Below are 230,686 nucleotides of genomic sequence, written 5' to 3' on the forward strand. Positions count from 1 at the left end.
GGCTCGCCGGTGATTGGCATCGTCATCGGCCTGATGCTGGTTTCGCCGGTTTTACCCAATGCCTATCAGGTGGCGGCCGGCAGCGCGCAGCCGCTCTATTTTCATCTTTTAGGGTTAAATATCCCGGTGCTGGGCTATCAGGGATCGGTTCTGCCGGCGCTGTGCCTGAGCATTATCGCCGCGAAGCTGGAAATCCGCCTGCACCGCATTATTCCTGACGTGCTGGATCTTATCGTCACGCCTTTTCTCACGCTGCTTATCAGCCTGCTGGTGGGACTGTTTATCATCGGCCCGCTGATGCACTACGTTGAAGTCTTCGTGGTGGACAGTGCCAACACCCTGCTGACGCTGCCCTATGGCATTGACGGGCTGGTAATCGGCGGCTTGGATCAGGCGGTGGTCATCACCGGCTTGCACCATACCTTTAAAGCGCTTGAGGTGGAATTACTGGCTAAGACCGGTTCAAACGCCTTCAATGCGCTGGTTTCGATGGCGATAACCAGCCAGGGCGCGGCGGCGCTGGCGGTCTCGTTCAAGACCCGCGATAAAAAGAAACGCGCGCTTTATTTTTCGTCCGTGGTCCCTGCATTCCTTGGTATTACCGAACCGGCTATTTTTGGCATCAATCTGCGCTTAGTTAAACCCTTTATTTTTGGCTGTATCGGCGGCGCTATCGGCGGCATGGTCGCTTCGATCCTGCATCTGCAGGGAACCGGCATGTCGATTACCTCGGTGCCGGGCGCGCTGCTGTATATGAACGGTCAGCTGATTAATTACCTGCTCGCCTCGCTGACCGGCTTTGCCGTGGCATTCATTATGACGCTGCTGTTTTTTAAGTCGGAAGAATAGACCGAAGCCAGAGCAGGCAGGCGGGCTTTGCCAGCGCTCCTGTCGCCGGCGCCTGACAACTGAATACTCCTATAATCGATATCCAGGATCTTTATGAAGCTTTACAACAATCTGGAGACAGCGCAGCCCTGGCCGCCGGCCAACGTGGAAACGACGTTAGATAAGCCGCTGGCGGTGGCTTACCTGGATAACCCGCCGCCGGTGGTGAATATCACCCTCGGCAGACAGCTGTTTGTTGATGATTTTCTTATTGAAAGCAGTACGCTGACGCGCGAGTTTCATCAGCCGAAGCTGTTGCCGCAGCCAGTGTTCGAACCGCAAACGCCGCTGGAAATGAACGATGGCTTCTGCACCTGCGCCTGCCCGTTCAATGACGGGCTGTTTTACGACGACCACGATAATAAATTTAAAATGTGGTACCACGCCGGCTGGTTCGACGGCATTGGCTATGCGGAAAGCGATGACGGTATCCACTGGAAAAGGCTGCATGAAATCTATCCTGACCGCCAGGATGAACGGGTTTTGCCGGCGGTGAAAGGGCGGCTCAGAGACGGCTCGGCGCTATGGCTCGACTACGCGGCGTCCGACCCTGACGAGCGCTACAAGATGATGGTGTTTTTTCGCCAGTTCGATCAGGAGATTAAATATTACCATCGCAAGCCGAAACACGCCCATGACAACCCGGACTCGGTTGCGCCGGATGAAAAGATCCTGCTCTACAAGTCGCCCGATGGCATTAACTGGACGGAGGTTGGTGAGGCCGGAAAAAGCGGCGATAACACCACGTTTTTCTATAATCCGTTTACCAAAAAATGGGTGTTTAGCCTGCGTACCTTTTCAGCACTGGATTCAAGAATCCGCACCCGGGGCTATTTCGAAACGCCCGAATTCTTTACCGGCAGTAACTGGAAAGCGCAGGACATTAAGTTCTGGTCGCGAACCGATATTTTCGACTTCCCCGACCCGCAGCTGGGCTATTACACTCAGATTTATAATCTGGACGCCACGCCCTATGAAAGCCTGATGTTGGGAATGTTCAGCGTATTTATGGGGCCGCCAAATAATATTTGCGAGCTGACCAAAATGCCGAAAATAAACGATCTGAAAATTGCCTTCAGTCGTGATGGTTTTCACTGGCATCGTCCGGTACACAGCAATTTTATTTCGTCCTCGCGCGAAAAGGGCGCTTTTGATTACGGCTACGCCCATTCGCCGAACGGTATCTGCCTGGTGGTTGGCGACGAAATCTATTTCTATGTCTCGTTCTTTTCCGGCCAGTCACCCAATTTCGGCAGCCATAAATACTCTGGCGGTAACCTCGGACTGGCAAAAATGCGGCGTGACGGCTTTTGCTCGCTGAGCGCAAAACAGCAGGACGGCTTTGTGCTCACCAAAGCGCTGGAGTACGAGGGCGATTACCTGTTTGTTAACTGCGATGCCGCGGCGGGAGAGCTCAGCGCTGAACTTATTGACGATAACGGCAACCCCTGGCCTGGCTATGAGCGGCAATCCTGCATTCCTGTCCAGGTTGACGCCACCAAAATGCAGATCCGCTGGAAGGCGCATAACACCATCAGGCAGGCGCCAAATCTACGCATTCGCTTCTGGCTGAATAACGCCCGTCTGTATGCTTTCTGGATTGCCGATGATGAAAACGGCCGCAGCCGTGGTTATATGGCGGCGGGAGGTCCGGGATTTAAGGATGGCAGGGATATATAAGACAATAAACCTGAATGAAAAAATGTAACTGTATGAATTTATTCTATTTGAGCTTATATCGGCCTTAGTGGTTACATTTTGTAATTTCTATATTTTTCTTGACATAATCTTAATTTTATTCAAAAAATGCCTGCTCACATGAATTTGGTCATCATCAGGTAATTAAATTAACTATCCTTAATTAATTTTATTTATAACGATGAATTCGTTTTTGGCTTAACTGACGTCAGTCAATTTTGGCACTGAATTAATATATTGAAGTCGATATACGTAGCAGATGTGAACGTCGTAATCTAAGTGGTTATTTTGACTTAATTAGGTCGCGACAGGCCGGATAAATAACTTCACAGGAGAGGTTACCGCGCTGCATGGTCTGATAAATGATAACGTACGTAAATAGCATGGATGCGCTATGGAAAAACAAACGGATACACAGAACAGTGAATCGCACAAAACCTCTTATGAGCGGGACTCCGGGCTGATTTGTTTGGCAATGTTGGCACGATTTCATAATATATTCGTTTCTGTTGAACAGCTTTCTCATGAGTTTGCCAGCGCTGATAGTGCTGTCGGTTTGCCTGAGTTATTGCTGGCGGCCCGAAAGTCAGGATTAAAAGCGCGGACGGTTTCCACGACATCAGAGCGGCTTGAAAGCACGCCATTACCTGCCATTGCTTGCAACCAGGACGGTACCTTTTTTATTCTTGCTCGTGTCGAAAATAACCGGCTTCTGATCCAGGAACCACATTCAGCGCGCGCCGAAATTATTAATTTTGATACGCTTGAACAGCGTTGGACCGGGCAGTTGGTTCTAATACGATCGGCTAAGTCATTCTCAGGTTCCGCTGCTGGTTTTGACTTTACCTGGTTTATTCCCTCCATCGTTAAATATCGAAAGTTATTAGGAGAGGTGCTACTGGGATCGTTTTTCTTGCAGCTGTTTGCTCTGCTAACTCCGCTATTTTTTCAAGTTGTGATGGATAAGGTGTTAGTTCACCACGGGTTGACAACGCTGGACGTAATAGCCTCCGGACTGTTAGGCATTATGCTGTTTGAATCAGCTCTGAGTGGATTACGTAGTTATGTCTTTTCTCACACTACCAGCCGGATTGATGTAGAGCTGGGGGCCGGGCTATTTCGACACTTGATTAATCTGCCATTGGCTTATTTTCGGGCCAGGCGCGTTGGTGATTCTGTCGCGCGCGTTCGCGAGCTTGAGAATATTCGCAGTTTTCTTACTGGTAACACCATTACCCTGATAATGGATGTACTCTTCTCCGTGGTGTTTATCCTGGTGATGTTCTGCTATAGCGGCTGGTTGACTTTAATCGTCATCTTGTCGCTGCCTCTGTATATTTTGCTTTCGATGTTGGTGACCCCCCTATTGCGTAAGCGTCTTCAGGATAACTTTAACCGCGGTGCTGAAAACCAGGCGTTTCTTGTCGAAACGGTAAATGGCATCGATACCCTAAAAGCAATGGCGGTTGAGCCACAATTTGTACGCAAATGGGACAACCAGATGGCGGAGTATGTCGCTGCGGGATTCAAAACGCAGACCCTTTCTACTTTGGCGAATGAAAGCGTTTCACTGATCGGCAAGCTGGTTACCGTTGCCACGCTATGGCTGGGGGCTCGTCTGGTGATTGACGGGCAGCTTTCTGTCGGTGAACTGATAGCATTTAATATGTTGGCCGGTCGCGTTAGCGGTCCGGTAATGCGACTTGCGCAGCTGTGGACCAGCTTTCAGCAAACCGGCATCTCAATGCAGCGGTTAGGCGATATTCTTAATCATCCTGTTGAATTATCTCAGACAGCACGTAGCAGCCTGCCGCCCCTGCGCGGGAAAATAGATTTTGAACAGATATATTTTCGTTATCGAACCGATGGCAGTGAAGTATTGCGTGACGTCAGCCTGACAATTGGCGCGGGTGAAATTGTTGGCATCGTCGGGCGTTCTGGCTCAGGTAAAAGTACGCTGACGCGTTTACTTCAACGTCTTTATGTTCCTGAACGGGGAAAAGTCATGGTCGATGGATTCGACCTGGCGCTGACCGATGTCTCATCTCTGCGTCGGCAGATTGGCGTGGTATTACAGGATAATATGCTGTTCAACCGCACTGTCCGTGAAAATATTGCCTTGAGTGATGCTGGCGCGCCGCTTGAATTAGTTATGCACGCTGCACGCATGGCTGGCGCACACGAATTTATCCAGGAATTGCCCGAAGGTTATGACACCCTTGTCGGAGAACACGGCGCTTCACTTTCAGGCGGGCAGCGGCAACGGCTGGCTATCGCCCGGGCGCTATTGGGTAACCCGAGGATTTTAATTTTTGATGAAGCAACCAGTGCGCTGGACTACGAGTCTGAACGACTGGTTCAGCAGAATATGCGGCAAATTTGTCAGGGACGAACGGTGATTATCATTGCGCATCGACTATCAGCGGTGCGCAATGCTCATCGTATTTTGGTGATGGACCGTGGGCAGGTTGTTGAGCAGGGCAGCCATCAGGAATTACTTGGGCGCGATGATGGCCTCTATTCCCGTCTGTACCGCATGCAGCAAGGCTGAGATTTTTCATTTGCCCGGATCGGCGGGGGATGTCACTGCATAACGGATAGACTGAGACTGTATCAAGGATGATTATTTTATATGAGCGCAACTTCTTCGCTATTACAGCGTTACCGCGTTGTTTTGTTTCAGGCATGGCGTCAACGTAAGGGTATGGATACACCGCCGCGTCTGCCACATGAGCTACAGTTTTTACCTTCGGCATTAGAATTACAGGAAACGCCGGTTCATCCTGCTCCCCGAGTTTTTATCTGGGGCATTATGGGGTTTGCCTTACTGGCGCTGCTCTGGGCGTGCATTGGTCAGATTGAAATCGTGGCTGTCGCATCAGGTAAGATCGTGCCTGACGGCAAAACTAAGCTGATTCAATCCAGTGAAACCGCAGTAGTCAAAGCCATTCACGTTAACGACGGGCAGGCCGTTAACGTGGGCGATCTGCTGGTTGAACTTGATGCCACGGCGGCGAATGCCGACATTAACCAAATCCGCAGCGAGCTGCTGGCGGCGCGTATCGATATTGCTCGCGGATCCGCCATGCTGGAGGCGATTAATCAGCAGCGGCCGCCTGCAGCATTAATTCCCAGGCTTGATGGTGCCAGCCAAGCGCAAATACTTAGCGCTCAGCGCTGGCTCGACGGGCAATATCAGGAATACCGAAGCAGCCTGGAACTTATCGATGCTGAAATACTGCAGCGCAATGCTGAAATTCAGTCCGCAGAAGCACAGGTCGCCAGCCTGCAGCAAACGCTGCCGATTGCCGTCAGGTTGGCAGAAGACTACCGACGTTTGCTGAAAAAAAACTATATATCACACCATGAATATCTGGAAAAAGAACAGCGCCGTCTGGAGCTTCAGCGCCAGCTAAGCGTGCAACAGGCCAGCGTTTTGCAATATGCCGCCGCCCGGGAAGAGGCCCGCCGCCGCCGCTTGGTGGCAGTGGCGCAGAACCGTCGTTCGATGCTCGACCTGCTACAGGAGGCAAATCAAAAAGCCGATATTAGCCAGCAAAAGCTGGAAAAGGCCCTCTATCAGCAAACGCTTACCCGTCTCATAGCGCCGGTAGCAGGTACGGTGCAACAGCTGGCTATTCATACCGTCGGTGGCGTGGTAACACCAGCACAAGCGTTAATGGTTATCGTTCCTGCCGGTCAACCAGTCGAGGTTGAGGCGATGCTGGAGAATAAGGATGTGGGATTCGTCCACGTCGGACAACCGGTCACAGTAAAAGTGGAAACCTTCACTTTTACCCGTTACGGCACTATTGATGGCGAAGTACTCAGCGTGTCGAACGATGCCATTGAGGATGAAAAACGAGGGCTCATCTACAGCTGTCGTATTCGCCTGAAATCCGACTCTCTGCAAATTAATGGCCGGCGCGTGGCGCTCTCTCCCGGAATGCGGGTGACGGCTGAAGTCAAAACTGACCAGCGGCGGGTGATCGATTACTTCTTGAGCCCACTCCAGCAGTCGTTAAATGAGAGCCTGCGCGAACGATGAAACGCTCGAAATCACTCTGTGAGGCGGTTTATCGGAAGTGAGAATTTGGTAAGAGGATGGGTATTTTTTTACTCCAACCCGAAAATCTGATAACGGGCTGTTACTAAGGAGAAACAAGGATGAAAAGGAATGACTGCGTTACCTGTACCACCGCTCCGCCGGGCGCTGAATATACTGGCCCGACGGTGAGAATATGCTCCGGCACCGAAGTTTTCCCGACAGAGGAGGTCTCGTCATGAAAGCGCTTTATCTGACGGCGCTGGCTGGCGTCCGCCGGCTGCTGCTTCCGCTGTTGCTGTGCTGCGGCCTGGCGGCCTGCGATGATCACGTCAATATCTCGGTGCCCGTCGACGTGACGCAGGCGGGTCAAAGCGTCAGCGTTGATTTTGATGTCATCGCCAGCGGCGGCTACCAGTTCTGTCTGCTGTTTTATACCGGTGAAGAGCTGGAAGAAATGAACCGGCGCTTTGAATTATACGGGAGGATTTATAAACCGGGCGTTGCCACGCCGGTGGCGCTGCGGCTGATAAAAGACGGGCGGATATTTATGGACAAGCAATTTAACGCAGTGGGCAGCCAGGGAACGATGTCGGCGCACTATAACGGCGTAAATATAAACTCAGCAATACGCAATATTATTTCGCCGTGGCTGCCTGCGGGGCACTATTCGGCGCGCCTGACGGTTCTGGAAGCCCGGCCGCAGTTTGCCGGCATTGAGACATATTTTCACGTCAGTAATTACGACCCGAAAATCTGACAAAGGGTAGGTACTAAGGAGAAACAAGGATGAAAAGGAATTACAGCGTTACCTATAAAGTCGCTTCAATGGGAAGCAGATATATTTATCAGGAAGATAAAGCAAAGCATAAAGCCGGCGATGAGCATGCCTCCAGCGGCGGCCATATGTGGTATGTTCTCAGCGATGGGCATCAGCAGCAAAGCTACGGCTTTGAGTCCAGATACGGCGAAATGCGCGGCGATGGTAATGTCACCACCTTTGATGATGCAGCCTATCAGCAGACCGCCGCTGAATTCACCATCAGGCTGACCGAGGAGCAGTACAACAGGCTAAGCAAATTCTCTGAACACCCGGAAATAGCCGGCTTCGATGCCACACGCTATCGTCTGCTGACCAATAGCTGCGTGGACTTTGCGTTTAAATCGCTGGAGGTCATTGGCTACAATCGCAGTGATTATCAGGGGCGACTGGTGCCGGCCAGTAATATCCAGCTGTTACACAATATGCTCAAATATCAGGGCGCGCAGATTATTCGCGATAATCTGACGCGTCACGGTGAATATTATGAAGAGGATGGGCTGCCCGCCTGTCTGTGGCTCTCCCCTGAGGAGCGTCTTTCACCGCCGAATGATAAAAGCAGCCTGATTCATATTGATATCGACCCTTCGCCGCAGCCGCAACGTCATATTCAGGATGAAGACCAGGCCCGGCAGGATGTCGCCAATGGCTATATCCAGAACTCAGCCACCCACAAAATAGTGGCCTCCGGCGATATCCTCAATAAAACCGATTTCGTGGCCAGTCAGATGGCAAGCCTTGCCACCGGTGGCGTGCGTCCGGGGGAAATGCAGCTTGATCCCAACGTGAAGCCCGCCAGCTACCTGGCGGATTACTATCTGACGCCGGATGCTGTGAATCACGATTACAGCCTCCACAATCCTGATTTCAGCCTGCAAAACGCGGCCACCCTCAACGGTCTGTCAGCGATGAGCACCTTTAATACCTATGTCGATCCGCTGCTGCTGGATCTGGACGGTGAGGGGGTGCATATGACGGATATCCGTAACGGCGTACTGTTTGACACCGACCACAGCGGCACCCTGAAGCGCAGCGGCTGGGCGGATCGCCGGACTGGCATGCTGGTGATTGATGACGGCAGCGGGCAGGTAAAAGACATCAGCCGGATGTTTTCTGAATACTACGGCGGTAAGGCCGGCGTCAATGGCATGGCTGGCGAGGCAAAATACCGCAATGTTTTCGCGGCGCTGGCCAGCGAAGATGCTAACCGGGACGGGGTTATCGATCGCGATGACCCGATCTGGAACAAGCTGCGGGTATGGGTCGACAGTTCCCATGACGGGCAGGTTAACGCCGGAGAACTGAAAACCCTTGCTGGCCTGGGGATCGACCAGATTAGCCTGCACTTCAGTGACACCGACGACATACGCGAGGGTAATCGGGTAGTGGCCAGCGGCACTTTCACCATCAACGGGAAAACCCAGCAGGCGCTGGCGGTGGAGTTTCTTGGCGACCCGGTGAGTAACCTGCTGAACGCAGAGGGCAAAGGGACGCGGGTGGTTTCAACCATAGATGGCACCACCACCACCGCCTACGCCAGCCAGAGCGATAGCGGAGAAACGCTGAACGCAGGCATTCTGGGCGTCAACAATCTGTATGGCGGCAGCGGCGATGATACCTTAATCGCCGCTGACAGCGGCAGCTGGCTGGTTGGCGGGGCGGGAAGCAACACCTATATTGGCGGCAGCGGCGATGACGTTTTTGTTATCAGCGCTTCTGATGATGCCGGTAATATTCACGGTAACGGCGGGCACGATACGGCAATCATCGTCGGTAATCGTGGCGTTGAGCTGAACATGGCCGCTGCCGGTTTGACCCTTGCTGAAGGGGGAAGCGGTGATGATATTATTCGCAGTGGCGGCCAGAAGGGGGTCTTTATTAAAGGCGGTGCCGGTAATTCCTTATTGGTTGGCGGCATGGGTAACGACGTATTGGTCGGCGGCAGCGGTCACAACACCATTGTCGGCGGCAGCGGTAACGCGGTCATCTACGCCGGACCACAAGGCGATACCATTTATGCTTCAGAACGCGGCAGCGTGATACACGCCGGCGGTGGCGACGACAAGATCTTTGGCGGCTATGGCGATGATGTTATTGAAGTTGGACATGGCAACGCAATCATTGACGGTGATGGCGGCATTAATCTGGTCACCCTGCACGGCAATCACGGTGAATACTCCATTACCCGGACTGACAGTGGATACCAGATAGCGGATAAGATCGCCGGGCGAGACGGCACCGTTACGCTGAAAAATATTCAGAAGCTGAATTTCGCCGATATCTCGGCGGTTGACCTGCAAACCTCCGCCGCGATGCCGGTATCAGACGTGCTGACCAGGGATAAATCGGGGAACGCTTTCGACCGCAACCGGAGTCATCTGATCGCCGCTGAGAGCCTGCTGGCTAACGATCAGCGTCTGAATAGTCAGGGCGATTTGCATATCGCTGGCGTTGGCGATGCTACCGGCGGAGAGGTGAGCCTTACGGCTCAGGGCGATGTCTTGTTCACGCCGGATGCACAATATACCGGTCTGTTGAGCTTTAAATACGGTGTGGCAGACGCCGTCGGAAATATTTCAGCGTCGGTGATGGACCTGAACAGCGGGCAGACCGCGCCAATGCGTGCAGGCGTCACGCTGTTAACCCCCGAAGTGCCTCTTGACCCGCTGGCGGCGAATCAATGGTATTTAAGCGATGCTAACATCCTGCCGGTATGGAAAGACTTTACCGGTAAAGGCGTGCGAATCGGCCAGTTCGAGCCGGGCGGCCAGTTTGCCACCGCCCCTGAAATCTTCGATATTGCCCATCCCGATCTGGCTGCCAGTGTTGATAAAACCTGGTTGCAGGCCGAACGGGAAAACGGCACTTTGCCGGAGCTGGTCTCCAACCACGCCACGATGGTCGCCGGCGTTATGGTAGCAGCGAAAAATAACAGCGGCAGCGTCGGTGTGGCCTATGATGCCTCGCTGGGGGGCTATTACCTTGCCAATGATGGCGCTGATCTTGCCGGGCTGGGGCATATGGTAAATTTCGACATTGCCAATAACAGCTGGGGATTTACCGAGGATTTTGCGCTTAGTAACTTTCCTGACGGCAGCGTGGATACTGCCGCTTCGCTCGGTCTGAATGCGCAGTATGCGGCGGCTAACGGTCGCGGTGGATTAGGAACCGTGATCGTCGCTGCTGGTGGGAACGCGCGGGCAACCGGTGGCAACGCGCAAGGCTCGCTGACCAGCAACAACCGTTTTTCTGTGCAGGTGGGCGCCATTAACGCCCGGGGCGATTTATCGACGTTACAAATAGGTTCGGCGCCGTTTTCTAATCCCGGGGCCAGCCTGCTGGTCTCCGCGCCGGGTAGCAATGTCGTCTCAACCAGCCATATGCTGGAAACCGACCGTGGGTCGACCTTTGGCAATGATTATTCCACTATGCAGGGGACCAGTTTTGCCGCACCCATCGTTTCCGGCATTGTCGCGCTGATGCTGGAAGCTAATCCCAATCTGGGGTATCGCGACGTGCAGCAGATTCTGGCGCTTTCGGCGCACAAGATTAACGATCCCGGCACGGGCTGGCAGGATAACGGCGGCCGCAACTGGAATGGCGGCGGAATGCATACCAGCAATGATTATGGCTTTGGTGAAGTCGACGCCCGCGCCGCCGTTCGGCTGTCTGAGGCCTGGATGACGCAAAGCACGGCCGATAATGAATACGTCTACAGCGCTTCCGGCGGTCTGTCGGGCAAAAAACTGACGGCGGGCGAAACGCTATCTTCTTCTGTGTTGATGAACGCCGGGCTGAACGTTGAGCATCTTGAAATTGATTTTGATGCCGACGTTGGCTGCCTGGGCGATCTAACCCTTAAACTAATTTCTCCGCAGGGTACGGAGAGTTTATTACTGAACCGGCAGGGTAAAATTCCTGATGGATCGCCGGGAGCGGATGCCAGCGACATGGGCAGCAGCCGTTCAGGAAGCTTTAAATATAGCTTTATGTCAACACACGATTTTGGTGAAAGTTCCGCAGGTAACTGGACGCTGGAACTGAGCGATGCGGCATCGGGCCAGCCGGTGACTTTAAATGGCTGGGCGTTGCGTTTGTATGGCAGTAAAAGTTCGCCGGATGATACTTACTTTTATACCGATGAATACATTGAGGCGGTGGTAGCACAGGCCGGACGTATGGAACTGGATGATGCGGTCAATGGCACGGCGGGCGGGCGAAACACCCTGAATGCCGCTGCGGTGTCGCATGCAACTTCGGTCAATTTACTGAGTGGCGAAGCAACGATTGGCGGCGCGGCGTTAACCATTAAGCACCCGGGCGATATTCAAAATATTATCACCGGAGACGGCGATGATACCCTTATCGCCGGCAGCGAGGATGCATTACTGGACGGCGGCCGGGGCAGCAACAGGCTGACAGGCGGGACGGGGAAAGACTTTTTTATCGTCCATCGGCGTGAAGCCGGCAGCGATGTAATCAGCAACTTTGAGGCCGCTCGTGGGGAAGTTATCGATCTGATTGGTTTTGCCGGAAAAAACTTTGACGATCTTCTGCTGACTCAGCAAGGTCATGATGTAAATGTTGGGTTAGGCAACGGACAAAGCATCACCCTGAAAAACCAGCATGCTGACGGTCTCAGCGCCGATAATTTCCTATTTCAGCAATCGCTGACCGCGCCGATAAGCTATACCAGCAGCGACGCAGAAGCGTTGCGTCCACAGGAAGGATTGGGAACGGTTATTCTTAACGGCGGTGGCAAAGGCGTCATGCTCAGCAGTAACGCGCAGGGACAGCTGACATTCGATTTGAATGGCACCGTCTATCGCCACGATCGGGCACCTTCCGATATTTTTGTGGTGTCGGCCCAGCCCGGCACCAGCAATTATAAAAATGCGCTGCGAGGTTTCCGCCACGGGGTTGATAAGATCGACTTGCGTCAGACGGGGATCACCGATTTTAACCAGTTAAAAATTGAGCAAACCAATCGTGGAACTATCAACGGGCTGTCACAGATTCATGGCTTGGATGTCATACTGAAAAACACCGACGGTGACGGACCAGAAGTGAATTTGCTTTATCTGGATACGCTGGAAATATCGCAAATAGCAGCAACAGATTTTCTCTTTGCGCAACCTTCTCCGGATAAGGTTGCACCCGTTCCGTCGGTAAGTATGCAGGATGACATTAATCCATCCGTTGAACCCGCCGGATGGGAGCCTCAGCCGGTTAACGTCGATCCTTTCGAACGTCACCCTCTGCCTGATATTGACAGTGATATTTTTGACATCGAACCAGTCAAATTTGACCCCATCAAAGTTGAACCGGTCAGGATTCCACATATTGATTTTTCACATCCTATCCCCGAGTGGCGACCGTTAACACCAGATACATCGGAGAAAAAACCAGGCGAAACCATACCGACCCAGCGTGATGATGCCGGAGCGCTGACACTGGATCGTTCATTTGCCAGTACCGATCTCGGTGAAGGGGACAATACTGTTATTGTTTCTGCATTTAGCAATAAAGTAGTGGCGGGCAATGGGAATAACAATATCACCGTCACGGGTAGCTTTTCCGATATTACACTGGGGAATGGAAATAATCAGCTTGATGGTGATTTTAATAAACTGACGGTAGGGGATGGAGATAATTTAGTTCATAATACTGGCTATTCCAGAGAAATTGTTTTTGGAAATGGTGATAATAATATTACCGATAGTCAGTCATCAAAGATAACTGTTGGCGATGGTAATAATGTCATACACTCTGAAGGCTCTTCGACCACAATAACGGGTGGTGATGGTAACAACGCTATCACCGCCAGTGGTACATTTGCGAAAATAAATTCAGGACATGGCGATAACATTATTAGAAGTTCCGGATCGATGGCAAAAATATGTTTGGGAAATGGTGATAATGATATTATCGACAGCGGAACTATGTCGGAGGTCACTACCGGGAATGGTAACAATATCATCACCAGCAGCGGAGACATGTCCACAGTGAGCGTCGGCGATGGTGATAATGATATTACCATCAGCGGCAGCATGTCGGATTTGATGGTTGGTCATGGTGTTAACGATGTCGAGTTCAATGGCGATATGGGAACACTGTATTTCGGTTCAGATATCCGTCCCGATAGCCTGTGGTTCCAACAGCAAGGACCAGATCTGCAAATTTCTGTGACTGGCAGCGGGCAGCAGGTCAATCTGCATAACTGGTATGCCAGTGAACATGAACGACCCAGTCGAATCGTTTCCGGGGATAACAACACGTTATTTGACAGTGATGTCGAAAGGCTTGTGCAGGCTATGGCTTCCTTTGCTGCACCAGCCTCTGCTCATAGTACGTTTTTTGATGCTGCGCGACAAAATCCTGAACCGGTACTAGCTGCTAACTGGCATTAACTGACGGAGGCCCGTGATGGAACATCACGGGTTTTATTCATCAGCCCCAGCGTATATTTTGTATTGTGTTAAATGACTATATAAGCAGCCCGACAGGTTTTATTACGCCGGCATTGCAGCGTCACGCCTGGTGCTTCTGGAATTTAACCCATGCTTTGCTACCGCTTTGCGTCTGACGATTTTCCAGAATAAATTGCGCTCTGTGCAGCTGCGCGATGCGGGTGACGATACTTAGACCCAGACCAATGCCGCCGTAACGGCTATCCATGCGGGTAAAAGCGTTGCTGAGTTCGCCGCTTTTACTTTCATCAATGCCCGGCCCCTGATCTTCAACGATCAGCACCGGCTCGCTTAATGCTTCGCCTCTGATGGTGATTACCGATCCTGTGGGGCTGTAGCGGTGGGCATTTTCAACCAGGTTACGCAGTAGCACCCTAAGAAGGGTTGCGTCGCCACGCACGTTCAATCCGGCATTTGTGATTATATCGAGCCGCTGCTGGCGCGAAGCGAGCATCGAACGCATGTCTTGCGCCATCGGTAAAATGACATCTTGTTTTAATTCCACCTCCTGGTAGTTACCTGAAGCGAACGAGTGGCCGACGCGGGCAAGCTGCAGCAGCTGCAGCAGCTGCGACACGCTGCTGGTCATCTGATCGAGTCTGTGTATCAGCGGGCGCACCGTAACATGCTGCTTTTTTTCCAGCAGCTCAAGGTGCAGCCTCAGTCCGGCCAGCGGCGTGCGCAACTCATGGGCAACGTCGGCGGTAAACAGTCGCTCCCGCTCAAGGCTGGTTGTCAGACGCGCGATAAGGCGGTTAATCGCCTGAGCGACAGCATCGATTTCAATCACCGACTTTTGGTATTTGATTAACGTGAGGTCGTTTTCACTACGACTTTCTAGCTGTGATTGTAGCGCGGACAGCGGGCGGATAATCCATGTTACCGCCTGATAACAAAGCGCCAGCGTCATCACAATCATCATTACGCTGGGCATCGCCAGACTGAAAACCGCTTCTCTGATCTCTTTATCGATATGCTGTTGTTTGTCGACATTATTCAGAGCGGCTTCGACCATAAAGCCAACTTGCTCTTTGCTTTCGTGCCATAACCAGCAGACGCTGATAATCTGGCAAAATAAAATAATAAATCCGATGACCACCATAAGTCTGAAACGCAGCGTATTGTATCGTTGCATAACAAAATTATTTGCTGGCATTGCCTTGCTCCTCTGGCTTAATCAGCGCATAGCCAAAGCCGCGAATGGTTTTAATGGCTGAACGGCCCACTTTGTCACGCAGATTATGAATATGCACTTCCAGCGCATTGATTGAAGGCTCGCTTGCCCAGTTATAGATATCGTTAAATAAAATTTCCCGATGTACTGCCTGTCCGGCTTTGAGCATCAGACGTACCAGAATAGCGTACTCTTTCGGCGTTAACTCCAGCCGCTTTCCCGCATGATTGACCTGTTTCGCAGCGATGTTTAGCGCTAATTCCCCCACCTCAACCCAATCTTCGCCCTGGTTTTCACTACGGCGAATAAGCGCACGGATGCGGGCCATCAGCTCATCAAGGGCAAACGGTTTAACCAGATAATCATCAGCCCCTGAGTCCAGACCGATAATGCGGTCGGCCACGGTATCGCGGGCCGTTAAAATTAATACCGGTAGCCTGTTTTTCTGCCGCCGCAGGCGCAGCAAAAAGCGCAGCCCGTCCTCATCCGGCAGTCCCAGATCGAGTATGATCAGGCTGTAATGACCGCCAGCCAGGCAGGCTTCTGCGTAGCGCACCGTCGAAACGCCATCGCAAATATAGCCTTCACTTTCCAGCGCAGTAACCAGACCCTGTAGCAGCAGCTGATCATCTTCAACCACCAGTATTTTCATTAAAATCACTCCGCTTAAGGTTGGTTACGGCGCTGCCACTGTGACCAGCTATTTTGCCTGCTGGCAGCGCGGGTGGATTGTGTTCACTTTTGGAGTACGCGGTACGCCGATTGGTTGCATTTTCAGCAAAATGAATGCCTCAGATACCGATACCTGCTCCATTTGCCGGTAGCGCGGTTGCCCGGATGCAACCGCTAAAGCGTCCATCATCGACAGGTAAGATTAAGTGAACCTTAAGGTGCTTAAGCTCAGCTTAATATTTGTAGGATAGGGGGCGCTGATTTCTTCACCGCCGGTGGGTTATTCCGTTCGCCTGTGCGGCGGCTGGCTGATTTCTCCACCTTAGGTGGGTTGCTTATTTCACCCATGGTGGACTGTTCCGTTCGCCTGTGCGGCGAGTGCCATCGTTGCCCGCCGCTGCGGGCGACCGGCAAGGGGCCATCAAACGTCATGGTCCCTTGACCCCGGACTTCCGGCAGTTTCTGCGTGGCTGCGCCCTTCCCTCACGCATGTAGCCCGCCGTACGGGCCGTTCGCGATGCGTTCCCGACGCAGCGCTTACTTTCGCCGCATCCCTGCGGCTCACCCTGGCGGGCTTCATTCGTTCGGCGCAGAAAAGCCTGTTGGAGCAGGGTTGTGGGAAACGGCATCCGTTTTTTAATCGATAACGGCGTTGGGCGCAGATTTGCTGGTACCTCAACGTTGTTATCGAGCGGGTGGCTGATTTCTCCACCTTAGGTGGGTTGCTTATTTCACCCATGGTGGACTGTTCCGTTCGCCTGTGCGGCGAGTGCCATCGTTGCCCGCCGCTGCGGGCGACCGGCAAGGGGCCATCAAACGTCATGGCCCCTTGACCCCGGACTTCCGGCAGTTTCTGCGTGGCTGCGTCCTTCCCTCACGCATGTAGCCCGCCGTACGGGCCGTTCGCGATGCGTTCCCGACGCAGCGCTTACTTTCGCCGCATCCGTGCGGCTCACCCTGGCGGGCTTCATTCGTTCGGCGCAGAAAAGCCTGCTGGTGCAGGATTGTGGGAAACGGCATCCGTTTTTAATCGATAACAGCGTTGGGAAGCAGATTTGCTGGCATCTCAACGTTGCTATCGAGCTGGTGGCTGATTTATTCACCTCTGGTGGGTTGTTCCGTTCGCCTGCCAGGCAGGTGACTTATTTGCCCGCCGCTGCGGGCGACCGGCAAGGGGCCATCAAACGTCATGGCCCCTTGACCCCGGACTTCCGGCAGTTTCTGCGTGGCTGCGCCCTTCCCTCACTGCTTCAGCCCGCCGTACGGGCCGTTCGCGATGCGTTCCCGACGCAGCGCTTACTTTCGCCGCATCCCTGCGGCTCATCCTGGCGGGCTTCATTCGTTCGGCGCAGAAAAGCCTGTTGATACAGGTTTGTGGGAAACGGCATCCGTTTTTTATTAAAAAGCAAAAGACAGGTTACCGGTATTCAGTCCGGCGCAGACTTGGTTTTTTTACTAAAGCGATGAAGAAGTTTACGGGGGAGGAGAAGGCCCGGCTGATTTCAGCAGGCTCGCGGCCAGGGATGGCCGTGCGCCAGGCCACACGGACGTGCTTGTGCCGGTGCGGAAAGCAGCCGGGCCTTCTGTGACCTGGGTACCGGGCTTGCAGCAATGAAGGTCTGCCGTTTACGCACCAGGCCACACGGACGTGCTTGTGCCGGTGCGAAAAGCAGCCGGACCTTCTGCGACCTGGGTGCCGGGCTTGCAGCAATGAAGGTCTGCCGTTTGCGCACCAGGCCACATGGACGTGCTTGTGCCGGTGCGGGAAGCAGCCGGGCTTTCTGTGACCTGGGTGCCGGGCTTGCAGCAATGAGGGTCTGCCGTTTGCCAACCGTGCGGGTCGTTCGCGATGCGTTCCCGGCGCAGCGCTTACTTTCGCCGCTTCCCCTGCCAGGCTTCATTTGCCCGGCGCAGAAAAGCCTGCTGGTGAGCCAGTTTGCTGAAAACGGTGCCCGTTTAAAATTGATAACGGCGTTTTTCTGACTCTGCGCAGCTAACGCAGTGCCCGCTGCCGGCGTCGTTCTGTGTCATCCAGATGGTGCTGCATTGCGGCGCTGGCCGCTGCGGCATCGCCGTTGAGAATGTGCTCCAGCAGCGTTTTATGCAGCGGCAGCGACACCGCGTGGTTTTCGTTGGCGTCAGGGTTGGTCTGGCGCAATGACATGATCATTGTCGTGCGAATGGCATTGGCAATCGGCAGTAAAAACTGATTGTGACTGGCTTGCAGAATGGCAGTATGAAATTCAAGGTCGGCACGGATAAACAGCTCAACATTACCTTTGGACGCGTACATTTTTTCATAGGCGGCCTCAATGTGCGCCTTGTCCTCTTTACTACCGCGCGTGGCGGCCAGCGCCGCCGCAGGCGGCTCAACGATGCGGCGAACTTCCATGAGCTGCGCCAGGGTCTCCACGCTGTCGCCCATTTCGTTATGCCAGTCCAGAAACTGCGGGTCGAGCTGCTGCCAGGCGGTTCTTGGCCGCACGGTGGTGCCTTTCCGCTGGCGTGAATCAAGCATTCCTTTCGAGATCAATACCTGAAGCGCTTCGCGCAGCACGGTTCTGCTGACGCCGTAGTGTTCCAGCAGCTGGGTTTCATTGGGCAAAAGTTTGCCGGGCTGCAGTCTGCCGTCAATGATTTGGCGGCCAATATCCTCAACCAGCTGATCGGCCATAGTACGCTTCAATGAGGCGGAAAAAATCATATTTTATGAACTCCGTCAAAAAATCATATTTATCATATTTTATGAGTTAACCATTGCTGTTAACTATATCAGTAAGTTCGGTTTACGTGGCAGATATGAGGTTAAAAGTGAAAATCAAAAAGGTAACAACACACATCCTGTCGGCAAAACTTAGCGCGCCCTTCTCCTATTCCCGCGCCTGGTATGACACCCGTACCGCGATGCTGGTGGAAATTGAAACTGACAACGGCCTGACGGGCTGGGGAGAGTGCTACGGGCCTGCCATCATGACCGAGGCGGTGGTGCGTGGCATTACGCCCTGGCTTATCGGCGCCGATCCGCTGAAAAGTGATTTCCTCTGGGAGGAGATTTACGCCAACCTGCGCGATCACGGCCAGAAAGGGCTGGTGGTTGAAGGTTTGAGCGGCATCGATATCGCCCTGTGGGATATCCGCGGCAAGTATTTCTCCTGCCCGGCGTATCAGCTGCTGGGCGGCAGCCGGCGGGATGACGTGCAGGCGTATGCTACCGGCTTGTATCGCCGTCGCGAGGGCAATCCGCTGGAGTATTTGCCTGCGGAGGCTGCGGGCTACGTCGAGCAGGGATTTGCCGCGGTGAAGCTGAAAGTGGGCTTTGGCGTCAAGCAGGACGTGGCCATCACGGCGGCGGTGCGTGAGGCTATCGGCCCCGACGTTGAGCTGATGGTGGATGCGAACCATGCCTATGACGCGGTAGCCGCCATTCAGCTCGGACGGCAAATCGAGCAGTACGATATCAGCTGGTTTGAAGAGCCGGTGCCGCCGGAGGATCTCGCCGGCTATAAGGCGGTGAAAGCCGCGCTGGCGATACCGCTGGCCGGCGGGGAGTGCGAATACACCCGGCTGGGCTTTCGCGAGGTGCTGACGCAACACGCCATGGACATCATTCAGCCAGATATCTGCGCCGCCGGAGGCCTGTCCGAATGTAAGAAAATCGCTGATATGGCATGGAGCTTTGGCGTGCGTACTAATCCGCACGTCTGGGGCAGCGGTATCGGCATTGCCGCATCCTTGCAGTTCGTGGCGATGGTGCCCAGCCACACCCCGGCGTCGCTGAATCCGCAGCAGCCGATTTTTGAATTTGATCAGACCGAACATCCGGTGCGTATGGACATTCTGCAAACGCCGATTAGCCATCAGCGTGGACGCATCGCTATTCCTCAGGGGCCAGGGCTTGGCATTGAGATTAACCGCCAGGCTTTGCAGGCTTACAAGGTAAACTAATCATGCAACCAAAACATCATACTCCGCAGCAGGCCTCTGACAGCCCATGGCTAAAAATAGGCGGTTCCCTGCTGATCGGGATGTTTGTGTCGTATCTTGATCGTACCAACCTGTCCGTTGCGCTACCCGAACTTTCACAGGATTTAGGCTTCGCCGGCAGCAATTTTGCCCAGGTCTCCAGCTGGGCGCTGACCACATTTCTTATTGGCTACACCATTGCCAACATTCTGGGCGGGTTATTTACCCGCAACGCCGACCCTAAACGGGTGGCGCTCTGGTGTGTGACGTTGTGGTCAATTGCTACCGTAGCGGTCGGCTTTACTCACTCCATCTGGGTACTGCTGATTTGCCGGGTGATTTTAGGCATTACCGAAGGTATCTACTGGCCGCAGCAGTCACGTTTTGCCCGCGCATGGTTTTCGCCGCAGCAGCGCACCCGGGCGAACAGCGTGGTGCAGTTCTACGGTCAGTATCTGGCGCTGGCGCTGGGTTTTATTGTGCTGACGCCGCTTTATGACGCTTTTGGCTGGCGCGTGCTGTTTTTTATTACCGGCGGGCTGGGGCTGGTGGTTATCGTTCCGCTGTACATGAAAAATCTTCGTCCGGAAGCGGAGGCGCCTTATCGCGATGAAAAAGTGCATTCCTCGGTAGCCGTGAAGCTGAGCCTGGCATCCTTTGGCGGTCCGGCATTTTTCCTGCTGATTTTTACCTACATTGCACAGAGTATGTTGTTTTGGGGGATTACCCTGTGGATCCCGCTGGTGGTGCGCTCGCTCGGCTTTACCGGCTTCTCTCAGGCCATTGCCAGCGCGGTACCTTATCTGGCGGCGGTGCTGCTGGCGATCCCTATTGCGCGTATCAGTGATAAAACCAACCGGCGGGTACTGATTGCCTCGCTGGGGCTGCTGATTCCGGGTTGTCTGATTATTACGCTGCCGCTGATCGACAGCGCGGTGTTAAAAATCGCGCTGATTACCGTCGCGATGGGGTACTACGCCAGCAGCTTTACGCCAAACATTTGGTCGCTGATCCAAAATAGCGTAGCGCCGAGTGCTACCGGGCCGGCTGCCGGAATTATCAACGGCATCGGTTCCGGCGGCGGCGGCACCATTGCCGGGCTGCTGGTCGGTATGATGTATATGAAAACCGGCTCGTACCTGGCGGGCTTTGTGGTGATCGGCATTATTGTGGTGTGCGGTGGCTTGTCATTAATGCTATGGGGACGGCTGCAAAGAAAACCGGCGGCCAATCGGCCGCCGCTGGGGGCGGATAGCCAGCAGCTCAACTAGCTGATAATGACCTGCGGCGGCTTAAAACCGCCGCAGGTATTAATTTTACCGTTAATTAAACAAGACTGTATTGGGCTGGCACTTGCGCTAATCCCCCTTTGGCATTGCCGCCAGGACAGGGAAGCGGCTTGCCGGACGTGCAGTAGCGATAACCACCCGCTCTGTCGGCTACGGGGTTGGAGTTGACGCTAACCAGGCTTTAGTAAATTCAATAAAATTTCCCGCCAGCGACCCGGCCAGATAGTCCTCCCAGACCAGGCTGATAGAAAAAGTGGCGTGCGCATCAACAATGGGAATACCGGCCAGATTAGCCGGCAAGGCGCCCCGCAGCGAAGAGCCCAGTACGGTAATTCCCATCCCCATGGAAACCAGGCGCAGCAGAACGGGAATATCGTCGCCTTCGTCGACTATTTTCGGTAAAAAGCCGGTTTTAACACAGGCCCCTTCAAGGAGGGCGCGAAAAGAACGCCATCTGCTAATCGAGCCAACCACCCACGACTCGCCAGCCAGGTCGGCGAGGTGAACGCCTGAGGCGCTCGCCAGCGCATGGCTGCGCGGCAGCACCAACATAAACTGCTCCCGGTCGATAATGATATGACGTTCGGGATCGCTACAGGCGACTGATAGCATAAAGCCCAGATCGATTTCGCCGCGCTTAAGTGCCAGCAGCTGCTCTTCTGAGGACATCAGATAGGTACTGACCCGAACCTGCGGGCATTTTTCTTTAAAGCGAACCACGATTTCTGACATCCGGCTGTGGGTGGAAAGCGCCGAATAACTGGCAACCAGGGTTCCGGCTTCTCCCGTTGCGGCCTGGCGTGCCGAACGCACCGCCAGGTGAAGCTGATCAAAAGCCAGGCTGGCTTTTTCCGCCAGCAGCGCTCCGGCTGCGGTGAGCGAAACCTGGCGGGTGGTGCGCGTCAGCAGGACTAAGCCCAGCTCCTCCTCCAGCGCTTTAACCGCACGGCTTACCGCCGGCTGGGCGATAAACAGTTTCTGCGCGGCGGCTCTGAAGCTGAGCGTTTGCGCCACCACTAAAAACGTTTGCAGGCGCTCCAGATTAGGCAAGCGCGTCATTGATAACCATCCGGCATCAATAGCCCCCTCAATTGATCTTGGACTTTGTTCCTCGCAGACACAAATATCGATCCTGTACCCCACAGTCCGCGATGCACTGGAAAGCCGCGTATATCTGATAAAAAAACAGGAGAAAATGATGTCTGACAACCGCAACTTACCACAAATTCTGGTCACCGCCGCACAGCTGGCCGGCTCGGATAACGTTAAGCGAAACGTTGAATCAATGGCTGAAATGTCAGCCCAGGCGGCGCAAGCAGGCTCGGATATGATCGTATTTCCTGAAGCCGTCATGTTTGATTTTACGCAGCCGGGAGACGTGATCGCTGAGACCGCACGTGAGTATGCCGATTATTTTGAGCACAGCCTGAAAGAAATTGCACAGCGTAACCAGATCGCCATCGTAGCCGGAATGTATGGCAAAGCTGAAGGCAATTTATCGACTAATACTGTGATTGTGATCGATGCCTCAGGCGCCCAAATTGCGCGCTATGACAAGCTGCATAATTACGATGCTTTTAACTTTTGTGAGTCCAGCAAGCATCGTCTGGTTGAACTGCAACCGGAGTTTGCCGAGCTGAGTCTGTTTACCATTAAAGGCATCCGCTTTGGCGTGATCAACTGCTATGACCTGCGTTTTCCGGAAATGGCGCGCGCCTTGATCGATAAGGGCGCCGATATGCTGGTGGTGTCATCCGGATGGGTGGCAGGGCCGCTGAAAGAATCCCAGTGGACAACGCTGCTTAAAGCCCGTGCGCTGGAAAATACCTGCTTTGTGGTGGCATCCTGCCAGCCTGCGCCTGGCTCTGCGGGTCTGAGTATGGTGGTTGATCCGTTGGGGATCCCGATTGCCGCCGTTCCTGAATGCGCCGGATTAGCAACCGCCCTGGTTTCTATGACGCGCCAGAATCAGGTTCGTGAAATATTACCCTGCGTTTCCCAACGTCGTTATGCCGTGGTGCAAAATCACCATAGCCCGCTCGCCGTAGCGCAGCGCGGGGATGCTCGCCATGAATAGTCATTCTTCGGCAATTTCGGAGCCGGCAAGCGCGGCGGCGACGGATAATCAATTCCGAAAAGTGGTGACCTCCGCGGCAATTGGACAGTTCGTCGAATGGTACGATTTTGTTATCTATGCCTATTCGGCGACGGTTATCGCCAACGTTTTTTTTCCCGGCGCGGACCCGGTCGCCGGGCTGCTGGCGGCCTTTGCCGCTTATGCCGTCGGTTTCCTGATGCGGCCCGTCGGCGGGGTGGTATTTGGCATTCTCGGCGATCGCATCGGCAGGCGAAGCGTACTGGCGTTAATCATCCTGCTAATGGGGGCGGCGACCGTTGGGGTGGGGCTGCTGCCCGGCTACAACGATATTGGCCTGATGGCGCCAATACTGCTGGTGGTTTGCCGGCTGGTGCAGGGGCTTTCCGCCGCCGGCGAGTCGACCGGATCAAACTCCTTTGTTGCCGAGCACTCACCGGATGGCAAGCGCGCCCGGTACGTTGCTTTTACCTATTCATTTTCAAATGTCGCGCCGATCTTCGCCGCTGCCTGCGTGCTCTGTACCATTAATTTGCTGGCGCCGGATGAGTATGAAAGCTGGGGATGGCGCATCCCGTTTTTGATTAGCGGTCCGCTGGCGTTTATCGGGCTGTATATTCGCCGTATGGTGGATGAATCCCCCGTGTATCAGGCGACGGTGAGCGCCAAAAAAGTTTCCTCACAGCCGCTGCGCGATGCTTTCAGGCAGCATAAAACCGCCATGATGTTCTGCTTTGCCTTATCGGCGCTCAGCAGCCTGGGTTTTTATACCCTGAGCGGCTATTTCGCGTCTTATCTGCAAAATACCGTTGGGCTTAGCGCAAACAAGGCGCTGATATCAAACGGAATTTCTTTGCTGGTGGCATTTATAATGATGAACATTGGCGGCATCCTGGCTGACCGCTACGGCAGAAAACCGATTCTGATTACCTCGATTGTGCTGTGCACATTGCTCACCATCCCGGCCTATATGATTGCAGCGCAAGGCACCTTCTGGAGCGCGGTTGCCGGGCAGTGTCTGCTGGCGGCGGTATCCGGCCTGTTCTGGGGGCCGCTGCCCATCACGCTGTTAGAACTGTTCCCCACCCGAACGCGCTTCAGTGCGTCATCGGTCAGTCTTAACCTCGCTTATGCGCTGTTTGGCGGCACGGCGCCTTATCTGGGCACCTGGCTGGTTGCCAGCTCCGGCAGCAAAATTGCCCCCGCGGTGTATATGACGGTGGTTACCGTACTGGTATTACTGGTTACCTTAAAAATTCCCGAAACCTTCCGATCATCGCTGTTGCACAAGGAGGACAGCTGACGGTAGAGGGAGGAAGGCGTTCCGGCAACGCGGCGGCTTAAGGCTGGCGTCATGACTAAGGGGCAGGGGCGGCGTCCGACCCTGCTTTCACGCCGAAGTCCGCTGTGGATGGGGCCACGCCGGGCTGGCAGCTAACGGCAACACTATGATCTTTTGAAATAGCCTTGCGGCGTATCGCCCATCGCTTTTTTAAACATGGTAATAAAGGCGCTGGAGCTGCGATAGCCCAGCTCGGCGGCGATAGTGGCGACGGGCATGCCCTTGGCCAGCCGGCTAATGGATTCCACCAGCCGCAGCTGCTGGCGCCACTGGCCAAAGGTATAGCCGGTCTGCTGCAAAAACAGCCGACTTAAGGTTCTGTCGCTGGTGCCAATGCGATCGGCCCATGCTTTGAGCGATTCGCAGTTTGCCGGTGCGGTCATTAAACCTTTGCAGATTTTTTGCAATCTGCGGTCTGCCGGCAGCGGCAGGCAGCCTTCCTGAAGCTCCTGCGCCTCAAATAGCCCTTGCAGCAGCAGCGGCGTAATCATCTCAGTGAGGGTATATTTCTCCAGCTTACGTTCCTTCACCATCTCCAGTGTTAGTTCGCGCAGCAGAGAGGAAACCATCAGCACGCTGCAGTTTTCTTTGTGATTAATCCACCTGTCGGGTTCAATATAGATGCTATGCATCAGGGTTTCGCCGATAGCATGAAGCTCATGGCCGATACGCGGTATTAGCAGTAAGCCGCGATGGGGGCCAAGTGTCCATGTGCCGCCGTTGGTAATAATCCTCAGCACGCCGCGGGTGGTAAAGACAAACTGCAGCTGCTCGTGGGAATGCCAGGCAACTCTTTCGCCATTGCGGTACGCATAAGTATTGGCGATCACCGGGCGCGACTGCGGCTGATAGCGTTCACCGGAAAATAGTTGCCACGTCTCTTCCACAATATCTCCCCGTATCAGGCGCAAATAGCGCCATAGAATGTCGGTTTTGCAAAACTTATTGGCAGTACATCTTAGCACCGCCTTTGGTATCATCAAGAAATGAAAATAGAAATTATTTTCATTCTTATTTATAAACTAAAACCATAGGCCATGCTTTATTCGTATCGGAATTGATGACATGAAATTTTCGCAATTTTATGGGGTTGCTGGTGCGCTTTCTTCACCATCGGGGAAATATCCACTTTTTATTTACGGGGTTCTGTCTTTACTCCCTTCTGCAATGGCATCCGCGGCACCCGCAGCCGCTGCGAATGACCGGCAGAACGTCATGGTTGTCACGGCGCAGCCCGCCGCAGAGACCGGCACCGGACCGGTATATGGCTACGTGGCTAAACGCAGCACGGCCGGGACGAAAACCGACACGCCGCTGATTAAAACGCCGCAGTCGATCTCGGTGGTGACGCGCGATCAAATGACCATGCAGAATGTCCAGAGCGTTGCCCAGGCGCTGCGCTATACCTCCGGCATTGCTTCTGAGCAGCGCGGTGCGAATACCGATTCGCTTGAGTATCTGTATGCCCGGGGATTTCTGGTTGATCAGCTATGGAACGGGCTTTATACCCCCGGGCCAGCGGGCGGTTTTGGCTTTAACGTCACCAGCTTCGATCCCTATATGTTTGAGCGTATCGAAGTATTACACGGCCCGGCCTCGGTGCTTTATGGCCAGGGCTCGCCGGGCGGCGTGGTGAACATGGTCAGCAAGCTGCCCGATAGCCATCAGGTCAATGAGGTTGGAGTACAAACCGGTAGCTACGGTCGCCGACAAGGATTTTTCGATATTGGCGGGGCGCTGGACCAGAACGACAATGTTCTGTTCCGGGTGGTGGCGGATGGTTTTGCCAGCGATACGCAAACCAAATTTGTTGAACAGAAGCGCTTCTCGATTGCACCGAGCCTTGCCTGGCAGCTGAGTGATGATACCCGCTTTACGCTGTACGGTAATTATCAGACCGATCCGGACGCCGGCTATTACAATTCTTTCCCGCTCGGCGGTCAGACGGCGGTATCACGTCGCTTTAACCCCGGCGAGCCTGACTTCGACAGCTTTCGTAAGACGCAGGGGGCAATTGGCGAGACGCTGACGCACAGAATTAACGATGTCTGGTCGGTTAAACAAAGCTACCGTTACCTGCGCAATAACCAGACGGTGCAGTATGTCGGCAATGACGGTTTTAATGCTGATGGCACCACGTTAAAGCGTACGGCTTATCTCAATACCGGCAGCGTCCACGCCCATACGCTCGATAACCAGGCGACGGCCGCTTTCAGCACCGGCGCTTTGTCGCATCAGGCCACCTTTGGCGTCGATTATCAGCATATCGACTACGATCACTGGTTTTACAGCTCGCCAGCGCCCGGCCTGAACGTCAGCAACCCGCAGTACGGGCAGAGCATTCCGGCACCCGACTTTCTCTATGCCACCTCGCTGGCGGTAACACTCAAGCAGCTTGGGGTTTACGGCCAGGATCAGATCGATATCGGAAACTGGTCATTTCTGCTGGGAATGCGCGAAGACTGGGCGGATAACGACACCAAATCCTATAAAACGGGTGAAGTGAAACATCAGGCGGACCGCGCGTTTACCTGGCGTCTGGGCAGCGTTTATCAGTTTGATAACGGCATTGCTCCCTTCGTTAGCTACTCCCAGTCCTTCCAGCCGCAGGTGGGGGCGGATTTTGATGGTCATGCCTTTACCCCCTCGAAGGGCGAGCAATATGAAGCCGGGGTGAAATTCCAGCCTAAGCAGAGCAATAGCTTTATTACCCTGTCGTTGTTCCAATTGACGAAAAGCGATGTGGCGACGTCCGATCCACAGCATCAGGGCTTTAACGTGCTGACCGGCGAGGTAAGGTCGCGCGGCATTGAGGCCGAGGCCCATGCCAGCCTCAGCAACCACCTACAGCTGATTGGCAGTTACACCTATACCGATATCACCAACACCGAAAGCACGACCGCGACGAAAGATAAGGCGCCGGTGGGTATTCCCCGCAACGCCGCTTCGCTGTGGATGGATTATTCGCGCTATTCCGGCCCGCTGGCCGGGTGGCAATTCGGCGCAGGAGCGCGTTATATCGGCGGTTCTTACGGTGACAGCGCCAATAGCTTCACCATCTCGTCAGCAACGCTGGTGGATATTGCGCTGCGTTACGATCTTGGACAGCTGACGCCGAAGCTCGGCGGATGGAGCGCCTCGCTGAACGGTAGCAACCTGTTTGACCGCCATTACGTCGCCAGCTGTTCCGGTACCAGCTATTGCAACTGGGGCCAGGGCAGAATGGTACTGGCCGGGCTTAAATATCAATGGTAAATAGCAGGCCGCCGGGGATCTCCCGGCGCGATTTTCTACGCTTGTCCGCTATGCTGGCGCTGGCGCCGGTCAGCACGGCGGTATATGGCTCGTCTGACGCCGGCGGCGTGGTGGTGCTCGACTGGATGCTGACCGAGTCGCTGCTGCTGCTGGGGATTACGCCGCTGGCGATGGCTAACCCTGCTGGCTTTCGTCAGACGTTTCACAGCGTATCGCTGCCGGCGTCAGTGAAAGATGTTGGCTTGATTTATCAGCCAAACCTGGAACTGCTTACCCTGCTGCGTCCCAGACTAATTATTATCAGTCCGTCTCATGCCGCTATTGCTCCGCTGCTGGAAAAGATTGCGCCCACGCTGAGCGTTGGCGCGGTGCAGGGGGCTTCCGCCTCGCCTTTTACGCAGGTCTGCGCCGCACTGACGCAGCTTGGCGCTTTTTTTCACCGCACTGAGCGGGCGCGGGCGGTGATCTTATCGGCGCAGAAGGCCATCGAAACCGCCCGAAGGCGCGTTGTCGCCTGCCAGACGCAGGTAGCCCGTAAAATATTTATCGTGCAGTTTATCGACGAGGCGTTTATCCGGCTATTTGGTTTGCAGAGCCTTTACGGTGAGATGCTGGAGCGGGTAGGGGCGCATAACGCCTGTACGTTGCCAACCCCGGTCTCTGGTTTTACTACCACCGGCTATGATGCGCTTTACGCGCAACCCGATGCGCTGCTGGTTGGCTTTGCCCCCCTGTCTGCGGCGGTACAAACGATGCTCCGTCAAAATCCAGTATGGCAAGCGCTACCCTTTCGCCAGCCTGGGCGCCATGTACTGATTCCATTGATCCCGCCGAACGGCGGCGTGGCATCGGCTATGGCGTTTGCCGAACGGCTGGCGCAGGGCATCGCTATCATGTCAGGCGCGCCGGATGCTGACCTCGGACAGCGACAGGTATTGCCATGAAGCGCCTGCTAACTCTGGTGCTGATAGCTGCGCTTAGCGTTACGGCGGCCGGTTTATTTTTAAACCGGGTGACTCAATACCTGCCTTTCTCGCTGTGGTCTACGGCGCTATTGACGCCTTCGGCTTATCAGACGGCTGGCTTAATCTTCCTGTATAACGACTTGCCGCGACTGTTAATCGCCTGCGTCTGCGGTGCGGGACTGGCCTTTTCCGGCGTGATAGCCCAGCAGATGCTACGCAATCCGCTGGCAGAACCAATGACGTTGGGTATTGCATCGGGCGCCTGGCTGTCGCTGTCGCTGGCAACGGTGTTTTTTCCCGTGACGCTGACTTTAGGCCGGGCTCCTGTGGCCTTCGTCGGCGGTGGGCTGGCGCTGTGCATGGTATTGCTGATTGCCTTACGGCGGCGCAGTGCCGGGCAGGCGTTAATTCTGGCTGGGATGATTCTGAACCTGTGTTGTAGCGCGGTTGGCGTTATTCTGGCAATGCTGTATTTCCGCCAGCTGAATTTTATGGCGCTCTGGGGCGGGGGATCGCTGGCACAGTATGACTGGCACGGAATAGCGCTGCTTAGCGGGCGTTTACTGCCATGTATCGGCTTTTGCCTGCTGTTTATCCGACCGATGACGATTTACGGAGCAGGGGAAAACCAGGCAAAGCACCTCGGTATCTCATTACCCTGGCTGCTGACGGCGACGATGGCATCCACCCTGCTGATAACGGCATTCATCGTCAGCAGCGTTGGTACGATAGGTTTTATCGGACTGGGAGGACCGCATCTGGCGCGTCTTGCCGGTGCGCGCCGGTTGCGCGATCGCCTGCTCTGGGCGCCGCTTATCGGCATGGTGCTGCTCTGGCTGGCTGACGAAATCGCGCGGAGATTGTCCGGGGGATGGGGGATTGCGATCCCAACCGGCGCGGTGACTACGCTTATCGGCGCACCGGTTATTCTCGGCTATTTATCACGTGCGCGTGCGGCCGGGACGACGTCTGCTGCCGTTACTGAAAGGATGCCGCCAGGGACGCAGCGGCCCTTTCGCATGGCTATTTTTAACCTGATGCTGTTACCGCTATTGAGCCTGCTGTTTCTTACCCTTGGTAAGGGGCTGACTGGCTGGCAGCTGGAGATGCCCGGCTACAGCGATCCGCGTTTTCTGATGCGGATCACGCAACTGAGCGCGGCGATCGCCGTTGGCGTGCTGCTGGCGGTGGCCGGCGGCATCATACAGCGGCTCTCGGCCAACCCGTTGGCCAGTCCCGACCTGCTGGGGATCACCTCCGGCGGCGCGCTGGGCATCACCGGTGCTATTTTCCTGACCCAGGCAACGACCGCTGGCGTGATGCTTGGCTGTGTCGCGGGCTGCGGTGCGGTGCTGCTATTGTTACTCCTGCTGGGGCGCCGTTCCGCCTATGCCCCGGACGTATTACTGCTGGCTGGCGTCTCGCTAACCCTGCTGCTGCAAGCCATTTCCACGGTGGCTATGGCCAGCGGTGATCTGCGCGTGATGCAGCTGTTCAGCCTGCTTATCGGCTCCACTTACAGCGTCACGCCAGGGGCCGCCGCCATTGTGATGCTGGCGGCTGTCGGACTGCTTGCGGCGCTGCCGCTGCTGGCGCGCTGGCTGCTGATCCTGCCGTTGGGAAGCCAGGTGGCTTATGGTCGCGGGATTAATGTGTCGCTGGCTCGCCTGACGCTGTGGTTGATCAGCGCGGCTGCCACTGCCGTCGCCACCATGATTATCGGTCCACTGTCATTTATTGGCCTGATCGCGCCGCACATCGCCAAATCGCACGGTTCCGGCAAGCCGCTGCCATTTCTGCTTACCGCCGCCTCTTTTGGCGCGCTGCTGATGCTCAGTGCCGACTGGATTGGCCGCTGGGTTCGTTTCCCCTATGAAATCGCCACCGGCGCCATCGTTTCACTTATCGGCGGGCTCTATCTGGCGCTGGTGATGCTCAGAGGGCGTTAAAAAACGCGCCAAACGGCGCGTTTTTTTGCCTGCCTTTCCCGTCCCGGTTCGACGCTATTGTGAGTAACCTCTTATTTACATCAATTAATCATTCCATTAACTGGATAAAAATATCGCCCCCTCGCTATAGTAGTTTTGTTTTGTAAAACTTGGTTGTACAGAGTGAAACCTAGCTAATCCTGCGATGGCCGCCGCCAGTCCGAATGCAGTGGCTGACAGACGGCAACGCCGTGGATAAAGCCGCACACCTGAGGGCGAGCATGGAAATCGTAAACGCACCCCATCAGCCAGTCAGAGAGCAATGGCTGGCACTGCACAGAGAAGACGCGCTGTTACCACAGCTGAAGGTTGTGGATGCGCATCATCATCTGTGGGATCGCCAGTCCGGGCGCTATCTGGCACATGAATTCAGTCAGGATATTCAGACATCGGGACACCGCATTGTTTCATCGGTCTACGTCCAGTGCCGGTCAATGCTGCGGCAAGACGGTCCGGATGCGCTGAAGCCGGTTGGCGAGGTGGAGTTCGCCAGCGGCGTGGCGGCGATGTTTGCCAGCGGGCACTACGGCGATGCGCGAGGATGTGAGGCGATTATCGGCGGTGCCAGCCTGCTGGCCGGGGATGGGCTGCAGCAGGTTATCGATGTCATGATGCAGCACTCTGGCGGTCGGCTGCGCGGCATGCGCAATCCGTTGGCCTGGCACCAGGATCCCCGGGTTGCCTCAAGTCCGGCATCGCCGCCGGCCGGATTGTCTGCGGATGCGGATTTTCGACGCGGTGCCGCCTGTCTGGCGCGCAATGGATTACCGCTGGACGTCTGGGTTTATCACACGCAGCTGGAGGAGATCGCCTGCCTGGCGCGTGCGCTGCCCGAACTGCAGATTATCGTTGATCACTGCGGCGGCCCGATAGGCGTCGGGCCTTACGCTGGCCGGCGCGACGAGGTGTTTCAACAATGGCGCGGCAGCATGATGCAGCTGGCGGCGTTGCCTAATATCAGCATCAAAATCAGTGGGTTTGGCATGACGGTGATGGGCTATCCCTTCGCCGAGGCGCCGATGCCGCCTGATTCAGCGACCCTTGCTCAGCAATGGCGCCCGTGGTTTGAAACCATTCTCGCGCTGTTCGGCGCTGAACGCTGCATGTTTGCCAGTAATTTTCCGGTAGACAAAGGCATGTTCAGCTACGGTGCGTTCTGGAATGCCTGCAAACGGCTGGCGCAGCAGGCATCGGACGCCGAACGGGCGCAACTATTCTGGCGCACTGCCGCCACTCGTTACCGCTTAGCTTCTCTGGAGAAGATTAATGAACAGCAAAACGCAGCAGAATAACGTTCAGTCCGTTAGCCCCGGCGCAGCCCCCCAGGCTGTCGCTTATAGCACAGCGGAAAAGCGGACTCTGGCGCTGGGTGGACTGGGATGGGCGTTTGAAAGCTACGACTCCTTTTTGCTGTCGCTGCTGCTGCCGGTGCTTGGCCTCGTTTTTGGCGTCAGTAAAACCGAACTGGGTCTGTTTATCAGCGTCACCGCCGGCGGGCAGATAATCGGCGGTATTCTGTTCGGCTTCGTCGCCGATAAAATCGGACGGGTCAAAACTGCGCTGATCTGCATTGCCATCTATTCACTGTTTTCCGGCCTGCTGGCGTTTACCCATAATCAGCAAATTTTTACCCTGCTGCGCTTTTTTGGCGCGCTGGGAATGGGCGGCATGTGGACGTCCGGCGCGGCGCTGATTGCCGAAACCTGGCGCCCGGAGCGTCGGGCGCGCGGCGGCGCGCTGATGCAAATGGGGTTGCCGATTGGCGCCATCCTGGCTATCGGCCTGACGGCGCTGGTGACCTCGCTGACCGGCGGACTGGAGCAGGGCGGCTGGCGCTACCTGTTCATGATTGGCGCGCTGCCGGTATTTATCATGATGGTGGTGGCCTATATCACGCCTGAATCGCCGGTGTGGCTGGCGCGTCAGCAGGCAAAAACCGCCAGCCGATCCGCGCCGGTCGACATGGGCAAACAGAATTTAAAAGGATTGCTGCTGGCATTCACCTTCATCTTTTTTATCCAGTACCTGTTCTGGGGCGTGTTTACCTGGACACCGACCTATCTGCGCGAAGTTAAGCATCTCGACTTTCTGCACAGCCTCAAATTTGTGCTGGCGCTGCAAACCGGGGCTATTGCTGGTTTTCTGGTGTTTTCGCTGCTGGCGGATAAGTGGGGGCGGCGACCGATGTTTCTTATCTATCTGCTGATCGGCGCGGTGGCGGTGGCGCTTTATCTGATTACCACCCAGCCGCTGGTGCTGATGATGGCTATTTTTATGGCGGGCTTTGGCGTAAACGGCATTTTCGCCGGTAGCGGGCCTTTTCTTGCCGAAATCATCGGCGATACCACCTCGCGCGGCTTTCTGATGGGGCTGGCTTATAACGGCGGTCGGCTGGGAGGATTTATCGCTCCGCTGCTGATTGGCGCCGTCGCCAGCGTCGGCGGGTTTACCGCCGGGCTGGCCACCACCGTGGTTGCCTTTCTGGCGGCGATGGTTGTGGTATGGCGGGCGCCTGAAACCAAAGGCGTCAGGCTTAATTAAGCTGCATCAGCATTAATGCGTGAACCATCAGCACCGTTTTCCTGAAAAACATAATGATACCCTGCGAGGAAAAAATGACTGAGCAAAGCCTGAAGCACGCCGCAGACAGCGCGGCGCTGGAGCAAGAAACCATGCGCCGGGTTATCTGGCGCATCCTGCCTTTTCTGATAGTCAGCTATCTGGTTTCCATTATCGATCGCGGCAACATCGGCATGGCATCGCTGCAGATGAACCAGGATCTCGGATTGAGCAAGGCGGCCTTCGGCTTTGCCAGCAGCCTGTATTTCGTCGCCTACTTCCTGTTCGAAGTGCCCAGTAACCTTGCGATGCAAAAGGTGGGGGCGCGGCTCTGGATCCCGCGCATTATGATCAGCTGGGGCATCGTCTCCATGTGCATGGCGCTGGTGCAAAACAGTACCTCACTCTACATTGTCCGCTTTTTGCTTGGGGCGGCGGAGGCCGGATTTTTCCCCGGCGTGGTGCTTTATCTGACCTGGTGGATCCCCTCACGCTATCGTGCGCGTATTATCGCTTCCTTTATGGTGGCGATCCCGCTGGCAAACTTTATCGGCTCACCGCTCTCCGGCTTGATCCTGACGCTGGATGGCTGGCTGGGGCTGCGCGGCTGGCATCTGCTGTTTATTATCGAAGGGCTGCCGGCGGTGCTGATGGGCATTGCGGCATTTTTTGTGCTCAGCGATCGACCCCATCAGGCCAGATGGCTGAGCAGCGAGCAGAGGAACTGGCTGGAAACCACGCTGCGGGCCGAGCGCGAAAAGCGGAAACATATCGCCAGGGTATCGACCTGGCAGCTGCTAAAACATCGTCATATCTGGCTGATGGCGCTGATTTATACCGGTGCCTCTTCTGCCGGGACCACCCTCAGCGTCTGGTCGCCGCAGCTGCTGAAATCATTCCACCTTGATAATCTGACTACCGGCTTACTGAATGCGATTCCTTACGGTCTGGCATCGGTGCTGATGATCGTCTGGGGACGTAACTCCGATCGCACCAATGAACGTCGCTGGCATACGGCTCTGACGCTGTTTATGATCGCCGCTGGCGTTCTGGCGGCGTTTATCAACCTTTCGCTGCCGGCAACCGTGGTTATCCTCAGTCTGATTCTGGTGGGCGCTTATGCAATGAAGGGACCGTTCTGGGCGCTGGCGGCAGGCTGGATGGACAGCAGTTCAGCCGCAGCAGGCCTGGCGGCCGTGGGGGCGATTGCCAACCTGATTGGCGGCGTGGTGATGGTAAACGCCTACGGTATTATTAACCAGCGAACCGGCAGTCATACGCTGGCACTGCTGCCGCTGGCCGCGCTCTGTCTGGCCGGTGGGATAGCGGTTCTGCTGATGGGGCGTCGATTAAGCGAAGGCCGCGCCAGCGAAACCCAGACCACCCATTAAGCCATTCGACGGCCGGTATATACCGGCCGCTGACCGGGATTAAACGCCATTTTGCAACGTCTGCGCACCGTAAAACTGTTCGCAGAAGTGCTTGCTGGCGCCGAGCTTAACGGACAGCCGGGCGGCGCAGCCGCTCATTAGCTGACTGAGGCCCTGCTCCTTGCGTGACTCGGTCAGGCGCGATGCCGGTCCGGTAAGCGCCAGAGCGGAGATCAGCTTGTCATTCACGCCAAATACCGGCACGGCGAAGGCGGCGGTGTGCGGATCGCGCGCGCCGGAGGTATAAAGCGGAATGGCCGGCTGGTCATCAAATAACGCCTCTCCTAATCCCCAGTAGCGCAGCACCTGACTGATCGCCGAGCTATCCAGCGGAAACATGGTGCCGGGCAGGCGGCTGTGGCGTAAACCTTCGGAGGCTTCAGCGCGAAACAGACACAGGCGCTGCCCGCTATCAATGACGTACCAGCTGGCGCTCTCATGGGAGGCCTGTGCCAAAGCATGTAATTCGGGCTGCACCACGCTCGCCAGGTGGAAAGATTGTTCATAGAGCTTGCCGAGATAAAGCAGGCGCGGGCCTAACGCGTAACTGCCGTTGTCATATCTGACGATATAGTTCATCCGTTCAAGCGAGTTCATCAGACGGTAGACCGTGGTTTTGTGATAACCCGACAGCTGCGCCAGCGCCGTCAGCGTCAGGCTCTCTTCACCGGGACGAAAACAGTCCAGCAGAGCCAGCGCTTTTTCCACAGCAATAACGCCTTCATTACCCATCATTTTCTCCTTTTATGCTCGCAACTGAGTTTACCCGAATTTTGTGAGTTACATCGTGTTTACATCACAAACGCCGAGTTGCCGCTGGCTAAAAGGCAATCATCATCGCTATAGTTATTTTATATTGTACATTCTGGTTGTACTTAGTAAAACTTCAGGAGCCACAGATGTCTGATTCAGTAAAACCGATGATTAACCGCCAGTTTGAGCGCGTTCCGGCGCAAGAGGTTCGCCAGGCTGCTGAGTATCAGGCCGCCATTCTTGCCGATGTGCTAGGACGCAGGGGGACCCTGCACGGCAGAATCAAGCCGCTGGCACCGCAGATGCGGGTTGCCGGACCGGCGATTACCGTGGAAGTTCGCCCCGGAGACAATCTGGCGATACACGCGGCGCTGGCCGTTGCCCAACCGGGCGATGTCATCGTGGTCGACGGTAAAGGCGATTTAAGCTGCGCGCTGCTGGGCGAAATCATGGCGACTCAGGCTGAGGCTACCGGCATTGCCGGCATCATCATCGACGGCGCAGTGCGGGATGCCGATGCGCTGAGTCAGCAAAGCTACCCCGTGTTTTCTGCCGGGCTTAACCCCTGCGGTCCAACGAAGCTGATCCCAGGCAAGGTCAATTATCCTATCTCCCTGGCCGGCGCGCCGGTGCAGGCGGGCGATCTGGTGGTTGGCGATGTGGACGGCGTGGTGGTGATCCCACGTGATGAAGTAAAAAGCATCATTGCGCTGGCGGAGCAAAAGCTGGCGGGTGAAAACCAGCGTATCGCCGCGATTCGCGCCGGCGACACGCGTCCCCATTGGCTGGAAGGCGCGCTGCAAAAGGCTGGCATGCTGGCGCACGGGGAGACGCTGTAATGAATGGCAAAAAAGTGATTCTGATAACCGGCAGCGATCTGGCTGAGGAAGCGCTGGAGATGCTCAGCGATTATGAGCTGGTTTTTGCCGGCCGGCAGGCAACGGAAGCGCAGCTGCTGGCGCTGTGCCAGCAGCACAATCCGCAGGCGATCCTGGTACGCTACGGAAAGATTAGCGCGGCCATTATGGATGCCGCTCCGGCGCTGCGGGTGATTTCCAAACACGGCAGCGGCATTGATGTTATCGACCAGGCGGCGGCGGCGGCGCGCAACATCGCCGTCTGTTCAGCGCCGGGCGCTAACGCCGCGGCGGTAGCCGAACACAGCTGGGCGCTGATACTGGCCTGCGCCAAATCCGTGCTGCCGCTGGATAAGCGGCTGCGTGAGGGATTCTGGGACAAAGCGACCCATAAATCCGTTGAACTGGAAGGGCGTACTCTGGGCCTGGTTGGACTTGGCGCTATCGGCTCGCGCGTTGCGCGCATCGGGCAAGCCTTTGGCATGAAGGTTGTGGCCTTTGACCCCTATGCCCGAACGCTGCCGCCGGAATGTGATGCGGTGGAAACGCTCAGCGCTCTGCTGGAGCAGGCAGACGTGATTTCACTGCACTGCCCGCTGACCGAACAGAATCGCGGCATGATCAATAAAGATATGCTGGCATTGGTAAAACCTGGCGCCATTTTGGTTAACACTGCGCGCGGCGGCCTGATTGACGAAGAGGCGTTAGCCGACGCGCTGCGCAATGGCCCTTTGCGCTGGGCGGCGCTGGATAGCTTTAGCGTGGAACCGCTTAGCGCGCCGCATCCGTGGCAGCATCTCAACAACGTTATCATTTCCCCCCATGTTGGCGGCGTCAGCGATGTTTCTTATATCAAAATGGGCACCACGGCGGCGCGCAATCTGCTGAAGGTGTTGGATGACGCTTTGCAGCAGGAAGGGGTCTCTCCATGATGTTTCTTACCTCTCCGGAGGGGCGTGAGGCCGAGGTGTTTACCCGGCTGCCGGACGCATTCCGGCAGCCGGATCCAACCAATGCCTGGGCGCTGGCAAACCGGGGCGGCCACGCCGTGGATTCCTTTCTTGAAGGCCCGGTCTGGCATCCTTCCGGCTGCCTGTACGTCACTGATATTCCCTATGGTCGAATTTTTCGTGTCGATATGGAGGGCGAATGGCAGCTGGTGGCGCAGTATGACGGCGAACCGAACGGCATGAAGCTGATTGATTCTGACACGCTGCTGATCGCAGATTATCGCCATGGGTTGATCCGGCTTTCGCTGACGGATGGCTCGCTGCGCCCATGGCTGACGCGGCGCAACAGCGAGAGCTTTCGCGGCCTGAACGATCTGACTCTGGATAGCCGGGGAAATCTCTATTTCACCGATCAGGGGCAAACCGGGCTGCACGATCCCAGCGGCCGGGTATACCGGCTGGCACCAGATGGTCGGCTGGATGTGTTGCTGGCTAACTGTCCCAGCCCTAACGGGCTGGTGCTTTCTCCCGATGAAAAGCTGCTTTACGTCGCGATGACGCGCGGCAATTGCATCTGGCGCGTTCCGCTGCAGGCGGATGGTTCCGTCAGTAAAGTGGGGCAGTTCTTTACCTCACATGGCCCCAGCGGGCCGGACGGGCTGGCGATCAACGCCAGCGGCGAACTGCTGATCGCCAATCCCGGGCTGGGACGCGTCTGGTTGCTGAACGATCTGGCGGAGCCGACGACCATCCTGATAAGCCCGCTTGGCCGCTCGACCACCAATCTGTGCTTTGGTGGTGCGTTACATAACCAGCTGTTTATCACTGAATCGGTAAGCGGCACTATCCTGCGCAGCAGCCTGCCGACGCCTGGCGCTGAGCTTCCTTATCTTACGACTCCAGCATTCTAAATATGACCGCGCCGCAGAGCGCTATGGAGATATCCTTGACCCTACAAACCACGACGGACGCCGTGTCCGACAGCCAGACGCATCCACAGCAGGATGAGATGAGCCACAGCGACAAAGCCCTGAGCGAACGGGCGGCGGCAAAAGCCTTTCGTCGCATCCTGCCGTTTATTTTTATTTGCTACGTCGTCAGCTATCTCGATCGCACCAACGTTAGCTTTGCTGCGCTGGGAATGAATGCCGATCTCGGTATTACCGCCGAACAATTCGGTTTTGGCGCCGGCATGTTCTTTATTGGTTATTTCCTGTTTGAAATTCCCAGCAACCTGGCGATGCAGAAGATCGGGGCGCGTATCTGGATCGCCCGTATTATGATTTCCTGGGGGCTGATTTCAATGGCCACCGCTTTTGTGACCGGTCCGACCAGCTTTGCCATTGCGCGCTTTTGCCTTGGCATGGCGGAGGCCGGATTTACACCGGGCATCTATCTGTTTTTTACCTACTGGTTTCCCGGCAGCTGGCGCGCCAAAATTACCGCCGCGTTTCTGGTCGGCATCCCGGTGGCGAATATTATTGGCTCGCCCATTTCCGGCATTCTGATGCAGCTGACGGGCCATGAGCATATCCGTAACTGGCAATGGCTGCTGATGCTTGAAGGATTGCCGGCCGTGCTGCTGGGCCTGCTATGCCTGATTTTTCTCGACGATCGCCCGGCGCAGGCTCGCTGGCTCGATATGCAGGAAAAGCATCTGTTACAGCGGCGGCTGGACGTGGAACAGCGGCAGATTGCGGCGAAGCATGGGGCTGACATGAAGGACGCCTTGCGCAACCCGCTACTCTGGCTACTGGCGTTTATTAATTTTTGCGGCATCGTTGGTTCAATCGGCGTCGGCTTATGGATGCCGCAAATTATTAAACAGCTGGGCGTCAGCCATACCACCACCGGTTTTCTTGCCGCCTTGCCCTATATCTGCGGCGCGCTCAGCATGCTGCTGTGGGCGCGCAGGGCAAATGCTTCAGCGCATCGCATCCGCTGGATCAGCGGCGCGCTGTTGATTGCCGCCGTTTCGCTGGCATGCAGCGCGCTGGTAAGCCTGGCGTTTATTAAGATGGTTGCGCTCTGCCTGACGGTGAGCGGCATTCTGGCCTTTCAGGCCTCCTTCTGGGCGTTGCCAACCGGCTTTTTGACCGGGAACGCCGCGGCGGGCGGCCTGGCGATTATCGTCTCGGTGGGCAATCTCGGCGGTTTTTTTGGCCCGTCACTGATTGGCTATGTGCGCCAGATGTCCGGTGGCTTTATGTGGGCGTTGCTGTCGGTATCCGTGGTGTTACTGATTGGCGCGCTGGCGGTGGCAACGGTGCGCGATCCTTACCGTAGCAGTGAGTGAGCCTGGGCTGCCGCCGGCAAAAGCGGGCGGGTTCGCCGCACAGCGCTGAATATTTCGCTCTGTGGGTGAGCCATTGCCGGCGGCTGGCGACGCTTTTCAGCGATAGTGATGTTTATCGAGGTCGAATTTCTTCATCCGTAAATAAAGCTTTTTACGCGGGATTTGCAGATATTCTGCAACGTCGTTAATCCTGCCCTGATGAATATTCAGCGCTTCGACAATAATCTGGCGCTCGTACTCTTCAACCCGCCTGTCGAGCTGTAGCGGTTCACCGCTGTGCAGCAGCGGAGTGGGGGTGTCGGCCAGCGGCATTACGCCAACGGCAAACAGCCTGGCGGCATTCGCCAGTTCGCGCACGTTATTGGGCCAGTGGCGCTTAAGCAGCTTTTTACAGAGATCCGGCGGCAGTGCCGGCGGCGGATTATTCAGGCGCTGGCTGGCTTGCTGCAAATAATGACGAAATAGCGGCTCGATATCGTCCGGACGCTGCGACAGCGGCGGGCAAAATAGCTGGGTCAGGGCGAAGCAGTAATATAGCTCGGGGATAATACGGTGGGTACCAGCCAGCGCGAGCGGCGGCTGTTGACCGATTGCCACCAGGCGAAACGGCAGCGGATCCTGACTCTGCGAATGTGCCAGCAGATACTGCTGTGCCTGCGTCAGCCGCTCAATATTGCGCAAGACCAGCATGCCGCCTGCGGCCTGTTCAATCCACTGGTTTAGCGGTGCCTCCTGATCTTCAACAACGTCGCCAAAGATAACCGGCTGTTCGCTGCGCGCGCTGAGGCGATGGAGGTAGCAGGCGGCCAGCGTTCGCCCCGATCCGCTTTCGCCATGAAAATAGACCGTGATATCCGTCTCCGCCAGCTGGCGAAGCGTCTGGCGCATCTGGCTGACCCATTCGCTGCGGCCAATCAGATTATCCGCCAGCTGTTCCTGCTGCCACTGACGCCGGACCAGGCGCGCCTGACGCTGTGCCAGCGCTTTATCGACTAAATTCAGCAGCTGCTCCGGGTTGACCGGCTTTTGCAGAAAATCCCATGCGCCTTTTTTTACCGCCTCGACCGCCATCGGTACGTCGCCGTGACCGGTTACCAGCAGCACCGGCAGGGTGGGGTCCTGCTTTAACAGGATTTTCATCAGCTCAATGCCGGAGCAGTAGGGCATGCAAACGTCGCTCAGTACGATCCCCGCCCACGCTTCGCCGATCAGCGTCTGCGCTTGCCGCGGATCGCGACAGGCAAACACCCGATGTCCGGCCTGTGCCAACAGCAGGGTATAGGCATCAAGTACGTCGCTGTCATCGTCAATTAATAGAATATTATGTTGATTAGTCAGCATGGTTTATATCCGTCGCTAAGAATTGCAAAACAACGCAGGCGTTACGAGTAAGCGTTGACGCCAGGTGCAGCTGGCCGCCCATCTGTCTCATCATTGACTCGCTGATCGACAGGCCGATTCCCAGCCCCACCTGCTTACTGGTAATAAAGGGCTTCAGCAGCGAATCGGCCAGCGTCAGCGGCCAGCCGCCGCCATTATCCGCGACGGTTACCGTCCAGCCCTCTGCCGATAGCGCCCATTCAACCTGAATAACGGGAGTATCCTGGGTGGCATCAAGGGCGTTGCTGAACAAATTGACCAGCACCTGCTGAATACGGACTTCATCGCCGAGTATCTGCGGCGCGCCTTGCGCTAACTGTAGCGAAGCATGTCGCGGCTGATGGCGCAGCGCCAGCAAATCCCATGCGGCCAGCAAAGAGCGGCGTAAATCAACCGCGCTGGCGGGGGCGTCAGCGCCTGAGCGTCGGGTGAACTGGCGCAGGCTACGGATGATCGCGTCAATGCGGCCAATCACCCCTTCAGCTTTGCTCAACAGCAGGCTGGCGCTGGCGGTTTGCTGGTTTTTAATGGCGCCGCGCGCGCTGTAGAGATACATCGACAGGGCGTTGAGCGGCTGGTTAATCTCATGGGCGAGGGTGGTCATCGTCTGACCGACTACCGCCAGCTTGGCAGCCTGCACCAGCTCATCCTGGGTGGCACGCAGGTGTTTTTCGACCGATTTTCTCTCAGTTATCTCCTGCACCAGCTGCTGACGCTGTTGATGCAGCTGGCCCAGCGTATGACGCAACAGCCGGGCGATGCGTCCCAGTTCGTCCTCACCGTAAACCGGTATTGCGGCGTTGCTATCGCCGAGGCCAATATGAACGACCGCCTGATTTAACAGGGTAAAACGTCTGACCAGGCGCGAGCGAATGAAATAATGATTAAGTAGCCAGGCGAGCAGCAGCGCCAGCAAGGTTGCCACCAGGATCAGCGCGCCGCTAAAATGCATGGTGTGCTCAATGCGCTGGTTGAAGGTCTGCATTTTGCTATGGCTGTCGTTAAGCTGGGACTCCAGCTGCGCGCGAAAGCGCGCCAGGGTGTGTTCTTTGGCTTGTGTTGCCTGCTCTAGCGCCGCTTGCGCCTGATTATATTCCCGCATCGCCGCCGGCATTTTGTTATCCGCCATGCCAACATCCAGCAGCTCATCAATGGTTTGCCGCAGGGTGACGGTGCTGGGGTGGTTTTCCAGCAGGCGCATGTTTTCATCCGCGGTTTTCTTCAGATAGCTCAGATAGCGGATATGCCCCTCAATATTATCCGCGCCTTCCGCGCCGGACTGAACGTCGGCTAGCCTGTCGCGCAAATCGGCGACTATCTGGTTTTCGATGCGCGCCAGCGTATAAACCTGCTGCTGTTCGTTCTGAACCGCACGCAGGTTGACCTGCAGCCGGTGTGCCGCTGCTCCCGGTTTTTCTTCCATCTGGTCCAGTAGCGCCCCTTGCTGCCAGCTGAAATCCTGTACCAGCGAGCTCATCTCCGAAGTGAAGTCTTCATGCAGCCAGTTGATGCGAGCGGTAATCTCGTTAACTTTCGCGCGGGCGATAAAAGTGTTGTACAGCGACTGGTCAAGCTGAGCGAGCAGCCGGCGGCTGTCGCTGAGCGTGAGCCCGATTTGCTGACGCTCATGAGCGTCGAGACGCTGGCTGAGCGTACCTATTTCATCCAGATGCTGCAGAATCTGGTTGCGCAATTTCAGGCGAAAAGTGGTATTTGCCGCCAGTAAAAACTCGTTGAGCTGATCGACTAAATGATTGAGGTTATTCTCGATCAGAAACGAGGTCTGGATACGCGGGAAGTAATCGCTGAGGGCATAGCGGACCTGAGAGCTTTGCTGATGCCAGGAGTAAAGGCTGACGCTGCTGACGATCAGCGTCAGCAGCGCGCCGATCAGAAATGCGCTGCGCAGGCTGGTGCTGATAGTCAGATTTTTAATGAATTTCAGCAACGTCATTTCAGGTTCTCCAACCGGGTAATCGCCTGGCGCTGGTGTGCCTGAAAAAACAGCTGCCACTCCATCATTAGCTGCTCGGCCCGGGCCTTATTTTCCAGCTGCGCCAGGTAACGCGGGTCAGTGCTTTGCGCTTCGCTCACTGGCAGTGCGGTAAGCAGACTGCGGATTTCCGGCAGCGGGCGTTTGAGTCGCGCTTCGGCATTGTGCAGCGCGCGCCAGGCGTCTTTGAGCTGCGGTAGGCGAAAGCTTATGGCGGTATCAAACAGTTTTTGCACCAGGCGCTGACGCTGCAGGATCAGCCGGTAGTTGAGCGGCGGCGCGTTGAGTAACAGGTGCTGCTGGCGCGCTCGCGGGCTGTCCTCCTGGCTTGGGATGATCGAATATTTTCCGGTGTTGGTATCTGACAGCGCCTTTTGCCCCTCAGGACTGAGCAGAAACAGCACAAAGCGCCGGGCCTCCTGCGGGTACTGACTGCTTTTGAGCTGCGCGACGTAGGTTGGCGAAGCGACGGCGTGCGGGAAATAGCGAAAGGTCAGGTCGGGATCGTCAAGTAGCAGGTTGGCGTAGTTGTCGATAACCGGTCCTACCGAGCCAAGACCGCTTTTAATTTTATCGGCCACCCCGAAGCTGCGGCTGGAGATGGTTATCAGGTTCCCCGCCAGACTCAGAATGGTCTGCCAGCCCTGCTGCCAGCCTTGTTGCTGCAACAGGGACTCCACCATCAGATGGTTGGTATCTGAGCGGGACGGGCTGCTCATCAGCAGCGTTCCCTGATAGCGGGCCTGCATCAGGTCATCCCAGCTGGCCGGCAGCGCCAGGTGACGATCGTTGAGGTTGCGCTGATTGATTAGCAGACCGAAGCTGGAAATAGCCACCGCCACCGCCGTGCTGCGAATGGACTCCGGCACCAGGCGCTGTGATTGCGGCGGCGCATCCGGCCAGTCAGCCAGCCGCTGATGCTGTTGCAGATGCTGCAGCAGCATCGGCGAGGAGGTGAGAACCAGATCGATATTTTCATCGCCAGCGCTATCCAGCAGCTGTTCCAGGGAAGAACTGGTGCGATTTAGCGTGCGGATCACCACCGACTGCGGCTGAGTCTGCCAGCGGCTGATGATATAGGCAGTCGCCTCCGGTGAAAACGTGGTAGCGATGACCAACTCGTTTTTTTTCGCCTGAACGGAAAAGGTTGTCATCAGGCTCAGAAACAGTCCGGCCAGGAACCATCTGGGTTGACTCTTATTTGACCGCCTGAGCATTCTGTTATCCTCGCGCTACAGATAGCTTTGTGATGGTATTCATAAAATAGAAACAAGAATAATAAAATAACTTTTTTCTATTTGAGGCAAAAAGGTCAATTTTAAAAACAGTAAAAAAAAGTGGCATGTGCTCATGGGTTTTTAATTTGACCTTCGTCTGCACAGGTTACACCCTTTGTCGGCGATAAACTGTTAAGGCGATCGGGCTGGCGGAGAAAATCCTGAAAATATAAGGAGAGAGCGCGCTCTTGCCGGGAGAACTTAGTTTTCTTACTCTGAATATTATTTGAGTCAAAAAAGGGGTAGGTTTATTTATATATGAGTCAAATTTGACTCATACAGGGCGGATTGTATTGTCGGATTAATTACCCCACTATCTGTTTCGAAATTCTGATTCCTGAATTTAATATCCTCGTTCTCCTTATTGATAACTATTACAGGTATCGATCATGTTCTCATTATTAAAACCCAAGGTTGCAGCAACAACTATTCCGACCGAACAGATAGAGCCGACTTACAAACGTTACCGTATGCAGGCTTTGCTGAGCGTTTTTCTCGGCTATCTGGCGTATTACATTGTGCGCAATAACTTCACGCTTTCGACGCCCTACCTCAAAGAGCAGCTGGATTTGAGCGCCACTCAGATAGGCATGCTCAGCAGCTGTATGCTGATCGCCTATGGCATCAGTAAAGGGGTGATGAGCAGCCTGGCCGATAAAGCCAGTCCGAAGGTGTTTATGGCCTGCGGCCTGATACTGTGCGCCGTTGTTAACCTTGGGCTGGGTTTCAGCAGTGCGTTCTGGATTTTTGTGGCGCTGGTGGTGCTTAACGGCCTGTTTCAGGGCATGGGGGTGGGGCCGTCGTTTATTACCATCGCCAACTGGTTCCCTCGCCGTGAGCGCGGTCGCGTCGGGGCCTTCTGGAATATTTCGCATAACGTGGGCGGCGGTATTGTCGCGCCGATCGTTGGTACCGCCTTCGCGCTGTTAGGCAGCGAGCACTGGCGGACCGCAGGCTATATCGTTCCGGCAGCAATAGCCGTGCTGTTTGCCGCGGTGGTGTTGCTACTGGGTAAGGGGTCGCCGCGCAGCGAAGGGTTACCGGCGCTGGAAGAAATGCTGCCGGAAGAGAAAGTGGCTCTCAACGCCAGCCATAGCGGACAGGCGCCGGAAAATATGAGCGCATTCCAGATTTTTTGTACCTACGTGCTGAAAAATAAAAATGCCTGGTATGTGTCGATGGTCGATGTCTTCGTCTATATGGTGCGCTTTGGCATGATCAGCTGGTTACCAATCTATCTGTTGTCGGTGAAACACTTTTCTAAAGAGCAGATGAGCGTAGCGTTTCTGTTTTTTGAATGGGCGGCAATCCCCTCAACCCTGCTGGCGGGCTGGCTGTCTGACAAACTGTTTAAAGGCCGCCGTATGCCGCTGGCGATGATCTGCATGACGCTGATCTTTTTCTGTCTGCTTGGCTACTGGGAAAGCGATTCGCTGCTGATGGTGACGATTTATGCCGCCATCGTCGGCTGCCTGATTTACGTGCCGCAGTTTCTCGCCTCGGTGCAGACTATGGAAATCGTCCCCGGCTTTGCGGTCGGCTCAGCCGTCGGCCTGCGCGGCTTTATGAGCTATATATTCGGCGCCTCGCTCGGCACCAGCCTGTTTGGCGTGATGGTCGACCGCGTCGGCTGGCACGGCGGCTTTTATCTGCTGATGGGCGGAGTAATCTGCTGCATTCTGTTCTGCTATCTGTCTCACCGCGGCGCCCTTGAGCTGGAGCGTAAGCGTCAGGAAGGCGCCAGCCAGCAGCGGCTGGAGCCGGCGCAGGCGCAGTAGGCGACGGGTACATGCTTCGCGGTATAGCCAGGGATCATGTTGTGGAATGGCATAAGAGAGGTAATGGGTTATCCTGATGTGCTGAACAGCGTTAAGTCTTGCCTGTACGGCTGACATCCGGGGATCACCCGGGAAATAAGCATCATCGGTTTATATTTATAGCAAAGGCATTATGCCTGATAAAATACGCCTCCTGAGGAGGCGTATTTTTGACTTTATTGTCTTATTAACCGATCCACCGGTAAACTTGTTTCAAAATTGCTTCTGAACGGATTAATGTCCAGTCCCCCTCTGCGGGTGTACCTGGCAAATATAGTCAGTTTTTCCGGGTGGCAATAATGGTTGAGGTCTGTGAATATTCGCTCAACGCATTGTTCGTGGAATTCATTATGGGTTCTAAATGAAATCAGGTAGCGAAGGAGTTTTTCGCGATCAATTTTCTTGCCTTCATATCTGATGATTACACTTCCCCAGTCGGGTTGATTGGTTACAAGACAGTTAGACTTCAACAGGTTTGACGTGAGTGTTTCCGAGACAATCTCTTCAGACGTGGCGTTGATAAGATAATCCGGGTTGAACTCATAATTATCGATATTAATATCCAGATGGTCGATGCATTCATCAGGTATATCTGTAGTAATAGCCGGATAATGGTTGAGGTTGATGTAGAGTTTTACTTGTACTTTACTCCCAGCGGCCTGCGATAAATCTTTTTCGAGCGTGCTATGAACCTTCTCTGGTGTGGCGAACTTTGTCTGATTGAAGCTGTTAAGATAAAGTTTAAAGGATTTTGACTCGATAAGATTATCGCTGCTGGCCGGTATAAAAAACTCGGCAATCGCCACGATAGGTTTTCCCTTCCCGTTCAACCATGAAAGTTCAAAACCTGTCCACAGGTCGAACCCTGAGAAGGGTAAGTTTTCTTGCTTTATGCTGATTTCATCTCTGCCGCGTGAGCGTGGGAGCGACTCAAGTAAATCAGGAGTATAGTCCTGAACGTAACTCGTGTTTTTACCCAGCAGCGTAATTTCTGCAGTTTTCATATGCATTCCTTTGTATGTTTTGAATGAATTTCTTTATTGATATATCGTCTGAAAAGCTCACGGGTAGCATAAATCGGTCCGACACCGATTAGCGCATAGCCCAACTTGATGATAAATTGCGAGACAATCATGATCTTAATTGTATCTACGCTGAGAATGTTGTGGAATGCCAGTGTGCAGAATATGATGCTATCAATCGCTGATGCGATGACATTGCTGGTTATTACACGTATAAAAAGATATCTGGAGTTAGTGAGTTGTTTTATTTTGCAAAGTATCATTGAGTTAATATTTTCAGAGATCAGATATGCTGCTGAAGATGCAAAGAGAACGGCGATGATGCTGTGAACGAATTGACTATACGCCGTGCTTAATTCCCACTCCGGCAGACCTGGTAGCAGGCTGGTTATCCATAATCCTGTTACAAAAACTATGTTCGAAGTGAATGAGATGAATATTGTTCTTCTTGCCATACGTAATCCATAGAATTCGTTTATAATATCAACAAGAATGAATGATAGTGGGTAGAAAAATATAGCGGGAGGTATGACAAAATTGACCACGGGAATAAGAATGGGTTTAACTCCGCTAACCGTGCTGAGAATATAAATTACTGACAATGTGATGCTTATTATCAGATAAGCATACCAAGAGCGCTCATGTCTGTCGCCGAGGTCATAGGACGTTACAATATCCTTATCACCGTAAAGCCGTCGATAAAGTGCTTTTAATTCATTTCGATTGAAATCCTCTGTAATCTCACTATCTTCGAGATCCTGCAAGCGAATATTAATGTGCTTTCCGGTCGAGAGTACCATGACATTTGCTGTAATTATATCTGATCGATTAAATCCCAGTAGTTTATATTTTTTATTCCCTATCATTTTTCACTATCCTTAATATTTCTGTCTATGAGTAACTTACTGAATTCTTTCTTCAATGACAGTGCCCAGCACTGACTCTCCTTGCAGAGGAATATAAGCAATACCGTCATCTTTTTTTCTAAAGAACAGTCCTTTTTCTTCAGAGTAACAAAGTGAAAACTGTTTGTTTTTTGCTGAAGAATTACGTTTTATAATCAGAATATCCCCTGGATAAAACATATTATTCATGCAGTTTTCGACTAACAAAGCAACCATATTTGAGACATCGCCAAAGTACCATGTAACAGGATATTGAGTAACAAGGTTACCGATTCTGCTGTCGGCATTAGAAATAAAATCAGATTGCGGAATTACTGGAATAGCTGCCGGGTTTTTGTTGCCATCAGGTGCAATTGTTTTCTCAATCAATTCAATCGATTCTAAATCGTGGTTTTCAATAACCTCACAGGAGACACCAAAAAAATCAGCAATGCGGGTTATGGTTGAACGATGTACATTGCTAACTTTGCCATCAAGGATCTTGTATAAGGTTGCGCGTGTTACGCCAGTACGATTTGAGAAGGAAACTTTCGTCTCGCCCCGGCTTCTGATTATGTATTCTATGTTATTGATTATATTGTTCTTTCTTTGCGAGCCCGATATCGTCATTGCTTAATATACCTTCTGCTATCACGCTCAAATGGCGGAAACGAGCGGTTTAATGGATTGTGCAAAAGATTACATTAAAAGATGCATTTAGCAAACATTAATGTCTTCATTGTCTTGCGGTTTTATCTATTATTATCAGTGGGATAACGCTTTCCTCATTACAAAATTGTCATTTTTAAATTCAATATGTAAACTTTTTTGTTGACTTTATTATGGTGAAAGTATTAAGTTGTTGTATCAGGACAGTAATTACAACAGCGAAATAACTTTCCATTGCCTGTTTATCTTTCTTCCAGCACCAGGGGCCAACTTAGTTAATAGACGCATAATGATCAATTAGCAAATAGGATGACTAAAATTGAATTTATTTGTGAATGGATATCTTGTGATAAACGAATTTTTCCACCTGAAACGAATAATACGCTCATCTTAAAAATAGATTGCTGACTTAATAAAAGGTGGTATTTGGTTTAATTCCGATCAGTTAAGCCTGAAATGATCGGTTGAATGATCCAGTGGTTGTATAAAAATCCGTAATCTCTCAGGGATCACGGATTTTTTATGTTACTCAGTCAGGCTCTGGATGCCGTTCATAAGTTCTCTCCGCAGGCGTTCGCCGCTCTCTCAGACCTTCTTTCACCGGAACTGATTGACCAGTGTCTGGTTGATACTTGTGTGGTTACGTTCCGTAACTGACGGCTTTCTATGAAAATGATGGTCTGGGCTGTCACAGGTATGGCCCTGTTCCGCTCTCATTCCATGAGCCAGCTCGTCTTGCATCTGGATATCCTTTTGCCGGGAAAAAGACCTTTTGTCGTCCCCGATTCGGTTGTTCAGACGCGTCAGCGGCTCGGGGAAGATGTTATCCGCCTGATGTTTGGGAGAACCCGGCAACGGTGGTTCGAAAAACGCCGGGTCGCTTGCTGACTCTCTTTGATAAAGGTTTTTACGCACCAGGCCTGCTGCATTGCTGGCAGTCATCGAACGGAAAGGCACTGGATGCTTGCGCTGCGTAAATGCACAATATCAGGTCATTAGAAAGCTGGGTGCGGGGCAGGAACTGGTAGAGCTGAAGCGGTCTCCTCAGGCACGGAAAAAATGGCAGAATGCCCCGGAGGTGTTGACAGCAAAGCTGATAAGTAAGGACGTTAAAGGAAAAACAGTGCGGATAAATAGTGGTGCCCGGACGCGGAATCATATTCACGACTAATCTGTTTAGCCCCCTTCGCATTGAACATCTTTCATACTTACATTTGATATGTTGGAACAATGGTTTTTGAAATAATGTTAAACGGTGGGATTTCTAATTATTAGATTTTATTAGTATTTTTGCTATGATTTTGAGATGTCATCATGCACCAGTTGAGATAACTAAACATCATGGCTCAATTTAATCACTTTGAACTCTCGCTTCTGAATCCCAACTCTTAGAGGTTGTCAATTCTTCGGGAGAGTTACATGTCTAATCGGCGCGTTTCAATGCCAGTAGTGCCCGGACGCGGACAAAAACGTCGGGAACGTTTTTGCATGGCGCTTGAGCGCAGGCCCTGGAAGGGCGGGCATCAGGGATGAGGCGAGTAATCGAATGCAGTTCGATGGCGCGTTCCGCGCGTCAGAAAGCAAAAACCCAGCCATAAGGCTGGGTTCTCTAAATAGTGGTGCCCGGACGCGGAATCGAACCACGGACACGGGGATTTTCAATCCCCTGCTCTACCGACTGAGCTATCCGGGCAACGGGGCGCATTAAACCTTAATGACGCTATGGCGTCAACGCGTTTTTCATAAAAACCGCGGCAATCGCGTCTGACTGCCTGCTTTTCAGGCAAAACGGCTTGCCGGCTCAGGCCAGGGCGCCATTTTTACGGCACAGCGCCACCCGCAATACGTCCTCCGCCAGCGTTTTTGCCGTCTCAACGTCGTGCAGCTGACGCTTAACCAGCAGCCGGCTAAGGCAGCCTTCAAGAATCAGCTCCATCTGTTCGGCTACCAGCGTCGGGTTGTCGGTATCTAGCTGGGTCAGCAGCTGGTGAGTATATTGCCACGATGCGCGCTTTTGCCGCTCCGCCAGCTGATGGATGCGGTGGTCCGGGTGTGGATAAAAGCTACAGGCGGCAATGAAAAGACAGCCGGGATAGCGCTGGTTTTTGACCGCTTCCTCCAGCCTTTCATAGCGCGCCAGCAGTTTTTGCTGAGCGCTGATAGTTTCATCCAGCAGCAGCTGTCGGCGCCAGTTGTCTATCTGTTCGCCGTGATAGCGCAAAGCGTCGTATAGCAAGGCTTCGCGATTGGGCCAGAAGCTGACGAGCGTTTGATCGTCAACGTCGACGTCGCCTGCCAGCTGTCGCAGGGAGCGGGTAGCCGCCAGGCCTTCCTGCTCCAGCATACTCAGGGCATGGTCCAGAACCTGTTCACGCTGCAAGGGATGCTCCTCTTTGATCAATAACCTGAAAAGTGTCGTTTACCGGGGCAGTTTCTGCAAATGGTCGTTGAACGCCCGGGCGTCAAGATAACCGGTGACACGCGAGCCGGGAATTTCATTCCCTTTGGCATCAAAAAACAAAATCGTAGGCAAGCCAAGTACCCGGAGCTGTTTTAGCAGCGTAGCATCTTGCGCATCGTTGCGGGTCACGTCGGCCTGAAGCAGCTGAAACTGTTTAAGCTTCTGTGCGACGCCGGGGTCGGGAAAGGTGTATCTGGCGAACTCTTTACAGGCCACGCACCAGTCTGCGTAGAGATCGAGCATGGTGATTTTCCCGCCGCTTTGCGCCAGCGCCGCGTTAAGCTGCTGGGTATTGCTGATGCTGGTGAATGGCAGCTGGGTTTGATTCGCGCTGGCGGACTCAGTGGGGCCGAACGCCCAGTCCTGTAGTGGACGCGCCGCCACCAGCGCAAGGGCCAGCAGCAGCACCTGCATTACCCTGGCCCAGCCGCGTGCTGATTTCAACGCCAGGCTGAAGGCCCAGATGCAAAAGGCAATTGCCAGCGCGCTCCACAGGCGCAGTCCCCAGCTATCGCCAACTACGCGTTCCAGCAGGAACACTGGCAGCGCCAGAATAACAAAGCCAAAGCCTTCTTTGACGGTTTGCATCCAGGGGCCGCTTTTCGGCAGCAGCCGGTTGCCGAACAGGGTTACCAGGATCAGCGGCAGCCCCATGCCAAGCGCGTAAAGATAGAGCGTACCGGCGCCCGCTAACATATTACCGCTCTGGGCAATATAAAGCAGAATAGCGCTTAGCGGCGCGGTGGTGCAGGGCGAGCAAATCAATCCGGCCAGCGCGCCCATAATAAACACGCCCGGCAGCGAACCACCGCGCTGGCGGTTGCTCCACAGGGCGATACGGGTTTGCAAGCGGGCAGGAAGCTGGAGCGAGAAAAGACCGAACATTGACAGCGCCAGCAGGATAAACAGCGCCGACAGGGTAATTAACACCCAGGGCTGCTGCAGCGCCGCCTGAAAACGTAGCCCGGCGGCGGCGACTACTATGCCCAGCAGGGTATAGGTTATCGCCATGCCCTGTACATAGGTGAAGGCCAGCGTGAACAGGCGCACCAGGGAGTACTGTCGATTGCCGCCGAGAATAATACCGGATATCAGCGGGTACATCGGCAGCACGCAGGGGGTAAAAGCGACGCCGATGCCAATCAACAGCGCCCAGAGCGCGGAGAAGGGCAGCGCGTGGTCCGGGGGGGCGTTGGGCGTCGCGTCAGCAGGGGCCGGGGGCGGCGATACCGGAGGATGCGGCGCGGCGCTGACGGCTTCAAGGGGCACGCTGCGGGTTTCCGGCGGATAGCAAAAGCCGGCGGCGGCGCATCCCTGATAGGTGACGTCCAGCGTGGCGCCCTGATTAGCCTGACTGAGGGGCAGCGCTAGCGTCAGGTCCTGAGGAAAGATCGCCGTTTTGCCGTAAAATTCATCTTCATGGGGCTGGCCCTGCGGCAGTGACCATGCGGCCAGGCTGGCGTTGTGGGGCGTAATTTTAATTTGCTGGCGATACAGGTAATAACCCGGTTTTATCTTCCAGCTTAAGGTCAGCTGGTTATGTTGTTGGCTGAAATCAAAGGCAAAAGCTTGATTAACGGTAACGAACTGCGACTGCGGCGTGTTATTAAACAGCGAAGCCTGAGCGCTGAGGCTGCCTGTCAGCAGCAGCAGGATCAGCGTAATGATGCGGTAAGCCATGACAGGTAATCGCTCTCTCCATGTGAAACGGGTATCACCAGTAGCTCTGGCGTGTCATAGGGATGTTGCTTTTTGAGCAAATCAAGCAGCGCCTGCTGGTGATTGAGATCGCTTTTCAACAGCAGCTGCACTTCGCGCGTCTCCGCCAGCTTACCCTGCCAGACATAGAGCGAGGTTGCTCCCGGCAGCATAGTGACGCAGGCTGCCAGCCGGGCCGACAGCGCATCATCAGCCAGCGCGCGGGCGCTGGCTTCATCCGGCGCGGTGCAAAGCACCACCACCGCCTGTGAGCTATTCATCGCTTTTCTCCTGGTTGCAACCCGCAGACTATAGCATGCCAGGCGATGAAAGCCTCAGCCTACAGCATCAGCGAGCCGAACAGGAAGCCAAAGGCCACGGAAAGCGCGATAGCAATAACGCCGGGAATGAGGAACGAGTGGTTGAAGACAAAGCGGCCGATGCGCGTTGAGCCGGTATCGTCCATCTCTACCGCCGCCAGCAGCGTCGGATAGGTCGGCAGCACGAACAGCGCCGATACCGCAGCAAAGGAGGCCACGGCGGTGAGCGGCGAGACGCCCAGCATCAACGCGGCGGGCATCAGCGCCTTGGCGGTCGCCGCCTGAGAATAAAGCAGCGTCGAGGCAAAAAACAGGATCAGCGCCAGCATCCAGGGGTAATTTTGCAGTAGCTGACCGGCCACATTCTGAATATCCCCGATATAGGCTTTAACGAAGGTATCTCCCAGCCAGGCGACGCCCATCACGCAAATGCAGGCGCTCATGCCCGATTTGAAGGTGCTGGCGGAGAGGATTTCGCTGGTGTCTATTTTACAGGTCAGCGCAATCAGGGTAGCGATGGTGAGCATAAACACCACGATGGCTTCGTTGCGCGGGAGCACCGGATGCGGGATCAGACCGACGGCATCGCTGATTGCCGTCGCATAGAAGACTACCGCCGCGATGCCGACTAAAAAAAGCAGCACAGCGCGGCGAGCGCCGGGCTTTTCCTGAAAGACCTGAGCGCCGCGCAGCTTAATTTCGCCCTTCGCCAGGCGTTCCTGATAGATAGGGTCATCCTGCAGGTCCTTGCCGAGGAAGTTGGTGATAAACGCCGTGATAAAGATGCCGCACATTGAGGCGGCAATATTAACTGCCAGCAGGGATACGTAGCTGACGCCGTGCGGCTCCAGGAGTGCGGCGACAAACACCACCGCCGCAGAAATCGGTGAGGCGGTAATGGCGATTTGCGAGGCGACAACGGCAATGGACAGCGGGCGCGAGGGACGGATCCCTTGTTCTTTAGCAACTTCAGCGATGACCGGCAGGGTGGAAAACGCGGTGTGACCGGTGCCGGCCAACAGCGTCATCATGTAGGTGACCAGCGGCGCCAGGAAGGTGATATAGCGTGGCTGGCGGCGCAGCAGGCGTTCGGCCAGATTGACCAGGTAGTCCATTCCTCCGGCAACCTGCATGGCGGCGATCGCGGCAATCACCGCCATGATAATCTCAATCACGTCAAAGGGAATCGCGCCGGGTTTGATGTGAAAAACCAGAGACAGAATCAGCACCCCGGCGCCGCCGGCAAAACCGATGCCAATACCTCCCAGCCGGGCGCCAAGATAAATCGCCAGTAGTACAATTAACAGCTCAACGCCCGCCATAGCTTTCCCCAGAAATAATTATTAATAACTAAGAATAATCGAAGTCATCAGCGACTGAAAAACAAAAAGGGCACGTCATGACGTGCCCTTGATTTACCGCAAACTTGTTGCTTATTGTTCGCTTTCGTCAGTGTAGCGTTTGGCTTTATAAACCGGGTGCATCAGGTTTTGCACTGAGAAAATATCGTCCAGCTCCGCTTCGGTGAGCAGGCCGCGCTCCAGCACGACATCACGCACGCTTTTACCGGTTTCTGCGCAGATCTTACCGACGATATCGCCGTTATGGTGACCGATATAGGGGTTGAGATAGGTGACGATGCCAATTGAGTTAAATACGTACGATTCACATACCGCTTTGTTGGCGGTAATGCCGTTAACGCATTTCTCCAGCAGGTTGTAGCAGCTGTTAGTCAGGATCTGGACCGATTCAAACAGCGCCTGGCCGATAACTGGCTCCATCACGTTCAACTGCAGCTGGCCCGCCTCAGAAGCCATCGTGACCGTAATATCATTGCCAATGACCTTGAAGCACACCTGATTGACCACTTCCGGCACCACCGGGTTAACTTTTGCCGGCATGATTGACGAGCCAGCCTGGAGCTCAGGCAGGTTTATCTCATTGAGGCCGGCACGGGGACCGGACGACAGCAGGCGCAGGTCGTTACAGATTTTCGACAGTTTTACCGCCAGGCGCTTCAGGGAGCTGTGCACCATGACGTAGGCGCCGCAGTCGGAAGTGGCTTCAATCAGATCTTCTGCCGGCACGCAGGGCAGGTTACTGACTTCCGCCAGCTTTTGTACCGCCAGCTGCTGGTAGCCATCCGGCGTGTTCAGGCGAGTGCCGATGGCGGTCGCCCCCAGATTGACTTCAAGCAGCAGCTCCGCCGTGCGCAGAATGCTTTTGATCTCTTCATTTAACAGCACATAGAAGGCGTGAAATTCCTGGCCCAGGGTCATCGGCACGGCATCCTGCAGCTGGGTTCGGCCCATCTTGAGAATGGTGTCAAACTCCAGAGCTTTACGTTCAAAGCCTTCGGCGAGCTGGCCAATGGCGTCCAGCAGCTTCAGGATCGAAGAGTAAACCGCAATGCGAAAGCCGGTCGGGTAGGCATCGTTAGTGGACTGGCATTTATTAACGTGGTCGTTGGGATTCAGATGCTGGTAGTCGCCTTTCTGATGGCCCATCAGTTCAAGGCCAATATTCGCCAGTACCTCATTGGTATTCATGTTAACCGAGGTTCCGGCGCCGCCCTGATAGACGTCCACCGGGAATTGGTCCATGCACTTGCCGTTATTGAGGACTTCATCGCAGGCCTGAATAATGGCATTAGCGACGTTACGCGGAATTGTCTGCAGCTCTTTATTTGCCAGCGCGGCTGCTTTTTTGACCATTACCATACCGCGAACGAATTCAGGTATGTCGCTGATCTTATTATTACTAATATGGAAATTTTCAATCGCACGCAAAGTATGAACGCCATAATAGGCATCCGACGGAACTTCACGCATGCCTAGCAGGTCTTCTTCGATACGAATGTTGTTAGCCATGGAAACCTTCTTGTTATTTCTTATGGTGATTTCAACCACTCAACCGGTGATTGTCTTGTCGTGGAACGTATGCACCGACATATTATTCCTTATCGGCAGGCGTAGGTGATCATATTGTTTTGTTTTAAAAATACCGCTATGGCGATCACTCTAAACAGTTTTTCGTATCACTCTGAACCGGAAAAACAAGATCTGAGTCACACAAAGTTTAAGATAGCCGCTAATGCGTCCATTGGTGAAATAATCTTGCTCACCGCTTGAAATAGTCGATCGCCATGACCATCTCTAGGTTCATTGTCTGACGACAACCACGATTTTCGTCGGGACGCGCGAGCGTCCTGGCCCTGACAGAAGGAGCTTACGGTGCGTTGGTTACCGTTTTTAGTGCTATTTATTCTTGCCTGGATTGAAATCACGCTGTTCATTCAGGTTGCGCACGTACTTGGGGTATTGCTAACCCTGATTCTGGTTATCGCCACTTCCAGCATCGGTATTTCACTGGTGCGTAACCAGGGCATGAAAAACTTTATGCTGATGCAGGAAAAGCTGGCGGCGGGTGAAAGTCCAGCGGTGGAAATGGTGAAAAGCGTTTCGCTGATTATCGCTGGCTTTTTGCTGCTGCTGCCGGGTTTTTTCACCGATTTTCTCGGTCTGCTACTGCTGCTGCCGCCAGTACAAAAGCATCTGACGCTGCGACTGATGCCGCATCTGCGCGTCTGGCGCGGCGGGGCGAATGGTCCGGACAGCGGCTACACGGTGGATGGCGAGTTCGAGCGTAAAGACACCGAACGTTTAGATCACGACGACCGCCAGGATCGTCGTTAGCAGAGAAGCCCTGTTGCTATTCGACGGGGCGTTTGCTCGTGCTGGCGACCTTAACCGAGAAAAGGTTGCAGGCGCCGGGTTCAATGATGAATTGGCTGAATTGCTTATCCTCCGGGTTGGCGCCGGGGATTAAAAAAACCACTGAGCCATCCCGACCGGGCTGCGCTTCGATAACGAAGCTCTGACTGTCTGGCAGTACAACCTTTAATTTTGTGACTGAAATTTCCGTGCCGTCATCGTCGTTGTAAAAGCGAACATGTGGGGCTTTGGTTGGTGATGACATCAAACTCTCCTTAGAAAACCACAAAAAACGCTGCTTTCCTCTTTCCTGATAAAACTGTGCAGCCCGGCAGCGCATGAAAAAGGCCGTTATCCTGAGACGGCGCTCAGCGATGATAAGTTCAGTACGACGACGGGCAGAGCAGAAATATCACGTGCTTTGTGCTTGCAATACGAACAAAAAGCCAGCGGATATCTCTTTCGGTCAAAAAAATTTACCCGCAGCCCTTGAAAGCCAGGCAACCTGTCCTTATCTCTCAGGGCACGAAGCCGAATGCCAGTCAGGCTCGGCATTCAACCCCGAAACTACAGATTGGACTTCTCAGAAGGAGAGTTATCAGATGAACAACATTCGTCCATTGCACGATCGCGTTATCGTCAAGCGTCAAGAAGTTGAATCCAAATCCGCTGGCGGCATCGTTTTGACCGGTTCTGCGGCAGGCAAATCTACTCGCGGTAAAATTGTTGCTGTGGGTAAAGGCCGCATCCTGGAAAACGGCGAAGTGAAGCCGCTGGACGTGAAAGTGGGCGATATTGTGATTTTTAACGACGGCTACGGCGTTAAAGTTGAAAAAATCGACAACGAAGAAGTTCTGATCATGTCCGAGAGCGACATCCTGGCGATCGTTGAAGCGTAATTTCACGTAACTCACTGAACATATAGAATTCAAGGGATATATCAAATGGCAGCTAAAGACGTAAAATTCGGTAACGACGCCCGTGTAAAAATGCTGCGCGGCGTTAACGTACTGGCAGATGCAGTAAAAGTTACCCTGGGCCCGAAAGGCCGTAACGTAGTTCTGGATAAATCTTTTGGCGCACCGGCCATCACTAAAGACGGCGTGTCCGTAGCGCGTGAAATCGAGCTGGAAGACAAGTTCGAAAACATGGGCGCCCAGATGGTGAAAGAAGTCGCTTCTAAAGCTAACGACGCTGCTGGCGACGGCACCACCACCGCGACTGTACTGGCACAGTCCATCGTTAACGAAGGTCTGAAAGCCGTTGCTGCGGGTATGAACCCGATGGACCTGAAGCGCGGGATCGACAAAGCGGTTGCCGCTGCAGTTGAAGAACTGAAAGCGCTGTCCGTGCCTTGCTCTGACTCTAAAGCTATCGCGCAGGTGGGTACCATTTCCGCCAACTCCGATGAAACCGTGGGTACGCTGATCGCTCAGGCGATGGAAAAAGTGGGTAAAGAAGGCGTTATCACCGTTGAAGAAGGTACCGGCCTGCAGGACGAGCTGGACGTGGTTGAAGGTATGCAGTTCGACCGCGGCTACCTGTCTCCTTACTTCATCAACAAGCAAGAAACCGGCGCCGTAGAACTGGACAGCCCGTTCATCCTGCTGGCTGATAAAAAAATCTCCAACATCCGCGAGCTGCTGCCGGTTCTGGAAGCCGTTGCTAAAGCCAGCAAACCGCTGCTGATCGTTGCTGAAGACGTTGAAGGCGAAGCCCTGGCGACGCTGGTTGTTAACACCATGCGCGGCATTGTTAAAGTTGCTGCGGTAAAAGCACCTGGCTTCGGCGATCGCCGTAAAGCGATGCTGCAGGATATCGCTGTACTGACCGGCGGTACCGTCATTTCTGAAGAGATCGGTATGGAGCTGGAAAAAGCGGCTCTGGAAGATCTGGGCCAGGCTAAGCGCGTGGTTATCAACAAAGATACCACCACCATTATCGATGGTGTGGGTGATGAAGGCGCTATCTCTGGCCGCGTAACGCAGATTCGCCAGCAGATTGAAGAAGCGACTTCTGATTACGATAAAGAAAAACTGCAGGAGCGCGTAGCGAAACTGGCAGGCGGCGTTGCCGTTCTGAAAGTCGGCGCGGCCACTGAAGTTGAAATGAAAGAGAAGAAAGCGCGCGTTGAAGATGCCCTGCATGCAACGCGTGCCGCGGTTGAAGAAGGCGTGGTTGCCGGTGGTGGCGTTGCGCTGGTACGCGTAGCCGCTAAGCTCGTTGGCCTGACCGGTCAGAACGAAGACCAGAACGTGGGTATCAAAGTTGCGCTGCGCGCAATGGAAGCCCCGCTGCGTCAGATCGTCTCCAACGCTGGCGAAGAGCCGTCTGTCATTGCTAACAACGTTAAGAACGGTGATGGTAACTACGGTTATAACGCGGCGACCGAAGAGTACGGCAATATGATCGACTTCGGTATCCTTGACCCGACTAAAGTGACCCGTTCAGCACTGCAGTTCGCGGCGTCCGTTGGCGGCCTGATGGTTACCACCGAATGTATGGTGACCGATCTGCCGAAAGACGACAAAGCTGACTTAGGCGCTGCCGGCGGCATGGGCGGCATGGGTGGTATGGGCGGCATGATGTAATCATCCCCCCTGGCATCCGTCAGTCAAAACCCTCTGTCCTTTGGACAGGGGGTTTTTCTTTTGGCGGGGAAAATAGTATAAGTAATGGCGCAGCTGTAAGCTGACATACTTATTACAGAACACGTTGAATGTATAAGAAATGCGGTAAGTTTCTGCTAAGCTGCGGCCTGATTCTGATGATAACAAGATGGGGAATAAAATGCGTATTAAGGCTTTGATGGGACTTACTTTTGCTACGCTGGTGTTGGCGGGCTGTAGCAGCAAAAGCGATCTGACGGCCGCAGGACAGCGCGTCACCTTCGTTGATCAGCAACCCGATAGCAAATGTCAGCTGCTTGGCTCCGTAACCGGCACGCAGAGCAACTTATTCACCGGCGCTGGCGGCAATGAAACCAGCGGTCTGCGCGGCGCGGCGAACGATTTGCGCAACCGGGCGGCGGAAATGGGGGGTAATGTGATTTATGGCGCCACCAGCCCGACACAGAATATCTGGACCGGTTTTGCGCCACTCGACAGCAAGATGAGCGGTCAGGTTTATAAATGCCCGTAATCGCTGCGCCCCTCAAGTCACACTGAGGGGCTGCTGTTGCGGCTCATTGCTGGCGTAGCTGCAAATCCAGCGGCGTTTTGCTCGGCTCGCCGCCAATCTCCCTCGCCAGCTTCGGCACCAGATAACCTGAAACCAACGTCAGCAGCTCGCGCATAATGGCGCGCGCACGCTGGTCATCCACGTAGAAATGCGCCGCGCCCTGAACCTTATCAAGGACGTGCAGATAGTAGGGTAAAATACCGGCGTCAAACAGCGCATTGCTCAGCGCCGCCAGCGTCTGTGCATCATCGTTAACGCCCTGCAAAAGTACGCTCTGATTTAACAGCGTCACGCCAGCCTGACGCAGCGCATTCAGGCCAGTGCGCAGCGCGTCGTCAATTTCCCGGGCGTGATTGATATGGGTAACTAAAATCACCTGCAGAGTGGAGCGATGCAGCCGCTGGCACAGCGCAGGCGTGATGCGCGCCGGAATAACCACCGGCAGGCGGCTGTGGATGCGCAGGCGCTTAATGTGGGGGATGCGCTCCAACTCGCCGATGAGCCAGTCCAGTTCACTGTCTTTAGCCATCAGCGGATCGCCGCCGGAGAAAATAATCTCATCCAGATTTGGCTGCGAACGGATATAATCCAGCGCAACCTGCCAGTTGCGCTTATTGCCCTGGTTATCCTGATAGGGAAAGTGCCGGCGGAAGCAGTAACGGCAGTTCACCGCGCAGCCGCCTTTTACCAGCAGCAGCGCACGATTGCGATATTTATGCAGTAATCCTGGTACTACGCTGCTTTGCTCATCGAGCGGATCGGTACTGTAACCGGGCGTCTGGATGAACTCCTGCTGCGAGGTCAGAACCTGCAGCAGAAGCGGATCTTTAGCATCCCCTGGCTGCATGCGGGCAGCGAAGGACCGGGGAACGCGCAGGGCAAATAGCCGGCGCGCATCATGGCCGGCGCTCAGGTTCGGGTGGCTTTCCAGCGCCAGAAGCTGTAGTAATTCATCGGGATCGGTGATGACGTCTGCAAGTTGAGCTAGCCAGCCTTCTCGCAACGGGGTATTTAGGGTTACAATGTGTGCCATTTTTTTGGCTAAGTACCAGTAATAAAATATAGAGGGCCTTTATGGCGACTTATTCTAGCAACGATTTTCGTAGCGGTCTCAAAATCATGTTCGAAGGCGAGCCTTATTCCATCGAATCCAGTGAATTCGTAAAACCGGGTAAGGGACAGGCGTTTGCACGCGTTAAGATGCGTCGCCTGCTGACCGGCTCACGCGTTGAGAAAACCTTTAAATCCACCGATTCCGCCGAAGGCGCGGATGTCATGGATATGACCCTGAACTACTCCTATACCGACGGTGATTTTTACTACTTCATGCACCCGGAAACCTTTGAGCAGTATCAGGTTGAAGCCAAGGCGCTTGAAGATATCATCAAATGGCTGCAGGACAATGCAGAATGTATCGTTACGCTGTGGAATGGTCGCGCCATTACCGTTCAGCCGCCGAATTTTATCGAAGCTGAAATCACCGAAACCGACCCGGGTCTGAAAGGTGATACCGCAGGCACCGGCGGTAAGCCCGCAACGCTGAGCACCGGCGCAGTGGTGAAAGTACCGCTGTTTGTGCAGATTGGCGAAGTGATCCGCGTGGATACCCGCTCCGGCGAATACGTATCGCGCGTGAAATAATTATGCAGATGGGGCCTGCGCTGCCGGGCCCTGTTGTTTAACGCTGAGAGTTTGCATTGATGATGAGATGGATGAAACTTCTGGCTTTGTCTCTGGTAATGGCCAGCGCGCTCAGCGCCTGTAATACCTTCCACGGCTTTGGCGAAGACGTTCAGCACCTGGGCGGCGCGATTTCTCACGCGGCTGATAAGTAATTTCTTTTGGCGCTAATGTTCCTTTTAGCCATGTTCTTAAAGCACATGGCGTGATTCTGGCTATGCTTAAAAAGCACTTTCTGCCATTAATAAAAAAGGACATTGCCATGTTAAAGAAAAGCGTTATTGCAATCTTATCGGTGTTGGTGCTTTCTTCCGTTCTCTCTGCCTGTAATACCACTCGCGGCGTGGGAGAAGATGTCGAAGCGGGCGGGCAGGCGATTCAAAGAAGCTCACAGTAAGCATGATTACCGGTGTCGTCCGGACACCGGTTCACCCGCCGTATTATCTTCTGGTTCTTTTCCTGGTTACACCCCGGCTAAATAATTTACGCATCTGGATTTGTCTGCCAGCCTGAGTATAGGTAGACTTCATGCCCCTACAGAATGTGGAGTAATGATCATGGCCGAGATGGCAAGCTGGCAACCCAGCGCTTCGATTGCCAATTTATTGAAACGCGCAGCCATTGTGGCGGAGATCCGGCGTTTCTTTGCCGACCGTGGTGTACTTGAGGTTGAGACGCCGGCGATGAGTCAGGCGACTATCACCGACGTTCATCTGGTGCCGTTTCGCACCCACTTTGTTGGACCGGGTGCAGCCCAGGGGCTTAATCTCTGGTTGATGACCAGCCCTGAATTCCATATGAAGCGCTTACTGGCCGCCGGTAGTGGCCCGATTTACCAACTGGGCAAAAGCTTTCGCAACGAAGAAGCGGGGCGTCATCATAATCCGGAATTTACCATGCTGGAGTGGTATCGCCCGCATTATGATATGTATCGGCTGATCAACGAAGTCGACGATCTGCTACAGCAAATTCTCGAGTGCGCGGCAGCAGAGAAGCTCTCTTATCAGCAGGCATTTATTCGTTATCTGGATATTGATCCGCTGTCAGCAGACAAAGACGAACTGCGTGAAGTCGCGGAGAAACTGGGCGCGGGCGACCTGGCGAACCGCGAGGACGATCGCGACACGCTGCTACAGCTGGTGTTTATGCTGGGCGTGGAGCCAGAAATCGGCAAAGACAAGCCGGTGGTCATTTATCATTTCCCGGCCTCGCAGGCCGCGCTGGCGGAAATCAGTACCGAAGACCATCGGGTTGCAGAACGTTTTGAAGTTTATTTCAAAGGTATTGAGCTGGCCAATGGCTTCCGCGAGCTGACCGATGCGCGTGAGCAGCGCCAGCGTTTTGTGCAGGACAACCGTAAACGCGCGGCGCGTGGACTGCCGGAAAATACCATTGATGAAAATTTGCTGGCGGCGCTGGAGCAGGGGATGCCAGAGTGTTCAGGCGTGGCGCTGGGCGTGGATCGTCTGGTGATGCTGGCGCTTAACGCGGAACAGATTGCCGATGTCATCGCTTTTACGGTGGATCGTAGCTGACAGTACCATTTTTAACGATTATTATACTCCTTTAGGTGCTCTGGCTATAAGCCAGAGCCGGGCATTTTTAGCTGGCGTTTCCAAAAAATGGTTAAAATATAAGAAATTTTGAAAAAATGGCACATATCTGAGGTATCTATACGTCGAAATTTCATTATAGATATCTTTTTATTAATTTTAGTATGGACAGTATTGTTAAGAGTTATTATATGATTGAATTTATTGATGTCTCCTATGATGATCTAATGAAAATAAAATCGCATGAGGTGTTCCATCTTAGGAAATTAACTTTTAGCGACAGGCTTCAATGGGATGTTAAATGCTTTAACAATATGGAATTTGATGAATTCGATAATATAAATACACGTTATATACTTGGTTACCATAAAAACAATCTTTTATGCAGTGTGCGATTTAACCCTATAACAAAGCCAAATATGATAAGGGATACATTTGGTTATCTTTTTAATGATGTATCAATTCCTAATGAGGCCATTGAGTCTAGCCGTTTTTTTGTAGATAAAGAAAGAGCCAGAAAGCTACTTGGCGTCAATTTTCCTGTTGGAAATTTTCTTTTTCTTTCAATGATCCATTTTGTTAGAAATATCGAAGGAGACGGAATTTATACGATAGTCAGTCACGCAATGACGCATATCCTTAAGCGAGCTGGCTGGGATGCTACTATCATCAAAATGGCCCATTTAACTCCCACAGAAAGGATCTATCTACTTTTCCTCCCGACTGATAAAGATAGCCAACTCAAGGTCATGGGGAAAATAGAGGAAAAATTACAACCCGCACGAGTTACTATAAGTAATTGGCCTCTAGCTGTGAAGCGAATGGATTAACCCTAATTCCATTCCTAATCTGATTGCTTGCTTGGCGTTATTGACTCCCATTTTTTTTATACTATTACCCATATGGAACTTAACTGTACGAACTGTAATGCCAAGTATCAATGCTGTTTCGGCATAAGTTTTACCCATGCTTGTCCAATACAAAACTTCGTTTTCTCTTGAGGAGAACATCGACTTTTGCCCACGGCTATGAGTAGTTTCGATTGGTGATGTTGTTTGTACCAGCTTGTTCATTTGCTCATTAATATCGATGAGTGTCATCTGTAATTTACTAATGTCATTAATAATTACTTCCTCAAGATCACTTTGGTTTTTTTTATCAATCAATAATGAAAGTAATGAAATGTTGTTAGTGTGGTCATGCAGAACAAATGTAAAACCATTTGCAATATTATATTTTTTTGATAGTGAAAATATCTTTGATGCTTTTACTTTTGTCATCAAAGTTAGATTCTCATCCCATGCGAATGGCGATGTCCGTCTTAAAGCGTAGAGAACTACGGGATCAATGTTCTGAAATTTATTCGCTTTATACAACTCCACCCATTCTTTGGGATAACTGGAAATTATTAGAATCTTTGATGGGTCTTTCTTATTAATTACCGTAAAAGCATAAGAAGGAAGTGAATAGGGTTGCAGTTTCTTTTCTATGTATTCACGAAGAGTATCGGCGATGAATGTATTACTGTGTATAGTAGAAAACATGTTATTATCCAATGGCTTGTTTTATTTTTCTTATCAAAAAACTGACCTTAAGTACAGACCATTTCGGTACCTAAGTACAAGTTATATCACAACCGCTGCCGCGTTATAATTTTTACCGAATAGAAAAAAGTCAAAAAAAAACCTGACTATAAAAGTCAGGGTGCCAATTTGGCCAACACCAGGGAAATTTAAAAAATATTATAGCCGGCGTCCGGATGACATTTAAATACAAATGGCAGATTAATGCAAATCCTGTGTGGCATAATCACACAGGATTTTTATTATTTGTCAAAAAAGTAAATGAAGAAGTATGGAAATTAAACTTAGTATGCTATCTATTAGCCTGTTCTGATGGCCCGATGTCTCCTGGTCGGCGTTAAACAAGCCCGGCGAATCATGATTATTTTCAATTGTTAATCCGATCCTGCAGCAACAGCGCTGGCGCTATTTTTGAGCGCTAGCGGTCGCTAAAAAATGGCCTGAAAGATGGGGGCGTTGTTCTGATTTTTTTACAGTAATAAATGGATCTGATGGCTGGAAGTTGGCACCACTGCCATCCATGGCAAAGTAGCAGAAAAACGAATGCGGTATACCGCCCGAGAGGGTTGCTTCGCCTGTTCAATGGCTTGACGAATGGCGGGGTTATCGCGCTGTCTTGCCCAATCCCGAACCCTGCTTTCAGCTTTACGCGTCGTGCGGATTATCCAGCAGGTCGTGCATTACCCGCCCGTCAAGACTGCTGTGGTCCAGCCCCAGCAGATGGGCGATAGTTGCGGCAGGATCGACCATTTTATAGGGCCCCAGCTGCTGGCGATTGCGATAATAGCCCTGGCGAATGCCGGCACCAAAGGCCAGCAGCGCGCCATAGTTAGAGGCCATCGCGGTTTGCGCGGTTGGTTTTTGCGGGCCGTGGTTAGCGCCGGGGACTTCCACCGGGCAGATATCCTCCCCGCCGCGGCTGACGCCCCAGACAAAGCCGGTGTTGTAAGCAAACACCACGTCGCCAGCGCAGTCGCCCCAGAAACCGATACCGGCAGCATCTTCCCGCGTCAGGGCGATGCTAACCGCGTTACGCAGCCTGTCGCCTTCCATTATGTGCCAGCTGCCCAGCGCATGCAGTACTCTGGCGCATACGGCGTCATACTGCTCAGCGGCAACGATGCCCTGCGCTTCACGCCCGGCGAGGTTAACGAAAATTTCCAGACCGCCGCGTTCGTCTTTCAGAAATACCTGGCTTTGCGCCAGCAGTACGTTCCCGTCATTATCCAGCCGGCACAGGCCCTATTTTTCCAGATAGCGGTAGATATCACACATGTAAGCGTTGGGAACCGCGCCGTGATCGGAAATCATCATCAGCGTGGTATCTTCATCGATTGCTGACATCAGCGCGCCAAGCGTATCATCCAGAACCAGATAACAGTCGCGCATCACGCCTTCATACTGTTCTGCGCGCGCCGCGTCATAAAACGGCGACTGCGGGTCGCACTGGCCGAGGCAGTTATGGTGAGATTCATCGACCAGACGGTGAACGGTGGCCCACAGCGAAAAGTCATGGCGCTGCGTCAGCGTAATGGCGCTCTGCGCCAGCCAGCGCGATTGCTGATCGCCTTCCTGATAAGTGGCCCTCAGATAATCCTCATCCAGCGCCGCTTTCGCTACCCATTTGCTGTACCAGGGGCCATTTTCCAGCAGTGATGCTCCCAGCGTCGCATCCGAGGCGATGCCTGCGCGGTTTGTCACCTGACTTTGCAGAATTTCGACATCGTTATTGTGCGTATCAAAGCGGCCAACGTAGAAACGCACGCTGCCGCTGATGTCCAGATTATCCAGCGTCAGCCAGTCGCTCCAGGCATTCAGCGGCAGTATCTGCTTATCTGCGCCGAGGCAGAGTTGCGGCTGGCCTTGATGGTCTTCTATCCAGAGAGTAAGCGTGCGCTCACTTCCATGCATTTGTAGCTTGTAGCGTCCATTTTCTATTTCTAGAGGCTGCCAGGCGCCTTTATTATGATAGGCGAGACTGGCGCTTGGCGGCCATCCCAGCTTTTGCTGTTTGATCTGCTTGCTGCCAGTGCGCTGCTCAAAACGGGTGGTATGTCCCATCGGTTTAAACAGCTCAGAAGGCCAGCGCGCCGCGCGTCCCCAGTAAGGCGCGAAGGTAAAATGCGGCGCCGGAGCGGCGATTGTTTCCGGAAAATGGACCAGTGCGGCTTTCTTTCCCTGCTTTTCTAAGCTTGCCAGCAGGTTGCCGGTATGCTGATTATCGGCCGGATGGCTTTGACCTATCCAGGCGGTGCCCGGACTTTGCCCGGACATCAGGCTGACAAAATTAACGTCTCCCCAGGCGGAAATAAACGGCAGTAGCTCGGTAGCCGCGCCTTCACGCAGCATTTTAGCCATATGGGGTAGCGCGCCCTGCTGAACGTAGCGCTGCAACAGCGGCATTGACAGGCCATCAACGCCAAAAATAATTACTTTTCTCATCACTGTAAAACTCCTGGTGGCTAGCTGACTGCGCGAGCCAGTTATGGTTTTCCGTGCGGGAACAGGGTGATATCCCGTTGGTACGAAGATGATTTTTTCATCATGCTTTGCAGAATGCTTTGCATGCTGCTGCGGATATGCCGGCGCATAGCTTGTTCCGCGCCTTCCTCATCGCGCGCGATCATCGCCTGCAAAATCTCCTGGTGTTCACGCCACGACTGACGTTTACGTCCGGGCAGACTGCTGGCCAGCACGTGAAACATGCGCAGCCGGTCGAGATAAATCGTCATAATGTTGTTGATAAACTGATTGTCCGCCGCCGAAAAAATCAGATCGTGTAGCGAATCGCCGGGATCCTCCACGGCCGCTTCATCTTCTTCCAGCGCGTGTTCCAGCGAGGCGAGAAAGCGCGCCATCTCGTCAAGCTGCTGGTCGCTCAGCCGACTGGTCGCGTTGCGCGCGGAAATCCCCTCCAGCGCTTCGCGAATTTCAAAAAGTTCCTGAATGTCGCGCAGGCTGATTTCGCTGACGTACCAGCCTTTGCGCGGCGTCAGGGTGACAAAATTCTCTTGTTGCAGGCGATAAAGTGCTTCACGAATTGGCGTGCGGCTCATACTGAGCTTCTCGATCAGCCACATTTCGGTTAACGAACTGCCTGGCTCCAGCTCCATGTTGAGGATCATCGTTTTGATTTTTTCATAGGCTATAAAGCTCAGTGACTGCTTTATCTGTGGCCGGCCGTCAATGCTCACGGGGATCTCCTTTTCATGCCGTTTCATTCAGTTCGAAGCGTTTAATTCTGCCAACCATCAGCAGATACAGCGCGATCACCGCCACGGCGTGGGCGATGACGAAAATAAGCACATCGTTGAACGATCCAGTTTTTTGCAGAATGTAGCCGATGATGATCGGGGTAGTAATGCTGGAAGCGTTGCTAAACGTATTCAGTAAGCTGCCCGATAAACCGGCGATTTGTTTGGGGGCGGTGTCAGCGTTCACCGTCCAGCCGAGTCCGCCAATGCCTTTGCCGAGGAAAGAGAGCGCCATAATAACGATCACCACGGTTTCTGAATCGGTGTAGTTACAGGCCACCATGATGCAGCACAGCAGCATGCCGACGGTGATTGGCAGCTTACGCGCCAGCGACAGCGATACCCCCCGGCGAATAAGGACATCGGACAGAAAGCCGCCCAGCAGCCCGCCGAGGAAACCACAAACCGCCGGAATTGCCGCGACGAAGCCGGCCTTCATAATCGTCATATGCTTTTCCTGCACCAGATAGATAGGAAACCAGGTGATAAAGAAAAAGCCAATGGCGTTCAGGCAATACTGGGCGAGATAGATCCCCATCATCATGCGGCTGGCCAGCAGCTGCTTTACGTAGCCGAGGCGCGGCTTTTCGCTGGCTTCATCAGCGGACTCTTTATCGCGATCGAGATTGACCAACGCGCCGCCCTGCTCGATGTAGCTCAGTTCCGCCTCGTTGGCCATCGGGTGCTGACTGGGGGCATGGACCAGCTTTCTGAATACCGGCAAAAAGCAGATCCCGATCAGTCCCAATACGGTAAAGACCGAATGCCAGCCATAATTATGCGCCAGCCAGCCCATTAGCGGCGCAAAGAACACGGTTGCGCCGTACTGCGCCGAGCTGAATATTGCCGCAGCGGTACCGCGCTCTGCTGCCGGAAACCAGGCCGCAACCAGGCGGCTGTTCGCCGGAAATGAGGGCGCTTCGGCGGCGCCAACCAGAAAGCGCAGTGCGAAAATAACCAATACCGCGGTACCGCCGGTGACAAAACCAGCCAGGCCGGTCATCAGGGTAAACAGTGACCACAGGAAGATGCCGACGCTGTAGATCAGCTTGGAGCCGAAGCGGTCAAGCAGCCAGCCACCAGGCAGCTGAAAAATAACGTAAGCCCAGCCAAAAGCCGAGAAGATAAAGCCCATATCAACGGCGTTCAGCCCCAGTTCTTTCGCCATGCTGGGGCCGGCAAGGGATATTGAGGAGCGGTCGGCGTAGTTAATCAGGGTAACGAGAAACAGAACCACTACCACCATCCAGCGGACATTGGTCTTTTTTACCTGGCTTGCAGCCTGATTGATTGACAGCGTTTTTGGCTCGCCGGATTGATGTTGCATAGCAGGACCTCTGGTCAAATGTCATCAACGATCCGCAGATGTAATCATGCGGTTAAGGCATCCATTTTTATTGAGCAAAGCGCGATGTTTTTCTCTGGCTACGGTGATGGTTTACCAGTGCTCATTGGATATACTTATTGTATACAACGTAAATACAATAAGTTTACAGAGCAATAACAGCAGCGGTTTTCATGCCTGATATGTGAGAGGCTTCGCAATTATGGTCAATAGTGAAGCAGGGGAAGTTACTGCGGCTATTTTCCGTATTATCTGTGGGACTGCTGCGGACTGCGGACTGCGGACTGCGGACTGCGGACTGCGGACTGCGGATTACGGATTGGAAGCGGACTGCGGCCGCCGCAGCGGCGGCCGGGTCTGAGGCAGGTGAACGTTACAAGCCGCCGGAGCGGAAGATTTTTTGGCTCACGCCGGATTTGGCATTTTTGCCATTGGTGCGCCGCAGTGCGCCAACGGTTTCAACTCTGGCCTGGAAGGGCGGGAATGGCATTTCAAGGCCGTGCTCGCGGTAGCCTTCAAGGATCAGGCGGTGCAGCTCATGGCGCAGCGGCATTCGGTGACCCATCTCGGCGGCGTGGATGCGCAGTTCAAACAGCTGGATCCCCTGGTGCAGGTCGACCAGAAATGCTTCCGGTTTAGGCACGTCTAATACGTAACTGCAGCGCTCAGCCGCCGTCAGCAATACCTGGGTTACCTGTTCGGTGCTGGCTTCGGCGGCGGCAGGAATCGTCAGCACCACGCGGGTGACCGAGTCTGACAGCGACCAGTTTATAAATTGCTCGGTTATAAAGGCCTGATTGGGAACGATAATCTCCTTGCGGTCCCAGTCGGTGATGGTGGTGGCGCGCGTATTAATACGCGTAATGCTACCGGTCAAATCGCGTATCGTCACGGTATCGCCGATGCGGATAGGCTTTTCAAACAGGATGATAAGGCCGGAGATGAAGTTGGCAAAAATCTGCTGCAAACCGAACCCAAGCCCCAGACCCATGGCGGCAACCAGCCACTGCAGCTTGGCCCAGTCAACGCCAATCAGTGAAAAGCCCATCAGGCCGCCGACCAGAATCAGCAGATATTTGCTCAGGGTGGTGATGGCGTAGCCCGTACCTGGCGTTAACTCCAGATGTTGAAGCAGCGCCAGCTCCAGCAGCGCGGGCATATTGCGCACCAGCAGGGTGGTGATAATAAACACCAGAATGGCAATCAGTAATGAGCCCAGGGTGATTGGCTCCATACTTTCCACGCCCTGCACCGTGGTGCTGGTATCCCACAGCCGGATATTTTCCAGAAAACCGAACGCTGAATGGATTTCTGACCACAGCACGATGACGGAGACTAGGGCAATCAGTGTCAGTAAAGAACGTACCAGCCGCAGCGACTGCGCGCTGATTGCGTCCAGATCGATAATCGGCTCATCAATTTCATGTTCAGCAGGCGGCACGGCGAGATCTTCGCCCCTGGTGCGTGCGGAAAGCATTTCGGAGCGCCGGTGGCGGGCGCGGTCAAAGGCTATGCGCCGGCGCTGGATCAGCATCCAGCGTCGTATGATGTGATAAATCACCAGCAGCACAAACCAGATCGCAACCGAGGTTTCAAGGCGAGCCAGCAGCGCCTGCGCCGTCGCCATATAGCCAATACAGGAAGCGAGAGCCGCAATCAGCGGCGAGGCGATCAGCAGGTTCCAGAGGATAGTATTGGGCAGATTATCTCCGCTGCCGTCTTTATTGAGATAGAGCGGAATGCCGGCGCGCTTAAGGCTAATGGTGACAAGGCTCAACGCGCCGCAAATCAGAATAAAGCACAGGCGCCCCAGCGTAGCGGAGAACTCGCGATCCTCGAGATTATCGAAGGTAATCACCAGCATAATCAGCGGAACGATAAGGCCGATAGTCAGCAGATAGTAGCGCATGGCGCGCGCTACCCGGTTTTGCGCCCAGCGGAAATGCACCACAAACAGCCCGTTTGGTCGGGCGAAGGCGGCACTGATCATAAAGCACCACAGCAGCGGCAGCGTGGCGGTTACGCCGTCGCCAACGGCTATGGCGATCGGATAGCGCCATGCCTGCTGTAACCCGAAGCCCAGCGCCGCCCACAGTATCGGTAATGGCAGCGCCACCAGAATCGACCAGAATACGGTGCGTAGCGTCAGGCTGAAGTGATCCTGCGTTACTTTGCCAACCCGGCTGGATGCGCGGTCAAGAAACTGTCGGTAGTGGCGGCGGGTGCTGACGCTAAAGCCGACCAGCAGCAGCGCGCCGATAATCGGCAGCAGCGTTTCACGGCTGGTGAACATCATCACCACTGCGCCGCTCAGCTGCCCAAGGGTATCGAGCGACAGCAGCCGATAGAGATCGTGAATGATGTCCAGCGGCGTGCTGAAGTTGACTGAGCGAACGTCCGCCGTCCAGAACAGATAGCGGTGGGTAGCCTCTTTTACCTCGTTTAGCGCATCAATGAGCTGGCCGTTGGCAACCCGTAGCTTGGTCACTTCGAGGATAAGATTATCGCTGCCGGCAATAAGCGAGCTGAGTAATTCACCCTGCGTTTTTAGCTGCGCATCAAGAATGCGCTTTTGCTCGGCGGTCAGCGGTTCGCCATTTTCCTGACGCATCTGGCGCAGCTGCTGCTGGCGCGCCAGCAGATCCTCATAATGCAAGCGCTGTACGCGGTACTGCGCCATTTCGTTATCGCTTTGCTGGGTTTTTGGCATGTCCGGCAGGCGAGCCACCTGCGCGCGCAGCGCCTCGGCTAAGGCGTTCGAGGCGCTCAGCCATTGTGACTGCTCGCGGATGGTGCTTAGCGTCTGGCGAACCTGCAACGTGTCATTGACCGCGGCGCGCTGCTGGGCGGCGAGCAGCTCCATGCGTTTTGCCTGCTGGTTCAGCGCGGCGGAAAGCTCGCGGTTAGCTTTAAACTGCTCGCTGATTGCCTGTGGCAGATTAGGGCTGTTTTCCGCCAGCATTTCGGTGCGCTGCAAGGCGCGCTCCGCTTCCTGCTGGCGCAGGGTGTTTAGTTGATCGCGCAGCGATTGCAGATATTTGTCCAGCTGTTCAGATTTTTTCTGATACAGCTCGGCACGCAAGCGCGCCAGTTCCTGACGGTTATTTGCGGAAAGCTGTGCCAGCTCCAGCTCGTCAACCTGAGCCTTTTTTGCCGCCGCGGCGGCCTGGCCGCTATAGCGCTGGGCCTGAGCCAGTGGCGTGGCCGGCTTATCCATACTTTGCAGGCGATGTTCGGCTTCGCTTAACTGGCGACGAACATCGGTCTGTTGTTGTGGGAGCTGGCCGAGAGAGTCGCTAATTTCACGCGCGCGGTCCTGCTCTTGCTGAGCCTGACGTCCTTCCTCCAGCTGCTGACTGCTGACCTGCAAAATCTCCTGATCCAGCTCAGTGGCGGATAAGCTGCTACGAAGGGATTTACTGTTATCGTCAACGGCGCCGATTTGCTGGCGCAGTTCGCGCGACAGCCGGGGAAAATTATCGATAACCTGCTGATATTGCTTGCTGCGCTCCAGCGAGGCGTGGCGGTCGTCAAGATAATTGAGCGTCGCTTTCAGGGCGGAGATAATTTCCGTCTGAGTCGGCGAGCTTTTAGCGGCTTTGGCTTCCTCAAGCTGCTGTTTAATCTGCGTAGCATCCGGCGCACTGGCAGCCATGGCGGGCTGGATAAGGCTCCAGCCCAAAAGCAGGGCGATAAGCAGACGTTGCATCGGCGGGTTATTCTTGCGCTGTTACGGCCTGAGCAGGCACCGGTTGCAGCGCCACGGCCAGCGGCTGGCCCAGGCGGGTTGCCGTTTCTGGCGTCAGGCTTTCCGCCAGCTTAACTTTGGCCGGCGCGAACAGATTGATTACCGTTGAACCCAGTTTAAAACGTCCCATTTCCTGTCCTTTCAGCAGCACCACCGCGCCTTGCTCATCGGCAGCCGGCCAGGTCCAGCGTTTAATGGCGCCGTCGCGTGGCGGCGTAACCGTGCCGGACCAGACGGTTTCTATACTGCCGACGATGGTGGCGCCAACCAGTATCTGCGCCATCGGGCCAAACTCGGTATCAAACAGGCAGATCACGCGTTCGTTGCGGGCAAACAGGTTAGGGATATTGCGTGCGGTGAGTGGGTTTACCGAATAAAGATCGCCAGGCACATAAATCATCTCACGCAGTATGCCGTTGCAGGGCATATGAACGCGGTGATAGTCGCGCGGAGCGAGGTAAGTGGTCACAAACTCGCCGTCCCGGAAAACTTCGCTCATCTGCGGGCTGCCGGCGACCAGCGCTTCCAGTGAATAGTGGTGGCCTTTCGCCTGAAAAATTTGATTGCCTTCAATGTGGCCGAGCTGACTGACCGCGCCATCGGCCGGCAGCACCAGTAAATTAGGATCGGCGTCAACAGGACGCGCATCGTCGCGCAGAGGACGGACAAAAAAGTCGTTAAAAGTGCGGTAGCGCGCGGTATCCGATTTCTGCGCCTCGGACATGTCGACTTTATAAAACCAGACAAATAAATCGATCGCCGCTTTAGTCAGGCGACCGCCGCGCTTTTCTGCCGCCCATCCAGCCAGTTCCGTCAGGGCTTGTTTGGGTAACACGGCGTTCAGACCTAGTTTAATTTTATCAAACACGTAAGCCTCCTGGCTTATTGAGTTACCGTACGGCGAAGGAGGCCGGATTGTATCAGCGCCCGGCGAATAAGGCGACTGATGTTGCCTGCGTACGGTTATAAATCAGGACCTAGCTGCCGCTATCAGAAAAATGCTTTCTGGTTTTAATTTGCGACATGCTCTCCAGAATCCGATGATAGTTGTCGAAGCGGGACTCGTCGATTTCGCCGCGCTCCACGGCCGCGCGAATAGCACAGCCGGGATCGTTATCATGTTTGCAATCGCGAAATTTACAGCCCCCTAAAAACTCACGAAATTCGACAAAACCTTCGGTAATTTGTTCCGGCTCAAGATGCCACAAACCAAATTCGCGCACCCCGGGCGAGTCGATGACATCGCCGCCGTGAGGGAAATGGTAAAGTCGGGCGGCGGTGGTGGTATGTTGTCCCAGACCGGAGGCATCTGAAACGTCGTTAGTCAGAATGGTTTCTTCGGTCAGCTCAAGGCCTAGCAGCGAGTTAAGCAGGCTCGATTTCCCCACGCCGGATTGGCCGGCAAAAATGCTGGTACGCCCGGCCAGCGCCAGCTCCAGCGCCTGCAGCCCTTCACTCTGGTGGCTGGATGCCATGATGACCCGGTAGCCGATATGGCGATAGATATCCATTTGCTGCTCAACAAATTCCCGCGCTTCTTTATCGAGCAGATCGGTTTTGTTGAGCACCAGTAACGGTTCGATGTCCAGCGTTTCGCTGGCTACCAGGTATCTGTCGATAATATTCAGCGACAGTTCGGGCAGTATGGCGGACACGATCAGAATCTGATCGATATTGGCGGCAATCGGTTTGACGCCATCGTAAAAATCCGGCCTTGTCAGCACGGATTGCCGTTCGTGAACGGCTTCAACGATGCCCTTTACCACCGCGCCATTGCCAAGACCGGGACGCCAGACGACCCGATCGCCGGTCACCAGCGAGCGGATAGTCCGACGGATATTGCAGCGGTGCTGCTCGCCCTGCGCGTCTTCAACGTCGGCATGCATACCAAAGCGGCTGATAACAATGCCGTCACGGGCTTCGCCGAACAGGCTGTCATCGGCTTCTGCTTTCTGCTCGCGCGTTTGCAGGCGGCGCTGATGGTTAGCATTGACCCGACGCTGCTGCCCTTTTGACAGTTTGTTTTTACTCACTTTTCCTCACGCGGTTACAGAGCGTTTCACCCCGGCGGGGCAAAACGTCTATGATACACGCTAATCAGATGCAGTCCCACTGCTGAGCGCCGCTAACAGGCGGTTGAATGTGGGATTCAGCCTGAAATCTATGACGACAATGGCAAACCCGGGAATCAGCATGACACTCAGTGACAATAATCTTATCTGGATCGATCTGGAAATGACGGGGTTAGACCCAAAACGGGATCGCATTATTGAGATTGCGACCATCGTTACCGATGCCAATCTCAACATCCTGGCTGAGGGGCCGGTGATGGCGGTACACCAGTCTGACGCGCAGCTGGCGCTGATGGATGACTGGAATGTGCGTACCCATACTAAGAGCGGCCTGGTGGAGAGAGTGAAAGCCAGCCCGTTTGATGACCGGGCCGCAGAGCAGGCAACCATCGCCTTTTTGCAGCAGTGGATACCGGCCGGTAAATCGCCGATTTGCGGCAATAGCATTGGGCAGGATCGCCGCTTCCTGTTTGAGTACATGCCCGCGTTAGAAGCCTATTTTCATTACCGTTACCTGGACGTCAGCACCCTAAAAGAGCTGGCGCGTCGCTGGAAGCCGGAAATTCTGCCAGGCTTTAAAAAGCGTGGGACGCATCAGGCGCTGGATGATATCCGCGAATCGATTGCCGAGCTGGCTTACTATCGTGAACATTTTATCAATCTGGCCGGATGAAATTTTGCCGCGGCTGTTGAATAAAACATCGGGTCGCCGATAAAATCGGCAGTCGCGCGAAAAGCGCAAAATTTTGCGAGAAGAAGCTTGCGGCTATAAGGATTTCTCGTATAATGCGCTCCCCGTACCGATGCTGATTTTTGTCTGGCATTGTTACGTAAAGCGGGAATAGCTCAGTTGGTAGAGCACGACCTTGCCAAGGTCGGGGTCGCGAGTTCGAGTCTCGTTTCCCGCTCCAAAATCAGGTTTGCAGTAACAGCCGCAAAAATGCGGGAATAGCTCAGTTGGTAGAGCACGACCTTGCCAAGGTCGGGGTCGCGAGTTCGAGTCTCGTTTCCCGCTCCAGCTGTTACAGGCAGCCAGTTTCTATCTGCGGGAATAGCTCAGTTGGTAGAGCACGACCTTGCCAAGGTCGGGGTCGCGAGTTCGAGTCTCGTTTCCCGCTCCAGAATTCTCTTTCTTATTTTTCACAATCTATCCGCTATGCTGTACCGGTGATTCCCTCTGGTTTTTTATCTATTGTAAACAGAGTTATCCACAGAGCTGACGCATGCTACCGAGATGACATAAAAATGATCAGGTTTGTCTTTTTTGCTTTACCTTATGATTTTAAAGACTATTAAAACATTTCAGATTGTTAACTGGATCACTTGTAGTTTTTGTGAAGGTTGAATGACAACGCTTTTTTGTTTTTATTCACAGCTTGTGGAAAAGCGACATGTGTCTCTCAGGCGTCGCGCGTCAGTCCTTTTTCAATCGCTCTGACCAGACGCTGCTTCTGGCTGCGCTGAACCTCAATGCGCACTTCGCTGCGACGCGCTATTTGCTGTTCAATCGCCCAGTTTATATGTTCATCAAGCAGCGGATTCTCCCCCAGACGCGTCTCCAGTGCCAACAGGTTGCCCTGGTCCCAGGGGGCGTTACCCAGTGCGACTGCGATATTGCGCAGCCAGCGCAAATGGCCAATCCGGCGGATCGCCGAACCTTCAGTCACGCGTAAAAAAGTCGCCTCATCCCAGCGGAAAAGTTCTATTAATGCTGGCGCGTGCAGCCTGGCGCGGGGCGAAAAGTCCGCTTCGTCGCTCAACTGGCCGTAACGATTCCACGGACAGATAAGCTGGCAATCATCGCAGCCGTAGATGCGGTTGCCAATCAGCGGGCGCAGCTCGACCGGAATCGCGCCTTCCAGTTCAATGGTCAGGTAGGAGATACAGCGGCGGGCATCGACGGTATAGGGTTCAACAATGGCGCCGGTCGGGCAAATAGTCATACAGGCAATGCAGCGACCGCAGTTTTCTTCCACGGGCTTATCGACCGGCAGCGGTAAGTTAATTAACAGTTCGCCAAGAAAAAACCATGAGCCTGCCTGACGGTTGAGAATCAGGCTGTGTTTCCCCGTCCAGCCCAGCCCGGCCTTCGCAGCCAGCGGACGTTCCAGCAGCGGGGCGGAATCAACAAAGGGGCGAAAGCTGACTTTTTCGCACTGCTGTTGAATCATTTCTCCTAATTTTTTCAGCCGATTGCGCAATACTTTATGATAATCACGCCCGAGGGCATAACGGCTGACGTAGCCAAGCTGGGGATCTTTCAGTACGCGGGCAAAGGCCGCATTGGCAGGCAGGTAATTCATGCGTACGCTGATAACGCGCAGGGTGCCCGGTAGCAATTCCTGCGGACGGGCGCGCATCATACCGTGGCGCGCCATCCACGCCATTTCGCCATGGTACTGCTTATCGAGCCACGCCTGCAGACGCGGCTCTTCTGGCGTCAGGTCGGTGTCACAGATACCCACCTGCTGAAAACCGAGTTCCAGTCCCCAGCGTTTAATCTGTTGGGCAAGCTGAGCAAGATCGAGAGGATGCGACATGACTGACCTGAATAGCGGAGAAAACCCGTATAGCTTACCACATTCCCTGTGGCCCGCCGAGGCGATGGCGGAACTGGAAAAACAAGGCGCGGATGCGTTGGGTCTGACGCTATACGAACTGATGCTGCGGGCGGGAGAGGCCGCATTTAATCTGCTTCGTCAGCGCTGGCCGCAGGCTGAACATCTGCTGATCCTTTGTGGTCACGGCAATAACGGCGGTGATGGTTACGTCGTGGCCCGGCTGGCGCATTCGGCGGGGCTAACGGTCACGCTGCTGGCCTGTGAAGGGAGTAAGCCGCTGCCGGAAGAGGCTGCGCAGGCAAGAAACGCCTGGCTCGCCGCCGGCGGCGTTATACATGCTCCGGACATTCCGTGGCCTGAACGGGTTGAGGTCATTGTTGATGCCTTATTGGGCACCGGTCTGAACCGCCCGGCGCGCGAACCTTATGCTGCGCTTATTGAGCAGGCGAATCGCCATCCGGCGCCGGTACTTGCCGTCGATATTCCCTCCGGATTAGTGGCCGCCAATGGTACCACTCCCGGTCCGACGATATTGGCAGCGGCGACCTTGACGTTCATCGCCCTGAAACCCGGATTATTGACCGGTAAAGCGCGCGATCATGTGGGTCGCCTGCATTACCACGGGCTTAGCCTGGACCGCTGGCTTAGCGGGCAGAATGCGCCCTGGTCGCGCGTTGATGTCGGTTCCCTCAGCAACTGGCTGGCACCGAGGCGCGCCAGCAGTCATAAAGGCGACAATGGCCGGCTGGTGATGATCGGCGGCGATCGCGGCACCGCTGGCGCTATCCGGCTGGCCGCTGAAGCCGCTTTACGCAGCGGCGCCGGTTTAGTGCGCGTGCTTACTCATGCTGACAATATCGGCCCGCTGTTGACTGCCCGACCGGAGCTGATGGTTGATGAGCTGAATGATAAGACTCTGGATAGCGCGCTAGAGTGGGGCGATGTGGTGGTTATCGGTCCGGGGCTTGGCCAGGAAAGCTGGGGTAAAAATGCCTTAAAAAAGGCAGAAAAGTCCCAGAAGCCCATGTTATGGGATGCTGATGCGCTAAACCTGCTGGCAATCAGACCCGATAAACGTCAGAATCGCATCATTACGCCCCATCCCGGTGAGGCGGCCCGGCTGCTTAATGTAAAAACCAGCGAGATTGAAAGCGACCGCTTACTTGCGGCGCAGCGCCTGGTAAAACGTTATGGCGGCGTGGTGGTATTAAAAGGCGCCGGCACCATTATCGCCAGCCAGCAGGGCCAGTTGGCCATCGCCGACGTTGGTAATGCGGGTATGGGAAGCGGTGGGATGGGGGATGTGCTTTCCGGAATTATCGGCGCGCTGACAGGGCAGAAGCTGTCGTTGTATGATGCATCCTGCGCTGGCTGTGTGGCGCACGGAGCCGCGGCGGACCGCGTCGCAAGCCTGAGAGGAACGCGCGGCATGTTGGCGTCCGATCTTTTCTCTCAGCTGTATCTGTATGTTAATCCAGAGATGTCGACTCCAGTAAAATGAAAAGCTGTCTATTTTCGCTGCCAGATGAGGCGGCTACTCTCAATTTAGGGGCGTTACTTGCCCGCGCCTGTCACGGCGCGGCGGTGATCCATTTACAGGGCGAGCTGGGTGCAGGTAAAACCACTTTTAGTCGTGGATTTCTGCAAGCGTTGGGGCATCAGGGCAATGTTAAAAGCCCAACCTATACCCTGGTTGAGCCTTATAAACTGGGTGAACGTACGATTTATCATTTTGATCTTTATCGTCTCGCCGATCCCGAAGAGCTGGAATTTATGGGGATACGTGACTATTTCACGCTAAATACCGTCTGTCTGGTCGAGTGGCCTCAGCAGGGCGCAGGGGTGCTTCCTGAGCCGGACCTCGAACTCAGTTTGATTTATCAAGGACAAGGACGTGAAGCCATATTAAAAGCGCTTAGTGAAACAGGTGAGAAAATGCTGCAGGAAATAGACGGGGAGAAAGGTTGCTGATAATGCGTCATATAAAAACAGGTCTGATTACGCTTTTTTTAGTATTAACTTTTCAAGCCACTGCGGCCAATCTTTCAGATATTAACGTTTCCAATGGCAATAGCCGGGCTACGGTGACGCTGAATTTTACCGGACAGCCGGTCTATGCTTTTTTTCCTTTGCATAATCCGGAACGCGTGGTGCTGGATATTCGCAAAAGCGGCGTGGTAAAAGGGCTTCCGCTCAATTTTAGCGGTGAAAATCTGGTTAAAGTTATTCGTACCAGCCAACCGAAAGACAGTCAGAGTATCCGCCTGGTGTTTGAGCTGACGCAGCCGGGGCGGACGCGCGCCGTTACGCAAAAAGCGGGCAGCGGCTATCGGGTGGTCTTCACGATTCAGGGAAGCCAGCCGGCTACCCGCGCGCGCAGTACCCCACCGCCGGCACCGGCACCGGCACCGGCACGTAACGCGACTCCGGCGCAGAAAAATCCGTTTAATGGCAATCCCGTCACCGCGGTTGCCAGTGAAAATACGCGCGTTTCTCCCGGCACCAGTAGCGCCGGGACGGGCAACGAACGGGTGGTTGTTGCCATTGATGCCGGACACGGCGGTCAGGATCCAGGCGCCATTGGCGCTGGCGGCCTGAAAGAGAAAAACGTGACTATCGCCATTGCGCGCAAACTGCGGGTGCTGCTCAATAACGATCCGATATTTAAGGGTGTGATGACCCGCGACGGCGATTACTTTATCTCGGTGATGGGACGCTCGGACGTGGCGCGCAAACAAAATGCTAACCTGCTGGTTTCTATTCACGCCGACGCCGCGCCGAACCGCACTGCTTCGGGCGCGTCGGTCTGGGTGCTCTCCAATCGCCGCGCCAACAGTGAAATGGCAAACTGGCTGGAGCAGCATGAGAAACAGTCGGAATTACTCGGCGGCGCGGGCGATCTGCTGGCTAACAGCCAGGCCGACCCTTATCTCAGCCAGGCGGTACTCGATTTACAGTTTGGCCATTCGCAACGCGTCGGCTACGACGTTGCGGTGAAAGTGCTGGCACAGTTGCAGCATATTGGCGTGTTACATAAGCGCCGGCCCGAACACGCCAGCCTGGGCGTGTTGCGATCGCCGGATATTCCCTCGCTGCTGGTGGAAACCGGCTTTATCAGCAACCCGGCCGGCGAACGACTGCTGGGTTCCAGCGCTTACCAGCAAAAAGTGGCCGATGCGATTTACCACGGCCTGCGTAATTACTTCCTGACGCATCCGGTGCAATCCGCCCCAAAGGAGGAAAACCGTCCGCTACAAAGCGCAGCGGCGGTTAATGTCTCGGCCAACAATGCCAGCAGCACTACGCAATATACCGGGCCGACCAGCCGCCATGTCGTTAAACGCGGCGAGACGTTATCTGGCATTGCGGCGCACTATGGCGTAAGCATGTCGACGTTGAGCGAGCTCAATAAGCTGAAAAAACAGAGCGTGTGGGTGGGGCAACGACTCAAAGTGCCGGCTAACGCGGCGGCGAACTCTTCAGCCAGTACCGCCCGTCCGGCGGTCGCTAACAGCGTACAGCGTCATAAAGTCGTGAGCGGTGATTCGCTTTCTGCGATTGCCGCTCACTACGGCGTCAGCCCGAAAGCCATCATGCAGGCAAACAATATGAAATCGCAAAACGTGATGCTTGGACAGACGCTAAAAATTCCTGCTTCCTGATCGTGCAATAGCGATCTAAGATCGCGTTACGCATTGTTAATAATGCGTCCGTGCAGAGCGTGCAGGCTGCGGGTAAAGTCGCCTGCTGGCCAGTGCTGATAACACCGGTTAACTGCCGGCGCGGGCGCTTTATTTTCCACCTGTTTTCTCGCTTTTCAGGTTTTCAAAGGGATACCTATGCCAATTCAGGTTTTACCGCCGCAGCTTGCTAACCAGATTGCCGCCGGAGAAGTGGTGGAACGCCCCGCGTCGGTGGTGAAAGAACTGGTTGAAAACAGCCTGGATGCCGGTGCTACCCGGATTGATATCGATATTGAAAAGGGCGGCGCTAAGCTTATCCGCATCCGGGATAACGGCGGTGGCATCGGCAAAGAAGAGCTGACCATGGCGCTGGCACGTCATGCGACCAGTAAAATCAGCTCGCTTGACGATCTTGAAGCGATCCTCAGCCTGGGTTTTCGTGGCGAAGCGCTGGCCAGTATCAGCTCGGTCTCCCGCCTGACCCTCACTTCGCGCCCTGAAGATCAGCGTGAAGCCTGGTCTGCCTACGCTGAGGGCAGGGATATGGTGGTAACGGTTAAGCCGGCGGCGCATCCGCCAGGCACGACGTTAGAAGTGCTGGATTTGTTCTTTAACACCCCGGCCCGGCGCAAATTTATGCGTACTGAGAAAACTGAGTTTGCGCACATCGATGAAGTTGTCCGGCGCATCGCGCTGGCGCGCTTTGATGTTGCCATCTCGCTGACTCATAACGGCAAGCTTGTACGTCAGTATCGCGGCGTAAACGATCCCGGCCAACACGAGCGGCGGCTGGGCGCCATTTGCGGTACCGCTTTTCTTAGCCATGCGCTGGCGGTTGAATGGCAGCACGGCGACCTTAATCTGCGCGGCTGGGTTGCCGATCCTGCTGGCGCGCGCGCGGTGACGGAGATGCAATATTGCTACGTCAACGGCCGCATGATGCGCGATCGCCTGATCAATCACGCAATCCGTCAGGCCTATCAGGACAAGCTCGGCGCCGAGCATCAGCCTGCCTACGTGCTTTATCTGGATATCGACCCTCACCAGGTCGACGTCAACGTTCATCCGGCTAAGCATGAGGTGCGCTTTCATCAGTCGCGCATGGTGCACGATTTCATCTATCAGGGCGTGGTCAGTGTGATTCAGGAAAGCGGTAGCCCGACGCTGCCGATACAGGAACCTGATGATGATGGCGTTTTGCCGGATACCCGCTGGCAGCCCACTAACCGTCCGGCGGCCGGCGGCAATCATTTTGCAACGCCTGCGGCGCCGACGGCGGTTAGCGCCGGTGAGGCGGCTGGCCGCCAGCCAGGCTGGCAGCCGCAGCAAGAGGGATACCGAAAGCGGGAGGGCGCGGTCTATCAAAAGTTATTGCAGGCCGCGCCGCTGCCGGCGCGGGAACCTGTGCCGGCAGTGAATATAACCGCGAACAGCGCGCCGGAGCCTGTCGTTCCGCTACAAGGGCATAACCAAAGCTTTGGTCGCCTGCTGACGGTTCTGTCCGGCGTCTGGGCGCTGCTGGAGCATAATGGCGCGCTGCGCCTGATGAGTCTTGCCGTTGCGGGGCGCTGGTTGAAACAGGCCCAGCTCGACCCGGCGAACGCTGCGCTGAAAGCGCAGCCGCTGCTGATTCCGGTGCGCTTAAAACTGGAAAAGGCGGAACGAAACGTCGTGGTACAGAGGTCGGAGCTGTTACAGCATTTTGGCCTGGACCTGATGAGCGATGGACAACATGTGACTCTGCGCGCTGTGCCTTTACCTTTACGCAACCAAAATTTACAAATCTTGATTCCGGAACTGTTAGGCTATCTTGCCAGTCGGCCAGAGGTAACGGCAGATCAGATAGTGCAATGGCTAGCGCGCCACGCGGCAAACGAATCCCAGCAATGGAATCATTCGCAGGCAATTACGCTGCTGACGGAAGTTGAACGACTCTGCCCGCAATTGGTGAAATCGCCGCCTGCTGGATTAATACAACCGATCGATATTGAAACGGCGGTTAGCGCCCTGAAGCATGACTGAGATAATCCAGGCTAGCCGGCCAAAGGCTATTTTTTTGATGGGGCCAACGGCCTCGGGTAAAACGGCGCTGGCCATCCGGCTGCGTCAGCAACTGCCGGTTGATCTGATTAGCGTCGATTCGGCGTTGATTTACCGGGGAATGGATATTGGCACGGCTAAGCCCCCGGCGGAAGAGTTAGCGCTAGCTCCCCATCGTTTGCTGGATATTCGCGACCCGGCGCAGGCCTATTCTGCGGCAGAGTTTCGCCGCGATGCGCTGGCCGCGATGAACGAGATTACTCAGCAGGGACGTATTCCGCTGCTTGTTGGCGGAACCATGCTCTATTATAAGGCGTTGCTGGAAGGATTATCGCCGCTGCCCCCGGCCGATCCTGAAGTACGCCAGAAAATTGAGCAAACGGCAGACGAGAAGGGATGGGACTATCTGCATCGTCAATTACTGGCCGTGGATCCGGTGGCGGGTAATCGTATTCATCCGAATGATCCCCAGAGACTCTCGCGAGCACTGGAAGTTTTTTTTATTTCGGGTAAAACTTTAACCGAACTGACAAAAACATCCGGAGAAGCGTTACCGTATGATGTGACGCAGTTTGCGATCGCTCCGGCAAATCGTGAATTGTTACATCAACGCATTGCGCAGCGCTTCCAGCAGATGTTAGCGTCAGGATTTGAGGCGGAAGTCCGGGCTCTTTTTGCCCGAGCTGATTTGCATACGGATATGCCTTCCATTCGTTGTGTTGGTTATCGCCAGATGTGGTCATATCTGCAGGGCGAAATTGATTACGATGATATGGTTTATCGGGGAATTTGCGCAACCCGCCAGCTCGCCAAGCGTCAGATGACCTGGCTGCGTGGGTGGGATGGGGTTCACTGGCTGGATAGCGATCGGCCAGCGGATGCACTGGAGCAGGTACTTCAGGTTCTTAGTGCGAAGCCCTGATGATTGTGTAAAATTAGCATGTTAGCTTGCGCAAATTTTTTACGCAGTATTTCAGAGCCTCCGGGCTCCAAAAGTTATAAACAACAAGCATATAAGGAAAAGATAGAATGGCTAAGGGGCAATCATTACAAGACCCGTTTTTGAACGCATTGCGTCGCGAACGTGTTCCGGTTTCTATTTATTTGGTGAATGGTATCAAACTGCAAGGTCAGATTGAGTCGTTTGATCAGTTTGTTATTTTGTTGAAAAACACGGTTAGCCAGATGGTTTATAAGCACGCCATTTCGACCGTGGTTCCGTCCCGTCCGGTTTCCCACCATAGCAATAATGCGGGTGGCGGTAGCAATAACTATCATCATGGCAGCAATAATCAACCGGCTGGAGCTGCACAGCCGCAGCAGGATGGCGACGACGCTGAATAAGCGCACGGAAATTATCCGGCTATCCGTTAGTTTTCAGCAAAGTAAAACCGTGCATATCCCCGGTAATATACGCCGCTGTATATAACCGGGGGATTTTAGCGGCGCGCGATGCTGTGATTTAGACGATCAGGATGCGGCGGGGATCATCAGGCGTTGGGTTCCCCGTTTGGTAAAACGTTTCTGACCTTGCCTTCTGTTACCGCGGGTTAGAAGCGGCTGTCTGTATTAAACGCCTTTTATTCGTGAGGCGTTCCAAATCTGATTTCACGCAGTATGGCCAACGCGTTGCAACTTTAAGTTTCAGAGAGGTTTTTAGTTTGTTCGACCGTTATGATGCCGGTGAGCAGGCCGTACTGGTACACATCTATTTCTCGCAAGATAAGGATATGGAAGATTTGCAGGAGTTTGAAACCCTGGCTTCTTCCGCCGGCGTTGAAGCGCTGCAGGTGGTTACCGGCAGCCGCAAAGCGCCACATCCCAAATATTTTGTTGGTGAAGGTAAAGCCGAAGAAATCGCCGGGGCAGTCAAAGCAACCGGTGCCAGCGTTGTGCTGTTCGATCACGCGCTGACGCCCGCCCAGGAGCGCAACCTGGAGCGACTGTGCGAGTGCCGGGTTATCGATCGCACCGGTTTGATTCTGGATATCTTTGCTCAACGCGCGCGCACCCACGAAGGGAAACTGCAGGTTGAACTGGCGCAGCTACGCCACCTCGCTACGCGTCTGGTACGCGGCTGGACTCACCTTGAGCGCCAGAAAGGGGGGATTGGGCTGCGCGGCCCGGGCGAAACCCAGTTGGAAACCGACCGCCGGCTGCTGCGTAATCGCATCAGTCAGATTATGTCGCGCCTGGAACGCGTTGAGAAGCAGCGCGAGCAAGGACGTCAGTCGCGTAATAAAGCCGATATCGCGACGGTGTCGCTGGTTGGTTATACCAATGCAGGTAAATCGACGCTGTTTAATCGTATTACCGAAGCGGACGTTTATGCGGCAGACCAGCTATTCGCTACCCTTGATCCGACCCTGAGACGCATTGATGTTGCTGATGTAGGCGAAGTGGTGCTGGCGGATACGGTTGGTTTTATACGCCATCTGCCCCACGATCTGGTTGCCGCTTTTAAGGCCACTTTGCAGGAAACGCGTCAGGCAACGCTGCTGTTACACGTTATCGACGCGGCGGACGTGCGAGTCGATGAAAATATTGAAGCCGTAGATATCGTTCTCGATGAAATTGAAGCCAGCGAAATTCCAACGCTGCATGTTATGAATAAGATCGATATGCTCGATGAGTTTGTTCCGCGTATCGATCGTGACGATGAGAACCGCCCGGTTAGAGTCTGGCTTTCGGCACAGTCCGGGCAAGGTATTGAGCTACTTTTCCAGGCGCTTACCGAGCGTCTGGCCGGTGAAGTAGCACAGTTTGATTTACGTTTGCCGCCCAATGAAGGGCGGCTGCGCAGTCGTTTTTATCAGCTTCAGGCTATTGAAAAAGAATGGAATGAAGAGGATGGAAGTATTGGCATACAGATTCGTATGCCCGCTGTGGACTGGCGCCGGCTGTGCAAGCAGGAGCCTTCTTTGGTGACTTATATTGTTAGTTGATTTTGCCTGAATGCGTATTCTGACCTTTGGGATACCACCGCACACACACATAATGGAGTAAAAACATGGCGTGGAATCAGCCCGGTAATAACGGACATGACCGCGACCCGTGGGGAAGCAGCAACAATCAAGGCGGCAACTCTGGGGGAAATAAGGGAGGGCGCAATCAGGGACCTCCTGATTTAGATGATATCTTCCGTAAGCTCAGTAAAAAACTGGGTGGACTGGGCGGTGGTAAAAAAGGCGGAGAAGATAATAACCGCTCATCGGGCAACGGTGGCCGGTTAGTGGGTATTGTCGTGGTGGCCGCCGTGGTTATCTGGGCCGCCAGCGGTTTTTATACCATCAAAGAAGCCGAGCGAGGCGTGGTAACGCGTTTTGGCCATTTTAGCCATATCGTTGGTCCGGGTCTGAACTGGAAGCCGACATTTATCGACCACGTCCGCGCGGTTAACGTTGAAGCGGTGCGTGAGCTGGCCGCATCCGGCTTAATGCTGACTTCAGACGAAAACGTAGTGCGCGTTGAAATGAACGTGCAGTACCGCGTCACCAACCCGGAAGAATATCTGTATTCGGTGGTTAACGCTGATGACAGCCTGCGTCAGGCGACTGATAGCGCGCTGCGTGGTGTTATCGGCCGTTCAACCATGGACCGTATTCTGACGGAAGGCCGTACCGTTATTCGTAGCGAAACCCAGCGCGAGCTGGAAGAGACGATCCGCCCGTATCATATGGGAATCACGCTGCTGGATGTCAACTTCCAGACCGCGCGTCCGCCGGAAGAAGTAAAAGCGGCGTTTGATGATGCTATTGCCGCGCGTGAAAACCGCGAACAGTACGTGCGCGAAGCGGAAGCTTACGCCAATGAAGTTCAGCCGCGCGCCAACGGTCAGGCGCAGCGTATTCTTGAAGAAGCGCGTGCTTACAAGGCCCGAACCGTGCTGGAAGCGCAGGGTGAGGTTGCCCGCTTCGCGAAAATGCTGCCGGAATATAAGGCCGCGCCGGATATTACCCGCGAACGTCTTTATATTGAAACCATGGAGCATGTGCTCAGCCACACTCATAAGATTCTGGTCAGCGACAAAGGCAACAACCTGATGGTGCTGCCCCTCGATCAGCTTATGCGTGGGCAGAACCCTGCTAACGGGAACGGCAAGGGGAGCAGTAACCTGATGCGCATGCCGCCGCTGTCGGACAGCAATGCCCGTAACGGCAGCGGACAGTCATTCAGTCCGGATGACATCATGGATCAGCGTCGTGCTAACGCGCTGCGCAATGATACCCAGCGCGAAGGGAGAGAATAACGATGCGTAAGCCATTAATCGTAGTATTGATTGTTGTGCTGGTGGTGCTGTACGCGTCACTGTTTGTGGTGCAGGAAGGGCAGCGCGGTATTGTGATGCGCTTCGGCAAGGTTCTGCGCGATTCAGATAACAAGCCGCTGATCTACGCGCCGGGACTTCACTTTAAAATTCCGTTTATTGAGTCAGTAAAAACGCTGGATGCACGCATTCAGACCATGGATAACCAGGCCGATCGCTTTGTTACCCGTGAGAAGAAAGACCTTATTGTTGATTCCTATATTAAATGGCGTATCAGCGATTTTGGCCGCTACTATCTGGCAACCGGCGGGGGTGATATTTCGCAGGCAGAGGTGCTGCTGAAGCGTAAATTCAGCGACCGCTTGCGTTCTGAAATGGGGCGGCTGGATGTGAAAGACATCGTAACCGACTCTCGTGGCCGCCTGACTACCGACGTCCGTGATGCCCTGAATAACGGCTCGGCCGGCGCGGATGATGAAGTCAGCACTCCGGCAGCGGATGATGCGATTGCCTCAGCGGCTAAGCGGGTTGAGCGTGAAACCTCAGGCCATGTTCAGGCGATTAATCCGAACAGTATGGCGGCGCTGGGTATTCAGGTGGTCGATGTGCGCATTAAGCAGATCAACCTGCCAACGGAAGTCTCAGAAGCTATCTATAACCGTATGCGTGCGGAACGTGAAGCGGTGGCGCGTAGCCAGCGTTCACAGGGTCAGGAAGAGGCTGAAAAAGTACGCGCCCAGGCGGATTACGAGGTAACCCGTACGCTGGCCGAGGCGCAGCGTGAGGCCTTAATCATACGCGGTGATGGGGATGCGGCGGCGGCTAAGCTGTTTGCGGACGCCTTCAGCCAGGATCCGGATTTCTACGCCTTTATCCGCAGCCTGCGCGCTTATGAAAACAGCTTCAAGAGTAATCAGGATATTATGGTATTAAGCCCGGATAGCGATTTCTTCCGCTATATGCGGCCACCTACTAACGCTAAGCGCTAGGTTTCTGATATAACTGCGGCGGGCCGGATATAATCCGGCCCGTTTTTTTGTCTGTGGGAGCGTAGAACAAGCGATGAATATCACTATCTGGCTTGCGCTGGCATTAGTGCTGGTTTTGGAAGGTATTGGCCCGATGCTGCTGCCGCGGATATGGCGGCGTATGATACTGAGCATGGCGCAGTTGCCCGATCGGCTGCTACGGCGTTTCGGCGGCGGGCTGGTGGTCGCGGGCGTGGTGATTTATTACATGCTCAGCGCCCATGCCGGCAGCGGCGGTTGAGGTATAAATTGTGTCTGCTGCGGTTAGAATATCCATATATTGTTATTGCGCGATAAAGCGGCAGAAATATGGCATAGCATGAGCTAAAAGTGCTGAAAATGCGGAAAGCTGATGGTAAAATCCATTTTTAAGCAATCGGTGGTTTTGAGAAATGGGTAAGAACGTCGTCGTACTGGGCACCCAATGGGGTGATGAAGGTAAAGGTAAGATCGTAGACCTTCTGACTGAGCGCGCTAAGTATGTTGTGCGTTATCAAGGTGGCCACAACGCTGGTCATACACTGGTTATCAACGGTGAAAAGACCGTCCTTCATTTGATCCCCTCTGGCATTTTGCGTGAAAACGTCATCAGCATTATTGGTAATGGCGTGGTGCTTTCGCCTGCCGCGCTGATGAAAGAAATGAAAGGGCTTGAAGAGCGTGGTGTACCGGTACGCAATCGTTTACTGCTCTCAGAAGCCTGCCCGCTTATCCTTGATTATCATGTCGCGATGGACCTGGCGCGTGAAAAAGCGCGCGGCGACAAAGCGATTGGCACCACGGGACGTGGTATCGGACCGGCTTACGAAGACAAAGTTGCTCGCCGCGGCCTGCGCGTCGGCGACCTGTTTAACAAAGACAGCTTTGCCGGCAAGCTTAAAGAGATCGTCGACTATTACAACTTCCAGCTGGTTAATTACTACAAAGCGGAAGCCGTTGACTACGAAAAAGTACTGAAAGACGTGCTGGATATTGCCGATATCCTGACCGCGATGGTGGTGGACGTTTCCGAACTGCTCGATCAGGCGCACAAGCGCGGCGACCTGATTATGTTTGAAGGGGCGCAGGGAACGCTGCTGGATATCGATCACGGCACCTATCCCTACGTGACTTCCTCAAATACCACTGCTGGCGGCGTGGCGACCGGTTCCGGCATTGGCCCGCGCCATGTCGATTACGTGCTGGGTATCGTCAAAGCCTATTCCACGCGCGTTGGCGGCGGCCCCTTTCCGACGGAGCTGTTTGATGAAACCGGCGAGTTCCTGAGCGTTAAAGGCCAGGAGTTCGGGGCTACCACCGGCCGTCGTCGTCGCACCGGCTGGCTGGATGCCGTTGCGGTGCGTCGCGCGGTGCAAATTAACTCGCTTTCTGGCTTTTGTCTGACTAAGCTCGACGTGCTGGACGGCCTGCAGGAAGTGAAGATATGCGTGGCTTATCGCCTGCCGGACGGACGCGAAGTCACAACGACGCCGCTGGCGGCGGAGCGCTGGGAAGGTATAGAGCCGATCTATGAGACGCTGCCGGGCTGGAGTGAAAGCACTTTTGGCGTTAAGTCAGTAGAGGGCTTGCCGCAAAACGCCCGTGATTACATTAAACGTATTGAAGAAGTGACAGGCGTTCCGGTTGATATTATTTCAACCGGCCCTGACCGCAGCGAAACCATGATTTTGCGCGATCCGTTCGACGCTTAATTATGCCAGGCCGGTCTTCAGACCGGCCTTTTGTTCTTTCAGGGGCGCCTTCCTTTTCTTTCGTCTGTCGACTATCCAGAAATAGCCTGCCTGACTGGCTTGGTTTATTATCAAAGTAAACGTAAATTCAAACGGATACTCAGTATGCAGGGACGGTCTGGCATCACTGTGAGGTACATGTGCAGCTGACAAGTTTTACCGATTATGGCTTGCGAGCACTGATTTTTATGGCGACCTTGCCAGCAGGTCAATTGACCAGTATTAGCGAGGTTACTGATATTTATGGTGTTTCAAGAAACCATATGGTCAAAATTATTAATCAGCTCAGCCGGACTGGCTACGTCGACGCGGTGCGCGGTAAAAATGGCGGTATCCGTTTAGGCAAGCCAGCCAGTCAGATTGTTGTCGGCCATGTGGTACGCCAGATGGAGCCGCTGCAGCTGGTAGATTGCACCGAATGCCTGATAACGCCGTCCTGCCGGCTTAAAAAAGCGCTCAATGAAGCCGTTAAGCGCTTTATTGAAGAGCTTGATAATTACACCCTGGCTGATCTGGTCGATACTAATCAGCCGCTATACAAGCTCCTGCTGACGGAGCGGCCGCAGATCAGCAGTTGAGCGACAACGGAGAACCGATATGTCAAAGGATCCTTTTCAGGAACGAGAAGCGGAAAAATATGAAAACCCGATCCCCAGTCGCGAATTTATTCTCGCGCATTTAGATAAGCGCGAAAAACCCGCCAGCCGCGAAGAGCTGGCGCAGGAACTCAATATTACAGGCGACGAACAGCTCGAAGCCTTGCGCCGCCGTCTGCGCGCGATGGAGCGCGACGGGCAGCTGGTGTTTACGCGTCGGCAGTGCTATGCCCTGCCGGAACGCCTTGATTTGCTCCGTGGTAACGTCATCGGCCATCGCGATGGCTTTGGTTTTTTACGCATTGAAGGCAGTAAAGACGATCTTTATCTCTCCGCCGAGCAAATGAAAATGTGTATGCACGGCGATATTATTCTGGCGCAGGCAATGGTTGCCGATCGTAAAGGGCGGCGCGAGGCCCGCGTCGTGCGCGTGCTGGAGCCGCGTAACAGCCAGATTGTTGGCCGCTATTTTACCGATGCCGGCGTAGGTTTTGTCGTACCGGATGATAGCCGTTTGAGCTTCGACATCCTGATCCCGCCTGAAGCGATAATGGGCGCGCGTATGGGGGCGGTGGTGGTGGTTGAGCTTGAAAAGCGGCCAACCCGTCGAACCAAAGCGATTGGCCGCATTATTGAGATCCTCGGTGAAAACATGGGGACCGGGCTGGCGGTTGATATGGCGCTGCGCACCCATGAAATCCCTCACTCCTGGCCGGAAGCGGTTGAGCAGGCGGTTTCCAGCCTTAGCGAACAGGTGCCTGAGTCGGCTAAAAAAGGCCGCGTTGACCTGCGTAATTTGCCATTGGTTACCATTGATGGCGAAGATGCCCGCGATTTTGACGACGCTGTTTTTTGCGAGAAAAAGCGCGGTGGCGGCTGGCGCCTGTGGGTGGCAATTGCCGACGTTAGCTATTACGTGCGCCCAGGCAATGCGCTGGATGAGGAAGCTCACAGCCGTGGCACTTCGGTTTACTTTCCCTCTCAGGTAGTGCCAATGCTACCTGAAGTGCTATCAAACGGCCTGTGCTCGATCAACCCGGACGTTGACCGCCTGTGCATGGTGTGCGAAATGACCATTTCCGCCAGCGGTAAGCTGACGGGCTATAAGCATTATGAAGCGGTCATGCGCTCTCATGCGCGCCTGACCTACACCAAGGTATGGCATATTCTGCAAGGGGATGCCGAGCTACGCGAGCAGTATCAGCCGCTGGTTAAGCATCTGGAAGAACTGCATCGCATGTATCAGGTGCTGGAAACCGCGCGTGAACAGCGCGGGGGTATCTCTTTCGAAACGGAAGAGGCCAAGTTCATCTTCAACGCGGAGCGTCGTATCGAGCGCGTGGAGAGGGTGGTGCGCAACGATGCGCACAAGCTGATCGAAGAGTGCATGATTCTGGCGAACATCGCTTCCGCTCGCTTTGTCGAAAAGCATGATGAACCGGCATTATTCCGCGATCACGATCGGCCGAGCGATGACAGTATTACCGGCTTCCGCACGGTGCTGAATGAACTGGGGCTGACGCTTCCCGGCGGCAGTAAGCCGCAGCCGATTGATTATGCCGCGCTGCTGGAACAGATAGCCGATCGTCCCGATCGGGAGATGCTGCAAACCATGCTGCTGCGCTCAATGAAGCAGGCCGTTTACGATCCGGAAAATCGTGGGCATTTTGGCCTGGCTCTGACCTCTTATGCGCACTTTACCTCGCCGATCCGTCGCTATCCCGATCTGCTTTTGCATCGGGCGATTAAATATCAGCTGGCGAAGCAAAGCGGTGAGTTGCAGGGTAACACTACGCCTACGGGCGGCTATCACTACAGCTTCGAAGAGATGCTGCAGCTGGGTCAGCACTGCTCAATGACGGAACGACGCGCCGATGAAGCGACGCGTGATGTCGCTGACTGGTTAAAATGCGATTTCATGCAAGACCAGGTTGGCGAAGTGTTTGAGGGCGTCATTGCCAGCGTTACCGGATTCGGCTTCTTTGTACGGCTGAACGACCTGTTTATTGATGGTCTGGTACACGTGTCGACGCTGGATAACGATTATTATCGTTTTGACGCCGTCGGACAGCGCCTGATCGGTGAGTCGGGAGGGCGTACCTATCGCCTTGGCGATAGCGTGGAAGTGCGGGTTGAGGCGGTGCACATGGATGAGCGTAAAATTGATTTTGCCCTGATCTCCAGTAGCCGCAAGGTGCGTGGCGCCGGTAAAACAGCGCGCACCCGCGAAAAGAAAGCAGGCTCGAACAGCGCGCCAGCACGGCGTAAGCAGATGCGTAGCGGAGTAAATTTTGAGCCTGACAACGCTTTTCGTGGCGAGAAAAAGCCGGGGAAAAGCGCGAAAAATAGTCCCGGCAAGAAAGAGAAAAAAGCGCCTAAAAACGCGGCAAAAACCCGTAAAATAGCCGCTGCTACCAAAGCAAAGCGTGCGGCAAAGAAAAATAAAGCCCCGGAGTGAATCACCGGCTTGCTTCGCAGCCCGTCATTACCCGGCGTTATCGTGCAGGATTGAAATGAGTGAAATAATTTTTGGTATTCATGCCGTTCAGGCACTGCTGGAGAACGATCCCCAGCGTTTTCAGGAAGTTTTCGTGCTGAAAGGCCGCGATGATCGTCGCTTACAGCCGCTGATTTCGGCGCTTGAAGTCCAGGGGATCGTGGTGCAACTGGCTAACCGCCAGTGGCTGGATAAAAAAGTAGAAGGCGCGGTTCATCAAGGGATAGTCGCGCGCGTGAAACCCGGTCGTCAGTATCAGGAAGGCGATCTGTTGGATCTGATTGCCACCCTTGATACGCCTTTTTTATTGATTCTCGATGGCGTAACCGACCCGCATAATCTGGGCGCCTGCCTGCGTAGCGCCGACGCGGCCGGTGTGCATGCGGTGATCGTGCCGAAAGATCGCTCGGCGCAGCTGAATGCAACGGCAAAAAAAGTGGCCAGCGGCGCGGCGGAGAACGTGCCGCTCATTCGCGTGACCAATCTGGCCAGAACGATGCGCCTGCTGCAGGAGGCCAATATCTGGATCGTCGGTACCGCCGGCGAAGCGAGCCACGACCTCTATCAGAGTAAAATGACGGGGCCGATGGCGTTGGTGATGGGCGCGGAGGGTGAGGGAATGCGCCGTCTTACCCGCGAACATTGCGATGCATTAATGCGTATTCCTATGGCCGGCAGCGTCTCGTCGCTGAACGTATCGGTCGCCACGGGGATTTGCCTGTTTGAAGCCGTGCGCCAGCGTAGCGCGCGCTGATACCCGCCCGTCGGGATAACCATCCCGACGGCTCACTGTGCTTTTTCCTTTTCTCCTGCGTTATCTCCTCCGGCAGCCTGTATAGCGGCCAACTACACTTACTTCAGGCATCTGTGAGAAGGGAGATGACGATGACCTGGAATACCCATAGCGTTTTTAATCAGCCGCGCCCGCTGAATAACAGTAATTTGTTCGTGTCCGACGTTCCGCTGCGCGAGGCGCTGGCGCGTGAGGGCGCCGGCTGGGATGGCGATTTGCTGGCATCCGTCGGACAGCAGCTCGGCAGTACGGAGTCGCTGGAATTGGGACGGCTGGCAAACGCGAATCCGCCGGAGCTGCTTCGGTTTACCCCTCAGGGGGAGCGTCTGGATGACGTTCGCTTCCATCCCGCCTGGCATCTGCTGATGCAGGGGCTATGCGCCAACCGGCTGCATAACCTGCCCTGGCATTGCGATGCGGTTCCTGGAGCCATGGTGGCGCGCGCCGCGCGCTTAATTTTGCATGCGCAGGTTGAGGCTGGCACCCTGTGTCCGGTTACCATGACCTTTGCGGCTATTCCGCTGCTGTTTGAACATTTGCCCAGCGACTTTAGCGCCTGGCGCGAGGGATTGCTGTCAGATCGTTACGATCCGCACCTGTTGCCGGGCGATCGAAAAAGCGGTCTGCTGATCGGCATGGGAATGACCGAAAAGCAAGGCGGCACGGACGTGTTAAGCAACAGCAGTCGGGCGGAGCCGCTTGCCGGGCGTGGGAGCGGCGAGCGCTATCTGCTGACCGGCCACAAATGGTTTTTCTCCGTCCCGCAAAGTGATGCGCATCTGGTGCTGGCACAGGCGAAAGGGGGGCTTTCCTGCTTCTTTATGCCGCGTCTGCTGCCGGATGGCAGCCGTAATGCGCTGCATATTGAGAGGCTGAAAGAGAAGCTGGGTAATCACTCCAATGCCAGCAGTGAAGTCGAGTTTTGCAATGCCAGCGCCTGGCTCATCGGTGAGGAAGGGGAAGGCGTTCGACAGATACTGAAAATGGCTGGCCGTACCCGTCTCGACTGCGCGTTGAGCAGCCATGGTTTAATGCGGCGCGCCTTCTCTGTCGCGCTTTATCACGCCCATCAGCGTCAGATTATGGGTAAAAATCTGCTCGACCAACCGCTAATGACGCAAGTGCTGAGTCGACAGGCGCTGGTGCTGGAAGGCCAGACGGCGCTGCTATTACGTCTGGCGCGGGCCTGGGAGAATATGCAGGATGCGAATTCTGCGCTGCTGGCACGCCTGCTGACGCCCGCGGCAAAATTTGTTATTTGCCAGCGAGGAATCGCCTTCGTCGCGGAGTCGATGGAAGTGCTGGGCGGCATTGGTTACTGTGAGGACAACGAGCTGCCGCGCCTGTACCGTGAGATGCCGGTCAACAGCATCTGGGAAGGCTCTGGCAACGTTATGTGCCTTGACGTGCTAAGAGTGCTGAAAAAGCAGCACGGACTGGATGAGTTACTGGCGCAGCAGCTGGCAGAGGTCAAGGGCGTGAATCGCCATCTTGATCGCTTTGGCCGGCGGATGCTCGCCATGACGACAAAGGCTGATGAGCGCTATGCGCGTGAGCTTACGCGGGATTTACTGGCGCTGGCTAGCGGTATTCAGGTCGTAAAAGATCTTGAGCCTCCGCTGGCCGATGCCTGGTGTCGGCAGCACCTGACCGCGCGGGGCGGCGAGGTGCTGCCGGAAGCGGTTTGCCGTCGTTTACTGAGCAGAGCTTGCGGAGGCTGATGCTGGTGGTGGGCCGTAAAGATTCGCAGTGGCGTACCAGAAGCCTGGCCGGATAGTTTCCTCGAGCGCCAGAATCAGGTAATAAGCAGCATGAACTGAATCAGCCCGGGCTTTTATCGCCCGCAGTGCATCGTCCGGCGAGCCGGGAAGCGTTACGCTATAGGTGCCGAGCTCTGGCAGGTTAAACCGCTGCGCTTTAGTAATTTCCTGCGCGTGGTCGGTTGGCGGCGGCGGTGGCTGGGGCGTGGTTTTAAAAGCACTACAGCCGCTCAGCAACAGCAGCAGACAAAAAAGCGTGGCGCGCATGACGTTGTTCTCTGTGGTCAGGATAAGGGTCAGTGTACGCTAATTTTATTTAGCTGTTGATGAAACCGCTTCAGAGCACCGGGGTTTATTGACCCACCGGTAAAATAATAACGACAGCAGCGCGAAAGGCGCCAGATTGCACGACGGACAGTGGCCGCTTTGTGAGTTTTCCGCTTAATTTTTACTAAGGAATGTCCATGATTGAATTAAACGTAGAAAACTTCGCTGGCATTGAGTGCCTGCACGCTACGCCTGCGGGTAAGCAGCAAACGGCGTTGCCGACGGTGCTTTTCTGGCATGGTTTTACCTCCTCAAAAGAAGTTTATGCCTACTTTGCGGTTGCGCTGGCGCAAGCCGGATTTCGTGCTCTGTTGCCGGATGCTCAAATGCATGGCAGCCGTTACAACGGCGATACCGAAGCGCGGCTAAGTCATTTCTGGTCGATCCTGAAAAATAATATTGATGAGGTGCCGGTTCTGCTTCAGGCGCTGAACGAACGCGGGCTGATTGACCAGCAGCGGGTTGCCGTTGGCGGCGCTTCACAGGGCGGGATGACGGCGCTGGCCGCGCTGGCTCGTTATCCTGAACTGCGCTGCGCCGCCAGTATGATGGGATCCGGTTATTTTCTCTCGTTGAGTCACCAGCTCTTCCCGCCGCTTGCCGTGCGCTCGCCGCAGGAAAAACAGCGCTTTGAGCAAATTATGGCGCCGCTGGCGGAATATGAAGTGGGCCACCAGCTGGATAAGCTGGCCGATCGGCCCCTGCTTGTCTGGCACGGCGATGCCGATGAAGTGGTGCCGGTAGCGGAAAGCGTCAGGCTGGAAAAAGCGTTGCGCGAAGCCGGTTCAGACCATAATCTCACCTGGCTGACGGAAACCGGGGTGGGACACCGCATCACGCCATCAGCGCTGACGGCCTTTACGGCTTTCTTCGGCCATCATCTCTGACGCTATCGGCGCAGCGCCGCCGCCATCCTCAGCGTAAAACATGGCAGGCCAGTTATGGCGCGCGCCGGCCGCAGGTAAATAACGCGATATTATGACTATTTTACCTTGAGTTTCGCTGGCCGTGTCAGTATGATTACGCGTCAATTTTTTCAGTCGCATTTACAGGTTGTGCCGCCGGGCCGTTTGTTAACGCAAAAAACTTCGGGACACAGCCTACAACGTTCCTTGCTTCCATGGGCCGCGACTGACCCTGACAGGAGGCTGAATAATCCGTAAGGAGCAAATTTGATGCGTCATTACGAAATCGTATTTATGGTTCATCCTGACCAGAGCGAACAGGTTCCTGGCATGATCGAGCGCTACACTGGTGCTATTACCGGTGCGCAGGGCACGATCCACCGTCTGGAAGACTGGGGCCGCCGTCAGCTGGCTTATCCGATCAACAAACTGCACAAAGCCCACTACGTTCTGCTGAACGTTGAAGCGCCGCAGGAAGTTATCGACGAGCTGGAAAACAACTTCCGCTTCAACGACGCCGTTATCCGCAGCATGATTATGCGCGTTAAGCACGCGGTAACTGAAGCATCTCCGATGGTTAAAGCGAAAGACGAGCGCCGTGAGCGTCGTGAAGATTTCGCTAACGAAACCTCTGATGATGCAGATGCTGGGGATTCTGAAGAGTAATTCCCGTGGCGACTAACCGACTGCAGCTGTCTGGCACCGTTTGCAAGACGCCGGTTCGTAAAGTCAGTCCTTCAGGGATTCCACACTGCCAGCTGGTGCTTGAGCACCGCTCAATGCAGGTGGAAGCCGGTTTTAACCGGCAGGCATGGTGCAGAATGCCCGTTGTTATCAGCGGCAGCGCTCACCAGGCCATTACTCACAGTATAACGGTCGGCACGCAGCTTACGGTGTCAGGTTTCCTTAGCTCCCATCAGGGAAGCAACGGCCTGAACAAACTGGTACTGCATGCCGAGCAGATTGAATTGATAGATTCTGGAGACTAGCCAAATGGCACGTTATTTCCGTCGTCGCAAGTTCTGCCGTTTCACCGCGGAAGGCGTTCAAGAGATCGACTATAAAGATATCGCTACGCTGAAAAACTACATCACCGAAAGCGGTAAGATTGTACCGAGCCGTATCACCGGTACTCGCGCTAAATACCAGCGTCAGCTGGCTCGTGCTATCAAGCGCGCGCGTTACCTGTCCCTGCTGCCGTACACTGATCGTCATCAGTAATCGGTTGCTGTCCATTAACGACTTTAAGAGGATAAGGTAATGCAAGTTATTCTGCTTGATAAAGTAGCCAACCTGGGCAGCCTCGGCGATCAGGTAAATGTTAAAGCGGGCTATGCTCGTAACTACCTGGTACCGCAGGGCAAAGCTGTTCCGGCTACCAAGAAAAACGTTGAGTTCTTCGAAACTCGCCGTGCTGAACTGGAAGCTAAACAGGCTGAAACTCTGACTGCTGCCAACGCTCGCGCTGAGAAAATCAACGCGCTGGGCAACGTCACCATCGCTTCTAAAGCGGGTGACGAAGGTAAACTGTTCGGTTCTATCGGTACCCGCGACATCGCTGACGCAGTAACTGCGGCCGGTGTTGAAGTGGCGAAGAGCGAAGTTCGCCTGCCGGAAGGTGTTCTGCGTAACACTGGCGAGCACGAAGTAAGCTTCCAGGTACACAGCGACGTTTTTGCAAAGCTGACTGTGAACGTTGTTGCCGAGTAAGTTTTTACTTATGCGGTAATGTGAAAAACGCTGGCCCAGGCCAGCGTTTTTTTATGCCTGTGTGGTGGCTTCGCCGGCTAACTTATTCATACCGTCCGCCCGGCAGCGGCCTTTCACGCGTTTTATTATTGCAATAGCATGTTTATATTTTCTATATAGCTTTATCTGTCATTTTTAGGCAATAAAAAAATAATTATTTTTATTGATAATAATTTGCTGGCGAATGATTGGCTGGCAGGTAAATAATTGCAAATCAGTTGAGTCGTCTCTGCCGGTGTGCTCTAATGCCCTGGTGTCAGGCTACCGAGGACAATTTTAATCCGCAACGACGAGAAGCAATACCGCGGATATATTGGAAATATTATGAACAAGGCGTTCAATTCATTCAGTATTACCGTAGTTGATTCAATTCCAATCCTTTCCTCTCCTTGCAGCGAGAAACTCTGGACGGCCGCGCTTTAGCCCACTCCTTCTGCGTATGCGTTACCTGTCGAGCCGTTATCTGCCGACCGGTAAGCTTTCACTAATACCTCTATTTTTTATTACCTGATAAATAAGTCAGGTTTTCCTGGTATGCAGGAGGATATATGCGTTACTGGATATTATTAGGGCTGGCAATTTTTGCCGAAGTTATCGGAACCTTATGTTTGAAATGGGCAAATCATAATGAAAGCCCGGCAGGCTATGGTGTGATGATGGTGATGATTTCTCTGTCCTATATTTTGCTCACGTTTTCAGTGAAGAAAATAGCGCTGGGTGTTGCTTATGCGATGTGGGAAGGGATTGGAATTGTGCTGATTACGCTATTTAGCGTTTGGTTATTTAAGGAAAGCTTGTCGCCGGCGAAAGTGATTGGCTTACTTACCTTGATAACCGGCATTGTGCTTATCAAGTTTGGTACCACCCGATCGGTAAAAGCAGAAGAGGTGCCACATGCAGCACGCTGATTGGGTTTCAATGGGCTGGCTGATGCTGGCCATCGTACTGGAGATTGCAGCGAACATTTCGCTAAAATACGCCGATGGTTTTCGCCGGCCGTTGTATGGAATTATCTCTTTAGTTGGGGTGCTGGCCGCTTTTAGTGCTCTGGGGCAGGCGGTAAAAGAAATCGAACTGTCGGTGGCTTATGCTATCTGGGGTGGTTTTGGCATCGCGGCAACCGTGGCAGCAGGCTGGGTTTTATTTGGTCAGCGGTTGAATAAAAAAGGCTGGCTGGGTGTAGGCGTACTGCTGGCGGGAATGATCATTCTCAAGCTGGCGTAGCGGCGTCGCCGCCAGCCAGTGCGGGAAAATCCCCCTCCCGATTTACTTCACGCGGATAAAACTGCCGTCTGGCTGACGGGTAAACAGCGCCGGGCCGTCATTGCCTTCCACGGTCAGCCCGGTAACCACGCCCTGCGCATCAATGCGCACTTTTACCGTCTGGCCGCGTTGCAAGTTACTCAACGGTTTACCGTCGCCTTCGACCCGGGCCATCGCGAATACATCACTGACTTGTAGATTGTTATCGCGAAAAAGCTGTGCCAGGGTCTGTCCGTTGGCCACTTTGTAATCGTGCCAGCTGCCCTGTGCGTTATTTTCCGGCGGTGTATTATTTTCCGCCGGGACAGTTTGCGCAGGCGCGCTGTTATCGCTTTTAGGCGGTTGCTGCTCCCCATTATCAACCATATTGGCCTGCAGCGCGGCGTCATTATTGTGCTGTGCGGAGCTGGCAGGCGGCGCGTTAACCTGCTGCCGTGATGCCGGCGAAGGCCAAAGAAATGCAATCAATATCAGTGCAATGCCGGCAATGATGCCCCGGCGGTGTGCCAGCGGCAGCGGGTCCATCCAGCGCAGATCGGCGGGCAGCAGCCACAGCCGGTGAAACATTTCGGTCAGGCCTTTGCGGGGCATGGCATCCTCCTGTTGGCATTGTTCACGCACATCTGTATGATTCCCGCTTTTTGTCGCCGGGTAAATGCGGGCGCTGGGTAGCGTTTTGCGCCGCCTGGCTACGCGTCTTACTTTTACCCTGAAACTTGATGGTCAACGTATTAAAATTTAGGACATTATTGTTTCCTTTTCTCTGCTAAATGTCATCTTTCGCTGCTGAGATTTTACGGCTGACTCACGCACTGTTATGCTTCGCCTTCGATTTGATTATTGATAAAGGTAAATTCATGACGACCCCTTCTTTTGACAGCACAGAAGCACAGGCAAGCTACGGTATCGGCTTACAAGTAGGACAGCAGCTGCTGGAGTCCGGATTACAAGGGCTGCAGCCGGAAGCGCTGCTGGCCGGTTTACGTGATGCGCTTGAGGGAAATGCTCCGGCGGTGCCTGTCGATGTGGTCCATCGTGCATTGCGTGAAGTACATGAACGCGCTGATGCCGTGCGGCGTGAGCAGCAGCAGTCGATGGCGGCAGAAGGGCAGAAATTCCTTGAAGAAAATATCAAGCGCGAAGGCGTCAGCAGCACCGAGTCTGGCCTGCAGTTTAGCGTCATTACCCAGGGCGAAGGCCCAATCCCTTCGCGCCAGGACCGCGTTCGCGTTCACTATACTGGCAAGCTGATCGACGGCAGCGTATTTGACAGCTCGGTGGCGCGCGGCGAACCGGCCGAATTCCCGGTTAGCGGTGTGATTGCCGGCTGGATTGAGGCGCTGACGCTGATGCCTGTTGGTTCAAAATGGCAGTTGGTGATCCCGCATAACCTCGCCTATGGCGAGCGCGGCGCCGGCGCTTCTATTCCGCCGTTCAGCACGCTGGTCTTTGAAGTCGAACTGCTGGAAATTCTGTAAGATTCCCGCCAGTACGGGCGACATTGCTGTCGCCCGTTGATCGCTATTTCTGCAGGTTAACGCGATAAATCGCAAACCCTATTTCATCGTTTTCCAGTCGCTTCATCGGATACTGCGCATGGCTTTTGATAAAGGCGCTGGCTTTATCGCCGGGCGAGGTTTCAACGCGCACGTCGAGCTGTGTGTTGCTGTTAACCGGAGCCAGGCGCCAGTTACCATCAGCCTGAGGCTTAACTTCACCGTGCTGTTGGGTTTGCTGGCGAATATAGTTAGCCAGCACCGAGCGATTTTCATCCGGTGAAGAGAAGGCGACATGCCCATCGCCGGTGCCGGCGAATTCTCCTCCCCAGGCGCGGTAATTATTGGTTGCCACCAGGAAAATCTGCTCCGGGTTTACCGCTTTACCTTCAAAGGTTAGCTGCTTGATACGCGAGGCGTTGGCGTTAATCAGCTTGCAGTGGCTGTCGTAGCGCGCGGGTTGGGTGACATCGATCTGATAGTTTACGCCGTCAATAACGTCGAAATTATAGGTCGGGAACTGCCAGTTAATTAGCGATTGAGGCTGGCTGCTGTCAGGATCGATGCGGTTAAATTGTACCGCCGCGCATTCCAGCCACTCCTTCAGCTCACGACCGCTGACTTTTAACGCCACCAGCGTATTGGGATAAAGGTAAAGATCGGCGGCGTTACGGAATGTCATCACCCCTTTTTCAACTTCGACATAGCCTGCGGGATCGTTTTTTCGTCCGCCGGCTTTAAAAGGCGCCGCAGCGGAAAGGACCGGATATTTTTCCAGATCCGGATCACCCTGAATGTAGTGTTTAACGTAGTCGCGCTGGGCATTGTTGACTATCTGCACCGTGGGATCGTCCTGAATCAACGCCAGGTAGCTATACATTACGTCAGCTGACTTGCCGAGCGGTTGACTGACAAATTTACGCGTCGCATTGTGATCGTCCGCCATCACTTTCACCAGCGCCGGATCTTCCGTTGCCAGCGATTTTTTGGCGATCGGATCGTAAATCGGCCGCGCCTGCGCTTTGCCGGAGGTTACCCGCCACTTGCCATCGTTAAGCTCAAGTACCAGATCAACCACGCCAAGATGATCTCCCCACATGCCGGGCATAACCGCAGGCACGCCATTCAGCGTACCCTGAGTGATATCCGCGCCCTTAATGTCGGCAAATTCTTTGCCGGGAAACACTTTGTGCGCATGACCAAACATGATTGCATCAATGCCCGGCACCTGGCTGAGATAGTAAACGGAATTTTCCGCCAGCGCATGCCACGGATCGCTTGATAATCCTGAGTGAGCAACGGCGATCACCACATCCGCACCGGCTGCCCGCATTTTTGGCACCCATTGCTTTGCGGTTTCAGTAATATCGTTGACCGTGACCCGTCCTTGCAGATTAGCCTTATCCCACACCATAATCTGCGGCGGCACGAAACCAATATAGCCGACCTTCAGCGCATGGGGTTGCCCCTGCCGATCTTTGACCTTCAGCGTTTCAATCAGATAGGGAGTGAACTTAGGCTTATTGCTGTGAGCGTCGATAATATTGGCGTTTATATAGGGAAAACGCGCCCCGGAGATGGCTTTTTGAAGGAAATCAAGGCCATAGTTGAATTCATGGTTGCCGAGGTTACCGACGTTGTAATGTAGCCGGTTCAATGCCTTATAAACCGGATGCGTCTCTCCCTGCTTTAATCCCCTGGCTGCCGCATAGTCGCCGAGCGGGCTGCCCTGGATGATATCACCGTTATCCACCAGCACGCTGTTAGTCGCTTGCTTTCGTGCCTGCTCGATCAGCGTTGCAGTACGGACCAGACCGAATTTCTCACTGCCTTTGTCCTTGTAATAGTCAAAATCCATCATATTGCTATGCAGGTCGGTGGTTTCCAGAATGCGGAAATCAACTGTTGCGGCATGAACGGTTGCGCTGATTAGCAGTGCGGCCAGCGTTATCCCTTGTTTAAACATCAGGCTATCTCACGGTGGTTTTCAATATGTAATAAACATCGCAAAATACAGTGAAATTGTTACATGTATTCTTACGAAACTGTGAAGGCGATCGTGAATTTATCGCAGTTGATTGCTGGATTCAGGTGAGGCGATTGCCGTTCAGTATGAGGTTTTTCTGGTTTATCCCATTAGCGTCAAGCAAGCCAGCAGAAATTCGCTGCTCTGCCCTTCGCTATTGCGCGCCCGCTAGCGATATTTCCACCGGCCCCTGGCCCTGATGTATTCGCCTCCGGCGACCGACGGGGGGATGAATCCAGCAGGGACACAATGCGGATAACTCAGCGCTGAACTCTGGAATTGGTAACCACAACGCCACCTCCAGCCACTATCGCCTTCAGGTTGCGCAATTAATATCACATAAGATGTTGCTATTAATAAAATGAAAGGTTAAAAATCATTCTGCAATATTTAGTAAAATATTTCGCTGACGTAACCTCTTCTTTAAATTTTTGGGAAAAAAATCATGAAAAATAGGGTCCTTGTTATCTTATCCCTGCTTGTTTTGAGTGGATGCAGCACAATGTCTTCTAATGAAGCGATTCCTCCACTGCAGGCTGAAACGGCAAAAATGCTGGGGCTTGGTTCTTCTGATGAGATAACGGTTACAAACGTATCGGCCACCAATCCGGATACGCTGGGGTCTCAGATGTTGTCTTACCGTGCAACCACCGATAAAGGCCGTATTTTTGACTGTAAGTCCCAGATGATTCCAGGAATCCTTGGCCAGGAACCGGTCGTTACCGTGCCAAAATGCACCCCGGTTACCGTGCATAAGTAAAAGTTTTTCCCGTCTGCATGCCAGGCGGGAAAAATGGTTATGCTCCATTAGCGGCGCAAAGTCAGCAGAAGTGGCCTTGCTGATTATGTCGTCGGTCAACAGATAACCTTGTTCTGCAGATGGCGATTCATCATTTTGCGGATGTTGATATTACCCTCTACATATCATCTGAACCCGTCCAATACAGGGAAAGCTCGTCCGAGTACGCCTGAATAATTAGAATCCCGCTATCGGTCTTACCCTGCATTTGATGTTACGTTTATCCTGCTCAACCCGGTTATCAAGATATTTCCAGCGACGCCTGCCTCGATGTTCGTTTCAGCCATTCGCCAGCGGCGACCGACAGTTTATTTGGCAGCTACATGCGACAGAACCCTTTACGCTTGTGGTCCGGTGATGATTATGTTAATAAAATCAACAAATAAAAACGAATATTTACCGTCACGCCCCCACAGAAGCCAGGCGCGAACAGCGTGTAATGCTATGATCATAGGTATTCGCGTACTGCAGCAGGTAAGGATGACGGAAACGCAATATTAACGAGGTGGAATATGTTAGAGCAGATTTGCCAGCTGGCATACAAAGCAGGTGATGCCATTATGGAGGTCTATCAGGGGAACGCGCCGATGGCGGTCAGCCAGAAGTCTGACGATTCGCCGGTCACCGCAGCAGACATCGCTGCCCATCGCGTGATTCTGGCGGGTCTGAACGCACTGACGCCCGACATTCCGGTATTATCTGAAGAGGCGCCCCCGGCCTGGGAAGTACGTCAGCACTGGCAGCAATACTGGTTGGTCGATCCACTGGATGGCACCAAAGAGTTTATCAAACGCAACGGTGAGTTTACGGTAAATATCGCGCTGATTGAGGCGGGTAAACCGGTGATGGGCGTCGTCTATGCTCCGGCCTCCGGCGTGATGTATCTGGCAGCGCAGGGGAAAGCATGGAAAGAAGAGAAGGGAAGTCGCGCGCAGATACGCGTTTGCGACGCCGTTCCGCCTTTAGTGGTGGTTAGCCGCTCGCATCGCGATGATAAAGAACTGAACGAGTACCTCAAACAGCTTGGCGAACATCAGACCGTGTCGATTGGCTCATCGCTGAAGTTCTGTCTGGTCGCGGAAGGTAAAGCCCAGCTTTATCCGCGTTTCGGACCGACTAATATCTGGGATACCGGCGCCGGGCACGCAGTTGCCGTTGCGGCCGGCGCCCACGTTCACGACTGGACCGGGCAAACGCTGGATTACACGCCGCGTGAGTCGTTTCTCAATCCGGGCTTTCGCGTTTCACTATTCTGAGCCGGTAGACCCCGGCTGAACGGGCCATCGGGCGGCCCGTTTTACCCTGGATGGCGGTCTTTATTCCTTCAGTAAGGATTTAATCAGCACTATTACCTGATGCGTTTCATCCTGCGTCAGAGCGCCATCTTTTGCAAAGCGTACCCGTCCCTGCTTATCGAGTACCGCGATAGCCGAACCGCCGCTTTTCAGCTGCCAGGCTTTTTTGGCGACGCCGTTGCTATCAACAATAAACTGCGACCAGGGATACTGCTTTTTATTACTTTCAATGCTGCTACGAACAAACATTCCGGTGCCGGGGATGGCGTCATCGGTGTTGACGATAGTGGTGGTCTGATAGCGATCGTGCGGAAAACTCGCCGCCTTTATAGCTTCAACCAGTGCCGCATTCATCTCTTTCGCCGAGGAGCGGCCAGCAATGTGCTGAATGACGCGTACTTTTCCCGCCAGCCTGGCGCTGTTCCAGCTTTGGTAACTAAATTTATCTGCGGTAAGCATGAGCTCACCTTTGTCACTAATACCGATAGCCGGAACGCGCTGATCTTCAACGAGATTATGAGCAAAGGCTGTGAAAGGTAAGGCTAATGAGAGCAGCAGGGCAGGTAAATAAGTAATTTTCATAATATTTCCTTTCACAAAGTGATCCGACCAGATGTTCGTATTTTTGCAATAATAAACGTGAATACTGACTCTGTCGCGTCGACTTGTCGGCTTTGCGGCAATTAGCACAATTTTGCAACATCATATCGGTCTATACTGCTGACGCGGTGTCTCGCGAGAGATTCATCGGTAATGAAATGTAAAAACAGTAAATTTAATGGTTTTTCGGAACATTGGAAGTCCTGGATGTTCTATAGTTATGCTGCTTTCGTCTCCATGGTGCATACCAATTTGACTATGCCGGAGCGAGCTTGAATCTGGAGTAAGGCATAATGAAAATATTTAAGAAATATAATCCACTGCAAATCGCTAAGTACGTAAAAACGTTGTTCCGCGGCCGCCTTTACATCCACAATGTCGGGGCTTTTGAGTTTGATAAAGGTAAAATCCTTATCCCGCGAGTAAAGGACAAGCAGCACCTGTCTGTGATGTCGGAAATTAACCGTCAGGTTCTGCGGCTACAGCTGGAGTGTTAACAACGCTTTAATATTCCCACCTGCACGCTTTAGTATTACCCGCACCCTCCGTTCTGTATCCTGGGCTGCAACAGCCCCGGATACATGAAACCTCAAGTGAACTTCCTCTGAAAACAGACAAACCAAAGGCAGGACCTCTGGCTCACGGGCGTTTGTAAGCCAGAAGCAGCAAAGGATGAAGGGTTTGGCGGTATTTTTACTCTTCCAGCACTTTTGGCAGCACGGTGCCGGTTACCGTCCGGGGATTTAGTCTGGTCACCAACAGCTGATCGATACGGTAGCTGTCAATATCGACCACCTCAAACTTGTAGCCATGAAATTTGACGAAGTCGGTGCGTTTGGGGATCTTGCGCAGCATAAACATCATGAAGCCGCCGATGGTTTCGTAATTGCCCGACTGCGGGAATTCATCAATATCCAACACGCGCATCACGTCATCAATCGGTGTGCCGCCCTCAATCAGCCAGGAGTTCTCATCGCGGGCGACAATCTGCTCTTCCATTCCCTGACCGACCAAATCTCCCATCAGCGTGGTCATCACGTCGTTAAGCGTAATAATACCGACCACCAGCGCGTATTCGTTCATGATGACGGCAAAATCCTCGCCGGCAGCTTTGAAGCTTTCCAGCGCCTCGGACAGCGTCAGGGTATCGGGGACGATTAGCGCGTTGCGGATCTGTACGCCGCTATTCAGCGTCAGACTCTGGCTTCCCAGTACCCGTAAAAGCAGTTCTTTGGAGTCAACGTAGCCGACGACGCTATCAATATTTTCGTTGCACACCAGGAACTTTGAATGGGGGTAGGAGGCGATTTTATCTTTCAGGCTGGACTCATCTTCATGCAAATCGAACCAAATAATATTTTCACGTGAGGTCATCGACGAGGGGACGGTGCGCGACTCCAGCTCAAATACGTTTTCAATTAGCTCATGTTCCTGTTTGCGCAATACGCCGGCCAGCGCGCCCGCTTCCACCACCGCATAGATATCATCGGAGGTGATGTCATCTTTGCGCACCATCGGGATTTTAAACAGGCGGAAGATCATATTTGCCAGGCCGTTAAACAACCAGACCATCGGGCTGAAGATCATCAGGCAAAAGCGCATTGGGTTAATAATTCTTAGCGCAATAGCTTCAGGCGAAATCATCCCGATGCGCTTGGGCGTCAGGTCGGCCAGCAGAATAAACAGGCTGGTTACCAACACAAAGGAGCTGATAAAGCTTAGCTGCTCCGCCAGCTCCGGCGACATGACCCGGATATACAATGAGCGAAACGCCGGTGAGAATGCGGCATCACCCACGATACCGCCGAGGATCGCTACCGCATTCAGGCCTATCTGCACGACGGTAAAGAAGGTGCCCGGCGTTTCCTGCATTTTCAGCACCCGCTGGGCATTAATGTTGCCTTCATCGGCCAGTAGTTTGAGCTTAATTTTACGCGCGGCGGCCAAAGAGATTTCTGAAAGCGCGAAAAAGGCACTCACTACGATTAATAGCAGTATGACAAGAAAGCTATCTAACATATCCATTCCATATTTCATAAACTTGTCATCTTTGGCCTGGGCAACTGGAGGTTTATATCCGGGTGTCTGGAGCTATCCGTGCCAAAAACGTCTGCGCCGATACGACGAGCGTTTGCTGTCGGGCAGAAAAGATTGACAGGCCGCAGCTGCGGCCCGTGTGCAGATTATAGCCTTGCCTGAGGCGCCTTACAATTGCGGCGGCAGGCAGATACCGGTGCCGGCAAGTCCGCAATATCCCTCCGGGTTTTTATGCAGATACTGCTGGTGATCGTCCTCTGCATAATAAAATAGCGCAGCGGGCGCGATTTCCGTGCTGATAGCCCGATTATCACCGGCTTCGTCCATTGCCTGGCGAAAACGCGTCAGACTGGCCTGGGCGGCGTTGGCTTGCGCCTCGTCCAGCGGATAAATCGCCGAGCGGTACTGCGTGCCGATATCACCGCCCTGACGCATACCCTGAGCCGGATCGTGGTTTTGCCAAAACAATTGCAGCAGCTGCAGGTAGCTGATGATGGCAGGATCAAAAACAATACGCACCGCTTCGGCATGGCCGGTCTGGCCGCTGCAAACCTCAGGGTAGGTCGGATTGGGCGTAAAGCCGCCGCTGTAGCCTGCCGCGGTGCTCCATACGCCAGGCTGCTGCCAGAATAAACGCTCCACGCCCCAGAAACAGCCCATCGCCAGCAACGCGATCGCCATGTTTTCCGGCACGTGCGTCATGGAGTGTCCGGTGACCGCGTGCGTGGCGGCCACCGGCATTGGCGTATTACGTCCTGGCAGCGCATCGGCCTGAGTAATGAGCTGGGTTTTATTGATTTCAGACTTCACGCTAAACTCCTGAGGTTAAGAATTGTCTATCACTGATTAAGAATCGTCTATCGCTGGTTGTTTCACGCCTTCACTTTGACCACAATAGAGAGCAAATTTGACTTTATTGCATCACTGGATATTGTCTCAACTGCTGAAATTTAATTTAATTTACCACCTGTTGGGGCAGTTATCATTGCCGCACGCCGCTGTAAATTGCGAGTAAATATAAGATTTATCCCCGAACGGGGCTGGCGACGATAACAGGAGTAAGCGTGCCACGAATTTATGTGTATTGCATGTGCTGTCTGGTGCTGGCGGCAGCGTCCCCTGTGCAGGCGGCGCCTGTCCGTTTGCAGGTTGAAGGGTTATCCGGGGAATTAGAAAAAAACGTCAGAGCGCGTCTTTCCACCATCGGTAATGATGAGGTGGCGCCAGACGGTCGCTTCCGCGCTCGCGTTAGCGAGGCGATTAAGCAGGGGCTGAAAGCGTTGGGCTACTACGAACCCGACATTAGTTTTCAGCTTAGCCCTCCACCGGCAGGCGGTAAGCGCCAGGTTCTGCATGCCAGGGTTAATCCTGGCACGCCGGTTCGTATTGCCGGAACGACGGTTATTATACGCGGCGGCGCCCGCCAGGATGAAGATTTTCAGAAACTGGTCAGTACAGGGCAGCCGAAAAAAGGCACGATTCTTAATCACGGCACTTACGACAATTTCAAATCGTCACTCAATAATTTATCGCTACGAAAGGGCTATTTCGATGCCCAATATCTGAAAAGCGAGCTGGGCGTTTCGGTGCCGCGTGAAGAGGCGTTTTGGGATATTGATTACGACAGCGGCCAGCGCTATCGCTTTGGCGATGTGACCTTTGAAGGTTCGCAAATTGATAACCGCTATTTGCAGAACCTGGTGCCGTTTCACAAAGGTGACTATTACAACTCTGCGGATCTCGCCGAGCTGAACCGTCGGCTTTCGGCAACCGGCTGGTTTAATTCCGTGGTGGTTGCACCTGATTTTGACAAATCCCGCGAGAGTAAAATATTGCCGCTTGACGGCGTTCTCACGCCGCGCACCGAAAATACTATCGAAACCGGGGTCGGCTACTCAACCGACGTCGGGCCTCGGGTTAAGGCGACATGGAAGCGTCCGTGGGTTAACTCGCGGGGCCATAGCTTTACTACCAGCGCCAATATTTCCGCGCCGGAGCAGCAGCTCGATTTCAGCTATAAAATTCCGCTGCTGAAAAGCCCGTTGGAGCAATACTACCTGCTGCAGGGCGGCCTGAAGCGTACCGATCTGAACGACACCCGTGCCGATTCGTCAACGCTGGCCGCCTCGCGCTATTGGGAATCCTCCAGCGGCTGGCAGCGGGCTATCAACCTGCGCTGGAGCCTCGATCACTTTACCCAGGGTAACGTCACCAACACCACCATGCTGATTTATCCCGGCGTTAGCGTTAACCGCACCCGCTCGCGCGGCGGGCTGATGCCAACCTGGGGTGATTCCCAGCGTTACTCGGTCGATGTTTCCAACACCAGCTGGGCGTCGGATATAAACTTCCTTGTGCTGCAAGCATCAAACGTATGGATCCGTACTCTCGGTGAGAAAAATCGCTTTGTGGTACGCGGCAATCTCGGCTGGATCGAAACCAGCGATTTCGATCGGGTGCCGCCGGATCTGCGCTTCTTCGCCGGCGGCGATCGCAGCATCCGTGGTTACAAATATAAAGGCATCTCTCCGCGCGATGCCGATGGCAAGCTCACCGGTGCGTCTAAACTGGCGACCGGCTCCCTTGAATATCAATACAATGTGACCGGCAAGTGGTGGGGCGCGGTATTTATTGACTCCGGTGAAGCGGTAAGTGATATCAAGCAGAGCAATTTCAAAACCGGCGCCGGTGTTGGCGTGCGCTGGCAATCCCCGGTAGGGCCGATAAAACTCGATATCGCCCGGCCGATTGGCGATGATGATAACCATAACCTGCAATTTTATATTGGTCTGGGGCCTGAGCTATGAGTTGGTGGAAAAAGGTCCTGATCGGCATGGTGATTTTGCTGGTGCTACTGCTGGGCAGCGTGGCGTTTTTGATTGGTACGACGCCAGGGCTGCATATGCTGTTTAATGCCGCCAATCGCTGGGTTCCCGGCCTCTCGGTGCAGAAGGTAGAGGGGGGATGGCGCGATCTGACCGTCAGCAACCTGCGTTATGACATGCCCGGCGTTAGCGCCTCCGTTGGTCGTTTTCATCTGGCGGTAAACCTGAGCTGCCTGAAGCACAGCGCATTTTGCATCAATGACTTATCGTTAAGCGATGTTGACGTCACCGTTGATAGCAAAAAGCTGGCACCGGCCGCGCCGGCGCCAGAAGATAAGCAGGAAAGCAGCGGTGAAATTCGCACGCCCTGGCCATTAACCCTCACCCGGCTGGCGCTGCATAACGTCAATGTAAAGGTGGATGATACAGCGATTTCACTGGCGGACTTTAGCTCCGGCATGGCCTGGCAGGAGCGCGCGCTGACGCTGACGCCTACACATATTCAAAGCCTGCTGGTGGCGCTGCCAAAAACGCCGGCGCCCGCACCGGCGCCGCCAACAAAGCCTGACGCTGAAGCGCCGCTGGGCGAGCAGCTGAACGCGCTGTTCGCGAAGCCGCTGCTGCCCGATCTGCCCGATTTCCGTTTGCCGTTGGATATCAACGTTCAGCAAATTCTGGGCGAGCAGCTGCGGGTTACCGGCGGTAGCGACCTGACGATAAACCGGGTAGAGATCAAAGCGCAAACCACCGACCGCCACTTGCAGTTGACCACGCTGGACGTGGATTCTTCTATGGGGCTGGTAAACGCCAGCGGTCAGGCGCAGCTGAGCGGCGACTGGCCGCTGGATATGACCCTGAACGGCACGGTCAATATCGCGCCGCTGAAAGGCGAAAAGCTGAAGATGACCCTGGGCGGCGCGATGCGCAAGCAGCTGAAGCTGGCGCTGAACCTCTCCGGCCCGCTGGACGCGCAGCTGCAAGGACAAACGGAGCTGGCCACGCCCGGACTGCCGCTGAAGCTGGCGATCGCAAGTCCACGCTTGCGCTGGCCGCTGACTGGGAAGACGCAATATCAGGTTGATAACTTTGCTTTCAACGTTGACGGCAAGGCCACCGATTACAAAACAACACTGAAAGCGGCGATAAGCGGCGCTGACATTCCCCCTGCGACCGTTAACCTGAATGGTAAAGGCAACCTGAGTCAGTTTAATCTGGACAAGCTGCACGTTGCCGCTTTGCAGGGGAACGTCGATCTTAACGCGCTGGTCGACTGGAGTAAGTCCATCAGCTGGCGTAGCGAGCTCACCGTACAGGGTATAAACACCGCGAAGCAGTATCCCGACTGGCCGGCCAGGCTGGATGGAAAAATCACCACTCGCGGCAGCCTGTATGGCGGCAGCTGGCAGGTTCGGGTGCCGGAGCTGGCCCTTAACGGCAACGTGAAGCAAAACGCGGTGAAGGTGCAGGGCTCCCTGTACGGCAACAGCTACAATCAGTGGGAGATCCCCGGCATTAAGATTGCCCTGGGGCCGAACCACATTGATGTGAAAGGGGCGTTGAAAGACAAGCTGGCGCTGGACGCCACTATTGATGCGCCTCGTCTGGATAATGCGCTGCCGGGTCTTGGCGGCACGGCTGAGGGCAGCATTAAAGCACGTGGCGATCTGAAAAAACCGCAGCTGCTGGCTAATCTGACCGCGCGTAATCTGCGCTGGCAGCAGCTGCACATCGCCCGCGTTAAGCTCGACGGCGACGTCATGTCCAGCGATCAGATTCAGGGCAAGCTGGCGCTCCAGGTCGAACAAATCAAGCAGGATGCGCTGGATATCAGTAATCTGACGCTAAACGCCGAGGGCAATGAAAAACAGCATCAGCTGAAGCTGGTAATAAAAGGGAAACCGGTCTCTGGCCAGCTGGCACTTAACGGCAGCTTCGATCGCGCCGCCGAGCGCTGGACCGGCACGCTGAACAATACCCGCTTTGACACGCCGGTGGGTGAATGGCGTCTGACGCGGGCGATCGCACTGGATTATCTCAATAAAAAACAGACCATAAGTATTGGACCGCACTGCTGGCAGAATCCGGATGCCGAGCTTTGCGTGCCGCAAACTATCGAAGCGGGCCCCGCCGGCCATGCCCGTATCGACCTGAAGCGCTTCGACCTGGCGATGTTAAAGCCCTTCCTGGGCGATGACACTCAGCTTTCCGGCGTGTTCAACGGCAACGCTGAAGTTAGCTGGAAGCCCGGCGGCGGGCTGCCGGAAGGGCAGGTTTCGCTGAAAGGTAACGGTGTTAAGGTTGCGCAAAACGTGCAGGGCAATGTGCTGCCGATCGCTTTTGATACGCTGAACCTGAACGCCGGATTGCACAAAAATCATGCGCAGCTCGACTGGCTGATACGCATTGCTAAAAACGGTCAGCTGGACGGAAACGTACAGATTGACGATCCGCAGGGCAGGCGCAACCTCGCCGGCAACGTCAACATCAAGAATCTGTCGCTGGCGATGTTTAATCCGGCGTTGATGCAGGGTGAATCGGTCAGCGGCGTGGTCAATAGCCAGCTTCGGCTGGGGGGTAACCTTCAGCGTCCGCAGGTGTTTGGCCAGCTGGGACTGCGCGATGGGCGGGTCGATGCCAGCTTTATGCCGGTCGATCTGAAAGCCGCCAACCTTAACGTGCAGTTCAACGGCATGGATTCGACGCTGGAAGGGCTGCTGCGTACCGCGAAAGGGCAGCTTAATCTGAACGGCAGCGCCGACTGGAGCAATCTTAACGCCTGGCGTGCGCGCGTTGCCGCTAAAGGCGACAGGATCCGCGTAACGGTGCCGCCAATGGTGCGCATGGATGTCTCGCCGGACCTGGTATTTGAAGCCACGCCGGAGTTACTGAATCTGAACGGCAGGGTGGATATTCCCTGGGCGCGGATTACCGTGCAGGATGTGCCGCCGAGCGCCGTAGGCGTCTCGCCCGATGAGGTGATGCTGGACAAAAATCTGCAGCCGATCGCGCCGAAAACCACCTCGATTCCGATCAACAGCAACCTGGTTATCCACGTCGGCAAAGATGTGCGCCTGAACGCTTTTGGCCTGAAGGCTAAGCTCAACGGCGACCTGAAGTTGGTACAGGATCGCCAGGGGCTGGGTCTGAACGGTCAGATCAATATTCCGGAAGGGCGTTTCCACGCCTACGGTCAGGATTTGATTATTCGAAAAGGTGAATTGCAATTTGCCGGGCCGCCCGATCAGCCTTACCTGAACATTGAAGCTATCCGCAATCCGGAGGCGACAGAAAACGATGTCACCGCCGGACTGCGGGTAACCGGCCCTGCGGACCAGCCGAAAGCCGAAGTTTTCTCGGACCCGGCGATGTCGCAGCAGGAGGCGCTTTCTTACCTGCTGCGCGGGCAGGGACTTGACAGCAGCGGTGGGGATAGCGCCGTTACCTCCGCGCTGATCGGGTTAGGGGTTGCGCAGAGTGGGCAGGTTATGGGTAAAATTGGTGAAACATTTGGCGTCAGCAATCTGGCGCTGGATACCACCGGCGTCGGGGATAGTCAGCAGGTTCAGGTGAGCGGTTATGTACTTCCGGGCTTGCAGGTTAAATACGGTGTTGGCATATTTGATTCTCTGGCAACGCTGACATTACGTTATCGGCTGATGCCTAAACTTTATCTGGAAGCGGTCTCTGGCCTTGACCAGGCACTTGATGTGCTCTATCAGTTCGAGTTCTAGCAATGCGAATTATTGTCTACGGCAGTTTACGGCGTGAGCAGGGGAACAGCCACTGGATGACTAACGGGCAATGGCTTGGCGATCACGTTATCGACGGCTATGAACTCTATAGTCTTGGCCATTATCCGGGGGTGATTAAAGGGACGGGTAAAGTCTACTGCGAGGTGTATCGCATCGATGCGACAACGCTGGCGGAGCTTGATGCGCTGCGCAGTAAAGGGGGGGAATATAAGCGCGAGCTGACAGCAACCCCTTACGGGTCCGCCTGGCTTTATGTTTATCAGCGTCCGGTGGCGGGGCGTAAGCGCATCGTCAGCGGCAACTGGGTGCAGCGTGATAAAGAAGATTAACCTGTAGCGCGACAAGAAAAAGCCGCTGTTCTGAATATCCGTCAACGTTGAATGTACTCAACCTGAGGGGGCCAGAGAGCGGCTTTTTTATTGCCGTTTTAGCTACCTTGTTTTCACAGCGGGCAGCTGACATCGCCCTCAGGGCAGTTGAGCATGCTTTTCAGCTCTTTGGTTCGCTGCTGCGTTTTATCTTGCAGGCAGGCAGAGACGTTCATTGGCCAGACCGTTCCGTCCTTCGATTTGAAGGTCTGGAAATTACAGTCGGCATCACGATACTCAATCCATTTTTTCTGGGCCGCCTGCAGTAGCGATTTTTGCTTACCCGACGTTGCCTTGAGCGCTTGTTTATAGGTTGTGTTCAGCTCGCCATCGGCTTTTTTATAGTCCTCGTTGGCGCATTGATTCATATCTGCCTGGGTGGTGGCATTAGCGCAATCCACCGCCAGCGCCGGCGCTACGGGCAGAAAAAGCAAGGACGCAATAATCAGTTTTTGCATAATCAGTCCCTCAGTTTTAGCAAAAAGATGCGTGATTATTATAGGCGTAGATGTAGAGACCTGGGGTATTTATCTCTCTCGTCAGGCACCTGCATGAAGCGCTGTGCCGATAATCAGGCAATAAAAAAGCCGCGTCGTAGCGCGGCTTTTTTACTCAGCGGGCAGGCTTATTTTTTTGCCGCGCGCTCAAAAGAAGAAACGATTTCTGCTTTTGCCGCTTCTACGTTATCCCAGCCATCAACTTTGACCCATTTACCTTTTTCCAGGTCTTTGTAATGTTCAAAGAAGTGGGTGATCTGCGCACGCAGCAGCTCTGGCAGGTCGTTAACGTCTTTAATGTGATCGTACTCTTTAGAGAGCTTGGTGTGCGGAACGGCAACCAGCTTGGCGTCTTCGCCGGACTCGTCGGTCATTTTTAACACGCCAACCGGACGGCAGCGGATCACTGAGCCTGGCTGCAGTGGATACGGGGTGGGGACCAGCACATCAACCGGGTCGCCATCCAGCGAAAGGGTGTGATTGATATAGCCGTAGTTGCACGGGTAGAACATGGCGGTAGACATGAAACGGTCAACGAACAGGGCGCCGGACTCTTTATCCACTTCGTATTTAATCGGATCCGCGTTTGCCGGGATTTCAATAACAACGTAGATATCTTCTGGCAGGTCTTTACCCGCGGGTACCTGGTTCAAGCTCATGATAAATTCCTTTACGCAGTCTCAAAAGTGACGCTCATTATAGCCAACCAGTAGTGAAAGTATCTCCCCTTTTTGCGCTTTCAGATTGCTCCATGATCGCGAGCATTAACCTGATAAGTCATGGCGGTATCTCCTGTCGGGTCGCCGGCGGATTTTCGTCGCTGTGCAAACATCAGCGGATCAGGCGCCGGCGCATTTTCAAAATTTCAGCATCAAACATAAATTTGGCGAAACTATTGCCGATAACCTGAGAGCTTATTTTGTGTGTCTTGCGTCGCCGCATCGGAGAAAAGAATAATTATGCTAAACAAAATATCACTAAGGTCAGGATTGTTGGTGCTATTGACCATCATGACGCTGCTGCTGTTGAGCGTCAGCGTGCTGGGAATTATGGCAATACAGCAAAGCAACGCCTCGTTAAATGTTTTAAACCGTATCCAGGGCGTTGAGTTAAACAGTCTTTACCAGAGTAATATCGCTATGCTGCGCGCCCGTACTGCGGCGGCATTGTCCATTCACCGTCTGGAGATGGGGCTGGTTGATGAGGCGCTGGAGGATGCTAAACGCGCAGGGGCTTATATCGATGAAGCGGACAAGCAGCACAAAAATTTTATTGCGGCAGGCGCGGTAACTGCGCAGGGCAGCAAGCTGGCCCGGGATATCGACAGAAGCTATCAGGCCTATGTTGCCAATGGCATTCAGCCGATGCTTAAAGCCGCGCTGGATCAGCACACCGATGAATATTATCAGGTACTGGAAAGCAAGCTTACCCCGCTCAATGCCGCCTACGCCAAAGCAGTGAACAGCTTTGGCGACTATGCCAATCAGGTTTCTAATGACGGGCTTGAGCGTGCGCACAGCAATCAGCGGCAAATGACGCTGCTTATCGGCGTTAGCCTGGCGCTCAGCATTGTGCTGGTGGTGATGGCCTGGCTGGCGCTGCGCGTTATGCTGCTTAAGCCGCTGAATCGGGCAATTGTGCATCTGGAGCACGTGGCTGCCGGCGACCTGACTCAGCCGAACCCCGAGGCTGGTAACAACGAGCTTGGGCGCCTTAACAGCGCGCTGGCCGGCATGCAGCAGGCACTGGAGCAATCTGTCAGCCGGGTGCGCGACGCCAGTATGCAAATCGATGTCGGCAGCCGTGAGCTGGCGGCGGGGAACCTGAATTTGTCGCAGCGTACCGAAGAGTCTGCCGCCTCGCTGGAACAGACCGCTGCCAGCATGGAGCAACTGACCGCCACCGTTAAGCAGAACGCCTCCAACGCTCAGCAAGCGGACATGCTGGCGTCTAACGTCTCGGTTACCGCCGAGCGGGGCGCCGACGTGGTCAGTTCAGTTATCGATAAGATGCGCGAGATTACCGATAGCGCCAACCGGATTGGTAATATTCTGGAGGTTATCGACGGCATTGCTTTCCAGACTAATATTCTGGCGCTGAATGCCTCCGTTGAAGCGGCTCGCGCTGGCGAGCAGGGGCGCGGGTTTGCCGTGGTCGCTAATGAAGTTCGCACTCTGGCGCAGCGCAGCGCGACCGCCGCCAAAGAGATTCGCACGCTTATCAGCGAGTCGCAGACGCGCGTCAGCGAGGGGGCGGATATGGCCGGTAAAGCAGGTCAGACGATGGGGGATATAGCCAGTGAAGTTTCTATGGTAACGCGTCTGATGAAAGAGATTTCCAGCGCCTCGCAGGAACAAAGTCGCGGTATTGAGCAGATCAACCTGGCGGTAACCCAGATGGATGAAGCCGCGCAGCAAAATGCGTCGCTGGTTGAAGAGGCCGCGTCAGCTACCCAGTCGCTGGAAGAACAATCGCAGCAGCTGGTGACCACCATGGCGGTCTTTAAGCTGAATACAGTTGGCTGACGGGAAATAGATCCGGTACGGGCTTAGTCCCGTACCGGAAGGCGCTTAGTTGTCCGGAAACTCGCGCAGGAAGCGTTCGACGTCATCAACCATATGCTGATTGCCAACGAAGAACGGGCAGCGTTCGTGCAGCTCCTGCGGTTGCAGATCCAGAATACGGCGTGCGCCATCGCTGGCTTTACCGCCCGCCTGTTCTGCGAGGAAAGCCATCGGGTTGCATTCATACAGCAGGCGCAGCTTACCGGTGGGGTGGCTGGCGGTGCTGGGATAAAGATAAATGCCGCCCTTTAACAGGTTGCGATGGAAATCCGCTACCAGCGAGCCGATATAGCGCGTGGTATAGGGGCGATCGGTGCTTTTATCCTCTTCCTGACAGAATTTCAGATACTTTTTCACGCCCTGCGGGAAACGGATGTAGTTGCCTTCGTTAATCGAGTAGGTTTTACCCTTCGCCGGATAGCGCATTTGCTCCTGGCTGAGGCAGAACACCCCGAGTGACGGATCATAGGTAAAGGCGTGTACGCCGCAGCCGGTGGTATAAACCAGCATGGTTGAGGATCCGTAAACCACATAGCCTGCTGCGACCTGGGCGCTGCCGGGTTGCAGGAAATCCTCTTTGGTAACCGGGGTGCCCGGCGGGGTAATCCGGCGATAGATGGAAAAGATTGTGCCGACTGAGACGTTAACATCGATATTGGAAGAGCCATCCAGCGGATCCATCAGCACCACATACTTGCCGTTTTCAACGCCTTCAAAAATAACAATCTCATCTTCTTCTTCAGAGGCGATGCCAGCGACGATACCGCGTGCTTTCAAGGCGGCTTTGAGCTTCTCATTAGCAAACAGGTCCAGCTTCATCTGCTGTTCGCCCTGAATGTTCTCCTCACCATTAGCACCAAGGATATCAACCAATCCTGCTTTATTGATGTCGCGATGGATAATTTTGGCGCCCAGCTTGATAGCGGAAATCAACGCGGTCAGTTCGCCGGTGGCGTGAGGAAAGTCGTGTTGCTTCTCGACGATAAATTCGCCTAACGTTTTCATAACACAATCCCTGAATCTATGTTTGAGGGGCAGCATTTACAATATGCTTCAACATACCCGGGCAGTTTAGCGGATTGAATGGCAAAGGCTATAGGCTAAATCCGTTTCTTCATCGTCACGGGGACGCTACACTATGCGCGTACTTATTTTGAGAATGGATCTTCTATGCGTATTCATATCCTTGGCATCTGTGGCACCTTCATGGGCGGGCTGGCGATGCTGGCACGGGCGCAGGGCCATGAAGTGGTAGGCTCAGATGCAAATGTTTATCCGCCTATGAGCACGCTGCTGGAAAAGCAAGGCATTGATTTAATCCAGGGCTACGAGGCAAGCCAGCTCGATCCCGCGCCGGACCTGGTGATCATCGGCAATGCGATGACGCGCGGTAATCCCTGCGTCGAAGCAGTGCTGGAGCGCAATATTCCGTATATGTCCGGTCCCCAGTGGCTGCATGATTTTGTGCTGCGCGATCGTTGGGTGCTTGCGGTGGCCGGAACCCACGGTAAAACCACCACTGCGGGCATGGCGGCCTGGATTTTACAGGCCTGTGGTTACGAGCCCGGATTTATTATCGGCGGGGTGCCGGGTAATTTTGAGGTGTCGGCCACTTTAGGAAAAAGCCCATTCTTTGTGATTGAGGCGGACGAATACGACAGCGCCTTTTTCGATAAGCGTTCCAAATTTGTGCATTACTGCCCGCGTACGCTGATTCTGAATAACCTGGAATTCGATCACGCGGATATCTTTGACGATCTGAAAGCTATTCAGAAACAGTTTCATCATCTGGTGCGTATTGTACCGGGCCAGGGCCGCATTTTGCTGCCGGAGAATGACGCTAACATCAAGCAGGTCATCGCCATGGGCTGCTGGAGCGAGCAGGAGATGGTCGGCGGCGAGCACGGCCACTGGCAGGCGGAAAAACTGACGGCGGATGCCTCAGCCTGGCAGGTAAAGCTGGACGGTGAATGGGTAGCCGAAGTTAACTGGGATCTGGTGGGCGAGCATAATATGCACAATGGCCTGATGGCGATTGCGGCTGCCCGCCATGTCGGCGTGAAGCCGGAAGATGCCGGTCGCGCGCTCGGAAGCTTTATTAACGCCCGCCGTCGTCTTGAATTGCGCGGCAGCGTCAATGAGATCAACGTGTACGATGATTTCGCCCATCATCCCACCGCGATCCTCGCCACCCTGGCGGCTCTGCGCAGCAAAGTCGGCGGTACGGCGCGCATTCTGGCGGTACTGGAACCGCGCTCCAATACCATGAAAATGGGCGTCAGCAAAGACGACCTGGCGCCTTCGCTGGGACGTGCTGATGAGGTCTTTTTGTTTCAGCCGCACCATATTCCCTGGCAGGTTTCTGAGGTTGCTGAAGATTGCGTTCAGCCAGCCCACTGGAGCGCCGACGTTGATACGCTGGTTGAAATGATCGCTAAGACCGCGCAGCCGGGAGACAATATTCTGGTAATGAGCAACGGCGGCTTTGGCGGCATTCACCAGAAGCTGCTGGCGCGTCTGGCGAAATAGCCATAAAGCGTCATGGCGGGCGGCGTGCCGCCCGGCCTGTCAGGCTTCCGCCAGCTCGCGTAGATACTGAAAAATCTGGCGCGCCGCTTTCGGCGGCTTGTTGCTGGTTTTCTCTTTCTGCGCATTGCGGATCAGCGCGCGCAGCTGCTGGCGGTCAGCGTCGGGATAGAGTGCCAGCACGTCCGGCAGCGCATCGTCACCCTGTTCGATCAGGCGGTCGCGTAGCGCTTCCAGCTTGTGAAACAGCGCCACCTGCTGATTATGGCGATTTTTCAGCTTGTCCAGCGCCTGACGAATCGGCTCCACATCGCGCTGGCGCAGCATCTTACCAATCAGCTGCACCTGGCGGCGGCGGCCTTCTTTCTTGATACGCTGAGCCAGTTCAATAGCGCTGCGCAGCTCTTCATCCAGCGGCAGCTTTTCCAGGCTATTTTTGCCCAGTTCAACCATCTCCACACCAAGGTGCTTTAGCTCCTCGGCGTCGCGTTTAATCTCGCTTTTGCTGACCCAGATGATTTCATCATCCTCATCTTCCGGGCCGTCATCCGGCAGCTCGTCGAGCCATTCTTCAGTCTGTTTATTCATTTTTGCGGCTCCCTAAAAAAGAGGCACATGCTAACAGGTTAGCGCGCTACTGCGAAATTGTTCTCTGACTCTGTTAGACTCAGCATTAAGTTTCCGTCTCATTATATGGCAGGCCGATGAAAGTACTCTCACAAGTTACAGAACAGCGTAAAATTCTGGAACAGGCGGTCGCTCAGGCCCTGGAATTTGCGAAATCCCATACTGACGCCGCAGAAGTCGCGGTGACCAAAAGTACCGGCATTGGCGTCAGCACCCGCTATGGCGAGGTTGAAAACGTTGAATTCAACAGCGACGGCGCGCTCGGCATTACGGTTTACCAGCAAAATCGGAAGGGTAGCGCTTCGTCTACCGACTTAACGCCGGAGGCTATCCAGCGCACGGTACAGGCGGCAATCGATATTGCGCGCTATACCTCAGCAGATCCTTTTTCCGGCCCGGCCGATCCGCAGCTACTGGCCTATGATGCGCCGGATCTCGATCTGTTCCATCCCTGGGAGATCGATCCGGATAAAGCCATTGCCCTCGCCGCCGAGGCCGAGCAGGCGGCACTGCAAGCGGATAAACGTATCAGTAATACCGAAGGCGGCAGCTTTAACAGCCACGTCGGCGTCAAAGTATTCGGCAACAGCCACGGTATGCTGCAGGGCTATGCTTCCAGTCGCCATTCGCTCTCCAGCTGCGTTATTGCCGAACAGGATGGCAATATGGAGCGTGATTACGCCTACACCATTGGCCGTGCTATTGACGATTTAAAATCAGCGGAATGGGTCGGTGCGGAGTGCGCGCGTCGCACGTTGTCGCGCCTGGCGCCGCGTAAGCTGCCAACGATGAAAGCGCCGGTTATCTTCGCCGCCGAGGCGGCAACCGGCTTGTTTGGCCACCTGGTGGGTGCCATCAGCGGCAGCAGCGTTTACCGCAAAGCAACCTTCCTGCTTGATGACCTTGGGCAGCAAATTCTGCCGGAATGGCTGACGATTGAAGAGCAGCCCCACCTGTTAAAAGGGCTGGCTTCGACCCCTTTCGACAGCGAAGGCGTGCGCACCCAGCGTCGTAATATCGTGGAAAACGGCATCCTGCAAACCTGGCTGCTGACCTCCTATTCAGCGCGCAAGCTGGGGCTGACCAGTACCGGACATGCAGGCGGTATCCATAACTGGCGTATCGCCGGTCATGGCGAGAGCTTTGATGATTTGCTGAAAAGAATGGGCAAAGGGCTGGTCGTTACCGAGCTGATGGGGCAGGGCGTAAGCGGCATCACCGGCGACTATTCGCGCGGCGCCGCCGGATTTTGGGTAGAGAATGGCGAGATTCAGTATCCGGTCAGTGAGATAACCATTGCCGGTAATCTGAAAGATATGTGGCGCAATATCGTCACCGTCGGCGATGACATTGAAACCCGCAGCAATATCCAGTGCGGTTCCGTACTCCTGCCGGAGATGAAGATCGCCGGACAATGACTGTTCTTTACACAAAGTCGTTATAAGATTAAAGGGGCGGCCTGTGGGTCGCCCCTTGTTGTTCTGACTCAAAAATTAAAAGGATAACGTTATGCGTAAGCATGTAATTGCAATGTTGAGTGCCTCCCTGCTGTTTACCAGCGTCTCCGCGCTGGCCGACCTGGAAAAGGATATGGACACCCTGAAAGAGAATCTTTCAACGGTGAAAAAAACCAGCGATGCCGGTGAGCTTAAGCAGGCGCTGACCGCTATGCGCCAGGCGGCGCAGGATGCGAAAGGCCAGACTCCAGAAACGCTGGAAGGCAAAGCCGAAGACAGTGCTGAAGTGAAGGACTATCACGCCCATCTGGATAAGCTGATTAGCCAGATTGATCTCAGCCTGAAAAAAGTTGAGGCGGGCGATGTTGCCGGCGCTAAGGCTGAAGCTGCCAACTTTGAGCAGACCCGCAACGAAAGCCATAAAAAATTCCGCTAATTGCGTTCCCGTTTCCCGGGCGGTGTTCGCCGTCCGTTATCCCCTCCGCTATCGTTTGTATGTTTTGCGCTGCGATAAACCGGCATCCGGTCCGCTCTTTTTTGTGACATCCATCCGTTTTTCTTATTTTCCCCGGCGTAAGCGCAGGGCGAAATGACCTGAACAGTCTGCTGCGCAAGCCGTGCCTCCTACGCTGAGTGAGCACGTAATGCTGCCCCGACGGGCTTCTTCAACGCACGTCCTGCGTTTTCTGTGGTCCTGATCGCCCCACTCCAGATGATTTCCACTTTGAAGTGGAAAAAGTGCGTCTACACAGGTCGCCCTCCCGGCGGTACTTTACTTCCATTGCGAATGAACATGGCTGGTACGGCGCCAGCGCTGGATTAAGAGGTGATAGCGTGAATAACGGAGCAGTATCGGTAGATACGGCAGCGGAGCAGGATATCCAGGCTCTGGCCGACCGGGTAATGGGACAGATCGCCCAGCTGTTTACCCGTCAGGGTATTCAGCCTGATGCGGTTCAGCAGCAGATGCTGGCTTCGCACGTACGGGCGATGGCGCTGCGTTCGGTAACCGGTGAACCGTTGCCGGAAGTCGAAGCCGATCTGTTCGAGGATATCTCGCAGGATTCCATGCAGCTGGCTCAGCAGGTGGTTGATCTGTTTGGCAATCTGCCGGTCGAAGAGGCTTGGCTGCTATCAGTACATTTTGAAGTGGCGAAAAACGCCTAGCCTTCATCCGGCGCTATGAGCCGCCTGATAAAACAACATTCAGACAGAAATTTTAAGGAGCATTCCATGGTAACGGTAGTCATCGGCGATCGGTTAGGTAAAGGACAGAAAGTGGCGGCGGGCGTTGAAAAGGCCGGCGGCAAAGCCATCGTAGTGCCGGGTGTGGCGGCAGACATGAAGCTGGGTGACGTAATGAAAGCGGAAAATGCCGACTTCGGCATCTCCTTTTGCGGCAGCGGCGGGGCCGGCGCTATCACCGCGCAGAACAAATATGGCTACAAAGCCAAACACGGTATGCGCTCGATCGATGAAGGGGTAACCGCGATCAACGAAGGCGCCAACGTTCTTGGCTTTGGTTTTATGGATAAAGAAGAGCTGGGCGAGCGGCTGGTGCAGGCCTGGAATAAAAAACACCCATGAAAGAGCAATTCACCACGACGGTGAGCGTCAGCGGGCGCGGCGACAGTAAAGCAAAAGCGTTCGCCGACGCGCTGAGCCGGGTACAGAACAGCGTGCTGAAGTCGAGCAATAAAGTTCTGCTGCGCATTGAGCCTCAGGAGGTCAAGGTTCTGCGCGCACAGGAACGCGTCACGACGGAGAAGTTTCTGTTTCTCTTTCTGGCGCGGCAGCGACGTCATTACAGCGTAGAGCTGGACGTGACCGTCAACGTGAGCGCAATTGATACCGATAAGGTTGACTTCGCCACGCAATGACCGTTCTCGGTTGGTCAACGGGAACTATAACCACAACTTAAAAACGTTGGCGCAAGCCTGAAAGGATAGACTGATGTTTTTAATTATTTTGCTTAAGTCGCTCATTATCGGCGGCCTGGTCGGTGTTGGCGTGGGTGCAGGCGCTGCACGCATGTTTCATGCACCGACTACGCAGGGAATGGGTGCGTTTCGTACGCTGGGCGAGCTGAACTCCTGTGAAGGCGATCCTGCCTCTCACTTCTCTTTTGGTCTGGGCTTTTTCTTCAACGCCTGGGCGTCTTCCGTTGCGGCGGGTTCCTTCACGCAGGACGTGGACCATCGCATCATCCCAAACTGGGGCGCCGCTGCGTTGATGGTGAAAAACCGCAACGTTGCTGAAACCCTGCACGACCCGAAAAAAATGGCCATTGCTTGCGGACTGATCGGCATGGTGGTGGTGGCGTTTCTTAACAGCACCGCCTCGGCCGTACCGGCAGCGCTGCAGGTTACCGCCGTCAAGGTGCTGGTACCGGCGGCCAACCTGCTGGTGAATACCGTGATGCCGGTTATTTTCTGGCTGGCAGCGATCGATGCCGGTAAGAAATCAGGCTTCTGGGCCACTATTTTCGGCGGTCTGGCGCAGCTGATTATGGGCAATGCCGTACCGGGACTGGTGCTTGGCATCCTGATCGGTAAAGGCGTTGAGGAAAGCGGCTGGCACAAGGTGACCAAAATCATGATGTTCGCCATCGTGCTGCTGTTCGTGCTGAGCGGCTTCTTCCGTGGTTTTGATATGAAAGCGTTGCAATCCTTCCAGCTGGGTGTCCCGGGCTGGCTGGAGATGATCCACAACACGTTAAGCGGCAAATAACGAGGATAACGAGAATGGAAGAGTCGAAAAGCGGATTCTGGTATGCCGACTGGTCTTTCCCGATCTTCGTCGGTTTGCTGTCGGCGGGCGTATTCGCCGGTACTCACATGTATTACACCTATGGCATCGGCGCTTTTAACGAAGTGGCTTTTGTCTCCATGCTGCGCGCGGGTATTGATACCGGCGTGTACGGCGCGGTAGCCGCCTTCGGCGCCAGCTTTCTGTTTGCCCGCATTATTGAAGGATCGCTGGTTGGTATCCTGGATATCGGCGGCGCCATTCAGACCGGTGTCGGCCTTGGCGTTCCGGCACTGCTGCTGGGCTCGGGGATCATCTTCCCGGTGTCTAACTTCGCCGCTTCGCTGGTGACCGGCCTGGTTATTGGTCTGGCGATCGGCTACGTCATCATTCTGGCACGCAAGTTCACTATCGGACAGAGTGATTCCACCTACGGCGCTGACGTCATGATGGGCGCGGGCAACGCATCCGGACGTTTCCTTGGTCCGTTGATTATCCTGTCTGCGATGGCGGCATCGATTCCTATCGGACTGGGATCGCTGGCTGGCGCGCTGCTGTTTTATCTGTGGGGTAAACCTATCACCGGCGGCGCGATCCTTGGCGCCATGGTACTGGGCGCTATCTTCCCGGTGGCGCTGTAAGACTAACCGGCCTGACTGACGTAGACAGGCCGGTTTTGACGGCTGCAACGCCGTCAACAATTTCAGGAGTAACCCATGTTTGATCTGATTATTCGCCGCGCACGCCTGCCGGATGAGACACTAACCGATATTGCTGTCAGCGCGGGAAAAATCGCCGCAATCGGCAACGTCAGCGGCGAAGCGAAAGATGAGCGCGACCTGGGTGGCCGCTGGTATCTCAGCGCAGGATGGATCGATTCACACGTACACTGCTATGCCAAATCGCCTATCTATCACGACCAACCCGATAATATCGGCGTAGCGCAAGGAGTGACCACCGTCGTTGATGCCGGCAGTACCGGTGCTGACGATGTCGATGATTTCTATCAGATTACCCGCAGCGCCGCCACCCAGGTGTACGCGCTGCTGAATATTTCGCGTACCGGACTGGTGGTGCAGCACGAGCTGGCCGATATGAGCGACATCGACAAAGTGGGCGTGCGCGACGCGGTGCAGCGCCTGCCCGGCTTTATTCTTGGCATTAAAGCGCGTATGAGCAGCAGCGTTGTGGGCCAGAACGGCATTAAGCCACTGGTACGCGCTAAAGAGATCCAGCGCGAGATCGGCGGGCTGCCGCTGATGGTGCATATTGGCAATAATCCGCCGGATCTTGATGAAATAGCCGACCTGCTTACCTCTGGCGATATTATTACTCACTGCTATAACGGCAAGCCGAATCGCATCCTCACGCCGGGCGGTGAGCTGCGAGCTGCGGTTAAAAGCGCCATTCAGCGCGGCGTGCGGCTGGACGTCGGCCACGGCAGCGCCAGCTTCAGCTTTGAGGTCGCGCGCGTTGCCATCGCTCAGGGAATTTTACCCGACAGCATCAGCTCAGATATTTACTGTCGCAACCGCATCAGCGGTCCGGTCTATGGCCTGGCGCACGTCATGTCGAAATTCTTTAATGTCGGTATGACCCTGACGCAAATAGTTGACTGCGTCACCCGCAATGCCGCTGAAGGATTGCGTTTAGCGGATAAAGGCCGGCTGGAGGTGGGCGCCGATGCCGACTTCACCATTTTTACCCTCAGCGAAGAATCACGCCCGCTGGTAGATGCCGACGGCATCAGTGAAACCGGCGCTAAACATTTCACCCCGCTGGCCGCCGTGGTTGCAGGTAAGTGGGTGATGACCGACGAAGGGAAAGCTAATCATGTCTTCGATTTATGAAAAATACGACCTGAAACAGGTTATTAACGCCTCGGGTCGGATGACTATTCTTGGGGTTTCTACGCCTTCTGCGGAGGTAGTGGAAACCGTTAACTATGGTCTTAATCACTACTTTGAAATGAAAGATCTGGTCAATAAGACCGGTGCTTATATCGCGCAGCTGCTGGGCGCGGAGGATGCGGTGGTGGTTTCCTGCGCTTCGGCCGGTATCGCCCAGTCGGTGGCGGCGGTGATCGTTCAGGATAACGACTGGCTGTTGGAGAACCTGCACGCGGCGCCGCTAACCGTGGCCCATGATATCGTGGTCCCGCGCGGTCATAATGTTAACTTTGGCGCGCCGGTCGGCACCATGGTAGCGCTGGGCGGCGGGCGGCTGGTAGAAGCTGGCTATGCCAATGAGTGTTCCCCTGAGCAGCTGGCGGCCGCGATTACGCCACAGACCGCCGCGATCCTGTATATCAAATCCCATCACTGCGTGCAGAAAAGCCACCTGAGCGTTGAGCAGGCGGCGGTGGTTGCGCGTAAGCACAAGGTGCCGCTGATTGTAGACGCTGCCGCCGAAGAGGATTTGCAGTGCTATTACCAGTTCGGCGCCGACCTGGTGATTTACAGCGGGGCGAAGGCGATTGAAGGGCCAACCAGCGGGCTGGTATTGGGGCGCCAGCCTTACGTTAACTGGGTAAAACGTCAGAGCGGCGGCATCGGCCGCGCAATGAAGGTTGGTAAAGAGGGCATTCTCGGCCTGACGCAGGCGATTGAAAACTATCTGGTGCAGGAAAAAGTTACCGGCGCGCAGATGGTGGAGAAAATGACGCCCTTTATCGACAGTTTAAATACCCTTAGCGGGGTTAAAGCCCGCGTGGTGTGGGACGCCGCCGGGCGCGATATCGCCCGCAGCGAAATTCATTTTGACGAAGCGATCGTCGGTATGACCACCGGCGAGCTGGTGCAGCGCCTGAAAACCGGCGATATCGCCATCTATTTTCGCGGTTACAAAGCCAACGAGGGCATCGTCGAGGTCGACGTGCGCAGCGTCACCGCAGAACAACTGAACGTTATCTATCGCTGTATTCGCGCATTGCTTGAAGGAGAAAAGAAAGCATGAAGCTGATGCCAAAATTTTATCAGGACCGGGTTTGCCTCAACGTGCTGGCCGGTAGCAAAGACAACGCCCGCGACATCTGGCAGGCCGCCGAAGGCTATGTACTGGTTGGCGTTCTGTCGAAAAACTATAGCAGCATCGACAGCGCCGTCAGCGATATGCGCGAATACGCCGCGCTGATTGATAATGCGCTTTCCGTCGGGCTGGGCGCCGGCGATCCGCGCCAGTCTGAGATGGTCAGCGCCATTTCCGCGCAGGTACAGCCGCAGCACGTTAATCAGGTTTTTACCGGCGTTGGCGCCAGCCGGGCGCTGCTCGGACAAAATGAAACCGTGGTTAATGGCCTGATTTCGCCGACCGGCAAGGCCGGGCTGGTGAAAATCTCCACCGGGCCGCTGAGCAGCGCAGCCAGCGACGGTATCGTTCCGGTTGAGACGGCCATTGCCCTGCTAAAAGATATGGGCGGCAGTTCGGTAAAATACTTCCCGATGGGCGGCCTTAAAGCCGAAGCTGAGTTCCGCGCTGTAGCGCAGGCCTGCGCCGAAAACGACTTCTGGCTGGAACCAACCGGCGGCATCGACCTGGACAACTACGCCGCAATCCTCTCCATTGCGCTTGAGGCCGGTGTCAGCAAAATCATTCCGCACATTTACAGCTCGATTATCGACAAAGCCAGCGGTAATACCCGGCCTGAAGACGTGGCGACGCTGTTGGCAATAACCAAAAAATTAGTGGCATAACGCGTTCCCGGCGGGCGTCAGCCCGCTTTTTCCTTTAAACCAAAGGCGAGGTAAAGATGCGCAAAGCAACACTGATGGTAACCCTTGGGGCGGCGATGCTGGCCAGCGCTCCGTTTCTGGCGCAGGCAAAGTATGCCTATGTGGGGAGCTATAATCCGAACGGCGAAGGCGTGTACCGTTTTCAGGTCGACGCGCAAAGCGGCGCGCTGAGTGGGAAAACGCTGGTCAGCAAGCTGGCAAATCCGGCGCAGCTGGTGGCCTCGTCCGACGGTAAGCATCTCTACGTCGCCAGCGAAAGCGAACAGGGTAGCGTGGTGGCCTATGCCGTCGACGCCGCTGGCAACCTGACCCAGCTCAGCCAGGTCAGCAGCAAAGGGGCTGGCCCGGTTTACCTCTCTTTGACCCCGGATAACCACTTTTTGCTGGTGGCGAACTACGTCAGCGGCAGCATTACGGTTTTACCGGTCGATGCAGACGGTAAGCTCGGCGAAGCCGTTGATCACCATCAGGACAGCGGCGCACCGGGCGCCGGCAAACCGGCGGCGGCGGTTGAAGGCAGCTTCGCCGTCAGCGACCATAACGGCCCGCACGCGCATATGATCGCCAGCGATCCGCAGGGTAAGTTTGTCTACTCCACTGATTTAGGACTCGATCGCATATACCAGTATCGCCTGGGGCGCGATGGTCAGCTAACCGCAGGTAAGCCCGCGTGGATCAACGCTTCCTCGCCGGGCGCCGGGCCGCGTCATTTTGTTTTCCTGCCCGGCGGTAAAGGGCTATGGCTGGTTAATGAAGAAGCGTCTACCCTGACTCATTACGCCATCGATGCGCGCAGCGGCAGCCTGCATGAAGGCGCCAGCGTTTCAACCCTGCCGGCCGGCTACAAGGGCACCAGCTTTGCCGCGGGTCTGGTTATCGACGGCAGTGGGAAAAATCTTTACGTTGCCAACCGCCTGCATAACAGCATCGCGCACTTTGCCATTAACGCGAACGGCACGCTGAGTCATAAAGATGATATCTGGACCCGGGGCGATTACCCGCGCACCCTGACGCTCTCCGCCGATGGCCGCACGCTCTATGCGATGAATCAGCGCAGCGATAACATTACGCGTTTTAGCGTTGAACAGGGCAGCGGCGCGCTGCACTTTAGCGATGATTACACGGCGGTCGGCGCGCCTTCACAAATGGTTATCCTGCCCTGACGCCTCTTCCCCTGGCCGACGCGGAAAAGGTAGGATGAAATAAATTTAATTAAAGGTAACTTTTCTGGTGAGATTTCCTAACCAGCGGCTGGCCCAACTGTTTGAAATGCTACAAAGCGAAACGCTGCCCCAGGATGAACTGGCGCGGCGTTTCGCCGTTTCAACGCGCACGGTGCGTACTGATATCAGCGCGCTCAATATGCTGCTGGCCGATCATGGCGTTCAGCTGGTACTTAGCCGTGGCGCAGGCTATCAGCTGGTGATTGAGGACCCGGAGCGCTACCATCGACTCCAGGCCGAGCAGCCTGCGCACTTACGCGTGCCGCGTACTTCGGGCGAGCGTGTTCACTACCTGCTGACCCGTTTTCTCACCTCGGCTTTTTCACTCAAGCTCGAAGATCTGGCCGACGAATGGTTCGTCAGCCGGGCGACGTTGCAGAACGATATGGCCGAGGTGAGAGAATATCTGGCGCGCTACCAGTTGGCGATCGAAACCAAACCCCGCTATGGCATGAAGCTGTTCGGTAGCGAAATGGCGATCCGCACCTGTCTGACCGATCTGCTGTATGAAATCGCGCTGGAGGATGTGGAGAATCCGCTGCTAAATCTGGAAGCGCTCAACAGCGGGATGCTGGGGACGCTGGAGCCCTTATTACAGGGTTGTTTCAGCCGCTTTGGCATCCGGCTGAGCGACGACAGCGAACGCTATCTGCGGCTTTATTGCGCCGTCGCCGTGCGCCGTATCAGCGAAGGTTACCCGCTCAATGACTTTTTCGCTGACGATGTCGATGACGACGTGCGCGACGCTGCCCGCCACATCATCAACCTGATGCGGCCAATCTGCGGTAAAGCGGTATCGCCAGCGGAGGAAGCTTACTTGCGGGTGAATATCGCCGCCCGACGCGTCGAGGCGCTGGCGCCGAGCGCCATCAATGCTGATGATGGCGAACAGCTGGTTGAGTACATCCTTAATTACATCAACCTTCACTACAATTACAGCCTGCAAAACGATACCCAGCTGCGCGCCGACCTGCTGACGCATATTAAAACCATGATTACCCGGGTGCGCTACCAGATTAATATCCCGAATCCGCTACTCAGCAATATCAAACAACATTATCCGATGGCGTGGGACGTCACCCTGGCGGCGGTCAGCAACTGGGGCAAATACAGCCCCTATGTCATCAATGAAAACGAGATTGGTTTTCTGGTACTGCATATTGGCGTCGGTCTTGAGCGCCACTACAACGTTGGTTACCAGCGTCATCCCCAGGTGCTGCTGGTGTGTGATACCGGCAATTCTACGGCGCGCATGATCCAGGCGATGCTGCTGCGTAAATATCCGCAGATCGTGGTCGAGGGTATTGTTTCGCAGCGCGACTATGAACAGATGGACGACGTCGCCGCCGATTTTGTTATCTCCACGGTGCGGGTAAGCGAAAAAGAGAAGCCGGTGGTGCTGATGTCGCCATTTCCCACCGATTACCAGCTGGAGCAAATTGGCAAGCTGGTGCTGGTTGATCGTACCCGTCCTTATATGCTGTCGCGCTATTTCTCTGCCAGCCACTTTTGCATCATTGACCGGCCCATCGATCGTACTGAGCTGTTTCAGCAACTTTGTCAGCAGCTGGAGCAGGAGGGCATCGTCGACGAAACCTTTTACGCGTCGGTGGAGGAGCGCGAAGCGATAGTCAGCACCATGCTAGGCGATGGCATCGCGCTGCCGCACTCGCTGGGGCTACAGGCGCGTAAAACGGCGGTCTATACGGTATTGGCGCCGCAGGGTATTGCCTGGGGCGATGAGGTGGCTTACGTGATTTTTCTGCTGGCGATCAGCAAAGACGATTACGAGGAAGCGATGGCGATTTACGACCTGTTCGTCACCTTTCTGCGCGAACGCGCCATGCCGCGTCTGCGGGCCAGCAGCGATTTCAGCAGCTTTAAAGCGGTGGCGATCGACTGCCTGAGTCGACTATAGAAGAACGGCCTCCCCATCGGGAGGCCGGTAGCATTACTTGATATAGGTAAACGCGGTGGTTACGTGCTTCACGCCGCTAACCTTGCTGGCAATTTCTGCCGCCGCCTGGCCTTCCTGCTGCGTCACCAGACCCATCAGGAATACCTCGCCGTTTTCCGTCGTCACCTTCACATCAGACACTTTCACCAGGTCGCTGGTCAGCAACTGCGAACGCACCTTGGTGGAGATCCAGGTATCGGAGGACATGGTGCCCAGCGACGCTTTCGGCCCCTGGCGAATTTCGTTATAAACTTCGGTCGCCCCTTCAACGCCCATGGCGATTTGTTTCGCCCGGCTGGCGAGCGCAGGATCCGGCGACTGGCCGGTCAGCAGCACTTTGCCCTGATAGGCGGTAACATCGATGTGTGCATCATTTTTGATTTGTTTGTCCTTCGCCAGCGCATTATTAACGCGCAGCTCCAGCGTGCCATCGTCAACCTGTGTCCCCATGGTGCGCGGGTCGGTCGCCGTCTTAGTCGCAACCGCTGCGCTGCCGATCACGACGGCTGCACAGCCCTGTAAAAGCAGCGCAGATAGCGCAATGGCAAAAACAGATAAGGCCTTCATTTTAGCTCCTTTAAACATCCTGGTGAGGAAATAAGGTGTTATCCATTAAGTCACACAGGCAATTCACCGTTAGCATGTGCATCTCCTGAATGCGAGAACTGCGATGCGATGGAATGCGGATTTCCACATCCTGTGGTCCCAACAGGCCGGCAAGTTCACCGCCATCGTGGCCGGTCAGCGCAATAATTGTCATATCCCGCGTTACGGCCGCCTCCACCGCCTTTACAATATCACGACTGTTGCCGCGCGTTGAAATGGCGAGAAGAATATCGCCGTTGCTGCCTAATGCCCGCACCTGCTTGGCATATATTTCATCATGCAGACGATCGTTGCCAATAGCCGTTAACAGCACGTTATCGGCGCTAAGCGCAATGGCGGGCAGGCTTGGCCGCTCGGTCTCAAAGCGGTTAATCATGCTGGCGGCAAAATGCTGGGCATTCGCGCAGGAAGTACCGTTGCCGCAGCTCAGAATCTTATTACCGTTAAGCAGCGCCTGCACCATAGCGACGGCTGCCCGCGAAATTGCATCTGGCAGCGCTTCCGCCGCCGCGATTTGTGTTTGAATACTCTCAGTAAAGCAGACTTTAATTCTTTCCAGCACTTCACTCACCTGGTTTATCTGGCGCGGTATTACTCATCCGCGTAAAAAGCATTGCGCAGCCACTGAACCTGATTGCCGGTAACGGCAACGACATCAAACCGGCAGGGCGCGTTGCGAAAGCGAGCGCCCTTGCCAGCCAGCCAGCAGGCCGCAGCCTGCTTCAGTCGGTGTTGCTTGCTCCGGGTGACGCTGGCGGCGGCACCACCGAAACGATCGTCACGGCGATAGCGTACCTCGACAAACACCAGCGTACAGCCGTCGCGCATAATCAGGTCCAGTTCGCCGCCGCGAAAGCGGGCATTAGCCGCAATAAAGCGCAAGCCCGCCTTTTCCAGCCAGCGGCGAGCCTGCTGCTCACACTGCTGGCCTCGCTGCTGCCGGCTTAGTTGACCGGGACGATTTTCCCCTGACGGTACTGGCTCCACGTTAACTTCCTGTTAATGACGCAATCCTGGTTGGCGCTCAGCACGCCGGTATCACCTTTAATCTGATAGCCCGGCATCTGGCGCATCTCGTTGAAATGATTCGCCAGCGTCCAGGTATCAATACCCATCGCATACAGACGGACCAACGAGTAATCATTATTAAAATTACGCGCTGCCTGCGCCATCAGTGCCGGATTAGCACCGGTTAGCAGCGGCGCATCGCTGAACTGCAGCCCGTCCATTTCAAAACGGAAGTCGGCGCCGCCCCCTGCCTGATAGCTGCGCGAGCTGGCGTATATAGCAACGTTATCGCGGCTGCTGGTACGCATCGCAATCATCGGTTTAATCAGCTGCATCTCATTTTGCGTGGCAACCACGTAAACCGAGTCCGGATTACCGCCCGAGGCCGCTGGCGGCGGCGTATCAGACGCCGGCGCCGGAATTGTCAGACCGGCGATACTCACCTGCTGAGGTTGCTGCTGCTGTTCCGTTTGCACTGGCGTTCCGCTAAGACGAATGCCCGCGCCGCTATTAATACCCTGTTTCAATTCGGCAACCGAGCCAAAACGCTGTTGCAGTACGGTTGAACCGCCCAGCTTCTGCCACTCTTCAGCAAAGGCTTTGCTTACCCGGTCCCCCAGCGCGCTGCGGGGCAGCAGCAGCAGAGGCTGGCGTTTTCCCTGGTCCCACATATGATGGGCGGCATCACGCGCTTCGTCTTCAGGAGAAAGTGCAAAGTAGCAAATATTCGGACGGTTCTGCACCTGTTCCGGCTCATTCAGCGCCAGTATGTTCACCGAGGAAGGCAGATTCGCCAGCTTTTCCACATTGTCTTTCAACAGTGGGCCGACGATCAGCGTTGCGCCATCCTGCTGCGCTTTGGCAATGACCTGGTCGATAGGCTGATTGCTGGTGTCATACACCTGAACCTGCGCGGCAGAGGAGGGCGGAGCGGTGTCGGTAACCTGCGGTGAGGCCGCCGTACTATTGGCCGCCGGGGCGGGATTATCTTCGTTATCGGGCTGGAAAGCCGCATCGCTCGGCGCGACTACCGGGTTATTCTCGCTGCCTTCCGGCGCCTGATCTGCGGGCTGCGCGGCATTTTGCTGGGAAGCATCGGCTTGAGCTTGCCCGGCAGGCTGTGACGCATCCTGACCCGCTGCGGGTTGAGCCTGGGCCTGCTGCAGCGGTTCGGCGCTATCGGTCGTCGGCGCCTGAGGTGCAGTTGCAGGTGCAGGCTGCGCGGCGTTCAGCGTACCGTTGCGCGCATCATCAAAGCCTTTTTGAATGGCGTTGGCAAAAACTTTTGCCTGGCCGTTCAGCGGCAGTAACAGGGCAATTTTACCGGTGGAAGCCTGCTTATAATTTTGGATACCGCTCAGGGCGGTGGGCAGCATTTTTGCCGCCGGATTATCCGGATAGCGGATCTGCCAGTCGCTGATGCCTGACTTGAGCATATCCGGCGTATTCTGATTGGCCCGGTAGGTATCCAGCAGGTCCAGCCAGCCCTGCAGCACGTTCTCATTGGCGTTAATCACCAGGCTGTCGCGCTGCTGTTTGCTTAACCCGGTCAGCGCCTGCCAGGTGGCATCGATGTTTTTCTGCTTATCCTGCGGACTGCTCAGCAGCGCTTGCTGAGCGATATAAGCGCGAATCAGCTGTAGGGAAGGGGCGTCATGCTGAGCGCTAATCACCAGCTGGTAATAGCGTGCCTGCTGGTCCTTCGACAGCCGGTCGTTTTCAATTTGCTTGAGCAGCGCGCTGGCGCCGGCATTATCTTTGGTCAATACGTAATATTGCGCGCTGAGCAGGATAATTTCCTGCTGCTGATCGGCATCGCGCTCATGGGGAAGCTTATCCAACAGCTGCTTCGCCTGGCTGGCTTTACCCTCGTTCAGCAGCGCCCGAATTGCGAGTAATTGCCAGCTAAGCTTGCTATTATCCCCGCTTTGCTGCATTTGTTGCAGATAGTAGTCCGAGGTGCCGGTTGCCGGACTCTTAATATCTGCACCATTTCCTGTTGGCCCCTGGCCGGAGCAGCCGGCAAAAATCAGCGCGGCAAGAAGAAGCGGAACGGCGCGTCCTGCTTTATTACGAACGACTTTTGAAGGAAGCATACTGTATCCAGTGATGTTTTTTTCAAGATGCTCAATATTAAATCGGCAATGCGGATCAAACAATGAAACAACACGATCGGGCAGAGATTTCTGCCAGCACGCTCTATATCGTCCCGACGCCCATCGGTAACCTGGGCGACATAACGCAGCGTGCGTTGACGGTGTTGGGGCAGGTTGATCTGATTGCAGCGGAAGATACACGTCATACCGGGCTGTTGCTACAACATTTCGCCATCAATGCGCGCTTGTTCGCATTGCATGACCACAACGAACAGCAAAAAGCGGAGGTGCTGCTGGCAAAATTGCAGGAAGGCCAAAGCCTTGCCTTGGTATCTGATGCCGGCACCCCCTTAATCAACGACCCGGGTTACCACCTGGTGCGACGCTGCCGCGAAGCGGGTATCAGAGTGGTGCCTCTACCCGGTCCCTGTGCGGCGGTTACAGCATTAAGCGCCGCCGGACTACCGTCCGATCGATTCTGTTACGAAGGATTTCTACCTGCAAAGAGCAAGGGACGCAAAGATGCGCTGCGCGCGCTGGCGCAGGAGCCGCGGACGCTGATTTTTTATGAATCCACCCACCGCTTACTGGAAACCCTGCAGGATATGGTGCTGGAGCTGGGGGCTGAGCGTTACGTGGTGCTGGCGCGCGAAATTACTAAGACCTGGGAGTCGATTCACGGTGCGCCGGTGGCTGAGCTACTTGCCTGGGTTCAGGATGATGAAAATCGGCGCAAAGGCGAAATGGTGCTGATCGTTGAAGGACATCAGGCCGATGAGCAGGCTCTGCCGGTGGAGGCGCTGCGCACTCTGGCGCTGCTGCAGGCCGAACTGCCGTTAAAAAAAGCGGCCGCGTTGACGGCGGAAATTCATGGGGTTAAAAAAAATGCCCTGTATAAGTTCGCGCTGGCGCAGCAAGAAGAGTGACAACGCGGCTGAAATCCCCTATTATCTCGCGCCGAAGCTGACCAGACAGTCGCCGCTTTATCGCCTTCGGGTGATATTGGGGAGGAAAGTCCGGGCTCCACAGGGCAGGGTGCCAGGTAACGCCTGGGAGGCGCAAGCCTACGACCAGTGCAACAGAGAGCAAACCGCCGATGGCCCGCAAGGGATCAGGTAAGGGTGAAAGGGTGCGGTAAGAGCGCACCGCGCGGCTGGTAACAGTTCGCGGCACGGTAAACTCCACCCGGAGCAAGGCCAAATAGGGGTTCACATGGTACGGCCCGTACTGAACCCGGGTAGGCTGCTTGAGCCAGTGAGCGATTGCTGGCCTAGATGAATGACTGTCCACGACAGAACCCGGCTTATCGGTCAGCTTCGCACTACATCAAAACCCCGCAGAAGAGATTCTGCGGGGTTTTACTTTATGGGGGGAGGGAATGACTGTCCACTCCGCTCTCTATGAAAGAACGCGGCTTACCGGTCAGCTTCGACCTTTCCATGTAAACGCCCGCAGAAGTGATTCTGTGGGCGTTCTACTTTATGGGCAGGGAATGACTGTCCACTCCGCTCTTTATGAAAGAACGCGGCTTACCGGTCAGCTTCAACTTTTCCATGTAAACGCCCGCAGAAATGATTCTGTGGGCGTTTTACTTTATGGGCAGAGAATGACGGTCCACTCCGCTCTCTATGAAAGAACGCGGCTTACCGGTCAGCTTCGCACTACATCAAAACCCCGCAGAAGAGATTCTGCGAGGTTTTACTTTATGGGGGAGGGAATGACTGTCCACTCCGCTCTCTATGAAAGAATGAGGTTTAGCGATCCTACTGACTACATTTGGATGGCTGTCAGGTCTACTATGGGCAAGGCGCAGACTCTACCTGCTAACACCGGATCTTAGCGCTGTTGATTTAGAAATAGGATGAATCGACATTTTTATACAAACTCCCCTAAGTAGCGTTAAGCTGATGCCTGCCACGCTGGTGTCATGGTGATGTCAGGTTGCTGTCGGGTTCTGATCGTGGTGATGTGGGCTGGCTTCGGTAACCCTGTCCACTGAAAACCCATTACACGGAGATGAACCATGAATGACACGAATAAGCTCAGAGCGCTTCGCCTTGAACGAGCCTGGTCACAGGAGCAGCTTGCCGAGTTATCTGGCCTGAGCACCCGTACTGTGCAGCGAATAGAGAATGGCGAACGGCCAAGTCTGGAGACCCTGAGCGCCTTAGCTGCTGTGTTTGAGGTGAGCGTTTCAACGTTTTCCGTTCAGGAAAATGCTGAAGACAACGCGCTGGATGAGCGAATCAGCGAAACGAGAAGCAGGATTGTCGAGGAGGGACGGTTTTACCGCTCAGTCATTACAGCGCTCGTCGTCTGCATATTGCTTTTCATGCTGAACCGCTACACGTCTTCTGATAGCTTCTGGTCTTTATGGGTGGCCGCTATCTGGTTTGCGTTGCTTGCAGTGCGTGGCCTGAGGACATTTTTGTTTAGCGGTTTGATTAGCAAATGGCAGCAGAAGAGACTTCAACACTTGCTGCGCAGGTAATATATGGACGAGAAGTCAGGATTCACAGGTCTGTTTCTGAACAGCAGACAATACGAAACTGACACAGCTAGTCGCCCCGGCTTATTTACTGGCTGTTTCTTTGAGGCAGGAAATATACTTTTCGCCTGAGCGGCGCACGATTTCATCGGCATGTTGCGTAATATCTTTTCCTTCAAACGCGCCGTAGAGTTTGTTAAATTTCACCGTACTCAGCCGTTGGGTTATGTCACTGACCGTTGCTGCTGGCAACGGCAGCATATTCGGGTAGCTCCACATAAAGGAGACGGCATGCGCGCCAGGGCTGACCTGAACGATGTCGCCGGAAAGCACCACGCCTTCATCTCGCGCCCAGTGCAGAACACAGCCGCCGGCAAAGTGTCCGCCGAGACGTATCACACGGACGTCTCGGGTCAGCTCAAGAATGTCGCCTTGCCAAAAGGTAATCCAGGGACTGTCGCGCATAACCCACTTGCTGTCGCTGGCGTGAAGATAAATTGGGGCGTTAAATGCTTCGGCCCAATCCTGCATGGTGGTGTAGTAATGAGGATGCGATATCGCGATGGCCTTGAGCCCGCCCAGGGAAGCTATTAGCATTTTTGTGGCGTCATCGAGCGTGGCAATACAGTCCCACAGAATATTGCCCTGCGGGGTACGCAGAATAAACGCGCGCTGACCAATCGCAAAATCAGGTACGGTGCGGATGCTGAGAAGATCGCTGTCGTGTTGTTTCCACTTATTTGTATGCGAAGCACAATGGGCGTCAAAATTGCACCATTCCTGCCCGGTTGAGGGAACATACTGGCGTTCATCTTCGCAGATAATGCAATGCTCCGGATGGGAATCGGTTATCTCATAGGATGTGCCGCAGGTTTTGCATAAAGTGATCATTGAGTCTTCCTTATTTATCCGCTTAAGCCAGTAGCAAAGCCGTGGTGTGCTCCGCTTTTATGGCAAGGTATCTGACAAAAAGCACAGTCAGCATGGCACACGGAGAGACAAGGATGTGCCTGGGAGTGCTGCCCGCCGCTTGCTTGCAGTGGGGAAAAAGCGAGTTTTTCTTATTTTCAATAACAGCAACGGCATCGACGCTTTCACTTTGTTAAGCCATGCCAGCTTATAGCAACGCCCGCTGTGAGCGAAAACGGACGTTCTGTCTACAGTTGCTAAGCTGACCGATCCCGGCATAAAGGACTGCTATACCTCGCGGTCTCTTTTTTAGCAGGTTGCAGTATTCTTCTTTATATATTCAAATATATAGCGAAAGGCTGACTAAAAGAGGATCTCAATGAATCTATATTTATCCGCTTAAGCCAGTAGCAAAGCCGTGGTGTGCTCCGCTTTTATGGCAAGGTATCTGACAAAAAGCACAGTCAGCATGGCACACGGAGAGACAAGGATGTGCCTGGGAGTGCTGCCCGCCGCTTGCTTGCAGTGGGGAAAAAGCGAGTTTTTCTTATTTTCAATAACAGCAACGGCATCGACGCTTTCACTTTGTTAAGCCATGCCAGCTTATAGCAACGCCCGCTGTGAGCGAAAACGGACGTTCTGTCTACAGTTGCTAAGCTGACCGATCCCGGCATAAAGGACTGCTATACCTCGCGGTCTCTTTTTTAGCAGGTTGCAGTATTCTTCTTTATATATTCAAATATATAGCGAAAGGCTGACTAAAAGAGGATCTCAATGAATCTATACATGTTTTACCTCGGTGGAAATGCCGGTAAATCTAACATTGAAGTGCATGACATTCAGTTCGTTGCCGCCAACCACCCCAAAGAAGCCTAGCCTGCTCTGCGCGAGGCATGGTTTGGCGATAGCGACAAAATCCATATTGACGGCTACAGCCGGGTTACCTGGGCTGATGGATATTCTGTCATGCTCTCTGCTGAGCCATCTCAATCGGCGGAAAAGTTGTTTTTCGTCAACGCTGGCGGTTACCGACCGGACACGCTGGCAGAGTTACATGAATTTGACTTGTTGGTCGCTGAAGATGCCCAACAGGCCAAAAATAAAGCGCTAAAAACATTACTTTGTGGCATCGATCAGCAACATAAGGATAATTTGAAGGATGTTGACGATTGTCTGTTACTTGAAAAGGTTGGCGATCTCTTTATTCATCTGACCCCCTGCGCATCAGGTCGTCGTGATCAACCAGAATGGCAGGGCTATCAACCGATAGGTATCTGACATGACAAGGACAGGCTTACCAGACCCGCGTGTAGCCTGTCGCGTAATCATGGGGCCATTTACCGTCACGGTGCTGGAGCCAGGTTCAGACGCGCAAGAAACCCCGGCCAGGCGTCTGGATCGGCCATAATGATGCGCTGTTCAATCAACGCTTGCTCTGCGGCAGCGCGAGCGGCCTCCAGAACAAAATCCGTACGGTTCTTCCCTTTAGCTTTCGCAGCGCGATCAATGAGATCACGCTCAGCGGGTTTAATGCGTAAATGTAAAGTTTCTCGCTTGGGGGAAATGACGGGCCTTAACAACCCGTCTCAGCAACGTCCTCCAGGCTCAAAGCGGAGCTGCGAGCAGGGCAAGATCCGCTTTAGATGAAGCCTGGAGTGTCGCTAATTTATAAACAGGAATTAACAGCTTTCGGGCGTACAAGTAATCGTACCTGCTTACCACGGTAGTTAACATAATTTTGAAACTGAAAACCAAACGCTCAGGGCCTGACCAAATCCCCGACCTCCGCCGCTAATAATGGCTCTTTTGCCACTCAGCATAAGCACGCTTCCTTTTAGTGATGAGTATAGGTTGAGGGAGATATAGCATAAGGAGGCGGAGTGGCATCTTTCCGTTAGTGCCATTTTTACAGCAGGAATATAGATAAGCTGCATAGTTAATGACAAACGGCTACCGGTATAAACCGGTAGCCGTTTATCTTGATGCGCGCTGAGATTAATCGCCGCCCACTCGACTGTATATAAAAGAACGCCGCTTAGCGGCCAGCTTCTCCGACAGTCTGAAAACGGCCACGAAGCTAACCTTCGTGATCGTTTGGCGTTATTTCGCGCCGCTCAGCAATTTCTGACGATGGCTTAATCCCATACGACAGGCGAGGTCGAAAGCGTTCTCCATCGCAGTGGTGCGGGCCACGCCTTTACCGACGATTTCATAGGCGGTGCCGTGGGCCGGCGTGGTGACCGGGATCGGCAAACCGCCCTGTACGGTGACGCCGATATCAAAGCCCATCATCTTGGTGGCGATCTGCCCCTGGTCATGATACATCGAGACAATACCGTCGAACTGCCCGTCTCTGGCGCGCAGAAAAATGGTATCGGCCGGGTAAGGCCCGTCGGCAGGATGCCCCTGGCTGGCGGCCAGCTGGATGCCGGGAGTAATGATCCGCCCCTCTTCATCGCCATAGTTGCCGTTATCGCCGTTATGCGGGTTGAGGCCGCAAACGCCGATTCTGGGCTGGGCCACGCCGGAGTCCTTCAGCGCCTGGGTTAGCATACCGATGGCTCTGGCGACTTTCTCCGCGCTAAGCTGGCTGGAAACCGCTGATAGCGGGATATGAGATGTCACGCGCGCCGTCCAGAGCTTGTCCAGCACGTTGAATTCACCGCAGACGCCGTCATAGTTAAGTTCATTCGCCAGCCAGCGCATTTCATCCTGCTGCTGCATTCCGCCGAGCCGCATAGCCCCTTTGTTCAGCGGACCAAAGCACAGCGCATCAGCCTGCCCTGAAGCCACCATCCGGGTGCCGATTTCCAGCGATTCCAGAATAAAGCGGCCATTCTCTGCCGCCACCTGCGCTGGCGCAATATGGCGGTTTAATCCTGGCCATTGAGGAATAGCCAGCCAGTCAGATTCGACGGGCAGCGCGACGCCCCGGCTGGCGGCGGCGGCTTCCAGCGCCGGCATGTTGGCAATCAGGGTGATATTCGCTTTGTCAGCGGTTCGCGGATTGGCGAGCAGGCTAACAATGATTTCGGGGCCAATACCTGCGGGGTCGCCTACGGCCAGCACGATGTGTGGTTTCTCAGCGGCTGCGAAAGGGGTACGGACTACTTCGCTCGTCATAATCTGATGCTCCTCTTAGCGGGCAGAGGCGAACCCCTGCCGATAATGTTGGGATAAATGCGTAAGGTTTTTTCAGCCCGCCAGCGAATGCCGGGTGGGTTTTTGCTGTTCAATCTGCTCGACGCTGATGTCCGGGCGAATCCACTGGGTGAAGATAATACCGAGGATCAAAAAGCCAATTGCGCCGGCGAAGGGCAGCGTCCAGCTACCGGTCATATCGATCATCAGGCCGAAAATAATCGGTGAAATGATGGTGGCCATTGCGGCGCCGAAATTAAGCATGCCGCTGGCAGTGCCGGCTGTTTTCGGCGCCACATCCATCGGAACTGCCCAGATAGGGCCAATGGTCAGTTCGAGGAAGAAAAACGCCGCGCTCAGGCACAGGGCGATGGTGACCACGTCATGGCTAATCAGCACCGGGATAAAGAAAATCAGGCCGCCGAGCAGGCTGATGGTTATCACGCTCTGACGCGCCAGCGCCAGGCGGCCGGTACGGCGTAAAATCCAGTCGCTAATCACCCCGCCGGTGAGGTCGCCGACCACGCCGGCGAAGAAGACGCCGGACGAATACAGCGCCGAGCTTTTAATGTCGAGGTTCAGTGATTGCATAAAGAAGATCGGCATCCAGCTGAAAAACAGCGTATTTGACCAGACCATGCAGAAATAGACCGCGACGGTGGCGCGCATGCGGCGCAGGATGGCCCACCATGAATGAGGCATCGCCGTACCGTCCTCCTGTACGCTTTCCCGGCGCGGCAACAGCGCCAGCTCTTCAGGTGATACGCCGGCGTGCTCTTCCGGCATTTCGCGGAAGTAGACCAGCCAGACCACCAGCCACAACGCGGAGAGAATACCAACGACGATGAAGGATGCCCGCCATGAATGCCACGCAATCAACACCGCGACCAGCGGCGGCGCGACGGCATTGCCAAGACGGGAGAAGGAGTGCGTCAGCCCCTGAGCCATACCGCGCTTCGGTTTAGGCACCCAGTTGGTGATTGCTCTGGCCTGGGCGGGGAGCGCCGCGCCTTCGCCGATGCCCAGCAGCAGACGTGCCAGACAGAGTGATACCAGGCCGCCAATCAGTCCGGTACAGACGGTGGCAACAGCCCAGATCAGACCGCAGGCAATAATGGTCCGCCGCGCGCCGAAGCGGTCAGCCACCCAGCCGCCGACCAGCTGAAAGATGGCATAGGTATAGCCGAAGGCGGAAAATGCGATGCCAAGCTCGGTGTTGGTTAGCCCCAGCTCGGCTTTTAACGGTCCTGCGGCGGCAGCGAGGTTAACCCGATCCAGGTAGAGGATAAACGACATAGCACAGAAGATAATCAGCATATTTCTGCTGATATGGGATTGTTTTTGCAAGATTGCCTCCCGGTTTTTTTTAATTGGGGCAGTTGTAGGGTATTTCGCCCTGACAACTATGAGGCAATCAATGAGGCGGCGGCTATTAGCTATTTAGATATACAGCGTTAACAATACGTCAACACGCCGCCGGATCGCTGCTTAACAGCGTGAGGATTGAGTCTGCCGCCATGGCTAATTTGCTCTGAGGCTGGTAGCACAGAACAAACTGGCGGCTGGCGGCAGAATCGGTTAACGGCAGATGGGCAAAGTCCGGGGAGGGGATTATCTGGCGGGCGACCGCTTCCGGCATCAGGCCGATACCGATGCCGCAGGTGATCATCGCGGCCATGCTATCAAAGCTACCGACCCGGATGCGCATTTTCAGCGGCATTTCCAGCCGTCGCGCCAGGCTGCTTAGCATAATGGAGATCGATGCGCCTTCCGTCAGGCCAATCAGATCGTGCTCAAGCAGCGTGGCTGCGGTTAGCGGCTGGCCGCTGGCAACCAGCTTAGCCAGCGGATGCCCGACCGGCGTGACGACGCACAGCCGATCTTTGCGGTAGGGCACCACCGACAGTGACACATGGCTGACCGTTTGCTCGTAAATGCCAATATCGGCCACGCCGCGCTGCACGGCCTGAATAACGCTTTCGCTGTTCATTTCATGCAAATCGATATGAATATCGGGATAGCGCTGGTGGCTTTTGCGCAGGTCGTCAGTGAGAAATTGCAGTACTGCCGAGGTGCAGGCGGCGATACGCACCACGCCGCGATTCCCCTGTAAAAAGGCCTGCATATCGTCCTGCATCCGCTCCGCCGAGTGCAGGATGGCGCGCGCATGCGCCAGCACGGCGCGCCCGGCATCGTTCAGTGCCATTCCGTGCGGCAGACGCACGAACAGCGCGATGCCCAGCTGATCCTCCAGCTCACGAATGCGGCGGGAGGCGGCGGCTGGCACCAGGTGCAATCTTGCCGCGCCGTGCGTGATGCCGCCCAGCTCCGCCGTCGCCACAAACAGCTTAAGCGTTACCAGATCGCAACGGATACCGGAAGCGATGCGATAGACATTGCGCTCCTCAGACAAGAGGGAAACGGAAGCCAGATTTTTACTCATACTTTTACCCTGCCAGTCATTGCCCGTGAAGGCGTCATCGTGAGCCAACGCGCTTTCACTCCGGCGCGGTCTGTTACAGCGGCACCATGACCACCCTGGCGCCGCTTTGCTGTAGCGCATCCCGCCCGTGGTCAGCAAGATGCTCATCAGTGATGATTTCGTCAAAGTCACTTAGCGCCAAAGCCCGCCAGGTGGCGACTTTGCCGTATTTCGAGCTGTCACTGAGTAAAATACATTTGCCGCTCGCCTCCCGTGCGGCGCGCTTGACCGCCACCTTATTCTCATCCGGCGTACAAAGCCCGCCGGTGTTCCAGCATGATGCTGAAACGAAGGCGATATCGATGCAAATATTGCGCAGCGCCTGCGCAGTGGCTTCCCCGACGCAGGACCGGTTTTCCCGGCATAGCATGCCGCCGGTGTGCAGCATCCGGCATTCCCCGTTGCTGATAAGGAAATCGCTGATCGCGAAATCATTGGTAACCACCAGCAGGTCGTGACGCTGACCCAGCTGGCGTGCCAGCGCCAGCGTAGTGGTGCCTGCATCAAGATAAATGCAGCTGTGCAGGGGGATTTGCAGCGCGGCATAGCTGCCGATCGCCTGCTTCTCCGGGCTGTGCATCTGCGTTTTATCCAGATGGGAAGGTTCGCTTTGCAAACGCTGCATGGAACGCACGCCGCCGGAAACCGCCAGCAGCCGACCTTCACCCTCAAGCTTTCTGATATCGCGTCTCACCGTCATGTGAGATACCTGTAGCCGCCGGGCTAATTCAGTGATGCTGATCGCATCCATATCCGCCACCAGCGCTAAAATCTTGTCCTGTCGCTCAAGAGGTATCATTCAGTCCTCATTCCTGATGCTGTAAGCCAGTTGCCGTATCTTGCAGCATTATCACATAACCCGGTTTCAGCTGTGGCGTTCACGTGCGCCCTCATTGTTACACCGGAAAGCCTGTAACAGGATGCTGCTTGTTAATAATTGTGAAGTTGGTGCTAATTCAGTTCTTATCTGTGAAATATTAACAATATTTTGGTGAGAATTGATATTTTTTCACATATGATGACGTGATATCAGTACAGGTGCTTAATGGCAGGAGGATAAATGTTCTATCTGGGCGTCATTGCCGATGATTTTACCGGGGCTACCGATATTGCCAGCTTTCTGGCGCAAAACGGGATGTCAGTTATTCAGTACAACGGCGTGCCGGCAGCAAACAACCTGCCGCCAGACGTCGATGCCGTGGTCATCAGCCTGAAATCTCGCTCCTGCCCGTCAGAAGAAGCGGTGAATGACTCGCTATCCGCGCTGCGCTGGCTGAGGGCGCACGATTGCCAGCGCTTTTACTTCAAATATTGCTCCACCTTTGACAGCACCGCCGACGGCAATATCGGCCCGGTTACCGACGCGTTGCTCACTGAGCTTGGCGAAAGTCAGACCGTGATTTCACCGGCGCTGCCGGTAAACGGCAGGACGGTGTATCAGGGCTATCTGTTTGTTCATCAGCAGTTGCTGTCTGAATCCGGCATGCGTCATCATCCGGTGACGCCGATGCGCGATAGCCAGCTGCTGCGGCTGATGGAGCAACAGGCTTCGGGCCGGGCCGGGTTGATCCCGCTGGCTACCTTGCAGCAGGGAAGCGAGGCGGTCAGGCAGCAGCTGGCGCAGCTGCGTCAGCAGGCGGTGCGCTACGTGGTGATGGATGCCGTTAGCGAAGATGACCTGCTGATTCAGGCGGCGGCAACCGAAGATATGCGGCTGCTGACCGGCGGCTCCGGGCTGGGATTTGGTGTCGCACGCCATTTTGCCGCCACCCATGGCACAAAGTCGGATGCGCAGCGGGGCAGGCCGGTAGCTGGCCCGGCGGTGGTTATTTCCGGGTCCTGTTCGACGATGACCAACGCCCAGGTTGCTCGCTATAAGCCGCAGGCGCCGCACTTTGCGCTGGATATTGTGCGCTGCCTGCAGGACCGCGCCGGCTATGCTGCGGAAATCTGCCGTTGGGTGGTTGAACAAGGCAACTCAACGCTGGCGCCGATGGTCTATGCCACCTCCGATGCCGATAAACTGCAGCAAATCCAGCAGCAATACGGCGCCGCCGAAAGCAGCCAGGCGATCGAGCAGCTGTTTGCCCGACTGGTCCCGCTGCTGGCGGAGAACGGCATTCAGCGATTTATCGTCGCCGGCGGTGAAACGTCCGGGGTGGTCACTCAGTCGCTGAACATCACCGGGTTGCATATCGGACCGACGATTTCCCCCGGTATTCCCTGGGTCAGAGCCAGCGATCGGCCGGTTTCACTGGCGTTGAAGTCAGGCAATTTTGGTGATGAAAACTTTTTTGCCCGCGCCCAACTGGAGTTTATGCCATGAATGAACAACAGATGCGCGAGGCAATGGTCAGGCTGGGGCGCTCCTTCTTTCAGCGCGGTTACGCCACCGGCTCGGCCGGTAACCTGTCGCTGCTGCTGGATGATAATACCCTCCTGGCGACGCCTACCGGTTCCTGCCTCGGCGAACTACAGGCGGAAAGCCTGTCAAAAGTAACCATGGACGGCGAGCTGATATCCGGCGATAAGCCCTCGAAAGAGGTCAGCTTTCACCGCGCGCTTTACCTGAATAATCCTCGCTGTAAAGCGGTTGTACACCTTCATTGTTTGTACCTGACGGCGCTTTCCTGCCTGGAAAATCTCGATCGTGACAACTGCATCCGTCCTTTTACGCCCTATGTGGTGATGAAGATCGGTGAAGTGCCGGTAGTCCCCTATTTTCGCCCCGGCGATGGGCGTCTTGGCGAACATCTCGCCAGACTGGCGCCTGATTACCGGGCGTTTTTGCTCGCCAATCACGGGCCGGTAGTAACCGGTAACAGCCTGCAGGAAGCGGCGGACAATCTTGAAGAGCTGGAAGAGACCGCGCGCCTGATGTTTATACTTGGCGATCGGCCTGTTCGCTATCTGACACCAGAAGAAATCGCAGAGTTGAGGAACTAAGGATGCCGAAGTTTGCCGCTAACTTATCGATGATGTTCAACGAAGTGCCGTTTATTGAACGCTTTGCCGCTGCGGCGCGCGCCGGGTTTGAGGCGGTAGAATTTCTGTTTCCTTATGACTACGCGGTTGATGATCTTAAGACCGCGCTGCGGCAAAGCGGTCTGAAAGTGGTGTTGTTCAATACGCCGCCCGGCGCGGTTGATAAAGGCGAATGGGGGCTGGCCGCGCTGCCTGGCCGTGAGGAGGAAGCGCGACGCGATATTGACCGGGCGCTGGTGTATGCCCGGGCGCTGAACCTGCCTTCGCTGCACGTCATGGCCGGCGTGGTGCCCGCTGGTTGCCCGGCGGCATCCTGCGCTGAAACCTTTGTTGAAAACCTGCGCTATGCCGAAGCGCAGTGCGCTGGAGAAAATATTCAGCTGCTGGTGGAGGCTCTCAGCCCGAAAACCCGGGCTGGCTATCTGCTTTCCAGTCAGTATCAGGCGCTGGATATTGTCGACAAAGTCGATCGGGCTAATGTGAAAGTGCAACTGGATCTGTTTCACGCCCAGCAGGTAGACGGCAATCTGAGCCATTTGCTGCGCCACTATGCCGGAAAATACGGTCATATCCAGATAGCCTCGGTGCCCGACCGGCATGAGCCGGACGAAGGCGAGATCAATTATCCATGGCTGTTTGAGCAGCTCGACACACTCGGTTATCGCGGCTGGGTGGGCTGCGAATATCATCCACGCGCGCAGACCGAAGCAGGGCTTGGCTGGCTGGCGCGCTGGCGCAACCCGTAGCCTGAAGGCCAGCGCTTTTCGCTATCCGGGTGCGGGCAATATCTGCTAACTGCGGCTTCTGTTACCGACGCACCGGCGTGAAATCCATCTAAGCGCCCGGATTGCTGGCCGCAGAGTGATAGGGCACCCTTCCTGCATTAACTTATCCCGCAGCCCTACGTTCTCAGCAGGGCAGGAACCTGATGCGCAGCGTACTGGCGGCGTTCATCCGCTGAAAATTTGAACTTTTCCCCAGCGGTGTCGATAACAGACATAACAGCGCGCCAGTAACAGAGTAGAAGGGATAAAAATGATCGGTTCAATTAAAGCAGCGGTTATGTCGTGTCTTGCCCATTCGCCGCTCCGCCATTCGCGCCAGACTGTCAGCTCGCTGCATAACGCCATTGCGATGATTGAATTTACGGCGGGTGGCGAAATCATTACGGCGAATTCGCTGTTTCTGGACATGATGGGCTACCAGGCAGGCGAGATTATGGGTCAGCATCACCGGATGTTTTGTCCCGATAGCTACGTTAATTCACCTGACTATTCGGCATTCTGGGCGCGCCTTAACCGCGGTGAAAGCTTCAGTAATAAATTCCTGCGCCTTGCCAGAAACAGCCGCCCCGTCTGGCTGGAGGCTAATTACGTGCCGGTTCAGGATCGCAGCGGCAGGGTGATTAAGGTTGTCAAACTGGCAACGGATATCACCGGGCATATCGTTGATGCCCAGGAACAGCGCGCCATGACCAACGCTATCGACCGTTCAATGGCGGTTATTGCCTTTGGTTTGGATGGAAAAGTTCTGCGCGCCAATGCTAACTTTCTCAAGGCCATGGGCTATGAGGAAAGCGAAGTGATTGGTCAGCATCACAGTATCTTTTGCGCCCCGGAGCTGTATAAGAGCGAGCGCTATGAGGCATTCTGGAAGCAGCTGCGTAGCGGACAATTTGAGTCTGGCCTGTATCCCCGGCTTGATAAAAAAGGCAATACGGTATGGCTGCGTGCCACCTACAATCCCGTGTTTGATGAAAATAAGCGACTGTATGAGGTGGTCAAGTTCGCAACGGATGTCAGCGAGCAGGTAAAAAGGAATCAGCAGGAGCACGAGGCCGCTGAGTATGCTTATAACGCTGCGCTGCAGACCAATAAGAATACCCGGCAGGGCGTTATTGTGATTGAAAATAGCGTGCAGAAAATGGATGAGATCGCCAGCGAGCTACGTAAGGTTTCCGATGACATAAACGGTTTAAGTAGCCAGTCGGCTCAAATTGGGATGCTGGTCGATACCATCCGGTCGATCGCCAATCAAACCAACCTGCTGGCGCTCAACGCCGCTATTGAGGCGGCAAGAGCCGGAGCCCACGGGCGCACTTTTGCCGTTGTGGCTAATGAAGTGCGTACTCTGGCGACCAATATCAACAACACCAGTCAGCAAATAGCCAGCGTGGTGAACAGCAACCAGACGCTGGCAAGCGCCGCACAGAAAAACATTACTGATAACTTGACCAGAGCCGATCAGGGCGTCTCAATGATAAAAGAAGCCGGTGAAATGATCGTTGGCATCCAGACGTATTCGACGGAAGTGGTTGAGGCCATTGAGAACGTTGCGCAGAAGTTGAAAAAAGACTGATAGCAGCAAAAATGCCTGATGCTGGCCGTGGGTCAGACCAGCTGCATCAGGCGGTGGCGCTAAAATGTCCAGGTTACGCCGGAGGAGAGTACCCAGTAATAGTTCTGGTCGGTCATTGGACTGTCCCGTAGCGCGCCGGTGAGGAAGGTCAGTTTTGGCTGCAGATAAATGTGCAGCGGTTTAACCGGGTGCCAGTCAAAGGCGACCGCCAGCCACGGCGTTACGCCCTGGTGAGCCCAGCCGGGCAAACCGCTACGGACCGACTCACGTTCAGTGACGCCATAGTAATAGCTCGCCTGTTGTTTATTTAGCCAGTCAACGCCGGCTTGCGGGTAAATATCAACCTGGGTCAACGAGACCTGACCAAGCCAGGCCACCGTTCCCAGCAGACCTCTGCTGTTATCCAGCGTATCAGCGGAAAATTCGGCGCGAAAAGCACCGACCGGAGTGATTTTCTGGTAGCTTAACCCCCCCATCATTGTACTGTGGCGGGAGCGCAGCTGGCGCAGTGCCGAATCGGATGATTTACCCGGATCGAATTCATTATCCAGATACCACCAGCGGGCTTTTAACTGGTCGGTATCGTTATTGATGAAATAAGCACCAACCTCTGTACCGTCAATATAAACATGAGAATTATCGTAGCCAATATAGGGTATACCTGAGTACTGGGTTTTATACTGGCGGTAAGGCGTAAAATTTGCTTCGCCCTGGGCGCCAAGGGTAATCCCGTCAGCCAGTGCCAGAGAAGTATGACAAAGCAATATGCAACAAAGCGCGTTTTTGAAGAGTGATTGCATGATAATTATCATTCCTGATTTTATTCAGCAGCCGGGGGCATCGGCTACCAGATCATCATTGCCTGCATGAGGTTATAAACGTGAATGACAAAAAAGGTATTATTTCCGTCATTGTTTGCGTAGCCATTTTTGGCCTGACATACGGCCTGAGCGCGCCGCTGATTGCAACTCAATTGCAGGAGAGCGGATATAGCGAAAGATATATCGGACTCAATGCCGCAATGCAAGCAATTGGCGTTTTTGCCGTGGCGCCGTTCATTCCCTGGCTATTTCGCCGCTTCAGTCCCAGGACCCTGATGGGGGTGTCGCTTGCGGCGATAACCCTCATTATGCTGCTATTTGCCTGGGTGCCATTTATCCTGTGGTTTGCTCTGCGCCTGGTGCTCGGCATTTTCAGCGAAATCATCATGGTACTCACCGAAACCTGGATTAACGATGCCACCGTTGAACAGGCGCGAGCAAGAACCATGGCATGGTACACCGCGGGCATCTCGGTTGGATTTGCCTGCGGGCCGCTGATCCTCGCCTGTACCGGCAGCCAGGGCAATCTGCCATTTTTTATCGGTATGGCGATAACGCTGCTGGCGCTGGTACTGATTATGCTATTGGGAATGGCGCGTAAGAACCATTTTGATCAGCCGCCGCTGAGCTTTCTGAAAAGTATTCGCCTGGCATTTTTAGTGATCGTCGCCACCGGACTGAATGCCGCCGTTGAGGTCGCCGGGCTGAATTTTCTGTCGATTTACGCCATGTCTCACGGCTGGAGTGAACGCAACGCGATTATTTTGATCTCGGTGCTGATGCTGGGCGCCATTGTGTTGCAGCCAGTGATTGGCATCATCGCCGATAAAGTTGATCGTCGGAAGCTGATCGTTGTGCTGGCGTTTCTCTCCGCCGTAGGCGCTGCCGCCTGGCCGTGGCTGTTGCGCTGGCCGGATGCCACTTATCTGCTGCTGTTCCTTTGGGGCGGTGTGTTTGTCGGTATTTATACTGTCGCGATTACCTGGGCCGGTTCGGTCTTCAGCGGGGCGGAACTGGCGGGCGTATATGCGGCGTCTTCGGTGTCATGGGGCGTCGGTGCGCTGTTGGGGCCGCTGCTGGGGGGCTTTGCCATGTCGCTAACCCAGCACGGGTTGCCGCTGTTAGTGGTGATTCTTTGCGCTGCGTTCTGCCTGCTGGCCGCCAGCAAGCAAAATGCCATGCCGGGGCCGGCGTAAAAAGCGGTTACCGTCAGTCAGGCTGTGTCAGCCTGACCGAATGGCCTTAACAGCTGCGGTTAAGGATGCTGGTCTTTGGTGCTCTCATTTTGAATGATGACGCTGTCTTCTGCGTCTTTAAGCGCAATATTGGCTTCGTAGTATTTATTTTGTTTTAGCAGATCAATGGCTTTGGTGACGTCCTGCCGGGATTTTTTCAGCGGCATAAATACCTGGGTGTCGGTGGTATCAATGCCCGCCAGATGTAATTCATCCAGCGCACCTTTACGGTCGCCTTTAGCCAGCTTGACGTTAGCACGGGCGATGGCGGCTTTTTTCTCCGGCGTTATGGTGAAGTTCTCGCTCTGAGAAATCGAGGAGTTAATTAGCACATAGCTGTCGCCGTTGTTGGGCAGCTGTTTGCCGGTATGAACATATTTTTTCCAGTCAGTTTTGTCGTCATTTAATAAATTTTTGGCCTGATAAGTAACTTTCAGCGCGTCTTTGGGATGCCCGTTAAACAGCGCCAGCCGTGCATAATGCACGTCATACATAGCCTTCAGACCCTGGACGGCAATATGGTCGACGGCTTTCATCTGTGACTGATAAGCCGTACTGCTGCTATTATTTCCGCTGGTTTTATTTTCTGCCGCACTGGCGTTAGTCATAACGGCCATGGTAGTTAACGCCAACAGAGAAAATCCAATAATGCTCTTCTTCATAACAGTCGCTCCGTGTTGATGAGTGAGTTAACCTGGCTTGGTTATTTGGCTTGATGTGAAATATATGCCGGTTAACAACGAACATAACAATCAACAGAGCATTGCTGAACTTGTGATATGTTTTCTTTTGTAAGCCTGAATCACAAGTTAAAAAATGGCGATGATAATTAAGAATGTTTGTAATTAAATAATAAAAAATGGTCGCAATGGAATAATATTATTTTAAATTAATATGGTTTTGGCATGCTTTTAAATAAAATATTAATAATATCCTGGTGATTAATGTGCGATAAAATCATTTTCACTTAACCGATCAAATAACGCCTGACAGCTGCCGTCGGGCGTTATTTTTTTCGGGCTGACGACCAGGGTAAACGTCGGTACCAGGGTCGGGGAAGGGGATGGACCAGCGCATACAGCGCCCGGCTGTAATCCATCACCAGACCGGGGGTCCATGCCATCATCTGCGCGCGCTTGCGTACCTGAGCCGCAATCCACAGCTCCGGCACCAGCAGGATTTTAAGCAGATAGCCAAACTTTTTATTTTGCGCCAGCACCCCGTCAAGAGCGGCTTCAAGCGCATAGGCAACGCTGCTTGAACAGTTCCGATAGGTCAGATTGTAGGTCTCATTCTGGCGGTAGGTCTCCCAGAAGTTATTCAGCTTGTGCGCACTGAAGTTGTCAAAGACAATTTTACGAACTGAGTCGCACCACTCGCGTGATTCCGTCGCGTAATCGGGCAGAAAGCGTCCGCTCACGTCATTTTCATGGGTTGCTTTCAGCGTGCGGAGAAATTCTGAAGGCGAACGGTCAATATCTTCGGCAGGATAAAGGCTTATGTATAAATGACCGGGAACTTCAAGGGCGGCATGGCCGGTAGAAATGACGCCGTTTTCATCAACAGCCGCAATGTAGCGGTTGATCACCGGCCGTGAGATTGGCCGCGCCTCCGCCGATTCCTCCGGGGTCCAGACGTGCACCACCAGCGACGCGGGCGGTGCGGACTTGGCGTCAGCGGGTTTCGCTACCGGTTTCGCATCATGCTTTAACGGTACGCTGCTCAGCAGAACGTCCCCTGGCTGTATCAGTTGGAAAATAGAGGTGCCGCTCTTCATTCGCATCGCTTTTCGGGCGATGCCGATGCTGCTCAGCCCGCTGCTTATCATCTGAAAGCCAATGAAGAAGGAGACCGTAGCGGCATGGTGAAGCAATAAAAAGAATGAAAAAGCAATGAGCACCAGCCCGTAAGCCAGGGTTAGCTTCCAGCGTGGAAAGCGTACGATGAAAGAGGAAAAGCTGGTAAAAAAACCGATGATAAAGAAGGTAAAGCCAAAGATGATAGCCAGCAACACGTTACTGTATTTCTGGTTGACCAGAATAATCAGCGCCACGAACAGAAATATTCCGCCTTTAAAAAACAGAATGCTCTTTTTGGTGCCAACGCCGTTCGAGGCAACGCTGAGCGTAATCACGCTCTCCACCATCAGGATGTAGCCAAAAATCTTTAACGGAAAGTATGAGTGTTGATCGAGGCCATCAATAAAAAGCAGCACGCCAGCCACGAACCACAGGCCGCCAGCAATCGAAAGATATCGGGCGTTTCGCTTAATATATTTGGTGCCGAGTAGCAGCATCGCTATCTGTATCACTTTAATCCCTCCCTCTGAATCAACAGGCCGCTCATGCCGAAACTGACCAGTTTCCCAGAATAATTAGCGTTCCCTGATGCTCAAGTAACACCGCACCGCTGTCCGTTACGCGCAGCCAGCGCCCCTGGTCGTCCTGTAGACGGAAGCTGATGGTCGCCAGTTTCTGCTGGTGCTGCTCGGATTGCCAGTGGTCGGCCAGCCTGTGCTGATCTTCCGGATGCAACTGCATCAGCAGCCTTCTTTTATCGTTAAGGATTTGTGGATTAATGGCGGCAAGGCTTTGCGGTAGGTTATCCCAGCGCAGTTTGCCATTGCTAAGGTCGAGTTGATAGATGGCCTGCTGCTTGAGCTGTAAACCATTCTGCGTACTGTAGTGACCGATATTGTGTGTTACCACGCGCAGAAAGACCAGCAGCAAGGCGGTGGCGGTCAGATAGCTCTGCACCAGCAGCAGCGGCTCGCCGCTGTGCATTCCGCGAAGAAAGAATGGACCTATGCCCTTATCGGTATAGTAGATGACGATCCCCGCGACCGTCAGCAGCGCAATGGACCCGCCCTGATTGCCCCAAAACAGCGTCAGAAACGCGGCAAGGATGATTGGAATGCCGGTGAAGGCGAAAATCAGGCTGTCATCATGGGTAATCATGTAGGAAATGCTAAATGCCCTTGCGCCGCCGTTGAAAACCCACAGCGTTAGCGCCGCCAGCAAAACCCAGATCGCGGCCCCCAGCGTCAGATTCTTCCATGAGGCCAGCAGCGTCGTACGCAGCTGGCTATTAAGAAAGCCCAGGATCACCGTGGTTGCGAGGAAGATACCGGTGATATCCGCGACAAAACCGGTCCAGAAAACATCAGAAAAGGTATTCTTTCCTGCCAGCGAAAAGCCGATGCCAAACAGCAGCGCATCAAGAAAACTGATAATAATGGTGGCGCCAAACCACAGAGTAATAATATTAAGGTCATCGCCCGGTCGGGCGAAGCGCCTGACGATCCAGGCAATTAACAGCGAAGAAGGAAGCGCGAGAATGGCATACAACGTCTTGACGGGCAGGTCTTGCAGCGTTGGCTTATCCATCAGCAAGTTGAGTAGAATGAATAATACCGTCAGCACTGGCCACAAGCCCCAGCGGGCACGTAAAAAGGCAGCGGTAGCAACCCCTGCCGGGAACCAGACGATAGAAATATGCATCTCGGGATCGTCAAACCTTAGCGACAGCACGCCGGAGAGGTAATAAATTAACATCCATACCGCTAGCGTCAGCAGACTGGGTATAAAGGTGGTTGCGGAGGGTCTCATGGCGTCATCTCAACGAATGTTGTCAAAAGCTGTCTGCGTTGCCTGAAACCAAAGTCACTTACAGCCGACCGGTTTTTAAAATTCCAGGCGAATGGCGCAAGTATAACAACTTTTATCTGAAAACCGACAGTTGTCATCGTATCGCTGACTGCCAGTATTTACCTACCTCCCCAATAAAAAAACGGCCGATTTGCGGCGCAGATCGCACGCTTCGACTGAATGTCATAAGTTTATGGTCAAAAGTTAACCACCGGGCATAAATTAAATCAACTATCAATGAATCCTGAATTGCGCGGATTTATCCCACATAAAGATTGTGGCTTTAAATGGGGGTGGTTAATATAATTGCTATTAAATAGCAGATTAATAAGTTTCCAGCTGGGTTTATGTTTTAACTTGCTGTTGCTCAACACGAAATAGCGCATGACGTTACGTGATGAAATCGTGTGGCTTTTATTTCTTTTTTAATCTCATCTTGTTTATTTTATTTTCTCACAAGGCAGTAAAAGATCTTGAGCGTAATCTTTGCTCAAATACTTCTGGTTGGTAGCGATTTTATTTACAGCGTTAACATGTTTTTACCAGTATTTATTTTTTTGATTCAGGATAATCCTATGAAAAAACTAGCTATTTCCGGGTTGTTTATCTCCCTGTTGGCCGGCGCTTTCCCTGCCCTAGCCAGTAATACCTTCTCCATTGGTTACGCGCAAAGCAAAGTGGCGAACTTTAAAAACATGCCGGGGGTTAATTTACAATACCGTTATGAGTGGGATTCGCCGCTGAGCATGCTGGCCTCTTTTACCGCCCTCGAAAATGATGGCGACAGCCAAACCAACTGGGGAAACTACCATTCAACCGACCGGGTGAAAGCGGAATACTATTCGCTGATGGCTGGCCCGGCATACCGTCTTAATGACTATGTCAGCCTTTATGGGCTTGCGGGTATGTCACATGCGAATATGGCGCGTCATAACCATGACAATTACAGTAATTTATCGCTGCAACAAATTGATTTTTCAGATAGCACCAATGCGTTCGCATATGGCGCCGGTATCATTATTAATCCGGTCAATTATCTGTCAGTCACTCTGGGGTACGAAGGTTCTCAGACGCGGGTTGAAGGGCAGCATCGTGGAGTAAACGGCGTTAATCTCGGCATTGGTTATCGTTTCTGATTCGCGCATTTATGCCGGCAGCGGCGGGGTGAACGTCAGCCATCACCGGAGGGCGCTTTTGTTTTCCGGCAACTGAATGGCTAATCGCCCTGACGGATGGCCATGGGCAGGCGGTTATCTGACAGAAAAGACAGAAAAAAGCAGCCTCGTAAAGGTTATGTTTATCTTCACTCGCGCATACTATTCGCGCAAATATCCATCCATCGAGAGGAACACGTATGTTCAGTGCTACATCTGACGAGCCTCCATCGGGAAACGTCATTAAAGGCTGATTATTCCGAACACCCGGTAATGTGTAGGTAAGAATAATCGGCGCTAAGTCGGTGCTCGTCTGCGAGCATGGGCAAATACCATTATTTAAACTTATACGCTTAATCGAGGTGTAGAATGTTCTGTATCGATTATTTCTTCTCCTGCTATGTCGGGTCTCTGGTCATAAATCGCTCATCAAATGCACAGCCATTTGATAGTTCATATTACCGTAAACCCCAGGCTCCTAAGGGTTATCCTACTTCAGCAAAAAAACGTAAGCTGTCTGTCATTTTCAACGCTTTCCTGAAAAGAATGGCGGAGAAACGTCATCAGCTTATTCTTGACGAAGTGGATTCATTAATTCCCTGAAAATCATTACGAACGGTTCGTCATCGTTTTTTTGATGGCGGACTGATTCGTTTTTATGCATCAGGCATTTATTCAGTTCTATTACTGATGATAGTTCCTGCGCGCTGTATATTTTAATCTGGAGAGCGCCTTCAATGCAGTCTATGCGCACAGAAAAAACAAATGTCAGGTTTAACCTGAATGATATTATCGTTGCACTGATTCTCGGTTCAGCCATTGTTCTTTTTATTTATGGCTGGATGGGAATGCACGGTAATTTTAATGGCAGTACGCTCGCGCCGATAAGTCTCGATTATCACAATCTGCCTTATTATGCTTTACGAACCAGTATGCGTCTGGTGGTCGGCCTGTTTTTCTCCATGGTCTTCAGTATCGTATTTGGCGTGTTGGCCGCTAAGTTTGCTCCCATGCGGCGCGTTATTTTGCCGTTCGTAAACTTTATGGAATCCGTTCCTCTGGTTGGCTTTTTAACCTTTACTACCGCCTTCTTCCTCGGTCTCTATCCGCATAGCGTGATGGGGCTTGAAGGGCTGGCAATATTCGCCGTCTTCACCGGACAGGCCTGGAACATGATGCTGACGCTGTTTCAGACCATGCGCGTGGTACCTGCCGATCTGACCGAAGCCACCTATGCGTTTCGCTATAACGGCTGGCAGCGTTTCTGGCGGCTGGAGTTTATCTTCTCTTTTCCGGGATTGCTGTGGAATACCATGGTATCGCAGTCGGCGGCCTGGTTTGCTCTGATTGCTTCGGAGATGCTGACGATTGGCAATAACAGCGTTAATCTGCCGGGCGTCGGCGCTTACATGGGACTGGCTCTGAATGAAGGCAACTCGCGGGCGGTGTTATACAGCATTGCCGCGCTGATCGTCACCATCGTGCTGTTTGACCAGCTGCTGTTCCGTCCGCTGGTGCGCTACGCCCATCAGTTTAAATATGAAGATATCTCAGAAAACCGCGAGCCAACTTCATGGTTTTACAACTGCATGCAGCGTTCACTTATCGGCTGCTTGCTGGGTCAGGTGGCCTCCGGGTTCGCACATTTCTGGCTGTTTGTCCTGCCGCGCGGCTGGTACAAGCTACGCTTGCACCGCCTGTTTGCCAGTCTGAGCGTGATGAACTGGCTGTGGTCAGGCATCTGGTATCTCGCACTGGCGGTCGTTTGTACTTACTACGCCCATGAACTATGGCTGTTCGTTCCTAAGCAATATATGCCGAATTTACCTGAATGGATGGGGCTGACCGCCGCGCGGGTGATCGGCGCCATGCTGCTTAGCGTGATTATCTTTACCCCGCTTGGCGTATGGATCGGTCTGCGTCCGAAGCTGGTCCGTTTTTTCCAGCCGATTATTCAGGTTATGGCAGCGGTGCCGGCAAATGTGTTCTATCCGCTGGTGGCTATGATGATCATTACCTTCCATCAGAGCCTTGATGACTGGACGCTGCCAATGATCATGCTGGGTACCCAGTGGTACGTACTGTTTAACGTCATTGCCGGTACCTCAATGATCCCAAGTCAGCTAACGGAAGCCAGCAAGGTTTTCCACGTTCGCGGGCTTATGTGGTGGACAAAATTTATTCTGCCAGCGGTTTTTCCTTCCATCGTAACCGGGGTTATCTCCGCGGCGGGCGGCGCCTGGAACACGGCTATTGCCGCCGAAGTGCTGAGCTGGGGCAGCGTGACGCTGCATACCACCGGGCTGGGGGCATTTATCTCTGAGGCAACCTCTGCCGGTAAGAATCCGGAGCAGGCGCTGGGCTGCGTCGCCATGTGCTTCATGGTTGCCCTGTGCATCATTTTCGTCTGGACTCCGCTTTATCGCTTCGCGGAAAACCGCTACAGATTCGGCTGATTCGCCCGCTAAACCTATTTATTTGGAAAGATTATGAAAAAACGTCATCCGCTCGTCGAAATGAAGAATGTCTCTAAATCCTTTTGCAAAGGAAGCAAACAGAGCATTCCGGTGCTGGAACATATTAACTTTGAGGTGTACGACAATGAGGTCGTCTCTCTGCTGGGCCGCTCTGGTTCCGGTAAATCAACGCTGATCCGCATGATTTCGGGGCTGATCGATCCAGATTTTGGCTCGATAGTCTGTAATGATCTGCCGGTTAACGGTCCGTGCCGTGATACCAGCATGGTATTTCAAAGTTTTGCCCTGTTTCCCTGGCTGACGGTATTCAACAACGTCGCTTTTGGCCTGCAGGCGGCCGGGCTTAACCGCGAAGAAATCGAACGCCGCACTATGCGCATGATCGAACTGATCGGCCTGACTGAGTATGCTAATGCCTACCCGAAAGAACTTTCCGGCGGTATGCGTCAGCGCGTCGGTTTTGCCCGTGCGCTGGCGATCGAACCAAAGTTGATGCTGCTGGATGAGCCATTTTCAGCGCTGGATGTCTTTACCGGTCAGAAACTGCGTCAGGATCTGATGGATCTCTGGGAGCAGCGTAAAATTGCTACCCGCTCGATGATTCTGGTCACCCACTCGGTGGAAGAGGCGGTCATGCTTTCCGACCGCGTCTGCCTGCTGACTAGCGATCCCGGCACTATTACGGATATCTTCACTATTGATATCCCGCGTGCAGAGCGTACTCGCGATAATACCCAGGCCTGGGTTAACCGCATCCGCGACACGCTTAACGAAAAAATCGCCATGACGGCCTGAGTCTGGAAAAAGCGAGCCGCATATCACTGCGGCTCACCGATCCCCATAGCGCCCTGCGACAGTCATGTCGTGGGGCGCTTTGTCTTATGCTTTTTGCACATTTTTAAATCAAAAATTTAACAATGCACTTTAATGGGGCTTCATTATGGTGCGCTTACGATTGGCGGATTATTAACCTAAACGATAAATCAATGAGTTACATAATGGCATTAATCTTGCAGTCTCATTAAACAGAACTTTGTCCCATTATTTGAGACTAACTGATGTCAATTTTGCAAACAACCGCCAGTATCCTGCAACTTATGGTCGAACTGCGCAGAGGGATCCGCATCAGCGACGTTATCAGCCATCTTGGTATGCCAAAAAGCACTGCCTCACGGGTAATGGGACAGCTCGAAACTTACGGTTACCTGGAAAAAGATGAAGTTCAGGGCACCTTTCTCCCCGGCCCGCTACTTCTTTCCGCATCGCATCTGGTAAGTCGTCAGCTTACCCTCAGTGACCACGTTGATGTGGCATTGCGTAGCCTGTGCGAACGCACCGGCTATACCGGGTATATCTCAATGCTGGATAACCAGGAAATTCTGGTGCTGCGCGTTATTCATGGTCGCCATGCTCTGCCGGCGGTGACCTGGCCCGGCTCGCGTTCTCCCGCGTGGGGCACCTCGACCGGCCGGGCGCTGCTGGCCCGCTTCAGCGATAGCCAGCTGCATGATTTTTTTGCCAGCCCACGCGTCCTTTCTCAGCTCAGCGGCAGCCAGCAGAACGTCAGCGCGCTGGTGGCCGCGGTTGCGCTGGCGCGCGATACCGGCTATGCCTCGGCGGTCAATGAATCTGTTACCGATACGGCTTCGGTCAGCTGTGCGGTTGGCGATGCTTCGAATAGCGAAGCGGTGGCGTTTTGTCTCTCCTTTCCGCAAACGCTTGCTACGGCGGAAGAATTGCAGCGCATCGCGCTGCTGCTAAAAGAAACAGCGATAAACATAGCCCGTAAAACGGGCGATACCTTAATAAACCATCAATTTTAAATTTTAAGCGCCAATACCAGGAGAATAACCGTGAGCCAGATTGAACCTTCAGCAACGCCGCCCGATGCGGGCGAATCGCATCCGCGCGCTTTTGCTCCCGCCACGCTGTTAATGCTGCTGGCGCTAAGCGTTTTTGGCGCCATTATCGGCGTTCAGCTGCTGACCACCCTGGGGGTCACGCCGAACACGGCGATTATTGGTGCGATGGTGGCAATGATCATCGCCCGCATTCCGCTGCAAAGCTTTGCCCGCTTTCGCTCCATTCATATTCAGAACCTGGCGCAGAGCGCCACCTCGGCGGCGACCTTTGGCGCGGCGAACTCCCTGTTACTGCCGATCGCCATTCCCTGGTTATTTGGCCGCCAGGACATGGTGATGCCCATGTTTATCGGCGTTTCGCTGGCGATGCTGCTGGATGGCTGGCTGCTTTACCGTTTATTTAACACACGCATTTTTCCCGCCGAAGGGGCCTGGCCTCCGGGTATCGCCGCCGCCGAATCAATCAAAGCGGGCGACCAGGGCGGTCAGCAGGCGGCGCTGTTAGGCACCGGCATTGTGATTGGCGCGATCGGCTCATGGTTTAAATTCCCGATGGCGGCGCTGGGAACCGCTTTTATCGGCAATATCTGGGCGCTGGGAATGCTAGGGGTTGGTTTTTTACTCCGCGGTTATTCGCAGCCGCTGTTCGGCATCGACATTAACAAGCTGTTTATTCCGCACGGCGTCATGGCCGGTGCTGGCGTCGTGGCGCTGTTTCAAATCATCAGGCTGATCCGTCAGAGCAATAAACAGCAGCCTGCCGATGGGGCGTCATCTGAGGCTCTGGGCGCTGAGCAAAATGAGCAAATTGGTAAAACGATTCGCTTTGGCGCCTTCGGTTTTATCCTGATATCGATCTTCATTGCGCTTGCCAGCGGCCTGTATGCCCATCTTTCACTGCCATGGCTGATAGCCTTTATGTTTTACGCCGCCTTTGCCGCTTTCCTGCATGAAATGATCGTTGGCCTGGCGGCCATGCACTCCGGCTGGTTTCCGGCGTTCGCCGTCGCCCTGATTACCCTGCTTATTGGCCTGCTGATTGGTTTTCCACCGGAGGCGCTGGCCATGCTGTGCGGCTTCTCCGCCGCCACCGGGCCGGCATTCGCCGATATGGGGTATGACCTGAAAGCCGGCTGGATCCTGCGCGGTAAAGGTGAATATCAGCGTTTTGAACTGGAAGGCCGCCGTCAGCAGCTGCTTGCCGCCATGCTGGCTTTTGTGGTTGCCATGCCGGTGGTGCTGTTTATCTTCCGCGACTACTTTTCGCAGGGGCTGGTGCCGCCGGTCGCGAAAGTATATGTCGCCGCGATTAACGCCGGAGTCTCAATGGATATTGCCAAATCGCTGCTGATCTGGGCAATTCCGGGGGCCATTATTCAGCTGATCGGCGGTCCGGGCCGCCAGATGGGCGTGCTGCTGGCCACCGGCCTGCTGATCAATAACCCGCTGGCCGGTTGGGCGGTAATGATCGGTATCGCCATTCGCGCCACGGCGCTGCGCTTTGGTGGCGATCGGGTGCGCAACAAACTCGAAGTGCTGGCGGCAGGACTTATTGCCGGCGATGCGCTATTCAGCTTTTTCAGTTCCGTCCTGCCGGGCGGCAAAAAGTAATCCAACACCAGGGAAATTAGTATGAGCTTACAACAAACATTACAGGTCTTTGAGTTACTCGACAGCGCTTATGCCAGCGGCGATAAAGTGAAAGCCCTGCTGGCCGAATACCGCGGACTTGAGGTCACGGTTAAGACAGTCACCGGCGCCAAAGGCAGTACCGATTTCATCAAAATCGTCATCCCCGGCACGCACGGCAAGCGCAGCGGCGGCAGCGCGCCGACTCTTGGCATCGTTGGTCGCCTTGGCGGCATCGGCGCTCGCCCCGGCCGTATTGGATTAGTATCCGACGCCGATGGCGCGATCGCGGCGGTCGCCAGCGCGCTGAAACTGGCGGAAATGCAGCGCCAGGGCGACAGCCTGCCAGGTGATGTGATTGTCACCACCCACATCTGCCCGGACGCGCCGACGCGCCCCCATGAGCCGGTCGACTTTATGGATTCGCCGGTTGAAACCGAAGACATGAACGAGCAGGAAGTCTCTGATGAAATGGATGCGGTGCTGTCGATCGATACCACTAAAGGCAATCGCATCATCAACCATAAAGGCTTTGCCATCTCCCCGACCGTCAAGCAGGGCTACATCCTGCGAGTTTCGGAAGATTTGCTGCGGGTGATGGAAATGACCACCGGCCAGCTGCCGGTTACCTTCCCTATTACCACTCAGGATATTACCCCTTACGGTAACGGCGTTTATCATCTGAACAGCATTCTGCAACCGTCGATCGCCACTGGCGCACCGGTGGTCGGCGTGGCGATTACTGCCGTCGGCGTAGTACCCGGCTGCGGCACTGGCGCCAGCCATGAAACCGATATCGCGCTGGCCTGCAAATATGCGGTCGAAGTGGCGAAAGAGTTTACCCGTGGCACCGTTCAGTTCTACAACAAAGACGAATTCCAGCGTTTGCAGGATCTGTACGGTTCGCTGGCGCATCTGCAAAAACGCCAACCGGGAGTCTGACATGGCTATCAGTAAAATTGGCACGCTGACCATCGGTCAGGCCCCCAGAGCAGATATCACGCCGATCCTTGATGCCGCGCTGCCAGGGCACGTTGACTGCCTGCATGCCGGGGTGCTGGATGGCCTTGATGATGCCGCTATCGCTGAGCGTTTTACCCCGCAGCCCGGTGACGCGCTGTTAACCTCGCGCCTGCTGGATGGACGCGCGGTGGTGATGGGAAAACCGGCGGTAGCGCCGGCCGTGCAGCAGAAAATCGACTGGCTGGAAGCCCAGGGCTGCGAAATCATCGTTATCCTTTGCACCGGCGAGTTTCACGGTCTGAGCAGCAAAAATGCCTGGTTGATTGAACCGGATCAGATCCTGCCGCCCACCCTTAACGCGCTGGTGGGTGAACGCCGCGCCGGCATTCTGGTGCCGCTTGAAGCCCAGATAGCCAGCGAGCTGGAGAAGTGGAAAGGCGCGAAACAGACGCCGGTATTTGCCGTGGCGTCGCCGTACACCGCCAGCGAAGCGGAAATCGCCGCCGCCGCCCGCTCACTGGATGAGCAGGGCGCAGAGGTGATCCTCACCGACTGCATGGGCTATACCGGCTGGCATCAGGATATTTGTGCGCGTCAGGTAAAGCAGCCGGTCGTACTATCTAATAAGCTGCTGGCGGACCTGGTGCGCAATCTGCTGTAAAGGAGAATGAGATGGATTTATTGTTGCTGAGCAACTCGGTACTGCCGGGGAGTGGCTACCTTGAGTACGCGCTGCCCGCGCTGAAAGCGCAGCTGGCAAATCGTCGCAAGGTGGTATTTATTCCCTTCGCCGGCGTAACTCAAAGCTGGGATGCCTATAGCGATAAGGTCAGCGCCGCGCTGGCCGGTCTGAAGCTGGAAATCACCGGCATTCATACGCTTGATGATGCAAAAGGCGCTATCGCCGACGCCGATGTGATTATGGTCGGCGGTGGCAACACCTTTAATCTGCTGAAATGCTGTCGCGAGCGTGGGCTGCTGGAGCCGATCCGCGCGGCGATAAAAAAAGGCGCGCTGTACGTTGGCTGGAGCGCGGGGGCTAACCTCGCCTGCCCGACAATCCGTACCACAAACGACATGCCGATTACCGATCCCGGCGGCTTTGATGCATTAAATCTGGTGCCGCTGCAAATCAATCCGCATTTCACCAACGCCCTGCCGGTTGGCCACCAGGGAGAAACCCGTGAGCAGCGTATCCGTGAGCTGCTGGTGCTGGAACCGGCGCTGGAGGTGATCGGCTTACCGGAAGGCTGCTGGATTAGCGTACAAAACGGTAGCGCCCAGCTGGCTGGTGACAAGCCGGCGCTGCTATTTAAGGCCGGTCAGGAGGCGATTACGCTCGCCTGCGGCCACCAATTTTTCTGACGGGGTGCAAACATGCTGGGAATTATTCGGGTATTGACCCACGACGATCGGCAATTTGTTGAAGAGCACGGGCGGCTTATCAAGCAGCAATATGGGATCTCCTCCATCAGCCGCTGTATTGACGATCAGCGCAGCGGGATTTTTGATGCCCAGAGCGAAGCGATTGCGGTGCCAAAAATCGTCGCACTTGGAAAGAGCCTGGAAGCCGAAGGCTGTACCATGCTGTTTCTTAGCTGTGCTGCCGATCCGGGACTGGCGCAGCTGCGCGCAGCGGTATCGGTACCGGTGGTCAGCGCCGGCAGCGCTTCGGCCAGCATCGCCGCCATGCTTAAGCGGCCGGTGGCCGTTATGGGCATCGGCGCCGGCGCGCCGCAGCCGTTCCGAACCCTGTTGGGTGAGCAGGTTCGCTATGCGCGTCCGGAAGGCGTCAGCAAAACTACCGACCTGCTGACGCCGCAGGGCAAAGCCAGCGCGCTGGCCTGCGCCGAGATGCTGTATAAAGAAGGCGCAGAAATTATCGCGTTCTCCTGCACTGGCTTTTCCACCATCGCACTGGCGGATGCCATTCGTGAGCAGTTGGGGAAAATTGCGGTTGATGCTGTGAGCGCGGCGGGGTTGTTTGCCAGTCAGCTGACAAAATAAACCTGGCTTACTTGCCATTTGGACCCCGTCGGGCGCCCAGATTCCGGTCACATACTGGTGTATGCTCCCGGATATCTGGGCTGCTCCGTGACCCAACTGACGGCGACGCCGACGGTTTATTGGCTGCATTGATTTAAATCTGGCCTCAGGGTATTTTTCACTTTCGGTGGATTGTTTCGTTCACCTTTGGTGGATTGTTCTGTTCACCGTCGGTGGGTTATTCCGTTCGCGATGCGTTCCCGACGCAGCGCTTACTTTCGCCGCCTCCCTGCGGCTCACCCTGGCGGGCTTCATTCGCTCGGCGCAGAAAAGCCTGTTGATACAGGTTTGCGGGAAACGGCATCCGTTTTTTATTAAAAAGCCAAAACCAGGTTGCCGGCATTCAGCCCGGCGCAGACTTGGTTTTTTTACTAAAGCGATGAGGAAGTTTACGGGGGAGGAGAAGGCCCGGCTGATTTCAGCAGGCTCGCGGCCATGGATGGCCGTGCGCCAGGCCACACGGACGTGCTTGTGCCGGTGCGGAAAGCAGCCGGGCCTTCTGTGACCTGGGTGCCGGGCATGCAGCAATGAGGGGCAGCCGCTTGCATAGTTTCGCCACACGGACGTGCTTGTGCCGGTGCGGAAAGCAGCCGGGCCTCTGTGACCTGGGTGCCGGGCATGCAGCAATGAGGGGCAGCCGCTTGCATAGTCAGGCCACACGGACGTGCTTGTGCCGGTGCGGAAAGCAGCCGGGCCTTCTGTGACCTGAGTGCCGGGCATGCAGCAATGAGGGGCAGCCGCTTGCATAGTTTCGCCACACGGACGTGCTTGTGCCGGTGCGGAAAGCAGCCGGGCCCTCTGTGACCTGGGTGCCGAGCTTGCAGCAATGAGGGGCTGCTGTTTGCATAGTCTCGCCACACGGACGTGCTTGTGCCGGTGCGGAAAGCAGTCGGGCCCTCTGTGACCTGGATACCGGGCTTACAGCAATGAAGGTATTCCGTTTGCCTGTCAGGCAGGTAACGAAGGCCAGGCTATGTCTCCCTGACTACGGATGCGTGAGGCGTAAGGGGAGGGGCGGTAAAGGGGGCTGGCTGAGCGGTTCGGCCTGCGTCTTCGCTTTCTCCGCGGTCGATATAGAGCGTCCGGCTGGGGAAGGCGAAATCAGCATGATGCTTTTTAACCACGCCAATAATCGCTAAAAAAACGCTTTGCTGAACCTTCAGCCACTCTTCCCAGAGTTTCGTTTTAGTGAAGCAATAAACCATGATATTAAGCGAAGACTCGCCGAAGCCATTGAAGTAAACCAGAATGGTCCTCCCCTGGTCGATATCCGGATGCTTTTTCAAAAAAATGCGGATCTCTTCAGCTACGTCGCCAATCTTATCCGCATCTTCATAGCGCAATCCGATGGTAGTGCTGATTCGGCGGTTGCTCATCCGCCCGGGGTTTTCGACGCTGATGGTGGTGAACAGTGAATTAGGTACATAAAGCGGTCGCATATCAAAGGTCACGATTTTAGTGGTGCGCCAGCCAATTTCTTTTACCGTGCCTTCAATATTTCTGTCCGGTGAGCGGATCCAGTCGCCTATTTTAAACGGCCGTTCAAAGTAGAGCACGATGCCGGAAAAAAAGTTGCTCAGGATGTCTTTGCCAGCCATACCGATGGCCAGCCCGCCAATGCCGCCGAAGGTTAGCAGGCCTGACAGACTCATGCCAAAATGTTTGCCGAACAGCAGAATAATAATTAATACCAGCGTTATTTTTAAACCGCGCGCGAAGATTCTGGCGTTGGTAATATCGTTACCTTTTCTGACATGTTTACTTTCTATACGGTCAATGAATAAAAATGACTTGCCAAGGAACAGTATCGCAATAAGTGATATGCAGATAAGATTGACGAACGCGCCGGTAATAAGATCGGAGTGAACGCCCCGCGCCAGGTCATCAACGTAGTTTCCAATGATGATGATAATAACGGACTGGGTTAAAAACTTGCTGGCCTGCCTGACAAGGTAATATTTTGTATCATGGTGTTCATTTTTATATCTTCGAAGGAACATTGATATACCAAAGCAAATCACCAAAATCGTCAGGCGTAAAATATTATCGCTGGTTAATAAAATATCCATATTTCTCTGTCCCTGTTTTTATTGGTTATCCTTGCCGCGTATTGGTTCTCTCCCGATAGCGAATGAAAATTTTGACGAAATAACTGGCGGCGTGCAATGAAAATAACTCAACAAAATATTATTTACCGATGAACTTATTGACGAATAAATATTAATAAAGCGCTGGTCGTTGCCCGAGGGCCGCCTGCATGCTGTCATTCACTGGCCGTCATTTTGCTGTGCTATATTTTCTGGCATACCAACCAGCCGGGAAAGCCAGCCATGAGCACCTTTAAAACGCAGGATAACATCGAAATTTATTACAAAGACTGGGGCAGCGGTAAGCCGGTGCTTTTCAGCCATGGCTGGCCGTTGGACGCCGATATGTGGGACGTCCAGCTAAATTTTCTTGCCGAGTCAGGCTACCGAGCCATCGCCTTTGACCGCCGGGGGTTCGGACGCTCAGAGCAACCCTGGCAGGGCTACGATTATGATACTTTCGCCGCAGATATTAAGGCGCTGATCGACCATCTCGATCTTGACGATATCACCCTGGTGGGGTTTTCAATGGGCGGCGGAGACGTCTCGCGTTACCTCGCTAATTACGGCAGCGATCGCGTCAGGGGGCTGGTGCTGTTGGCATCGGTAACGCCGTATTTTCTCAAAACGGCGGATAACCCAAACGGCGTTGAAAACGCGGTATTCAACGGCATAAAAGAGGGATTATGCGACGATCGTGCGCAGTTTGTTCGTGAGTTTGTTAACGCCTTCTACGGCGCTAACGTCGGTCAACGGGTGTCCGATGGCGTTCTGGAGCAGTCCTTCAATATTGCGATGCTCGCCTCCTTAAAGGCCACTATTGCGTGCGTGACGGCTTTTTCGCAAACCGATTTTCGTGGCGATATGGCAAAAATTACCGTGCCGACGCTGATTTTGCATGGTGATAACGATCAGATAGTCCCCTTTGAAGTCAGCAGTAAAATTGCCGCTGGGATGATTAAAGATGCCAGCCTGAAAAGCTATGCCAACGGTCCCCATGGCTTTGTCGTCACCCATAAAACGGCGCTGAATCAGGATCTGCTGGCATTTTTGCAGCGTATTTACTGATTGATTTTTACTGATGGCGGGTTATTATCCCGCCACGCCGCTGTTATTCCCCCCTCCGCCTGTTTGTTAGTCTTCGCTTATTGATTTGATAACTGAAACGGATTAGATCCAGGTCACGCTTTTGGTTAATTTGTGGGGCAACGCAAAACGGAGGAAACCTTATGTCCCTGATTAACACCAAAATTAAACCTTTCAAAAATAACGCATTCAAAAACGGCCAGTTCATTGAAGTGAGCGAGAAAGATACTGAAGGACGCTGGAGCGTGTTCTTCTTCTATCCGGCTGACTTCACCTTCGTATGCCCGACCGAGCTGGGCGACGTTGCCGACCATTACGAAGAATTCCAGAAGCTGGGCGTGGACATCTACTCTGTTTCCACCGATACCCATTTCACGCACAAAGCGTGGCATAGCAGCTCTGAAACTATCGCCAAAATCAAGTATGCAATGATCGGCGACCCTACCGCTGCTCTGACCCGCAACTTTGAAAACCTGCGCGAAGCTGAAGGCCTGGCCGACCGTGGTACCTTCATCGTTGACCCGCAGGGCATCATCCAGGCGATCGAAGTGACCGCGGAAGGTATTGGCCGCGATGCTTCTGACCTGCTGCGCAAAGTGAAAGCCGCTCAGTACGTTGCTTCCCACCCTGGCGAAGTGTGCCCGGCTAAGTGGAAAGAAGGCGATGCGACCTTGGCGCCGTCACTGGATCTGGTTGGCAAAATCTAATTGAGTCACGCTTTGGGGCTGCGATCCTCGCACAGCGCCGGATCACAACCTGATATTTGATAAATCGGGTGCCTGGCACCCGATTTTTTTCTGCCGGGAGGGAACATCATGCTCGACGCCAATATGAAAAATCAGCTTAAGGCTTACCTTGAGCGTTTAACCAAACCTGTTGAGTTAGTTGCGACACTGGACGACAGCGACAAGTCGGCAGAAATTCGTAGTTTGCTGGCTGATATAGCCGAACTTTCTGACCAGGTCAGCTTTACAGAACAGAACGATTTACCGGTGCGTAAACCTTCTTTTCTGATTACCAATCCGGGCTCACACCAGGGGCCACGCTTTGCCGGTTCACCGATGGGCCACGAGTTTACCTCGCTGGTGCTGGCGCTGCTGCAAACCGGCGGCCATCCCTCAAAAGAAGCGGAAGCGCTGCTGGATCAGATCCGTGAACTGGATGTCGATCTGGCGTTTGAAACCTATTATTCGCTCTCCTGCCATAACTGTCCCGACGTGGTGCAGGCGCTGAACTTAATGGCGGTGCTCAACCCGCGCATTTCCCACACGGCCATCGACGGCGGCATGTTCCAGAATGAAATTCAGCAACGTAACGTGATGGGGGTTCCGGCGGTATTTCTTAACGGTGAGGAATTCGGCCAGGGACGCATGACGCTGACTGATATTGTCAGCAAGGTAGACGTTAATGCCGATCAGCGCGCGGCTGAAGCGCTGAATAAACGTGACGCTTATGACGTGCTGATCGTCGGCAGCGGCCCGGCGGGCGCGGCGGCGGCTATCTACTCGGCGCGTAAAGGCATTCGCACCGGCCTGATGGGCGAGCGCTTTGGCGGTCAGGTACTGGATACCGTTGATATTGAAAACTATATTTCAGTACCGAAAACCGAAGGTGCCAAGCTGGCGGGATCGCTGAAGGCGCACGTGGATGACTATCAGGTTGATGTCATTGATAGCCAGAGCGCCAGTAAGCTGACGCCGGCAGCGGTGGAAGGTGGCCTGCATCAAGTACATACGGCTTCCGGAGCGGTACTTAAAGCGCGCAGCGTCATCATTGCTACCGGTGCCCGCTGGCGCAATATGAACGTGCCGGGGGAAGACCAATATCGTACGCGCGGTGTTACCTATTGCCCGCACTGCGACGGCCCGCTGTTTAAAGGCAAACGCGTAGCCGTCATCGGCGGCGGCAACTCCGGCGTGGAAGCGGCAATCGACCTTGCTGGTATCGTTGACCACGTCACGCTGCTGGAATTTGCCTCGGAAATGAAGGCCGATCAGGTGCTGCAAAATAAGGTGCAGAGCCTGAAAAACGTCGATATCGTGCTGAACGCACAGACCACGGAAGTGAAGGGTGACGGCGCGAAGCTAACCGGGCTGGATTATCTCGACCGCATCAGCGGCGCAGCGCACCACCTTGAGGTTGCGGGTATCTTTGTCCAGATCGGACTGTTGCCTAATACTCACTGGCTGGAGGGCTCCGTTGAACGTAATCGCATGGGTGAGGTCATTGTCGATGCGAAATGTGAAACCAGCGTGAAAGGCATCTTTGCTGCGGGTGACTGCACCACGGTGCCTTACAAGCAGATTATCATTGCTACCGGCGAAGGGGCGAAAGCGTCATTAAGCGCTTTTGATTATCTGATTCGTACGCCAACAGCGTGATCAATATGCCGTGAAAAAAGCGCCTGCTGAGGCGCTTTTTTTATAGCTGTGCAAAAATTTATGCAACTTTGGCAGGGTATCGTTCGCCGCTCAGGGCGGTATTTTATTGCCGCCCGCTATGGCAATTTGCCTCACTGCGTTATGGATCCGAAAGCCCGGCAGTGTGGTCAGCGATAACCCGCATCGGCAAGCCGCTCTGTCGCCTGTGCATCTGCGCCAGGGCGGAAAGGCTGCGCCGGCGAGTTTTCCGCCATAAAAAAAGCTGCTCCTGAGAGCAGCTTGAAGGCACATAGCAAAATTTTGATCGTTATTATTTGAACAGCTCAGCGGTCATATAAGCACCGTTGTCAACGCGGGCGCTGGTAATTTTATAAGACTCAGCGCCAGCGGCTTTGGCTTTAGCCGCGATATGCGCTTCTGCGCTATCGAGGGTGCTGCCGTGGGCAGACACGCTTTCGGCAGCAAAGCTAGTGAAAGAAACCAGTGACAGAGCGGCGACAGCTGCGATTGACATTGCACGAATATTTTTCATTTCTTACTTCTCCAGTTAATTTTTGCGGCTGCGAAAGATTGCCTGCCGTCGATGGGGTTAATAATAACCATGGTTACTATTAGCTAATTAACCAAAAGTGCGATCTGCATCACATTATTTCAGCGATCAGCTTCATATCGGCCTTTCCATCTGGCGTTCAGGTCAGTTGCGATAAATAAAATCGCTAATATTAGATTTTTTAGTTCAATATTTTGAAAAATGGCGATTAAGGCGCCACTTTCATCTACACAATCGCGCTCAAAGTTAATAATCTTTACCTTTCAATCAATTAGCGAAAACGTGCCAGCGGGAGGCCGTTGGTTCCGTGATCTTCGCCTGCAAATGCAATAAAAACGTTTTTATTAAAAACGTTTTTATGCAAAGGTGACGGTAAGTTAATCATTGGTTAATCAACTGTTGCGACCGGCCGTAACAACGGGTGAATAACGTCGTCATTTATTACAACGGGAGTCATCATGAGCGCTGAACAACGCCAGCAGCAGGGTAAGACCGGAGCACATATCGTCGCTGCCGCCCTGAAACGTCACGGAGTTGAAGTCATTTTCGGCCAGAGCATTCCGGCCGCCCTGTTTTTGGTTACGCCGCAGTACGGTATTCGCCAGGTTGGCTATCGCGCGGAAAATGCGGGCAGCTATATGGCCGACGCCTATGCTCGCCTGTCACATAAAGTTGGCGTGGTAACCGCGCAGAACGGGCCGGCGGCGACGCTGCTAGTCGCGGGTCTGGCGGAATGCTTTAAAGCATCGATTCCGGTGGTGGCTATCGTTCAGGATGTTCACCGAAAAATGGTGGATAAGAATGCCTTTCAGGAGCTTGACCATCTGGAACTGTTCAAAGGCGTCGCCAAATGGACCCGCCGCGTCAGCGAAATCGATCGGCTGGATGATTATGTCGACGTGGCTTTTACCGCTGCCGCATCCGGGCGCGCGGGGCCGGCGGTGCTGGTCATCCCCATTGATTTATTTAACGAAGAAGCGGAACAGCAACCCGTGCGCCGCCATAGCTCATCCCTCGGTCATTTCCCGTTGGATCGCAGCGTCGCCGCGCCGGATGCCGTTGCCGAGGCGGCAAAACTGCTGGCCAGCGCGCGCGCGCCGCTGGTGATTGCCGGTGGTGGGGTGCATCTTTCGGATGCCTCCGCCGCGCTGGCGCAGCTGCAGGAAAGCGCCAGTCTGCCGGTGGCGACTACGGCGATGGGCAAAGGCAGCGTGGATGAAACTCATCCGCTTTCCGTTGGCATCGTTGGCTATTTTATGGGTGAGCGCGGCCGCACCCGCCATCTGCGCGAGCTGGTAACCGATGCGGATGTGATCCTGATGATCGGCAATCGCACTAATCAGAACGGTACCGACAGCTGGTCGCTTTATCCGCAGAACGCGCGCTATATCCACCTGGATATCGACGGCCAGGAGGTTGGTCGTAATTACGATGCGCTGCGGCTGGTCGGCGATGCCCGCCTGACGCTGGAAGCGTTAAGCAGCGCTTTGCAGCAGCAGGATCTCAGCCAGCGCCATCAGCAGCGCGCCGGGCTGAGCCAGCGAATTGCCACCGGTCATGAGCGCTGGCAGGCTGAGATCAACAGTACCCTGAATCTTGATGCGTCACCGCTACGCCCTGAGCGCCTGATGCGCGACCTCGATAGCATTTTAACCCCGGAAACTATCGTGGTGGCCGACGCCAGTTACTCCTCCATCTGGGTGGCAAACTTCCTTACTGCTCGCGCCGCTGGCTGTCGTTTTGTCACGCCACGCGGGCTGGCCGGACTTGGCTGGGGTTTTCCCTACGCTCTGGGGGCGAAAGTCGCCCGCCCGGAAGCGCCGGTTTTCGCGCTGGTTGGCGACGGCGGCTTTGCTCACGTCTGGTCGGAACTGGAAACCGCACGGCGTATGGGGATCAACGTGGTACTGGTGGTACTGAATAACCAGATTCTGGGCTATGAAAAACATGCGGAAAAAGCGCTGTTTGGCGGCTATTCCGACGCCTGTGATTTCCATGCGGTTGATCATGCCGCCGTGGCCCGCGCCTGTGGCTGCAATGGGGTCCGCATTGATAAGGCCGCCGATTTCCTGCCGGCGCTGAATGCGGCGTTTAGCGCTGATGTCACCACCGTCATTGACGTTATCACCGATGAGCGCGCTTATCCGCCGGTGACGATGTTCGATGATAAAGACGGCCTGAATTACTGATTGCCGGGAGAAAATGATGAAAAAGATCCTGAATGCCCCGCAAGACTATGCCGACCAGGCTTTGCAAGGGATGTGCCTGGCCTTTCCGCACCTTTACGCTCAGTCCGGCGAGGCCGGGCGGGTAATTACCCGCGCCGCGCCGGCAAAAGACAAGCCGGGTATCGTGTCCGGCGGCGGCAGTGGACATCTGCCGACCTTTGCCGGCTATGTTGGCGCAGGCCTGCTGGACGCCTGCGCGGTGGGCAACGTGTTTGCCGGCCCGGCGGTAATGGATTGCATTGATGCGATCCGGGCGGCCGATAACGGCAAAGGCGTACTGCTGCTGTTTGGTAATTACGGCGGCGACAAGATGAATTTCGCCATGGCGGCGGAGATGCTGGAAGCCGAAGGCATTGAAACGCGCACCGTGCTGGCCAGCGACGACGTTGGCAGCGCATCGCGTGATGAGCGTGTTAAGCGACGCGGCGTCGCGGGGCTGATTTACGCCTATAAGGTTGCCGGTGCCAGGGCAGAGCAGCAGGGCGCCACCCTGGAGGCGGTCGCCGGGGTCGCGCAGCGCGCGTTGGATAATACCGTCACCATTGGCGTCGCGCTGTCACCCTGCACCGTGCCGGAAGCGGGTAAACCGACGTTCAGCCTGGCAGAGAACGAGATGGAAATGGGGATGGGTATCCACGGCGAACCGGGGATTCGTCGCGGGCCGCTGCTGGCCGCCGATACTCTGGCCGATGAAATGCTTAGCACGCTGCTGAAAGACGGCGGGTTGAAAGCGGGCGACCGGGTCGCCGTGATGCTCAATTCACTCGGCGCCACGCCGCTGGAGGAGCTGTTTATTCTCTGGCGCCGCGTTCAGAGCGGGTTAGCGGCGCAAAATATTAGCTGGTTCCCGCCGCAGATTGGCCGCTATGCCACCTCAATGGAGATGGCGGGCGCTTCGCTGACGCTAATGAAGCTGGATAAGGAACTGGAACAACTGCTGGCAGCGCCGGTGGCTTCCCCCTGGTGGAGTAACGCGCAATGAGTCTCGATGCACAACAGCTGAGCGCGCTATTTTTGCGCTGTTGCGACGAAATCAACCGCTCGGCGGCTGAACTGAACGCGCTGGACGGCCAGCTGGGCGATGGCGACCTCGGCGCGACGCTGGAAAAATGCGCCCGGCTGACACAGCAGGCGCTGGTGGAAACGCCGCAGGATATCGCGGCGGTATTTCAGGCCGCCTCGATGGCCTGCGTGCGGGCTTCCGGCTCCAGCTTCGGCACATTGCTTGGCGTGGCGCTGTTAACTTCGTCAAAGCAGAGCGCTGGCAAGCAGACGCTGGAGGCGGAGGATATTCCACCGCTGCTGGAAGCGGTGCTGGCGGCGTTAATGGCTCGCGGCGGCGCCAGCCTCGGCGATAAAACCGTACTGGACGCCATCGACGCGCTGAATAAAGCCCTGCGCAGTCAGCCAGCGCAAAACTGGTCACAAATCGCACCGCAGGCGGTGGCGGCGGCGCTGGACGCTTTTCGCCAGCAGCCGAACAAAATAGGGCGGGCGCGGATGTTTGCTGAACGCTCCGTCGGCCTTGACGACCCCGGCATGGTGGCATTCGCTCATCTGGTTGACGCCGCTGTCGGGCACGCCCGGCATTCACAGGAGGCACGCTGATGTCAGGATCGCTGGAAGGATTAAAAGTTCTCGATTTATCCCGCTTTATTGCCGGGCCGATGTGCGCCATGCAGCTAGCTGATATGGGCGCCGACGTGGTGAAAGTTGAGCGAAAAGGCAAGGGTGAAGATACCCGGCAGAACAAGCCGCAGCTCAATGACCAGAGCCTGTACTTTATGTCGTTTAACCGCAATAAGCGCAGCCTGGAACTCGATTTTCGCTCAGAAGAGGGTCAGGCCCAACTGCGTGAGCTGATAAGTAAAGCCGATGTGCTGATCGAAAACTTCCGGCCCGGCACCATGGAAAAGATGGGCTGTAGTTGGGAGACGCTGCATCAGCTTAATCCGCGCCTGATTATGGTGCGTATTTCCGGTTTCGGTCAGGATGGACCTCTTGCCCAGCGGCCATGCTTTGACGCCATTGCGCAGGCGATGAGCGGCATTATGAGTATTACCGGGCAGCAGGATGGACCGCCGACCATGGCCGGCACTTTTATGGTCGATTACGCCTCGGCGCTGTACGCCACCATCGGCACGCTGGGCGCGCTCAACGTGCGCCACGCGACCGGCCGCGGCCAGCTGGTTGAAGCTTCGCTGCTGGAAAGCGCCATCAGCATGCTGATTTCAGCCATTCCGGAGCAGGCACAGCTGGGACGCACCATGGATCGCGTTGGCAACCTCGACCGCTATTCCGCGCCGGTAAACTGCTATCAGGCGGCAGATGGGCGCTGGGTTTATCTCTCCGCTGGCACCGACGCGCTGTTTCAACGTCTGATTGGCGCTATGGCGCGCCAGGATCTGCTGGAAGACGCCCGTTTTAATAACTACCACGCCCGCTTGAGCAACAATGCCGCCATCGATGCGGTGGTGGCTGAGTGGGTGGCACAGCGCGATGCCGATGAGGTGGTGAACCTGATGGATAAAGCGGGCGTGCCTTGCTCTGCCGTGGCGAATATTGCCGACGTGCTGGAAAACCCACAGCTGAAAGCGCGTAACCAGCTGGTGGATATTGAGCATCCCACGGCTGGAACCTATACCACGCACGGCATTACCGTCAGGCTCTCAGACACGCCGGGGGCGATACGTCGTGCGCCGCCGGTGCTCGGAGCCCATACCGAAGAAGTGCTGGCCGAGTGGTGTGGCAGCAAAGCCCATCCCCGGTCGCAGTAAAAGGAGCTCAGCATGGCCCTTATCAATCCTGAATTGCGCGATCCTACCTTTGACAATGTGGTTGTCGATGAGCCGATTGGCCCGCTGACTATCACCGCTGACGAAGCGTACCGCCGACGCGCCTGCTTTGCGCTCGACGATTTCAGCCCGGAGTATGTCGGCGAGCAGGCCCCCTGGGTGCCGGCAGCAATGTTAGGCCGCGATCTGGTGGCGCTGTTTTGCAGCGTCTACGACCCCAGTCGCACCGTTGGCCTGCACCAGAAAGAGGAAGTCTGGTTTATCAATCCGGTGCCGGTTAACGCGCGTATTAACTACAGCGGAAAATATACCGACAAATACATGAAGCGCGGCAAGGGCTACACGGTATTTGATACCGAAGCGCGCGATGCCGATAGCGGCACGCCCTACGTGCGCCAGATTAGTACCGAGATCATGCGTATTCCTGATGATATTCAGTTGGCCACCGGCGGCGCGGGAAAAAGCGCCGGGGCGGATCATATCGATCCGGTATGGCCGACAGCGATCGTACCGTTAACCCACGCCAGGGCGGGTATGACGCCAGGCACGCCGGTACAGCCGCTGACCAAGCGCCCTGAACAGGGGCAGATGACGGTTTTTTCCGGGGGCAACACCCAGTGGTACAACATCCATACCGATATTGAAGTGGCGCTCAAGGCCGGTTTTCGCGATACCCTGGCGCAGGGAATGATGGAAACCTGCTGGATTGCCGAAATGCTGGCGCGCTTTATCGGCCCCGGCTGGCACACCTCCGGCTGGATAAAAATGGCGTATATCCGGCCAGTGTATCGGGGAGATGAAATCACCTGCCGGGCGCTGGTTGAGGACGTTGAGGACAACGTCGTGAAATTCCATGTCTGGGCAGAGAACCAGCATGGCGAACGCACCGCTGTTGGCTGGGCCAGCGGCAGAATGCAACCTTAGAACCAAACTTCGCCGCTGTCAGACGTTTGGGCAGTGGCCGAACACCAGGCTGCCTGTTTGCGGTTGTTGCAGGCCTTTATCTTACTTTTAACACAACGTAGCGGGGGCGTGCGGGCGACCGCGTACCCTGACGTTACCCTACAAGCCAACTCCCGAGGGAGGTTATATGAATAACATCGCAACCCCGGCCGCCAGCGAAAAAGTCGATAAAAAACAGCTGCGTCGCGTCGCCTTTGCCAGCCTTATCGGCACCTTTATCGAGTTTTATGACTACTTTATCTATGGCGCCGCCGCCGCGCTGGTCTTCCCACACCTGTTTTTTACCGAACTGACACCGACGGTGGCGACCATCGTTTCCTTCGCCACGCTGGGCGTCGCTTTCTTAACCCGGCCGATCGGCGCCATTATCTTTGGCCACTATGGCGATACCGTAGGCCGCAAGGCGATGCTGATTGCTTCAGTGAGCATTATGGGGATCGCAACCGTGGTGATCGGTCTGCTGCCTACCTATGAAACCATCGGCCTGGCGGCGCCGATACTGCTGATTATCATTCGTCTGATCCAGGGGCTGGCGGTCGGCGGCGAATGGGGCGGCGCCACCACGATGATGATCGAATATGCGCCGAAAAATAAACGCGGTTTTTACGGCACTTTCGTGCAGCTTGGCAACGTGCTCGGCGTGCTGTGCGCCACCGGCTCCTTTGCCCTGGCATCGGCGTTGCCAAAAGAGATCTTTCTCGACTGGGGCTGGCGCGTACCGTTCATCGCCAGCATTATCCTGATGCTGATTGGTATTTTCATTCGCATGAAAATTCAGGAACCGCCGATGTTTAAAAAGATGCTGGCGGAGCGCGAGAAAACCAGCTTGCCGATTGTACAGGTGTTTAAAAAATTTCCGCGTCAGATCTTCCTTGCTGCCGGTTTGCGCATCAGCGAAAGCGTGGTGGGCTACCTGATTATTAGCTACGTATTGCAGTACACCACGTCAAAATTCAACATGCCGAGCAGTACCGTGCTAATGGGCGTGATGGTCGCGGCCGCCAGCGGGCTTATTGCCTTCCCGCTGTGGGGCATACTTTCAGATAAAATCGGCCGCCGGGCGGTATTCCTGATCGGTTCTTTCGGCTCCTGCCTGCTGGCCTATCCGTTCTACTGGCTGGTAGACAGCGGCACCATGTGGGGCGTCTATCTGGCGCTGATCCTCGGCTACAGCTTTGTTATCGGTTCAATGTATAGCATCGAACCCTGCTACCTTTCGGAAATGTTCAGCACCGAGGTGCGTTATACCGGCGTGTCGGTGGGTTCGCAGCTGGCCGGGGTGTTTGGCGGCTTTACGCCGATGGTGGCAACGGCGCTGGTTGCCTGGGCGGGCGGCGGTTTCTGGCCGATCACCTGGATGATCATTGTTTCCGGCGTGGTTACCGGCTTCTGTGCGCTCGGCACCGGCGAAACGATGCACCGCGATCTCAACGACGATATGCTTGGCTCGTCGGCGCAAGCGCCGCACAGCGATGCCGTACTGGCAAAAAGTCGTTAACTTTCACCGGGGAGGCTGATGCCTCCCCGGTGGGGCGCTGTGTACGCCCGTCTAAAAACGTTTTTTTCATTATTGACGATTGTGTAATAATCATCTCATTCTTTGGGCCATTTCTCCTCAGCAGGTACCGCAGGATGACCAGAAAACCCCCGCAAAGCAAAGCCAGCGCTGGCGGCAAAGTGTCTATTTTCGACGTTGCGCGTGAAGCCGGCGTGGCGGTTTCAACGGTTTCTAACGCGCTGACCGGTAAGACCATCGTTAAAGAGTCTACCCGCGAGCGGGTGCAGGCCGCAGCGGATAAGCTGGGCTACCGGGTTTCAGTGGTTGCCCGCTCTTTACGCATGCAACGCACCTTTACCCTCGGGGTGCTGCTGGCGGACGTGGCGAACCCCTCGTCGCCGGATTTTCTGCGCGGTATTGAGGATATTGCCGACAGTGAGCAGTGCAGCCTGCTGGTATGTAATACCGACGGGCAGCTGGATAAACAGCTGGCGCAGATGCGGGTGCTGCTCGACAGGCGCGTCGATGGTTTGGTGATGCTATCGCAGCATTGCGATCAGCCGGAGGTACGCGCGCTGCTTAACGGCGATACTCCCTATGTGATGATCCAGCGGCGCTCGCTCAGCCATGATGACAACTACGTGGGTGCCAATAATGAGGAAGGGATCGGCGCGGCGGTCAGGCATCTGGTCGGGCTGGGACATCGTCGCATTGGACTGATACGCGGGCCTTTGGATTCCTCTACCGCCGACGAGCGTTATGAAGCCTATCTTAGCGCGCTGCGCGCCCATCAACTGCCGCTGGTGGCAGAATATGTGGTGCAGGGCGATTACCACGTCAGCGGTGGTTATCAGGCGGCAAAGCGGTTTTTCGCTATGCAGCCGCCGCCTACCGCGATCCTTGCCGCCAATGACATGAGCGCCATCGGCGTGATGAACGCTGCGCACGACGCGGGGCTGAATATTCCCGCAGACTTCTCGCTGATTGGCCTTGATGATATTGAAATGGCCTCTTTCTCGCCGATTAATCTCACCACTATTGCGCTGCAGCGGCGCGAGATGGGCGCAGCGGCCACTGAGCTGGTAATGAAAATGGTGCGCCAGAAGGGGTTATCATCGAAGCCCAAAAAGAAAATCTTCCCGATGAAGCTGGTGGTGCGCGGCTCCACCGGCGGCGTCAGCGAGTCCTGATACCCTCGCAAGGCCGTTACAGACCTCAATAGCCTGTTGCGGGGCGTCAGTGGTTGCTGACGCCCCGCCGCTTCAGGCGTTGAGCTGATAAAGGGTGCTTTGCGGATCGATAACCTCACGAATGAGCTGCACTTCCTGCGCTGTCGGCGTCGGCGTATAGGGCGGCTCCCCTTCAATCACCGGTTCGAAGCTCATGGCGGCCAGCACGCTTTGCAAGGTCTCGCCCGGATGGAGCGAACGCAGGCGCATACGTTTTGACTGCGGATGGAAATCGAAAATCGCTTTGTTGGTTACGCACAGCGCCGGACCCGGTCCCGGCAGGCCAAGCCTGGCGCGGCTTTCGCCGCCATCCAGATAACCCACGCTGGTAATAAAGTCCACTTTGGGTACAAAGGCGCGGGTAGTTAAATCGGTGACGATTATCGGCCGTTTAATAAACGCCAGATGCTCGGTTTGCGCCAGGCAGCCGACCAGCCGGGTTTTCGGCGGCTGGCTGGCGCCAATCTCGGTGATATTCAGGTTGCCATACTGGTCAACCTGAGGCGCGGATTCAAAGGAAACGTCAAAGCGCCCGCGCGTGACCATATCAATTTTGTAGCCGACGTCGGCCGGCGAGGCGGCGGCGGGCCAGTGGGTGTAGGCGTCCTGCAGCAGCGCGTCGGGAATATTATCCAGCGCTGGCGTTAGCAGGTTGCCCCAGTAAATGGAAAAGCCCGGCGCGTGACGTAGCTGCGCCAGGCGCGCCGCGGCGATTGGAATACCTACCGCCAGGGTAAACGCGCGGGCGGCGGTGCCGAGGCCGACAAATCCCAGCTCGTCATCGCGCAGCTCGCGGGCAATCGCGCAAATCATCAACTCTTCGGTGGTGTAATCAGGCTGGCTCATGGTTAAAACTCCCTGGCAACGTCAAAAGCTTTCAGGGCCGACATGGCGCCCACTTTTTCGATATAGTCTTCACGCTGCGGGCAGCTGAAAACGTATTCCTCCAGCCAGGCCTGCGCGCCCTGCGGCGTCGCTGAGGCCGCCAGCCAGACTTTTAATGCCGCTTCGTCTTCGTCATAGAAGCCGTCGGTGGCGGTTGGGTGGGCGGCATAGGGGACTTCAATCAGCGCTTCCACCAGGGTATGGGGAATGTAGGTTAGCGCCGGGCGCTGGCGTACCTGCTGGTGGGGAATGATCTTTTCTACGGTCACGATGAGCCGCTTTGACGCTGAGGCCATCATCTGATCGATATCATCGCTGTCGCGTACCACCGGCCACTGCACGTTGCCGTATTCATCGGCGGCGTAGCCATGCAGGAGCGTAAAGTCGCTATCGGCGGCCTTCAGCGCCAGCAGCGGTTGGCCGCTGAACGGGCAGTCGATAGGCTTTATTTCGTCGGGACTTTTACCCACCATACCGGTGCCAAGCAGCGCCTTTGACGGCAGAAACGGCAGTCCCATCGCCGCCGCGCGAAAGCGGGCAACGAAGGCGGATTCGGAATAATCATGGGTTTCGATCTGGCCGTTTTGCACCGCCCGGCGAAAATTGGGGGCCAGGCCGTGGCGAAAAAAGCCGGCGTAAATACCTTCCCAGCGGCGAATGGCATCACTGGCGGCCAGCATGTCGCTGGCCAGGGTGGTCGCCCAGGTCAGCAGGGTCAGATTCTGCTTACGCTGGCGGATCATCTCGTGTACCAGCGCCATCGGCTGACGCCGCAGTAGCGAGCCGCCCAGCGCAATGCTGGCGCCGTCAGGGATGCGCGTCACGGCATCCTGCAGCGTAGTGAGTTTGCTTTTCATGGCGTTATACCTCTTCGGGATGGGGGATCAGCGCGCCGTAGGGGTTGACTACCCGGCGCAGCAGTGAAAGTTCTTCGGCGGTTGGCCAGGGCGTGGCAGGCACCTCATCGGTGTCCACGCTAAAACCGGTGCTGCTGCGCACCTCTTCCGGCGTTACGCCGGGATGAATGGAGTGCAGCTGCGCATGGCCCTGCTGGCGGTTAAAAGAAAAAATCGCCTTCGGCGTCACGATCCATTGCGGTCCGCCGTGATGCAGGCCGAGCGCGGCCCGGCCCGCTTCGCCGCCCGGCCAGCCGACGCCGGAGATGTAGTCCACCTGTTCGACGAAGGTGCGCGTTTCGTGGCTCGGCATCATCAGATATTCGCGGCCAAAACAGGTCATATGCTCCGGCAGCAAAATCGAGCCGACCAGCCGTACGCGCGGCTGCTGATAGTCGCCGATGCAGGTGCTGTTGATATTGCCCTGGCGGTCAACCTGCACGCCGGAACCAAAGCCAAAATCCACATCGCCGCGTCGCACCGCGTAGTGGCCGGGATAAGCCTGCATTTGCGCCTCACAGGGCAGCTGTTGCAGGGCGTTATCAAATTCGGCGCCGGGCAGGGCGCGTAGCTGGCTAAGGTCGGGATTAATACACCAGCCCGCCAGCAGAATCGTCAGGTCCGGCGCGTGCGTATGCTGAGCGAATGACATCGCCGCCAGCGGGATGCCGGTGATATACAGCGCTGCCGCGCTACCGGTAGCCAGGCCGGTGAAGCCCACCTCGCCGTTACGCATCTGCTTAGCCAGCAGGATAGTAATTAACTCTTCGCGACTACAGGCTGGCCGTTTCATTGCGGCACCTCCGTATTGCGCAGCGCCAGCAGGCGGCTGACGCCGAGCCGATCGAGATAGGCCTGGTGGTCCGATGGCTGATAAATATGTTCCTGAAGCCAGTGCCCGAACTGCTGCGGCGTGGCGCTGGCGCTGACGTAGTGATTAAAAAAAGGCTCATCGCAATCGTACAGGCCGGGAACCGAGGTCGGGTGGGCGCCGAAGGGCGCCTCAACGATATGAGTGGTGCGGAAAGCGGGAATTTCCACCAGATGAGGCTGGCGGCTCAGTTCACGTGAACTGACGATCTTCTCCACGCTGACGATCACCCGATCGCAGCTGCGGGTGAGGGTGATATCAGCGCTTTGCGGCAGCATTTTGCGTGCGTGAAAGGCCACGTTACCGAACTCATCGCCCAGCGGAGCATGAACCAGCACTACGTCCGGGCTGGCTGGCGGCACAGCCCACATCTGGCGGCCGCTAACCGGGCAGGTAAAGGGGACTATCGCAGTATTGTTCGCCGCTACGCCGCTGCCGCCGAGAAAGGTACAAGGCCAGAACGGCAAGCCTTCCTGCGAAGCACGAAAGCGATCCCAGGCGATTAGCTCCGGGTAATCAACGGCCTGTAGCTCGCCCTGTTCCGCCGCCCGGCGAAAGTTGCGCGCCAGGCCAAAGCGCTCCAGCCCGACGTAAGACGTTTCAATGCGATCGACGACGCCGGCGCCGATCAGCAGATCGGCTTCAATGGCGTTCACAATGCCGACCAGCGTCAGGCGACGCTTTTGCTGGCGTATCAGTTCGGCGCTCAGCGCCATTGGCCGCTGATAGATGGCAAAGCCGCCCAGCGCGATGCGTTCGCCATCTTCCACGCTTTGAATCGCCTCAGTCATGCTGGTAAGTTTTATTGTTCTCTTCATGTTACCTACTGATAACTAAGTTTTTAAATATGGGAACGATCCCATAAACAGAGAAAAAGAAACGCCGTTGTTAACGGCGCGACCTGGGATGACGCATTACGCTATTTAACTTATCCGGCTTCAGGTTGCTTGTATGTGAGATCGATCCCAGTTTAATTTTTCAACGCAATCAGGTATAACCGCCTTATCTAAACAAGGAGACTGGCGATGAAACCCCTTCCCCCTGCGGCGCAAGGTAGCCGAGCCACACTGGCAGATATCGCTCGCGAACTGGGTATGTCGCGCTCGACAGTAGGGCGCGCGTTGGCGGGTAATGGCTACGTCAGCCCGGAAAAGAAGCAGCTGATTCTGGCTACCGCCGAACGTCTCGGCTACCGCGTTTCAACGATTGCCCGCGCGCTGCGTACCCAGCAATCCATGACGCTTGGCGTGCTGATGGCGGATATTACTAACCCGCTGTTTCCGGCCATCGTCAAAGGTATTGACGAGGTGGTCAGCGCGGCGGGCTATACCCTGTTTCTTTGCAATACTGATGAAAATCCTCAGCGCCAGCAGACGCTGATCCGCTCGCTGCTCGACCGCCAGGTGGATGGCTTGATTATGCTGTCGCAAACCCTGAGTGACGCCTCGCGGGCGCTGCTGCGTAACGGCCCCCCTTGCGTATTCGTTAACCGGATGCCCGCCCGCTTCAAGGCTGATTATATTGGCCCGGATAACCAGCAGGCGATCGACCTGCTGCTCAACCACCTGTATACGCTGGGGCATCGCCACATCGCCTGCATAACCGGCCCGGCGCAGTCGTCCACCGTGCTTGAGCGCACAGCGGCGTGGCGAGCAGGTATGGCCCGGCTGGGCTGCGCGGCGCCGCAGGACTATTTGATTGAAGGGGACTATCGCGGCAGCAGCGGGCGGCGGGCGGTTGAAGCCCTGCTGCGCTGCCAGCCGCGTCCCAGCGCGGTGCTGGCGGCCAATGATTTCGTCGCTATGGAAGTGATAAACGGCTTGGCTGAACGCGGCCTTGCGGTGCCGGGAGACATTTCAGTATGTGGGTTTGATGATATCTTCGGCGATCACTTTACCGCGCTGGCTGGCTTGCAGCAGAAGGGCCTGACCACCGTCGACCAACCTAAGCGGAACCTCGGTCAGGCGGCGGCGCAGGCGATGCTGGCCCGGCTGGCGCAGCCACGTGCGCCAGCCTCGACAAACATTCTGCCGGTGAGTTTGCAGGCGAGAGATACCAGCGCGGCGCCCGCCGCTCCGGTGATTGCTGACTAAGCGGTCAGCGTATCGTCAGGCGGCACGACCAGCATCATCAGCAGGGCGAGGGCGGCAAAGGCGCTGAGCGCTGGCAGCGCCCCCGCTGCGGCGTAGAACTGACCGAACGCCAGCGAACCGCCTATCTGCCCGGCGGCAAACATGAAGAAGGCCACGCCGACACCGGAGGCCGGCGATGCCGGCGTTGATGCCGCGCCGCATACCAGCAGTACGCCGGACAGGGTGACGTAGCCCGCCCCGCCAAGAGCGACCGCCGGAAACAGCCACCATGAGAAGTGCGGCATCAGCGCTAGCAGCAGCAGCGGCGTCGCCATGCACAGCTGCGATAAGCGGTAGACCTGCCTGAGGCTGATAAACGCCGCCAGCGGCCCGGTCAGCGCGCCGAGGATACCCGCGCCACCGCTGACCAGCCACAGCATGCTGGTCGTCTGTTTACTCAGTCCGGCGTAATGACGCAGGATATCGGGGCCGAAGCTCCACCAGGCCGCGCTGGCGATACCGCTGATAAAGGCGATAAACGCCAGACGGGTCACCATCCTGCATCTCATCATGCCACGCCAGCTGCCCTGGTTTTGTTGCGGCGCTTGCTGGCGGCAGGCGGGCAGGTAGCGCAGGGTCGGGAGCAGGCAAAGCAGCGCCAGCGCCGCAAAAACTTCGCAGGCCAGGCGCCAGCTGCCCGCCAGCAAAAATATCACCGGCACGCAGAGAATGATGCCGGCGCTGGTGCCAGCGTTGATGACGGTGTTGACCAGCGTCTGATGGCGTCCGGTAACGCTGAGGCTGACCGCCGCCGCCAGTGCCGGTGACGCCAGCCCGGCGCTCAGCCCGGCGATAAACAGGCTGACTGCCAGCATGGCCGGAGAAGCGGCGCAGGCCAGCAGCCCCAGTCCTGTGGCCGCGCACAGCGCCGCCGCAATCGCCGTCATGCGCGCGCCAAAGCGGCGGGTGAGCAGCGAGGCGGCGGAAGTGGACAGGCAGTAAGACAGGTAGCTGCTGGCGGCGATAATTCCGGCGATGGCCGGGCTGAACGGAATATCGCTTGCCACCGAGGGCATCATCAGCCCCCAGGAAAAGCGCGCCATGCCGTAGGTAACGGCAATCAGCGCAAAGCCGGTAGCGCCCAGCGCGACCGCCGACCTCATAGCGAGGCGCCTGCTTTCATCAGCTGCTGTGCGGCGTCACCGGCGCTGGCCGCCGCCGCAGGGCCGATTATCATCGCCGCCGTGGTCGCGCCCTCAAACAGCATCCAGATAGCGTTTGCCAGCGCCGCGCTGTCGGCGCCGTGCGAATGACGCAGGCAGCTGACTATATAGTCGCGGGCGGCGTAGCGATAATCCAGCGCCTGCGCCGCCAGCATCAGATCCCGCCCGGCGTACTCTCCCCAGGCCTTAACGAAAAAGCAGCCGCCGGTGCCGTGCTGTTGCATCCACTCTTCCATAGCGCTGAACAGCTTTGCTATCGCCTGCGGGTGATGACTGGGATGCCGCGGGGCGAAGAAGCGTTTTTTTCGCGCTTCCAGCACGCAGACGGTAAGCACTTCGCGCGTCGGAAAATAGCGGTAAAGCGTGCGCGTTGATACCCCGGCATCGTTGCAGATGCGGTCGGTGCTGGTGGCATGAAAACCGTTGTTGTAAAACAGCCGCTCGGCGGTCTGCATAATGTCCTGGCGTTTATTCATACTGTTAAAAGTAAACCGATCGTTTTACTTTTGCAAAATTAATTGCCACCTGATGTGACCCACTATCGACATCGGGCAGGTTTCTGCTGGCGCAACGTCAAAGCTGGACGCAGCCAGACGCCAGGCTATAAACTCAGGCAATATCATGGCGATAGTTTCAGAATAGGGTGGTGAAGGCGGGATGCGACGATCGGTACCTTGCCCTACACCAGGGTTATACTTCGCTTAAAAAAAGAGGATGCAAATGGATATAACGCTGCGCGGCGTCGAACCTGATGATGCCACTGCTTATCACCGTATTCACAGCCATCCGGACAATTTTTGCTGGACGCTGCAGCTGCCGATGGCAAGCGTTGCCATGTGGCGCACTAAGCTGGAACAGAACGTACAGAATGGCAATATCGGCTTCGTTGCTGAAATGGCTGGCGAAGTGGTAGGCGAAATGACGCTGTTCACTAATCTACGCCCGCGTACCCGGCACACCGTCAGCTTTGGCATCAGCGTCGATCGTGGTTATGTGCGGCGTGGAATCGCCAGCCAACTGATGAAAGCAGGTATTGATTACGCTTTTAACTGGCTGGGCGCCCGGCGGCTTGAGCTTGAGGTATTCGTCGACAACCAAAGCGCCATCGGCTTGTACCGTAAGTTCGGCTTTCAGTCGGAAGGCGTACAGCGCCAGGCGGCGCTGAAAAACGGCGAATATTGCGATGTGATGATAATGTCACTGCTGCGCGATGAGCGTCCGGCGGGCGGCTGACAATATCGCCCGTGACGCAAGCTGCGCCAGCCATGAGCAGGTCAGCGGCAGAACTGGTTTCCTGCCGCTGGCGCTTTCAGCTCAGGCCGATAAACAAACCGGCGATAGTGGCGCTCATCAGGTTGGAAAGCGTCGCGGCGGCCAGCGCCCTGAGCCCCAGCTGGGCTATTTCGGGCGCGCGCTGCGGGGCGATAGCGGAAAATGCGCCTACCACCACGCCGATTGAACCAAAATTGGCGAAGCCGCACAGTGCGAATGAAATGATCGCCAGGGTTTTTGCTTCCAGCATATTGGGCGACTGCAAATAAGGCGAAAGATGGATATAAGCGAAGAATTCGTTGATAGCCAGCTTCTGACCAATCAGGCTGCCAGCCAGGGTAGCATCCTGCCAGTCAACGCCCATCAGCCAGGCCAGCGGCGCTAACGCATAGCCAAAAATGCCTTCCAGTGAGGCATGCTGAAAACCGGCCAGGCCACCGATAGCGCCAATCAGACCGTTTATCATGGCGATTATCGCTACAAATGCCATAACCACGGTGGCGACCCCGGCGGCGATTTTCAGTCCGGCCATTGCCCCGGCGGCTGCGGCTTCAATAAAGCTTTTCGGCGGGATTTCGCTGAACGAGAGATTGTTAAACGCGATCTGCGAACTCTCCGTCGCCGGACTGATAACCCTGGCGAACAGGATCCCGCCAGGAATAGCCATAAACGAGGCGGCCAGCAGATAATCTATCGGTACACCTAAGCTGGCATAGCCAATCATCGTAGAGCCGGCAATCGAAGCCATTCCGCTGCAAATCGCGGTGAACAGCTCATTACGGTTCAGCCGTTGAATAAATGGTTTGACGATGGCCGGGATCTCATTCTGACCGAGGAATATGGTGGTAACGGCCACAAAGGATTCAATTTTGCTGATGTTCAGCGCTTTTTGAAAGATAGCACCGAGCGCCTGAATAAGAAAACCCATAATACCAATGTAATAAAGTAAACTCACCAGCGCGGTAATGAAAATAATGGCCGGTAAAACGTGAAAGGCGAAAATAAAACCGGCGCCATTAAAGAGTGTGTCCATTTTAGGGCTCACCAGTGGGCCGAAAATAAAGGCGCTGCCGGCATCGCTGTAGGTAATGATTTTTGCTATGCCATGAGCTGCTTTCTCAGCCAGCCATTTTCCCGGCGGGAAATAGAGCATAATGCCGCCGATAGCAATTTGTAGCAGCAGCGCAGATCCCACAGTGCGCAGGCTGATGCGTTTTTTATTCACCGATAATAAAAAAGCAATTACCAGTAATACAATCATTCCCACAACACTTCGTATTATGTCCATGGTGATTATCTCTGTATGTTCTATCTTGCTATGTTTTTATTACTGCGGGAAAGGGTGAACTGCCCGCAGTTATTTTTCTGACGGTAAGTTAACGTCGTAGGGTGCTTAAACTTGCCAGGTTTTAAAATGGCGTTGAAAGATTAATTATATTTTTTCACACATTCCTCAACCACATCCCAAAACCATGCGGTATCGATGGTCATGCCGACTTTAACGTTGGCGGGTTTTCCCGTGACGCCAAGCTCATCACAGACGGTACGGCCATAGCAGGGGCCGCTATTAACATCGACTTCAACATACATCTCCTGCATCTTAAAACCGTCGGGATTAATCAGATAGCCAATGCAGGTTGCGTCATGTACCGGACCACCGGCCAGGCCGTAGTTTTCAAACTGCGTTTTCAGCGTGAAGTTCATCATATCGCTGAATAGCTTCCCTGCCGGTCCGCCTGCTTGCGCCATTCTGGCGATGATATCCCGGGTGCAGACGGTTTGATTAGTTAAATCCAGCCCCATCATAACTAAAGGAACCCCGGCGCTGAATACTACGCGGGCCGCTTCGGGATCGGCAAAAATATTAAACTCAGCCGACGGGGTAAAGTTGCCGGTGCCATAGGCGCCCCCCATCAGTACAATCTCACGAATTTTGGGTACGATCGCAGGCTGCATGCGCAGCGCCACGGCGATATTGCTTAACGGACCGACCGGCACCAGCGTAATATCACCGTCGCTCGCCATCAGGGTGTCAATAATATATTGAACGGCATTGGTTTTTTCTGCCTTGCGGGTTAATGGCTCAAATACCGGGCCATCCAGTCCCGTCTCGCCGTGAATATTATCGGCAACGATCTGCTGCCGCATAATCGGTCCTGGCATTCCGGCATAAACCGGCACGTTGATATTTAATGTCTGGCAAACGTTTAAGCCATTTACTAGGGTTTTATCCAATGTCTGGTTACCGGCAACGATGGTTATCGCCAGTAGATCTATTGCCGGATGTTTGGCCGCCATCATTATCGCAATGGCATCATCATGACCGGGATCACAATCTAAGATTATTTTTCTCTTTTCCATTGTTATATTTCCTCACTTGATATTGGGGTGCTAATCTGAGCCATTAAAAAATGGCGTGGTTACGTTTTTTCACCCTATCAGTTAAAATTTAGTGTGGGATATGAGAAATCTCATATAGGAAAACTATTATGAAAGATATCCAGGATGAAAATTTAAGACGGCAATTGATAAATGATTCTGGCTATAAAGACATGTTCTCAATTGCGGTGATAAACGAAACCAGATTGCTGTATATCGCGGCCGGTGATTATATTGTGAAAGAGGGAAGTCAGCCTCAGCACCTTTTTTATCTTGCTCGCGGCCGGGCCAGGCTGCATGCCACCTTATCTAACGGTCGCGTTTCACTGATTGATTTTTTTGGCGCCCCTTGTTTCATTGGTGAAATGGAATTAATTAATGAACGTCATGACCCGCGTGCGGTGCAGGCGATTGAGGCGTGCTGGTGCCTTGCGCTGCCGATGAAAAAATTTCGCGCTATGTTGTTAAACGATGCAACCTTTTTGCATAGCCTGTGCGTGGCGCTCATCAGAAAAAATGAGCGTAATATCGTCTCTTTAACGCAAAACCAGTCATTTCCATTAACTCATCGCCTGGCGGCATTTATTTTGCTTTCGCAGCATGATGATGTTTATCGCGAAAAGCATACGCAAGTTTCAGAGTATATGGGCGTCACCTATCGTCATCTGCTCTATGTTTTTGCCCGATTTACGCGTGAGGGCTATCTGCAAAAAGCGGGGGCGAGCTATGTTATTAAAAATAAGCAGGCGCTGGCGGCGCTGGCCTCTGAGATGAACCCCGGCGACCCGCATCAGTTTACCGACGATATCCTGTCTGCCCGCAAATAGTCCGCGTCCCGGCGGACGGGCGACATCAGGCTTTCCGCCGTGCTGCCACGGGCGGAAAGCCGACCCGGTTATTCCACCAGCGTAATCCAGTTGGCGCCTTTATCGGTCGGTACCTGCTGCAACAGGCTCAGCTTGCCGCTGTGCTTGTCTATGCTGTAGAGCGATAGCTGCTGCGATTTCTCCCCTGAGGCAATCAAAAACTTCCCGCTGTTATCGATCGCAAAACCGCGCGGCTGCGTTTCGGTTTTCACGCTATTGATGAAGCTCAGGCTGCCATCCTGCGGCGAGACGGCAAACACGTTGAGCGTGCTGCTGGTGCGCTCAGAGGCATAGAGAAAGCGCCCGTCGGGCGTCATGTGAATATCCGCCTGCCAGATACGCGGCCTGGCTGAAGGCGGCAGCTCGCCGACCGTCGGCCGCGCCTCACCCCGCTGCATATTACGGGCTATAGCCGGGTCCAGCGACGGCGTGCTGGCGCTTTGAATCAACGTGCCGTCCTGCCGGCGCACAAAGGTGGTGATGGTGCCGCTCATTTCATTAAGAACATACAGATACTTTTTGCCGTTCTGGCTGGCATGGGGAGAAAAAACAAAGTGACGCGGCCCGGTAGCGGCCTCTTTTTCAACGTTAACAAACGCTGGCGAATTAGGTTGCGCACGGCCATCCGCCGGATTGAAACGGTATTGTAAAAGCTGATCGCTGCCCAGCTGGCTGACATACAGATATTTATTATCCGGGTCGGTCTGAATGGCATGGGCGCGCTTGCCGGTATGGCTGACCTGCACCGGCGCGCGTTCAACATCACCATTTGCCGCGATGTGATTGATACTGAACAGATCGCCGCCATAAGATGCGCCCAGCAAATAATGCCCCTGCTTATCTAAAGAGAGATAGGCCATGCTGTCTGCCAGCGGTGTTTCACTTTGTTTGATTAACTGGCCGTCGCTGGCAATTTTAAAGGTCGCCACGCGAAAGGGCTTACTGCGCAGCATCAGGTACAGATGCTGCTTGTCCGGAGACAGTACCGATGACATCGCCGAAGGCAACCCGTCCACTTTGCCCTGCGGCAGCAACTTTTGCTGCCCTTTATGCAGTTGATAGCGCGTCAGGGTACCGCTGTCGGCATTAGAGACATACACCCAGCTGGTGCTCTGCGCCGCCATTGCGCTGATTGATATCAGAGACAGCAGGGAAGCAAGCAGCGTTTTCTTACTCATGGCAGGTCCTTTTAGTTAAATGGTTCGCCTGCTTAGTATGTCGGCTCACCAATCATCAGGACCAGTGATGGGTTAAAAACGTGATGTCACGCAGAAAGGCACGACAAATGCCCGGTCAAATATGCAAAACTCCGCCTCCCGGCGAACGGCAGACCCCCATTGCTGTAAGCCCGGTACCCAGATCACAGAGGGCCCGGCTGCTTTCCGCACCGACACAAGCACATCCGTGTGGCCTGCCAGCGGATGGCAGACCTTGATTGCTGTAAGCCCGGCACCCAGGTCACAGAAGGCCCGGCTGCTTTCCGCACCGGCACAAGCACGTCCGTGTGGCCTGGCGCACGGCCATCCCTGGCCGCGAGCCTGCTGAAATCAGCCGGGCCTTCTCCTCCCCCGCAAGCTTCTTCATCGCTTTAAGTAAAAAGATAAAAGCAGGTCTGCGCCGGATTGAATATCGGCAACCTGGTTTTGCTTTTTAATAAAAAACGAATGCCGTTTTCAACAAGCGCAGCCCTAACGCCGTTATCGATTAAAAACGGATGCCGTTTCAGCAAACCTGCACCAACAGGCTTTTCTGCGCCGAGCGAATGAAGCCCGCCAGGGTGAGCCGCAGGGAGGCGGCGAAAGTAAGCGCTGCGTCGGGAACGCATCGCGAACGGCCCGTCAGGCGGGCTGAAGCAGTGAGGGCATGGCGCAGCCACGCAGAAACCGCCGGAAGTCCGGGGTCAAGGGGCCATGACGTTTGATGGCCCCTTGGCGGTCGCCCGCAGCGGCGGGCAACGATGGCACTGGCCGCGCAGGCGAACGGAACAACCCACCGGCGGTGAGCGAAGCATCCACCGCAGCTGAAAGCAGCCTGCCAGGCGAACGGAATACTCCACCGTTGGTGAACAGCAACAAACCAGCCCTAACGCCGTTATCGATTAAAAACGGATGCCGTTTCCCACAAACCTGTACCAACAGGCTTTTCTGCGCCGAGCGAATGAAGCCCGCCAGGGTGAGCCGCAGGGAGGCGGCGAAAGTAAGCGCTGCGTCGGGAACGCATCGCGAACGGCCCGTACGGCGGGCTACATGCGTGAGGGTAGGACGCAGCCACGCAGAAACTGCCGGAAGTCCGGGGTCAAGGGGCCATGACGTTTGATGGCCCCTTGCCGGTCGCCCGCAGCGGCGGGCAAACGGAGTGCCTGGCGCAAAGGCGAACGGAACCCCCCACCCAAGGTGGAGAAATCAGCCAGCCGCTGCCAGGGCGAACGGAACCCCCGCCGTAGGTGAAATAAACATCCGCCTGGCAGGCAAACAGCCCCCCACCGCTGGTGAAAAAACCAACCCCGTGCGGGTCCAAAGGGCCGTAACGAAACGGCCCATCACCAACCTACCACCCCATACGTCGTAATAACGCCTTCCCCTGTAACTGATGCTTAATTACCGCCAGTATATGACCAATAACTAACAGGGCCAGGGTTGTGCATGAAATCATATGTATAAAATTAAACAATGAGGTTAACTGTAAGTTGGTTAACGGCTGCGGCAAAGTAAACCAGTTAAACACGTTAATTGGCCGTTCCATCATCAGTACGCCGGTCACCATGACTACGGTGATATTTACATAGAGCAGAAAATGGCCAATAAAGGCGAGGATTTCTTCTTTATGCGTTAATAGGTCATCGTTCGGCTTAGCGGAGAAGAATGCATAAAATAGCCGGATGATAAAAAAGGGAATAAAAAGCGTTGTCAGTGAAACGTTAAAAAAGCCAATCCAGTCCTTGCTGGCCGGAGAGAGGTCGCCAAACGCCGCCCAGAAGCCGCTAATCGTTGCCCAGATGATAATGATAGCTGACAGCCAGTGCAGAAAAACCTGGGGTTTTGAATATTTGGATTTCATTAAAATTCTCTGATAATTAAATTGGATTAAAAATCTGGCTTCGATAATTAGTTATAAACTTCACATAAGTCGGAAATTTAAACTTTAGGTGTAATTATTTTTTATTTACCACGGCTGAGCTGTTTGTTTTGTCAGTTTGACCTGCTGCGAAAAACAGGCGGGCTTTATAATAAGACGCTGTTATCCATATGTAGCGAATGGTGATGATACCTCTATATAACAGTCGCCAGGATGTCACGCCACGGGAGGGAATATTGCCTTTTTCTATCACCGAGGGGTATTTGACAAGTACGAAATTTATTTTTCAGGCGCAATAACTACCGTGCGGATATTTTTATATGACGCAGGAATCAGAGCGTCTGCCTCTGATCTGCAAATGAACAACAGCTAATGACGGCGCGCGGACTATCGTTGCCGACAGACTACCGAAGGAACCGGTAGCCGCTTAGGCGGCTCCGGTATGCGTGATGTTTTCGCTAATGCGTCCCGCCACCATGCGTACTGCGCGATCGCACATGTGATCGATAACGTCCGGATCATGGCTGACCAGCACCATCGTCAGGCGATCGGTGCGTTTCAGATCGTTAAGCAGGTTAAGGATCTCCGCCTGCACTGACATATCCAGCGCCGAGGTCGGTTCATCAAGCAGCAGAATTTTTGGCTGCAGCATCAGGGCGCGGACAATCGCCACCCGCTGGCGCTGGCCGCCGGAAAGCTGATGCGGGTAACGATCCGCCAGCGCCGGATCCAGCCCAACGTGGCGAAACCCCTGGCTGATGCGATCGTCAGGGTTATCCAGCCGCCAGAGCTTTAGCGGTTCTGCCAGCGTACGGCGCAGGCGATGGCGTGGATGCAGCGAGGCGTAAGGATCCTGAAAAACCATCTGGACCTCGCGTCGCAGCGCACCGCTGAATACTTTGCCCGACTGCGCCCGGTGCCCGGCCAGCTGCATCTCGCCCTGCCAGTGCGGGTTGAGGCCGGCCATTGCCCAGAGCAGCGATGATTTACCGCAGCCGGACGGCCCGACCAGGCCAAAGCATTCACCGGTGTCGACGCTGAGAGACACTTCTTCTACCACGGTGCGCAGCTCATAGCCCTGGCGATGCGCCACGTTCAAATTCTGTAATTCAATGGCCGCCATCGACTGCCTCCAGCGCCGCACGGTCCAGTACCGGCAGCGGTTGTCCACGGGTTGCGCGATTTGGGCGGCAGGCCCAGAGTGTGCGGGTATAGGGATGACTGGCGTTAGCCAGCTCGCTGGCGGGCAGCCGGTCAATCAGGCGGCCTTTATACATTACCAGCACCTGCTGGCAATGCTCCGCCACCTGTTGCAGGTCATGGCTTATCAGCAGCAGCCCCATGTTACGTTCGTCTACCAGCCGGCGGATCAGGGTCAGCACCTGGTCACGCATGGCATGATCCAGCGCTGAGGTCGGCTCGTCGGCAATCAGCAGTTGCGGATCGGCGATCAGCGCAATGGCCAGCATCACGCGCTGGCCCATGCCGCCGGAGAGCTGATGCGGATAGCGATCCATTAGCTGTCGCGGCTGCGGCAGGCCGACGGCGTTGAGCATTTCGCACACCTTGTCGCGACGCGCCCGGCGTGACAGCGATTGATGAAGCCTGAGCGGCTCCTCCACCTGCCAGCCGATGGTGCGCACCGGATTGAGAGCGTATTTCGGGTCCTGCATAACCATCGCCAGGCGACTGCCGCGTAGCCGGCTCCAGCGCGCTTCGCTGAGAGTCAGCGCATCGCTGTCCGCGACGCGCAGACGTGAAGCCTGCATGTGCAACCCCGGCGCTAGCAGTCCCATTAGTGAACGGGCGGTCAGGGATTTACCCGAACCGGATTCGCCAACCAGCGCCACGCGTTCGCGTCCGATAGCAAAAGAAATGTGGTCCACCAGCGTTTGCCCGGCACTGGTAATGTGCAGATCCTGCGCCTCTATCAGGTTAGTTTCCATGGCGGGTATCCAGTCGATCACGCAGGCCGTCGCCCGTCAGGTTAAATGCCAGGCTGGCGAGCAGAATCGCGCCGCCTGGAGCGGCGGCGACCCACCACTGATCGAAGATCACCTTACTGCCTTCGGCCACCATCGACCCCCATTCTGCGGTTGGCGGCTGTACGCCCATACCGAGAAAGCCCAGCCCGGCGGCGGAGAGGATGATGCCACCGAGGCTGAGAGCGGCGCGTACCACTGCGCCCGGCAGGCAGAGCGGCAAAATGTGGCCCGCCATTAAGCGTAAGCCGGTGATGCCCTGCATGCGCGCCGCGGCCAGATAATCGCTGCGCCGCAGCGCCAGGGTTTCGGCGCGCGCCTGGCGGGCAAACGGCGGCCAGCTGGTCAGCGCCAGCGCCAGCGCGCCGTTCAGCAGGCCCGGCCCCAGAATGGCGACCAGCGCCAGCGCAATCACCAGGTTCGGCAGCGACAGAAAAATATCGGTTATGCGCATCAGCACGCGCTCAACCCAGCCGCCGAGATAGCCGGCGGCGATGCCGACCAGCAGGCCAACCGGGATGGTCAGCACCAGGATCAGCGTCACCAGCAGCAGCGTAGGCCGGGTGCCATAAATCACCCGCGAAAGCAGGTCGCGGCCAAAGCCGTCGGTGCCGAACCAGTGGGCGGCCGAAGGCGGCAGCAGGCGAGCGGAAATCAGCTGGGCGTTGGGATCGGACGGGGCTAACAGCGGTGCCAGCAGCGCGGTGAGCAACAAAATGGCGAGCAGCGTTAGCCCTGGCATCAGGGTGGTATAGCGTCTGCGCGCAGCGCGGGCAGGGGCCCGTTGCAGGTCGGTGAGATGTTGCGTCATCGGGTCCTCGGATCGGTCAGTGCTGTCAGCGCGTCCGCCAGCGCATTGAGCAAAATAAAGCTGCCGCCAATTAGCAGCGTTGAGCCGAGTATGGCCGGAACGTCAGAGGCGAACAGCGCGTTGGTCATATAACGCCCAACGCCGGGCCATGCAAATACGGTCTCCGTCAACACTGAGCCTTCCAGCAAGGTGGCATACGAGAGCGTCAGCACGGTAATTAAGGTGCCGCGAACGTTGGGCAGCAGGTGCCACAGCAGAATGCGCGTCCGGCCGGCGCCTTTGGCGCGCGCCAGTACCACATACTCTTTATTGCTCTCTTCCAGCAGCGCGGCGCGCATTAAGCGGGTGATGCCCGCCATCGACAGCATGCCAAGGATCACCACCGGCAGCCACAGGTGGGCGATAGCGTTGAAAAGCATCTCCCGGTCGCCTGAGAGCCAGCTGTCTATCAGCACGAAGCCGGTTTTCGGCTCCAGGGTGTAAACCCATATATCATCAAGCTGGCCCGGCCCTGCCGACCAGTGCAGCACGGCATAGAACAGCAGCAGCCCCAGCAGCCCCAGCCAGAAAACCGGCACCGAATAGCCGAGCAGCGATATCAGCCGCACCGTGTTATCCAGCAGGCTGCCGGGCTTCCAGGCCGCCAGCAGCGCCAGCAGGGTGCCGAGTACGCCGCCAAAAATCATTGCGCAGGTCGCCAGCTCAAGGGTGGCTGGAAAGGTACGCTTCAGGTCATCGATAACCGGGCCGTTGGTCAGATGCGAGTGGCCGAGATTGCCCTGCGCCAGATTGGCGATATAGCGGCCAAACTGTACCGGCAGCGGCTTATCGAGACCGAGATCGTGGCGCACCTGGGCATAGGTGGATGGGCTGGCGTGATCGCCGGCTATCTGCATGACCGGATCGACCGGCGACAGATGGGAAAGCATAAAGGTAAAGGCCAGCAGGCCGAACAGGGTAACCAGCAGCGACAGCAGGTTAGTTAACAGCCGCCCGCTGCGCTGACGAAGACGCCGGGCGAACCCGGCGTTGGCTGGCAGAGTTGCCATTACTTGCTGACCTGCGCGTAGTAGACCATATCCGGGTTGATACCCTGCTGATAGCCTTTCAGATTATCGCGCATTGCCACCAGGTTACGCGCTTGCAGGCCGATAACGTACGGTGAGTTTTTCAGCACCTCTTTTTGCATTGCCTGATAAAGGGCTACGCGCTTAGTCGGATCGCTTTCTGCCGTGGCGGCCAGCGTTTGCTTGTTTAGCTGCGGAATATGCCAGTTGGAGCGCCAGGCAAGGGTGGTGCTGCCATCTTCAGGATTATAAGCAAAGGCTGCGGCGTTGGTGTTCGGGTCAAAGTAATCGGCGCCCCAGGCGTTCAGGTTGGCATCATATTTGTGCGCTTTAACCCGGCTGGAAACTTCCGCCGACAGCCCCGGCGTCAGCTCCACTTTGACGCCGCCGCGGGCAAAGCTGGCCTGCAACGCCTGGGCGATATCCAGATAAGGGGGCTGGTTACTGGTGGAAAGCTTAAATTTGATGTTGTTCAGCCCGGCTTTTTTCAGGATCGCTTTGGCTTTTTCCGGGTCGTAGTGATACGGGTTGTCATTCAGCGCGCCGGGGAAGCCTTTGGGCAGGAAGGTTTGATGAACTTCAAACTGACCTTTCAGCAGGTCATCGGCGATGCCTTTATAGTCAAACAGGTAGCGCGCCGCTTCCCAGAAGGCCGGATTTTTCAGCGCTGGTTGGGCATCAATATTGAACTGGATAAAGTAAAGCGAGGCCATCGGCACCGCCAGGGTGGTAACGCCCGGCTTACCTTTCAGGGCGGCTATCTGGTCGGCGCCGAGGTTACGGGCAATGTCGGCATCGCCCTGCTCAAGCAGCAGGCGGCGCGCTGCTGGCTCCGGCACGTTTTTAATCAGAATGTTTTTCAGCTTAGGCGCGCCGTCCGGGGAGAGGGGATTTGCGCTCATCAGCACCACTTCATGGGGCACCACTTTGCGGATCTGAAACGGGCCGCTGCCAGCGGAATGGGTCGCCAGCCAGCCGTTACCGAAATCGCCATTTTGCTGGTTGGCCATGACGGTTTTTTCATCGACTATCGATGAAACCGGCGCCGAAAGCAGGCTGAGCACGTAGGTCGGGCTAACGTTTGCCGTCCAGCTTATTTGCACGTGCTGGTCATCGATTTTTTTCAACTGACCGTCGACGTTATCTTTATTCCAGCCCAGCTGGGTGAGAATAAACGATGGGTCGAGATTGAGTTTTACTACCCGCGACAGCGAGAAAATCACGTCTTCCGGGCGCAGCGGGTTGCCTGAAGCGAATTTCGCGCCGTCGAGCAGGGTAAAGGTCAAACTGTGGTTATCGTCGCCGGCCTTCCAGCTGCTGGCCAGGGTTGGCTTCAGCGCGGTGGGGTTTTGCGGGTCGGACTGAACCAGCCGTTGATACAGATTGGTAAAAGCCTGCACCGAGGTCAGCTCAAACCCTTTGGCCGGGTCAAAGCTATCGGCATCGTCGGTTGACTGGGCGATAACCAGCGTATCTTTTGGCGTCGCGGCCTGCACGCCGCAGGCGGCAATGACCGAAAAGGTTAACAGGGAGAGCGCAATTTTTTTCATGGGGAGTTTTCCTTGCCTGACTATTTTTTCACGCGAGTGTACGGGATGCGCGTCGTGGGTAAATAGTTGAATACTGGATAAAGTTATTCTTTTTAGTTCTAAATCGCCCGATTACGTTATAACGGGCGGAAGATATAACCATAGCCGCTTTTACGCGGCGTGCCGTCAGGATTAGCGCAAAGGCTAACCATGGCTGCCGGTTGCCTGATGATAATTTTTTATATTGCGCCGGCTTAGCGCTAAATTATTTTAATTATTGCGGCCCCCATGGCTAAAGATTTGCCTTAAAAAGTCCGATAGTGATAGCCAATACGACAACGCATGTCGCTTCAGGCAGGGCAATATGATTATCTGGCAACTGAGCCTTTTTATACTCGCTCCCGGACTGGTGGTGTTGATCGCCATCCTGATGGAGCGTCTGCTGCGCGTGCTGCATCTGCGCTGGCTGGCTGGCGTGCTACTGGGCCTGACGGTAATCACCCTGACGGTGCGCTGGCATTTCTCTGCCGTTGACCATCTGCGCCAGACGCTTAATTTTGAACTGATAAAAATTCTGCTGCCTGGCCTTCTGACGGCGGTGATGCTGAGCTATCCGTGGTGGCTGAAAGCGATTATCCGCCAGGGATTATCGGCAACGGTTCTGCGCCCGCAGGGGCTGCGCTTTTGGCGTGATTTTTATATCAGCCAGCTGCTGCTGGCGCTAACGGCGCTGCTACCACTGCTGCCCCATCTTGAGGGCTTCTCGCCCACCCTGAGCTGGTTTGGCGCGATGAGCTACTGGCTGAGCGCGGTCGTTCTTCAGCTGGCAACGCTGAATCGGCTGCGGGAAATCCGCCGGCTTTGCCACAAAATAAACGCCGCGCTCAGCAGCGCGCGGAATCTCAATATCCGCCACTGGCTGGAGTGGCTGCAGCAGGAATTTAGCTTACCGCCCGTTTTTATGCAGCAGGTGTTTGACGATTTTAGCGCCCGTAAGCAGGCGGGGGGCGAGGTCGTGGCTTTAGAGCTGGATGGCGTGCAGTGGCTGTTTTCACGTCGCTTCTACGACGAGCGCATGGCGCATTTTTCCTCACTGACCAGTCAGCGCCTTTATCATAATGAGCACGAGCTACAGCTGGCGTTTCGTCAGTGCTTCAGCCTGCCGGAGCGCAACGGCTTGCTTTGCAGCGAACATTACGGCGAGTTAGTCCGCCTGGCGATGCAGCAGTAGCAATTTCCTTACATCTGATTCTAAAATAGCCTCTTTTAAGGAAACGCAGGAGAAGGGAATGACCACCAGGCTGGTAGCGGGTATCGATCTTGGCACAACTAACAGCGCGATAAGCTACTGGCATCAGGGGCAATCGGTGTTGATACCTAACCGCCAGGGCAAGCTGTTAACTCCCTCGGTGGTTGGTCTGGACGATGTGGGTAATATTATCACCGGCATCCCGGCGCGCGATCGCCTCAGCAGTCATCCGCATCTGACCCAGGCTAGCTTTAAACGCTATATGGGCACCCAGGTCACCCTGAAGCTCGGTGAACGTTCTTTCCGCCCGGAAGAACTTTCCGCGCTGCTGCTGCGTCAGTTGAAAGAGGATGCCCAGGCCTGGCTTGGGGCGCCGGTTAACGATGCGGTGATTACCGTTCCGGCCTATTTTAACGATGTACAGCGTCGGGCGGTGAAAACCGCCGGACAGCTGGCCGGTTTGAACGTTCAGCGCCTGCTCAATGAACCGACCGCCGCCTCGCTTGCTTTTGGCCTGCTGGAGAACAGAGAGCAGAAATACCTGACTTTTGACCTTGGTGGCGGCACCTTCGACGTGTCGATCATCGATATGTTCGAAGGTGTCGTTGAAGTGCGTGCCAGCAGCGGTGATGTGATGCTGGGCGGCGACGATTTTACCGATGCCGTTTTACAGTGGATGCTCAGCCAGCAGCCCGACCTCAAGCCTGAGCTCAATCAGATGCAAGCTGCGCTGTGGCAACAGGCGGAGCAGCTTAAGCGAGCGGTCGGTGATGGCGCAGAGGCCCGCGTTGAGTGGCCGTGGAACGGCAGGATATGGCGCTGGACGCTTGATGAAGCCGCATTAGCGCAGTGCAGCCAGCCGCTGCTGGCGCGCCTGCAAAAGCCAATTACCCAGGCGCTGCACGACGCGCGCTTTTCACCGGACGACCTCGACCATATATTGCTGGTGGGCGGCGCGACGCGTATGCCGTTGATCCGCCAGACGGTATCACGGCTGTTTGGACGCTTTCCCCGCTACGATCTTAATCCCGATGAGGCAGTGGCTTCCGGCGCCGGTATTCAGGCTGGCATGGTAATGGCTGACGCGGCGGTTGACGATATCATCCTTACCGATGTGATGCCGTTTTCGCTCGGCGTTGAGATCGTCAAGCAGCAATACGGGCGGCTGGAAGAGGGCTTCTTTCTGCCGATTATTGAGCGCAACACCTTCCTACCGGTCAGCAAAGTGGAAACGGTTAATACCGTGAGCGACAACCAGACCCGTATTCTGCTGCATATCTATCAGGGGGAGAGCCGGCGGGTAAGCGATAATATCGCGCTGGGCGAAATGACGATTGAAGTCCCGGCGCGCAAAGCCGGCGAGGTAACGCTGGATGTCCGCTTTACCTACACGCTGGATGGCCTGCTGGAGGTGGAGTGCCGCCATGCCGGTATGGCGCAGGCCGCGCGGCTGGTGATTGAAAAAGTACCGGGGCAGATGAGCGCAGAACAGATAGCGCAAAGCCTTGATAAATTAAGCGAGCTGAAACAGCATCCGCGCGATCGCCCGGAAAACCGCGCGCTGCTGGTGCGCTGCGCCCGGCTTTATCAGTTTCTGCTCGGTGAAGAACGTGCGGCGATTGACCAACTGACGACGGCGTTTGAGCAGGCGCTGGATAGCCAGGACGCGCAGCGCATCGCCGGGGCGCGTCGCAGCGTGTCTCAGGCGCTGGCCGCTTACGATGGAGATATTTCGCCATGAGCATCTGGCAGATTCTGGACATTGAACCAACCGACGACCAGGCCGCTATCCGACGGGCCTATGCCCGCCGTTTAAAGCAGTTTCGCCCCGATGCCGATCCTGAGGGTTATCAGCGCCTGCGTGAGGCCTTCGAGCAGGCGAAAAGCGGCGTTTCGCACGATTTTACCTCGTTTATATCGCTGGACGATCGGCTAGCCTGGCCGCAGGCGCCGGAGCAAACTGAAGCCGCCGACGGCGCGCTGGTACAGCCTGCCGCCTTCTCTGATGGCGTTCCGGTTTACCACCCGGAGCGCATCGCCCAGCTTGCCGCTCAGCTAGTAGAGACGGAAATGGTGGGATTTGCCGAACTGGATGCGCTATGGCAATCGGTGTGCGGTGAGGGCAATTTGTTACAGCAGCAGCTGTTTCACCGCCAGCTAGCCGCAGCGCTGGCGCAGCAGCCGGAGCTGAATGACGCGATACTTCATCGCATCTCGCTGCACCTGGGCTGGCAGCTGGAGGAGTACGGCGCCAACCACGTCATTCCGGACGATATTCAGCAAGCGCTCGACCAGCGGATCCGTCAGACCGAGGTCGATCGCGGCTGGAAGCTGCTGCAGCTTGATGCGGGCCAGGGGAAGGTGGTGGACCGCCTGGCGCTGAAACTGCTCACCGGCAGTCGCAGCGAGGTGTCGTTCTGGATAAGACTGGTGCCCGGCCTGATTGAAAAAATCGTCGTCAGAGTGAATGATGTTCAGCGCGACTATCCTGAGCTGCGTGAGCGGCTGAATCCGGCTTTTCTGCATTTTGTCCGCACCCAGCGTATGGGCCTTAATCCTGCCGGGCTTTTCCTGATGGTTTTCTGGGGTTTTCTGCTTAGCGTTGCGGTGCCGATGTCGGATGCCGCGCCGCTGCCGGCAACTCTCGTCTGCGTATTGGTGGCTTTCTACCTGTTTATCCACGGCGCGCTGCTGCTGGGCCTGAGCCGCTGGAAAACGCTGCAGGCCTGCTATCTGCTGCTGGAGTTTGTGCTGTCGATTGCGGCAGCGCTGGCGCTGTTTGGCGGCTTGTCTTTTATTCTGGTCGTCGAAGCACCGGACCGTAGCCGGCCGACCTTTTTACTGTCGCTGGGCGGTGGGCTGCTGCTGCTGGCGCTTCTCTGGCACAGCTGGCCCGGACATCAGCCGTGGCTGATGCGTCCCGGAATGATGATGGCACGGGTGGCCGCTACCCCCTGGACGTTGATTAAGACGCTGGCGTTTTCCTACCCGGCGATCATCTGCAGCGTTATCTACTTTGTGCTGTGCTTCGCGTCCATTTTTCAGCTGCTCAGGCTGCCTCTTCACTGGCGCTAAACGGTTTGATGCGGGCTCACTTCATTATGGCAGGAGGAATATGCTGAATTTTACCGTCGCCACCTCGCAAGACGCGGCGCTACTTTCACAGCTTGGTGAGGAAAGCTATCGTCATCATTTTAGCGCTTACTGGCAGGAGCCAGCGGAGCTTGAGGCGTTTATTCACCGCGAGTATGCCCGGCCGGTGATTACCCAAAGCCTGGCTGGCGGAGACTGCTGGCTAATCGCCGCCGCCGACCGGCCGGTTGGCTTTATTAAGCTTAGCTGGTCGCAGTCGCTACCGGATAGCAGCGCCAGCGGCGCTTATCTGCATAAGCTGTATCTGCTGGCGCAGCAAACCGGCCAGGGATGGGGGCAACAGATGTTTGCTGAAGCCTGCCGCCAGGCGCGCGAGCGTCAGGAATGTTGGCTGTGGCTGGAGGTGCTGGCAAACAATACGGGCGCCCGGCGCTTTTATCAGCGCCAGGGGATGCATGAAGTGGGGAGCTGCTGGTTTGGCAGTGACAGCCAGCGCAGCGAGCTGATTCAGATGCAAATGGCGCTCTAGCCTGCGCTACGTTGCCCGCAGAATTACGCCACTGAACGCCGCCGTCGGCCGATATCATGCCGACGGAGGGCGGCAGCGGCGGCTGGTTCAGCTCTGATTATTCACCAGCTCAGTCAGCAGGTCGTTTACACCGTCGCTCATGGCGGTAAAGCGCGTCAGGTCTGAACGGGTGACCACCACGAATACGCCGATATTGTATTTGGGCACCATGGCGATGTAGGTGATAAAGCCGCCGCCGCCGCCGGTTTTCTCTATGATGCCCGGGCGTCCGTCACGCGGCGCCATATATACCCACGCCATACCCAGCGCATCCGCCTTGCCCGGCACGTCCATCCCTTCCACTTTAGACAGCTGCCCGCGCTTATAAATCAGCGTTTGCAAACGGTCCACCTGCGCTGAGCGCGCATGCACGTCCGATGAAAGGAACTGCTGCATCCAGCGGCCCATATCGTCCGGGGTTGAATAAACGCCGCCGCTGCCAATAGCCGCCAGCGTGTTATCACAAGGGCTGGCGCCTTTAGCGGGGATCATCAGGCGGGAGCACTGCTCTGGCGATGGTGTAAAGGTGGTGTCTTTCATGCCCAGCGGGCGAGTGACCTGGTTTTTCAGCAGCGCGGGGTAGGGCTGGCCGCTGGCGCGGGTCAGCGCATCCGCCAGCAGGTCGAAAGCCAGGTTAGAGTATCCGGCCCGCGCGCCGGGCGGGATTTTTAGCCTGGCGTTGTTCAGCCAGTTCCAGCGCTGATCGCGCGTCGGCCAGACGAATACCGGGCGTGGCCAGTGGCCGCCGGGCTGTTCGCGCGGTAGGCCGCTGGTGTGCGTTGCCAGATTAATCAGGCGAATAGTCTGCCCGCCGTAAGAGGGGACGCGGTAACCCTGCGGAGCGTATTTGCTGAGCGGATCGTCAAGACGCAGCACGCCCTGTTCCGCCAGTTTGACCATCACTTCGCTGGTCATCAGCTTGCTTAACGAAGCAATGCGCACCAGCGAATCTTTTTGCGGGCGGGTATCGTTGCCCGGGCGCGTCTCGCCGTGGCTGGCAAACACCTTCTGATTGCCATCGATAGCGATCAGGGCCATGCCGGTTGCGCCACTGGCGTAAAAAATGTGTTCAGCATAGCGATCGACGATTTGCGAGGCCAGTAGCGGATCGGGCGTGTTAGCGGCCGGTTTAGCCAGCCCGGTAGCGGGCAGTGCAGCGGCAACCAGCGACAGTAATAAGCAAAGGCGTGATTTCAAGGTGGCTAAATCCTTGTTGTTAACCTGAAAAATTGTCTTCAGTGTAATGGGTTTGCCAGTGAGGCAAAGAGGTAAACAGGGCTATTTTTATGCTGTTTGACGATAAAATGTGATGGAGGACACCTTCTGGCCCGGAATCCTCCTCGCGGATTGCTATTGCGCCGCTGCGCTTTCTTCCAGTGCGCTCACCTGTAGACTTACCAGTCCAATGCCCAGCTTACGAGCAGGGGAACCGTCGCTGAAGCCTTCATTGGTATAGGTTGGCGATGGCGGCGTAAAGACGATTTCGCTGGCGCCATCCGGGTTATCCAGCGTCAGGGTCACACTCTCGACGTCATCGGAGAGCATTACGGTTTTACTGGCGCTGCCGACGCTGATGGTCACTGGCTTACGTATGTTTTCGCCAAAAGCGCGCGCTTCTATCGTCAGGGAGAAGCGCGGCGGCAGCGGCTGCTGAAAGCGGATGCGCACGTCGGGCTGCAGGTTAGCATCTGACCAGCGGCCCCAGCTTTCAGTCGGCGACAGCCCGCTGACGCTGGCAACCGCATCCGGCAGGCCGGGCAGCCAGAACAGAATTTTATCACCGGGATATTTCAGGTCGCTGTCGGCAATACGCAACTGCTGCTGCACTTTCTGGTAGCGAGCGTTATCGGCGTCGTTTGCCGCTGGCATGCTGACGCGGCCCTGGCTGACGCCCTCGGCGATCGGTGATATCTGCACCCCGGCGTTCAGCTGGCCGTTGGCGATACAGTAGCGGGTATCGGTTGCCAGCTGGCGGTTCCAGATGTTGCCCATTTTGTAACAGCGGTCAATCCAGACGAATTTTTCATCGGCAGGGAAGTTCGAAAGCTGTTTTTTCAGCGAGTCCGACAGATAAACATCAAAATGCGGCTCAATTTTATCTTTCTTCACCGCCAGTAGCAGCGGCAGCCGGAAGTTTACGCCAGCGAAGCTAAGGGTATTCTGCTCGGTATCAATCTGATAGTCGCTGATGGTTTTGGGCAGATTCCACAGCTTAATGACGTTAGGCTTCCACTGGGTGATTTTTTCCCGCAGGTTGAGATAGCTGGTGCTGAGCGAGGTTGCCGACAGGCTGCTGCGTCCGAGGCCGATAAAGTTATCACCGCCCATGGCATCCAGCACCGTGGCGCCGTTATCGAGAGTGCTGCGCTTCGCCGCCATGATTTTGCTGTCTGGTTGATCGCCGCGCAGCATAAAAAACAGATCGCGACGATCGTGCTGATTAAGATATTTGTAGGCGGTGTTGTTCATTGCCAGATGGTCGGATGACACCACAATAATGGTATTTTTAAAGCCCGGCGTACGTTTGATTTTTTCAATCAGCGCCGCGATAAGCTGCTGGCTGCAGCTGACGGCGGCAAATGATTTATTGGGCTTACCGTCAAAGTCATATGAGCGACGGCTGCAGCCGCGGGAAATAAAACCGTCCGGGTGATGAGTATCGACGGTAAGGGCAAACAGCGAGAACGGCTCACCTTTGGCCGTAAGTTCGACATATTTGTCATACACCAGCTCGAGAAGCGTATCATCGTACCAGCCCCAGTCATTGCGGTAGGACGGCTCTTTCACCAGTGATTTCAGTTCATCAAAACCGTACAGATGCTGGAAACCATGTGAAGAGAGGAAGGTATCTTTGCCGGCAAAGCGCAGGCTGGCCCCCTGCAGGAAATAGTTTTGATAGCCGGCCGCTTTCAGGATATCGCCAAGGCAGATGTTATGGGGATAAAAAGTCGACAGCGCGCTGGAAGCATTGCCGTCAAACGGCGCAAACAGCGGTATTCCACACTGTGACGCTACCATTCCGGCGATGGTGTAATCGGTGCCTGGCAGCTGTTCGGTATTGCTGAAATCAAGGCTGTGGTCTTTGATGGCGTTCAGCTCTGGCGCCAGATCGGGAAAGGCCTCGCGGTCGAAGTAGGTGCGCTCCAGGCTTTCGGCATAAATATAAATCAGATTTGGCCGCTTACCCGGACGCAGGGTTTTGGTCGGCTCTTTATAATGGGTATAAAAGTCGCTGTCGCCGCTTGCCAGCTGGGATTTAACCAGTCCGCTTACCTGCTGATACGCCGGGGTGGTGCCTATCGACGCCACCGCCAGCACCAGCGCGGCCAGGCTCCATAGCGGGCTGTAATGCCGCAATTTGCGCAGGCGCAGCAGCCAGGCCAGAAACAGAAAAATAGCCACCAGTGCCAGCAGCAGGCCGCCAGCCGGTAACAGGTATTTGCTGATACCGGCGCCGCTCAGGCTGCTGGTGACGGTATAGAGCACGGCGTCCGTAATGCCTTCGCCGGTGAAATAGTTGCAGGCAAGCAGGATGGCATTGAGCAGAACATAAATACCGCACAGCGTCAGTATGACGCTGAACCAACCTTTATGACTGCCAGCTTTACTGGCATAAAGAAAGACTGAAGCTACAAACAGCCCCAAAGACAGCCATTCAGATTGCATCGCGTTGAGTTACTCCCGAAAAGATGAACTGACGCACCGCCCTGTGCGCCGGATAAGGTCATGCTAAGAGCGAAGTAATTTACCCGATGCATAATATGATGACAATATAATGAATGGGTGGTTATTAGCCCCCTGAGAATGGTTAAATCGCCACCCCCGGTGAACCTGGTTAATTTATTGATTAGCAAGCTGATTTTATGATGTGTATTGGTGGTTTATCCTGCATTCCCTGCCGTTTTTCGCCTTATTAACTGCTATCAGGTTGGCGCTGGCAGAAAATAAACTTCCCATTTCCCGGCCGCCGTCACATTTTTATTTCAGCCCCTTGAGGCGTCCGTCTGCCCGCGCACGCTTTTTGAACATCTTCGGTTTGCATCAGCAGTGCGGCGAACGCCGCTGATTGGTCATTCTGCGGGGTCTGCGTTTGCGCGTCGTGGACCTGGCCCGGGCGTTACTTGCCTTTGTTGCGCGGGGCCGGGCGATGTTGGCTTATTAATCCGCCGGCGGGGCCGGGTTGACGTGGGTGGGCTTCCTGTCGGGGGTAGCGCTCAACAGCGATGCCAAACCGTGCTGGTGTGCCAGACGATGTAGGGTTTGTGTCAGCTGCTGCTGCTTTTCCGTGGCGCTCCAGCCGCTTTCGACGGCCATTATATCGACGATCTCTTCAAGTAACGGGCGGGTTAGCAGGCCGCTCATCGCCAGCGGCGTGCGGCGGATGACCAGATCGTCAGGCAGGCAAACCTGTTCATGACGCATCAGCCAGATGAGTTCGCGCTGCGTCCAGTCGGGCTGGTGATGCAGCGAATGGTCCGGCGCCTGAATGATAAACTTCATCATCTGCTGCGCGCGGGTGCCGTAACGGCTGACCAGCCTGCTGACGCGGGCCGGAGAAAGCTGATATTGCTGGCTGAGCTGCTTTTGCCAGCTTGCCTTACGCTGCTCGCTGGGATAGTTATGGCCGCCGCCGATTGGCAGGTCGCCGGTACTGACTTTACGGCGCTCTCCCAGCAGGTTTAGCACCTTGTCCGCCGCCTGCTCGCCAAATTTACGAAAGGTCGTCCATTTACCGCCGACCAGGCACAGCGTGGTGAAATCACGGCGGGCATCCGGCGCGATGATCACCAGTGAGTGATTACGGGAAATGCGGCCGCTGATGGCGGCCTCGCTGGCTGGTAGCGGGCGCACGCCGCAGAAGGTATAGAGTACATTTTCATCTTTAACGCTGATGCGCGGAAAAACAAAGCGTAACGAGTCAAGAATGTATTGCTTCTCGTCCGCTTCGCAGACCACCGTTTCCGGATCGTCAACGCGAATGTCGGTAGAGCCAATCAGCACGTTGCCATACCAGGGGAACATGATGCAGACGCGGCCCTCGGCATTTTCGAAATAGATCATATCGCCATTCAGTGCCTGTAACAGTTCCGGGCAGCGAACGATCAGATGGGAACCCTTGGTCCCGCCGATAAGCGTCCTGTCGCCGCTGGCAAGGGTGGCGTTTAGCTGGTCGATCCAGGCGCCGCTGGCATTGACCACCACGTGAGGCTGCAAGCTGAATGTTTCGCCGCTCAGGCTGTCGCGTAGCGTCAGGCGTTCACCGTCGCTCTCCTCGAGCTGCATATAGTTAATCGCCAGAGCATCAGCGTTGGCGCGCTCGCTGTCTTCAATCAACTCATAGCCCAGCCGCTCTGGTGCGGCGATCTGCGCATCATAATAGGTGGCGCTACAGCGCACCCAGTCGGCCAGTTCCGGCCAGCGCTGGCGCGTTTGCTGCTGATTATAAAGCTGATGTTTAGGCATGCTGCCGTAGCGCCGGGTATAGGCGTCATAGAGTGACAGGCCGGTTTTTACCAGCAGCGCCCCACGTCGCGATGGGGTTTCGCTCAGGCGGAAAAAACGCTTACCGGCGTTAATTATCCCGCCTCCCCAGCTGTCCAGCGGGACGGTGGTGCGCAGAGGCGCAACATAGTGCGGCGCGTTTTTCAGCAGGCGGTCACGCTCTTCCACGGACTCGCGCACCAGACCGAATTCGCCGGTTTCCAGATAGCGCAAACCGCCGTGGATCATGCGCGACAGCGCGCCGCTGGCGCCCTGGCACCAGTCACCCTTTTCAATCATAACCACCGGAATGCCCTGCAGCGCCAGTTCGCGAAAGGTGCTGATACCGTTAATTCCACCGCCGACGATCAGTACCGGTACGCGCTGAAGCTGCCGCAGGCGCTCCAGCCGCAGCGAGCGATTGTCGGATGGCCGGGAAGCTGCTTCTGTCACGGCTGCTCCTTGCAGAAAAGTGAAGATGACTCAGTGAGGTATAGAAAGCCTGGCGGGGAAATTCAATGCGCTGTGGAAAAAATGTTAAGTCGCGCAGGCCGGTCCGCCATCGGTGATGCTGAATGCTAATGGCGGACTGGCGTTGCTGGCTATCCCCGATGCGCGGTTAAATCGAGGTTATCGTAACCGCGCAGGCGATAGTTTATGACGGATATCAACCAGCAGAAAACAAAAATACCCACCACCCAGAAGCCGAGGTTGCCCAACTGGTCGTTGAGGGCGGCGGTCAGACGCCAGAAGGTGCCCTGTGCGTTAAGCCTGTCGCCTATCAGCCCCAGCGCTTCGATGCCGCCGATAAACAGCGCGACGACAACCGAGGCAAAAGTAATGGTCATATTGTAGTAAAGCTTGCGCGCCGGGCGGGCAAATGCCCAGCCATAGGCGCCGACCATAACCAGATTATCGACGGAATCAATCAGCATCATGCCTGAGGTAAACAGGGCGGGAAATAGCATCAGCGCCCAGAGGTCCATGCCCTGCTGGGCGCTGGCGGCGGCGATACCGAGCAGGCCAACTTCGGTGGCGGTATCAAAGCCCAGTCCGAACAGAAATCCCACCAGATACATCTGCCAGCTGTGGTTGACCATATTAAACAGTGGCTTAAGCAGGCGCGTCAGAATGCCGCCGCTGGCGAGGACTTCCAGCGAGGTTCCGTTGTCGAGCTTGCCCTGTTTGAGCTGACGGAATTTTTGCCAGACGTCAAAAAGAATGGCGAGGTTGACCAGGCCGATAACCAGCAAAAACAGCGCTGAAACCAGCGTGCCTATGACGCTGCCGATAGCATGAAAGGTTTCCAGCTGCTGGCGAAACAGCATGGTCGTGGCGGCAATCGCGGCCGTTGCCAGAATCACAATGGTTGAATGGCCGAGGGAAAACCAGGCGCCGACGGCGACCGGGGTGCGGCCCTGTTGCATTAGCTTGCGGGTCACGTTATCAATGGCGGCAATGTGGTCGGCATCCAGCGCGTGACGCAGGCCGAAGCTCCATGCCAGCAGCGCGGTACCCATCAGCGCTGCGTTCTGGCCGAAGACGGCGGCGCTCAGCAGCCAGACCAGCAGGTTAAGGATCATCAGGCCGGCCAGTAGCCAGGCCGCGCGCCGGCGTGCCGATGCGGACAAATGGGCAAAATGTGTGGTCATAATATTCTTCCTGAAAATGGTTATGTCCCTTTGGGGGGAGGAGGCAAGGGCGTGTGTTCGCCCTGATTTGCCAGTAGAAACAACCAGGAGACGATGACAAATGGCATCGTCAGCGTTGGGATGCCGAGGGGCTTGAGCAGCGTATTAAACGCCCCCTGCATCAGCACGGTAAACACCACGCCGGTAAGCGTATAGCACAGCGTTTTAACGCCGGGGCGATTAAAGACCGAGCCGAGCGCAATGGCGGTGAGCACCGGGCTGAATGCGTACATACCGGACACAATTGGCTGCCTGCCAGCGCCCGCCAGCATGGCAATCAGCACCGCGACCAGCGAGCCAGCCAGCGCCAGCGTCATCGCCCAGCGCGAGCAGACAGCCAGACCCAGCAGTAACAGAATGCCACCGGCCGGACTATTGCATAAGAACACCTGCGAAATACCGTCCAGCGTTGCCAGGGTAATCTGCCAGAGCGGTAGCGTGGTGCCGGACGGAGGGAGCGATGCCAGCAGCGGCTGCGGCAGTGGTTCTAAGCGCAGAAACGCATGGCTTGCCAACAGCACCGTCCAGCTCGTGAAGACAAAAGGCGCAGTCAGCGCGGCAATATGCCAGGTTTTCAGCAGGCGGTTTACGCCAACCGTGACGATCACCGACATCAGGGCGCTAAAGATAATGCACAGCCATAGCCACGCTGAAGGCGCCAGGAAGCCCGGCAGCGCCGCGCCGACCAGGCAGCCGTTATAGCCCAGCATGCCGCTGGTGAGCGTCGTTTTGTCCTCCGCCACTAAGTGCGCCGTCAGGGTGGTGACCAGGGTTGCCAGCACGCATCCCCAGGCAACCTGCAGCGCGTTAGCCTGCCAGGCGCTGACAAACACCGCCGCGAAAAAAAACAGCCCGGTCAGCGGATTATTCTGGAACATCACCTGGCTGCAGCCGCGCAGCATCCAGTCAAGCCAGCTCAGAGCCGGATAGCGCTCACTGCAGGTTAGCCTGCGAGTTTTCCTTTCCATAAATGGCCTCCTGCATCAGGGCTAACGCCATAAAAAAGGCGACGGAATGCGGGCGCCGGTAATGGTTTCCCGCGCCGCTTGCCAGAAAAGCTGGATGGCGGATTTCACCTGATGCGCTTCGTTACCAAGCGCCTTAAAAATTAATCCGCTTTGGTTCGGTAGCAGGCTGGCGCCATAGGCGATGCCCGCAGCCGCGTCGTAGCAGGGGCTGAGGCGTGAGAGGATTGCCTGATGATATTTTTCCGGTGTGAGCAGCATGATGTTGCCAGCGACGTGAAACCCGCCCATGATGCCGGCGCCGTTCAGCGGCTGACGCTTTGGCTGCAGCAGGTAATGTTCGCTGAACTGCGCGCCGCCGCTCAGATTCTGCGCCTCGGTGCGCGCGGAATAAACATCAAACTGGAAACCGCCATCCAGCGGATGATGCTTACGCCCGCAGGTCAGCACTTCGCTATAAAGCAGAGTGGCGCTGGGGTGCAGGCTCAGCCGGGTCGATGAGATAAAACGCGCATTATTGTGCAGGATCGTCGGCTCCGGCATCATCTCCAGGTAGCTGTCTTCGTCCAGCGTTATCTGCTGTATCTGGGCGGCGTAATTATGGGTCATTGACTGGATCTTCGTCGCCGACTGGGTTGTGATATGGGCCGATGACCCTGGCTGCATATCCACCTTCAGCGCCAGCCTGTCCCCTTGCAATATGCCTCCCGAGGTCGTTATCAGAAACAGGCAGGGCATCTGCGGCAGCTCCTCATCCCAGTAAAGGGGGCGCTGGACCAGAAACGGCGAACGATGTGCCATGCCTGCCAGGGTGCTGCGCTCGCCCCGCCGGGCGAAGCGTAACGCGAGGTAGCCATTTTTCCCCGGCGATCCTACGGCCATTTGCGGCGGTTGCTGCTGATATGGCGCTAACGCAGGCTCCGCGGCGCCCAGTTCGCTGAGCTGCTGTAATGCCTGGCCAATGTTGTTCATAAGGCCGCCTGCTGTGGGTGGGTGAACAGCAGGTTGTGCATGATCAGCGCCAGCAATTGATCAATACCTTCACCGGTTTTGCAGTTTGTCAGCACCCAGGGGCGCGCGCCGCGTACCTGCCGGGTATCACTCTCCATCACCGCCAGGCTGGCGCCGACATAGGGCGCAAGGTCAATTTTATTGATCACCAGGATATCCGCCTGCACCAGTCCCGGCCCGTTTTTTCGCGGGATTTTTTCGCCTTCGGCGACGTCAATGACGTAGATATAAAAGTCCGCCAGCGCCGGGCTGAAGGTCAGCGTCAGATTGTCGCCGCCGCTTTCAATCAGCATCAGGTCGCTATCGGGAAAGCGCGCTTCCAGTTCCTCTGCGGCGGCAATATTCATACTGGGATCTTCACGCACGGCGGTGTGAGGGCAGGCGCCGGTTTCAACCCCGACGATTTTCTCTTCGTCGAGAATGCCTTTCAGCGTGCGTTTAACCTGTTTGGCATCTTCAGTGGTGACGATGTCATTGGTAATAATCAGCGGCTTAATGCCTTGTTCGAGTAATTTTGGCGTAATCACTTCAATAATTGCCGTCTTACCGCAGCCGACCGGGCCGCCAATACCAATGCGGGTTATTCTTTTCACTGTCGTTTCTCCTTAAACCATCGTTAGCTGCTGAATAGTCGGGTCCAGGCCGCAACGTGCATGGCGGCCAGCACATCGGTTGCCGGCGCCCAGCTTGCCATCTGCTCAATCCCCCCCTGTTCGGCGCTGTTGCACAGACTTTCCATTTCGCCGAGCACCTCAAACAGAATGCGCTGGGTCTCCAGATGAGTGACGCGCATCAGGCGCAGTGCGGCGCTCAACAGGGTGACGGCGACGCCATACAGGCTGATAACGGCGACATCGCGTGGGGTCGCCTGCATCGCGCTCATCACCACCGCCTGGCTGATGGGATAGCTGCCCGGCGTTTTTCCCTCTTTGATTTGCGCCAGCCACCAGGCAAGCAGCGGATCGTCGCAGGTCAATACCGCGATCTCCGCTAGCTTTTTGCCCATGCGCGTGACCATCACCCGACTTTCGGCGTTAAGCTTGCGGTTAAACAGGAGATGGTCGTAAGTCAGCACGGCCTGACGGTCGCCGGCGCTGAGCGCCCGGCAGCAGCAGACTGTGGCGCGGACGTCGCCGCTGGCCGCCTGCTGTAGCGCCTGACGGGTGAAGTCGCGTAGCGAATCGAGGTTATTGACTACGCCGCACTGAATGGCGGACTCGATGCCATTGGAGAAGGCAAAAGCGCCGACCGGCAGCACCGAATCGCCAAACTGCATAATTCTGATTAACCGCAGCGCATTCATGACCGCGGCGCCGCAACCGCAACATGATGGGCGGCATCTTCCGCACCGGCGAACAGCAGGCGCGCTTGTGCCTGGGTTAACTCCTCCTGTAGCATTTCACCCCGTACGCAGGCGCAGGGAAGCTTGTCGAAGCCGTGACTTTTGATGACCGATTCCACCATCCGTCGCGAGACGGTCAGCGGAATCAGCACCCGGTTATCTTTTAGCATCGCTTTCCAGTGCTGATTGCCCAGCGCATGTCCCAGCTCAAAGCAGGCGGTCATCAGCTGCGGAATATCCCCTTGCTGCAGGCCGAGATAAAGCACCATCACATCCGGTAGTTTTAGCTCAACGATTACCATCAGCTGCTGAGCGGCGTCCCACAGCAGCACGTCGCCATCTTTCAGTTGCAGATTGCGATCCAGCATGATCCCCAATTCCAGCCCGCCCTCGGTATATTTACGATAGCGACTTTTCTGCGCCTCCCACTGTGACAGCACCAGCCTGTCCGGCGTCAGGCGCTGCATCTGCTGTTCCCAGCCGCTCTCTTTTTTGACGTTACCCAGCACGCGTTCAACGATCCGCATGGTTGCCTCCTTAGCTGAAAAAATAGCGTTGGTTAAGCGCCACGGATTTAGCGGCAGGAACCGTCACGTTCTGTCCGTTAACCGCGACGGCAAAGGTTTCCGGGTTAACGTCAATCTCCGGCGTCTGGTTGTTGCGTACCATCTCTTTTTTGCCGATCGCCCGGCAGTTTTGCACTGCGCTTAGCTGGCGCGCCAGATCCAGTCGCTCGCCCAGCCGGTCATCCTGCGCCGCGCGGGAAACGAAGGTGATACAGGTGTCCTGTAGCGTTTTACCGCAGGCGCCGAACATTGGCCGGTAGAACACCGGCTGGGGCGTTGGCAGCGAAGCGTTAGGGTCGCCCATCGCTGCCCAGTTGATCATTCCGCCTTTGATAATCATTTTTGGTTTGGCGCCGAAAAAGGCCGGTTCCCACAGCACCAGATCGGCGAATTTTCCCACCTCGACCGAGCCAACCCGGTGGCTGATGCCCTGAGTAATTGCAGGATTGATGGTTATTTTGGCGACGTAGCGCAGTACGCGGAAGTTATCGTTGCCCGGGCTATCTTCAGGCAGCTTGCCGCGCGCCTGCTTCATTGCATGGGCGGTTTGCACCACCCGCAGCCAGTTTTCACCCACCCGGCCCATTGCCTGCGAATCGCTGGAGAACATCGAAATGACCCCCATGTCGTGCAGGACGTTTTCAGCCGCGATGGTTTCCGGGCGTACGCGGCTTTCGGCAAAAGCGACGTCCGCCGGCACGTTGGGATTGAGGTTATGGCAAACCATAATCATGTCGAACAGCTCGGCCTGGCTGTTAATGCCGAAGGGCAGGGTAGGATTGGTAGAGCTGGGCAGTACGTTGCTCAGCGAGGCGACCTTGATAATATCCGGCGCGTGCCCGCCGCCGGCGCCTTCAGTATGGAAGGTATGAATGGTGCGACCTTCAAAGGCATCGAGGGTGTTTTCTACGTAGCCGCCTTCATTCAGACTGTCGGTATGCACCGCAACCTGAATGTCCATATCGTCGGCACAACGTAACGCCTGGCGCAGGGCTGAACCGGTGGCGCCCCAGTCTTCATGAACTTTCAGGCCCGCCGCGCCGGCCCGGATTTGCTCCTCAAGCGGCGCGCTGCGAGCGGCATGGCCTTTACCTAACAGGCCGATATTAATGGGCAGTCCTTCAATGGCGCGCAGCATGCGATAGAGGTTCGCCGGGCCGGCGGTAATGGTGGTGCCGTTGGTGCCGTCGGTAGGGCCAATGCCGCCGCCAAAGAAGGTGGTGACACCGTTTGACAGGGCATGTTCGACTTGCTGCGGCGAGATCAGGTGGATGTGGCTGTCGATGCCGCCGGCGGTCAGCAGCAGGTGTTCGCCGGAGATCGCGTCCGTACTGACGCCGACCACCATCCCCGGCGTTACGCCGGTCATGACGTTCGGGTTGCCGCTTTTACCGATGCCAACGATGTTGCCGTTTTTGATACCCACATCGGCTTTCACTACCCCCTGAAGGGCATCAACAATGGTGACATTGGTGATCACCAGATCGAGGACGTTCTCACTGGTCATCAGGTTGTTGGCACCCATGCCATCGCGCAGCGATTTTCCGCCGCCGTAGACTGACTCATCGCCGTAACCGCGCAGATCTTTTTCAATTTCAATAAACAGATCGCTGTCGCCAAGGCGGATTTTGTCGCCGGTAGTGGGGCCAAATAAGCTGCTATATTCCTGCCGGGAAATTACAGGCATAATTTATCCTTAAAAACGCCAGGTTTTATTCAATAGTTTGATAATTAAGCGCGATAGCGGCGGCCAGCGCGCGCTTTTTTTCCGCTCGCTCACCGACGGCGACCGGGCTGCATCCTACCCAACCGTCAACCAGGTTGTTAAAACCGTAGACGGTTTGTTTACCGCCAAACTCGATGAGCGCCACGTCGACTTCATCCCCTGGCTCAAAGCGAATTGCCGTCGTGGCGGTGATATTCAGACGCTTGCCCCAGGCGGCGCTTCTGTCAAATTTCAGTGCCTTATTGGCTTCGAAAAAATGAAAATGGGCGCCCACTTGAATCGGACGATCTCCGGTATTGCGCACTTTCAGTCGGGTTTCTGTTTTATCCTGATTAAAGCTGACTGGCGTTTCTGCCAGCACGTAGCCGCCTGGCGCAATCTGCGTCAGGTCTTTTTTACTGTTCATATTTCTATTCCTTCAGATTTATTCAGCCGTGTGCGGCGCTATTATTTCCGGACTTATAACTTATTGAATGGGACTGTGTACGGTAATCAGGCGGCTGCCATCGCTGAATATGGCTTCAACCTGAACGTTAGGAATTAAATCAGCGACGCCGTCCATAACGTCATCATGGGTTAATACCAGACGGGCACCATCCATCACTTCCTCTACCGTTTTACCCTGCCGTGCGCCTTCCAGTGCAGAGGCGGTTATCATTGCGACTGCTTCCGGATAATTAAGCTTCAGCCCATCCTTTCTGCGTCTGGCGGCAATGTCCGCCACCGTATATATCAATACTTTTTCCATTTCACGCGGTGTGAGTTTCATAGCGTTCCTCATTAAATCAATAATGTCGTTTCAGATGGCTATTTATTTGTCATGTAATTAAATAAGCGTAAATATATAGTTATAGCTAATCGTTATTCATAGGCACTTTCGCCAAGAAGCTGCTGGTCGAGATCATCGCCAACGATATCCTTGTTTATTTTTACCGGCGTAATCGTATCCGCCAGTTTTAAAATAATTAGCGTTGCCACAAAGGACCAGCCCGCCGCTGCCAGCACCGCGCAGGTTTGCTTCATCACTTGCATTACGCCGCTGTCAATCGGCTTAACGGATCCCGACTGGCTCCAGGTCAGCGAGGCGAAAACCCCTACCAGAATTGAACCGGCGATCCCCCCCATGCCGTGTACCGCGAACACGTCCAGCGCATCGTCGATATGGCGTCGCACCAGCAGGACGCTGTAGTAACACACCAGGCTGCCAATCGCGCCGATGAGCGCCGCCGAGCCAATGGAAACATAGCCTGCCGCAGGGGTGATCGTGGCCAGCCCGGCCACTGCGCCGGTCAGGAAGGCTGATAGTTTGATGGTTCCGCTGTGTGCTCTGTCAAGGATCAGCCAGACCACGGCGGCAAAGGCTGCTGAGATGTCGGTGGCGACAAAGGCGGATACGGTGATGGTGTTAATTTGAAATTCGGAGCCAGCATTAAAACCATACCAGCCAAACCACAGTAGCCCGGCGCCGAGCGCAACGAAGGGAATATTGTGATCCTGCCGGGTGTTGACCATCCTTTTGCCGACGTAAATAGCTGAGGCCAGCGCCGCCAGTCCGGCAGTGGCATGAACGACGATGCCGCCAGCAAAATCCGCCACGCCCCATCTGGCAAATACGCCATCGGGGCTCCAGATCATATGCACGAAAGGGCAGTATACCAGTAGCGTCCACAGGGTTATGAAGATCATATAGGCGCTGAAATTAACCCGATGTGCAAACGCGCCGGTAATTAATGCCGGAGTGATGATGGCAAACATCATCTGGTAAACAAAATGAACCAGCAGCGGCACGCCTCCCTGATTACCGGCGTACAGCGTTTCCGGGCTAATATTGTTCAAAAATGCATAATAAAACGGGTCGCCTATTATGCCGTTCGATGATGGCGCGAAGCTGAGAGAATAACCAACGGCAAACCATAAAACCGCAGTCCAGCTCATGGATATAAAGCATTGCAGCATGATGGTGACGATACTTTTCCGTGAAACCAGTCCACCGTAAAAAAAAGCCAGGCCCGGCGTCATTAGCATCACAAGGCTGCTACACAATAAAATAAATGAGACGTTAGGGGCGTCAAAAATCATCGGTATTTCCGTGAAATTATTCATATACCTTCCTTGTATAAGATCCAGTGCTTATTCTTTAATTGATTAATTGTTTATGGTCAGGCAGTCGTTGTCCGATCTGCGCGATCAGAGTTATCCCATTCTTTGAGGAAATGTTTCATTTTTCATTTTTAAATTTTTTTGTTTGACATCTTTTCACGCGTGTTATGTCAACAAAAAAATAAGTTATTGCTTACCGTTAAGCTTTATTTTTTGGGGAGGTCAATTTCTCTGACTAATTTCATGAAGACGATACGACAATATAATGTGTTCAGGCTAATGTGAAATACATTATATCGATCAATTTTTTAACAAGATAAGTTTGCGCCTATCGAACAATTGATTTTGATCGATATGGCCGATCAGGAAGCGGTGCTATTTTTGCCGTATTTTCGACTAACTCTTCCTTTTTCCTGTATTTTTACCAGCAACAATACCTGTTAATGGCAAACTGAAAATATACGTTTGATAAACCGACGTTGAGCGTCGTATTGTGCGGAGAGAATTTTTTCCGCCGTTATCGTCCCGCTATAATTACGCCGATGCTTGTTGAGCCAAAAGTGCATTATCTGTATGTTAATAAACAACTTTACATGCTTTTTTGTCCAAGTTTAGCCAATAAAATCGTTGCCATAAGCTACCCTTAAAAGATAGCGCACAGGGGGAGCAATGATGCAGAGGGTGAGTCAACGCCATGGGCTGATAGCGGTCGATAAGCAGGGTAATAATATTTTTTTTCTTAATCCGGATAGTTTTGCCATAGAGCAAGAGATTAATGGCTTACCGCCACGCCCACATGAACTGCTGATTTTGCCGGATCAGGGTAAAGCCTGGGTGTCGGTATTTGGTGATGGCGTGCATGGTGATAATCCGTACCCGGGCCATAAAATCGCCGTCATTGATTTACGCCAACGCACGCTAAGCAATTTTATCGATATCAGCCCGTTAAAAGCGCCGCACACCGCGCGCATCGGCCATGATGGTAAGGTCTATATTTGCTGCGAAGACAGCAGTGCGATCGCCATACTTGACCCCCTTGAGGAGTGCGTTACCGGTAAAATTGCCATCCCTTCCCATAATGCCCACCGCCTTACCTTGCTGCCCGGCGGGCGCAAGCTATTTACCGATAACGAAGAGGATGCCACCATTACCGTGGTGGATTTATGCCAGTCGCCGGGAGAGGTGGTGGATACCATTCTGATGCCAGGACCGCTGGCGGGCATTGATGCTTCGCCGCAGTATCCCTATCTGGTCGCCAGCGATGCCACCCGACCGGTAATTTATGAAATAGATGCTAATAGTCACCGCGTACGCCACACCCTGCCGCTGGACGGACACCATCGGCCTGCGCAGGTCGTTCGCTTCAGCGCCGACGGTACGTTGCTGGCGGTTATTGGTGACAATGAGCCGCTGGTCAGCCTGTTTGATGCTCTGTTAACGCCGCTGGCCACTATTAAGGTGGGGGAGAGGCCGATGGATGGCTGCTTTAGCCCGGATAATAGCCGGCTGCTGATTGCCAATGAAGGCGACGGTACGCTCAGCGTTATCGAGCTGGCTACCAGGAAAGTGGTGGCGACGCCGCGTGTCGGGCGCGGCTGTGAAATACTGAGTTATTTCTCTGTCGATTAAATTACGGGAGCTATCTTGAGCGAAAATGATGTTAACAACCATGGCATTCAGGACATTATTGAGCCCGGTCTGCGCGTGCTGTTTTGCGGTATCAATCCGGGCAAGTCTTCGGCGCACACCGGCTATCATTTTGCCCATCCGGGGAATCGTTTCTGGAAAGTTATCTGGCAGGCAGGTTTTACCGAACGCCAGCTAAAGCCGGAGCAGGAGCAGTCGCTGCTGGATACCGGTTGCGGCATTACCATGCTGGTGGAGCGGCCAACGGTTCAGGCCGGAGAAGTGAAAAGCGGTGAGCTGAGGGAAGGGGGGCGCCAGCTGGTGGAGAAAATTCAGCACTATCAGCCGCTGGTGCTGGCGGTACTGGGTAAAGAGGCTTACAAAAAAGCCTTCCGTCAGAGTCGGGTTGAATGGGGCCGTCAGCCGGTAACCATTGGCGACAGCGAAATCTGGGTGTTGCCTAATCCCAGCGGCCTGAACCGCGCATCGCTGGAGAAGCTGGTGCAGTCATATCGCGAACTTGAGCGGGCGCTGGCAGCGCGCGGCTGGTAGCCATCTGGCGGTTTGCAGGCAATAAAAAACCCCGGCAAGCCGGGGTTAGATTTAATGTTACGCAGTGCGTTTAATCATCGAGGAAGCTACGCAATACTTCTGAACGACTTGGATGGCGTAGTTTACGCAGCGCTTTAGCTTCAATCTGACGGATACGCTCGCGGGTAACGTCAAACTGTTTGCCAACTTCTTCCAGCGTGTGGTCGGTATTCATATCGATACCAAAACGCATACGCAGTACCTTCGCTTCACGCGCGGTCAGCCCGGCCAGTACATCATGAGTCGCGGAACGCAGGCTCTCCGAGGTCGCAGAATCCAGCGGCAGTTCGAGGGTGGTATCCTCGATAAAATCACCCAGATGCGAATCTTCATCGTCGCCGATCGGCGTTTCCATCGAGATAGGCTCTTTGGCGATTTTCAGCACTTTGCGGATTTTGTCTTCCGGCATCAGCATACGCTCGGCCAGCTCTTCGGGCGTCGGCTCGCGACCCATTTCCTGTAACATCTGACGGGAGATACGATTGAGCTTGTTGATGGTTTCAATCATATGTACCGGAATACGGATGGTACGGGCCTGGTCGGCGATAGAGCGGGTGATCGCCTGACGTATCCACCAGGTGGCATAAGTTGAGAACTTATAACCACGGCGGTATTCAAACTTATCGACGGCTTTCATCAGGCCGATGTTGCCTTCCTGGATCAGGTCGAGGAACTGCAAACCACGGTTGGTATACTTTTTGGCAATTGAGATAACCAGACGCAGGTTGGCTTCCACCATCTCTTTCTTGGCGCGACGCGCTTTAGCTTCGCCGATCGACATGCGACGGTTGATGTCTTTTACCTGCTCGATGGTCAGGCCGGTTTCTTCTTCAATCTGCGACAGTTTATGCAGGCTGCGCTGTACGTCATCAGCCACTTCCAGCAGCTTCTCCGACCAGGGCTTGTTCATCGCCTTTGCGGCCTGGAACCAGGTCTCACTGGTTTCGTTGCCGGTAAACAGGGTGATGAAGTTTTTCTTCGGCATTTTGCACTGCTCAACGCAGAGCTTCATGATGATGCGTTCCTGAGTACGGACGCGCTCCATCATTTCACGCATGTTGTTGACCAGGTAATCAAACTGCTTCGGAACCAGGCGGAACTGCTTGAAAACTTCTGAAAGCTTCTGAATTTCTTCAACCGCTTCAGCGTGGCTGCGGCCTTTAGCTTTGATCTTCAGGCGGGTGGCTTCATACTGCGTATGCAGCTCGCCAAATTTTGCCCGCGCCAGTTCAGGATCAATGCTGTTATCGTCATCGCTGCTGTCGTCGTCGTCCTCATCTTCGTCATCGTCATCGCGCTCTTCTTCAGAGAGTTCAGAGCCAACGTGAGTCGCGGTAGGGGCCAGATCTTCCTCCGCGTTAGGATCGACAAAGCCGGTGATCAGATCGGAAAGGCGCGCTTCTCCAGCTTCAACGCGATCGTACTGATCCAACAGATAGGTGATAGCTTCGGGATATTCGGCGACGGAACATTGAACCTGGTTAATCCCGTCTTCAATGCGTTTGGCGATGTCAATTTCGCCTTCGCGGGTTAACAGTTCAACCGTGCCCATTTCGCGCATGTACATGCGTACCGGGTCGGTGGTGCGGCCGATTTCCGATTCCACACTGGATAGCACCTGAGCCGCCGCTTCCGCAGCGTCTTCGTCGGTATCAGAGCTATTTTCATTGAGCATCAGATCATCGGCATCCGGGGCTTCTTCCACCACCTGAATACCCATGTCGTTGATCATCTGGATGATGTCTTCGATCTGATCGGAGTCGACGATATCTTCCGGCAGATGGTCATTGACCTCAGCATAGGTCAGATAGCCCTGCTCCTTACCACGGGTGACAAGCAGCTTAAGCTGTGACTGCGGGTTTTGCTCCATAAGACGGTATCCACACTTCTGTTATAAGGTTGGTGTCGGTCGGCTAAACTGCCAACAAATACAGTGCGGGCTTTTGGTTATTGCCGCTGCCCGCATGGCGGCTACCAGGTTATCCCTGGTGGATAATCGGCACTTAAGCCGCTTGGATTCTGTGCTGCCTGACCCCGATTACTTTATTGCCAGGAGGGTACGGCCAATTCCGCGCCGAACGCTGCCTGTAGTAAGTGAGTCATCGCTATTTTTTCATCCGGACCTGATTAAGCACCCGGACCTCTTCGCGCTCTTGCGGCGTAAGGCCCTGCGTACGCGCGCGCGCAATCAATTCGTTTAATCGTAGTTCAAGTGCGGAATCAAGGAGGTGATTCAACGCGTCCGTGAACGTTTTTTCAGCAATTTCCTTATCTGCTATATCGTCCCACATTGACAACTTTTCAAGGGTTGGCGCATATTTTGTTCCGCGATAGCGTTCCAACAGCTGCCCCGTGGTGATCCCAGGATGCCCGATACAGGCACCGATCAGCTCATTAAATAGCTCAAGCCCCGGCTGCTTTTCTTCATCCAGCCCGGCCAGCGAAGGCACCTGTGTCGCCAACGCAGGATTTTGTACCAGCAGACCAATAAGTATACGCATGGTCGTACGTTTTAGCTGAGCAGGCGGCGCCGGTTTGGCATTTTCTGCCTGTTTAGGCATCAGTTTTTCCAGCTGATTATCATCCAGGATGCCCAGCTTACTGCCCAGCTGCTGGCGCAGATAAATGCGCAGCGTTTCGCCGGGGACCTGACTTATCAGCGGCAGCGCCAGCGTGCTAAGTCGCGCCCGGCCATCCGGCGTTGCCAAATCAACCTGCGGCAACAGCGAGTCAAATAAAAATCCCGACAGCGGTAATGCGCTGTCCATGCGTGCTTCAAATGCTTCTTTGCCTTCTTTGCGCACCAGCGAATCTGGATCTTCGCCGTCAGGCAGAAACATAAAGCGCAGCTGGCGGCCATCCATCATAAACGGCAGCGCCGTTTCCAGCGCGCGCCATGCCGCTTCACGTCCCGCCCGGTCGCCATCGTAGCAGCAGACCACGCTGTCAGTCTGGCGAAACAGCAGCTGGATATGCTCGGCGGTGGTCGAGGTGCCGAGAGACGCCACGGCGTAATCAATACCGAACTGCGCCAGCGCCACCACATCCATATAGCCTTCAACTACCAGTAGCTTAGCGGGCTCCGGATGGTTTTGCTGCGCTTCATACAGGCCATACAGCTGGCGGCCTTTATGAAAAACATCCGTTTCCGGCGAGTTCAGGTATTTAGGCATCCCATCGCCCAATACCCGTCCGCCAAAGCCGATAACCCGACCGCGCTTATCGCGGATTGGAAACATCACCCGTTCACGAAAGCGATCGTAGCTGCGGCCCTGATCGTTGGTGACCAGCATGCCGGCATCGCTCAGCGAGCGGCGATTTTCCTGATCCCGGCCAAAACGCTTCAGCACATTATCCCAACCTGCCGGGGCGAAACCGATAGCAAATTGCTTAATGATTTCGTCGCTCAGCCCGCGCTGAGTCAGGTAATTACGCGCTGCGCTGGCAGCAGGTTGGGATAATGATTGCTGGTAAAACTCGCTCAGCCCATCCATCAGCTGATATAAACTCTGGCGCTGATGGCGTTCAATCTGGCTTGGGCCGCTACCGGCTTCATAGGGCACTTCCAGTCCATAAAGCGTTGCCAGCTCTTCAATACTTTCGACAAACTCCAGACGATCAAAATTCATCAGGAAGTCGATGGCATTACCGTGTGCGCCGCAGCCAAAGCAATGATAAAACTGCTTTTCGCCGTTTACGGTGAAGGATGGCGTTTTTTCATTATGGAAAGGACAGCACGCGTGATAATTTTTGCCCTGCTTTTTCAGCTTTACGCGCGCATCAATTAAGTCGACGATGTCAGTGCGAGCGAGCAGGTCGTTGATGAATATGCGTGGTATTCTTCCAGCCATTTTTCCCCTTCATCTTTCAATCGCTGGCTGCGTTGGCTGCCTCTTCTCACCCCGGTCACATACAGGTGTATGCTCCCGGGGATGCGCTTCGTTGCCGCCTTGCCAGCGACTGAAATCTATCGGGGAAATCCCCTTTTTTACCGCTGGCTGCGTTGGCTGCCTCTTCTCACCCCGGTCACATACAGGTGTATGCTCCCGGGGATGCGCTTCGTTGCCGCCTTGCCCTGGTTACATACTGCTATATGCTTCCATGGATTCGTCAGGTTGCTGGATTTTACGGCTGCTATAAACGACAACAAGCCGCGCATTCCTTCCGGAAGCACGGCTCGTTAACGACTGCGCGTCTGTGGTTTCCGGAGACAAGCTCCGGTAGCAAAATTAGTACAGACGAGTGCGGCGTGCGTTTTCGCGAGCCAGTTTCTTGGCATGACGCTTAACAGCAGACGCTTTAGCGCGCTTACGTTCAGTCGTCGGTTTTTCATAAAACTCACGACGACGAACTTCAGCCAGAACGCCTGCTTTTTCACAGGAACGCTTAAAGCGACGCAGTGCTACGTCGAACGGCTCGTTTTCACGTACTTTAATTACCGGCATGTAACTCTCACCTCGATAAATTCGGTTTTGCCGCTGGCCTTCTGCCAGCTTGTTTCAAAATGGTGCGGAATTTTACTTCAACACAGGCTGCGTTGTAAAGCACCAAAGCAATACGAAACCAACAAAGTCGCCTGTGCGGCTGCCGGTTTTTGCAGGTCGCTGAGTATACCGCATCGCGATAGAAACAAAAAGTCATCCGGCAAAATCGCTCGCGCTGCGGGTTCGTGCTACACTTCGCGCCGCAAAAACGAGGTAATTAACCATGCGTGTTCTGGGTATTGAGACTTCCTGTGATGAAACCGGCGTCGCCATTTATGACGATGCGCAAGGCCTGCTGGCAAACCAACTTTACAGCCAGGTAAAGCTGCACGCTGATTACGGCGGCGTGGTGCCGGAGCTGGCGTCGCGCGACCATGTGCGCAAAACCGTTCCGCTGATCAATGCAGCACTGAAAGAGGCCGGTTTGCAACCCCAGGACATAGATGCGGTGGCCTATACCGCAGGCCCGGGGCTGGTCGGCGCGCTGCTTGTCGGTGCGACAATCGGCCGCTCGCTGGCATTTGCCTGGAACGTGCCGGCGGTGGCGGTGCATCACATGGAGGGACATCTGCTGGCACCGATGCTGGAAGATAATCCGCCCGCGTTTCCTTTTGTCGCCCTGCTGGTTTCGGGTGGCCACACCCAGCTGATTAGCGTTACCGCACCGGGCGAATATCAACTACTGGGCGAATCGGTGGATGATGCGGCCGGTGAAGCTTTTGATAAAACCGCCAAGCTGTTGGGGCTGGATTATCCCGGCGGCGCCCAGCTCTCGCGCATGGCGCAACGTGGTACGCCAGGGCGTTTTCGTTTTCCGCGACCGATGACCGATCGTCCGGGGCTGGATTTTAGCTTCTCAGGTTTGAAAACCTTTGCGGCTAATACCATCCGTGAAAACCCGGTGGACGCACAGACCCATGCTGATATTGCCCGCGCTTTTGAAGATGCGGTCGTCGATACTCTGGCAATTAAATGTAAGCGCGCGCTGGAGAAAACGGGTTTTAAAAGGCTGGTTATCGCTGGCGGCGTTAGCGCCAACAGTACGCTGCGCGCGCATCTGGATACCATGATGAAAGCGCGGGGCGGGGCGGTTTTCTATGCGCGGCCGGAGTTTTGCACCGACAATGGCGCGATGATTGCCTATGCGGGAATGGTGCGGTTAAAAAGCGGCGCGCACGCGCCTTTAGCGTTAAGCGTCAATCCACGCTGGCCGCTGACTGAGCTGAGCGCAATATAAGCCTGGCGAAAGGTTCTGCTTCAGGGTTTGTTGCGGTTTTTGCGCTTCCACAGGCGATTTTCCTGCCCGCGCCAGAGGCGCTGAATATTGTCATGATGACGTAACAGAATCAGGCATGAAAGCAGGGAGACCGGGAAAGTAAACTGCGGTTTAAACCACCAGACATAGAACGGTGCGATTAGCGCGCTGATAATCGCGCCCAGCGACGAATAGCCGCTCAGCAGCACCGTTAACAGCCAGGTGCCGACCATCAAACCGGTGAGGTCCCAGCCAATCGGCGCAATAGCGCCAAACGCCGTAGCAACGCCTTTACCGCCCTGAAAGTGGAAAAAAATCGGGTAGATATGCCCAAGACAGGCGGCGATTGCGATAAGCCCCAGCCAGAGCGGCGACAGTCCGAGATAATAAGCCAGCCAGACCGGCACCATTCCTTTTAATACATCGCATACCAGTACGGTTGCAGCGGCTGCTTTGCCGCCGATCCGCAGCACGTTGGTGGCGCCAGGGTTACCGGAGCCATTCTCCCGCGGGTCAGGCAAGCGCGCCAGGCGGCACACCAGAATAGCGCTGGAGATGGAACCACACAGGTACGCGAAAATGATCATGCCAGGCGCGATTACACTCATAACACCGTTCCGTCTAATTCAGGTCGTTTTATTCTCAGCATCTGTGGATAATACGCATAATTCCCGGCAAGTGGTATCCGGCCAGCACAAAAACAGAGATGTCTATCATGGATATTGTATTTATTGAACAACTTGAAGTCGTTACGACTATTGGCGTCTACGACTGGGAACAGACCATCCAGCAAAAGTTGGTGTTCGATATCGAAATGGCCTGGGATAATCGCCCTGCCGCCCATAGCGACGATGTGAAAGATTGCCTGAGCTATGCTGATGTTGCCGAAATGATTATCGGACATGTCTCAACGGGCCGCTTTGCGCTAGTAGAACGTGTCGCAGAAGAGCTGGCTCAGCGCTTAATTCACGAATTTAATACCCCCTGGGTGCGGATCCGCGTCAGTAAACCCGGCGCCGTTGTCCAGGCGCGCAGCGTCGGGGTGGTTATTGAGCGCGGGACAATTCCGAAACTGCCCTGATGTGATTGCCATCACAATGAAACCAAACCACATTATGCTTTGTCTTAAGCTCAGCCTAAAGATTCACGGGCATATTTTAATGGCGGTTGCATCGTAGCACCGCCTTTTTAGTGGTTTTAATAAGGAAAGGGGTAGATTTGATGGCAGATATTCACCAGCTCTGGGTGGCATGCATCCTCGGCATAGTGGAGGGGTTGACGGAGTTTCTCCCCGTCTCGTCAACCGGTCATATGATTATCGTTGGTCACCTGCTAGGTTTTGAAGGGCCAACCGCAGATACCTTCGAAGTGGTGATTCAGCTGGGTTCAATTCTGGCCGTGGTGGTGATGTTCTGGCGCCGCCTGTTTGGCTTGATCGGCATCCACTTCGGCCGCGTTCCGCACGAAGGCACTGGAACCGGGCATCTGAATCTGCTGCATATTTTGTTAGGCATGATCCCCGCCGTGGTACTGGGATTGCTGCTGCATGATGTGATTAAATCGCTGTTCAATCCGATAAACGTAATGTATGCCCTGATTGTCGGCGGTTTTCTGCTGCTGGCGGGGGAGTACCTGAAGCCTAAACAGCCAAAGGCTGTCGGTATTGATGACCTGACCTATCGCCAGTGCTTTGTTATCGGCTGCTTCCAGTGTCTGGCGCTCTGGCCGGGCTTTTCACGCTCAGGTGCGACCATCTCCGGTGGTATGCTGATGGGCGTTAGCCGCTACGCAGCCTCCGAGTTTTCCTTTATTCTTGCGGTGCCGATGATGATGGGCGCGACGGTGCTTGATCTCTATAAGAGCCTGCCGTTTCTTAAAATGGCCGATTTTCCCCTGTTCGCCACCGGTTTTATTACCGCATTCATCGTTGCGTTGATTGCTATCAAGGTCTTTTTGAAGCTGATTAAGAACATTTCATTCGTGCCCTTCGCTATCTATCGCTTCATTATTGCGGCGGTGGTCTATCTGGTATTCGTGTAACGGCCCTTCGGCAAGGGGCGGGCTTCTGCCCCTTGTTTTATTTCATCTGCTGCTGCCATTCCGCCAGCCTGGCGATACGGCGCCGCGTTAGCTCTGCACGTACTTCAGCGCCGCTAAATCCCGCGTCTATCACCTCCTGGCTTTCGACGGTGGAAGCTACCTGCCAGGCGGTGCGCAGATAGTGTCCTTGTGGGTAGGGGCGGCTTTCAAGACCCGCGCGACCGCGGGCATCCGCTTCGCTGGTCAGGGCGATTTGCTCGACGCGATAGGGTTTGCGCCAGGCGTCAATGCTATCGAACAGGGAAACCAGAACCGCCGCCGGCTGTCGCTCAATGGTATGCACCAGATCGTGAAACTCGGC

201 protein-coding genes, 4 tRNA genes, 1 other RNA gene and 2 pseudogenes (2 of these 208 running past the window's edge) are annotated in these 230,686 nt (G+C 55.0%); 119 read left to right on the plus strand and 89 right to left on the minus strand.

Annotated features, from left to right (window positions below):
• The 6 genes from BTJ39_RS00770 to BTJ39_RS00795 form a co-directional block, all read left to right on the plus strand.
• Positions 1-849, plus strand: partial view of a PTS transporter subunit EIIC gene (locus BTJ39_RS00770; RefSeq protein WP_078000757.1) — the 3' portion only. Its footprint begins 513 nt before the window's first position; the window shows 849 of its 1,362 coding nt (coding positions 514-1,362); its start codon lies off the left edge, out of view; the stop codon is at positions 847-849.
• A 93-nt stretch (positions 850-942) separates the two neighbouring features.
• Positions 943-2,568, plus strand: a complete 1,626-nt coding sequence (locus BTJ39_RS00775) for a glycoside hydrolase family protein (RefSeq protein WP_078000758.1) — start codon at positions 943-945, stop codon at positions 2,566-2,568.
• Between the two features lie 412 nt (positions 2,569-2,980).
• A complete protein-coding gene (locus tag BTJ39_RS00780) occupies positions 2,981-5,137 on the plus strand; it encodes a type I secretion system permease/ATPase (RefSeq protein WP_078000759.1) in 2,157 nt (718 codons plus the stop codon).
• An 81-nt stretch (positions 5,138-5,218) separates the two neighbouring features.
• Positions 5,219-6,634, plus strand: coding sequence for an HlyD family type I secretion periplasmic adaptor subunit (locus tag BTJ39_RS00785; protein ID WP_078000760.1), 1,416 nt, complete (start codon positions 5,219-5,221; stop codon positions 6,632-6,634).
• Positions 6,635-6,869: 235 nt separating this feature from the next.
• On the plus strand, positions 6,870-7,391 hold the full coding sequence (locus BTJ39_RS00790; protein WP_078000761.1) for a DUF5625 family protein: 522 nt from the start codon (positions 6,870-6,872) through the stop codon (positions 7,389-7,391).
• 29 nt (positions 7,392-7,420) lie between these two features.
• Positions 7,421-13,861 carry a S8 family serine peptidase gene (locus BTJ39_RS00795; protein ID WP_078000762.1) on the plus strand — a complete coding sequence of 2,147 codons (6,441 nt, stop codon included), beginning with the start codon at positions 7,421-7,423 and terminating at the stop codon, positions 13,859-13,861.
• A 121-nt stretch (positions 13,862-13,982) separates the two neighbouring features.
• Here the strand turns inward: BTJ39_RS00795 and pmrB are convergent, their stop codons facing one another.
• Positions 13,983-15,077 (minus strand): two-component system sensor histidine kinase PmrB, encoded by a 1,095-nt coding sequence (gene pmrB, locus BTJ39_RS00800; protein ID WP_096777665.1) that lies wholly within the window; start codon positions 15,075-15,077, stop codon positions 13,983-13,985.
• On the minus strand, positions 15,064-15,747 hold the full coding sequence (gene pmrA / locus BTJ39_RS00805) for a two-component system response regulator PmrA (protein WP_078000763.1): 684 nt from the start codon (positions 15,745-15,747) through the stop codon (positions 15,064-15,066). The genes pmrB and pmrA overlap by 14 nt, the downstream gene beginning before the upstream one ends.
• Positions 15,748-16,712: 965 nt before the next feature.
• On the opposite strand from pmrA, the gene BTJ39_RS00810 reads away from it, so the two are divergent.
• Positions 16,713-17,132 carry a hypothetical protein gene (locus BTJ39_RS00810; protein ID WP_078000764.1) on the plus strand — a complete coding sequence of 140 codons (420 nt, stop codon included), beginning with the start codon at positions 16,713-16,715 and terminating at the stop codon, positions 17,130-17,132.
• Positions 17,133-17,760: 628 nt separating this feature from the next.
• On the opposite strand, the gene BTJ39_RS00815 is transcribed toward BTJ39_RS00810, so the two are convergent.
• Positions 17,761-18,471 (minus strand): FadR/GntR family transcriptional regulator, encoded by a 711-nt coding sequence (locus BTJ39_RS00815; protein WP_078000765.1) that lies wholly within the window; start codon positions 18,469-18,471, stop codon positions 17,761-17,763.
• 107 nt (positions 18,472-18,578) lie between these two features.
• On the opposite strand from BTJ39_RS00815, the gene BTJ39_RS00820 reads away from it, so the two are divergent.
• Together BTJ39_RS00820 and BTJ39_RS00825 are read left to right on the plus strand one after the other, a co-directional pair.
• On the plus strand, positions 18,579-19,712 hold the full coding sequence (locus tag BTJ39_RS00820) for a mandelate racemase/muconate lactonizing enzyme family protein (RefSeq protein WP_078001233.1): 1,134 nt from the start codon (positions 18,579-18,581) through the stop codon (positions 19,710-19,712).
• A 2-nt stretch (positions 19,713-19,714) separates the two neighbouring features.
• Positions 19,715-21,001, plus strand: a complete 1,287-nt coding sequence (locus BTJ39_RS00825) for an MFS transporter (protein WP_078000766.1) — start codon at positions 19,715-19,717, stop codon at positions 20,999-21,001.
• Between the two features lie 168 nt (positions 21,002-21,169).
• On the opposite strand, the gene BTJ39_RS00830 is transcribed toward BTJ39_RS00825, so the two are convergent.
• On the minus strand, positions 21,170-22,078 hold the full coding sequence (locus BTJ39_RS00830) for a LysR family transcriptional regulator (RefSeq protein WP_078000767.1): 909 nt from the start codon (positions 22,076-22,078) through the stop codon (positions 21,170-21,172).
• Positions 22,079-22,217: 139 nt separating this feature from the next.
• Here BTJ39_RS00830 and BTJ39_RS00835 point away from each other — a divergent pair, with 139 nt between their 5' ends.
• Together BTJ39_RS00835 and BTJ39_RS00840 are read left to right on the plus strand one after the other, a co-directional pair.
• Entirely contained in the window at positions 22,218-23,096 is an 879-nt protein-coding gene (locus BTJ39_RS00835; RefSeq protein WP_176110158.1) for a nitrilase-related carbon-nitrogen hydrolase, read from the plus strand.
• On the plus strand, positions 23,089-24,417 hold the full coding sequence (locus BTJ39_RS00840) for an MFS transporter (protein ID WP_176110160.1): 1,329 nt from the start codon (positions 23,089-23,091) through the stop codon (positions 24,415-24,417). The genes BTJ39_RS00835 and BTJ39_RS00840 overlap by 8 nt, the downstream gene beginning before the upstream one ends.
• 143 nt (positions 24,418-24,560) lie before the next feature.
• Here BTJ39_RS00840 and BTJ39_RS00845 read toward each other — a convergent pair whose 3' ends face one another.
• Positions 24,561-25,343: a helix-turn-helix domain-containing protein gene (locus BTJ39_RS00845; RefSeq protein WP_176110163.1), complete on the minus strand. Its 783-nt coding sequence runs from the start codon at positions 25,341-25,343 to the stop codon at positions 24,561-24,563.
• A 178-nt stretch (positions 25,344-25,521) separates the two neighbouring features.
• Here BTJ39_RS00845 and BTJ39_RS00850 point away from each other — a divergent pair, with 178 nt between their 5' ends.
• The 6 genes from BTJ39_RS00850 to BTJ39_RS00875 all read left to right on the plus strand — a co-directional run bounded on the left by BTJ39_RS00850 (position 25,522) and on the right by BTJ39_RS00875 (position 34,614).
• Positions 25,522-27,711 carry a TonB-dependent siderophore receptor gene (locus BTJ39_RS00850; protein ID WP_078000771.1) on the plus strand — a complete coding sequence of 730 codons (2,190 nt, stop codon included), beginning with the start codon at positions 25,522-25,524 and terminating at the stop codon, positions 27,709-27,711.
• On the plus strand, positions 27,705-28,655 hold the full coding sequence (locus BTJ39_RS00855) for an ABC transporter substrate-binding protein (protein ID WP_078000772.1): 951 nt from the start codon (positions 27,705-27,707) through the stop codon (positions 28,653-28,655). The genes BTJ39_RS00850 and BTJ39_RS00855 overlap by 7 nt, the downstream gene beginning before the upstream one ends.
• Complete coding sequence (gene fhuB, locus BTJ39_RS00860; protein ID WP_078000773.1) at positions 28,652-30,625, plus strand: Fe(3+)-hydroxamate ABC transporter permease FhuB; 1,974 nt, start codon at positions 28,652-28,654, stop codon at positions 30,623-30,625. The genes BTJ39_RS00855 and fhuB overlap by 4 nt, the downstream gene beginning before the upstream one ends.
• Before the next feature lie 260 nt (positions 30,626-30,885).
• On the plus strand, positions 30,886-31,956 hold the full coding sequence (locus BTJ39_RS00865) for an amidohydrolase family protein (protein WP_078001234.1): 1,071 nt from the start codon (positions 30,886-30,888) through the stop codon (positions 31,954-31,956).
• A complete protein-coding gene (locus tag BTJ39_RS00870) occupies positions 31,931-33,205 on the plus strand; it encodes an MFS transporter (RefSeq protein WP_078000774.1) in 1,275 nt (424 codons plus the stop codon). The genes BTJ39_RS00865 and BTJ39_RS00870 overlap by 26 nt, the downstream gene beginning before the upstream one ends.
• A 74-nt stretch (positions 33,206-33,279) precedes the next feature.
• Complete coding sequence (locus BTJ39_RS00875; RefSeq protein ID WP_078001235.1) at positions 33,280-34,614, plus strand: MFS transporter; 1,335 nt, start codon at positions 33,280-33,282, stop codon at positions 34,612-34,614.
• 39 nt (positions 34,615-34,653) lie between these two features.
• On the opposite strand, the gene BTJ39_RS00880 is transcribed toward BTJ39_RS00875, so the two are convergent.
• On the minus strand, positions 34,654-35,385 hold the full coding sequence (locus BTJ39_RS00880) for an IclR family transcriptional regulator (protein ID WP_078000775.1): 732 nt from the start codon (positions 35,383-35,385) through the stop codon (positions 34,654-34,656).
• A 167-nt stretch (positions 35,386-35,552) separates the two neighbouring features.
• On the opposite strand from BTJ39_RS00880, the gene BTJ39_RS00885 reads away from it, so the two are divergent.
• The 4 genes from BTJ39_RS00885 (at position 35,553) to BTJ39_RS00900 (ending at position 39,509) form a co-directional block, all read left to right on the plus strand.
• Positions 35,553-36,245: an RraA family protein gene (locus BTJ39_RS00885; protein ID WP_078000776.1), complete on the plus strand. Its 693-nt coding sequence runs from the start codon at positions 35,553-35,555 to the stop codon at positions 36,243-36,245.
• The gene (locus tag BTJ39_RS00890; protein WP_078000777.1) at positions 36,245-37,195 is read left to right on the plus strand and encodes a hydroxyacid dehydrogenase; all 951 of its coding nucleotides are present in this window, start codon (positions 36,245-36,247) and stop codon (positions 37,193-37,195) included. Before BTJ39_RS00885 ends, BTJ39_RS00890 begins: the two co-directional genes overlap by 1 nt.
• Positions 37,192-38,124 (plus strand): SMP-30/gluconolactonase/LRE family protein, encoded by a 933-nt coding sequence (locus tag BTJ39_RS00895; RefSeq protein ID WP_078000778.1) that lies wholly within the window; start codon positions 37,192-37,194, stop codon positions 38,122-38,124. Before BTJ39_RS00890 ends, BTJ39_RS00895 begins: the two co-directional genes overlap by 4 nt.
• A 98-nt stretch (positions 38,125-38,222) precedes the next feature.
• Entirely contained in the window at positions 38,223-39,509 is a 1,287-nt protein-coding gene (locus BTJ39_RS00900; RefSeq protein ID WP_096777672.1) for an MFS transporter, read from the plus strand.
• Between the two features lie 96 nt (positions 39,510-39,605).
• Here the strand turns inward: BTJ39_RS00900 and pgtA are convergent, their stop codons facing one another.
• The 3 genes from pgtA to BTJ39_RS00915 are packed head-to-tail and all read right to left on the minus strand — an operon-like array spanning position 39,606 to position 44,036.
• Positions 39,606-40,850: a two-component system response regulator PgtA gene (pgtA, locus tag BTJ39_RS00905; RefSeq protein WP_078000779.1), complete on the minus strand. Its 1,245-nt coding sequence runs from the start codon at positions 40,848-40,850 to the stop codon at positions 39,606-39,608.
• Positions 40,840-42,843 carry a two-component system sensor histidine kinase PgtB gene (gene pgtB / locus BTJ39_RS00910; protein ID WP_078000780.1) on the minus strand — a complete coding sequence of 668 codons (2,004 nt, stop codon included), beginning with the start codon at positions 42,841-42,843 and terminating at the stop codon, positions 40,840-40,842. Before pgtB ends, pgtA begins: the two co-directional genes overlap by 11 nt.
• The gene (locus tag BTJ39_RS00915) at positions 42,840-44,036 is read right to left on the minus strand and encodes an ABC transporter substrate-binding protein (RefSeq protein WP_176110165.1); all 1,197 of its coding nucleotides are present in this window, start codon (positions 44,034-44,036) and stop codon (positions 42,840-42,842) included. The genes pgtB and BTJ39_RS00915 overlap by 4 nt, the downstream gene beginning before the upstream one ends.
• A gap of 512 nt (positions 44,037-44,548) precedes the next feature.
• On the opposite strand from BTJ39_RS00915, the gene pgtP reads away from it, so the two are divergent.
• Positions 44,549-45,937, plus strand: coding sequence for a phosphoglycerate transporter PgtP (gene pgtP / locus BTJ39_RS00920; RefSeq protein WP_078000782.1), 1,389 nt, complete (start codon positions 44,549-44,551; stop codon positions 45,935-45,937).
• A 215-nt stretch (positions 45,938-46,152) separates the two neighbouring features.
• On the opposite strand, the gene queF is transcribed toward pgtP, so the two are convergent.
• The 10 genes from queF to aspA form a co-directional block, all read right to left on the minus strand.
• Positions 46,153-46,986 (minus strand): NADPH-dependent 7-cyano-7-deazaguanine reductase QueF, encoded by an 834-nt coding sequence (queF, locus tag BTJ39_RS00925; protein WP_078000783.1) that lies wholly within the window; start codon positions 46,984-46,986, stop codon positions 46,153-46,155.
• Positions 46,977-47,864, minus strand: coding sequence for a queuosine precursor transporter (locus BTJ39_RS00930; RefSeq protein WP_078000784.1), 888 nt, complete (start codon positions 47,862-47,864; stop codon positions 46,977-46,979). The genes queF and BTJ39_RS00930 overlap by 10 nt, the downstream gene beginning before the upstream one ends.
• Before the next feature lie 36 nt (positions 47,865-47,900).
• Entirely contained in the window at positions 47,901-48,512 is a 612-nt protein-coding gene (locus BTJ39_RS00935) for a helix-turn-helix domain-containing protein (protein WP_078000785.1), read from the minus strand.
• Between the two features lie 636 nt (positions 48,513-49,148).
• Positions 49,149-49,493, minus strand: a complete 345-nt coding sequence (locus BTJ39_RS25055; protein ID WP_241825843.1) for a hypothetical protein — start codon at positions 49,491-49,493, stop codon at positions 49,149-49,151.
• A gap of 675 nt (positions 49,494-50,168) precedes the next feature.
• Positions 50,169-50,244 (minus strand) — tRNA-Phe (locus BTJ39_RS00945).
• A 108-nt stretch (positions 50,245-50,352) separates the two neighbouring features.
• Complete coding sequence (dicD, locus tag BTJ39_RS00950) at positions 50,353-50,931, minus strand: division control transcriptional repressor DicD (protein WP_078000787.1); 579 nt, start codon at positions 50,929-50,931, stop codon at positions 50,353-50,355.
• 39 nt (positions 50,932-50,970) lie between these two features.
• Entirely contained in the window at positions 50,971-52,692 is a 1,722-nt protein-coding gene (locus tag BTJ39_RS00955; RefSeq protein ID WP_078000788.1) for a protein-disulfide reductase DsbD, read from the minus strand.
• On the minus strand, positions 52,668-52,991 hold the full coding sequence (gene cutA / locus BTJ39_RS00960; RefSeq protein WP_078000789.1) for a divalent cation tolerance protein CutA: 324 nt from the start codon (positions 52,989-52,991) through the stop codon (positions 52,668-52,670). Before cutA ends, BTJ39_RS00955 begins: the two co-directional genes overlap by 25 nt.
• Before the next feature lie 59 nt (positions 52,992-53,050).
• Entirely contained in the window at positions 53,051-54,352 is a 1,302-nt protein-coding gene (locus tag BTJ39_RS00965) for an anaerobic C4-dicarboxylate transporter (RefSeq protein WP_078000790.1), read from the minus strand.
• A gap of 111 nt (positions 54,353-54,463) precedes the next feature.
• Positions 54,464-55,900, minus strand: coding sequence for an aspartate ammonia-lyase (gene aspA, locus BTJ39_RS00970; protein ID WP_078000791.1), 1,437 nt, complete (start codon positions 55,898-55,900; stop codon positions 54,464-54,466).
• Positions 55,901-56,263: 363 nt separating this feature from the next.
• Here aspA and BTJ39_RS00975 point away from each other — a divergent pair, with 363 nt between their 5' ends.
• Entirely contained in the window at positions 56,264-56,725 is a 462-nt protein-coding gene (locus BTJ39_RS00975; RefSeq protein WP_078000792.1) for an FxsA family protein, read from the plus strand.
• Between the two features lie 16 nt (positions 56,726-56,741).
• On the opposite strand, the gene BTJ39_RS00980 is transcribed toward BTJ39_RS00975, so the two are convergent.
• Complete coding sequence (locus tag BTJ39_RS00980; protein ID WP_078000793.1) at positions 56,742-57,008, minus strand: hypothetical protein; 267 nt, start codon at positions 57,006-57,008, stop codon at positions 56,742-56,744.
• 337 nt (positions 57,009-57,345) lie between these two features.
• Here BTJ39_RS00980 and BTJ39_RS00985 point away from each other — a divergent pair, with 337 nt between their 5' ends.
• The 3 genes from BTJ39_RS00985 (at position 57,346) to BTJ39_RS00995 (ending at position 59,884) form a co-directional block, all read left to right on the plus strand.
• Entirely contained in the window at positions 57,346-57,642 is a 297-nt protein-coding gene (locus BTJ39_RS00985) for a co-chaperone GroES (RefSeq protein WP_078000794.1), read from the plus strand.
• Between the two features lie 45 nt (positions 57,643-57,687).
• Positions 57,688-59,334 carry a chaperonin GroEL gene (gene groL / locus BTJ39_RS00990; RefSeq protein WP_078000795.1) on the plus strand — a complete coding sequence of 549 codons (1,647 nt, stop codon included), beginning with the start codon at positions 57,688-57,690 and terminating at the stop codon, positions 59,332-59,334.
• A 199-nt stretch (positions 59,335-59,533) separates the two neighbouring features.
• Positions 59,534-59,884, plus strand: a complete 351-nt coding sequence (locus BTJ39_RS00995) for a DUF4156 domain-containing protein (protein WP_078000796.1) — start codon at positions 59,534-59,536, stop codon at positions 59,882-59,884.
• Positions 59,885-59,927: 43 nt separating this feature from the next.
• On the opposite strand, the gene epmB is transcribed toward BTJ39_RS00995, so the two are convergent.
• The gene (gene epmB, locus BTJ39_RS01000) at positions 59,928-60,956 is read right to left on the minus strand and encodes an EF-P beta-lysylation protein EpmB (protein WP_078000797.1); all 1,029 of its coding nucleotides are present in this window, start codon (positions 60,954-60,956) and stop codon (positions 59,928-59,930) included.
• A 41-nt stretch (positions 60,957-60,997) separates the two neighbouring features.
• Here epmB and efp point away from each other — a divergent pair, with 41 nt between their 5' ends.
• From efp to BTJ39_RS01025, 5 genes are all read left to right on the plus strand, one after another.
• The gene (gene efp / locus BTJ39_RS01005) at positions 60,998-61,564 is read left to right on the plus strand and encodes an elongation factor P (RefSeq protein WP_078000798.1); all 567 of its coding nucleotides are present in this window, start codon (positions 60,998-61,000) and stop codon (positions 61,562-61,564) included.
• A 71-nt stretch (positions 61,565-61,635) separates the two neighbouring features.
• Positions 61,636-61,758, plus strand: coding sequence for an entericidin A/B family lipoprotein (locus tag BTJ39_RS01010; protein WP_422385990.1), 123 nt, complete (start codon positions 61,636-61,638; stop codon positions 61,756-61,758).
• Between the two features lie 107 nt (positions 61,759-61,865).
• Entirely contained in the window at positions 61,866-62,000 is a 135-nt protein-coding gene (locus BTJ39_RS01015; RefSeq protein ID WP_078001237.1) for an entericidin A/B family lipoprotein, read from the plus strand.
• A gap of 160 nt (positions 62,001-62,160) precedes the next feature.
• Positions 62,161-63,138, plus strand: coding sequence for an elongation factor P--(R)-beta-lysine ligase (epmA, locus tag BTJ39_RS01020; RefSeq protein WP_078001238.1), 978 nt, complete (start codon positions 62,161-62,163; stop codon positions 63,136-63,138).
• 209 nt (positions 63,139-63,347) lie between these two features.
• Positions 63,348-63,986, plus strand: a complete 639-nt coding sequence (locus tag BTJ39_RS01025) for an acyl-homoserine-lactone synthase (RefSeq protein ID WP_078000800.1) — start codon at positions 63,348-63,350, stop codon at positions 63,984-63,986.
• Here the strand turns inward: BTJ39_RS01025 and BTJ39_RS01030 are convergent.
• The 8 genes from BTJ39_RS01030 to rsgA form a co-directional block, all read right to left on the minus strand.
• A complete protein-coding gene (locus tag BTJ39_RS01030) occupies positions 63,963-64,700 on the minus strand; it encodes a helix-turn-helix transcriptional regulator (RefSeq protein WP_078000801.1) in 738 nt (245 codons plus the stop codon). The two genes, BTJ39_RS01025 and BTJ39_RS01030, sit on opposite strands and share 24 nt — an antisense overlap.
• A 684-nt stretch (positions 64,701-65,384) precedes the next feature.
• On the minus strand, positions 65,385-65,792 hold the full coding sequence (locus tag BTJ39_RS01035; protein ID WP_078000802.1) for a hypothetical protein: 408 nt from the start codon (positions 65,790-65,792) through the stop codon (positions 65,385-65,387).
• 189 nt (positions 65,793-65,981) lie between these two features.
• The gene (locus BTJ39_RS01040) at positions 65,982-67,181 is read right to left on the minus strand and encodes an alkaline phosphatase family protein (RefSeq protein WP_078000803.1); all 1,200 of its coding nucleotides are present in this window, start codon (positions 67,179-67,181) and stop codon (positions 65,982-65,984) included.
• A gap of 41 nt (positions 67,182-67,222) precedes the next feature.
• On the minus strand, positions 67,223-67,933 hold the full coding sequence (locus BTJ39_RS01045) for a GntR family transcriptional regulator (RefSeq protein WP_176110167.1): 711 nt from the start codon (positions 67,931-67,933) through the stop codon (positions 67,223-67,225).
• Positions 67,934-67,946: 13 nt separating this feature from the next.
• A complete protein-coding gene (locus tag BTJ39_RS01050; protein WP_078000805.1) occupies positions 67,947-69,320 on the minus strand; it encodes an MFS transporter in 1,374 nt (457 codons plus the stop codon).
• Between the two features lie 391 nt (positions 69,321-69,711).
• On the minus strand, positions 69,712-73,047 hold the full coding sequence (gene mscM, locus BTJ39_RS01055; protein ID WP_078000806.1) for a miniconductance mechanosensitive channel MscM: 3,336 nt from the start codon (positions 73,045-73,047) through the stop codon (positions 69,712-69,714).
• Between the two features lie 7 nt (positions 73,048-73,054).
• Complete coding sequence (gene asd, locus BTJ39_RS01060) at positions 73,055-73,954, minus strand: archaetidylserine decarboxylase (RefSeq protein ID WP_078000807.1); 900 nt, start codon at positions 73,952-73,954, stop codon at positions 73,055-73,057.
• Positions 73,955-74,063: 109 nt separating this feature from the next.
• On the minus strand, positions 74,064-75,119 hold the full coding sequence (rsgA, locus tag BTJ39_RS01065; RefSeq protein ID WP_078000808.1) for a small ribosomal subunit biogenesis GTPase RsgA: 1,056 nt from the start codon (positions 75,117-75,119) through the stop codon (positions 74,064-74,066).
• 160 nt (positions 75,120-75,279) lie between these two features.
• On the opposite strand from rsgA, the gene orn reads away from it, so the two are divergent.
• The 4 genes from orn to BTJ39_RS01085 all read left to right on the plus strand — a co-directional run bounded on the left by orn (position 75,280) and on the right by BTJ39_RS01085 (position 76,279).
• A complete protein-coding gene (gene orn / locus BTJ39_RS01070; RefSeq protein WP_078000809.1) occupies positions 75,280-75,831 on the plus strand; it encodes an oligoribonuclease in 552 nt (183 codons plus the stop codon).
• 162 nt (positions 75,832-75,993) lie between these two features.
• Positions 75,994-76,069, plus strand: a tRNA-Gly gene (locus BTJ39_RS01075).
• Positions 76,070-76,100: 31 nt separating this feature from the next.
• Positions 76,101-76,176 (plus strand) — tRNA-Gly (locus tag BTJ39_RS01080).
• 27 nt (positions 76,177-76,203) lie between these two features.
• Positions 76,204-76,279: transfer RNA gene (locus tag BTJ39_RS01085), tRNA-Gly, on the plus strand.
• A gap of 279 nt (positions 76,280-76,558) precedes the next feature.
• Here BTJ39_RS01085 and queG read toward each other — a convergent pair.
• Positions 76,559-77,698, minus strand: a complete 1,140-nt coding sequence (queG, locus tag BTJ39_RS01090; protein WP_078000810.1) for a tRNA epoxyqueuosine(34) reductase QueG — start codon at positions 77,696-77,698, stop codon at positions 76,559-76,561.
• Between queG and nnr the strand changes: the two genes are divergently transcribed.
• From nnr to BTJ39_RS01165, 15 genes are all read left to right on the plus strand, one after another.
• The gene (gene nnr / locus BTJ39_RS01095) at positions 77,697-79,220 is read left to right on the plus strand and encodes a bifunctional ADP-dependent NAD(P)H-hydrate dehydratase/NAD(P)H-hydrate epimerase (protein ID WP_078000811.1); all 1,524 of its coding nucleotides are present in this window, start codon (positions 77,697-77,699) and stop codon (positions 79,218-79,220) included. The two genes, queG and nnr, sit on opposite strands and share 2 nt — an antisense overlap.
• On the plus strand, positions 79,217-79,690 hold the full coding sequence (gene tsaE / locus BTJ39_RS01100) for a tRNA (adenosine(37)-N6)-threonylcarbamoyltransferase complex ATPase subunit type 1 TsaE (protein WP_078000812.1): 474 nt from the start codon (positions 79,217-79,219) through the stop codon (positions 79,688-79,690). Before nnr ends, tsaE begins: the two co-directional genes overlap by 4 nt.
• Positions 79,690-81,381 carry an N-acetylmuramoyl-L-alanine amidase AmiB gene (gene amiB / locus BTJ39_RS01105; RefSeq protein ID WP_422385998.1) on the plus strand — a complete coding sequence of 564 codons (1,692 nt, stop codon included), beginning with the start codon at positions 79,690-79,692 and terminating at the stop codon, positions 81,379-81,381. Before tsaE ends, amiB begins: the two co-directional genes overlap by 1 nt.
• 177 nt (positions 81,382-81,558) lie before the next feature.
• Entirely contained in the window at positions 81,559-83,424 is a 1,866-nt protein-coding gene (gene mutL, locus BTJ39_RS01110; protein WP_078000814.1) for a DNA mismatch repair endonuclease MutL, read from the plus strand.
• Entirely contained in the window at positions 83,417-84,364 is a 948-nt protein-coding gene (gene miaA, locus BTJ39_RS01115) for a tRNA (adenosine(37)-N6)-dimethylallyltransferase MiaA (protein ID WP_078000815.1), read from the plus strand. The genes mutL and miaA overlap by 8 nt, the downstream gene beginning before the upstream one ends.
• 107 nt (positions 84,365-84,471) lie before the next feature.
• Entirely contained in the window at positions 84,472-84,786 is a 315-nt protein-coding gene (gene hfq / locus BTJ39_RS01120; protein ID WP_078000816.1) for an RNA chaperone Hfq, read from the plus strand.
• A gap of 317 nt (positions 84,787-85,103) precedes the next feature.
• The gene (hflX, locus tag BTJ39_RS01125; protein ID WP_078000817.1) at positions 85,104-86,387 is read left to right on the plus strand and encodes a ribosome rescue GTPase HflX; all 1,284 of its coding nucleotides are present in this window, start codon (positions 85,104-85,106) and stop codon (positions 86,385-86,387) included.
• A 65-nt stretch (positions 86,388-86,452) separates the two neighbouring features.
• Positions 86,453-87,691: an FtsH protease activity modulator HflK gene (gene hflK / locus BTJ39_RS01130; protein WP_078000818.1), complete on the plus strand. Its 1,239-nt coding sequence runs from the start codon at positions 86,453-86,455 to the stop codon at positions 87,689-87,691.
• Positions 87,692-87,693: 2 nt separating this feature from the next.
• Entirely contained in the window at positions 87,694-88,698 is a 1,005-nt protein-coding gene (gene hflC, locus BTJ39_RS01135; protein ID WP_078000819.1) for a protease modulator HflC, read from the plus strand.
• Between the two features lie 73 nt (positions 88,699-88,771).
• Positions 88,772-88,978, plus strand: a complete 207-nt coding sequence (locus BTJ39_RS01140) for a DUF2065 family protein (protein ID WP_078000820.1) — start codon at positions 88,772-88,774, stop codon at positions 88,976-88,978.
• A gap of 151 nt (positions 88,979-89,129) precedes the next feature.
• Entirely contained in the window at positions 89,130-90,428 is a 1,299-nt protein-coding gene (locus tag BTJ39_RS01145; protein WP_078000821.1) for an adenylosuccinate synthase, read from the plus strand.
• Positions 90,429-90,607: 179 nt separating this feature from the next.
• Positions 90,608-91,045 (plus strand): nitric oxide-sensing transcriptional repressor NsrR, encoded by a 438-nt coding sequence (gene nsrR / locus BTJ39_RS01150; protein ID WP_078000822.1) that lies wholly within the window; start codon positions 90,608-90,610, stop codon positions 91,043-91,045.
• A gap of 19 nt (positions 91,046-91,064) precedes the next feature.
• Positions 91,065-93,521, plus strand: coding sequence for a ribonuclease R (gene rnr / locus BTJ39_RS01155; RefSeq protein WP_078000823.1), 2,457 nt, complete (start codon positions 91,065-91,067; stop codon positions 93,519-93,521).
• A gap of 55 nt (positions 93,522-93,576) precedes the next feature.
• Positions 93,577-94,314, plus strand: coding sequence for a 23S rRNA (guanosine(2251)-2'-O)-methyltransferase RlmB (gene rlmB, locus BTJ39_RS01160; RefSeq protein ID WP_078000824.1), 738 nt, complete (start codon positions 93,577-93,579; stop codon positions 94,312-94,314).
• Between the two features lie 131 nt (positions 94,315-94,445).
• The gene (locus BTJ39_RS01165; RefSeq protein ID WP_078000825.1) at positions 94,446-96,074 is read left to right on the plus strand and encodes an isovaleryl-CoA dehydrogenase; all 1,629 of its coding nucleotides are present in this window, start codon (positions 94,446-94,448) and stop codon (positions 96,072-96,074) included.
• On the opposite strand, the gene bsmA is transcribed toward BTJ39_RS01165, so the two are convergent.
• Positions 96,048-96,380: a biofilm peroxide resistance protein BsmA gene (bsmA, locus tag BTJ39_RS01170; RefSeq protein ID WP_078000826.1), complete on the minus strand. Its 333-nt coding sequence runs from the start codon at positions 96,378-96,380 to the stop codon at positions 96,048-96,050. The genes BTJ39_RS01165 and bsmA overlap by 27 nt on opposite strands.
• A gap of 197 nt (positions 96,381-96,577) precedes the next feature.
• Between bsmA and yjfP the strand changes: the two genes are divergently transcribed.
• The 7 genes from yjfP to mdtI all read left to right on the plus strand — a co-directional run bounded on the left by yjfP (position 96,578) and on the right by mdtI (position 100,318).
• Positions 96,578-97,327: an esterase gene (gene yjfP / locus BTJ39_RS01175; RefSeq protein WP_078000827.1), complete on the plus strand. Its 750-nt coding sequence runs from the start codon at positions 96,578-96,580 to the stop codon at positions 97,325-97,327.
• A 288-nt stretch (positions 97,328-97,615) separates the two neighbouring features.
• Positions 97,616-98,011 carry a 30S ribosomal protein S6 gene (gene rpsF, locus BTJ39_RS01180; protein WP_078000828.1) on the plus strand — a complete coding sequence of 132 codons (396 nt, stop codon included), beginning with the start codon at positions 97,616-97,618 and terminating at the stop codon, positions 98,009-98,011.
• A 5-nt stretch (positions 98,012-98,016) separates the two neighbouring features.
• On the plus strand, positions 98,017-98,334 hold the full coding sequence (priB, locus tag BTJ39_RS01185; RefSeq protein WP_078000829.1) for a primosomal replication protein N: 318 nt from the start codon (positions 98,017-98,019) through the stop codon (positions 98,332-98,334).
• A 4-nt stretch (positions 98,335-98,338) separates the two neighbouring features.
• Complete coding sequence (gene rpsR, locus BTJ39_RS01190) at positions 98,339-98,566, plus strand: 30S ribosomal protein S18 (protein WP_000135199.1); 228 nt, start codon at positions 98,339-98,341, stop codon at positions 98,564-98,566.
• Positions 98,567-98,605: 39 nt separating this feature from the next.
• Positions 98,606-99,055: a 50S ribosomal protein L9 gene (gene rplI, locus BTJ39_RS01195; protein WP_078000830.1), complete on the plus strand. Its 450-nt coding sequence runs from the start codon at positions 98,606-98,608 to the stop codon at positions 99,053-99,055.
• Between the two features lie 587 nt (positions 99,056-99,642).
• Positions 99,643-100,002, plus strand: coding sequence for a multidrug/spermidine efflux SMR transporter subunit MdtJ (gene mdtJ / locus BTJ39_RS01200; protein WP_078000831.1), 360 nt, complete (start codon positions 99,643-99,645; stop codon positions 100,000-100,002).
• Positions 99,989-100,318: a multidrug/spermidine efflux SMR transporter subunit MdtI gene (gene mdtI / locus BTJ39_RS01205; RefSeq protein WP_078000832.1), complete on the plus strand. Its 330-nt coding sequence runs from the start codon at positions 99,989-99,991 to the stop codon at positions 100,316-100,318. Before mdtJ ends, mdtI begins: the two co-directional genes overlap by 14 nt.
• A 42-nt stretch (positions 100,319-100,360) precedes the next feature.
• Here mdtI and BTJ39_RS01210 read toward each other — a convergent pair whose 3' ends face one another.
• Complete coding sequence (locus BTJ39_RS01210; protein WP_078000833.1) at positions 100,361-100,948, minus strand: LysM-like peptidoglycan-binding domain-containing protein; 588 nt, start codon at positions 100,946-100,948, stop codon at positions 100,361-100,363.
• Positions 100,949-101,214: 266 nt separating this feature from the next.
• Here BTJ39_RS01210 and fklB point away from each other — a divergent pair, with 266 nt between their 5' ends.
• Entirely contained in the window at positions 101,215-101,835 is a 621-nt protein-coding gene (gene fklB, locus BTJ39_RS01215; RefSeq protein ID WP_078001239.1) for a BamJ family beta-barrel-assembly machinery protein, read from the plus strand.
• A gap of 43 nt (positions 101,836-101,878) precedes the next feature.
• On the opposite strand, the gene BTJ39_RS01220 is transcribed toward fklB, so the two are convergent.
• Entirely contained in the window at positions 101,879-103,819 is a 1,941-nt protein-coding gene (locus tag BTJ39_RS01220; RefSeq protein WP_078000834.1) for a bifunctional 2',3'-cyclic-nucleotide 2'-phosphodiesterase/3'-nucleotidase, read from the minus strand.
• A gap of 505 nt (positions 103,820-104,324) precedes the next feature.
• On the opposite strand from BTJ39_RS01220, the gene BTJ39_RS01225 reads away from it, so the two are divergent.
• The gene (locus tag BTJ39_RS01225; protein ID WP_078000835.1) at positions 104,325-104,639 is read left to right on the plus strand and encodes a hypothetical protein; all 315 of its coding nucleotides are present in this window, start codon (positions 104,325-104,327) and stop codon (positions 104,637-104,639) included.
• 551 nt (positions 104,640-105,190) lie between these two features.
• A complete protein-coding gene (cysQ, locus tag BTJ39_RS01230) occupies positions 105,191-105,934 on the plus strand; it encodes a 3'(2'),5'-bisphosphate nucleotidase CysQ (RefSeq protein ID WP_078000836.1) in 744 nt (247 codons plus the stop codon).
• Between the two features lie 60 nt (positions 105,935-105,994).
• On the opposite strand, the gene BTJ39_RS01235 is transcribed toward cysQ, so the two are convergent.
• Positions 105,995-106,555 carry a YtfJ family protein gene (locus tag BTJ39_RS01235; RefSeq protein ID WP_078000837.1) on the minus strand — a complete coding sequence of 187 codons (561 nt, stop codon included), beginning with the start codon at positions 106,553-106,555 and terminating at the stop codon, positions 105,995-105,997.
• A gap of 311 nt (positions 106,556-106,866) precedes the next feature.
• Between BTJ39_RS01235 and BTJ39_RS01240 the strand changes: the two genes are divergently transcribed.
• Complete coding sequence (locus BTJ39_RS01240; RefSeq protein ID WP_078000838.1) at positions 106,867-107,070, plus strand: DUF1107 domain-containing protein; 204 nt, start codon at positions 106,867-106,869, stop codon at positions 107,068-107,070.
• A gap of 196 nt (positions 107,071-107,266) precedes the next feature.
• Here BTJ39_RS01240 and paeA read toward each other — a convergent pair whose 3' ends face one another.
• A complete protein-coding gene (paeA, locus tag BTJ39_RS01245; protein ID WP_078000839.1) occupies positions 107,267-108,592 on the minus strand; it encodes a polyamine export protein PaeA in 1,326 nt (441 codons plus the stop codon).
• 186 nt (positions 108,593-108,778) lie between these two features.
• A complete protein-coding gene (msrA, locus tag BTJ39_RS01250; protein ID WP_078000840.1) occupies positions 108,779-109,420 on the minus strand; it encodes a peptide-methionine (S)-S-oxide reductase MsrA in 642 nt (213 codons plus the stop codon).
• 278 nt (positions 109,421-109,698) lie between these two features.
• Between msrA and tamA the strand changes: the two genes are divergently transcribed.
• The 3 genes from tamA to BTJ39_RS01265 are packed head-to-tail and all read left to right on the plus strand — an operon-like array spanning position 109,699 to position 115,516.
• Positions 109,699-111,417 carry an autotransporter assembly complex protein TamA gene (gene tamA, locus BTJ39_RS01255; protein WP_176110192.1) on the plus strand — a complete coding sequence of 573 codons (1,719 nt, stop codon included), beginning with the start codon at positions 109,699-109,701 and terminating at the stop codon, positions 111,415-111,417.
• A complete protein-coding gene (gene tamB / locus BTJ39_RS01260) occupies positions 111,414-115,166 on the plus strand; it encodes an autotransporter assembly complex protein TamB (RefSeq protein WP_078000842.1) in 3,753 nt (1,250 codons plus the stop codon). Before tamA ends, tamB begins: the two co-directional genes overlap by 4 nt.
• Positions 115,167-115,168: 2 nt before the next feature.
• Positions 115,169-115,516, plus strand: a complete 348-nt coding sequence (locus BTJ39_RS01265; RefSeq protein WP_078000843.1) for a gamma-glutamylcyclotransferase family protein — start codon at positions 115,169-115,171, stop codon at positions 115,514-115,516.
• A gap of 113 nt (positions 115,517-115,629) precedes the next feature.
• Here BTJ39_RS01265 and BTJ39_RS01270 read toward each other — a convergent pair whose 3' ends face one another.
• Positions 115,630-116,013: a lysozyme inhibitor LprI family protein gene (locus tag BTJ39_RS01270; protein WP_078000844.1), complete on the minus strand. Its 384-nt coding sequence runs from the start codon at positions 116,011-116,013 to the stop codon at positions 115,630-115,632.
• A 167-nt stretch (positions 116,014-116,180) separates the two neighbouring features.
• The gene (ppa, locus tag BTJ39_RS01275) at positions 116,181-116,711 is read right to left on the minus strand and encodes an inorganic diphosphatase (RefSeq protein ID WP_078000845.1); all 531 of its coding nucleotides are present in this window, start codon (positions 116,709-116,711) and stop codon (positions 116,181-116,183) included.
• Between the two features lie 300 nt (positions 116,712-117,011).
• Between ppa and BTJ39_RS01280 the strand changes: the two genes are divergently transcribed.
• Positions 117,012-118,577, plus strand: coding sequence for a methyl-accepting chemotaxis protein (locus BTJ39_RS01280; RefSeq protein ID WP_078000846.1), 1,566 nt, complete (start codon positions 117,012-117,014; stop codon positions 118,575-118,577).
• 45 nt (positions 118,578-118,622) lie between these two features.
• Here BTJ39_RS01280 and fbp read toward each other — a convergent pair whose 3' ends face one another.
• Positions 118,623-119,621: a class 1 fructose-bisphosphatase gene (gene fbp / locus BTJ39_RS01285; RefSeq protein ID WP_078000847.1), complete on the minus strand. Its 999-nt coding sequence runs from the start codon at positions 119,619-119,621 to the stop codon at positions 118,623-118,625.
• Positions 119,622-119,786: 165 nt separating this feature from the next.
• Here fbp and mpl point away from each other — a divergent pair, with 165 nt between their 5' ends.
• Positions 119,787-121,145, plus strand: coding sequence for a UDP-N-acetylmuramate:L-alanyl-gamma-D-glutamyl-meso-diaminopimelate ligase (gene mpl / locus BTJ39_RS01290; RefSeq protein ID WP_078000848.1), 1,359 nt, complete (start codon positions 119,787-119,789; stop codon positions 121,143-121,145).
• Positions 121,146-121,184: 39 nt separating this feature from the next.
• Here the strand turns inward: mpl and yjgA are convergent, their stop codons facing one another.
• The gene (gene yjgA / locus BTJ39_RS01295) at positions 121,185-121,730 is read right to left on the minus strand and encodes a ribosome biogenesis factor YjgA (protein ID WP_078000849.1); all 546 of its coding nucleotides are present in this window, start codon (positions 121,728-121,730) and stop codon (positions 121,185-121,187) included.
• A 116-nt stretch (positions 121,731-121,846) separates the two neighbouring features.
• Here yjgA and pmbA point away from each other — a divergent pair, with 116 nt between their 5' ends.
• The 12 genes from pmbA to BTJ39_RS01355 all read left to right on the plus strand — a co-directional run bounded on the left by pmbA (position 121,847) and on the right by BTJ39_RS01355 (position 132,846).
• Positions 121,847-123,187 (plus strand): metalloprotease PmbA, encoded by a 1,341-nt coding sequence (gene pmbA, locus BTJ39_RS01300; RefSeq protein ID WP_078000850.1) that lies wholly within the window; start codon positions 121,847-121,849, stop codon positions 123,185-123,187.
• Between the two features lie 91 nt (positions 123,188-123,278).
• Positions 123,279-123,662, plus strand: coding sequence for a cytochrome b562 (gene cybC, locus BTJ39_RS01305; protein WP_078000851.1), 384 nt, complete (start codon positions 123,279-123,281; stop codon positions 123,660-123,662).
• Between the two features lie 398 nt (positions 123,663-124,060).
• Positions 124,061-124,393: a glycine dehydrogenase gene (locus BTJ39_RS01310; RefSeq protein ID WP_078000852.1), complete on the plus strand. Its 333-nt coding sequence runs from the start codon at positions 124,061-124,063 to the stop codon at positions 124,391-124,393.
• A gap of 66 nt (positions 124,394-124,459) precedes the next feature.
• The gene (locus BTJ39_RS01315; RefSeq protein ID WP_078000853.1) at positions 124,460-124,813 is read left to right on the plus strand and encodes a glycine-rich SFCGS family protein; all 354 of its coding nucleotides are present in this window, start codon (positions 124,460-124,462) and stop codon (positions 124,811-124,813) included.
• Positions 124,810-125,106 carry a DUF4312 family protein gene (locus BTJ39_RS01320; protein ID WP_078000854.1) on the plus strand — a complete coding sequence of 99 codons (297 nt, stop codon included), beginning with the start codon at positions 124,810-124,812 and terminating at the stop codon, positions 125,104-125,106. The genes BTJ39_RS01315 and BTJ39_RS01320 overlap by 4 nt, the downstream gene beginning before the upstream one ends.
• Positions 125,107-125,179: 73 nt before the next feature.
• Positions 125,180-125,956 carry a DUF4311 domain-containing protein gene (locus BTJ39_RS01325; protein WP_078000855.1) on the plus strand — a complete coding sequence of 259 codons (777 nt, stop codon included), beginning with the start codon at positions 125,180-125,182 and terminating at the stop codon, positions 125,954-125,956.
• A gap of 14 nt (positions 125,957-125,970) precedes the next feature.
• Positions 125,971-126,615 (plus strand): DUF4310 family protein, encoded by a 645-nt coding sequence (locus BTJ39_RS01330; RefSeq protein WP_078000856.1) that lies wholly within the window; start codon positions 125,971-125,973, stop codon positions 126,613-126,615.
• Positions 126,616-126,690: 75 nt separating this feature from the next.
• Positions 126,691-127,824, plus strand: coding sequence for an amidohydrolase/deacetylase family metallohydrolase (locus BTJ39_RS01335; protein WP_078000857.1), 1,134 nt, complete (start codon positions 126,691-126,693; stop codon positions 127,822-127,824).
• Positions 127,808-128,929, plus strand: a complete 1,122-nt coding sequence (locus BTJ39_RS01340) for a DgaE family pyridoxal phosphate-dependent ammonia lyase (protein ID WP_078000858.1) — start codon at positions 127,808-127,810, stop codon at positions 128,927-128,929. Before BTJ39_RS01335 ends, BTJ39_RS01340 begins: the two co-directional genes overlap by 17 nt.
• Positions 128,926-129,666, plus strand: a complete 741-nt coding sequence (dagF, locus tag BTJ39_RS01345) for a 2-dehydro-3-deoxy-phosphogluconate aldolase (protein ID WP_078000859.1) — start codon at positions 128,926-128,928, stop codon at positions 129,664-129,666. The genes BTJ39_RS01340 and dagF overlap by 4 nt, the downstream gene beginning before the upstream one ends.
• Positions 129,667-129,722: 56 nt before the next feature.
• On the plus strand, positions 129,723-130,868 hold the full coding sequence (locus tag BTJ39_RS01350; protein WP_078000860.1) for a lactonase family protein: 1,146 nt from the start codon (positions 129,723-129,725) through the stop codon (positions 130,866-130,868).
• A 67-nt stretch (positions 130,869-130,935) separates the two neighbouring features.
• Complete coding sequence (locus BTJ39_RS01355; RefSeq protein ID WP_078000861.1) at positions 130,936-132,846, plus strand: BglG family transcription antiterminator; 1,911 nt, start codon at positions 130,936-130,938, stop codon at positions 132,844-132,846.
• 33 nt (positions 132,847-132,879) lie between these two features.
• Here BTJ39_RS01355 and dolP read toward each other — a convergent pair whose 3' ends face one another.
• From dolP to BTJ39_RS01375, 4 genes are read right to left on the minus strand one after another with little or no spacing between them, the layout of a single operon-like run.
• Positions 132,880-133,452 (minus strand): division/outer membrane stress-associated lipid-binding lipoprotein, encoded by a 573-nt coding sequence (gene dolP / locus BTJ39_RS01360; RefSeq protein ID WP_078000862.1) that lies wholly within the window; start codon positions 133,450-133,452, stop codon positions 132,880-132,882.
• A 10-nt stretch (positions 133,453-133,462) separates the two neighbouring features.
• Complete coding sequence (diaA, locus tag BTJ39_RS01365; protein ID WP_078000863.1) at positions 133,463-134,053, minus strand: DnaA initiator-associating protein DiaA; 591 nt, start codon at positions 134,051-134,053, stop codon at positions 133,463-133,465.
• 29 nt (positions 134,054-134,082) lie between these two features.
• Positions 134,083-134,478: a YraN family protein gene (locus BTJ39_RS01370; protein WP_078000864.1), complete on the minus strand. Its 396-nt coding sequence runs from the start codon at positions 134,476-134,478 to the stop codon at positions 134,083-134,085.
• Positions 134,436-136,595, minus strand: coding sequence for a penicillin-binding protein activator (locus tag BTJ39_RS01375; RefSeq protein WP_078001240.1), 2,160 nt, complete (start codon positions 136,593-136,595; stop codon positions 134,436-134,438). Before BTJ39_RS01375 ends, BTJ39_RS01370 begins: the two co-directional genes overlap by 43 nt.
• Before the next feature lie 62 nt (positions 136,596-136,657).
• Here BTJ39_RS01375 and rsmI point away from each other — a divergent pair, with 62 nt between their 5' ends.
• The 3 genes from rsmI (at position 136,658) to BTJ39_RS01390 (ending at position 139,086) form a co-directional block, all read left to right on the plus strand.
• A complete protein-coding gene (gene rsmI, locus BTJ39_RS01380; RefSeq protein ID WP_078000865.1) occupies positions 136,658-137,521 on the plus strand; it encodes a 16S rRNA (cytidine(1402)-2'-O)-methyltransferase in 864 nt (287 codons plus the stop codon).
• A gap of 33 nt (positions 137,522-137,554) precedes the next feature.
• An RNA gene (gene rnpB, locus BTJ39_RS01385) (RNase P RNA component class A) lies at positions 137,555-137,917 on the plus strand.
• 701 nt (positions 137,918-138,618) lie between these two features.
• Complete coding sequence (locus BTJ39_RS01390; protein ID WP_078000866.1) at positions 138,619-139,086, plus strand: helix-turn-helix domain-containing protein; 468 nt, start codon at positions 138,619-138,621, stop codon at positions 139,084-139,086.
• Positions 139,087-139,167: 81 nt separating this feature from the next.
• Here the strand turns inward: BTJ39_RS01390 and BTJ39_RS01395 are convergent, their stop codons facing one another.
• Positions 139,168-139,974, minus strand: a complete 807-nt coding sequence (locus tag BTJ39_RS01395) for an MBL fold metallo-hydrolase (RefSeq protein ID WP_078000867.1) — start codon at positions 139,972-139,974, stop codon at positions 139,168-139,170.
• A 792-nt stretch (positions 139,975-140,766) separates the two neighbouring features.
• Between BTJ39_RS01395 and BTJ39_RS01400 the strand changes: the two are divergent.
• Positions 140,767-141,270: pseudogene (locus BTJ39_RS01400) on the plus strand (DUF1543 domain-containing protein).
• A gap of 65 nt (positions 141,271-141,335) precedes the next feature.
• Here BTJ39_RS01400 and BTJ39_RS01405 read toward each other — a convergent pair.
• From BTJ39_RS01405 to BTJ39_RS01425, 5 genes are all read right to left on the minus strand, one after another.
• On the minus strand, positions 141,336-141,572 hold the full coding sequence (locus tag BTJ39_RS01405) for a type II toxin-antitoxin system TacA family antitoxin (protein WP_078000868.1): 237 nt from the start codon (positions 141,570-141,572) through the stop codon (positions 141,336-141,338).
• Between the two features lie 520 nt (positions 141,573-142,092).
• On the minus strand, positions 142,093-143,115 hold the full coding sequence (locus BTJ39_RS01410) for a 4-hydroxythreonine-4-phosphate dehydrogenase PdxA (RefSeq protein WP_078000869.1): 1,023 nt from the start codon (positions 143,113-143,115) through the stop codon (positions 142,093-142,095).
• Positions 143,116-143,187: 72 nt separating this feature from the next.
• Entirely contained in the window at positions 143,188-144,480 is a 1,293-nt protein-coding gene (locus BTJ39_RS01415; protein ID WP_241825845.1) for an MFS transporter, read from the minus strand.
• A gap of 118 nt (positions 144,481-144,598) precedes the next feature.
• The gene (locus tag BTJ39_RS01420; RefSeq protein WP_078000871.1) at positions 144,599-145,576 is read right to left on the minus strand and encodes a LysR family transcriptional regulator; all 978 of its coding nucleotides are present in this window, start codon (positions 145,574-145,576) and stop codon (positions 144,599-144,601) included.
• Between the two features lie 73 nt (positions 145,577-145,649).
• Complete coding sequence (locus BTJ39_RS01425) at positions 145,650-146,414, minus strand: DeoR/GlpR family DNA-binding transcription regulator (RefSeq protein WP_078000872.1); 765 nt, start codon at positions 146,412-146,414, stop codon at positions 145,650-145,652.
• Between the two features lie 261 nt (positions 146,415-146,675).
• Between BTJ39_RS01425 and otnK the strand changes: the two genes are divergently transcribed.
• The 4 genes from otnK to BTJ39_RS01445 all read left to right on the plus strand — a co-directional run bounded on the left by otnK (position 146,676) and on the right by BTJ39_RS01445 (position 150,958).
• Positions 146,676-147,941, plus strand: a complete 1,266-nt coding sequence (otnK, locus tag BTJ39_RS01430) for a 3-oxo-tetronate kinase (RefSeq protein WP_078000873.1) — start codon at positions 146,676-146,678, stop codon at positions 147,939-147,941.
• A complete protein-coding gene (gene otnC, locus BTJ39_RS01435) occupies positions 147,938-148,561 on the plus strand; it encodes a 3-oxo-tetronate 4-phosphate decarboxylase (RefSeq protein ID WP_078000874.1) in 624 nt (207 codons plus the stop codon). The genes otnK and otnC overlap by 4 nt, the downstream gene beginning before the upstream one ends.
• 2 nt (positions 148,562-148,563) lie before the next feature.
• On the plus strand, positions 148,564-149,346 hold the full coding sequence (otnI, locus tag BTJ39_RS01440) for a 2-oxo-tetronate isomerase (protein ID WP_078000875.1): 783 nt from the start codon (positions 148,564-148,566) through the stop codon (positions 149,344-149,346).
• A 289-nt stretch (positions 149,347-149,635) separates the two neighbouring features.
• The gene (locus tag BTJ39_RS01445; protein ID WP_078000876.1) at positions 149,636-150,958 is read left to right on the plus strand and encodes a methyl-accepting chemotaxis protein; all 1,323 of its coding nucleotides are present in this window, start codon (positions 149,636-149,638) and stop codon (positions 150,956-150,958) included.
• Between the two features lie 59 nt (positions 150,959-151,017).
• On the opposite strand, the gene BTJ39_RS01450 is transcribed toward BTJ39_RS01445, so the two are convergent.
• Complete coding sequence (locus BTJ39_RS01450) at positions 151,018-151,758, minus strand: MipA/OmpV family protein (RefSeq protein WP_078000877.1); 741 nt, start codon at positions 151,756-151,758, stop codon at positions 151,018-151,020.
• Between the two features lie 80 nt (positions 151,759-151,838).
• Here BTJ39_RS01450 and BTJ39_RS01455 point away from each other — a divergent pair, with 80 nt between their 5' ends.
• A complete protein-coding gene (locus tag BTJ39_RS01455; protein ID WP_241825846.1) occupies positions 151,839-152,975 on the plus strand; it encodes an MFS transporter in 1,137 nt (378 codons plus the stop codon).
• 59 nt (positions 152,976-153,034) lie between these two features.
• Here BTJ39_RS01455 and BTJ39_RS01460 read toward each other — a convergent pair whose 3' ends face one another.
• The 3 genes from BTJ39_RS01460 to BTJ39_RS01470 all read right to left on the minus strand — a co-directional run bounded on the left by BTJ39_RS01460 (position 153,035) and on the right by BTJ39_RS01470 (position 156,622).
• Positions 153,035-153,676, minus strand: a complete 642-nt coding sequence (locus BTJ39_RS01460; RefSeq protein WP_241825847.1) for a YfdX family protein — start codon at positions 153,674-153,676, stop codon at positions 153,035-153,037.
• Positions 153,677-154,020: 344 nt separating this feature from the next.
• Entirely contained in the window at positions 154,021-155,325 is a 1,305-nt protein-coding gene (locus BTJ39_RS01465) for an MFS transporter (protein ID WP_078000879.1), read from the minus strand.
• A 31-nt stretch (positions 155,326-155,356) separates the two neighbouring features.
• A complete protein-coding gene (locus BTJ39_RS01470) occupies positions 155,357-156,622 on the minus strand; it encodes an MASE1 domain-containing protein (protein WP_078000880.1) in 1,266 nt (421 codons plus the stop codon).
• A gap of 614 nt (positions 156,623-157,236) precedes the next feature.
• Here BTJ39_RS01470 and BTJ39_RS01475 point away from each other — a divergent pair.
• From BTJ39_RS01475 to BTJ39_RS01515, 9 genes are all read left to right on the plus strand, one after another.
• The gene (locus BTJ39_RS01475; protein WP_078001242.1) at positions 157,237-157,797 is read left to right on the plus strand and encodes an Ail/Lom family outer membrane beta-barrel protein; all 561 of its coding nucleotides are present in this window, start codon (positions 157,237-157,239) and stop codon (positions 157,795-157,797) included.
• Between the two features lie 764 nt (positions 157,798-158,561).
• Complete coding sequence (locus BTJ39_RS01480; RefSeq protein ID WP_096777673.1) at positions 158,562-160,271, plus strand: ABC transporter permease; 1,710 nt, start codon at positions 158,562-158,564, stop codon at positions 160,269-160,271.
• A gap of 33 nt (positions 160,272-160,304) precedes the next feature.
• Positions 160,305-161,087, plus strand: coding sequence for an ABC transporter ATP-binding protein (locus BTJ39_RS01485; protein ID WP_078000882.1), 783 nt, complete (start codon positions 160,305-160,307; stop codon positions 161,085-161,087).
• Positions 161,088-161,350: 263 nt separating this feature from the next.
• A complete protein-coding gene (locus tag BTJ39_RS01490) occupies positions 161,351-162,115 on the plus strand; it encodes an IclR family transcriptional regulator (RefSeq protein WP_078000883.1) in 765 nt (254 codons plus the stop codon).
• 111 nt (positions 162,116-162,226) lie between these two features.
• Positions 162,227-163,765 (plus strand): OPT/YSL family transporter, encoded by a 1,539-nt coding sequence (locus BTJ39_RS01495; RefSeq protein WP_176110194.1) that lies wholly within the window; start codon positions 162,227-162,229, stop codon positions 163,763-163,765.
• Positions 163,766-163,786: 21 nt separating this feature from the next.
• On the plus strand, positions 163,787-164,725 hold the full coding sequence (locus tag BTJ39_RS01500) for a DUF1177 domain-containing protein (RefSeq protein WP_078000885.1): 939 nt from the start codon (positions 163,787-163,789) through the stop codon (positions 164,723-164,725).
• 1 nt (position 164,726) lies between these two features.
• Entirely contained in the window at positions 164,727-165,407 is a 681-nt protein-coding gene (locus BTJ39_RS01505; protein WP_078000886.1) for an AroM family protein, read from the plus strand.
• A gap of 11 nt (positions 165,408-165,418) precedes the next feature.
• The gene (gene pepE / locus BTJ39_RS01510) at positions 165,419-166,111 is read left to right on the plus strand and encodes a dipeptidase PepE (RefSeq protein WP_078000887.1); all 693 of its coding nucleotides are present in this window, start codon (positions 165,419-165,421) and stop codon (positions 166,109-166,111) included.
• Between the two features lie 12 nt (positions 166,112-166,123).
• Complete coding sequence (locus BTJ39_RS01515; RefSeq protein WP_078000888.1) at positions 166,124-166,753, plus strand: aspartate/glutamate racemase family protein; 630 nt, start codon at positions 166,124-166,126, stop codon at positions 166,751-166,753.
• A 1,079-nt stretch (positions 166,754-167,832) separates the two neighbouring features.
• Here the strand turns inward: BTJ39_RS01515 and BTJ39_RS01520 are convergent.
• Positions 167,833-168,861: pseudogene (locus BTJ39_RS01520) on the minus strand (mechanosensitive ion channel family protein); the annotation flags it as partial.
• A 261-nt stretch (positions 168,862-169,122) separates the two neighbouring features.
• On the opposite strand from BTJ39_RS01520, the gene BTJ39_RS01525 reads away from it, so the two are divergent.
• The 3 genes from BTJ39_RS01525 to ahpF all read left to right on the plus strand — a co-directional run bounded on the left by BTJ39_RS01525 (position 169,123) and on the right by ahpF (position 172,346).
• On the plus strand, positions 169,123-169,947 hold the full coding sequence (locus tag BTJ39_RS01525) for an alpha/beta fold hydrolase (RefSeq protein WP_078000890.1): 825 nt from the start codon (positions 169,123-169,125) through the stop codon (positions 169,945-169,947).
• A 161-nt stretch (positions 169,948-170,108) separates the two neighbouring features.
• The gene (ahpC, locus tag BTJ39_RS01530; RefSeq protein ID WP_078000891.1) at positions 170,109-170,672 is read left to right on the plus strand and encodes an alkyl hydroperoxide reductase subunit C; all 564 of its coding nucleotides are present in this window, start codon (positions 170,109-170,111) and stop codon (positions 170,670-170,672) included.
• A 108-nt stretch (positions 170,673-170,780) separates the two neighbouring features.
• Positions 170,781-172,346 carry an alkyl hydroperoxide reductase subunit F gene (gene ahpF, locus BTJ39_RS01535; protein WP_078000892.1) on the plus strand — a complete coding sequence of 522 codons (1,566 nt, stop codon included), beginning with the start codon at positions 170,781-170,783 and terminating at the stop codon, positions 172,344-172,346.
• Between the two features lie 310 nt (positions 172,347-172,656).
• Here ahpF and BTJ39_RS01540 read toward each other — a convergent pair whose 3' ends face one another.
• Positions 172,657-172,878, minus strand: a complete 222-nt coding sequence (locus BTJ39_RS01540) for a YdgH/BhsA/McbA-like domain containing protein (RefSeq protein WP_078000893.1) — start codon at positions 172,876-172,878, stop codon at positions 172,657-172,659.
• Positions 172,879-173,354: 476 nt separating this feature from the next.
• Here BTJ39_RS01540 and BTJ39_RS01545 point away from each other — a divergent pair, with 476 nt between their 5' ends.
• The 7 genes from BTJ39_RS01545 to BTJ39_RS01575 all read left to right on the plus strand — a co-directional run bounded on the left by BTJ39_RS01545 (position 173,355) and on the right by BTJ39_RS01575 (position 181,570).
• Positions 173,355-175,085, plus strand: a complete 1,731-nt coding sequence (locus tag BTJ39_RS01545) for an acetolactate synthase catalytic subunit (protein ID WP_078000894.1) — start codon at positions 173,355-173,357, stop codon at positions 175,083-175,085.
• Positions 175,086-175,101: 16 nt separating this feature from the next.
• A complete protein-coding gene (locus tag BTJ39_RS01550; RefSeq protein ID WP_078000895.1) occupies positions 175,102-176,106 on the plus strand; it encodes a dihydroxyacetone kinase subunit DhaK in 1,005 nt (334 codons plus the stop codon).
• A complete protein-coding gene (locus tag BTJ39_RS01555; protein ID WP_078000896.1) occupies positions 176,103-176,732 on the plus strand; it encodes a DAK2 domain-containing protein in 630 nt (209 codons plus the stop codon). Before BTJ39_RS01550 ends, BTJ39_RS01555 begins: the two co-directional genes overlap by 4 nt.
• On the plus strand, positions 176,732-177,901 hold the full coding sequence (locus tag BTJ39_RS01560) for a CaiB/BaiF CoA transferase family protein (protein ID WP_078000897.1): 1,170 nt from the start codon (positions 176,732-176,734) through the stop codon (positions 177,899-177,901). Before BTJ39_RS01555 ends, BTJ39_RS01560 begins: the two co-directional genes overlap by 1 nt.
• A 12-nt stretch (positions 177,902-177,913) precedes the next feature.
• Positions 177,914-178,843, plus strand: coding sequence for a MaoC family dehydratase (locus tag BTJ39_RS01565; protein ID WP_078000898.1), 930 nt, complete (start codon positions 177,914-177,916; stop codon positions 178,841-178,843).
• 166 nt (positions 178,844-179,009) lie between these two features.
• Complete coding sequence (locus tag BTJ39_RS01570) at positions 179,010-180,380, plus strand: MFS transporter (protein WP_078000899.1); 1,371 nt, start codon at positions 179,010-179,012, stop codon at positions 180,378-180,380.
• 134 nt (positions 180,381-180,514) lie between these two features.
• Positions 180,515-181,570 carry a LacI family DNA-binding transcriptional regulator gene (locus BTJ39_RS01575; RefSeq protein WP_078000900.1) on the plus strand — a complete coding sequence of 352 codons (1,056 nt, stop codon included), beginning with the start codon at positions 180,515-180,517 and terminating at the stop codon, positions 181,568-181,570.
• Between the two features lie 72 nt (positions 181,571-181,642).
• On the opposite strand, the gene BTJ39_RS01580 is transcribed toward BTJ39_RS01575, so the two are convergent.
• The 4 genes from BTJ39_RS01580 to BTJ39_RS01595 are packed head-to-tail and all read right to left on the minus strand — an operon-like array spanning position 181,643 to position 185,079.
• Positions 181,643-182,455: a CoA-transferase subunit beta gene (locus tag BTJ39_RS01580; protein ID WP_078000901.1), complete on the minus strand. Its 813-nt coding sequence runs from the start codon at positions 182,453-182,455 to the stop codon at positions 181,643-181,645.
• Positions 182,456-182,457: 2 nt separating this feature from the next.
• Complete coding sequence (locus tag BTJ39_RS01585; RefSeq protein ID WP_078000902.1) at positions 182,458-183,351, minus strand: CoA transferase subunit A; 894 nt, start codon at positions 183,349-183,351, stop codon at positions 182,458-182,460.
• Between the two features lie 4 nt (positions 183,352-183,355).
• The gene (locus BTJ39_RS01590) at positions 183,356-184,183 is read right to left on the minus strand and encodes a CoA-transferase (RefSeq protein WP_078000903.1); all 828 of its coding nucleotides are present in this window, start codon (positions 184,181-184,183) and stop codon (positions 183,356-183,358) included.
• The gene (locus BTJ39_RS01595) at positions 184,180-185,079 is read right to left on the minus strand and encodes a CoA transferase subunit A (RefSeq protein ID WP_078000904.1); all 900 of its coding nucleotides are present in this window, start codon (positions 185,077-185,079) and stop codon (positions 184,180-184,182) included. Before BTJ39_RS01595 ends, BTJ39_RS01590 begins: the two co-directional genes overlap by 4 nt.
• Positions 185,080-185,286: 207 nt before the next feature.
• Here BTJ39_RS01595 and BTJ39_RS01600 point away from each other — a divergent pair, with 207 nt between their 5' ends.
• Complete coding sequence (locus BTJ39_RS01600) at positions 185,287-186,354, plus strand: LacI family DNA-binding transcriptional regulator (protein WP_078000905.1); 1,068 nt, start codon at positions 185,287-185,289, stop codon at positions 186,352-186,354.
• On the opposite strand, the gene BTJ39_RS01605 is transcribed toward BTJ39_RS01600, so the two are convergent.
• Together BTJ39_RS01605 and BTJ39_RS01610 are read right to left on the minus strand one after the other, a co-directional pair.
• Complete coding sequence (locus BTJ39_RS01605) at positions 186,351-187,496, minus strand: MFS transporter (RefSeq protein WP_078000906.1); 1,146 nt, start codon at positions 187,494-187,496, stop codon at positions 186,351-186,353. The genes BTJ39_RS01600 and BTJ39_RS01605 overlap by 4 nt on opposite strands.
• Positions 187,493-188,032, minus strand: a complete 540-nt coding sequence (locus BTJ39_RS01610; protein WP_078000907.1) for a TetR/AcrR family transcriptional regulator — start codon at positions 188,030-188,032, stop codon at positions 187,493-187,495. The genes BTJ39_RS01605 and BTJ39_RS01610 overlap by 4 nt, the downstream gene beginning before the upstream one ends.
• A gap of 244 nt (positions 188,033-188,276) precedes the next feature.
• Between BTJ39_RS01610 and BTJ39_RS01615 the strand changes: the two genes are divergently transcribed.
• Positions 188,277-188,789 (plus strand): GNAT family N-acetyltransferase, encoded by a 513-nt coding sequence (locus BTJ39_RS01615; protein ID WP_078000908.1) that lies wholly within the window; start codon positions 188,277-188,279, stop codon positions 188,787-188,789.
• 76 nt (positions 188,790-188,865) lie between these two features.
• On the opposite strand, the gene BTJ39_RS01620 is transcribed toward BTJ39_RS01615, so the two are convergent.
• Both BTJ39_RS01620 and rihB read right to left on the minus strand, forming a co-directional pair.
• Positions 188,866-190,116: a NupC/NupG family nucleoside CNT transporter gene (locus BTJ39_RS01620; protein WP_078000909.1), complete on the minus strand. Its 1,251-nt coding sequence runs from the start codon at positions 190,114-190,116 to the stop codon at positions 188,866-188,868.
• A gap of 140 nt (positions 190,117-190,256) precedes the next feature.
• Positions 190,257-191,189 carry a ribosylpyrimidine nucleosidase gene (gene rihB / locus BTJ39_RS01625; protein WP_078000910.1) on the minus strand — a complete coding sequence of 311 codons (933 nt, stop codon included), beginning with the start codon at positions 191,187-191,189 and terminating at the stop codon, positions 190,257-190,259.
• Between the two features lie 128 nt (positions 191,190-191,317).
• Between rihB and yeiL the strand changes: the two genes are divergently transcribed.
• Positions 191,318-192,034, plus strand: coding sequence for a transcriptional regulator YeiL (gene yeiL / locus BTJ39_RS01630; RefSeq protein ID WP_078000911.1), 717 nt, complete (start codon positions 191,318-191,320; stop codon positions 192,032-192,034).
• Positions 192,035-192,102: 68 nt separating this feature from the next.
• Here the strand turns inward: yeiL and BTJ39_RS01635 are convergent, their stop codons facing one another.
• On the minus strand, positions 192,103-193,251 hold the full coding sequence (locus BTJ39_RS01635) for a lactonase family protein (protein ID WP_078000912.1): 1,149 nt from the start codon (positions 193,249-193,251) through the stop codon (positions 192,103-192,105).
• Positions 193,252-193,577: 326 nt separating this feature from the next.
• Here BTJ39_RS01635 and BTJ39_RS24745 point away from each other — a divergent pair, with 326 nt between their 5' ends.
• Positions 193,578-193,727, plus strand: coding sequence for a hypothetical protein (locus BTJ39_RS24745; RefSeq protein ID WP_176110169.1), 150 nt, complete (start codon positions 193,578-193,580; stop codon positions 193,725-193,727).
• Positions 193,728-194,620: 893 nt separating this feature from the next.
• Here the strand turns inward: BTJ39_RS24745 and BTJ39_RS01645 are convergent.
• The 6 genes from BTJ39_RS01645 to BTJ39_RS01670 form a co-directional block, all read right to left on the minus strand.
• On the minus strand, positions 194,621-195,130 hold the full coding sequence (locus BTJ39_RS01645; RefSeq protein ID WP_078000914.1) for a cytochrome b: 510 nt from the start codon (positions 195,128-195,130) through the stop codon (positions 194,621-194,623).
• A 445-nt stretch (positions 195,131-195,575) separates the two neighbouring features.
• A complete protein-coding gene (locus tag BTJ39_RS01650; protein ID WP_078000915.1) occupies positions 195,576-196,271 on the minus strand; it encodes an ABC transporter ATP-binding protein in 696 nt (231 codons plus the stop codon).
• The gene (locus BTJ39_RS01655) at positions 196,258-197,094 is read right to left on the minus strand and encodes an ABC transporter ATP-binding protein (protein WP_078000916.1); all 837 of its coding nucleotides are present in this window, start codon (positions 197,092-197,094) and stop codon (positions 196,258-196,260) included. Before BTJ39_RS01655 ends, BTJ39_RS01650 begins: the two co-directional genes overlap by 14 nt.
• Positions 197,084-197,941, minus strand: a complete 858-nt coding sequence (locus BTJ39_RS01660) for an ABC transporter permease (RefSeq protein WP_078000917.1) — start codon at positions 197,939-197,941, stop codon at positions 197,084-197,086. The genes BTJ39_RS01655 and BTJ39_RS01660 overlap by 11 nt, the downstream gene beginning before the upstream one ends.
• The gene (locus BTJ39_RS01665) at positions 197,938-198,990 is read right to left on the minus strand and encodes an ABC transporter permease (RefSeq protein ID WP_078000918.1); all 1,053 of its coding nucleotides are present in this window, start codon (positions 198,988-198,990) and stop codon (positions 197,938-197,940) included. Before BTJ39_RS01665 ends, BTJ39_RS01660 begins: the two co-directional genes overlap by 4 nt.
• Positions 198,990-200,558 carry an ABC transporter substrate-binding protein gene (locus tag BTJ39_RS01670; protein ID WP_078000919.1) on the minus strand — a complete coding sequence of 523 codons (1,569 nt, stop codon included), beginning with the start codon at positions 200,556-200,558 and terminating at the stop codon, positions 198,990-198,992. The genes BTJ39_RS01665 and BTJ39_RS01670 overlap by 1 nt, the downstream gene beginning before the upstream one ends.
• Positions 200,559-200,901: 343 nt before the next feature.
• Here BTJ39_RS01670 and BTJ39_RS01675 point away from each other — a divergent pair, with 343 nt between their 5' ends.
• Genes BTJ39_RS01675 through BTJ39_RS01690 form a run of 4 tightly spaced genes read left to right on the plus strand, consistent with a single transcriptional unit; the run spans position 200,902 to position 205,408 of the window.
• Positions 200,902-201,768: a hypothetical protein gene (locus BTJ39_RS01675; RefSeq protein ID WP_078000920.1), complete on the plus strand. Its 867-nt coding sequence runs from the start codon at positions 200,902-200,904 to the stop codon at positions 201,766-201,768.
• Positions 201,769-201,826: 58 nt separating this feature from the next.
• Positions 201,827-203,527: an Hsp70 family protein gene (locus BTJ39_RS01680; protein ID WP_078000921.1), complete on the plus strand. Its 1,701-nt coding sequence runs from the start codon at positions 201,827-201,829 to the stop codon at positions 203,525-203,527.
• The gene (locus tag BTJ39_RS01685; RefSeq protein WP_078000922.1) at positions 203,524-204,861 is read left to right on the plus strand and encodes a hypothetical protein; all 1,338 of its coding nucleotides are present in this window, start codon (positions 203,524-203,526) and stop codon (positions 204,859-204,861) included. The genes BTJ39_RS01680 and BTJ39_RS01685 overlap by 4 nt, the downstream gene beginning before the upstream one ends.
• A 40-nt stretch (positions 204,862-204,901) precedes the next feature.
• Positions 204,902-205,408 carry a GNAT family N-acetyltransferase gene (locus BTJ39_RS01690; protein ID WP_078000923.1) on the plus strand — a complete coding sequence of 169 codons (507 nt, stop codon included), beginning with the start codon at positions 204,902-204,904 and terminating at the stop codon, positions 205,406-205,408.
• An 87-nt stretch (positions 205,409-205,495) separates the two neighbouring features.
• Here BTJ39_RS01690 and ampH read toward each other — a convergent pair whose 3' ends face one another.
• The 13 genes from ampH to BTJ39_RS01755 form a co-directional block, all read right to left on the minus strand.
• Entirely contained in the window at positions 205,496-206,644 is a 1,149-nt protein-coding gene (gene ampH, locus BTJ39_RS01695; protein WP_078000924.1) for a D-alanyl-D-alanine-carboxypeptidase/endopeptidase AmpH, read from the minus strand.
• Between the two features lie 153 nt (positions 206,645-206,797).
• Entirely contained in the window at positions 206,798-209,113 is a 2,316-nt protein-coding gene (gene opgB, locus BTJ39_RS01700) for a phosphatidylglycerol--membrane-oligosaccharide glycerophosphotransferase (protein WP_078000925.1), read from the minus strand.
• 492 nt (positions 209,114-209,605) lie between these two features.
• Positions 209,606-211,381 (minus strand): glycerol-3-phosphate dehydrogenase/oxidase, encoded by a 1,776-nt coding sequence (locus BTJ39_RS01705; protein WP_078000926.1) that lies wholly within the window; start codon positions 211,379-211,381, stop codon positions 209,606-209,608.
• 149 nt (positions 211,382-211,530) lie between these two features.
• Positions 211,531-212,580: a HoxN/HupN/NixA family nickel/cobalt transporter gene (locus BTJ39_RS01710; protein WP_078000927.1), complete on the minus strand. Its 1,050-nt coding sequence runs from the start codon at positions 212,578-212,580 to the stop codon at positions 211,531-211,533.
• Positions 212,581-212,600: 20 nt separating this feature from the next.
• Positions 212,601-213,587 (minus strand): urea transporter, encoded by a 987-nt coding sequence (gene yut / locus BTJ39_RS01715; RefSeq protein WP_078000928.1) that lies wholly within the window; start codon positions 213,585-213,587, stop codon positions 212,601-212,603.
• A gap of 21 nt (positions 213,588-213,608) precedes the next feature.
• Positions 213,609-214,556 (minus strand): urease accessory protein UreD, encoded by a 948-nt coding sequence (locus BTJ39_RS01720; RefSeq protein ID WP_078000929.1) that lies wholly within the window; start codon positions 214,554-214,556, stop codon positions 213,609-213,611.
• Positions 214,553-215,188 carry an urease accessory protein UreG gene (gene ureG / locus BTJ39_RS01725; RefSeq protein ID WP_078000930.1) on the minus strand — a complete coding sequence of 212 codons (636 nt, stop codon included), beginning with the start codon at positions 215,186-215,188 and terminating at the stop codon, positions 214,553-214,555. The genes BTJ39_RS01720 and ureG overlap by 4 nt, the downstream gene beginning before the upstream one ends.
• Before the next feature lie 23 nt (positions 215,189-215,211).
• Complete coding sequence (locus tag BTJ39_RS01730) at positions 215,212-215,898, minus strand: urease accessory protein UreF (protein ID WP_078000931.1); 687 nt, start codon at positions 215,896-215,898, stop codon at positions 215,212-215,214.
• Positions 215,895-216,464, minus strand: coding sequence for an urease accessory protein UreE (locus BTJ39_RS01735; RefSeq protein WP_078000932.1), 570 nt, complete (start codon positions 216,462-216,464; stop codon positions 215,895-215,897). Before BTJ39_RS01735 ends, BTJ39_RS01730 begins: the two co-directional genes overlap by 4 nt.
• Positions 216,465-216,474: 10 nt before the next feature.
• Positions 216,475-218,190, minus strand: coding sequence for an urease subunit alpha (locus tag BTJ39_RS01740; protein ID WP_078000933.1), 1,716 nt, complete (start codon positions 218,188-218,190; stop codon positions 216,475-216,477).
• A 25-nt stretch (positions 218,191-218,215) separates the two neighbouring features.
• Entirely contained in the window at positions 218,216-218,635 is a 420-nt protein-coding gene (locus BTJ39_RS01745) for an urease subunit beta (RefSeq protein ID WP_078000934.1), read from the minus strand.
• Between the two features lie 60 nt (positions 218,636-218,695).
• Positions 218,696-218,998, minus strand: a complete 303-nt coding sequence (locus tag BTJ39_RS01750) for an urease subunit gamma (protein WP_078000935.1) — start codon at positions 218,996-218,998, stop codon at positions 218,696-218,698.
• A 92-nt stretch (positions 218,999-219,090) separates the two neighbouring features.
• A complete protein-coding gene (locus tag BTJ39_RS01755; RefSeq protein WP_176110171.1) occupies positions 219,091-220,332 on the minus strand; it encodes an ammonium transporter in 1,242 nt (413 codons plus the stop codon).
• Between the two features lie 666 nt (positions 220,333-220,998).
• Between BTJ39_RS01755 and BTJ39_RS01760 the strand changes: the two genes are divergently transcribed.
• Both BTJ39_RS01760 and mug read left to right on the plus strand, forming a co-directional pair.
• Positions 220,999-221,958, plus strand: coding sequence for a beta-propeller fold lactonase family protein (locus BTJ39_RS01760; protein WP_422385992.1), 960 nt, complete (start codon positions 220,999-221,001; stop codon positions 221,956-221,958).
• 15 nt (positions 221,959-221,973) lie between these two features.
• The gene (gene mug, locus BTJ39_RS01765; protein WP_241825848.1) at positions 221,974-222,507 is read left to right on the plus strand and encodes a G/U mismatch-specific DNA glycosylase; all 534 of its coding nucleotides are present in this window, start codon (positions 221,974-221,976) and stop codon (positions 222,505-222,507) included.
• A gap of 70 nt (positions 222,508-222,577) precedes the next feature.
• On the opposite strand, the gene rpoD is transcribed toward mug, so the two are convergent.
• The 3 genes from rpoD to rpsU form a co-directional block, all read right to left on the minus strand.
• The gene (rpoD, locus tag BTJ39_RS01770; protein WP_078000936.1) at positions 222,578-224,416 is read right to left on the minus strand and encodes an RNA polymerase sigma factor RpoD; all 1,839 of its coding nucleotides are present in this window, start codon (positions 224,414-224,416) and stop codon (positions 222,578-222,580) included.
• 235 nt (positions 224,417-224,651) lie between these two features.
• Positions 224,652-226,397 (minus strand): DNA primase, encoded by a 1,746-nt coding sequence (dnaG, locus tag BTJ39_RS01775; protein ID WP_078000937.1) that lies wholly within the window; start codon positions 226,395-226,397, stop codon positions 224,652-224,654.
• 378 nt (positions 226,398-226,775) lie between these two features.
• The gene (gene rpsU / locus BTJ39_RS01780) at positions 226,776-226,991 is read right to left on the minus strand and encodes a 30S ribosomal protein S21 (RefSeq protein WP_001144069.1); all 216 of its coding nucleotides are present in this window, start codon (positions 226,989-226,991) and stop codon (positions 226,776-226,778) included.
• A gap of 262 nt (positions 226,992-227,253) precedes the next feature.
• Here rpsU and tsaD point away from each other — a divergent pair, with 262 nt between their 5' ends.
• Complete coding sequence (tsaD, locus tag BTJ39_RS01785) at positions 227,254-228,267, plus strand: tRNA (adenosine(37)-N6)-threonylcarbamoyltransferase complex transferase subunit TsaD (RefSeq protein ID WP_078000938.1); 1,014 nt, start codon at positions 227,254-227,256, stop codon at positions 228,265-228,267.
• A gap of 20 nt (positions 228,268-228,287) precedes the next feature.
• Here tsaD and plsY read toward each other — a convergent pair whose 3' ends face one another.
• The gene (gene plsY, locus BTJ39_RS01790) at positions 228,288-228,893 is read right to left on the minus strand and encodes a glycerol-3-phosphate 1-O-acyltransferase PlsY (protein ID WP_078000939.1); all 606 of its coding nucleotides are present in this window, start codon (positions 228,891-228,893) and stop codon (positions 228,288-228,290) included.
• A gap of 107 nt (positions 228,894-229,000) precedes the next feature.
• Between plsY and folB the strand changes: the two genes are divergently transcribed.
• Both folB and bacA read left to right on the plus strand, forming a co-directional pair.
• Positions 229,001-229,366 carry a bifunctional dihydroneopterin aldolase/7,8-dihydroneopterin epimerase gene (gene folB / locus BTJ39_RS01795; protein WP_078000940.1) on the plus strand — a complete coding sequence of 122 codons (366 nt, stop codon included), beginning with the start codon at positions 229,001-229,003 and terminating at the stop codon, positions 229,364-229,366.
• Positions 229,367-229,506: 140 nt separating this feature from the next.
• Positions 229,507-230,325, plus strand: a complete 819-nt coding sequence (gene bacA, locus BTJ39_RS01805; RefSeq protein WP_078000941.1) for an undecaprenyl-diphosphate phosphatase — start codon at positions 229,507-229,509, stop codon at positions 230,323-230,325.
• 37 nt (positions 230,326-230,362) lie between these two features.
• On the opposite strand, the gene BTJ39_RS01810 is transcribed toward bacA, so the two are convergent.
• A protein-coding gene (locus tag BTJ39_RS01810) for a multifunctional CCA addition/repair protein (protein ID WP_078000942.1) crosses the window boundary here: on the minus strand, positions 230,363-230,686 show its final stretch. It continues 903 nt past the right edge of the window; the window shows 324 of its 1,227 coding nt (coding positions 904-1,227); its start codon lies beyond the right edge, outside the window; it ends in the stop codon at positions 230,363-230,365.

Source organism: Izhakiella australiensis (assembly GCF_002006995.1).
Taxonomy (GTDB): Bacteria; Pseudomonadota; Gammaproteobacteria; order Enterobacterales; family Enterobacteriaceae; genus Izhakiella; species Izhakiella australiensis.

What these genes read in the sequence shown, in the direction of transcription:
- BTJ39_RS01050 (WP_078000805.1), bottom strand. Translation starts at nt 69,320, where the DNA reads ATGCAACATCAATCCGGCGAGCCAAAAACGCTGTCAATCAATCAGGCT.
- miaA (WP_078000815.1), top strand. Translation starts at nt 83,417, where the DNA reads ATGACTGAGATAATCCAGGCTAGCCGGCCAAAGGCTATTTTTTTGATG.
- tamA (WP_176110192.1), top strand. Translation starts at nt 109,699, where the DNA reads ATGTGCTGTCTGGTGCTGGCGGCAGCGTCCCCTGTGCAGGCGGCGCCT.
- hflC (WP_078000819.1), top strand. Translation starts at nt 87,694, where the DNA reads ATGCGTAAGCCATTAATCGTAGTATTGATTGTTGTGCTGGTGGTGCTG.
- BTJ39_RS01225 (WP_078000835.1), top strand. Translation starts at nt 104,325, where the DNA reads ATGAAAAATAGGGTCCTTGTTATCTTATCCCTGCTTGTTTTGAGTGGA.
- BTJ39_RS01335 (WP_078000857.1), top strand. Translation starts at nt 126,691, where the DNA reads ATGTTTGATCTGATTATTCGCCGCGCACGCCTGCCGGATGAGACACTA.
- BTJ39_RS25055 (WP_241825843.1), bottom strand. Translation starts at nt 49,493, where the DNA reads ATGACTGCCAGCAATGCAGCAGGCCTGGTGCGTAAAAACCTTTATCAA.
- groL (WP_078000795.1), top strand. Translation starts at nt 57,688, where the DNA reads ATGGCAGCTAAAGACGTAAAATTCGGTAACGACGCCCGTGTAAAAATG.
- BTJ39_RS01550 (WP_078000895.1), top strand. Translation starts at nt 175,102, where the DNA reads ATGAAAAAGATCCTGAATGCCCCGCAAGACTATGCCGACCAGGCTTTG.
- mscM (WP_078000806.1), bottom strand. Translation starts at nt 73,047, where the DNA reads ATGCAACGTCTGCTTATCGCCCTGCTTTTGGGCTGGAGCCTTATCCAG.
- BTJ39_RS01635 (WP_078000912.1), bottom strand. Translation starts at nt 193,251, where the DNA reads ATGAGTAAGAAAACGCTGCTTGCTTCCCTGCTGTCTCTGATATCAATC.
- bsmA (WP_078000826.1), bottom strand. Translation starts at nt 96,380, where the DNA reads ATGCGCGCCACGCTTTTTTGTCTGCTGCTGTTGCTGAGCGGCTGTAGT.
- hfq (WP_078000816.1), top strand. Translation starts at nt 84,472, where the DNA reads ATGGCTAAGGGGCAATCATTACAAGACCCGTTTTTGAACGCATTGCGT.
- plsY (WP_078000939.1), bottom strand. Translation starts at nt 228,893, where the DNA reads ATGAGTGTAATCGCGCCTGGCATGATCATTTTCGCGTACCTGTGTGGT.
- BTJ39_RS01580 (WP_078000901.1), bottom strand. Translation starts at nt 182,455, where the DNA reads ATGAGCCAGCCTGATTACACCACCGAAGAGTTGATGATTTGCGCGATT.
- queG (WP_078000810.1), bottom strand. Translation starts at nt 77,698, where the DNA reads ATGTCGCATCCTCTCGATCTTGCTCAGCTTGCCCAACAGATTAAACGC.
- BTJ39_RS01585 (WP_078000902.1), bottom strand. Translation starts at nt 183,351, where the DNA reads ATGAAAAGCAAACTCACTACGCTGCAGGATGCCGTGACGCGCATCCCT.
- BTJ39_RS00780 (WP_078000759.1), top strand. Translation starts at nt 2,981, where the DNA reads ATGGAAAAACAAACGGATACACAGAACAGTGAATCGCACAAAACCTCT.
- BTJ39_RS01595 (WP_078000904.1), bottom strand. Translation starts at nt 185,079, where the DNA reads ATGAAGAGAACAATAAAACTTACCAGCATGACTGAGGCGATTCAAAGC.
- bacA (WP_078000941.1), top strand. Translation starts at nt 229,507, where the DNA reads ATGGCAGATATTCACCAGCTCTGGGTGGCATGCATCCTCGGCATAGTG.
- BTJ39_RS01645 (WP_078000914.1), bottom strand. Translation starts at nt 195,130, where the DNA reads ATGAAATCCAAATATTCAAAACCCCAGGTTTTTCTGCACTGGCTGTCA.
- BTJ39_RS01450 (WP_078000877.1), bottom strand. Translation starts at nt 151,758, where the DNA reads ATGCAATCACTCTTCAAAAACGCGCTTTGTTGCATATTGCTTTGTCAT.
- rpsU (WP_001144069.1), bottom strand. Translation starts at nt 226,991, where the DNA reads ATGCCGGTAATTAAAGTACGTGAAAACGAGCCGTTCGACGTAGCACTG.
- aspA (WP_078000791.1), bottom strand. Translation starts at nt 55,900, where the DNA reads ATGGCTAACAACATTCGTATCGAAGAAGACCTGCTAGGCATGCGTGAA.
- rpsR (WP_000135199.1), top strand. Translation starts at nt 98,339, where the DNA reads ATGGCACGTTATTTCCGTCGTCGCAAGTTCTGCCGTTTCACCGCGGAA.
- epmA (WP_078001238.1), top strand. Translation starts at nt 62,161, where the DNA reads ATGGCCGAGATGGCAAGCTGGCAACCCAGCGCTTCGATTGCCAATTTA.
- BTJ39_RS00995 (WP_078000796.1), top strand. Translation starts at nt 59,534, where the DNA reads ATGCGTATTAAGGCTTTGATGGGACTTACTTTTGCTACGCTGGTGTTG.
- BTJ39_RS01610 (WP_078000907.1), bottom strand. Translation starts at nt 188,032, where the DNA reads ATGAATAAACGCCAGGACATTATGCAGACCGCCGAGCGGCTGTTTTAC.
- BTJ39_RS01620 (WP_078000909.1), bottom strand. Translation starts at nt 190,116, where the DNA reads ATGGACATAATACGAAGTGTTGTGGGAATGATTGTATTACTGGTAATT.
- BTJ39_RS01615 (WP_078000908.1), top strand. Translation starts at nt 188,277, where the DNA reads ATGGATATAACGCTGCGCGGCGTCGAACCTGATGATGCCACTGCTTAT.
- BTJ39_RS00985 (WP_078000794.1), top strand. Translation starts at nt 57,346, where the DNA reads ATGAACAACATTCGTCCATTGCACGATCGCGTTATCGTCAAGCGTCAA.
- BTJ39_RS01655 (WP_078000916.1), bottom strand. Translation starts at nt 197,094, where the DNA reads ATGGAAACTAACCTGATAGAGGCGCAGGATCTGCACATTACCAGTGCC.
- BTJ39_RS01570 (WP_078000899.1), top strand. Translation starts at nt 179,010, where the DNA reads ATGAATAACATCGCAACCCCGGCCGCCAGCGAAAAAGTCGATAAAAAA.
- cutA (WP_078000789.1), bottom strand. Translation starts at nt 52,991, where the DNA reads ATGAATAGCTCACAGGCGGTGGTGGTGCTTTGCACCGCGCCGGATGAA.
- rsmI (WP_078000865.1), top strand. Translation starts at nt 136,658, where the DNA reads ATGAAACAACACGATCGGGCAGAGATTTCTGCCAGCACGCTCTATATC.
- BTJ39_RS01420 (WP_078000871.1), bottom strand. Translation starts at nt 145,576, where the DNA reads ATGAGTAAAAATCTGGCTTCCGTTTCCCTCTTGTCTGAGGAGCGCAAT.
- opgB (WP_078000925.1), bottom strand. Translation starts at nt 209,113, where the DNA reads ATGCAATCTGAATGGCTGTCTTTGGGGCTGTTTGTAGCTTCAGTCTTT.
- yjgA (WP_078000849.1), bottom strand. Translation starts at nt 121,730, where the DNA reads ATGAATAAACAGACTGAAGAATGGCTCGACGAGCTGCCGGATGACGGC.
- BTJ39_RS01660 (WP_078000917.1), bottom strand. Translation starts at nt 197,941, where the DNA reads ATGACGCAACATCTCACCGACCTGCAACGGGCCCCTGCCCGCGCTGCG.
- paeA (WP_078000839.1), bottom strand. Translation starts at nt 108,592, where the DNA reads ATGTTAGATAGCTTTCTTGTCATACTGCTATTAATCGTAGTGAGTGCC.
- BTJ39_RS01565 (WP_078000898.1), top strand. Translation starts at nt 177,914, where the DNA reads ATGGCCCTTATCAATCCTGAATTGCGCGATCCTACCTTTGACAATGTG.
- BTJ39_RS01730 (WP_078000931.1), bottom strand. Translation starts at nt 215,898, where the DNA reads ATGAATGCGCTGCGGTTAATCAGAATTATGCAGTTTGGCGATTCGGTG.
- BTJ39_RS01210 (WP_078000833.1), bottom strand. Translation starts at nt 100,948, where the DNA reads ATGCCCCGCAAAGGCCTGACCGAAATGTTTCACCGGCTGTGGCTGCTG.
- BTJ39_RS01035 (WP_078000802.1), bottom strand. Translation starts at nt 65,792, where the DNA reads ATGGAAGGCGACAGGCTGCGTAACGCGGTTAGCATCGCCCTGACGCGG.
- BTJ39_RS01600 (WP_078000905.1), top strand. Translation starts at nt 185,287, where the DNA reads ATGAAACCCCTTCCCCCTGCGGCGCAAGGTAGCCGAGCCACACTGGCA.
- BTJ39_RS01240 (WP_078000838.1), top strand. Translation starts at nt 106,867, where the DNA reads ATGAAAATATTTAAGAAATATAATCCACTGCAAATCGCTAAGTACGTA.
- BTJ39_RS01395 (WP_078000867.1), bottom strand. Translation starts at nt 139,974, where the DNA reads ATGATCACTTTATGCAAAACCTGCGGCACATCCTATGAGATAACCGAT.
- otnI (WP_078000875.1), top strand. Translation starts at nt 148,564, where the DNA reads ATGCCGAAGTTTGCCGCTAACTTATCGATGATGTTCAACGAAGTGCCG.
- BTJ39_RS01555 (WP_078000896.1), top strand. Translation starts at nt 176,103, where the DNA reads ATGAGTCTCGATGCACAACAGCTGAGCGCGCTATTTTTGCGCTGTTGC.
- BTJ39_RS01030 (WP_078000801.1), bottom strand. Translation starts at nt 64,700, where the DNA reads ATGTTTTCTACTATACACAGTAATACATTCATCGCCGATACTCTTCGT.
- BTJ39_RS01475 (WP_078001242.1), top strand. Translation starts at nt 157,237, where the DNA reads ATGAAAAAACTAGCTATTTCCGGGTTGTTTATCTCCCTGTTGGCCGGC.
- BTJ39_RS01460 (WP_241825847.1), bottom strand. Translation starts at nt 153,676, where the DNA reads ATGAAGAAGAGCATTATTGGATTTTCTCTGTTGGCGTTAACTACCATG.
- BTJ39_RS01680 (WP_078000921.1), top strand. Translation starts at nt 201,827, where the DNA reads ATGACCACCAGGCTGGTAGCGGGTATCGATCTTGGCACAACTAACAGC.
- BTJ39_RS00935 (WP_078000785.1), bottom strand. Translation starts at nt 48,512, where the DNA reads ATGACGATATCGGGCTCGCAAAGAAAGAACAATATAATCAATAACATA.
- tamB (WP_078000842.1), top strand. Translation starts at nt 111,414, where the DNA reads ATGAGTTGGTGGAAAAAGGTCCTGATCGGCATGGTGATTTTGCTGGTG.
- BTJ39_RS00785 (WP_078000760.1), top strand. Translation starts at nt 5,219, where the DNA reads ATGAGCGCAACTTCTTCGCTATTACAGCGTTACCGCGTTGTTTTGTTT.
- BTJ39_RS01235 (WP_078000837.1), bottom strand. Translation starts at nt 106,555, where the DNA reads ATGAAAATTACTTATTTACCTGCCCTGCTGCTCTCATTAGCCTTACCT.
- BTJ39_RS01505 (WP_078000886.1), top strand. Translation starts at nt 164,727, where the DNA reads ATGGCTATCAGTAAAATTGGCACGCTGACCATCGGTCAGGCCCCCAGA.
- BTJ39_RS01025 (WP_078000800.1), top strand. Translation starts at nt 63,348, where the DNA reads ATGATTGAATTTATTGATGTCTCCTATGATGATCTAATGAAAATAAAA.
- yjfP (WP_078000827.1), top strand. Translation starts at nt 96,578, where the DNA reads ATGATTGAATTAAACGTAGAAAACTTCGCTGGCATTGAGTGCCTGCAC.
- BTJ39_RS00955 (WP_078000788.1), bottom strand. Translation starts at nt 52,692, where the DNA reads ATGGCTTACCGCATCATTACGCTGATCCTGCTGCTGCTGACAGGCAGC.
- BTJ39_RS00915 (WP_176110165.1), bottom strand. Translation starts at nt 44,036, where the DNA reads ATGACAACCTTTTCCGTTCAGGCGAAAAAAAACGAGTTGGTCATCGCT.
- BTJ39_RS01590 (WP_078000903.1), bottom strand. Translation starts at nt 184,183, where the DNA reads ATGAAACGGCCAGCCTGTAGTCGCGAAGAGTTAATTACTATCCTGCTG.
- BTJ39_RS01340 (WP_078000858.1), top strand. Translation starts at nt 127,808, where the DNA reads ATGTCTTCGATTTATGAAAAATACGACCTGAAACAGGTTATTAACGCC.
- fbp (WP_078000847.1), bottom strand. Translation starts at nt 119,621, where the DNA reads ATGAAAACGTTAGGCGAATTTATCGTCGAGAAGCAACACGACTTTCCT.
- BTJ39_RS00880 (WP_078000775.1), bottom strand. Translation starts at nt 35,385, where the DNA reads ATGGGTAATGAAGGCGTTATTGCTGTGGAAAAAGCGCTGGCTCTGCTG.
- BTJ39_RS01755 (WP_176110171.1), bottom strand. Translation starts at nt 220,332, where the DNA reads ATGAATAATTTCACGGAAATACCGATGATTTTTGACGCCCCTAACGTC.
- BTJ39_RS01265 (WP_078000843.1), top strand. Translation starts at nt 115,169, where the DNA reads ATGCGAATTATTGTCTACGGCAGTTTACGGCGTGAGCAGGGGAACAGC.
- pmbA (WP_078000850.1), top strand. Translation starts at nt 121,847, where the DNA reads ATGAAAGTACTCTCACAAGTTACAGAACAGCGTAAAATTCTGGAACAG.
- BTJ39_RS00900 (WP_096777672.1), top strand. Translation starts at nt 38,223, where the DNA reads ATGAGCCACAGCGACAAAGCCCTGAGCGAACGGGCGGCGGCAAAAGCC.
- rnr (WP_078000823.1), top strand. Translation starts at nt 91,065, where the DNA reads ATGTCAAAGGATCCTTTTCAGGAACGAGAAGCGGAAAAATATGAAAAC.
- BTJ39_RS00855 (WP_078000772.1), top strand. Translation starts at nt 27,705, where the DNA reads ATGGTAAATAGCAGGCCGCCGGGGATCTCCCGGCGCGATTTTCTACGC.
- yeiL (WP_078000911.1), top strand. Translation starts at nt 191,318, where the DNA reads ATGAAAGATATCCAGGATGAAAATTTAAGACGGCAATTGATAAATGAT.
- yut (WP_078000928.1), bottom strand. Translation starts at nt 213,587, where the DNA reads ATGGAAAGGAAAACTCGCAGGCTAACCTGCAGTGAGCGCTATCCGGCT.
- BTJ39_RS01720 (WP_078000929.1), bottom strand. Translation starts at nt 214,556, where the DNA reads ATGAACAACATTGGCCAGGCATTACAGCAGCTCAGCGAACTGGGCGCC.
- BTJ39_RS01605 (WP_078000906.1), bottom strand. Translation starts at nt 187,496, where the DNA reads ATGAGGTCGGCGGTCGCGCTGGGCGCTACCGGCTTTGCGCTGATTGCC.
- BTJ39_RS01015 (WP_078001237.1), top strand. Translation starts at nt 61,866, where the DNA reads ATGTTAAAGAAAAGCGTTATTGCAATCTTATCGGTGTTGGTGCTTTCT.
- BTJ39_RS00840 (WP_176110160.1), top strand. Translation starts at nt 23,089, where the DNA reads ATGAATAGTCATTCTTCGGCAATTTCGGAGCCGGCAAGCGCGGCGGCG.
- BTJ39_RS00965 (WP_078000790.1), bottom strand. Translation starts at nt 54,352, where the DNA reads ATGGCGGGCGTTGAGCTGTTAATTGTACTACTGGCGATTTATCTTGGC.
- BTJ39_RS01495 (WP_176110194.1), top strand. Translation starts at nt 162,227, where the DNA reads ATGCTGCTGGCGCTAAGCGTTTTTGGCGCCATTATCGGCGTTCAGCTG.
- ahpC (WP_078000891.1), top strand. Translation starts at nt 170,109, where the DNA reads ATGTCCCTGATTAACACCAAAATTAAACCTTTCAAAAATAACGCATTC.
- BTJ39_RS01350 (WP_078000860.1), top strand. Translation starts at nt 129,723, where the DNA reads ATGCGCAAAGCAACACTGATGGTAACCCTTGGGGCGGCGATGCTGGCC.
- BTJ39_RS01375 (WP_078001240.1), bottom strand. Translation starts at nt 136,595, where the DNA reads ATGCTTCCTTCAAAAGTCGTTCGTAATAAAGCAGGACGCGCCGTTCCG.
- rlmB (WP_078000824.1), top strand. Translation starts at nt 93,577, where the DNA reads ATGAGTGAAATAATTTTTGGTATTCATGCCGTTCAGGCACTGCTGGAG.
- BTJ39_RS01575 (WP_078000900.1), top strand. Translation starts at nt 180,515, where the DNA reads ATGACCAGAAAACCCCCGCAAAGCAAAGCCAGCGCTGGCGGCAAAGTG.
- pmrB (WP_096777665.1), bottom strand. Translation starts at nt 15,077, where the DNA reads ATGCCAGCAAATAATTTTGTTATGCAACGATACAATACGCTGCGTTTC.
- BTJ39_RS01745 (WP_078000934.1), bottom strand. Translation starts at nt 218,635, where the DNA reads ATGAACAGTAAAAAAGACCTGACGCAGATTGCGCCAGGCGGCTACGTG.
- BTJ39_RS01500 (WP_078000885.1), top strand. Translation starts at nt 163,787, where the DNA reads ATGAGCTTACAACAAACATTACAGGTCTTTGAGTTACTCGACAGCGCT.
- BTJ39_RS01490 (WP_078000883.1), top strand. Translation starts at nt 161,351, where the DNA reads ATGTCAATTTTGCAAACAACCGCCAGTATCCTGCAACTTATGGTCGAA.
- BTJ39_RS01165 (WP_078000825.1), top strand. Translation starts at nt 94,446, where the DNA reads ATGACCTGGAATACCCATAGCGTTTTTAATCAGCCGCGCCCGCTGAAT.
- BTJ39_RS01750 (WP_078000935.1), bottom strand. Translation starts at nt 218,998, where the DNA reads ATGAAACTCACACCGCGTGAAATGGAAAAAGTATTGATATATACGGTG.
- dnaG (WP_078000937.1), bottom strand. Translation starts at nt 226,397, where the DNA reads ATGGCTGGAAGAATACCACGCATATTCATCAACGACCTGCTCGCTCGC.
- rihB (WP_078000910.1), bottom strand. Translation starts at nt 191,189, where the DNA reads ATGGAAAAGAGAAAAATAATCTTAGATTGTGATCCCGGTCATGATGAT.
- BTJ39_RS01280 (WP_078000846.1), top strand. Translation starts at nt 117,012, where the DNA reads ATGCTAAACAAAATATCACTAAGGTCAGGATTGTTGGTGCTATTGACC.
- BTJ39_RS01525 (WP_078000890.1), top strand. Translation starts at nt 169,123, where the DNA reads ATGAGCACCTTTAAAACGCAGGATAACATCGAAATTTATTACAAAGAC.
- BTJ39_RS00890 (WP_078000777.1), top strand. Translation starts at nt 36,245, where the DNA reads ATGAATGGCAAAAAAGTGATTCTGATAACCGGCAGCGATCTGGCTGAG.
- pgtP (WP_078000782.1), top strand. Translation starts at nt 44,549, where the DNA reads ATGTTCTCATTATTAAAACCCAAGGTTGCAGCAACAACTATTCCGACC.
- BTJ39_RS00980 (WP_078000793.1), bottom strand. Translation starts at nt 57,008, where the DNA reads ATGTCATCACCAACCAAAGCCCCACATGTTCGCTTTTACAACGACGAT.
- BTJ39_RS01690 (WP_078000923.1), top strand. Translation starts at nt 204,902, where the DNA reads ATGCTGAATTTTACCGTCGCCACCTCGCAAGACGCGGCGCTACTTTCA.
- rpsF (WP_078000828.1), top strand. Translation starts at nt 97,616, where the DNA reads ATGCGTCATTACGAAATCGTATTTATGGTTCATCCTGACCAGAGCGAA.
- tsaD (WP_078000938.1), top strand. Translation starts at nt 227,254, where the DNA reads ATGCGTGTTCTGGGTATTGAGACTTCCTGTGATGAAACCGGCGTCGCC.
- BTJ39_RS01710 (WP_078000927.1), bottom strand. Translation starts at nt 212,580, where the DNA reads ATGACCACACATTTTGCCCATTTGTCCGCATCGGCACGCCGGCGCGCG.
- pgtA (WP_078000779.1), bottom strand. Translation starts at nt 40,850, where the DNA reads ATGCTGACTAATCAACATAATATTCTATTAATTGACGATGACAGCGAC.
- BTJ39_RS01315 (WP_078000853.1), top strand. Translation starts at nt 124,460, where the DNA reads ATGGTAACGGTAGTCATCGGCGATCGGTTAGGTAAAGGACAGAAAGTG.
- mpl (WP_078000848.1), top strand. Translation starts at nt 119,787, where the DNA reads ATGCGTATTCATATCCTTGGCATCTGTGGCACCTTCATGGGCGGGCTG.
- fklB (WP_078001239.1), top strand. Translation starts at nt 101,215, where the DNA reads ATGACGACCCCTTCTTTTGACAGCACAGAAGCACAGGCAAGCTACGGT.
- BTJ39_RS01665 (WP_078000918.1), bottom strand. Translation starts at nt 198,990, where the DNA reads ATGGCAACTCTGCCAGCCAACGCCGGGTTCGCCCGGCGTCTTCGTCAG.
- BTJ39_RS00790 (WP_078000761.1), top strand. Translation starts at nt 6,870, where the DNA reads ATGAAAGCGCTTTATCTGACGGCGCTGGCTGGCGTCCGCCGGCTGCTG.
- queF (WP_078000783.1), bottom strand. Translation starts at nt 46,986, where the DNA reads ATGCATATGAAAACTGCAGAAATTACGCTGCTGGGTAAAAACACGAGT.
- BTJ39_RS01515 (WP_078000888.1), top strand. Translation starts at nt 166,124, where the DNA reads ATGCTGGGAATTATTCGGGTATTGACCCACGACGATCGGCAATTTGTT.
- rplI (WP_078000830.1), top strand. Translation starts at nt 98,606, where the DNA reads ATGCAAGTTATTCTGCTTGATAAAGTAGCCAACCTGGGCAGCCTCGGC.
- BTJ39_RS01325 (WP_078000855.1), top strand. Translation starts at nt 125,180, where the DNA reads ATGTTTTTAATTATTTTGCTTAAGTCGCTCATTATCGGCGGCCTGGTC.
- cysQ (WP_078000836.1), top strand. Translation starts at nt 105,191, where the DNA reads ATGTTAGAGCAGATTTGCCAGCTGGCATACAAAGCAGGTGATGCCATT.
- BTJ39_RS01760 (WP_422385992.1), top strand. Translation starts at nt 220,999, where the DNA reads ATGATGCAGAGGGTGAGTCAACGCCATGGGCTGATAGCGGTCGATAAG.
- BTJ39_RS01330 (WP_078000856.1), top strand. Translation starts at nt 125,971, where the DNA reads ATGGAAGAGTCGAAAAGCGGATTCTGGTATGCCGACTGGTCTTTCCCG.
- BTJ39_RS01390 (WP_078000866.1), top strand. Translation starts at nt 138,619, where the DNA reads ATGAATGACACGAATAAGCTCAGAGCGCTTCGCCTTGAACGAGCCTGG.
- BTJ39_RS00875 (WP_078001235.1), top strand. Translation starts at nt 33,280, where the DNA reads ATGACTGAGCAAAGCCTGAAGCACGCCGCAGACAGCGCGGCGCTGGAG.
- otnK (WP_078000873.1), top strand. Translation starts at nt 146,676, where the DNA reads ATGTTCTATCTGGGCGTCATTGCCGATGATTTTACCGGGGCTACCGAT.
- BTJ39_RS01670 (WP_078000919.1), bottom strand. Translation starts at nt 200,558, where the DNA reads ATGAAAAAAATTGCGCTCTCCCTGTTAACCTTTTCGGTCATTGCCGCC.
- BTJ39_RS00895 (WP_078000778.1), top strand. Translation starts at nt 37,192, where the DNA reads ATGATGTTTCTTACCTCTCCGGAGGGGCGTGAGGCCGAGGTGTTTACC.
- BTJ39_RS01735 (WP_078000932.1), bottom strand. Translation starts at nt 216,464, where the DNA reads ATGCGGATCGTTGAACGCGTGCTGGGTAACGTCAAAAAAGAGAGCGGC.
- dolP (WP_078000862.1), bottom strand. Translation starts at nt 133,452, where the DNA reads ATGAAGGCCTTATCTGTTTTTGCCATTGCGCTATCTGCGCTGCTTTTA.
- mutL (WP_078000814.1), top strand. Translation starts at nt 81,559, where the DNA reads ATGCCAATTCAGGTTTTACCGCCGCAGCTTGCTAACCAGATTGCCGCC.
- cybC (WP_078000851.1), top strand. Translation starts at nt 123,279, where the DNA reads ATGCGTAAGCATGTAATTGCAATGTTGAGTGCCTCCCTGCTGTTTACC.
- BTJ39_RS00930 (WP_078000784.1), bottom strand. Translation starts at nt 47,864, where the DNA reads ATGATAGGGAATAAAAAATATAAACTACTGGGATTTAATCGATCAGAT.
- pepE (WP_078000887.1), top strand. Translation starts at nt 165,419, where the DNA reads ATGGATTTATTGTTGCTGAGCAACTCGGTACTGCCGGGGAGTGGCTAC.
- ahpF (WP_078000892.1), top strand. Translation starts at nt 170,781, where the DNA reads ATGCTCGACGCCAATATGAAAAATCAGCTTAAGGCTTACCTTGAGCGT.
- pmrA (WP_078000763.1), bottom strand. Translation starts at nt 15,747, where the DNA reads ATGAAAATACTGGTGGTTGAAGATGATCAGCTGCTGCTACAGGGTCTG.
- BTJ39_RS01675 (WP_078000920.1), top strand. Translation starts at nt 200,902, where the DNA reads ATGATTATCTGGCAACTGAGCCTTTTTATACTCGCTCCCGGACTGGTG.
- BTJ39_RS00795 (WP_078000762.1), top strand. Translation starts at nt 7,421, where the DNA reads ATGAAAAGGAATTACAGCGTTACCTATAAAGTCGCTTCAATGGGAAGC.
- BTJ39_RS01425 (WP_078000872.1), bottom strand. Translation starts at nt 146,414, where the DNA reads ATGATACCTCTTGAGCGACAGGACAAGATTTTAGCGCTGGTGGCGGAT.
- BTJ39_RS00830 (WP_078000767.1), bottom strand. Translation starts at nt 22,078, where the DNA reads ATGACGCGCTTGCCTAATCTGGAGCGCCTGCAAACGTTTTTAGTGGTG.
- BTJ39_RS01445 (WP_078000876.1), top strand. Translation starts at nt 149,636, where the DNA reads ATGATCGGTTCAATTAAAGCAGCGGTTATGTCGTGTCTTGCCCATTCG.
- BTJ39_RS01540 (WP_078000893.1), bottom strand. Translation starts at nt 172,878, where the DNA reads ATGAAAAATATTCGTGCAATGTCAATCGCAGCTGTCGCCGCTCTGTCA.
- BTJ39_RS01685 (WP_078000922.1), top strand. Translation starts at nt 203,524, where the DNA reads ATGAGCATCTGGCAGATTCTGGACATTGAACCAACCGACGACCAGGCC.
- efp (WP_078000798.1), top strand. Translation starts at nt 60,998, where the DNA reads ATGGCGACTTATTCTAGCAACGATTTTCGTAGCGGTCTCAAAATCATG.
- BTJ39_RS01545 (WP_078000894.1), top strand. Translation starts at nt 173,355, where the DNA reads ATGAGCGCTGAACAACGCCAGCAGCAGGGTAAGACCGGAGCACATATC.
- BTJ39_RS01470 (WP_078000880.1), bottom strand. Translation starts at nt 156,622, where the DNA reads ATGAGACCCTCCGCAACCACCTTTATACCCAGTCTGCTGACGCTAGCG.
- BTJ39_RS01320 (WP_078000854.1), top strand. Translation starts at nt 124,810, where the DNA reads ATGAAAGAGCAATTCACCACGACGGTGAGCGTCAGCGGGCGCGGCGAC.
- BTJ39_RS01410 (WP_078000869.1), bottom strand. Translation starts at nt 143,115, where the DNA reads ATGACGAGCGAAGTAGTCCGTACCCCTTTCGCAGCCGCTGAGAAACCA.
- mdtJ (WP_078000831.1), top strand. Translation starts at nt 99,643, where the DNA reads ATGCGTTACTGGATATTATTAGGGCTGGCAATTTTTGCCGAAGTTATC.
- BTJ39_RS00865 (WP_078001234.1), top strand. Translation starts at nt 30,886, where the DNA reads ATGGAAATCGTAAACGCACCCCATCAGCCAGTCAGAGAGCAATGGCTG.
- mdtI (WP_078000832.1), top strand. Translation starts at nt 99,989, where the DNA reads ATGCAGCACGCTGATTGGGTTTCAATGGGCTGGCTGATGCTGGCCATC.
- BTJ39_RS00850 (WP_078000771.1), top strand. Translation starts at nt 25,522, where the DNA reads ATGAAATTTTCGCAATTTTATGGGGTTGCTGGTGCGCTTTCTTCACCA.
- BTJ39_RS01740 (WP_078000933.1), bottom strand. Translation starts at nt 218,190, where the DNA reads ATGCCTGTAATTTCCCGGCAGGAATATAGCAGCTTATTTGGCCCCACT.
- BTJ39_RS01480 (WP_096777673.1), top strand. Translation starts at nt 158,562, where the DNA reads ATGCGCACAGAAAAAACAAATGTCAGGTTTAACCTGAATGATATTATC.
- folB (WP_078000940.1), top strand. Translation starts at nt 229,001, where the DNA reads ATGGATATTGTATTTATTGAACAACTTGAAGTCGTTACGACTATTGGC.
- nnr (WP_078000811.1), top strand. Translation starts at nt 77,697, where the DNA reads ATGACTGACCTGAATAGCGGAGAAAACCCGTATAGCTTACCACATTCC.
- BTJ39_RS00885 (WP_078000776.1), top strand. Translation starts at nt 35,553, where the DNA reads ATGTCTGATTCAGTAAAACCGATGATTAACCGCCAGTTTGAGCGCGTT.
- tsaE (WP_078000812.1), top strand. Translation starts at nt 79,217, where the DNA reads ATGAAAAGCTGTCTATTTTCGCTGCCAGATGAGGCGGCTACTCTCAAT.
- BTJ39_RS00815 (WP_078000765.1), bottom strand. Translation starts at nt 18,471, where the DNA reads ATGATTTTTTCCGCCTCATTGAAGCGTACTATGGCCGATCAGCTGGTT.
- BTJ39_RS01010 (WP_422385990.1), top strand. Translation starts at nt 61,636, where the DNA reads ATGAAACTTCTGGCTTTGTCTCTGGTAATGGCCAGCGCGCTCAGCGCC.
- hflK (WP_078000818.1), top strand. Translation starts at nt 86,453, where the DNA reads ATGGCGTGGAATCAGCCCGGTAATAACGGACATGACCGCGACCCGTGG.
- BTJ39_RS01485 (WP_078000882.1), top strand. Translation starts at nt 160,305, where the DNA reads ATGAAAAAACGTCATCCGCTCGTCGAAATGAAGAATGTCTCTAAATCC.
- BTJ39_RS01220 (WP_078000834.1), bottom strand. Translation starts at nt 103,819, where the DNA reads ATGTTTAAACAAGGGATAACGCTGGCCGCACTGCTAATCAGCGCAACC.
- BTJ39_RS01145 (WP_078000821.1), top strand. Translation starts at nt 89,130, where the DNA reads ATGGGTAAGAACGTCGTCGTACTGGGCACCCAATGGGGTGATGAAGGT.
- rpoD (WP_078000936.1), bottom strand. Translation starts at nt 224,416, where the DNA reads ATGGAGCAAAACCCGCAGTCACAGCTTAAGCTGCTTGTCACCCGTGGT.
- ppa (WP_078000845.1), bottom strand. Translation starts at nt 116,711, where the DNA reads ATGAGCTTGAACCAGGTACCCGCGGGTAAAGACCTGCCAGAAGATATC.
- BTJ39_RS01270 (WP_078000844.1), bottom strand. Translation starts at nt 116,013, where the DNA reads ATGCAAAAACTGATTATTGCGTCCTTGCTTTTTCTGCCCGTAGCGCCG.
- otnC (WP_078000874.1), top strand. Translation starts at nt 147,938, where the DNA reads ATGAATGAACAACAGATGCGCGAGGCAATGGTCAGGCTGGGGCGCTCC.
- BTJ39_RS01560 (WP_078000897.1), top strand. Translation starts at nt 176,732, where the DNA reads ATGTCAGGATCGCTGGAAGGATTAAAAGTTCTCGATTTATCCCGCTTT.
- epmB (WP_078000797.1), bottom strand. Translation starts at nt 60,956, where the DNA reads ATGGCACACATTGTAACCCTAAATACCCCGTTGCGAGAAGGCTGGCTA.
- BTJ39_RS00825 (WP_078000766.1), top strand. Translation starts at nt 19,715, where the DNA reads ATGCAACCAAAACATCATACTCCGCAGCAGGCCTCTGACAGCCCATGG.
- BTJ39_RS01040 (WP_078000803.1), bottom strand. Translation starts at nt 67,181, where the DNA reads ATGAGAAAAGTAATTATTTTTGGCGTTGATGGCCTGTCAATGCCGCTG.
- BTJ39_RS00835 (WP_176110158.1), top strand. Translation starts at nt 22,218, where the DNA reads ATGTCTGACAACCGCAACTTACCACAAATTCTGGTCACCGCCGCACAG.
- BTJ39_RS00870 (WP_078000774.1), top strand. Translation starts at nt 31,931, where the DNA reads ATGAACAGCAAAACGCAGCAGAATAACGTTCAGTCCGTTAGCCCCGGC.
- fhuB (WP_078000773.1), top strand. Translation starts at nt 28,652, where the DNA reads ATGAAGCGCCTGCTAACTCTGGTGCTGATAGCTGCGCTTAGCGTTACG.
- dagF (WP_078000859.1), top strand. Translation starts at nt 128,926, where the DNA reads ATGAAGCTGATGCCAAAATTTTATCAGGACCGGGTTTGCCTCAACGTG.
- orn (WP_078000809.1), top strand. Translation starts at nt 75,280, where the DNA reads ATGACACTCAGTGACAATAATCTTATCTGGATCGATCTGGAAATGACG.
- BTJ39_RS00775 (WP_078000758.1), top strand. Translation starts at nt 943, where the DNA reads ATGAAGCTTTACAACAATCTGGAGACAGCGCAGCCCTGGCCGCCGGCC.
- pgtB (WP_078000780.1), bottom strand. Translation starts at nt 42,843, where the DNA reads ATGACGTTGCTGAAATTCATTAAAAATCTGACTATCAGCACCAGCCTG.
- BTJ39_RS01140 (WP_078000820.1), top strand. Translation starts at nt 88,772, where the DNA reads ATGAATATCACTATCTGGCTTGCGCTGGCATTAGTGCTGGTTTTGGAA.
- BTJ39_RS01650 (WP_078000915.1), bottom strand. Translation starts at nt 196,271, where the DNA reads ATGGCGGCCATTGAATTACAGAATTTGAACGTGGCGCATCGCCAGGGC.